The following is a 230,686-nucleotide window of genomic DNA, read 5'->3' as shown; positions in this document are numbered from 1 at the left end:
GCGTCCACGCGGCCATGCGCGTAGGCGAGCCCCTCGGAGATCTGCTGGACGATGAAGCACACCTCGCGCAGTCCGAGCAGCAGGCCCCGCTCCGCCGCGCCGCGCTGGAGGGTACGCAGAGGCACCCCCTCCACCCACTCCATCACCATGTAGTACTGGCCCTCGAGCGCCCCGAGGTCGAGCACCTGCACCACGTTGGGGTGCTGGAGACAGACGGTGAGCCGGGCCTCGCGCAGGAAGAGCTCCACGAACTCCCGATCCCTCGCCATGGACGGCAGGATGCGCTTGACGGCCACGGACTTCTCGCACCCCTCCGCGCCCACCACCTTGGCGAGAAACACTTCCGCCATTCCGCCGGCCGCCAGTCTGCGGATGAGTCGGTACGTGGCCATGCCCACCCCCCTTCCCAGGGTTGAAGGCTCGGTATGCACACGCGCCGAGGCGTTGGTGAGTGTCCTTCTCCCGGGGACGTCATGAACGTCCAGACCCGGGCACTGCAACCGAGGCAAACCGGCCACTTCGTTCACCGATGGCCAGCACGGCCCGACTCCAGGTCCGGTGGGAGGAGCCGCGTCCAGGGCGGACAACCCAACACATGCTCCCGCACCCACCTCCCCCTTCCCCGAATCCCGTCCGCTTGAAGGATTCGAGGAGGGAGCAAAAGGCGGCTAGCCGAACAGCTCGCGCACCTTCTCGAAGAAGTTCTTCGACTGCGGGTGCGCTTCCTCGCCGCTGGCCTCGGCGAACTTCTCGAGCAGCTCGCGCTGCTTCTGGGTGAGCCCGGTGGGCGTCTCCACGACGATGCGCACGTGCTGGTCGCCACGCTGGCCACTGTGCAGGTGCGGAATGCCCTTGCCCTTGAGGCGGAACACCTTGCCGGACTGGGCGCCCTCGGGGATGGTCATCTTCACCTTGCCGTCGAGCGTGGGCACGTCGATCTTCGCGCCCAGCGCCGCCTGGGTGAAGGAGATGGGCACCTCGCAGAAGACGTCGTAGTCCTCGCGCTGGAAGAGCGGGTGCTCGCGCACGATGACCGTCACGTACAGGTCGCCCGCGGGGCCGCCCCGGTCTCCCGGCTCGCCCATGCCCGTCAGCCGCACCCGCGTGCCGTTGTCCACGCCCGCCGGGATGTTGACCTCGATGACCTCGTCACTGGGCACCTTGCCCGAGCCCTTGCACTTGCCGCACGGGTCCGGCACCACCGCGCCCGTACCGCCGCACTCGGAGCACGGCCGCGACACGGCGAAGAAGCCCTGGGTGAAGCGCACCTCGCCCGCGCCCCCGCACGTGCCGCACGTCTTGGGCGCCGAGGCGCTCTTGCTGCCCGTGCCCGAGCACGTGTCGCACTTCTTCGGCCGCGGAATCGGCACCTTCGGCCGGCAGCCGAACGCCGCCTCCTCGAAGGAAATCTCCAGGTTGAAGCGCAGGTCCGCGCCCCGGTTGCTCGCCCGGCGGCCCCCTCGCCCACCGAAGATGTCTCCGAAGATCTCCCCGAAGATGTCGTTGATGTTGACGCCCTGGAACCCGCCGAACGGGTCTCCCCCGGCCGCCCCGCCCACCCCCGCGTGACCGAAACGGTCGTAGCGGTTGCGGCGCTCCGGATCACTCAGGATCTCGTAGGCCTCCGAGGCTTCCTTGAACTTCTCCTCGGCCTCCTGGTTCCCGGGGTTGCGGTCCGGGTGGTACTGCAGGGCCACCTTGCGAAAGGCGCTCTTGAGTTCCTGCGCCGAGACGGTCTTCTGGACCCCCAGCACCTCGTAATAGTCCCGCTTCTGGCCCGAAACCGCTGGCATTGCTTCAAACCCCTGGATTTATTGGACTTTGGCCGCGCGTGGCGAATTCCGAGTCACTATAACGCAGCGGTGGGGTCCAGCAATCCGCACCCGCCCCGGCGAGGGAGCGGGCGCATCTCGGGGTGGACGCCTGGAAACGAGCCCTCAGACGGTCCAGACGCGGTTGGCCGTCAGCTCCATGCGCGCCAGGCGGCGCTTGAGGATGGGATCGATGACGCCCCGGCTGACCGACCACTTGGGAACCACGAAGTGGAGTTCCGCGTTGTAGAGCTTGGCGGCGCTCGACAACAGGCTCCAGCGGTTCTCGGCGGCGGGCTCATCCACCATGCCCGGCGTGACGATCTCCAGGATGATGGGCGTCCGGGCCGAGTCGGACTGGCGGCAGGTGAAGTCCGGCCGGTGGTCCTCGATGGTCCCCGAGAGCACGGGGGGTGGCAGGAAGCCAGGCAGGCGAGCCTTGATGTCCGTGCAGCCGATGGTCCTGAAGTACTCCGCCATCAGCCACAACAATCGACGACGCTCCTCGTCCTCGACCACCGGCTCACAGCCTGGGCTGTTCAGCACTTCTTTCTCTGTGTTGTTCGTGTCCATGGCTAGCCGAAAGCTGTCCGTCCCTGGCCGTTGAGGCAATGAACGCACCTACATGGTGAGCCGGGAGGGCCGAGGGGCGGGCGGCCAGGCGAGTCCCTTTGCCTGGGCCCTGGCGCGATGACACAGTGCGCGCCTCGCCGTGGCGCCTCGTCCCTCCCCTCACGTCTATCGTCGGCTCCTGGGCTATGTGCGGCCCTATCGCCTGCTGCTCGGAGCGGGACTCGGTGCCTCGCTCGTGGCCGCCGCGGCGACCTCCACCTACGCCTGGCTCGTGGGGCCCCTGCTGCGCGCCGTGCTCACCGGCGGCCCCGTGGAGCTCGCGGGCGTGAAGCTGCCCGGAGAGCGCCTCCTCGGCGTCGTGCCCCTGATGGTGGTGGGCGTGGCGGTGCTCAAGGCGGGCGCGAACTACCTCCAGGGTGGGTGGATGCAGCGGCTGGGACAACGGGTGATGGCGGACCTGCGCGCGTCCCTCTACGGGCGCCTGCTCTCCTGGCCCCCCGCCTTCTTCGAGCGCCAGCACTCGGGCGAGCTCCTCACGCGCTTCACCGCGGACGTGCCCCTGGTGGAGTTCTCCGTCACCCAGGCGCTCTCCTCGTACGTGCGCGACGGGTTGCAGATCCTCGCGCTGCTCGTCACGTGCCTGCTCATCGACGCGAAGCTCTTCCTGCTCACCTTCGTGGTGATGCCGCTCACGGTGCTGCCGGTGCGCGCCTTCACGCGCTCGCTCAAGAAGGTGGCCCAGCGCTCACAGACGAGCCTGGGCGCGCTCACGGCGCTCACGGCGGAGCAGTTGCAGACGCTGCCGGTGGTGCGGGCCTATGGCGCCGGCTCCCGGGCGCTCGCGCGCTTCGAGACCGAGGCGGAGCGCTACCTCGGGGAGATGCGCCGCTCGCTCTTCCTGCGCGGCGCGTACAGCCCCACCGTGGAGCTGATGGGGATGGTGGGCGTGGCGGTGGCGGTGGCCTGGGGCGCACGCGCCATCTCGGGAGACCCCTCGCTCTCCGGACGGCTCCTGTCCTTCATCACCGCCACGCTCCTGCTCTACCAACCGGTGAAGTCGCTCAGCGGCACGCTCTCCCAGGTGGTGACGGGCCTGGTGGGCGCCGAGCGCCTCTTCGCGCTCGCGGACCAGCCCGTGCCACCGGATGAGGGCGAGGACGCCCCACCCCTCACCCGGGCCCTGACGCTCTCGGGCCTGCGCGCCACCTACCCCGACGGCCGCGAGGCCCTGCGGGGCGTGGACCTCACGGTGCCCGCGGGGGCCCGGGTGGCGCTGGTGGGCGCGTCCGGCGCGGGCAAGACGACGCTCTTCTCCGTGCTGCTGGGCTTCTTGCCCCCCAGTGGCGGCACGGTGAGCTGGGATGGCGTGCCCCTGTCACGGCTCAAGCCCTCGCGCGTGCGCGAGCGCCTGGCGTGGGTGCCCCAGGAGCCGGTGCTCTTCTCCGGCAGCGTGCGACACAACGTGCTGCTCGGGCGACCGGGCGCCTCGGACGCGGACGTGTGGGAGGCGCTGCGACTCGCACACGCCGAGGACTTCGTGCGCGCCCTGCCCGGGGGACTCGACGAGCCGGTGGGCGAGCGCGGCGCGCGCCTGTCGGGAGGACAGCGCCAGCGCCTCGCCCTCGCGCGGGCCTTCCTGCGCCAGCCCTCCGTCCTCCTGCTGGACGAGCCCACCAGCGCCCTGGATGCCCAGAGCGAGGCGGCGGTGGGCGCGGGCCTCGCCACCCTGATGAAGGGGCGCACGGTGCTCGTCATCGCCCACCGGCTGTCCACCGTGCGCGACGCGGACCTGATCGTCGTCCTCGACGCCGGGCGCGTGGTGGAGGCGGGCACCCATGCCGAGCTGTCCGCCCGGGGGGGCCCCTATGCCCGGCTCCTCGGTGAAGGGGCCGTCGCCGCCTGACGAGCAGGGGGAGAACCCGGCGGCCGCCCGCTCGCTCCCCCGTCCCACGAAGCGTTCACTGCTCACCGGCTCTTCCGTACTTGGGGGCAAATTCATGAATTCATGGGAATCGGTTTATACTTTTTAAACCATGCTGCCTCCCATCAGATTCACATCGCTCTCCGGACTGTTGCTCGCCGCGCTTCCCCTCATGGCGATGGGGAGCGTCTGGCTCGCGCTCCCCCCGCTTCTGGGTGGAGGCGCCGAGGTGTGGCGGATGGCGGGCGCGCCAGGCCTCTACAGCGTCTTGATGTGGCTGGGCATCGGGGGGGTGACGTTCGTGCTCTCGACGCTGCTGTGCAGGGGAGCCGCGGGCAGGCACGCGCCGCTGGTGCTGCTGGTGGGGCTGGCCACCCTGCCCTGGCAGCTGGGCATCGCCGGCACGCAGGAGGCGATGCGCCGGGTGCTGGCGGCGCTACCGGAAGTGGGGGGACGGGACGCGCTGGCCATGCTGGCCGCGGGCACCGGCGAGGCGATGGTGACGCGCCGGCTGGGGGCCTGGACGAGCGCGGCGCTGCTCGGTGCCGTCGCGGTGGGGCTCGTGCTGGTGCACAAGCACCGGCGCGTGGGAGAGGACTCCGAGCGGATGCTCGGCGCCGCGCTGGCGCTGGTGCTGGGCTTCAGCGCCCTGCTCGCGGCGCTCGAGGCCCACCTGCTCGTGGATCTGCTCACGCCCCGGGCCCTGCCCGAGGCCGGAGACCCCGCCGCGCGGCTCGCCACGGACACCTCGCGGCTCACCTCCTTGCAGGAGTTGCGCTGGGCGCTCCTGGGAGCCCTGTCGGTCCTCGGACTCGCGCTCGTCGGCTGGCGGTTCTTCCCACGCCCGAGGGCCGTGGCCCAGTGGGCGGGAAGTCTCACGCTCATGGCGATCGCCGCGGCGGTGCTCGCACTGGACACGCGGCCCCTGCAACTCGCGGCCTGGGGCGCGTGGAGGGCGGATGCCTCGCACATGGCGCCGGCCTCGAAGCTGCCCCACGTGCTGGCCGGCGCGCTGGGCGCGGCGCCCTCCGCGCACTGCGCGACTCCCACGGTGCGGACCGGGCCCTGAGCGGAGACGAAACCCCGGGCCCTTCATCCGGGCCCTTCAGAGGAGCCAGAACAACAGGGCCACGCCCACCACGAGCCCCACCGCGAGCACGAGGAGCATGGTGAGGCCCTCGCGGCCCTGCCGGCGCTCCAGGTCCGAGGCGATGGCGCTCGGGGGGATGAGGGGAGCGGGCGCGGGGGCCCCTTCGAGGGGAGCGCGAGGGGGGGCGGGAGCCGCCATGGGAGGCGGGGGCGGGGGAGCCGGCAGCGGGTTGCCGGCGAGCGCGAGGCTCTGGCGCGCGAGCGCGAGCACGCGCTGGATGTGGAGGATGTAGCGGTCCTCGCCCCGGTAGTCCTCGAGCGCGAGCGCGGCGCGCAGGAGCCGCTCGGGGACGGGCTCGCGGTCGGGGTGGACGACGCTGGCCTCGGTGCGCGCGGCGTCCACCTGCTCCACGCGTCCGGTGCGCAGGCCCACGCCGCTCGTCCACACACAGTGCTCGCCCAGCAGCGTCAACTCCTGGCGCTGCACCCTTCCCTCGGGGTCCACGAAGGACAGCAGCTCGGCGCCCTGGGCGGACAGGTGCCAGACCGAACGTTGACCGTCGTCGCCGGGAGGCCCCTCCACGGGGCGGGCCAGGGACAGCGCCTGGATGGCGAGCTTCACTTTCTGGGACGACGGTTCGCTCATGGGAGGGGGGGGAGCCTAGGGACGGAAGGGCGAAAACGGAAGGCACTCGTGACCAGGGAGTGGCCGTCCAGGACAGAACGGGTCATTCAGTCAGTCCCCCGACTCCCTGGTGGGTTCTGGGAAGGCAAGAGGCCCCGTCAGGGGCTACGGTGAGAAGCATGAGCCGTTCCCGTTCCAAACAGATGGAGTTCGTCCACGAATTCGAGGGCGCGCAGGTGCTCGACGGGCTGCTGGAGTTCGCGGGCGTCCCGCACGACAGCCTCACGGTGCTCGCCCACATGCGCCAGGCCCACGCCGAGGGACGCCCCTCGAGCGAGGTGATTCCGAGCCTCTTCGAGCGCGAGCCCCGCTTCGAGTCCCCGGAGCTCGCGCGCCGCTTCTTCCAGAACCTGCTGGGGCTGTGGGACCTGGTGCAGGAGGGCAAGCAGGTGCGCCTGGAGGACGGCCCCCGGCCCCCGCGTCCGAAGAAGCAGAAGGAGGAGCCCCCGGCCGTCTTCGCCCCGGGCGAGCCGGACACGGCCTTCGTGGAGGCCGCCTGGCGCTACCTGGAGGACGACGAGAAGGCGCGCACGCGGCTGCACGACTCGTTCGAAAACCGGCAGGACGCGCTGCTGGGGGAGCTTGACGCGGCGGGGCTCACGGACGAAGGATATGCCGTTGCCCGTCACTTGCTCTTCGAGCTGCACGCCATGCTGGAGCTGGGGTGGCCGCGGGGAGTGGCGGGAGTGCCCCCCGAGGCGTTGAGGGGGTCGGGCACGGAGCTTCCGCCGGTGCCCACGGCGCTCGCCGCGTACGCGGACGAGGCCCTGTTCGAGGCGGAGCACGACGAGGAGCACCCCCTGGCGCCCGAGGAGCTGACACGCGTCCGTTCCCTGGTGAAGAGCGGCCTGGCGGCGCTGTGGGGGGCTCGCAAGGGGAAGTGACGCAATGGCACGTGACAGGGATGACGATCGGGGCGGCGGCGGATTCTCCGGCAAGCGCACGAAGACGTGGCGGGAGCTGGACGCCCAGCGCGGCAAGGGCCGGGGCCACACCTCGCGGCAGGATGACCCGGCGCAGCAGCGCATCGAGCGCAGCGCCTCCTACGAGAAGTACAAGTCGGCCGCGGACGCGCTCTTCACCGGGGGCGAGCTGCCCGAGGGCCTGGCGAAGACCTTCGATCCGGAGGGCAAGCGCAAGGCGCAGAAGCAGGCCATGCAGAAGGTGCTGGAGAGCGCCGAGGACCCGCGCGCCTGGGCCCAGGGCGTGCTGGACTACCTGGAAAAGTATCCCGAGCTGCCCGAGGACCCGTACTTCCTCGACAGCCTGCTGGGCCACCCGAAGGAGCGCATCGCGGACAAGGCGCTCGGCAAGCTGGAGGCGATGGAGGCCGAGGGCAAGCTGGTGAAGGGCAAGCTGCCCAAGAGCCTGGACCAGCGGCTCAAGGGCATCGAGATGACGCACTCGGATCCGGAGACGCAGGAGCGGGCCAAGGCGCTGCGCGAGAAGGTGCGCGCCTGAGTCGGCGCTCACCGGGATACGCATGCCCACGCTCGACATAAAACCGTTGTTGGTCACGGAAACCGATCGCATCGAATGGAAGGAGTCCGCGCGCGAGGACAAGATCCTTCAGGCGGTTTGTGCCCTCGCCAACGACCTGGGAGATACCAGGCGTCCTGGCTATCTCCTCGTTGGAGTGGACAAGAACGGCAGGATCAAGGGAATCGCCGCGACGGGTACGGGGATCGACGAGGAACAACGTACGCTGAGCGACCGGCTCCGAAGCATCAAGATCCTTCCAACTCCCACCTTCGACCTCGACGCACTCGAGGTCGAAGGGAAGCTCCTCTTCGCCATCACGGTCCACCCTGCCCCTGTACTTCCCGTGGCGGTCGACTCCGTGGTCTGGGTTCGAAGTGGCACGACCACGGTACGGGCGCGAGACGCCGACCTGCAACGGCTCCGGGACCGCCAGTCCGCGCAGAACCGGACCTTCGATTCACGCGTCGTGGCCAGCGCGACCCTCGATGACCTGAACATCGCGGAGCTTCAACGGGAATACGACGCCGAGAAGGAAATCGACGATGAACAGGACTCCTTTCCTCCATTGGAGAACTGGTTGATGCAGCGGCAGCTCGTCGAGCGCATCAACGGCACCTGGCGCCCCAATCACACCGCCATACTCACCTATGGGCGGAGTCCACAGACGTTCCTTCCCGGCGCCTACGTCGATTTCATCCGGTACACAGGAACAGACGTGGATGCCGAAATCGCATCGCGCAAGACGGCGACGGGCACGCTCTCCGACCAGTTGGACGTTCTCTGGGCTCAGCTCGAGGCGAACAATTCATCCACACCTGGCCCGTCCGCTGGGCTTCAAGCACCGTTCGTCAACGACTACCCGCCCCAGGCGCTCAAGGAGCTCGCGCGCAATCTCGTGCAGCACCGCGCGTACGAAGGAACCAACGCCCCCTCACGGGTCGAGTGGTACGACGACCGGGTGGAGTTCTCCAATCCTGGAGCCCCCTTTGGCAGGGCCAGCGAAGGCTCCTTCGGTGAGCATTCCGATTATCGGAATCCCACCATCACCGCCACGCTGGCGGCACTGGGCTATGTCGAGGCGGCGGGTAGGGGCATACGTCGAGTCAGACTGGCCCTGAAACGTGCCGGGTACCCCGACCTCGACGTCACCACCAACGGCTTCACGCGGATCACTCTTCGGAGGAAACCGTGAAGTCCCTGGTCCTCGTCAACAACAAGGGAGGCGTAGGCAAGACGACCCTGACCCTGCACATCGCCCATATGATGGCTCGGATGGGCCGACGCGTCGTCGCGCTGGACTGCGACCCGCAGTGCAACCTCTCGACCATCCTCCTCGGCGAGGATGAGTTGTTCGACATCTGGGAGCAGGAGGCCCAGGACCGGACGGTGTCGGACTGTGTCGAGCTGGTCCGCCGTGGAGAAGGAAAGGTCCGCGAGCCACTCCTCACCCGGGTGGACACCAACCTCTGGCTGCTCCCAGGGAAGCTCGAGCTCAGCGGTTTCGAACAGACCCTGGCCGAGGAATGGGCCAGGAAGGCGGAGAAGAACAACGAGCATGCCCTGGACGTCACCACGTCGCTCGATGTTCTCTCGAACCTCGCGGCCCAGGCGGTGAACGCCGACGTCGTTCTCTTCGACATCGGGCCCAACCTTGGCGCTCTCACTCGAGCGACGTTGCTCGCATGTGATGCCGTCATCGTCCCCGTGGCACCGGACCTCTTCAGCTTGCAAGGTCTACGCAACATCGGTCCCGCCCTGCGAGCATGGCGTGAGGAGTGGCATCTCGTACGGGAACGGCACATGGAAGCGCGTCCTCGAGCGGACCATCCACCGCATGAGTTCAGGCCGATCGGGTACATTGTCCAGCAGCACCTCGCGCGCGCGCACCGCCCCGTCTCGGGGTATGCGACATGGGCCGCGGCCATCCCGGCGGTGTTTCACCAGGAGGTCCTCCAGGATGAGGCCGAAATCCCCGCGAGCGTTGATTCCGACCCCTTCTGCCTTGCGTCCATGAGGCACTTCTCGAGCCTCGTACCGCTCGCGCAACAAGCCCGCAAACCTCTCTTCGATTTGAAGAAGGCGGATGGAGTTGGCGGTGGGCAGGTCCAAGCGGTGGCCCTCGCGCGCAAGCAGTTCGAGAAGCTCACCGTCGACGTGTTGTCTCGACTCGACGCCCTCTCCCCCTGATGTGCCCCCTGTCTCCACTGGGAGGAGACAGGGGACCGGCAGCAGTGGAGCGACGCAGCCCAGGGCTCAGCGGTTGATGACGAAGCCGCAGGCCGAGTCGAGCACCACCTTGGCCCCGGCGAGTGCCTGGAGCAGCCGCTCATAGTGCTCGTGCTCGGCGTCGAGCTGCGCCCGCACCGCCTTCTCCTCCAGTCCCTGGTGCGTGAGCGACAGCTTCATGCGCGCGAGCGCCGCGTCCCGCTCGGCCTCCACGGCCTTGCGCGCGCGCGTCTGGAGCTTGCCCAGCTCCGCCTCGGCGGCCTTGAGCGCCACCGGCACGCCCGCGTCCACGAAGGCCGCGAAGCCCGGGAAGGCACGCGCCACCTCGTCCCCCTTGAGGGACTTGCCCTCCGCCTCCAGCGCGCCGAGCACCCCCGTGTCCACCTTGGGACCCGAGGGGCCCTCCACCACCGCCACGTGCACCAGCGTGCGCTCCAGGAAGCGCGCGAGCTGACGGCTCGGCACCCGCGCGCCCGGCGAGGTGTCCTCGGGCTCGGGCAGCTGCACGTGGTAGAGCAGCTCCACGCCCCGCGCCTTGAGCGGCCCGCGCTTCTCGATGAACCGCGCCGCGCTGCGCCCGTACGGCCCGTCCCGCAGGAAGCCGAACAACGACTCCACGATGGGGTGGCCCGTGGCGTAGTACTCCAGCTCCTCGGCCTCCACCGCCGTGTCGCGCCAGAAGGTGCCCAGCACCGTGCGGTCCTCGTTGATGTCGATGCCCGGCAGGCCCTCCACCTTGAGCGCGTGGCCGAACTGGAAGGCGCACTGGAAGGCATCCACCTGCTCGTCCGTGTCCACGCCGATGCCCACCCGGCGCGCCAGCTCCGTCACCGACTCCTCCAGCCGCTCGTCCAGATCCCTCGCCACGCTCCACAGCCCCTCCTCCAGGCTCGGCGCGGCCTCCTCCTCCTCGTCCTCCTCCAGCCCCATGCGCTCCTGCGCCCGCTTCACCAGCCGCGCCACCGCGTCCTTGTCGAACGAGCGGATGTCCAGCAGCGGATCATACGCGCGCTTCACCTGCGCCCGCGCCGCCTCCACCTTCACCTTGAGCTCCGCGGCGTACGCCACGCGCGACTCGCGCGGCAGGATCGCCAGCTCGGCCAGCCGCGGCTCCACCTCCTCCAGCACCGCGTCCAGGCCACCCACCGTCTCGCCGAAGACGCCCACCGCGTCCGCCAGCAGCATCAACACGTCCGCGGCCAGCGTGCCCGCGGGATCGAAGACGTGGATCTCCACCGGGTGGTTCTGCCCGATGCGATCCAGACGCCCGATGCGCTGCTCCACCGTCGCCGGGCTCCACGGCAGGTCGTAGTGCACCAGGTGGTGCGCGAACTGGAAGTTGCGACCCTCTCCACCCACCTCGGTGCACAGGAGCACCAGCGGGCCCTCGGGATCGCGGAAGCGCGCCACCTGCCTGTCTCTCTCCACCAGGGGCAGATCGCCATGGTAGGCGAGCGCCTCGGTGCCCTCGCGGCCCAGCTCCGCGCGCAGCGACTCGAGCGTGTCACGGCTCTCGGTGAACACGAGCACCTTGGCGCGGGGCTCCGCGCTCCAGATGCCGCGCAGCACCTCCTGGAAGGCGCCGAACTTCGCGTCGCGCGCGGGCAGCTTGAGCGAGCCGGCCACGCTCGCCAGCGCCTTGTTGCCCTGGAGTGCCTCGGCGAAGGCCGCGGGGCTCGACTCCAGGCGGCGCAGCAGGTTGCCCAGGGGCGCGCCGCGCAGGGTGGACGAGGCGAGCGCGGCCAACGCGGCGTCGCGCGTGCGCAGCTCCTCGGCGGACAGCTTCACCGGATGCCGGTGCAGCCGGCGCGTGGAGAAGCCGCCCACCACCGCGCGCCGGTTGCGCACCAGCCGGTCCGACAGGCTGTACGTCTCCGCCAGGTGCTGCAGGAGCGCGTCCCGATCCTTGAGCGTCGTGAGCCGCGGGTCGTCCGGGAAGCGCGCCGCCAGGGCCTTCACCGCGCCCTTGGCGTCCTGGCCCTCGAGCAGCCCGCGCACCGCCGTGCTCAGTTCCTCCTGCCGCGCCAGCCGCTGCTCGAAGCCCGCCACCGTGGGCGCCGTCGCCGCGTCGATGAGCGTGAGCAGCCCGTGGTACTCGGCCGGATCCAACTGCATGGGCGTGGCCGTGAGCAGCAGCAGGCCCCAGCTGTTGGCCGCCAGGCCCTCGGCGGCCGCGAAGGCCTTCTCGCCCTTGAGGTGGTGTGCCTCGTCGATGATGACCAGGTCCCAGAACGCGTCCTCGCCCGCCACGGCGCGCCGGTGCTCCTCGCTCCGGGCGAGCATCTCCAGACTCGTCACCACCAGGGGGAAGCGCGCCCACGGGGACACCTGGGGCTGCTCCTTGAGCGAGCTCGCGTACCGGTCCGAGTCCATGAGCGTGAAGAGCTGGTTGAACTTGTGGAACAGCTCCACCAGCCACTGCACGGTGAGGTGGCTGGGGGCCACCACCAGCACGCGCCGCGCGAGCCCGGACAGCCGCAGGGCGCTGAACACCATGCCCGCTTCGATCGTCTTGCCCAGGCCCACCTCGTCGGCGAGCACGAAGCGGGGCCGGCGCGCGCTGAGCACGCGCTGCACCACGCCCACCTGGTGCGGCTTCACCATCACCCGGCTGGCCAGCAGCGCGCCGAGCGCATCACACCGTCGCTCGTCGTCCAGTTGCAGCGCCTGCTTGCGCAACATGAAGGCCCGTGCCTCGCCCACCCGGCCCTCGCGCAGCGTGGACAGCACGTCCGAGCGCGGGGCGAGCGCGTGCACCTCGGACTCGGGCAGCTCGTCCTCCTCGCCCGTGTCGGCGTAGCGGATGACGTAGCGGCGCAGACCGCGGCCGCCTTCCTCCTCACCCACCACGGTGGCGCGCCGGCCCCGGGCCGTCTTCACGGGCTCGCCCTTGGTCAGGCGATAGGGCACCAGGGCGCCACCCTTGGTGGACACCAGCACCGGCTCGCCCTCCCGGGCGGGGAAGAGGACGAGCGCCTTGGCGCCCTCGTCCTGCAATTCGAGGAGATGCCCCACGCCCCACTCGGGCTGGGGGAGGTAGCGGACCTTGTTGCCTGAAACGAAGGACATGGTCGGAAACAGACCCTCACGTCAGAAGAAGCAGAAGAAGCAGAAGAAGCAGAAGGGGTTGGCTCATAACCCCTCGACACCCTCCGGGCCATTGTCTGGCGCCCCCCGAGGGTGCACCCGGCGCGGATCCGGAGCGCACGAGCGCTGTCCTTTAACGGACAGCGCTCCATCCCACGAGGGTGATTTCCTGGCCGCATACCCACGACCAAGTTGGAAAACACCAGCGACTCCATCCCAGGGAGGCGCTGAGGGGGAGACCAATCCATGCCACCGCGTCATTCAAGCCGCCCGCTACTCGCGGGCGTGGGCCTGCTCACGCTCGTTTCCGCCACCCTCGCCGCCCTGGGACTCGCCATCGGGTGGCGACACCTCCCGCCCCTGGGCCTGGTTCCCGTCACGCTCGGGGTGCTCGCGGGCCTGTTGAGCGGGGCGGGATTCCTCCTCGGCTACGGCCTGGGCTGGATGCTGCGCCCCCCGCTCCCTTCTATCCCCTCCATGCAGCCCATCCCCGTGCGCGTGGATCTCTCCCGGCTGTCCACCGAGCAGCTCTACCTCGAGTTGGAGCGCATGAACCGGGAGGCCCTCCGCTCCAGGCCGACGCGCCGAGCGCGCTCCCCCTGGCATGGGTGTTGAGTCGAAAAAATGACTTTTCAGCAGTGTGAATAATTCCCTTAGAAGTTGAAATTCCAAGGGGAAACCGCTCTAATCTGTTCAGACGCGAATCTTCGTGTTTCCGGGAATAGGAAAACGGACGGGATTTCGTGGGGCGCTGGGCGGGGTGGCACGGGCGAGGATCTACGCGAGAACCGAGGCTGGACGGGTGGCCCCCGCCACCCCTACTGGGAAAAGAGGGTCCGCCATGAGCGGTCAGGTAGCACTGGGCGTGCCGTCGCACGCGTCCGTCCTTTTGCGCGGCATGGGGCTCGTGGCGCTCCTCTGGGGGGCGGGCTTCGCGCGGCCGGCGGTGGCCTCCGAGGTGACTTCCGCGGAGAAGACCGGGGAGGACACGCGGGAGGTGGGACGCGGGGGCTCCAAGCCCATCCCCCTGGCGCTCGAGGTGGGCTACGAGGGCCTGCCTCCCGGCAAGGCCCAGCCGCTGCGGGTGAAGGCCGGGCAGAGCTTCTACATCAACCAGATCGACGTGCGCGAGGTGGTGAAGGCCACCCGGGACGAGGGTGTGGACGGGCTGCGCCGCACGGGCCGTTTCGCGCAACTGCCCTGGCAGGGGCTCAAGCAGGTGGACGAGGAGCCCCTCCTCCTGGCCAACGCGAACGGCACCTATACCCGGCGCCGCTTCTACCGGCAGGCGCAGTGGATGGAGCAGACGAGCGTCTTCACGGTGCTGCCCGTGGATGGGTGGGGCCGCCCCACCGGCCGCCCCATCGTGCTGAACATCGGCCGGGGGGATCGCCGCCAGCCCTCGGACGACTTCTTCATCCGCCGGCTGCGCGCGGTGCAGACCACCGCGGACTGCAAGAGCATGAGTGACTGCTCCACCGCGCGCGACTTCACCGAGGAGGCCCTCGTCGAGGTGCGCAACGCGCGCACGGGCGCCACGCCCTTCACGCTGACGCGCAGCACCCGCGCCCTGCGCCTGTTCTGGACGATGCGCGCCGGCGTGGACTACTACACCATCCCCGTCGAGCAGGAGGACAAGCCCGCCTACGCCTACGGGGTCTCGGTGGACATCAAGGCCCTCACCCCGCCGCGCGCCAATGGCACCTACGCGGCCGGCTCGAGCATCACCTTCCAGCTCACCCTGCGCGACGGGGCCGGCAAGCGCCTGCACCCCCAGGGCAGCCTGCCCACCTACAGGGAGTTCACCTCGGGGAAGGTCGACTCGGGCATCCAGTACTACCGGGCCTTCTTCGAGCCCACCACCACCTATTACCTGCGCAAGCACCGCGAGCGCATGCTGATGACGCAGATCATCGGCCCCGCGCAGAAGCTCCAGCCCATCCGCAGCATCGTGGACCTGGAGGCCTTCTTCGGCGCCGACGACGTGCAGACGGTGGGCACGCTCGAGCGCGACGGCGTGTTCGCGCAGTTCCAGACCTTCCCGCCCGCCAATGACTTGTTCGGCGGCGCCTTCTTCCCGGAGAAGGGGGGCTGGGACGCGCCCGCGAGCGACACCTGGACGTACACCCTGCCCGCCAACGCCGAGCCCGGCACCTACCTGGTGACGGTGAAGGGCCGCCGCGTCTACCTGGGCGAGGACATCCCCTTCAGCAAGACGATCAACATCCAGGTGGAGTCCACCCGGCCCACCCAGCCCAACCTCCCCACCGGCCCCTGCAACAGCTGCCACAGCGAGGGCGGCGAGCTCGCGCGGGTGCTGCACGGCAATGACAACCGCGCCGGGTGCAACGCCTGCCATGCCCCGCTGGGCTTCGAGCTGGAAGGCCCCATCGTCGTGCGCACCCACTTCATCCACTCGCGCTCGGGCCGCTACGACTCGCCCCTGCAGCAGTGCGACAAGTGCCACCTGACGGCCGAGAGCATCGAGCGCACGAGCAAGTCCGCGTGTCTGTCCTGTCACAAGAGCTACCCGGACACGCACGTGCAACAATTCGGTCCCATCGAGAGCATGTACGTGGGCGGCGGCCGCGACTCCTTCCAGCAATGCACGGATAGCTGTCACAAAACCCACCCAGGCAGTAACCTGTAGGCCGCACTGCCCTACTGCCCCCGCGGGAGGTCCTGGTTGGCTCGAGTGAAGATGCAGACGGCGCGCAGCACGTTGGTGGAACCGGTCGCCGTGGCCGAGGATCTCATCCGACAGCTCGAAGGCGGCGAAACTCCCAGGCTCGTCACCCTGTTCGCCTCACGCAACCGGGATCAGCTCGCCCTCAACCGCGCGGTGCGCGAGCGGCTGCCCCCGGGCACGCGCCTGGTGGGCGCCACCACCGCGGGCGAGCTGGACAACCGCGGCATCCACTCGGGCAGCGTCGTGCTGGGCGCGCTCTCGGGGGACTTCGAGGTGGGGCTCGGCCTGGGCACCGGCCTGTCCGAGGACGCGGTGAGCGCGGGCGCCATGGCCATGAAGCGCGCCGCCCAGGAGCTGGGCGTGCGCCAGGCGGACATCGACACGCGCCAGTACGTGGGCCTCGTCATCGATGATGGCTTTCGCTACAAGAAGGAAGAGCTGCTGCTCGGCCTGCTCGACAAGAACCAGGCGCTGATGCTCGTGGGCGGCGGCGCCGCCGACTCCGAGCAGGATCCACAGAGCCAGTCCGCCCTGCTCCACGTGGACGGCGAGGTGACCACGGACAGCGTGCTGGTGGCGCTCTTCAAGACGAGCGCGCCCTGGGCCGCCCTGCGCTCCCACTGGTACCAGCCGCTGGGCGAGCGCCTCACCATCACCCGCGTGGACGACAGCGCCACGCGCGCCCTCGAAATCGACGGCAAGCCGGCCGCGCAACGCTACGCGGACATGCTGGGCGTGTCGGTGGAGGATCTCGAGTTCGGCAAGCCCCGGGGCTTCGCCGCGCACCCCACCGCCCTCAAGGTGGGCCGCGAGTACTTCATCCGCGCTCCCTGGAAGGTCCTGCCCGACGACTCCATCCTCTTCGCCAACCTCCTGGAGGAAGGCACCGAGCTGGAGCTGATGAAGGCCGGGGACCTGGCCGGCATGACACGCGCCTTCTTCCAGGAAGAGCTGCCCCGCCGCGTCCTCAACCCCCGCGCCACCCTGCTTTTCCATTGCAGTGGCCGCATGTGGTACGCCCAGGCAACCGGAGCGGTCGATGCCATCGCGGCCTCCTTGCGTCACGCTCCCACAGCGGCTGGAATGAATGTGCACTTCGAGGTCTACTCGGGGTTTCACATCAACACGACGCTGACGGTCTTGGCGTTCGGGGAAAACTGACGGATGAGTATTCCGGTCCCTGCCGTGTCGGACACCAGGACACTGACATTGCTTTTGATGGCGGGAGAGCCCGAGGGCGCCCGCATCCTCGAGACCTTGCGGCGCGCGGGCCTCGAGGTCTCCGTCGGGCACCCCGCCACCCCCGAGGCGTTGAAGGCGGCGCTGGAGCGGGAGTGGGACGTGGCCGTGTGTGGCCCGGGTCTGCCCGGGCTCACCTTCCGCGAGGCCGCGCCTCCCCTCCAGGAGCGCCATCCGCTGCTGCCGCTGATCGTCATCGGGAAGGCCTGGGACGAGGCGGAGATGCACGCGGCCCTGGAACAGGTGCACGCCAACAGCTACCTGGAGATGGACCGCCTGGGATTGCTCGCGCCGGTGGTGCGCCGCGAGATCCAGCGCACCCTCGAGCGGCGCCAGCACCAGCAGGCCGAGCAGGAGCAGACCCACTCGCGCTGGCTGCTCGAGCGCATCGTGGACAGCCTGCCCTTCGTCCTCTTCGTGAAGGACGCCGAGGAGCGCCGGCTGCGCGTGGTCAACCGCACCTTCGCCGACGCCTTCGGGGTGACCAAGGAGTGGTTGCTCGGCAAGCTCGACCACGACTACTTCCCCAAGGAGCAGGCCGACTCCTTCATCGCCATCGACACGGAGATCCTCGAGACGGGCAAGCTCAAGACCTTCGAGGAGGTGGCGCGCACGAGCGGACAGGATCGCGTCTACGCCACGCGCAAGCTGCCCCTGCTGGATGAGTCGGGCCGGGCGCGCTACGTGCTCGGCATCACCGAGGACATCACCGAGCGCAAGGCCGCCGAGGAGAGCCTGCGCCGCTCCAAGGCCGAGCTGGAGACGGCCAACCAGCGCCTGGCGGACAACCTCGAGGAGCTCAAGAAGAGCCGCGCCGTGTCCGCGCGCACGCTCGCCAGCTACCAGCAGCGCGCGCTGCAGATGGAGCTCATCCGTCAGCAGAACGAGGACCTGGACCGGCTGGCCACGGAGCTCGCCGCCGCCAAGCGCAACGAGGAGGAGCGAGCGCGCGAGGCGGAGAGCGCCTTCCGGCTGCGCAGCGAGTTCCTCGCCAACTTCAGCCACGAAATCCGCACGCCGCTCAACGGCATCATCGGCTACTGCGATCTGCTCATGCGCGAGGAGGGCAGCCGGCTCACCGCCCACGGCCGGCGCGACCTCAACGTGGTGAAGAAGAACGCGCAGACGCTGCTGGCGCTCATCAACGACATCCTCGACCTGTCGAAGATCGAAGCGGGCCGCATCGAGGTCGTGGTGGAGCGGGTGGACCTGGCGGAGCTGGCCGAGGAGTGCACGGCCACGGTGAAGGAGTACCTCAAGGGCAAGGACGTGGAGCTGCGCACGGACATCGACGAGCACGTGGCCTTCGTGCGCACGGACGCGCTCAAGCTGCGGCAGATACTGCTCAACCTGCTGTCCAACGCGGCCAAGTTCACCGAGTCGGGCGAGGTGTCGCTCACCGCGCGCGCCGAGGGCAACGAGGCCATCTTCGTCGTCGAGGACACGGGCATCGGCATTCCGCCGGACCAACTGCCCTTCATCTTCGAGAAGTTCCGCCAGGTGGACGGCTCCACCACGCGCAAGGTGGGCGGCACGGGCCTGGGGCTCGCCATCGTGCGCGAGCTGAGCAAGATATTGGGCGGCGGCGTGGAGGTGCAGAGCACGCTGGGCCGGGGCACCACCTTCACGGTGCGGCTGGCGGGCGTGCTCGAGGGCGAGGCCCTGGGTGGGTCGCGCGAGCTGGACAAGCCCGTGGCCCCCGAGGACGTGGGCGCCGTACTGACCCCCATGATGCGCGGGGGCACCGTGCTGGTGGTGGATGACGACGTGCTCGTGCAGCAGCTCGTCGCCGGCCAGCTCGAGCCCTCGGGCTTCACCGTGGTGACGGCCTCGGACGGCATGGAGGCGCTGCGCAAGGCGCGCGAGCTGCGCCCGCAGGCCATCGTGCTGGACATCCACCTGCCGCGGCTGGACGGCTGGAGCGTGCTGTCCACGCTCAAGGGCGAGCCGGACCTCGCGCGCATCCCCGTCATCATCATCTCCGTGGAGGAGCAGCGCGCGCGGGGCTTCTCACTGGGCGCGTGCGAGTACCTCGTCAAGCCGGTGGAGCCCGACCACCTGGTGGACGTGGTGCGCCGCAGCATCGGCTCCGCCGCGGGCGCCGGCGAGGTGCTCGTGGTGGACGACGACGCCGCCACGCGCGAGCTCGTCAGCCGCTCCCTGCGCCGCGCGGGCTTCTCCACCCACGAGGCCCACAACGGCGAGGACGCCCTGCTCAAGGCGCGCGTCTCCCCGCCCACGCTCGTGGTGCTCGACTTGATGATGCCCAACCTGGACGGCTTCGAGGTCATCCGCCGCATGCGCGCGGACAAGCTCCAGGTGCCCGTGGTGGTGCTCACCGGCAAGACGCTCACCGCCGAGGAGCAGGCCGTGCTGCGCGACGGCTTCGCCGGCTTCGTGCAGAAGGGCGGCCACGCGCTGGAGGACGTCATCGGCCAGGCCAAGGGGCTCCTGCTCAAGCAGAGCGCCCAGCGCGCCAACCGCCAGCCGCGCATCCTCTACGTGGAGGACAACCCGCAGAACCGCGACATCGTCCGCCGCTACCTCGGCGGCCAGTTCGAGGTGCTGGAGGCCGAGGACGGGGAGATGGGCGTGGAGCGCGCCACGCGCGAGGTGCCGGACCTCATCCTCATGGACCTGTCCCTGCCCCGCGTGGATGGCTGGGAAGCCACCCGGCGCCTGCGCCAGGTGCCCGCCGTGGCCAGCGTCCCCGTCATCGCCGTGACGGCCCACGCCGGACGCGAGTACCAGGAGAAGGCCTCGGCCGCCGGCTGTGACGCCTATCTCACCAAGCCCTTGGATCGCGAGGTGCTCCTCGACACCATTCGCAAGCATTTGGGGAAGACCCATGGATGAGCGCATCACCACCAGGGCCCGCGTCCTGGTGGTGGACGATGATCCGGATCAACTGGACCTCGTCCGTCGTACCCTGGCACCCCACTTCGACGTGCAGACCCACGACTCGGCCCTGGGCGTGTCCAACCTGGTGCGCCAGGGCGAGCCGGATCTCGTGTTGCTCGACGTGAACTTCCCCGCCCTCAAAGGTGACCAGGTGCTCACCCTGGCACGCCGGTACGCTCCCCGTGGGACCAAGTTCATCCTGTACTCGGCAACGGACGAGTCCCGTCTGCGCTCCCTGGCTCTCGCCGCGGGCGCGGATGGTTATCTCTCCAAGAGCATTCAAGGGGCCGAACTCATCCAGAAACTCAACGCCTTCCGCGGATAGGTCCCCCTGGCTCCTGTCCGAGGCGGCCGTGTCCTCGAAAGGGGCCCCTGTCCCGGATGCCCCCAGGAGGACTCATGGAACAGATCCCCGAGGTCGTCAGTGCCGCCGAGCAGTTGAGGCGCCAGTTGCAGGGCCCATGGCTCAACCCGCTGCTCAAGAAGTGGGTGGGCCAGGGCGAGCTGGACTACGAGAAGTACGTGCGCACCCCCGAGCTGCTCGCGCTCCAGACGCCCCCCGCCCAGCGGGTGACCCCCGACGAGCTGCTCTTCCAGGCCGTGCACCAGTCCCAGGAGCTGTGGCTCAAGCTGATCGCCCATGAGTCGGTGGAGGCCGTGGAGGAGCTGGACGCCAATGCCCTCTGGGAGGTCTCGGCGCGGCTGGAGCGCCTGACCCGCGTGGCGCGCGTGCTCGCCGCGGAGCTGGGCGTGCTGGAAACCCTCACCCCGGACACCTATCAGATCATCCGCCGCAGCCTCGGCAATGGCAGTGGGCAGGAGTCGCCGGGCTACAACGCCGTGAGCACCGCCACCCGGGGTCTGGACGAAGCGCTGGAGCGGCTGCTGCGACGGCGCGACGCGCAGCTCACCGACGTGTACGCGACGCCCCGCCACCCCGATCTCAAGCGCGTGTGCGAGCAATTGCTCGACTACGACGAGGCCTGGCAGAACTGGCTGTACACGCACTTCCAGCTCGTGCGCCGCACCATCGGCGTGGACCCCACGGTGAAGGCGCTCGATGGACTGCCCACGCGGGTGCTGCCCGGACGCATGACCCAGCCCCTCTTCCCCGCGCTGTGGCGGGTGCGCGTGGAGATGACGACCACCTGGCAGCGCGAGGGTGGCCACGCGCCAGGCACGCCTCGGGACGCGAGCGGAGCGGGCACCCCATGAGCGAGGCACTCCCCGGGCCTCGCGCCCTGCTCCACCTGCTCTTCAACGGAGCGCGTGCCGTGGACGTGGTGGAGACGGCCCTGCGCCTGGGGCTGCTCGACGCGCTCGAGCCAGGGCCGGTGACGCTCGCGGCCCTGAGCGAGCGCCATGGCCTCGTGCCCACGCGCCTCGACAAGTTCCTCGACTGCCTGGAGAGCCTGGGGCTCGTGCGGCGCGAGTCCCCCCCGGAGGCGCGCGGGGAGCTCCGCTACGCGGCGGTACCGGGCCTGCGCGCCGCGGCCGAGGCCGTGCTGGGTCCCCGCTCGCAGGAGCGGGATCGGGAGACGTACGCCTGGCGCGAGCTGTACGGCCATCTGCCCGAGGTGCTGCGCGGTGAGCGCAGCGTGTCCCCCCGGTCCTTCGACTGGCCTCCGCGCACGCCCGAGCAGGTGGCCGGCTTCGAGGCCAGCATGGCGGCGGGGCTCGGCCCCATCGTGGAGACCTTCCGCGCCCACGCCGACGCCCTCTTCCCCGCGGGCACGCGGCTGCTGGACGTGGGAGGCGGCGATGGCAGCCTCGCGGCGCACCTGCTGGAGGCCCGGCCCGACCTGCGCGTGGACGTCTACAACCTGCCCACGTGCGAGCCCCTGGTGGAGCGGACCCGGCGGGCGCGCGGCCTCGAGGGCCGGCTCGGGTTCGTGGCCGGGGACTTCCTGCGCGAGCCCCTGCCCAACAGCCATGACGCCCTGTCCTTCGTGCGCGTGCTCCATGACTGGCCCGAGGACACGGCGCACGCCCTGCTGCGCGCCGCCTTCGAGGCCCTGCCTCCCGGCGGCCGTGTCCTCATCTGCGAGGAGTTCCGCACCCCGGAGCGGCTCGCCGCCCAGTTCTTCTGGTCCTACTTCCTCATGGGAGTGGACTCGTGCGGCAGCCGTCTGCGCGACGTCGCGTTCTACACGCGCGCCCTCCCGGCGTTGGGCTTCCGCGAGGTGCGCGTCCTTCCCGGTCCCTTCGAGCTCGTCACCGCCCTGCGGCCCTGAGGAGTCCTACTTGGGAAACTCGGCCTGCTGCTGCGGCGGCGGCGGCGGCGGCCGGGCGAACCCGCTCTGGTAGGCGATCATCGCCATCTCCACGCGGTTCTGCACGCCCATCTTCCGGTAGAGGTTGGAGACGTGGGCCTTCACGGTGCGCTCGGTGATGCCCAGGCGCGCGGAAATCTGGAGGTTGTCCGAGCCGGCCGCCACCATCTCCAGCACCTCGCGCTCGCGCTGGGTGAGCCGCTCCAGCGGGGAGGTGCGCGCGTCCGAGGCGCCATCACCCGGGCCCACCAGTTCCGGAGGAACGAGGTTCTCTCCACGTGCCACCTGCTCGACGGCGGACAGCAGCGCCGCGCCGCTCGCGTTGAGCTTGCACAGATAGCCGGCCGCTCCCGCCTGGAAGCAGCGCTCCAGCAGGGAGGCCTCGCGGTGAGCGGAGAACACGATCGAACGGGTATGGGGGTAGCGCTCGCGCAGCACTTCCACCAGGCGCAGGCCATTGTCCACCCCCCAGTTCCCCGGGTTCTCCAGGCGCAGATCCACGATGGCCACGTCCAGCGGCTGGTCCTTCATCTGGGCCAGCAGGCTCTCCACGTCCCCACCCGAGGCACACACCTCCATCCCCGCTCCCTCGAAGAGGGCGACCAGGCTCTCCCGTAGAACCGTCTGATCCTCCAGGATGCCGACCCGAATACGTCCCTGCATGATGTGACTCCTCGCGAAGAGTGGTCCCCGCCCGCTCGGCAACACCCATGGTCGACTTGAACTCTACCACCCGAGAGACAGCCGACCTCCCCCGCGGCGGCAGGGACGTGTTGTGTAGCGCCCAGAGTCTCGTGCGGCGCGCATCTCCGATTCCCGGTGGTGAACGCCTCCCCGAGGGGCGGCGCGGCGGCCGACGTGGACGCGCGTCCACGAGTCCAGTAACCTCTTCCTCCTCACGGGCGGATGGGCGCTGACGAACTCCCAGGGATGGTTGTCATTGGACGCCGCGCGGCCCACCGCCCGCCTGCCCTCCTGGCCTTTCGCCCCTGACCGGGTTCATTCCTGGAAGCTCTTACTTGATTTGCTTGCCTGACGGGGTTACAGGCGTCCAATTTCTGGCCTCCGGCGCGAGTTCCGGGAGGGTTGGGCCTCCCTGATCGCAGACGGAGCAGTATTGTTCGGGAGCGCAGCCCCCGCTGCCTCTTGGGGAAGAGTCCCATCTCCGAACAGCCTCCGAAAGGGAGCCCATGTCCGAGATCGAGAACAAGATCCGCGTGCTGGTGGTGGACGACGACGTCGACCAGCTGATGCTCGTCGAACGCACCCTCCACGCCTACGGCTTCGAGATCCGCACCCACCGCTCGTCGCTGGGCGTGTCCAACCTGGTGCGTACGGTGATGCCGGATCTTGTCCTGCTGGACGTGAACATCCCGGCGCTCAGCGGGGACAAGGTGCTGGCGCTCGCGCGCAACCAGGCGCCCTCCACCACGCGCTTCATCCTCTACTCGGCCTCGGACGAGGCCCGGCTGCGCTCGCTCTCCCTGGCATCGGGCGCGGATGGCTACATCTCCAAGAGCGTCCAGGGCGAGTCACTCGCCCGCAAGCTCATCAGCATCTACAAGAAGAGCCGGCTGCCCGCGGCGAGCGCGCGCTAGTCCCGCGCGCCCCCCCACCGGCCGAGCGCTCACAGGAGCGCGGCGACCTCCTGGTACACCCGGGTGAAGTCGCCCTCCGCGCCGACCAGCCGCAGGTTCTGCACGAGCCCCCCGGTGGAGCGGAAGAACATGACCGCCTCGGCGGGCGGACGGAACTTCAGGAAGCGGGGCGCGTTGCGCGTGAAGTGCGAGCGCAGGTCGCGCGTGATGGAGCAGGTGGCGAAGTCGTAGGGAGCCAGGCGCATGGGCCGGCCGACGATCTGGAACACCTCCTGGACGAGCGCGGTCCCCTCCTCATCGGACAACTCGCAGGTGAAGCCCACCTCGCGGCACAGGGCGAGGAGGTCCATGGGCTCGCGCCGCATGGCGTGCAGGAACATGCGCCGGTTGGCGTCCACGAAGTGCGCGCTGAAGCGTTTGATGGAGCCGAAGTCGAGCACGCCCAGGCGCCCATCCTCGAGCACCATGAAGTTGCCCGGGTGGGGGTCGGCGTGCAGGTCGCCCACGGTGAAGAAGGGCCCGTAGATGGCGAGGATGAGCTGGCGCGCCACGCGGTAGCGCTCCTCGGCGGAGGGGTTGGAGACCACCCAGTCCTTGAGGGTGCGGCCGCGCAGGAGCTCCAGGGTGAGCACGCGCCGGGTGGTGAGCGCGGAGATGACCTCGGGCACCTTGAGGTCCGGCAGGCGCTCGGTGCTCCGGGCGAAGGAGGCGCACAGCGCGGCCTCGCGCAGGTAGTCCGTCTCCAGCAGCATCTCGTCGCGCAGCTCGCGGAAGTAGGCGGTGCCGTCGGCGAGCTTCGACGCCATGGAGACCGTCTTCACCATGAGGCCCAGGTTGTCCATGTCACTGGAGAGCGTGTCGGCGATGCCCGGGTACTGGACCTTGACGGCCACCGGCCGGCCATCGTGCAGCACGGCGCGGTGCACCTGGCCGAGCGAGGCGGCGGCGAGCGGCGTCTGGGAGAACTCGCGGAAGAGCTTTTCCGGCGCGTCGCCGAGCTCCTCGCGGATGACGCGCTCCACCAGGGCGTAGGGCATGGGGGGCGCCTCGTTCTGCAGCCGGGCGATGACCTGGCGCACCTCGGGCGAGAGCATCTCCGTGTCCATGGCCACCGCCTGGCCGATCTTCATCGCCGCGCCCTTCATCTCACCGAGCGTGGTGACGAGCTTCTCCGCGGTGGACATGCTGAGCAGCTCCGGATCCTGGCCCACGAACCGTTTGGCGCCGCTCTTGAGGACATCCGCGCTGAGCTGCGCGGAGAGCCCCGCGAGCTTGCGGAAACGGGTGAACCGGCCCTGGGTGGGGAGCTTGTCGTCGTCGGAGGGATTGGAAGCCATGGCAGGACCCGCATCCTAACGGGATGCGGTGGCTTCCGCCGAGTGGCGCATCCTCGCCTGGAGGGCATACCAGCGCTTGAGGGCCTCGAGGTGGAGGGGGTCCGCGCGCAGGGCGGACTCGTAGCAGGCGAGCGCCTCGGACAGGCGGCCGGCCGACAGGTAGGCCTCGCCGGAGGCGATGTGCAGGAGCGAGTGGCCTTCCGTCTCGGGGTGGCGCTCGAAGTAGCGGCGGCGGCACGCCTCCAGGGCGGTGACGGTGAGCCCCGCGGACAGGCAGCGCATCACCCCCTTCACGTTGCGCAGCTCCGCGTCGTACTCCACGCGCCGCTCGAGTTGGCCCAGCACCTGGAGGCACTCGGCCACCCGGGCGAGCGCGCGCTGCGCGAACGCGCGCTGGGCGTCGGACAACGGCAGGGACAGCAGGGACTCGAGCCGGCCGCGCGCCTCGCGGGCGTGGGCCCGCACGCTGTCGGCGTCCGCGTCGCGCGGCACCCCCAGCACCGCGTACCGGTCCCCCTGGAGCCGCTGGCGGAAGTCGCGCAGCACGACCTCGGCGCGCGGATCATCCGGCGTGGGCGCCGCGGGCGCGGGAGGCGTCCCCGTGAGCAGGCGCGAGAAGCGCTGCTGGAAGGCGGGGGTGGCATCGCGCAGCTCCACGCCGAAGCCCGGCGCCATGTTCCACGCCCGGGCCTGCTCGGCCGACACGTGGCGCACCACCTGACCCACGCAGGGCAGCTCCCCGCCCGGCAGTTGGAGGACGAGCGACACGTCGGAGCGCAGCGGGGGCGGCGTGCCGGTGCAGCGCAGGAAGAGGCCCGCGCGGCCCACCCGCTCCGCCGGGTAGTCCCGCGCGACGGACCCCGGCACCCGCGCGGAGAAGGCGGCGAGGGCGGGCGCCACGGGCGTCGGAGCCACCTTGAGGGCGGACTCCAGGGCGGCGCGCAGCTCGGCGGCGGTGGCGAAGCGCTCCTCGGGGCGCTTGGCCAGCGCGCGCATCAGCACGGCGGAAAGCGCCGGAGGCACCCCCGGGCGCACCTCGTGCGGAGGAACCGGCTTCTGCGTCAGGTGCGCCACGAGCACCGCCGCGGTGCTCTCGTTGGAGAAGGGAACGCGGCCGGTGAGCAGCAGGTAGCCGAGGACGCCCACCGCGTAGAGGTCCGTGCGCGCGTCCACGGCCTCTCCGCTGCACTGCTCGGGCGCCATGAACTCGGGCGTGCCCAGCAGTACGCCCGTGCGCGTGGGCGTCTCGCCCTCCGTGCGCGCCAGCCGCTTGGCGATGCCGAAGTCGAGCAGCTTCACCCGGTGGCGGCCCTGGGGACCCGGCACGAGGAAGATGTTGGCCGGCTTGAGATCGCGGTGGATGATGCCGCGCGCGTGCGCCGCCCCGAGCGCGTCACACACCTGGGTGAGCAGCTCCACGGTGAGCGCCGGCTCGATGGGGCCGCGCGCGAAGGCGGCGAGGCTCTGCCCCTCCAGGTACTCCATGACGACGTACGGGCGGCCGTCGCGCGTGTCGAGGTCGTAGATGGTGACGACGTTCTCGTGCTGCACGAGGCTCATGGCGCGCGCTTCGGCCAGCAGGCGCGCGACGAGCTCCGGCTCCTCGGCGAGGTGACTGTGGAGCACCTTCACCGCCACGCGCTTGGGGATGAGGACGTGCTCGGCGAGCAGCACCGTGCCCATGCCGCCACGGCCCAGCTCGCGGATCGCCCGGAAGCTGCCGAAACGCTGACCCACGAGCTCCCCGCCGCGCTCGGCCTTGGGTGGCAGCGTGGGCATGGACGCGGGGACGAACGTGGGGCATTCCACGCCCTCATGAGGCGCCGCGCAGGAGCAGGGTGACTGGGAATTGGGTTCCACGAGAACATCCATCCTTGCGATGTTCGTGCCGAGGGCGGGAGGGAGCCTCGGCGGCCAGGCTCCCCCCTGGGATCAGGCGTGCTTCCCCTCGACAGGACGTCGGCGGCTTCCTCCCCCCCGACGGAGCCCTGCTCCGTCAGCAGGCGGACAAGGATGTAAATAAAGCCAAAGTCGGCCGGTAATTCCTGCTGTCTTTCCGATCACCCGTCCGCTGGATGACACGTTTCAACCGTCAGCACCCCGCACCTGACATCTCACGGGAGGAAACCGGAGACAGGATGAACGCGGAACGCACCACCCCTCACACGAGGAGCGGTGCGGAGTGCACGAGCGGATGCGAGGCGGGGCCCCGTGGGTGCGTCAGTGGTGTTCGCTCGCGGAGAACGAGTCCGTGCCCGAGAAGAGCGACTCGGTCTCCTCCAGTTCGACGTCGAGCACGGAGACGGTACGGCAGGACTCGTCGACCTCGTAGAGGAGCGCGTGGCCATCCACGATGCAGCGCAGCAGGGGCCGGTCGGTGGCACCGAGCTTCAACCAGAGCGGGTTGAGCGGAGGAGCCACCTCGGCCAACTGGGCGATGCCATCCAGGCGCCGATGAACCTGCTCGACGAGCGCGGGCGGGAGCGCCTTGAGGGTGCTCCACAACTCCACGGGGATATGGACGCGGTAGGCCATTGCCAACCAAGTGGCCATTGTCCCCAAGCGCGACAAGGGGGGGGTTGCGCATTGCCGGACACCTGCAACTTTGTGGGACGCCTGTTGGGATGACCAGAGGACATCTCCGCTCCCGGAAGTGTCCACGGGACGCCAGACGCGGCGCGGCGGCGCGAGGCTCCCCCCGGAGGGGATTTCTCGGAAGACGCGCTGAACCATGCTCAGATGGGGTGCCGGGGGTGGGAACACCCGCCGCTCATCCGTGGGAGCTCGACGTCGCGTGGAAACCCTCGTTCGCATCGCCGAGGCGCTCGGCCGGTTCTCCGCGCGCTACGTGCCCGGCTCGTTCGCCATCGCGGTGCTGCTGTCGCTCTTCACGATGGGGCTGGCGGTGGGGTGGACGGACACGCCCGCGCCGCGAGTGCTGGACGCGTGGGGGGCGGGCTTCTGGGAGCTGTTGAGCTTCTCCATGCAGATGGCGCTGGTGATGTTCACCGGCTACCTGCTGGCGCTCACCCGCCCGGTGCGCGCGCTGCTCGAGTGGCTCGCCGGGCTGGCGCACGGTCCCCGGGGCGCGGTGGTGCTCATGGCCACGGTGTCCATGGGGCTGGCCTACCTCAACTGGGGCCTGTCGCTCGTGGCGAGCGCCATGCTGGTGCGCTTCGTGGTGCGCCGCCGGCCCGAGGTGGACTACCGGCTGCTCGTGGCGTGCGCGTACTTCGGCCTGGGGGCCACGTGGCACGCGGGCCTGTCCGCCTCGGCCCCGCTGCTGGTGGCCACGCCGGGGCACTTCCTGGAGAAGCAGCTGGGCCTCATCCCCATCGAGCGCACGCTCCTGTCGCCCTTCAACCTCGGGCTCACCGCGGTGGTGGTGACGGGGCTCGGGCTGCTGGCCTGGGCACTGCACCCCAGCCCCGAGCGCGCGGTGCGGGTGGACCCCAAGGTGCTCGAGCGCTTCCAGGACTTCGAGCCCCCCGAGCGGCCCGCGGGCCACAGCCCCGCGCTCTGGCTGGATTACGCGCCCGTGCTCACCACGGTGTTCGGCGTGCTGGGGGTGGTGTGGTTCGCGCGCGCGATGTGGCTCGGCGGGGGCTGGAAGGCGCTCAACCTCAACGCGGTGAACTTCCTCTTCCTCACCCTGGCGGTGCTGCTGCATGGCACGCCCGCGCGGCTGCTCAAGGCGAGCGAGGAGGCGGCGAGCGTGCTGCACGGCATCGTGTTGCAGTTCCCGCTCTACGCGGGCATCTACGGCATCTTCAAGGCCACCGGCCTCACCGAGCGCATCGGCCAGCTCTTCGTGTCGCTGTCCACGAGCGCCACCTTCCCCGCCATCGTGTACCTCTACAGCGGCGTGGTGAACTACTTCGTGCCCTCGGGCGGCTCCAAGTGGGCCATCGAGGCGCCCTACCTGCTGGAGGCCGCGCGCACGCTCGGCGTGGCTCCGGAGAAGGTGGTGCTCGCCTATGCCTGGGGCGACATGGCCACCGACCTCATCCAGCCCTTCTGGGCCCTGCCGCTGCTCACGGTGGCCCGGCTCGACTTCAAGGACATCCTCGGCTTTCTCCTGGTCGCTTTTGTCTTCTATCTGCCACTCGTCACCCTGGCCTTTTTCGTCTGGGGTTGAGCAAGGGGGGTTGTCCAGCGCGGGTGTGTCTTGTGCTAGACACCGCCGACACACCCGAACACGGGGGAGAACAACATGGCAGGCACCCTGAAGAAGCTGGCGATGTGCGCGCTGATGGCGTGGGGCGGTGGGGCGATGGCGCAGGACGCGGCTCCGGCGCCCGCCGCCGAGCCGGTGAAGGCGCCGTCGGCCGACGCGGTGCGCGACACCTGGAACTATTTCTACAAGGCGCAGGGCCAGGGCCCGGTGCTGGTGGAGGCCAGGCTGTGCACCGAGGTGGGCAAGGAAGGGCCCAACAAGTTCGAGTGTACCGTGGAGGTGCCCGCCGAGGGCGTCAAGGCCAACACCTCGGTGATGGTGTGGCAGTCCTATCTGGTGCCGCAGGGTGACTCCATCGAGGACCTGATGGTGCAGACCAAGCAGGGCAACGTGGTGCGCGAGACCAAGGACGTGAAGGTCAAGGGCGAGGGCTGGCGCTCCCGGCAGTGGACGGGGGTGCGCCTGAGCAAGGCGGGAGACTGGACCGTCTCCATCCTGCGTGGCGATCAGGTGCTCAAGACCTTCAACGTGAAGGTGCTCTAATCATCACTCCTCCGGGGAATTCGACTTTCCTACCGGGGACGTGATACACGCGGGCCGCCTTCAAGGCGTGCTCTCCGTCCTTGAAGGGCGAGGCTGAGCTGAAGCGTTCGCGGGGGGGGACTTCACGATGACCCACCGCGGGCGGCCAACCCCTCGATTCTCACGTTTTCTTCATCAGCGCGCGCTGGCGGGGAGCGCCACGCGCCACGAGATGAGCTTTGAGGAGTTGCATCGAATGATTCCCACATCCCTCTCCGCCAAGGCCGCCAGGATCCTCGGGTTCCTGGCGGTACTGGCCAGCAGCACTGCCCGCGCGAGCGAGGCGGATCTCATCCTCCCGGACTTCCGCGCCATCACCTTCCTGGGTGGCGCGGTGAACGGGGCCACCCTGCTCATGGTGGGTATCGCCATCTGCATCGTGGGCCTGGTGTTCGGCTTCCTCCAGTTCGCCGCGCTGCGCCGCCTGCCGGTGCACAAGGCGATGCTGGAGATCTCCGAGCTCATCTACGCCACGTGCCAGACGTACCTGGTCACCCAGGGCAAGCTCATCCTCATCCTCGAGGTGCTCATCGGCGCGGTGATGGTGGTGTACTTCGGCTTCCTGCGCCACCTGGAGCCGCTCAAGGTCATCGCCATCCTGGTGGCCAGCCTCATCGGCATCGCCGGCAGCTACGGCGTGGCCTGGTTCGGCATCCGGGTGAACACGTTCGCCAACAGCCGCACGTCCTTCGCGTCGCTGCGCGGCAAGCCCTACCCCACCTACGCCATCCCCCTGCAGGCGGGCATCTCCATCGGCATGGTGCTCGTGTCCGTCGAGCTGCTGCTCATGCTGCTCATCCTCCTGGTGATTCCGGCGGACTACGCGGGCTCGGTGTTCATCGGCTTCGCCATCGGCGAGTCGCTGGGCGCGAGCGTGCTGCGCATCGCGGGCGGTATCTTCACGAAGATCGCCGACATCGGCTCCGACCTGATGAAGATCGTCTTCAAGATCAAGGAAGACGACGCGCGCAACCCGGGCGTCATCGCCGACTGCGCGGGTGACAACGCGGGTGACTCGGTGGGTCCGTCCGCGGACGGCTTCGAGACCTACGGCGTGACGAGCGTGGCGCTCATCACCTTCATCCTCCTGGCGGTGCCCGTGCAGTACCAGGCGCAGCTGCTCGTGTGGATCTTCATGATGAGCAGCGCCATGGTGCTCGCGAGCCTCGGCTCGTACTTCATCAACGGCATCATCCAGGGCGGCCTGTACAAGAACGCCGACCAGATGAACTTCGAGAAGCCGCTCACGGTGCTGGTGTGGCTCACCTCGGGCGTGTCCGTGGTGGTGACGTTCATCGTGTCCTGGCTGCTCATTCCGGACCTGGCGGGGGACAACACGCTGTGGCTGCGCCTGAGCGCCATCGTGACGTGCGGCACGCTCGCGGGCGCCATCATCCCCGAGGCCATCAAGGTCTTCACCTCCACCGAGAGCCGCCACGTGCGCGAGGTGGTGACGGCGTCGCGCGAGGGTGGTGCGTCGCTCAACGTCATCTCGGGTCTGGTGGCCGGTAACTTCTCCGGCTACTGGATGGGCATCATCGTCATGGTGCTCATGGGCGCCGCCTACTACTTCAGCCTCGGCATCCCCAACACGCTGATGATCGCCCCGGCGGTGTTCGCCTTCGGCCTGGTCGCCTTCGGCTTCCTGAGCATGGCGCCGGTGACCATCGCGGTGGACTCGTACGGCCCGGTGACGGACAACGCGCAGAGCGTGTACGAGCTGTCGCTCATCGAGAACGTGCCCAACGTGAAGCAGGAGATCCAGAAGGACTTCGGCTTCGCTCCGGACTTCGACAAGGGCAAGGACTACCTCGAGCAGAACGACGGCGCGGGCAACACGTTCAAGGCCACGTCCAAGCCGGTGCTCATCGGCACCGCGGTGGTGGGCGCCACGACGATGATCTTCTCCATCATCGTGCTGCTGGTGGGCATCACCACGGGCGCCGACGGTCTGCGCTCGCTCGACCCGGCCAACACGGACAAGCTGTCGCTCCTGCACGCGCCCTTCCTGCTCGGCCTCATCGCCGGCGGCGCCATCGTGTACTGGTTCTCCGGCGCCTCCATGCAGGCGGTGTCCACGGGCGCCTACCGCGCGGTGGAGTTCATCAAGGCCAACATCCGGCTGGAGGGAGTGGAGAAGGCGAGCGTGGAGGACTCCAAGCGCGTGGTGGCCATCTGCACCCAGTACGCGCAGAAGGGGATGATCAACATCTTCCTGGGCGTGTTCTGCAGCACGCTGGCGTTCGCCTGCTTCGAGTCCTTCTTCTTCGTGGGCTACCTCATCTCCATCGCCATCTTCGGTCTGTACCAGGCGCTCTTCATGGCCAACGCCGGTGGCGCGTGGGACAACGCGAAGAAGCTGGTGGAAGTGGAGCTCAAGGCCAAGGGCTCGGAGCTGCACGCGGCCACGGTGGTGGGTGACACGGTGGGCGACCCCTTCAAGGACACCTCCTCCGTCGCGCTCAACCCGGTCATCAAGTTCACCACCCTCTTCGGCCTGCTCGCGGTGGAGCTGGCGGTGGAGCTCAAGCAGGCGGGCCACGGGGGCATCACCACGGCCATCGCCGCCGTGCTCTTCGTGGTGTCCTTCGTGTTCGTGTACCGCTCGTTCTACGGCATGCGCATCGAGACCCCGATGTCCGTGCTCACCGGCGAGGCGCCCAAGACGGGCGTGAAGCCGGCCTAGTCACCGGCCCCGGGGCCCTCGCGGCCTCGCTCGAGTGACGAGCGGCGGGAGGCCCCAGGGCTTCCCGCCGCTTCGCTTTTTGGGGGGAACGCGCCGCCCGCGCTCAGCGGATGAGGAAGGCGGGCGGGTCGATGCGGGTGGAGCGGCACTCCGGACAGGAGCCGGGGCGGGACAGGCGCTTGCGGTCGCGGAAGACATAGCCACACGCGACGCACTCGGCGGGCAGCACCGTGAGCGCGGCCCCTCCGGCCTTGAGGGACTTCTCCAGGTGCTCCAGGTGGCCCGCCACGTCCTTCTCGGAGATGCCCACGAGCGAGGACAGCTCCTTGGCGGTGAGGCCCGTCTCGGGCGCCGAGGCCAGCTCCGCCTCCAGGGCTCCACGGACGGTGACGCCTCGGGGGGGCGGAACGAACTCTCGAGTCATGCGCCAGGACCTCCCGGGGCGAAGGCAGGCACGGGGCCCGGCCCCGGAGACCGGGACCCCTGGGGGGAAACTAGGTCGTCTCCGCCGCCGCGATGGGCGCCGGGGACGCCGACGCGGACGCCGGAGCGAAGGTGAGCGGGCGCGCGGGCAGGAAGGGCCGCAGGATGAAGGTGCGGAACATGAAGCCCCACCAGCTCTTCACCAGCAGCTCGGGGTGGATGTTGTGGGCATGCTCGGCGTGCAGCGCGGGCGTCTGCGACCAGTGCACGCCCGGCTTCTGGTGGTGCACCGTGTGATAGCCATTGTTGAAGAGCAGCGCGTTGAGCACCGGGGAGACGAAGTTGCGCGAGTGATTCCAGGCACTGCCCGTGTCCACCTCGATGTGCTGCACGTAGTTGAACACCTGGATCATGAACAGCGAGAACTGCTGGGGGATGACGAAGAAGAGCAGCGCCTTGCGCCAGTCGAGCACCAGCAACACCGCCATGATGCCGAAGTACACGACGAACTCGGAGAACGCCCAGGCGAAGGCCTTCTTGTCGCGCTGGTAGAGGTTCTTCATGTAGGCGGAGATCTCCGGCGCCTGCTCCAGGCCCGTGAGCGTGGGGTAGACGAGCAGCGACAGCAGGTGGTTCTTCTTGAAGAACTTGGGGCCGCGCGAGGTGTCACCCTCGGCGAAGTTCAGCTTGTGGTGCGTCTGGTTGTGGGTGGGCACCCAGGCCACCGTCGGCGTGCCGTAGTAGAGCGCGAGCACGTAGTTGGTGAACGTGTTGGCCGGCCTCCACTTCCAGATCCCCAGGTGGTTGTGATTGTGGCTGATGACCGCCACCGTGACCCCCATGAAGAGGCCCAGGGCGTAGAGCACCGGGTACACTCGATCCAGGTTCCACTGCAGGATGGACAGGCCCACGGCGAGCGCGAGGTAGGCCACGGTACGGCGATCAGCGGTATAGCGAAGCAGAGGATGCCTCCTCGAAAAAGGGTGAGAGGGTGGAAAAACCGCGCGGACTGTACCGTGCGTGAACCGAAAAGGCTCGAAGTCGCTCCCCCGTGCGCTGTCCCGGCAACTCTCGAGGCGCGGGAGTTCATCCCCGTACTGTTCGAGTTACAACAATCTTTCCTTCTTCTCTCGACTTTTGGATCCGGACGGACTACGCCAATGATCCGGCTCAAGTCCGAGTCGAGCAGGCGGCTCCACCCGTCTGGTGACGAAAGAAGAACGAATTATGGCAACCGGTGTGGTCAAGTGGTTCAATGACGCGAAGGGCTTCGGGTTCATCACGCAGGACGGCGGTGGCGAGGACGTGTTCTGCCACCACACCGCCATCCAGGCGGAAGGCTTCCGCAGCCTGCAGGAGGGCCAGCGGGTGTCGTTCGATGTGACGCGCGGCCCCAAGGGCCTGCAGGCGCAGAACGTGCGTCCGGTCTGATTCCCACTGCGTGGGATTCCTGGAGCCTGACCTCGACCGGGGTCGGGCTCTTGTTTTTTCATGACTCCGCGTCTGCCGCCCCTGCCCCGAGTCGTGGGATTCGACGATGCCCCCTTCGCGCGGCGCGTGGGTGCGCGTGTCTGTCTCGCGGGCGTGGTGTGCGCGGGGACGCGCTTCGAGGGACTCGTCTGGGGCCAGGTGCGGCGCGACGGGTGGACGGCGACGGATGAAGTGTGCCGGCTGCTGGTGGGCGGCAAGTTCCTGCCCCAGCTCCACCTGGTGCTGCTGGATGGGCTCGCCTTCGGCGGCTTCAACCTGGTGGACCTGCCCCGCCTGGCGCACACGCTCGGCAAACCCTGCGTGGCGGTGATGCGGCGACCGCCAGACCTGGACGCCGTGGAGCGGGCGCTGCGACACCTGTCGCGACCCCAGGCGCGTCTGCAATTGCTGCGGCGCGCGGGTCCCATCCATCAGCGCGGCGGCTTCACCTTCCAGGTCCAGGGCGCGGAGCCCGAGTGGGTGGAGGAAGCACTCCAGCGCCTCACGGACACCGGCCGCGTGCCGGAAGCACTGCGGCTGGCCCACCTCATCGGCTCGGCGGTGATGACCGGGGAGAGCACCCGGCGCGCCTGAGCGTCCCCGGTGTCCCGGGGACGCGTGGGGCTCACCGGGGCGAGGGGGCGGCGTCGTCCGGCTCGAGCGAGGCGGCGATGCGGCCCGCGGCGGCCGCCAGCTCCACGCGGCGCACCTCCAACTGGGAGCGGGCCTGGGCCGCGCTGCTGGCGGCGAGGAAGCGGCGGTTGTCCGCGTCCGACATCTCCAGGCTGGTGGCCACGCCGGCCTTGTAGCCGGCGGCCACCTGCTGCTGCACCCGGGCGGCGAGCTGCGCCTGGGACTCGGCCTGGGTCAGCGCCACCCGCGCGGCCTCCAGGTTGGCCTGGGCCGCCACCCAGTTGGCGTGAGCGCGGGCCCGCGCCGACTCGTACTGCGCCCGGGACTGGGCCAGACGCGCCTCGTCCTCGTGCAGGGCCGCGTAGCGCTGGCCCCGGTCGTACAGCGGCAGGCTGGCCGCGACGGACAGCTCGTAGGAGGTGTTCTGCCCGGTGAAGCCCGTGTTGGAGTTGTAGAGGCCCCGGCCCTGGGCGACGACGCTCGGCAGCCACGAGAAGCGGTCATACGTCACCTTGCCCTCGTTGGCGCGCACCGCCAGCTCCGCCGAGCGCACCGCGTAGGTGTCCTCCCAGGGCCGCTGGTCCTCGGAGGGAATCCGCCAGGAGGTGTCGGAGTTCTCGAGCGGCACCGGCTGCACGGGCTCGCCCACCAGGGCGCCCAGGAGCGCGAGCAGTTGCGTGTACTGGCCGGACAGCTGCGCCAGTTGCACGCGCGCCTGGGCCGTCTCCGTCTGGGCCCGCAGGAGCGCCGCCTCCACCGTCATGCCCACGTCGAGCTGCGCCTTGGACTCGGCCTCGCGCTGGAGCGCCACCGCCTCCGCCTCGCGCGCCGCCGCCGTGAGCTGGACGATTCCCTGCAAGCCCAGGTACGTGCGCGCCACCGCCAGCAACACCTGCTCACGCGCCTCGAGGGCTCCCAACTCGGCCGCCTGCGCGCCCGCCCTGGCCGGACCGATGAGGAAGGCCCCCGCGGGAGTGAAGAGCGGCTGGGAGATCTGCACCGTCGCGTAGCGCGAGTTCTCCGCGGTGATGACCACGGGGCCCGGGATGATCTGCGGGTTGACGGGCTGAAGCGCGAAGACGCCTCCCATCAACTGGATGATGGAGCCCAGGTCGAACTGCGCCGGAGCACTGGAGTGGACGAACTGCGCGCTGACCGTCAGCTCGGGCTGCCATGCCGTCCAGGCGCGGTTGACGCCCGCGGCGGCCACGGCGGCCTGGGCCCGGGCGGCGACCACGTCCGGGCTCTGCTTCGCGGCGAGAATGAGCGTCTCGCGCAGCGTCGCGGTGCGCAACGTGCCCGGAGCGGGGGACTCCCCGGCGGCGGGCGGGGCGGAGGGCTGCTGCTGGGTGGGCGCGTCCGAAGGCGTCTGGGCGAGCGCGCCGAGCGGAGACAGGGAGGCCAGCAGCAACAGGGAGAGGGGGCGCCGGAGGGAGCCGGCGGAGCGTCGGATGGACATAGGGAACGCAGGGGAGATGACGGGGGACGACCCGCCGCGCTCAGGCGGCCTGGTCGCTGTGCTGCCTCGGCTCGGGAATGGGGAGGACCGGGGCGTCGGCCGGCTTCGGAGCGCGCTTGGAGAAGCCCAGGCGCTCCATGGCCGCGAAGACCACGGGGACCACCAACAGCGTGAGGAAGGTGGAGGTGATGACGCCGCCGATGACCGCGATGGCCATGGGGGCGCGGAACTCGGAGCCCACGCCCTGACCGATGGCGGTGGGCACCATGCCGATGGCCATGGCGGCGCTCGTCATGAGGATGGGACGCAGCCGGCGTGGCCCCGCCTTCATGAGCGCCTCGTCCACCGTGGCGCCCTCGCGCAGGTACTGCAGCGCGCCGTCCACCAGGAGGATGGCGTTCTTCGTCACCAGGCCCATCAGCAGGATGATGCCAATCATGGCGCCCATGGAGACGTGGAAGCCGCCGAAGTACAGGCCCAGCAGCGCGCCCACCAGCGCCAGCGGCAGCGACACCATGATGGTGAAGGGATGCTTGAAGGACTCGAACTGGCTGGCGAGCACCATGTAGATGAAGACGAAGGCCAGGATGAACGCCGAGCCGAAGGCGTCGTTCTGCTCGGTGAGCATCTTCATCTGCCCGTCGTAGATGAGCGAGTAGCCCGCGGGCAGCGGCTGCGCCTCCACCTTCTGACGGAACTTCGCCGCCACGTCGCCCAGGGGCGCGTCCTGGAGCTGGGCATAGACGGCGATCTGCTTCTGGCGGTTCTCGTGCTCGATGACGCTCGGGCCGTCGCGCAGCTCCACCTTCGCCACGTCCGACACCGGCACCATGCCCCGGGGCGTGGCGAGCTGGAGCTGACTCACGCGCTCGGGCGTGTCGCGGTCGCGCGAGGACAGGCGCACGCGGATGTCCGTCTCGTCCACGCCCTCGCGCAGCTTGGCCGACACGTCACCGCCAATGGCCAGCCGCATCTGCATGGCCAGCGCCGCGGCGCTCAACCCCAGGTCCTTGGCGCGCGCCCGGTCGATCTCGATCGCCAGCTCGGGCTTGGGCGGGTTGAAGTCCACGCGGATGTCCACCGTGCCGGGAATGTCGTGCAGCATCCCCGCGATGCGCTCGGCCTCCACCTTGAGCTGCGACAGGTCCGGGCCGGTGACGCGCACGATGATGGGATAGAAGTCACCACCGAGCCCATCGATGATGGGCGGATCCATCATCAGCACGCGGGTGGCCACCAGCTCGGGAACGAGCCGGGTCCGCGCGTCCTCCTTGATGGCCTGGATGCCCCGGGTGCGCGCGTGCTTCTCCGTGGTGAGCACCCGGATGCGCGCCTTGTTGACGTCGCCGTTCTCTCCCACGATGGAGTAGATGTCCGTGACCTCGGGGATCTCACGCAGCAGCTTCTCCGTCTGCTCCACGCGCTTGCCCGTCTGCTCCAGGTTGGAGGAGTCCGGCAGGATGAGCTGGACGAAGAACTGCGAGCGATCCTCCGGGCTCATGAACTCCATACCCAGGCTGCGCGCGGCCCCGAAGGACAGCACCATCGCCACCAGGGTGATGCCCATGGTGGCCCACTTGTGGTCCAACACCCAGCGGAGGATGCGCGAGTAGACGCGCTCGCTGCCATCCAGGAAGCCACGGATGGAGCGCGCCAGGGCGTTCTCCTGGTGATGCTCGCCGGCCTGGCGCTGCTTCGCCAGCCGCGCGGACAGCATCGGATCCAACGTGAAGGAGATGAAGAGCGAGATGAGCACCGCCACCGAGATGGTGATGCCGAACTGCTGGAGGAACTGGCCCACCATGCCGGGCATGAAGGCCACCGGGACGAACACCGCCACCAGCGCGAGCGTGGTCGCGAGCACCGCGAGTCCCACGTCCTTGGTTCCATTGGACGCGGCGGACACCGGATCCTCCCCCTGCTCCAACCGGTGGGTGATGGCCTCGCGCACCACCACCGCGTCGTCGATGAGCAGACCGATGGCGAGCGAGAGCGCCAGCAGCGTCATCTGGTTGAGCGAGTAGTTGAGCAGGTACATCACGAAGAACGTGCCGATGACCGAGGTGGGCAACGCCAGCGACGAGATGAAGGTGCCGCGCGGATCCAACAGGAACATCAGGATGATGAGCACCGCCATCGCGCCACCGAACACGAGGGCGATCCACACCTCGTGGGCGTTCTCGCGGATGGGCACCGACTGGTCGATGAGCAGCGTGGTCTTGAACTCGTGGCCCAGCGTGGGGACGAGCTTCGTCATCGCCGCCTTCACCGCGTCACTCACCGCCACGGTGTTCGAGCCCGGCTGCTTGACGATCTCCAGGATGACCGCGTCCTGGCCATTGAGGCGCGTCGTGGTGCGCCGCTCCTCCGCGCCGTCGGTGACGGTGGCGATCTCCTCCAGCCGCACCTGCGCTCCCGTGCGGCTCTGGGCCACCGGCAACTGCCGCAGCTCCTCCACGCTCCGGAACTGTCCGAGCGAGCGCACCGTCAGCTCCGTGGAGCCGAGCTGCAACCGACCCGCGGGCAGGTCCAGGTTCTCCGAGCCGATGCGCTGGCCCACGTCCATGGGAGACACACCCACCGCGCGCGCCTTGTCCAGGTCGATGTCCACCTGGATCTCCCGCACGTCACCACCGTTGATGCGCACGTCGGCCACGCCCTCGAGCTGCGCGAGCGCCGGCTTGAGCTGGTCCTCGATGAGCTTGCGCACCGTGCGCGAGTCGGCCTGCGCGCTCGCCGCGTAGGTGAGCACCGCCACCGCCGACAGGTCCACGCGGCCAATCACCGGCGCGTCCGCGTCGGAGGGCAGCCGGTTGGACACGCCCGACACCTTGTCGCGCACCTCCTGCACCGCCCGGTCCAGGTTCGTGGACAGCTTGAACTGCACCACCACCGTGCCCACGTTCTCGCGGCTGAAGGAGTGGATCTTGTCCACGCCGTTGATGCCCGCGACGGCATCCTCGATGGGCTTGATGACCTGGGTCTCGATCTCCCCGGGGCCCGCGCCCTTGTAGATCGTATTGACGACCACCACCGGAATGGACACGTCCGGGAAGAGGTCGGTGCCCAGCCGGGAAAAGCCCATCACCCCGAGGACGATGAGGCAGAGGGACATCATGGCCGTGAAGACCGGCCGACGGATGGAGACGTCGCTGAGGAACATGGGGGGACGCTCGAGAAGGCGTGCGGCGGGAGGACTACTTCACGGAGACGCGCGTCCCCTCGGCGAGGGAAGGCGTGAGGTATTCGACGACCTTGTCCAGCGGCGCGGCGGCCTTCACCACCACCTCGCGCACCCCGCGCTCGAGCACCTGGACGTCCACGCGGCGCACCTCGCCCGAGGGCGTCACCACGAACACGTGGTCTCCCCCGGAGGAGGACAGCGCGCTCGTCGGCAGGGCATGGGCCTCCTCCGCCTCGCCCAGCGGCAGCACGACGCGCGCCAGGGTGTTGGCCACGAAGCGGCCGTCCTTGTTCGGCACGAGGATGTCCACCGGGATGCGGCGCGTGGCCGGGTCCGCCGAGGGGATGACGGTGCGGATGACGGCCTCGTCCGTGAAGGTGCTGCCGCCGATGACCTCCACGCGCACGCGGGTGCCCGGCTTGAGGCGCGCGCGCGTGGACTCGGCCACCGTCGTCTTGAGCAGCAGCGTGCCCACGTTCTCCAGGGAGAAGAGCGCCACGCCCGGACCCACGATGGCGCCCACCTGCTCGGGCGCGTCGGTGACGGTGCCGGCGAAGGGCGCCTTGAGGTCATGCCGGCGGCGGCCCGCCTGCGCCTGGGCGAGCTGCGCGCGGGCGGCGAGCAACTGCGCCTCGGCCTGACGCGCCTGGGTGCTGGAGGTGCGGTTCTGCAGGTCGCTCACGTTGCCCTGCTGCTGCAGCTTCGCGTTGCGCTCGGCCACGTCCGTGGCCATGGCGGCGCTCACCTCGGCGGCCGCCACCGAGGCCTGCGCCTGGGCGAGCTGGGCATCGGAGATCTCCGGGTTGAGCTGACCGAGCGTCTGGCCCTCCTGCACCGTCTGGCCCTTCTTCACCCGCACCTTCTCCAGCCGGCCTCCCACCTCGAAGCCCACCTGCAACGCCTGGGAGGGGAAGAGCGTCCCCGTCACCTCCTCGCGAGGCGTGCTGCGCACGGCGCGCGGCGCGGCGAGCGTCACCGACTGGAGGCCCGGCGTGGCGGCCGGAGTCGCGGGCGTCTGGGCCGCGTCCGCGCGGCAGCCCGAGAGGGACAACGAGGCGGCGACCATGCCCACGGCGGCGAGCCCGGCGACGAGCGGCGTCCTGAAGAGTTTCACGATCCTGACCTCGGGGTACTGCGAGTGCGGGAAAGCGCGCGGGACGGGGCCCGGCGCGAAGAAGTCGAAGGCTGCGGTGGCGGCGCACGCGGCGGCTCCACCAGGGCGGCCTCGTCACACCGGGGCACGCAGCCCTCGCGGATGAGCAGGTGGATGGAGTTGGCCCAGGCGGCCAGGTCCGGCTTCTCCTGCATCTGGCTCATTCGCTGCGCCAGCAACACGTAGGTGCCGACGATGAGCGAGCCGATGACCTCGGAGGGCACGTCCGAGCGCAGCGCGCGGCCGGACTGCAAGCGCCGGAACTCCTGGGCCACCCGCGACACCTCGCGGTCCACGAAGCCCCACATCAAGGACTCGAAGTCCGTGCCCTGGCTGCCGCGCATGAGCACCTGCATCACGTCACGGTAGGACCACATCAGCTCGAGCGTGCGCAGGTCCCCCTCGGCGCTCATCGCCAGCAGGCGCTCGTAGCGCGCGGAGCGCTCGGACACGTCGCGCGCCTCCACCGCTCCCTGCTCGGCGAAGAACCGCTCCGTCTCCTCGCGCCGCTGGTCGATGAGGCCCTGCAGCGCGGACATGAACTCGCCGAGCACCTCCCCGAAGAGGGCCTCCTTGGACGTGGCGTGCAGATAGAAGGCGCCCTTCGAGAGTCCGCACGCGGCGGTGATGTCCTCGATGCGCGCGCCCTTCAGCCCCTTCTTCATGAACTCCACCCGGGCGGCGGCGATCAGTGCTGCTCGGGCGTGAGGATCCGCGGGACGGGCCATAGATGGCCGCATTCCTAACCCGCCGGTCAGAAACGGCCAAGGGGGATTCCTGAACCCCGGGTCAAGAATACATTCAGTCAGCTTATGACACGCATCAGAGTATCTTGTTCAAGTTCCCCGGACTCCGGGTATGTCTGTCTATGAGGGCTGACCCGGACCGAGCCGCGCGAGCGCCTTGCACAGCGGGCACGCGGCCACCGGGTGACTGCCCTCGCGGCGATGCAGGTCCAACACCGCGCGCGACACCTCGGCGAGCTCCCGGCGCACCTCGCGCCGCGCCCCCTTCACCCGGGCGATGGAGAGGTTGTCGTAGGCCGTCGTCTGGTGGCGCATCCACGCGATGACGGCCGCCTCGGCGCGCCGCTCGATGGGGATGCGCTCGGTGCGCGCCACGGTGCCGCTGCCCACGGGCGTGGCATGCGCGGACACCGCCACCGCCAGCAACTTCGCCTGGGGCATGAAGGAGGGCGCGAAGGCGAGGAAGCGCAGCACCGCGTTGGCGAAGTCCACCTCGTACTCCGACTGCTCGCGCTCGCGGCGGCGCACGTCGGCCTCGCGGCGGCGGGCATAGGCCGGGGTGGCGCGCTCGGCCTCCAGGGCCGCCTGGGCGGCGGTGATGTGGGCCTCGGGCGCCCAGACGCCGCGGGAGAAAATCTTCCGGCCCTTCTTCTCCACCACCGTCCAGCTCGGACCGGCGGCCTTCACCCGGCGCGTGAGGCCCGCGTCGCCCGGGGGCAGCAGGGCCCAGCCAGCGGGCACGGTGAGGACGGAGCCATCGGCCGCGCGCACGCGGCGCGGGTCGCTCGTGGGGGACACGGTCAGGGAGTCGCTCATGGGGAGGGCGCGCCTCATAGCCCACCCGCCCCCGGGCGAAAAGAGCCCCCACGTCAACCCCCTCGCCCTCGTGGTACATGAGGTGGATCGCGCACACATCCGGTCGCCGCGCCGGGAGGAGTTTCATTCATGGGCAGCGCTGGCATGTCCATCCTCAGGCTCACCTTCCTCGGCACCTCGGCCGCCCAGCCGACGTTGCACCGCAACCTCTCCGGACTCGCGGTGAAGGCCAACACGGATCTGCTCCTCTTCGACTGTGGCGAGGGCAGTCAACGGCAGATGGTGCGCTACGGCACCGGCTTCAGCGTGGACGCCGTCTTCTTCACCCACTTCCACGCGGACCACTACCTGGGCATCATCGGCTTTTTGCGCACGCTCGGGATGATGGGGCGCGACGGCGCCGTGCAGCTCTATGGGCCGCCCACCGCGCGCCGGCTCCTGAACCAGGCGGTACACCTGGGCGTGGAGTCCCTGTCCTTCCCGGTGGAGATCCACGAGCTGCGCGACGGCGACACCGTGCAGCGGCGTGGCTACTCGGTGCAGGCCGTGGCGGTGGATCACCGCATCAACGCGCTCGGCTACGTGCTGCAGGAGGACGAGCGCCCGGGGAAGTTCAACCTGGAGAAGGTGAAGGAGCTCGGGGTGCCGCCTGGGCCGCTCTATGGCCAGCTCCAGCGGGGCGAGCCGGTGCAGCTTGCCGACGGCCGCACCATCCGTCCCGAGGAGGTCGTCGGCGAGCCACGGCCCGGCCGGCGTCTGGTCATCTCCGGCGACACCCGCCCCTGCTCCGCCCTGGTGAAGGCCTCGCGGGAGGCGGATCTGCTCATCCACGAGTCCACCTTCTCCGATGACGAGCAGGCGCGGGCCCTGGAGACGCGACACTCGACGGCGCGCGAGGCGGCCCAGGTGGCGCGCGAGGCGGGCGCCCGGCGGCTCATCCTCACGCACCTGTCCAGCCGCCACGACACGGACCCATCCCGGCTGCTCACCCAGGCGCGCGAGGAGTTCAAGGGCCCCGTCGAGGTGGCCTACGACGGGCTCACCGTGGAGCTGCCCCTGCGCGACTGAGCCCCGCGCATCGGGGCTGCACGGGTCCGCTCCGGGTGCCCTACTTGACGGCCGTCTCGGCCTCGGCGCGCAGGGCGCGGGCACCCTCCGGGTCCACGCGCTGCAACAACTCCCACTCCAGCTCCCGGTCGCGCGTCATGTTGGTGGTGTCCGTGCCCAACGCCTGGCGCTGGCCCGTGCGCGAGTCCACCGGTCCCGGGCCGGACTCGGTGCGGTTCTGCCGGAAGATCTCCACCGCGCTCAGCACCGGGCTGGGCTGCTTGCCGCGCACGTAGTAGCGCACGTAGTTGGTGCCCAGCGACGAGGGCGCGCCCACCATGGCCCAGTCGGTGGCGATCTCGAACGCGCCCGGTGCCTCGCGGATGGGCAGCTCCTTCTCCTTGAGCAGCGAGCGCACCTGGGGCCACACCTCGGCCATGGGCTTGCGGTACACGTAGCCGCTCGCCTTCTCCTGGATGTACATCTCGCGGCGGCTGGAGGCACATCCAGCGGCGAACAGGACGGCTGTGAATACCACCACGGACTGAAACCACGGCGAGTGCTTCGAGGAACGCATGGCAGCTCTCCTGGTGAATGAGGCGGAGAGCGGGCATTTGAAGCATGGGTGCCCGGGGAGCGCTAGACTCGCGCGCCATGAAGGACGGGCCCCTTCGTCGGAGCATCAAACGCCTCGCGCGGCTGCGCTATGACTTCGACCTCGCCGTCACGCGACTGCTCCTGCGCGCCCGGGGAGAGCCGCGCTACCGGCTGACGGGCGCGTGCAACGGCTGTGGCCGCTGCTGTGAAGCGCCCACCCTCGCCGTGAGCCGGCCGGTCCTCTTCCTGCGCTCGCTGCGCTGGCTCGTGCTCACCTGGCACCGGCTCGTCAACGGCTTCGAGTACGCGGGCGAGGACCGCCGGCACAAGCTCTTCGTCTTCCGCTGCACGCACTACGACCCCACGACGAAGCAGTGCGACTCCTACGACAGCCGGCCGGGGATGTGCCGCGACTACCCGCGCAACCTCGCCTTCGAGGCCCTGCCGGAGTTCTTCCCGGAATGCGGCTACTCGGCCGTCTACAAGAAGGCCGAGCCGCTGCGCCAGGCGCTCAAGAACAGCAACCTGTCGCCGGAGAAGTACGAGGAGCTGGTGCGCAAGCTGCACCTGCGCGAGTAGCCCCGCGCGCCCTGCTTCACGCCGGAGGAAGATGGGGGAAGTGGTCGCGGGAGACTTCGCGCGCGTCCCTTCAGGAGACGAGCTTCGTGCCGATGAAGCGCAGGAGCGACGAGAGCCAGACCAGGGCATAGGCGAGCGGAGGACTCTTGCCGGACGCGATCTTCGTCAACTCGTTCCAGTTACGTGCACGGTGTTTCCCGTTTCAGAATCGGTGAACTGGCGTCCCTCCCTGATGACTCGACGATGTGGTGCTACTCCTTTCAGTACGGGATTCTGTTAGCACTACGCCCATCAGAATTCTCGCGGGTCGCTCCATTCAAAGTCGTCATCTTGCCAGTTTGTGCGAGAGTTCAGTGTCTCACCAAATCTCTTGATGAAATCCTGGAGGGCTTCGACCTCTGTCTGTCCCAGTCCGGCTTCCCCATCAGGAGCTCCATTGGCGTCTTTCACACACACATTCGCGACTGCGACGAAGCCTCCGGAGCTTCGCTCAAGGACCTTGATCTTGTATCTGGACAAAGGAAGACACCGCATGTCTCGGACCTCGAAAATGCCAACCACCCGCTCTATTTTCGAGGCACCGTGCAGAGCGACTGTTCTCCAGCTCATTCCTTGTTTCCTTTCTCATCGAGCCCCAAAAGATACGATGCGTCCATCCGGCGCGATATCAATGTACCGACCGCTTTTAACATAGCGAATCACGCCCTTGGTATGCCCTTCAATTGGAAATCTCTGTGCACCCGAGGTGCGCCGCGATAGCTCTTCTGCTTTTCGCAAGTACTGCGCGGCATCCTTGGCGCCAACCTCTGCTCCATGCTTGGCGAAGTGCTCTTGAAATGACTCAGATGGAGAGTCGTAGCTCCCTTCATGCCAGATGTCCTCAAGGTTCTCGAAGTCATTTGTTTTCGGAAGGCCACCGCCGCTCGTGCCACTTGATGTCATGGCCACCGCGCCCGGCGCGAGGGCGATGGTGACGGTCTCGGCGCTCACGGTGACCGACTCCACTTCCCCCACCGCCGCGAGACGGATGCCCACTTGCGTCTCGGCTTGTACGGCCGCCTGCATGGAGCCGGGCAGCTTCGGCACCTTCGCGGCCAACCCTGGCGCCGTGTTGCCGACGGCCGCCATGGCCAGCATGGCGAACGCTCGCGCCGCGTTCCGGCCCATGAGCTTGCCGTACCGCTCGCCCGCTGCGCGCAGCTCGTTGAACGTGGTGGCCCGGTCCGCCTCGTCCATCAGCCGCTTGAAGCCCACGACGAGGCCCCAGAAGGTTTCGACGCCCACGTAGGAAATGAGGGTGGCGGTCATCACCGCCGCGAGGCCCTTGGAGACTGTCACGTCGGGAAGGGAGACAAGAACCATGTACGTGGTCCAGGTCCAGAGCACGGCCGCCACCATGGCGTGGGGGTCGGCCATATCCTTGAACGCCTCCAGCATCTCGTCCAGCACCGCACCCTTGGCGAGCGCCAGGGCCAAGGCGAAACGGCCATCCCCGTTGAGAATGGGGCTTTCCGTCAGCAGGCGCAGACAGTCCCCGGGCCTGCCAGTGCGCTCGCACCAGCGCAGATAGGCGCGCGTCAACTCCACCTGCGCCGTCGTTGACTGCCCCTCCAGGTGCTCGCCCGGCTCGAGCGGCGTGATGCGGCGGCCAGGTGGCTCGTACGTGTACGAACCGCTCCGCGCCTCCACCTCGAACAGCCGCCGCGCTGCTTCCTGGGGCCGAGTGGAGGGCCGCACATCCCGAGCCAGTTCCGACACGGCCTTCTTGAACTCGCCGTTGTCCAGCGCCACCGGCCTGGCGCCGGAACGAGGGGTGAAGACGAGGGGGTCGGCCTGGCCCGTGTCCAGGCGCACGACCCGGGAGGCGGTGCCACACCCGAGCAGGAGAACCAGCATCACAGCCGTGCGGCACAGCTTCATGGGGATTCCTCCCGGCTACCCCTCCTTGGGTAGCCAGTCTGGAAGAATACCCAATGGGTACGGCAACTCCCGGAGCGGGGTTCACGGGAAGGTCACTCCGCTCAGGGTGACAAGCCGGCCTCCGTTCTCGTCCCACAGCTTGAGGGTGAAGGTGCCCCGCGCCTCGTGAGCCAGCAACTCCGTCTCCACCATCACGAGGTCCGACCCTCCCGGCGAAATGGGCGCGGGCTGCCACACCTTCGCCTCCTTCACGTCCTGGCCTTTTCCCACCAGCAGTGCCGCATCCCTGGCCGTCCAGGGGGCCGTGCCGGGGTTGTCCATGGTCATCGCCACGGCCACCCGCATCACGTCTTCGTCTTTTTCCCGGCGCATGGTGGTGGAGCGGTAGCTGATGACGGTTCTCGCGGGGAGCGTGTTGGCCGAGGGCATGGTGATGACACTCGTGAGGTCTTTGGCCAGGACGCCTTGCCCGTTCTTCGCGTCCACCCTCAACAGCCCGCTGGCGAACAGCCCCGTGATGCCCAGCCCGCTTCCTTCCGCCTGCGTCCGCACCAACTCCGTTTGAAGCTGCCGGATTCGGGCTTCCTTCTCCTGTACCTCCTCCTGGTAGTCCTCGACGGTGCGCCGATTGCGGAAGACTTCCACCTGCCGCACGGCCCGAGCCGGGTGGCCCACCAGTTCGAAGGTAGCACTCGCTGGGGCGGCACCATCCGCGAAGCGCACCACCAGTTTGAGCCGTTCCCCGGACCGGAGTCCTTCCAGGGGGATGACGGTGATGCTTCGCGTCCCCGTGGACACGTCCTCGAAACGCTCGCGCTCTTGCAACTCCACCGCACCCGGTGGCAGCGGCGAGTCGAACCGGAAGGTGGTGGGAAGGTCGGGGCTGATGCACACCTCCAGCGCCTTGTCGGTGGGAGCCGCCGACAGCTCGAGCCGGTGTGGCGACGCCTCACAGCTCGGGAGAGCTGGCTGCGTGGTAGCGCTGACCTCCGCGAGGAGCGCCAGGAGCAAGAGCACGGCGGGGGACGAGGTGAGCACGGAGCGGGGACCTCCAGCAGATGGGGTAGAGACTGGAGAAGTGGGCCTCTACCATACCTTCCCGCCCGGTAGGGCAGGAGCGCTCCCAAGCCCCCGCCCGCGAACCGCTCGGACAGCGCTACTCGAAACGGCGCACCGCCTCCACGCCCATGGAGGAGAAGACCTTGGCGGTCTCCGGTCCGCCATCGGGCTTCACTGGGACGCCACTTCTACCCTCGGCCCCCGCATCCAGGCAGACCTTGAACGTGTCCCCCGTGGGTGTTCGGGCCTCGGTGAAACGGACATAGGCACGACCGTCTCCGAAATGGAGCTTGCCGGAGAAGATGGTCCCCGTTCTCCCCGCTGGCAGCTTCCATCTTTCGTCTGGGCGCGAGTTGAGTGCACCCCCAACAACCAACCTCGCGGACGTGACGCCCTCGCGCACGGTGATGAATTTGGATTCTTCGTCGAAGCTGGTGAGGGAGACGAGGCCCGTGTCCCCAATGCCGATGCCGAGCGTTTTCATGGTCTCGACGGCACCCTCCGGGCACGCCTCGGCTTCGGGGGCGGGACGCACCTGGGCACCGGGACACGCCGTGTTGGCGGCTGCGGCGGCACCGACACACCACGTGGCCACGGTTGAGAGGGGCCCCTTCTTCTTCTTCTTCTTCTTGTCCCCCGGGGGGCTGGGGGCCTGCTGCTTCTTCAAGGCGTCGTCCTTGGGTCGCGTCACCAGCGAGGCGACGACCGCAGGGGTTGCCTTCGCCGGGGGCGGAGCTGCGGCCCGCTCAATTTCCGGCGGCGGCCACGGGGGCGCCACTTCCTGACCGAGAAGTGCTTTCCACGTTGGGGAGGGGGCGGAGGACTCCATGGGTGGGGACTCGGGCTGCCACCGCCGCGCGAGCCACCCCCCGGCAAGGGCCACTCCCACCAGCACGGCCATCCACACCGCCGCACGCCGAAGCGCCTGGAGCGCCAGGGCCTGCACGGGCACGCGCGCCACCGAGGCCGGAGTCGGTGTCGCCGGGGTGGGCTCCACGGGGGGCACGGCGGCCTCGGGCGTCTTCCGCGCCGCGGCTGCCCGGCGGCCTCGCCTCGGTCCACGGGGGCCGTCATGCAGGGGCACCTGCCAGGTCGCATCCGCACGGGCCTGCAAGAGCGTCAGCTCCTTCACCAACTCCAGGACGCTCGGGTAGCGCTTCTCCGGCGTCTTCTCCAGCAGCTTCATGCACACGTCACTCACCACCAGCGGCACGTTGGGGTTGACGATGTGCGGCGGCAGGGGCTCCTGGTGGATGACGGCCTGCACCGAGGCCTCGTCATCCCACGTCACCTCGAAGGGAAAACGACGGGTGAGCAGCCGGTAGAGCACCACGCCCAGGGCGTATTGGTCGTCCGCCTTCCCGGGCCGGTAGGTGACTCGTCGGTCGTTCCAGTGCTCCAGGCCGAAGCGCCACGCCTCCGGGCTGCGGTAGTTGGGCGTCCCCGGGGGGAACAGGCCCTCGGTGAGGGTGGTCTGCCCCTCACGCCTGGCGGCCCCGAAGTCCAACAGCACCGGCTCCCCATCCTCGTCGCGCACGACGATGTTCGCCTCCTTCACGTCCCGGTGGACGACCTGCCTGTCATGCACCACGGCCAACCCCCGTGACACCCCCATCACCTTGCCCACCACGGCCCACGTATCGGGATTCTCTTCCCAGGCCCACACGTCGAGCGGGCGGCCCTCGACGTAAATCATCTTCAAGCAGAAGAACTCGGGCAGCACGGGCGGCCAGTAGCTGAAGCCCACCTGCTGCACGAGGTTCTTGTGCTGGAAGGGCATGGCGAGGATGCCCTCGCGCTCGGCCCACTGCTTCGCCCGGTAGAGCGGGACGAACTTGAGGGCGAACAGGGTGCCCGTCAGCTTGTCCCGTGCCCGGTACACGGTGCCGTAGCCCCCACGCTCCACCAGCTCCTCGATGATAGCCCCGTTGACGTTCGTGCCGGACGGCAGGTCCGGCGTGTCCCGCTCGTTCATGGCGCCACACGCTAGCAGCTCCGCGAGGCGGATACCTACCTGGTGAGACTCCCTCGCGGGGCCAACTTCTCGGACAGGGTGGCGACTCCCTGGCGGGTGCGCAAGCCGCGCCTGCGCGAGTAGCCCCGCGCGCCCTGCTTCACGCCGGGGGATGGAGCTCGCGCTCCTGCTCCCGGGCGCGCACGTCCACCACCTCCACGTCGCTCGTGGGACGCGCGGCACGGAAGTGCTCGAGCAGCAGCGACGCCACCTTGTCCGGCGCCTCGAGCGGCAGGGTGTGGCCCTCCTCCGGCAGCAGACGCACGACGGGGCGCTGCTCGAAGTATGGCTCCAGGCCCCGGGTGAACGCCTCGCCCAGGGCGGGATCCCGCTCGCCCCAGATGAGCATCAGGGGAGCGCGCGCACGCGGCGTGGCGAGCAGCCGGCGCCGGCCCCCGGGCGTGAAAAGGAAGCGGAACAGCTCGCGGTAGTAGGTGATGGGCGGGCGCGCCGCCTCGGGCCTCGAGAAGTGGGCCTCGTACTCCGCCAACCTTCCCGGAGGCACGCGCGAGGCGTCCACCATCTGCCGCCGCAGCATCCAGGACACCAGGACACCGCCCCCCGCGGACAACAACCGCTCGGGCAACCACGGCAGTTGGAAGAAGAAGGAGTACCAGGAGCGCAGCATCTGCGCGGGTTTGACCATCTCGCGCACGAGCAGCGCCGGATGCGGGGCGTTGACCACGGCCAGCCGGTCCACCACCTCCGGGTGATGGGCGGCCACGTAGAAGGCGATGGTGCCGCCCCAGTCATGCCCCACGAGGTGCACCGGCCGGCCCGGACTCAGGTGCCGCGCCAGGTGGACGACATCCCTCGCCAGGGTGTCCAGGTCGTAGCCCGTCTCGGGCCGCTCCGTGTCGCCATAGCCGCGCAGGTCCGGCGCGACGACGCGCAAGCCCGCCGCCGCCAGCGGGCCCATCACCTCGCGCCAGCTCTCGGACAATTCGGGAAACCCATGGAGCAGGAGCACGAGGGGCCCCTGGGCGGGCCCCGCCTCCAGGGCCTGCATGCGGAGACCGGGCAGCGAGACGGGACGGGAGAAGATGGCGTTCATGGCCGTACAGTTAAGAATCTCCCCCCGCGCCAGGAAGCGCCCCGCGCGGTCGTCCTCTCCCCCACAAGCAAGAGGGAAAGCGCTGCCCCCGCGCGCCGCAGTGGGCATGATGGGGCTCGCGCGATGATTCCTCTCAGTGACGACAACCCCACGCTCCGCAGTCCCGTCATCACCTACCTGTTCCTCGGCGCCATCGGCGCCACCTGGGTGCTCGTCCAGGGAGCGGGCTTGAATCCCCTGGTGCTGGCCACCAGCGTGTGCAACCTCGGGCTCGTGCCGGGCGAGCTCACCGGCCTGGCCCCCGAGGGCTTCCCCGTACAAATCGGAGAGGGCCTCGCGTGCGTGGTGGACCGCGAGCCCATCAACACCCTCACGCCCCTCACCTCCATGTTCCTGCATGGCAGTTGGAGCCACCTCCTCGGCAACTGCCTCTTCTTCTGGGTGTTCGGCAACAACGTGGAAGACAGCATGGGGCGGCTGCGCTTCATCGTCTTCTACATCGTGTGTGGCCTGGCGGCGGCGGCGGCGCAGGTGCTCGTGGACCCCGCCTCGCCCATCCCCATGGTGGGAGCCTCGGGCGCCATCTCCGGTGTCATGGGGGCCTACCTGCTGCTCTACCCGAGCGTGCGGGTGAACATGCTCTTCATCTTCATCATCTTCTTCAAGGTGATCCCCCTGCCCGCGTGGATGGTGCTCCTCTATTGGTTCGGTCTCCAGGTCATCACCGGCCTGCCCCAGCTCAACTCCCTGAGCGCCGAGGGCGGCAGTGGCGTGGCGGTGTGGGCCCACGTGGGTGGCTTCGTCGCGGGGCTCGTCCTCATCAAGTTCTTCGAGAACCCCCGCCTCACCCGTCAGCGCTCGGGATGGCGGCACCGCCTGCACCCCGACCATCCGTGAGAGCGCCCGGAATGAGCCGGGAACGAACGCGCCGGTTCGGCTGTTCCGGCGTCCGCACCAGGGCATGAAGCTTGCTCCCTGGACAGCAATCACCCCCCGGGAGCCCGCCGCTCCCCGGAGACAGTCCGTGAGGTCGTGGCAAGATGCGCTGGGGCAGGCAGTTGCGGTGTGGCATTGCGCGGCATTCGCCGCTCCTCGTGGCGCTGCTGAGCCTGGGGTTGTGGGACTCGCCCCCGCGGGCATCGACCCGCATGGAGACCGAGCCGCTGTTGCCTCGGGGCCTCACGCTCGAGCTTCCGCCGCCGCAGACGGTGAACGAGGAGGAGGTGCTGCGCATCACCCTCCCCGTGAAGGGTGGCCGTCCAGGCACCCGCGTCTTCGTGGAGGGCCTACCGCCCGGGGCCCTCTGGCATGAGCCCTCGCGCACCCTCACCTTCCAGCCGGACTTCATCCAGGGCGGGTGGCGCCACGAGGTGACGTTCACCGCCGTGGACGGGGAGCAGCGGGTCCAGGGGGAGTTGATGGTGACGGTGCGTGACACCGTGCGCCCGCCCGAGCCCCGCATCGTCCAGCGCGAGGAGGAGGCGGGCAGCCTGCGTCTGACGCTGGAGCAGCCCACGGACACGTGGCTGGACAGCCCGAGCCAGGCCGGCCGTACCTTCCCCGCGGTGGTGACGGTGCCCCTGGCCGCCACGGCCCGTCAGCCCATGCCGGTGACGGTGCGCCTGCACGGGGTGGGCAACTGGCCCCCCTCCCCCGAGGTCTCCCGGGACCGCTTCATCATCCAGCCGAGCGATCCGCAGCTCACCTACTGGTACGGCTACTCGGAGGACGTGCTCCGGGGCACCGCGCCCAGGGGCAGCGTGCCGCCGTATACCGTTCGCCGGGTGCTGGCGCTGCTGGAGTGGGTGCTGCGCAGCTATCCCAGCGCCGACCCCAACCGGGTCTTCGTCGAGGGCGACTCCATGGGCGGCGCGGGCGCGCTGACGCTCGGCCTGCTGGACGCCCGGCACTTCGCGGGGGTGGTCGCCCGCCATGCCCAGCCCGTGGCCCGGGCCCACCGTCCCTGGCGCGTGGCGCAGCTCTCGTCCTTGTGGGGCATGCCGGAGGAAGAGGTACCAGGGCCCGCGGGGCTGGGCGTCTGGAGCCGGCTGGACATGACCCGCGCCCTGCGCGACGAGCCCGAGGCGCGCTCTCAGTTCCTCATCCTGGAGCACGGCAAGGACGATCCCATCATCCACTTCGGCTCCATGGTGAGCCCCAGCACCCTCACCGGCTCCTCCTTCTACGAGACGCTGCAAACCCAGCACATCGGCCACGTCGCCGTGTGGCACGAGGGCGGCCACACCGAGCCGGATCCCTGGCTCGGGGAGCGCTGGTGGGACCGGGGCTGGAATCCGCGCACGGATCCAAAGTCCTTCCTGCGGCGGGACGTGGCCTTCCCGGCCTTCAGCCGCTCGTCCTGGGATGGAGATCCGGGCCGGGGCGGCAACGGGCACCAGCCGTGGAGCAAGGAGTCCGGCTACGCGGGAGACCCGAAGGTGGCGGGCGACACGGGCTGGGATGGGGACGTGGCGGGCATGTTCAACCGGGCGCTGCGCTGGGATGCCAGCCGGCTGGTGGACACCCCCCAGCGCTTCGTGATGCCACTGCGCGCGGTGCTCGGTCCCGGCGTCACCACCATCCCCCAGGTGGACGTGACGCCCCGGCGCGTGCAGCGCTTCCAGTGCCTGCCGGGCGAGCGCATCCGCTGGTCCTTCGGGCATTCCCACGGCACCGTCTTCGCCGCGCCGGATGGGGGCGTCACCGTGCCCCGCCTGAGCCTGCGCGGGGACTGGACGCCGCTCGTGCTCGAGCGCGGCTGAGCCGGCTCACGGCTTGACCGGCTCCGTGCTGAAGGCGAGCCGTTGGATCTGCCGGTTCACCTCCTCCTGCGCCTCGCGCTGCTCCTGCGCGAGCCGCTCCAGTTCCCGGGCGATCCCCTCCAGCCGATCCTCCTGCTCGTTGAGCTTGGTGACGAAGCGCGCGACCAGCTCGCGCTGCGGCGTGCCGCTCTTGAGGGATTCGATGTTGGCCCGGATGCGCTCCTGATCCTTGAAGAGCTGCGCGCGCTCCTCCGTGCGCTGGCGCACCTCCTCGGAGCGCCGCGCCACGCGCTCACGCAGGGAGATGATCTCCCGCAGGCTCCGGGCCACGCGCTCGTCGATGAAGCCCGAGCTCAAGAAGAAGCTCACCTCGTCCAGACCCGTGTTGGCGAGCAGGTAGGTGCGCTGGCGGCCCGAGGACTCCGTCACGGTGAACGTCTCCGAGCCCCCCGCGGCCAGCCCCCGCGTGAAGCGCCAGTAGTGGTCCGTCGTCTCGTCGGGCGCGCCCACCTGATCCAACCGCCAGCCCTCCGTGCGCGGGTGTTCCAGGAAGAGGATCTGCGCGCGCTTCGCCTTGTTGCGCAGATGGTAGTGGGTGCGCCGCATCATCATGAACTCCACCGTCAGCACGCCATGGCTCACCATGGCCCGGCGCACCGGCCCCTCCTCGGAGCGATCCTCCACCGACACCACGAACCCGAGCTCCACCGCGTAGGGCACCAGGCGCCGGTCCTCCGGCTTCATCGTGTCCAGCATCGCCTCGCCCACGTACGTGTCCCCCTCCGTCACCGTCACCGGGCCCCCCTCCAGGGTGAGCCCCGTGGTGTTGCGCAGCTCGAGGCACGCCAGGGGGTTCTTCTCGCGCGTGGCGCGGTTGTAGAGCAGCACCCGCCGTCCCTCGAAGGGCCGGTGGAGGATGGGCACCAGCGCGCTCTGGTTGCGGCGCACCGTCACCGGATGCTGCACGCGGTACTCGAAGAGCTCGCCCACCTCCTTCGTCACCGTCTGCACCGCCGCGCTGCGCTCCTGGGCCTCGCGCCGGGCCATCCCCCCGCTCGACATGGCCCGCATCATGGGGGCGGGCGCGAGGGCGGGGGCGGACGCGGCCATGGGCGCCACCGCCGCTTCCGGCTCGGCGGCCATCTCCCGCACCGCGCCAAAGCCCTCCTCGGGAATGACGGGCGCGACGGCCGCCTCGGTGCGCACCTCCACCACGGGCCGCCGCAGGTAGCGCGGGTTGTACAGGTCGTGCACGAAGGACACCGGCAGCCCGGCCATGAGCGTCAGCTCCACCTGCTCCCAGTCCTCGTCCCCGGTGTTGTCCACCACCGCCCAGCCCTGGAGCACCGGCGGCTTTCCCTCCTCCAGGAGGATGCGATAGCTCGTCTTCCACACCGGCGCTTCCAGCACGTAGGACACGAACAGCTCGCGCTTGCCCTCGCCCGCGGTGAGCACCGACACGCGCTTGCTGTCCTTCTTGTACGAGGAGAGCATCGTGGCCAGGTAGAACTCCAGGTCCGCGCGCACGGCGTCATCCAGGAAGGTGAGCTCCGCCACCTCCAGCAGATCGAAGCCGCGCAGCGCCGCGCCCACCAGCAGCGTCAGGTAGGGCCGCTCCACCACCGTGTCGCCCTCGGCCACGGACATGGAGTCGAGCCCCACGATGACGCCCTCCACGAGCTGCTCCGTGCCCACGCGCGCCCGCACCCGCGCGCCCTTCACCTGCCCGAGCAGCGAGGTGAGGCTGCCCGACTCGGGAATGCGCAGGGTGATGTCCTGGAGCCGCTGCTCCAGGGGCTGGGTGGAGTCGTAGCTCACCGCCGACACGGAGCCGCCCGACAGGTCCAACACCGTCATGGACTTGAGGACGTCGTTCATGTCCCGCGCCTTGAAGTCCAGGTGGAGCGTCTCTCGGCCCTCCACCGTGCCCCGGCGCTCGAAGTAGCCAACGCCATGCTTGTAGAGAACGACGCGGCGGACGGGCAACGACGGGGACATGCACGCGGCTCCAGCGAAAGATGGGAGGGGCTTCACCCCCGGTGTATCAAGTCCCCCATGCGAATGCGTTTCCCTTTCCGCTCCTCCGTGCCCCTGGGCATGGCGCTCGTCCTGCTCGCAGGATGCCAGGGCATGAAGTCCGGTGGCCTCGCCCCCACCCCTCCAGAGCCCCCCATCCCCTCGGCGACGTCCCCGTGGCAGCGCGCTCGGGTGGGGGATGCCGTCACCTACACCTTCTCGGCCTGGCAGGGCGCGGCCCCGGGTGGCACGGCCCGCTCGCTGCGTGGCCTGGTGACGCTCGAGGTGGTGGCCGTGCAGCAGCCCTGGGTGTGGGTGGACGTGTCCTTCACGGACGAGGCCGGCAAGCCCCTCGCCCCGGTATGGCTCGCCTGGCCGCAACTGCTGCCGGTGCGCTCGGACGTGACGCGCCCGATTGAAGTGCCCCCCCTGGGCAAGCCCGCCGCCGAGCGCCCCACCGTCGCCGGCCGAGCCTGGGACGCCCAGCGCTTCGAGAAGGACTCGCGCCCGGTGGATGGCCCGCTCGTCTCGCGCGTGTACGCCACCGAGCCCGGACCGCTCTACCTCACCCGGGGGCTGCTCAGCGCGCGCACGGAGACCGCGGGCTTCCACGTCCCGGGCGGCAGCGAGTGGACGCTGCGCGACTTCCGCGAGGGCTCGTCCACGGCCAGCCCCGCCGCGCCCGCGCTGGAGCGTCCCCTGGGCTCCGGCACCTATTATGACCGGCGCCTGGAGCAAGGCCCCACGCCCACCCTGACGCGCGTGTGCTTCGGCGCCGAGCGCGGCTATCTCCTGCGCACCGAGGCCCCGCTGGACACCCAGGCCGCGCCGTGCACGAACTTCGCCGAGGCCGAGCCCGAGCCCCTCGAGGAGGTGTTGACGGGACTGGTGTGGGAAGCGGTGGCCGTGCCATGGCCCCCCGCCACCGCGGCCGCCGGTACGCGCGGCACCTTCGAGGCCGAGGGCCACGCGGTGCCCGCGCTCACGGCGCAGCGCACGGAGAACGACGGGAGCACCCAGCGCGTCCTCTCGGAGACGTACGCGGCCGACCCGTGGTCCCCCACGCTGGCGGGGCTGGCGCGCGAGGCGCGCTTCCAGCCGCTCGCCGAGAGCACCGAGCGCGTGGAGAAGGGCGGCAAGCGCGAGTTCGAGGGCGGCTCCCGGCTCGTGCGCTGGGGCTCCTGGTTGAGCGGCGCGAAGTAGCGAGCCGCGGCGTCAGGGGGCGGCGGGCGAGGTGTAGTGGAAGACGTAGGCGCGCTCGGTCTGCTCGCGTCCCGACTCGCTCTTGCCCTGCGGTGAGCGCAAGCGCATCTGACTGGAGCGCCGCAGCGTCAGCCGGTGGGGAACGAGGGTGGCCGGCTCCACCACCGCGCGCAGTTCCTGGGTCGACTCGAAGGACTCGGTGACGGGGCCATTGCCGGACTGAGCGGTCAACGCCTGCTGCAGAAGCTTCTTCGCCTGCTCGGAATCCGGATTGGACTTGAGCACCAGCTCCACACAGCGCGGCTCCTTCTCGTCGGGGGTGCACGCCGCCGGGCCCACCCAGCGGAAGGTGGTGACCAGGTCCAGCTTCCCACCTCCGAGCTGGGGAACGGCGGTCGGGCTGCGCAGCTCCCGCGACTTGCCCGGACCGAGATTCAGCCGCGGCCAGGCGCCGGCGCTCATGTTCCAGAAGTCGAGCGCGACCGCGCGCAGCGCCTCGTCCGTCGTCACCATGCCGAAGACGCGGCGGTTGGCCGTGTCGAGAGACTCCAGCTTCACCTCGCTGGCGAAGGCCTCGCGCGCCTTCGCCGCCCCCTCGATGCCCAGGAACTCGCCCTGGCGCGAGACGCGCACCAGCGGGATGCGATCCACCAGCCGATCCGTGGGAGACCCCATTCTCGCGGGCAGAGTCCCCTTCCACCCGGAGAAGTCCTCCCGCTTCACCTGCAACTCCTCGCCTTGAAGCTGGGTGGAGAGGGTGAAGGTGGCCCGGGCATCGTGGCGCTGCGTGCGGTCTCCCGCTTCCCGCTCGCCCTGGATGTGGACCTCCACCCGGGCCTTCAACCCCTTGGGCCAGGCGAAGCGGAGGGTGGAGGCAGGCTCGGCGGCCGAGACGGAGGTGCCGAGCAGGAGGATCGGGAAGAGGAGGAATGAGCGCATGGGCGGAGCATGCTGCCCCAGCCGGCGCGGTCCGTATACTCCCCGGCACCATGAAGCCGCCCTCGAAGCCCCCGTCGAAACCGACCTTCTTCGCGACTCCCGCCGACTGGCGTGCCTGGCTCGAGAAGCACCATGACCAGCAGCCGGAGTTGCTGGTTGGGTTCTACAAGAGGGATTCGGGCCGCCCCAGCATCACGTGGCCCGAGTCGGTGGATCAGGCGCTGTGTTTTGGCTGGATAGACGGGGTGCGCAAGCGGCACGACGAGCACAGCTACACCATCCGCTTCACTCCCCGGAAGCCACGCAGCATCTGGAGCAGCGTCAACATCCAACGCGTCCAGGAACTCATCGAGCAGGAATTGATGCGTCCCGCGGGCCTGCGAGCCTTCGAGGCCCGGTCGGCGGAGCGCTCGGGAATCTATTCCCACGAGCAGGAAGACATCGCGCTGCCCGAGGCCTATGACAAGCAATTGAAGGCGAACAAGAAGGCCTGGAGCTTCTTCCAGGCGCAGGCGCCCTGGTACCAGCGATCGGCCCTCCACTGGATCACGAGCGCCAAGAAGGAAGAGACGCGGCTCAAGCGGCTCGCCACCCTCCTCCAGGACTCCGCGGAGGGACGTACCGTGCAACCCTTCACCCGGACGACCAAGACGTCGAAGTGAGCACCGCGGCCCCGCCCTACCTGCGAACCTCGGGCGGCACCTGCGCCAACCACCCCACCTCCAGCGCGCCCCAGAGCCCGAGCAACACGGCCTCGGCGGCGTCGTGCCGCAGCGAGGTGGGCCGGGGCGCATCGGACCAGTCAATCACCCGGCGCGCGAGCACTCCGGCGGCGTCCTTGGCGACACCTCCGCTGCGCTGCTCGCGGGCGTACAGCAGCCGCGCCCGCCAGTCCTGGGCGGACACGCGCAGCACCGGAAGCGCCCGCCGGAGGGCCTCGCGCTCCCACACCTCGGCGATGGGCCCCCCACCCTCCAGCACCAACCACGCGAGCGGCCCGGCCGAGTGCAACACCGCGGGCACCGCGCGCTTGAGCCGCGACGGGGAGCCAAAGTTCTGCGAGCGGTACCAGCGCAACCGTCCGTCCTGGCCATAGAGGGCCAATCCCGAACGCAGCCCGAGATCCACCGCGAGCAACCCCGGCGCCGAGGGCGCATCCGGACTCACACCTCCTCCGTCCAGACGACGTCCACGCGCGTTCTCCCCGTCCTCGAGTCCAATTCCATACCTCCGAACACCGTACATTGAAGCACACCGGGATGGATTGTCTTCTTTTGAGGGTTCATGGCGATCCACCCCCTGGCCCACTCGACAGCTCGGGGAGCTTGCCGGGATGATCCGGAGGGAGGGAATCGGGCCGATGAAGACATGGGCCCGAGTGGGGGGTTCCACCATGAGCCACGAAAAACCCGTGAGCGTGACCCAGCAAGACTCCGGCTTTCTGGAGCTGAGGAATGTGAGCGACTTCCTCCGGCATCAGAAATCGGCGGTCACCGCGCCGAACATCGTCACGGGCCAGCTCAACTCGACGAGCTATCCCTGGGCCGTGGGCGGTGACGTCGGCATCGACTCGTGCCTCGAGAACCAGGATCCGCCGCCGGGATGCTGGGTGGATGGCGAGACCGTCTATGGCGACATCTACATCAAGACCCAGAGCTGGGGCACCTACACGCGGCCGATCTTCGCCTACCTGAAGTACGTGAACACGTATACCTATCCGAGCGGCGCCACCCACCACTACGCCACGACCCAGACCGTGGGCCTCACGGAGACCTTCACGAAGGAGGTCAACGCGAGCTACTCGGTGGGCGCCAACATCGACATCGTCAATACCAGCTCCAGCATCGAGACCGGGTTCTCGAAGTCGTCGTCCTGGTCCCAGCAGACGATCCAGAGCTGGACCGCGACGCTGCAGGGGCCCGCGACCTTCTATATCTATCAGGTCGCGCTGGTGTACGCCCACTGCGCCACGAAGGCGGGCAAGAGCTGCGCCTCCAGCTTCAAGTACCAGCGCACCCGTGTCATCAATGAGTCGCGGACCGATCTCTACTACCTCTCGTCCATCAGCAAGAAGGACATGGTGATTTTGAGCAAACCCCTCATCCCGCTGAGCTGGGATCAGGTCCAGCAATACGTGCTGATCGACAACTGGAACACCTGGTACTTCGACTACAGCGCCCACGGCGATCCGTTCCGCCGTTACTAGGCGTGCAGTGCCCCGGGCCAGGGGCTCACCCCCGGTTCGTTCGGGTGAGTTCGTGCGCCAGCTCGATGCCCGCGTCCAGGTGCAGATCCTGGATGAAGCCCCGGCCCGCGATGGGTCGGGTGTGTTCGGGCCTGGTGGAATAACGGACGCACTCGGCATGTGAATAGACGGAGCCGTGAGCCATGAGCTCGAGACAGTGGATGTACCGGTCCAGACGGGCACGGTCGGTAGCGCCAAGACCGAGGGTGTCGTAGAGGACGGGCATCCCAGCCTTGACGGTGAGGAACCGCTGGACCGTCTCGTCGACCAGGGCCGCGGTGCGTTCCAGTGCCTGGGCGGTGGTGAGCTTCTCCGCGCGTTCCATGGCGAGGACCACGTTGACCTCTTGCTGGTGCCGGTCCTTGGGCAGGGAGAAGACGTCGTTCTGTAGCAGCACGATGTCGACCACGCATTGGCGCAGCGCCTGGAGCTGGCTGGCTCCAATGACAGACGCGGGCACCTCGAAGCCCTCCGCGACCTCGATGAAGTCAATCATGGCGTTCATGCCAATATCGAGGCGACGGAGCTCGAACGCGGTCCGGGTGTCGATCTCGCCGAGGCGGTTGCGGAAGGTGGTCATCCGCAGCACCCCGATGAGGTACCATTTCAAGTGATCGCGGAACCGGGCCATCCAGGTCGCGGACATCTTCGGGGTGAGCCGCTGGAGGATGTCCGCGATGCCTCGCGCGGCCGCGTTCTCCCCCGGAGTCCCGGACGTGGAGTAGAGAACGCCAATCATGTTCTCGGTGATTCGGGCCACCCGCTCCGGCTGGTTCCCGAGAGGGCCGGCGAACTGGTCGTCATAGAGGAATCCCCAGGTGATCCACTCCGTGGCCAGGTCCAGGATGTCACCGCGCCCGGTGGGTAGACAGTGCCCGGTGAGACGACCCCAATTCCACGCCTCCAGTTGCCCGAGCGCGAAGTCTGTGGTGGCCAATCCCATCTGGCGGGCCCATTCGACGCTGTGACGTTGGGCCTGTTCGATGTCGGGACTGAGGTCACGAGGGAACGGAAACCGGAACTCGATCGCGGCACGCTGGGTGTCCATCTGCAACGGCGCTCCTAGGAAACAGGTGTGGAGGAACGGGGAACGGCGGTCATCAGGACCTGGTTGGGTCGCAAGACCGCGCGGGGAACCTCCCGAACGCGGTGGCCGGGCACCGGGACGAGCCGCCACCGGGCGGCGATGGTGGCGACGGCGATCACCATCTCGGTGCGGGCGAAGTAGTCACCGATGCACTTGTGTTTCCCGTCCCCGAAGGGAATGAAGGCGTGACGCGGAATCTCCTGCATCCGTTCCGGCAACCACCGGTCGGGGTCGAACCGCAACGGCTCGGAGTAGAGATGTGGGTTGCGGTGGACCATCATCGGGCTGATGATGACCTCGGCCCCGGCCGGCAGGTGGGTGCCCGCCAGTTCCAGGGCACGGGTGGTACGCCTCGTGAACACCCAGATGGGCGAGTGCCGGCGCAGCGTCTCGGAGATCACGTTCTGGAGGTACTGCAACCGGGGCAGGTCGTCCGGGGTGATGGCCCTGCCACCCAGCACGGCGTCCACCTCGGCATGGAGCCGCGCTTCCACCTCGGGGTGGCGTCCCACTTCGTAGAAGAGCCAGGTCAACGCGGTCGCCGTGGTCTCGGACCCGGCAACGAACAGACCGGAGATCTCCATCCGGAGCTGTTCATCGCTCATCCCCTGGCCGGTCTCGTCATCCTGTGACGCCAACAACGCGGACAGCAGATCTCCCTGGTCACGGCCATCCGCGCGCCGCGATTCGATGAACTCATCGAGGATCTCATTGAACCGGGCCTTCTTGCGCACGAAGGCCCGGTTGATTGGCATTGGCAGCCGCTCGAAGAAACGGCCAGACAGCAGGGTGTGGAGCCCCACCCATGAGTTGGCGGCGTCGATGTAGTCGCCGATCTCGGCGGTGATGCGCTCCTCGGTGTTCGCGCCGAACAACGTCCGGGTGACCGAATTGAGCGTCAGACGATGCATCTCCTCACGCAACGAGAGGTGGGCACCCGGCGACCATCCGGCAATCTGCGCGCCCACTTGCCGGTGGATCGTCTCCATGTAGCCGTGGATGCGCGGCCGGTGGAACCCCGGCTGTAGGAGTTTTCGTTGCCGCCGGTGAAAAGCTCCGTTGGAGACAATGAGCCCCTTGCCGATGGCGACTGTCGCCTTGTCGAAGATGCGCCCCCTCTCGAAACTCTCGGCCTGGGTGACCAGCACCTGATGGATGCACTCAGGAGAAGTAACCACATACAAGGGAGAGGGCCCGACCCGGAGCTGGACAATGTCACCGAGTCCACTCAACGACTGCAGATAATCGAGAGGGGAGCGAACCAGCCGGAGAGCATGGCCAAGCAGCGGCAACCCGCCTGGCGCCTCCCTGACGGAGGCGGGGGGAGACGAGGTCACGGCGGTGTTCATGGGAGGACGCTCCTCGCTGGACGATTCCCCGCGGCGACCATGGCCCGCGTCGGACGCTCCGAGAGTCGGAGAGGAAAGCCTGGGGGGGAAGCAATGTTTTTCCTAGCGAAATCCCGGGTGGCGGGCAACGCAAGTTTCCCACGGAACATCGAGAAGACCCAGTGATGGGGCTCCACGGGCCCGACAACAGGTGAAGTGGCCTCCCGAGCATCAACGGAGCGCGGCGCACCTTGCTCCGCCCGGAGCAGGCTCCGGCACTTCCGCGGCGAAGGGGACATGGAGACAAAATGCCCATGCGGAGCCCGTCATGTCCGAAATGCGGCGTTGTCCTCCAGGTCACCGGACGAGCACCCGAGTCCAAGAGCACCTGCGCATGTGGCGACGTGACGACCATGCCCCGCCAGGGACGACTGGAACGTGGCGCTCGGGATCGGGATGTCGGGCGAGTGCCCCGACCGTGAGTTGACACGGGGGGAGCGCGGGGGGGCCGGCGGCTACAAGGAACTCGACGTTCGGATGGAGCATCTGGGACAATCATGAACCGCTGACGCAACATCCATCCCGTGCCCTCATCACTCCTCAGTTGGGAATCAGCCGATGAGCCATCGCCTTCCCCGTATCCGCCATTACGCCGCAACGCCCGGTGGTGAAGTGCTCGTCCAGCGGGACGTGGTCCGGCTCGTGCTGCATTTGCCTTTTGATCACGTGGACCTCTCCGCAGGCGTGAACCGTGCGCTCGACATGTACTTGAGTAGCGTGGGGCAGGGGCCGGAGATTCTGTCCGAGTGGTGCGACGTGGAAGGCGAAGACGATCTATTTCCGCTCGATGCGCAGGGCTGGGATTTCATCCGCTCCGAGTTGTCCCCGCCCCGGGGTGAGCGGTTCCTGGATGATGTCCGCGATGATGAACGGTACGTGCTTCGGCGAGTGAAGAAGCAGTTCGATCGATCCGTGGAACTCTCGGGTGGAGAGGGGGGCCTGAGTGGCTACGGTTTCTTCTATTGGGGGCGGCTACCATGGCGCACTCCACAGGCGGACGAAGTCAGTCTGGTGAGTTTCTCGTGGCCCACCGAGTACATGGAGGCACGGGGCTCCGGGAAAATGCGAGCGGAGATTGAGCAACTGGCCGCGCTGCTGCCCTATGCATCGGGGCACGCGGGGCTGGCGTTCTATTCGTCCAGCGTGTGGGGGCCCGTCATGAAGGACATTCACGAGGAGGCACTGCGCTACCCGGGCCTGGACGTGACCCACGGGCAGCGAGCGCTGGGCGCACGAGTGGACGGGGTGCACTGGCTCAATTTCCTGGGCCCAGAAGTGTTGGTGCAGGTGGGCGGAGCCGAGGCGCTCCGCTCCCGGCTGCACGCGCCGACCACCACGGTGACAGCCCTGGAGGAAGAACGAGCTTTGGTGGTACTGAGCCCGGAGCCCGAAGCGGGAGACGTGAGCCAAGGCAACACGTTACCGGCCTGGCGCGAACTGGCACGTGTGCTTGAGCCCTGGCTCCTCCCCTTCCCCCATTACCTGTCCTGGCGGGATTGTCCTCCTGACACTGCACGCCGCTGGTGGCGGCGATTCCTCGATTGAGCTAAACCGCATGTCTCTTTTGACTTCAACGCTGGCACCACAGCTCGCGTGTATCCGGTTCACCCTCTCTGTGTATTGAATGCGCGCAACACTCCAGTCTCAAACGATTATCGAATCTCGCGGCAGCATAGCTCGGTGGAAAGCCATAGAATCCCTATGAACCTTGTCCCCGGGAGAGGACCATGACAAAGGGGAGCGCCTGGCAAGGTAACTGGAGGGTCCGCCTGTATGAGCGGATTCGAGAGCGTGGTTTCGACTCGCTCACAGCCTTCGCGGATGCGCGTCCCGCCGTGCCGTTGCATGCACTCGCCGAGGAACTGGGCGAAGAGGACGTCGCCGGAGTTCAGGTGATGGGCGGGTTACTGGCCGAAGCGGAGCAGCGCAAGCAAGTCACGCGTTTCGTGCGTGATGTACTCGTGCGAATTTTGTCGCAAAACCTCCCAGAGGGTTGGCCCGCCATACTGGACGAATCATCCCGTTTCACGGTGGCCCAGTCCTTCGCCATGTGGACCAGCTTCACGCCTGAAACCCACAAGGAACGGGTCATGCAGGCCAGGGCAGCGCTCCGCGCCACGCCACCACCGCCCGGTTGGCGCCCGCTCAGCCCTGACGACGAGTTGCTGCGCACGCTCCTGCCTGACGAGGAAGTCTAGACCTCCCCCTGTGAGAGGGCGGCGTTGCTGGGCCCTACTTCCGGCCGCGCACCATGCGCCCCTTGGTCAGGTGCCCCACCACCTCACCCAGCCCGTGGTGCACCAGCAGCCCCACCACCTGGGTGAATACCTCTCGGGTGACGGGCACGAAGGGGCTCGACAACCGCCGCCGACTGGGTTCTCTTCTCCCGCGTCTGCGGCGCCGACCCCCGCGGACCCCCTTCTCCATGCGTTGGCTCGCGCTCCTCTTCCTGCTCAGCTCTACCGCGGCCGTGGCTGCTCCAGAGGGGTCCTCCCGCGGAACCTCCCCCAAGAAGCCGAAGGCGCCTGCGCGGGAGACGAGCCCCAAGCCCTCGCCGACAGCGCCTTCGCGCACCGGGACCCGACCGGCCGCAACGCAGTCCGCGGAGCAGACGCGATACGCCCTCGCGCTCGCGGGTGGTGGGTTCTACGGCGGTGGCTTCAACCGAGGCCCCCAGGGCTCGGCGCAGCTGACCCTGACGCCGCCCGGCTGGGGTCGCTTCTCCATCGACGTGGAGCTCGGCTGGCGGCTGGCGCGCTTCCGCGAGGACATCCCCGGCACCGGAGTGGCGGTCTCCGCCCTGCACTCCCTCCCACTCCTCGCGGTCGGGCGGATGAACCTCGTGCGGATGGCACACCTCGGCGTGGACGTACGCGTCGGCGTGGGGCCACTCCTGGCGCTGCACCACCTCTCCAGCGACTTCTCCGCGAGTTCCGTGCGCTCGGCGATCGGCTGGGAGTTGCTCGCGGGGGCCCAGTTGCGCTTCCCACTGGGGGCGATCGAGCCGTTCCTCGACGCGCGAGTGGGGTTCGGCGAGGCGTACATCCCCTTTGTCATCGGGCGCTCGACGGGTGTGCAGGGGCTCCTCGGTGTGAGGTATCAGCTGCCATGAGGAAGCTCGTCTCCATCGCCGCGCTGGTCTTGCCCCTGGCTTGCCGGGACTGGCCCGAGCCGGTCATCCGCTCGGTCTCGCCATCGGAGATGCGTGCGAGCGAGGCCACGGCGCTCGCCCTCGACACCGAGTTGGTCCTGCCCGCGACGGTCGACTACGACAAGGGGACCGTCAAGGTGGACACCCAGGTGTCGGTGCGCATCGGAGCGCTCGAGGTGCCCACGCTCGCCATCTCGCCCGAGGGCGTCATCTCCACCCGCGTTCCGTCGATGCTCCCGCCCGGCAGCTACGACGTGAAGGTGACTCTCGGGGACGGCCGTACCACCGAGCGCCCGGGCGGCCTCACCGTCGTCGAGGGGGAGTGGCCGGAGGGCTACAGCATCGACCCCATCGGCCCGCAGAAGCGCCTGGAGCCCTTCACGCTGACGGTGCGCGCGACCGGCGCCAACGCGGCGGCGTTCCGCGGCAACGTGCGCCTGGAGACAGGGGCCGGCGGCACCATCGGCCCGCGCGTGAGCGAGCCCTTCGTGGACGGAGTGCTCACGCAGCAGGTCGTGGTCAACTCCATCCAGTCGGACGTGGTCATCCTCGTCACCGACATCGCCGGCCACAAGGGCGAGTCGAACACGTTCGTGCTGCAGTGACGGGGTGACTCGAGAGGGCGGCGTCGCGCGGCCCCTACTTCCGGCCGCGCACCATCCTCCTAAAATCCCGATGAACTTCGTCCCCGGGAGAGGAGCATGACAGAGGGGAGTGCCTGGCAAGGCCCCTGGAAGGTGCGCCTGTGCGAGCGGGTTCGTGAGCGTGGTTTCGACTCGCTCACGGCCTTCGCGGAGGCGCGTCCCGCCGTGCCTTTGCATGTGCTCGCCGAGGAGCTGGGCGAGGAGGACGTCGCCGGGGTGCAGGTGTTGAGCGGGCTCCTCGCCGAGGCAGAGCAGCGCAAGCAAGTCACGCGCTTCGTGCGTGATGTACTCGTGCGCCTCTTGTCCCAGAGCGTCCCCGACGGCTGGCCGGCCGTGATGGACGACGCCAACCGTTTCAAGGTCGCCGAGGCACTTGGCTCGTGGTCTGCCTACACCCCTGAAACCCATGAGGAGCGCGTCGCACGGGCCAGGGCAACGCTCCGCGCCACGCCGCCACCGCCCGGCTGGCGCCCGCTCAATCCTGACGACGAGCTGCTGCGCACGCTCCTGCCCGACGAGGAAGCTTGAACCCAGCGACGTCTCCAGGCCCCTACTTCCGGCCGCGCACCATCTTCCCCTTGGTCAGGTGCCCCACCGCCTCACCCAGCCCGTCAAGCGTCAGGGGGAACATGTCGAACACGTTCCGCACGGCGGCAATGGTGTTGCCCCTCCACGTCTGGATGGGCTCGGGGTTGAGCCAGGCACTGCGCTCGAAGTGCCTCGCCAGCTCCATCAGCCACACCAGCCCTTCCTTGCCCCCCTCCAGCGCATAGCGGCCATACACGTCCGTGCGCAGGGTCAGCTCGTAGGGCGCCATCAGCGCGTCCCCCACCATCACCAGCTTGTAGTGCCGCCCCACCTGTCCCATGAGGTCCGGCACGCTGATGCCCCCCGTCAGCGTCGCGTTCTCGAACACGCGGCCATACACGCAGTTGTGGAAGTAGTAGGTGCGCAGCTCCTTGAAGTGCGTGGCCTGCTTCGCCACGGAGAAGAGCCGACTCACCAGGTGGGCATATGGGTCCATCGAGCCGCCCACGTCCATCATCAACACCACGCGCGTGTTGGGCTTGCGCGGCGGACGCGTCACCACCTCCAGCTCGCCCGCGTTCTTCGCCGTCGCCGCGATGGAGCCCTCCACGTCCAGCTCGTCCGGCGCCCCCTCGCGCGTGAAGGCCCGGAGCTTGCGCAGCGCCACCGCCATCTGCCGCGTGTCCAGCACCACGTCGCCCCGGTAGCCCTGGTACGCGCGCGCCCCCGCCAGCCGCATCGCCTGCTTGCTGCCACTGGCCGCGGGGCCTCCCACCCGGAAGCCCTCGCGCGGCTGCCCCGAGTGCCCGAAGGGCGACGCCCCCCCCGTCCCAATCCACTTCGTCCCACCGTCGTGCCGCTCGCGCTGCTCCTCCAACCGCTGCTGGAAGAGCTTCTCCAGTTCCTCCGCGTCGAAGTGCTCCAGCAGCGCCCGCTCCTCCGGCGTCAGCTCGTGCCGCTCCCGCGCTTCCTTGAGCCACTCGAGCAGCTCCTCGGTGAGCTGCTGCCCCGCCACCTCCACTCCCTTGAAGTGCGCCAGGAAGGCCTGATCAAAGGCATCCAGGTGCGTCTCCGCGTGCACCAGCAGCGCGCGCGCCACGTGGTAGAAGCCATCCAGCGAGCTGTCATGCAGCCCCGCCTTCAGCGCCCCCGCCAGGGAGATCGCCTCGTGCGCGCCCACCGGCACCCCGCGCCGCCGCAATTCGTAGAGGAAGGGCAGGAACATGGTCGCTCCGCTCAGGCCTTGGTCCGCCGGCCGCGTCCGAACGCGTCCGCCACCGCCATCAGGTCCTGCTCACGTTTGATCAGCGCCCCCAGGAAGGGCAACTGCTCGTCCAGCTTCACCTGGGTGACACCGTTGGCCTTGAGCACGGCGATCCAATCGACCAGTTCGCTCGTGGACGGGCGCTTGCGCAGCCGCGTGAAGTTGCGCAGCTCGTAGAACACCTTGAGCGACTGCTCCGTGAGCGACGCGTCCAGGTTCGGGTGGTGCACCTCGACGATGCGCCGCATCAGCTCCTGGTCCGGGAAGTCGATGAAGTGGAAGACGCACCGGCGCAGGAAGGCATCCGGCAGCTCCTTCTCGTTGTTGCTGGTGATGATGACCACCGGACGGTGCGTGGCCACCACGTCCTCGTTCGTCTCCGTGACGCGGAAGCGCATCCGGTCCAGCTCGTGGAGCAGATCGTTGGGGAACTCCACGTCGGCCTTGTCCACCTCGTCCAGGAGCAGCACCACGCGCTCCTTCGAGGCGAACGCCTCGCCCAGCGGCCCCAGGCGGATGTAGCGGCGGATGTCGCGCACGTCCCCGTCGCCAAAGCGCGAGTCATACAGGCGCTGCACGGTGTCGTAGACGTAGAGCCCGTCCTGGGCGCGCGTGGTGCTCTTCACGTGCCAGGTGAGCAGGCGCAGGCCCAGGCTCTGGGCCACGGCCTCGGCCAGGAGGGTTTTTCCCGTGCCCGGCTCGCCGCGCACCAGCAACGGACGCTGGAGCGTCAGCGCGCAGTTGACGGCGGCCTGGAGGCCCTCGCTGGAGAGGTAGGTATCGGTTCCGTGGAAGCGGGAAGGAGGAGGCGTCATGGCGTGCCGACTCCTTTAACACCCCCTCGCCCCGCCCGCCCGCCTGGTGGACGGGTCCACCCCGCCTCCGGCGGCTCACCCGCCGCCCCCTTGGATGCCTGCCCCCAGGCCCCTCCCCCCAGGCCGGGCCAGGTCCTACCTTCCTTCGGGCGTCCTTCTTCCACGCGGCGTGGGTGATGAGCATGACCGATAGTCTCCGCATCGTCAGCTACAACGTGCGCTACTTCGGGCACGCCTTGCGGGGTCTCGCCAGCACGCTGGGGCCCAAGCGGCGGGTGGCCGCCGCACTGGCCACGTTGGAGCCCCTGCCCGACATCATCTGCCTGCAGGAGGTGGAGACACAGTCGTTCCGCAGCAGCGTCGCCCACCGCCCCGCCCGCCCCGACGAGACCCAGCTCGAGGCCTTCATGGGCCGCATGGAGGAGACCTTCGCCCTCCTCAACCGCCCCATGCCCTACGAGGCCTTCTACTTCCGCGCCCACCGCTACGGCGTGCGCGACTTCTCGCTCTACACCACGGGCCTGGCCATCCTCGTCAACACCCGGCGGCTCGCGGTGGACACCCACAACGTGGACGCGCCCCACCCCATCACCCACCACCACGTGCAGATGCTGCGCGAGCGCAAGCAGAGCCGCATCTGCGCCCACATGCGCCTGGTGCGCCAGGAGGATGGGCTGCCCCTGCATGTCTTCAACACCCACCTGAGCCTGCCCACGCCCTTCGCCCGCGCCTTCTGGGCCACCCGGGACAAGATGGGCAACGGCATCAACCAGCTCCACGAGGCACGTGCCCTCGCCGCGCTCGTGCAGCGCCACTCACGGGGCGAGCCCTTCGTCGTTTGCGGGGACTTCAACTCGCCCCCGGCCTCGCCCGTCTACCAGTTCTTCTGTGACGAGGCGCGCTTCACCAGTGCCCAGGCGGCGGTGGGGCAGATCGATCCGCGCGTCTCCCGGGGCTTCCCCACCGCGGGCTTCATGCACATGCGCATGCACCTGGACCACATCTTCTCCGGCGAGCACGTGCGGTGGCTCGACACCGACAGCACGCACGCCTTTGGCGACACGCGCAGCCGCTTCCATGGGCTGTCGGACCACATGCCCCTCATCGCGCGCTTCCTGCTGGAGTCCCCGACCGCACGGGCCGAGGCGTCCACTCCCCCCGCGCCGTGAAGTCCCCTCCCACGTCCGCTCGCTCGCCGCCCGGGCGGGGTCACGATGCGCCGTGGATTCGCCTGGGAGGGCTCACGGCACAGACGGGCCATCGCCACCCTACCCATCAAAGGGGGACGCTCTTTCGGGAGGAGGCATGTCTGGAGATGACGCACGGCGATGGATGGATGCGCTGACAGAACCGCTCGTGGCCTGCGACGCGGGCGAGCGCGTGCGCTACCTGAATCCCGCCGCCGAACGCCTGCTGGGTTGGAGCACGGGGCAGCTCGTGGGGCAGCCCTTCTCGCGCCTGCTCTCCGCGCACCCGGAGACGTCCGGCGAGCGCTCCTTCCTTCGTTCCCTGCTCGCCAGGAACCGGAGCGGGCAGGCCGTGCGGACCGTCCTCCTGCGCGGCGACGGGTCGCGGCAGGAGGTCGACGTGACGGTCGGGTGCTCCGGCCAGGAGCGCGAGGAATATATCAGCGTGCTCGTGCGGCGCCCCGCCGAGGTCACGTCCGGGGAGCGTGCCCACCAGCTCGTCTTCGACAACGCCCCCCTGGGCCTGTTCCACTTCGACGCGACCTCCACCCTCCTGGCGTGCAATGACTATCTCGCGCGCATCATCGGCGCGGCCCGGCCCCGCATCATCGGGCTGCGCCTGCTGTCGCTCCCGGACAAGTCCCTGGCGGACTGCGTGCGCGACGTGCTCGACGGGCGCCATGCCTATTACGAGGGGGACTACCACTCCACCCCCACGGACAAGGTGACACCCGTGCGCGTCCACCTGGCCCCGTGCATCGGGGAGCATGGCGAGGTGGAGGGCGGCGTGGGCATCGTCGAGGACATCACCGAGCAGCGCCACGCGGAGAGCGAGCGCACCCGCCTGCTGCGCGAGGCCCAGGAGGCCATCCGCGTGCGCGACGACTTCCTCACCATCGCCTCGCACGAGCTCAAGACGCCCCTCACCCCCCTGTCGCTGCGGCTGGCGGGCCTGGAGCGCCGGCTGGAGCGGCAGGAGCCGGTGGACCCCGCCCTGCTGCGCCACGCGCGCCAGCACCTCATGCGGCTCACCGCTCTCATCAATGACTTGCTGGATGCCTCGCGCATCGAGGCGGGCCGGCTCGCGTTGCATTTCGAGCCCACGCGCATGGACATGATCGTGGAGCGGGCCCTGGTCACCATGGACGCCGAGCGCGGCCAGCACCGCGTCGACTACTCACACCCGGAAGAGCCGGTGCGCATCCGGGGTGACACGTTCCGGCTCGAGCAGGTCATCGCCAATCTGCTGGAGAACGCCCTCAAGTACAGCCCCGGCACCAGCACCGTGCGCGTGGCGTTGGAGGTGCGCGGGGACTTCGCGCTGCTGACCGTGTCGGACGAGGGCATTGGCATCCCGAAGGATCAGCAGGAGCAGCTCTTCGAGCGCTACTTCCGCGCCCGCAACGTCTCCATCACCTCCTACGGCGGACTGGGACTGGGGCTCTACATCAGCCGCGACATCGTGGAGCGCCACGGAGGCCGCATCTGGGTGGAGAGCGAGTTGGGCCGAGGCTCCACCTTCTACGTGGCCCTGCCGCTGCTGTCCGCCGTCAATCCCACGCCCCCCGAGCCCCACGCCCTGTCCCAGCACGTGCACTGAGCGGGAAGGAAGGCGGGAAGGAAGAAGGCCGGGCCCCGCTTCCCCACGAGGGAAGAGGAACCCGGCCTCCGGTCACGGCGGAAGGGGACTCAGTGGGCGGCGCGACGGCGGCGAGCCATCGCGAGCAGCGAGCCCAGGGCCATCAGCACGAGCGAGGAGTCACCGCCCGAGGCCGAGCAGCCGAACCCGCCGCCGAGGTAGGCGATGTCCGCCTCGCCCACGGTCCACGTCCGGGAAGCCGGGGTGTCATCCACGATGCCGCGGGCATCACGGGCGCGCACCTGGAACGTGTGCTCGCCCTCCGCCAGGTCGGTGTAGGTCACCGGCGAGGTGCAGGGAGCGAACTCCGCGCCGTCCAGGCTGCACTCGAACGACACGCCCTGCTCCGAGCCGAAGGTGAACGTCGCGTCGCGCTCCGCCGTGGTGCCCGACGGGCCCGAGGAGATCTCCGTGTCCGGCACACGCGCGCTGTCCAGCACGGTGAAGGAGCGCGGGGCCGACTCGGGGCCGACATTGCCGGCCGCGTCCCGGGCCCGGGCCGTCACCTGGTACGGGCCAGGAGCGAGTCCGCTGGCGGAGTAGCTCCACTCGCCCGCGGCATTCGCCTTCACCACGATCTCCTGCCCATCCAAGAGGAGCATCACGGTGCTGTCCGGCTCCGCGGTGCCACTGATGACCACGGGCGAGTTGGACTCCAGCGCGGCGCCCTCCGCCGGGGCCACCACCACCGGCGCCTCGGGCGCGACGGTGTCCACGGTCCAGGAGAAGGAAGCCGGCGTCGCATCCCTGTTGCCCAGCGCATCCACCGCGCTGACCGTGAGCGTGTGCTTGCCCTCGCTCACGATGAGCGCCAGGGACTCCGTGCACGCAATGGACTGACCGTCCAGGGTGCACTGGTACGTCACGGGAAACGACGCATCCTCCGCGCGGAAGGTGAAGGCCGCGTCCGTTGTCGGGGAGCTCTCCGGGGGATGGGTGACGATGAACGTCTCCGGCGCACTCGCATCCACGGTGAAGTGGCGCTCGGGAGCCACGGGGCTGTCGTTGCCCGCGGCATCCGTGGCGTAGGCCGTCACCGCATACGTGCCGTCCGCCAGTTGCGCCGTCCTGAAGCTCCAGTTGCCCACGGAATCCACCGGTGCCGTGCCCACGGACGAACCGTTGATGTACACCGTCACCCAGGTGCCCACCTCGGCCGTTCCCATGATGATGTTGATGCGTGTGTTGACGAGCGCGCCCTCGGCCGGAGCGGTGATGACGGGAGCCGGGGGAGCGGTCGCGTCCACGCGGAAGGTGCGGGTGTTGGACTCGGGGCTGATGTTGCCCGCCGCGTCCGTGGTCGTCACCTTCACCGCGTACGTCCCGTTCGCCAGCTCCGCCGTCGTGAAGCTCCAGGCCCCCGTGCCATTCACCGGCGCGGTGCCCACGGCCGAGCCATTGAGGTAGACCGTCACCGTGGTGTTGGCCTCGGCCGTGCCCGTGATGACGTTGACGCGCGTGTTGACGAGTGCCCCGTCGGCCGGAGCGGTGATGACGGGAGCCGGGGGAGCGGTCACGTCCACGCGGAAGGCGCGGGTGTTGGACTCGGGGCTGACATTGCCCGCCACGTCCGTGGCCGTCACCTTCACCGTGTACGTGCCGTCCGGCAGCTCCGCCGTCGTGAAGCTCCAGTTGCCCAGGGTGTTCACCGGTGCGGTGCCCACGGCCGAGCCGTTGAGGTAGACCGTCACCGTGGTGCCCGCCTCGGCCGTGCCCGAGATGGCCGGCGTGCGCGTGTTGAACAGAGAGCCCTCGTCAGGTGCGATCACCACGGGAGCCACCGGAACCGTCACGTCCACGTGGAAGGTGCGGGTGTTGGACTCGGGGCTGATGTTGCCCGCCGCGTCCGTGGCCGTCACCTTCACCGCGTACGTCCCTCCGTCCGTCAGCTCCGCCGTCGTGAAGCTCCAGTTGCCCGCGCCATCCACCGGTGCCGTGCCCACGGACGAGCCGTTGAGATACACCGTCACCGTGGTGTTGGCCTCGGCCGTGCCGGTGATGACCGGCGTGCGGGTATTGACGAACGCTCCGTCGGCCGGAGCGGTGATGACTGGAGCCACCGGAGCCGTCGCGTCCACGCGGAAGGTGTGCGTGCTGGACTCGGGGCTGATGTTGCCCGCCGCGTCCGTGGCCGTCACCTTCACCGCGTACGTCCCTCCGTCCGTCAGCTCCGCCGTCGTGAAGCTCCAGGCGCCCGAGGCATCCACCGGCACCGTGCCCACGGACGAGCCATCGAGGTAGACCGTCACCGTGGTGTTGGCCTCCGCCGTGCCCGTGATGACGTTGACGCGCGTGTTGACGAGCGCCCCGTCGGCCGGAGCCGTGATGACAGGAGCCACCGGAACCGTCACGTCCACGTGGAAGGTGCGGGTGTTGGACTCGGGGCTGATGTTGCCCGCCGCGTCCGTGGCCGTCACCTTCACCGTGTACGTCCCTCCGTCTGTCAGCTCCGCCGTCGTGAAGCTCCAGGCGCCCAAGGCATCCACCGGCGCCGTGCCCACGGACGAGCCATCGAGATACACCGTCACCGTGGTGTTGGCCTCGGCCGTGCCGGTGATGACCGGCGTGCGGGTATTGACGAACGCCCCGTCGGCCGGAGCCGTGATGACAGGAGCCACCGGAACCGTCACGTCCACGTGGAAGGTGCGGGTGTTGGACTCGGGGCTGATGTTGCCCGCCGCGTCCGTGGCCGTCACCTTCACCGTGTACGTCCCTCCGTCTGTCAGCTCCGCCGTCGTGAAGCTCCAGGCCCCCGCGCCATCCACCGGTGCCGTGCCCACTGACGAGCCGTTGAGATACACCGTCACCGTGGTATCGGCCTCGGCCGTGCCGGTGATGACCGGCGTGCGGGTATTGACGAACGCCCCGTCGGCCGGAGTGCTCACGACCGGCGCCAGCGGAGCCGTCGCGTCCACGATGAAGGTGCGCGTGTTGGACTCGGCGCTGGTGTTGTTCGCCGCATCGGTGGCCGTGACCTTCACCTCGCGGGGACCCTCCAGCACCGCGCTGGCCTCATAGGTCCACTCACCCGAGGCGTTCGCGGTGACGAGCCCCACGGGCACGCCATCGATGAGGACCGTCACGGTACTGCCCGCCTCGGCCCTGCCCGTGATGATGACGGGAGTGGTCACATACGAGCCCTCGGTGGGCGTCGACACGACCGGTGCGGCGGGGGCCTGCGTATCGATGGTGAAGGTGCGGGTGTTGGACTCGGGGCTGACGTTGCCCGCCGCGTCCGTGGCCGTCACCTTCACCGTGTACGTGCCGTCCGTCAGCTCCGCCGTGGTGAAGCTCCAGGCGCCCGCGCCATCCACCGGCGCCGTGCCCACGACCGAGCCGTCGAGGTAGACCGTCACCGTGGCATTGGCCTCGGCCGTGCCCGTGATGACGGGAAGCTTGTTGTTGGAATGGGAGCCCTGGGCGGGCGTGCTCACCACCGGAGCGGCGGGCGCCAGGGTGTCCACGTTGAAGCCGCGCACATTGGACTCGGGGCTGACATTGCCCGCCGTGTCCGTGGCCGTGGCCTTCACCGTGTGGCCCCCCTGCGCCAGGTCGAAAGCCGGCGTATACGTCCAGTCCCCCGTGCCGCTCGCGGTCACGGTGACCGGAGGCCGGTTGTCCAGGTAGACCGTCACGGTGCTGTTGGCCTCGGCCGTGCCCTGGATGACAGGACGCAGCGTGCTCACGAAGTCACCCTCGCCCGGCACCGTCACGACGGGAGCCTCCGGACGAAGGGTGTCCACGGTGAAGGCATTCGCCGTGCTCTTGAGGCTCTGGACGCCATCCAGCTCCGTCGCGGCCTGGACGGAGTGAGCACCCTCGGTGAGGGCATCCAACAGCGCCACGACGTAACCACCCGCCGCGTTGGAGATCCCCCGGCTCGCCTCCTTGCCATCGATGTAGATGACCACGATCGTGTTGGGCGTGGCCGTGCCCGTGACATTGGGGTGCGCGCTGTTCGTAGAGGTACCGTTGGCGGGCGCGCTCACCGTGGGCACGTTGGGCATGACGAAGCCCCGATCGATCGTCTCCACCCGGCCGCCAGCGCCCCTTTCCGCACCGTACGACACCCCCACTGGCGCGGAGGTATCCTTCTGACTGCCCGACAAGCCGCCCAGGACGCTGCTGCTATCGGCCACGCAGCCAGCACCGTTGGCGGCCTGCAACAGGACGACACCACCACCGCCACCGCCACCCGGACCGACCTGCTTGGTGTTGGGGCTTCCTCCGTTGCCACCGCTGGCATCGATGTCACCGCAGACCGCGCTCGTGGCCAGGCGCAGGTGGATGCTGCCACCCGCTCCACCACCTCCTCCTGCCTCCGTGTTGCTGAAATAGCCCGAGGAGCCCGTCGCGAGCAGACTTCCCGTGCCGGAGAGGGAGAGGGCACGGATGAAGAGCACGCCACCTCCGCTGCCCCCTCGCGGGACGGACGCCGGGCTGCCGTGACCCGCGCCACCTCCACCACCCGGAACGAACCGCTGGAGGAGCGAATAGTCGCGGATGGGCGCCCCGGCGCGGCCTCCCACGCTCCGGCTCCCGTCCGTGAAGGAGGAGAACCCTCCCATACCGCCCTTGCCATGGTTGGCGCCTCCGCCTCCGCCCGACCTGAGGCAGACACCTCCACCGCCGCCATTGAGGATGTAGCCGCGTCCCGTATGGCCGGGCCCATGGTAGGTATTGGCGATGCCCTCTCCTTTTTGAGCTCCCTTGGGCGCGGACTCCTCGTCACCCGAGCATCCCGTCGAGCCGCTCCCACCGGAGTCACCGACGAACACACCTCCCCGGAAGCCCGCCCCGTCCGTGCTGATCATTCCCAGGTTGCGGACGTTGCCCGTGGACAGGAACGCCAGGACTCCTCCCACCTTGCCATCCCAGGGCTTCGCGATGATGGAGTCCTCGGGGCCCACGTTCACCTCCGTGAACTCGGGCACCCGGATGACCTGGGTCACCTGCGCCGCGTACCCACGAACGAGCGGCGCCTTGAGCTTCAGCGTCGTCCCCGACACGGAATCCACCCGCGCCAGCTCCCAGCGGCCCACCTCGGTGCTGTTGAGCGAAGTGGGCGGCGCGGGGTCCTCTATCTGGGGAGGAGTCCCCAGGAAGCCGGTCGTCTGGAACACCATCACCAGCTCCCCGCCAGCGAAGCAGGGCGACGCCGTGCAGGCGGTGACCGAAATCTCCGTGTCTCCCTCCAACAGGGGAGACACCACCTGGGCATAGCTGTTGACGATGCTCTCGGAGCCCGCCCTGAACGCGCCGTTGTGCCCATCGCCCAGATAGAAGGTGTCCGGCTCGGCCAGCGCCGCCGTCGAACCGAGCGCCAGCACCCACAGCGCGGCCGCGAGCCACTTCGTGAAGAGTGTGTTCTTCATGGTCTTCCTGTCCTCGTCGGCTACTTCAGCTCGCGCTCAGGGGTGGCGATGATGAATTCCACGCGGCGGTTGGCCACGCGGCCGCTCTCCGTCAGGTTGGAGCGGATGGGCTGATCGGGACCCAGGCCCCTGGTCTCCAGGCGCGAGGCCTGCACGCCCTTGCTCACCAGATAGGCCTTCACCGCCTCGGCGCGAGCCAGCGACAACTTGCGATTGGCCTCCGCGCTGCCACGGTTGTCCGTGTGTCCCTCGATGATCACCCGCCCGAACTCCGGGTGCTGGCCGAGGATGCCCGACACCTGATTCAACATCGCGAAGGAGCTCGGCTGGATGACGGCCTTGCGGTTGGCGAAGGCCACCTGCTCCTTGATCTCCAGCTTGCCCTTCTGGATGGCCACGTACTGCTTCTGCTTCTCCGGGCAGCCCTGGTTGGTGGCCACGCCGGCCTCGGTGGGACAGTTGTCCAGGGCGTCCGCCACGCCGTCCTTGTCCTTGTCCCCCCCCGCGCTCGCGTCCGCGCGCTTCACCGGGCAGCCCTGGCTCGAGGCCGGGCCCGCTTCCCTCGGACACCCATCCACGCTGTCGGCGACACCATCCTTGTCCGCGTCCGCGTCCACGAGCCGCACCGGGCAACCCAGACTCGAGGCCGGACCCGGCTCCTTCGGGCAGTCATCGCTCGTGTCCGCGATGCCATCCTGGTCCGTGTCCTTCACCGGCACCGGGCAGCCCAGCGTCGCGGGCGGCCCCACCTTCGTGGGGCACCTGTCGAACTCGTCCGCGATGCCATCCCGGTCCTCGTCCCTCACCGGGCAGCCCTGGCGCGAGGCCGGACCGGCTTCCGTGGGGCACTTGTCCCGCGCGTCGACCACCCCGTCCCCATCCCCATCCGGCCCCCCCGGCGCGGCGGCCGCCGAGCGGTCGCGGCCCCCCAGGGCCACGCCGAGCAGCACGCGGAAGGCCGGCGTGCCCGGGGCGTTACCAAAACCCGGACCCCCCAGCGCATAGGCCTCGGCGGACGAGCCCAACGGCAGGCGCAGGCCCGCCAGCACCTCCACGGAGCCCGACTCGCGAGCGGCGAGCGGCACGGAGCCCCGCACATTCAACTCACCCCGCAGTCCCGCCCCCCGGGTGGACACCGCCGCGCCCAGACGCAGCTCGTTGCCCACCTCGTCCTGCACCTTCGTTCCATCCCCGAGGATGACCGCGGGCCGCACCAGCACCCCCACCTCCATGCCGGTGCGCAGCCAGCCCAGGTCGCGGCCCAGCATCACCTTGGGGGCGAGCCGCACGGCGCCATCGCGCGAGAGCGCCTCCGCGCTGCCCAGGGGCAGGCCCACCCCCAGCTCGAGCGCGAGGTCCACCGGCGCCTGGCGCTGTTGCGCGAGCAGGCCCAGCCGGACGTGGAGCAGGGGCGTGCCCAGGCCCGCGCTCGCGAGCGCCGGGACACCTCGGGCCGAGAGATCGTCTCCCCGCTGCCAGACCACCAGGGGCACCTGCGCGCCCACTTCCAACCAGCGAAGGGGCGCCCACGCCGCCAGCAGGTGCCCGGTCACGCGATGTCCCACCACCGCCCCCAGCCGCTCTCCCTCGCGGTAGAGCGACAGCGGGTTGCTCTCATAGTGACCCGCCACCGACAGGCGCGCGCTGCCCTCGGGCAACAGCTCGCCGGTGCCCAGAACCAGGGAGCCCCGCGCACTGGGATTGAGCTCCAGCCGCTCCAGCTCGAAGGAGGCCAGCCCCGTCGGTTGTGCGAGCGCGGCCGGAGAGGACAACAGGAGGGCGGCAACGCACAGGCGTCCGGCGACCGTCGACCACTTCGACGGGCCTCCATCCCACTTCGTCCCCGGGGGGGAGGACGGTTTGGTGTGGCTCATGATTTCTCCGTGATGAGGTCTCAACGGGTCCCGTCCCATTCGAACCCCGCCATGGCACTGCGTTCCAGTTTTGGAGCAGAAGAGGAAAAACGCCTGGGCACTGGAACGGCGGGCGTTCCAACAATCCAGACAACGAGGGCCATCCCAGGCTTTCTCCCAGGCGTCCGCCAGCCGGCCCTGCAAGGGGGCGCCCTTGGAAAACCAGACGCTCGGGAAGGAGCCGTCCGTTCCCACCTGCCCATCCATCCGTGAATGCCACCGTCCTACTCCGGGCGAGTAGTCAGGGCAAAAGAATCGTTGCCAGGACGTCATCTGGTGCGCACCCTGGGCGCCGATGAAAGTCCTGGGGCGAATCGGGTACGGTCTGGCGCTCGGGCTGTTCGGGTGCGGGCTGAACCTGGCGGCCCTGGAGGTGTTGCCCGGAGTGCATCTGCTGCTCGGGCCCCTGCTGGTGCTCATCACCGCGGTGCTGCTCGGTCCGGTGAGTGGAGGCGCCGCGGGGGCCGTGGCGGGGCTGGCGACGATCCGGCTGTGGCACCACCCGTGGGGCGCGCTCAACCTGGCGCTGGAGGGGCTCTTCGTGGGCGCGCTGCGCCGGCGCCTCACGCCCCTGGTGGCCGATGCCCTCTACTGGCTGATGAGCCCGCTGTTCTTCTTCCTCACCTACTACCTGGTGGAGGGCATCCCGGCCGAGGGCGTGCGGGTGGCGGGGGTGAAGCAGGCGGTGAATGGGCTGCTGGCGGCGCTGGTGCTCCAGGTGCTGCTGCTCATCCCCCGCGTGCGCCGGTGCCTCCGGCCGCTCCTGCCGCCGCCGCTGGCGGAGGTCTCCATCGGCCGGACCTTCAGCTCGGCGCTCACGCTGGGGGCGGTGGTGCCCCTGCTGGTGCTGGGCGGGGCCGAGGGCCGCGAGCGCTACGACTCGCAATTGCGCCAGGTGGAGGAGGAGAACCTGCACGCCGCCCGGGTGGTGGCCAACGAGGTCGAGAGCAGCATCGGGCACGTGCGGCATGGAGTGGGTCAGCTCGCGCGCACGCTGTCCCAGGGGCTCACCGCCGGGGGCCAACTGCCCGGCCAGCACTTCCTCGAGGGCGAGCTGGACGCGCTCGTCACCTACTCGCCCGAGGTGCACCAGGCCTACGTGGGCAATCCCGAGGGCCTGGCGATGGCCTACTCTCCGCGCCACGACCTGTCGGGCCGCCCGCTGGCCGGCTCGGACTACTCCGACCGCGCCTATGTGCGGCTCGTGCAGCAGGCACGGGGGCCCCTCGTGAGCGACGTGCTGAGCGGACGCAGTCACAGCCCCGGGCCGCTCGTGGTGGCGGTGGCCCCCATCCGCCAGGACGAGCGCTACGCGGGCTACGTGCTGGCGGCGATGGACCTGCCGAGGTTGCGCCAGCACGCGCACGCCCAGGTGCAGAACAGCGACCGGCGCATCCGCGTCACCGATGCGCGCGGCAGCGTGGTCTTCGACTCGGCCATCACGGGGACGGGACACGAGCCGCTGCGCAACATCACCGCGACCCCCCTGGCGCGCGCGCTGGAGGAAGTGACCAGCGGCGGCACGGGCACCTATTCGACCGAGGAGGAGGGCTCGCCGGTGTTGCGCGTGGGGCAATTGCACCACTTCGGCATGGTGACGGTGCCCTCCCTGGGCTGGCGCGTGGTGGTGGAGCAGCCCGGCACCCGGCTGCAGCGCGAGGTGGAACGGGCCTACTTCAGCCTGCTGGGCACCATGGTGCTGGCCATCGGGGCCGCGGTGCTGCTGGCGCTCGTCTTCACGCGCACCATCGTCGCGCCGGTGCAGGCCGTGTCCGACGCGGCGGCCCGGCAGGCGGCCGGAGAGCGCATGGCACGCGCCTCCGAGGCCGCCCAGGACGCCCCCCGCGAGCTCAGCCAGCTCGCGGAGACGTTCGATCGCATGACCGGGCAGCTCTCGCGGCAGATGGAGGCCATCGAGCGCACCAGCCGGGAGAAGGACGCCTTCCTGTCCATCGCCTCGCACGAGCTGAAGACGCCGCTCACGGCGCTCAAGGCACACGTGCAGCTCCTGCGGCGCAAGCTGGGCGGCGAGCACGGCGAGCGCCTGGACAACGTGAGCCGGCAGGTGGACCGGGTGACACGCCTGGTGAACCAGTTGCTGGATGCCTCGCAGCTCGGCCTGGAGCAGCTGCCCCTGCAGCGCACGCGCCTGGACCTGAGCGAGGTGGTGCGGCGGGTGGCCGAGGAGCTCGTGGCCGCCTCGCCCCTGCACACGCTCGCCTTCACCGCTCAGCCGCTCCTGGGCGACTTCGACGAGCTGCGCCTGGAGCAGGTGGTGCACAACCTCGTGTCCAACGCCATCAAGTACAACCCCACGGGCGGCGTCATCGAGGTGGAGCTCCAGGAGGTGGCGGGCTGTGAGGCGGAGCTGCGCGTGAGCGACCGGGGCATCGGCCTGCGGGTGGAGGACGAAGAGCAGCTCTTCGGCCGCTTCGAGCGCGGGGACCGGCGCGAGCTGACGGGCATCTCGGGCATCGGCGTGGGGCTGTACGTGTCGCGGGAAATCGTCCGCCGGCATGGCGGCCGCATCTCGCTGCGCTCACGCGAGGGAGGCGGCGCGGTGGCCACGGTGCGGCTGCCCCTGGCGCCCGCCGAGCAGCGCTCCGCCGCGCCCGCCTCTTAGAGCGCGCGCTCAGCCCAGCACGCCCAGCGCGTGCGCGAGGCGCCACGCCACCACCAGCAGGTGCGCGTCCTGCACGTCATCCAACCGGGAAATCAGCGTCTCCAGCGGTAGCCAGCGCAGGCGGGAGTCACACGCCGCGTCGGCCTCGACCTCCACGGCGAACGGCCAGGCCAGCTCCGGGGTGACCCCGGGCGTCGTGTGGTAGGGACCACCCAGCTCCCACGCGCGGCGCACCGTCACGGAGAACTCCTCGCGCAGGCGCTCGGCCGCGAAGGCGGGCACCTGGGACGGATGGGAGAGCGTGCGCGGCAGCCGCCAGGCCGGCACCACCGCGAGCCCCGCGCCTCCCGTGAAGTGCTGCACCGCCGGCAGCTCGCGGTGCTCCAGGCCCACCCGGAAGCCCTCGCGCGTGCGCACCACCGGCAGCGCCACCGCCGTGTTGCGGCTCGCCCCACCCGGCACGAGGTACTCGCGGGGCACGCTCGCGAGCACGCGCCCCTGGGCATCCCGCTCGGTGAAGGTGCCCGTGCGTGGGGCCAGGTAGCCCGTGGCTCCGTCATCGTGCGCGGAGAAGACGGCGCGGCGCTCGGGGGTGAGCGCGTCCGGCGCCTCCCGGGGCCCGTGGGGCTGCTCGGTGAGCGCGAGCGGGGCGCCAATCCACGGCCCCGGTGGAGCGCCCAGCCGGCGCAGGAGCCGGTGGATGTTGATCTCCAGGCGCGCGTCCACCATGCCGCCCACGTGGCAGGCGCGCAGCACCTGGCGCGCGTCCAGCTCGCGCACCGAGCCCGCGCTCGTGAACGGACCGTAGTCGAGCGCGGGCGGAGCATCCGACGGGAGCACCTCCACCAGGTACGCGGAGACGCGCTCGTTCACCCCGCCGGGCGAGGTGAAGTAGCGCACCGGCTCGCTCACGTGGAGGACATGGCCCTCGCCCAGCCCGGCGCGCTCGCGCAGGATGCGGGCGATGGCCTGGGGCGCGGCCTCCCCGCCGAGGGTGATGGCGGCGAGGGGCTCGGTGACATAGCCCGAGAGCGCCGCGCCGCCGAGGTTGGGATGGTCCGCGCACGCGTTGACGATGGGCCGCGGAAAGCCCTTCTTGGCGAGCACGAACACCTGGCCGTCCAGCCGGAACCAGGGCAGCACGTCCAGCGTGCGCCCCGGCCGCTCCACCAGCTCGAACACCTGGCGGGACACCTCGTGGCGCCAGGTGCTCAAGGACAGGAAACGGGGCGTGGTGAGCGGCTCGGAGTGCTCCTCGCGCAGTTCCACGCCCGCGCCCGGTGGCACCTTCTCGCCCACGATGAGGTAGTTGGTGGGGGGAAACGGCAGAGGCCGCCCGTCCACGCCCGACAGGTGGAAGCGCCCCTCGTAGCGGTTGGCGAGGATCCACGGGTTGCGGATGGGCATGGAGCTGAGGATGCGCAGCCCGCGCGCGCGGAAGGCGGCCTCGAAGTCCGCCTGGGAGAAATAGGTGTACTCCTCGAGCAGCTCCACGTCCCAGTCGGCGCGGTAGTCCTTGCGGAGGATGAACTCGTTGGCGGCGCGCAGGGCGAGCCGGTAGCGGACATGGCCCGCGTGGGGCGAGGCGAGGCGCGTATAGGGAACCGGCCCCGAGCGGTTGACGCCGCAGCGGAAGTCGCGCGCGAAGCGCTCGAAGAGCGCGGCGGTGGACAGAGTGGGAACGTCGCCGCCCGCGACGCCATCCGTGGTGGGCAGATCGAGCCAGACCTCATCGGGGCCATCGGGGATGACGAAGTCGCGGATGATGATGACGCCGCCGGTGCGCAGCGCGCGCACCTGGTTGTCCAGACACGTCTCCAGCCGGGCGAGGGAGAAGTCATTGAAGCTGGTGACGTGGTGGAGCACCGACGAGTCGAGCACGCCATCGAGGGACTCGGGCGGGAAGACGGGGTCGGCGATGTCCCCGGCCACGAAGCGCAGGTTGGGGCGCTGGTAGGTGGTGTGGGCCATGTCGACGGACACGGGGTTGATGTCCACGCCCACCAGTTCCAAGCCATTGTAGAGACAGGCCAGATCGTAGGTGCCCCGGCCGGAGCCACTGCCCATGTCGGCCACCCGGCCGCGCGTGGGGAAGTGCGCGGTGGTGAGAGCCACCTTCTGCTGCATGGAGGCGTCCATGCCCGCGAAGTAGGTGGCGTAGTGGTCCGCATCGCCCCGGTGCTGGGCGGCGTAGATCTCGGCGGTGTGCTTCGGCTGTGCCATGCGGGGCGGGAGTCTAGCAGGGCGGCCTTCCGGGATTTCGGATGCCCCATGGAAGACTCCCATCGGGCGTCAGGGGTCATGTTAGACTTGCCCACTCGGGAGGTCATGTGCATGGAGCGGGCAGCGCGAGGGGAGGAGCCACCGTGCGTGGGCGAGGTCGTGGATGGCTACCGGCTGGAGCGTCGGCTGGGAGAGGGCGGCCAGGGCACCGTGTTCCGCGCCCGTCGAGACGGACAACTCCATGCCCTCAAGTTCCTGCCCCTGGGGAACGAGGACCGGGCGTGGCGCGAGTTGGAGGTGCGGCTGCGGCTGCGGCGCATGCAAGAGGTGGGGGTGTCCGCGTGCGGTCCGTGGCCCTCGGCGCGGCCCCGCTACCTCTACCTCGTCATGCCCTATGTGCATGGCCGTTCCCTCCCCGACTGGGCGAGGGAGCACAATCCCACGGCGAGGCAGACCGCGCGCGTGCTGGCGGACGTGGCACGACAGCTCGTGCGGGTGCACCGGGCCGGTGTGGTGCACCGGGACATCAAGGGCGACAACGTGCTCGTGCGGCACGAGGACGGGCGCGCGGTGCTGGTGGACTTCGGCGTGGGCACGTACTGGGGCGCGCTCGACATCACCCACCCCCTGGCGATGCCCGGCACGCCCCGCTACCGCAGCCCCGAGGCGCTGCGCTTCCGGCGCGAACACCTGGGCGAGCACTCCCCGGGGCGTCCCTCGGATGACCTGTGGGCGCTGGGGGTGGTGCTCTATTGGCTGCTCACGGGCGTCCACCCCTTCTACACGAACGTGCCCGACGAGGGCGCACTCGCCAACGTCATCCTCCAGCACCACCCCGAGCCCCCTCATATGCTCAACCCGCGCGTGCCCCGCGCGCTGAGCGAGCTGTGCCTGCGCATGCTGGAGAAGTCGCTCGCCGCACGCCCCCAGAGCGCCCAGGCCGTGGGGGAGGAAGTGGAGGCATTGCTCTCGAGCGCGGATGGCACCTGGGACGTGGCGCTCTGCGAGGAGTGGGAGGAGGACGATGCCAGCACCCCGCAGGAGGTGTGGCTCGACTGGGGAGAGTTGCGCGATCGGGCATGGCGGCTCGCGGCCCAGGCCCTGCGGCGTCCCCTGCGCGGCAGGGCCCTGCCTCCCGAGGAGGCCTCCACGGCCACCACTTCCCCCACCCCCGCGTCCCAGCGGACCCGTCTCTGGTCCGGGACCCTGGCCACCTTCGTCCTCGGGGGCTCGCTCTGCCTGCCACCTCCGGTCTCGGGACTTGCCCCGCCAGGGATTGCGCACTCCGGCCAGGAAGTGGCGGCTCCTGGCGAGCCACCCGAAGGTGGACATGGCGCAGCGCCCGAGTGGTGGGCGGAAATCCCTGTGCCCGTCGCCAGCGCGACGCCCTGGAAGGACAGCACGCGCGTGAGCACTTCGACTCCGTCTCCCGTTCAATCCCCTGCACCCTCCTCTTCCCAGACACCCGTGCTCGGCAAGCTCGTGTGGGCCTGCACCACGGCCGCCGCCCTCGCCCAGGCGTCCTGTGCTGGCCCGAGCCAGGAGCTGCGGCGCTTCTACGCCGAGCCGACCCCCGCCGAGTGCCCCGAGGGCGCGGTGGAGACCATGCAGAAGCTGGGCATGTTCGATGTTCCGGTCGAGCCCACCGTGGAGTTCCCCAATCCAGGATTGAAGAACGCCGAGGTCCGCCCCGGCCCCGTGACGGTCATCAGCCTCATGACCTGGGGAGAGCTCCCGACCCGCACCACCCGATTCACGGGAGAGCTGTTCTTCGGAGAGACCCTCGTCCACGGACGATTCACCCAGGCGCACACCGCGGATGGGCACACCTATCCCATCTGCGCGGAGCTCTGGCTGGGCTACATGCGCAAGGGCCTCGTCAAGGAGAAGGGCAGCACCCGGGACACCGCCCTCGTTCGAGCGTGGCCCACGCTGCGAGCCGTGAAGCGATTCGAGTAGACGAACAGCGCGGCCAACGTCAGAAGTCCCTGGTACTCTGACCACCCCGGAGGTCTGACACATGCCGCCGTCTCTTCCGACTACGCTCTTGTTGCTTCACCTCCTCGCGGGTGCGCCCAGCGCGTCCGGAATCGTCCCAGGACAGACCGCCCTGCCAGACGAGCGTCACATCGAGCTGACAGCAGACGGAGCCAGACAGGACTGGGAGGTTCGCATCAGCCCCAATCAAGCCTCCAACCTGATGTTCAACGCGCCTCTGCGCAGAGGGAGCGTCACGGTCCAGGAGCGCGAACTCTTCCAGTCCGTGATGGTGGATGAAAACGCTGGGTTGATCACCCTTCTCCCCTCCGCGATGGCGCCACCGGGAAAGACAGTGATGTTGGTGGTGGGCTTCGCGGACAACAACGTCCCGGAGAACACCACCTTCCGACTGGTGGTGCGCGCCGACCAGGTGGAACGGCAAGTCCGAGTCGACCGGAAACCACTCTCGGCCTCATTCTTCCAGGAGGAAGCAAGACAGGCACGCGAGCGCGCTGAGCACTGCGAGACGGCACTGGGGCGACAAACGACGCGAAAATGCCAGGAAGACCTCGTGGGCCTGTTCAGTGCCAGGCTCGTGAAGAAGGGGATCGGCATCCGCTCGCTGGACTTCTTTTCCGACCTCCCCCAGTCGCCCGCGGACAGCCTTTTCGTGAAGGAAGCCTACAGCTACCGGGCCATCGGCCGGGTCGCGGTGGAATTGTGGCTGGATGAATCCCATCAACAGCCCTGGCGGGTGAAGTCGGCCGAGCTGGTCACCGAGGAAGGGCATTCCCTGCGCGTGCTCCGCACCTGGCAATCGCCGGGCGTGCTCCGTCCGGGAGACCTGCGACAGATCGTGGTGGAAGCGGAAGCCCCCGAGCCCCAGTCCCAGGAGTCCTTCCTGCTGCGGCTGACGGAGGCGGAAGGAACCCGGACCCTCACCGTGCGCGGCGTGACGTTTCCTTGAACACCCCCGTGCCGCACAGCAGAGGCGAGTGCTGAAGGCTCTCTACTGCCTGTCGAGTTCACGGTCCCAATGATGCAACAGCCAGATCAGATCCGCCGTACACGCACTGGACACCCGCTCGAAGGACCACGCATCGAGCGTGGCGAGGCGTTCACGCTGGAAGGTGGGGTTCGCCACCACGTGTCGGTGCGTCAACTGGCCCGCGTGCGCGAGCGCTCGCGGCATTTCCCGGAAGATGGCCTCGATGCAGTCCTCCCGAGTCGCGCTCGCCATCCGCTCGGCCGCCACTTCCAAGCGCGTCCGCACTGAGGCGTCTCCCAAGGGGCACCACGCATCCATGGCCCAGTCGCAAGAAGCCAGCATCAACTCCTCCAGGGTGTGTGCCATTCGCGGGTTCTTGAAGAGATAGCGCGCGGACTGGAGCGGCTCCCAGAAGCGCAGCACGGCCTGGAGGCGCTTCGCCGTTCGCTCCGCGCTCACCGGGCCCATGTGCGTCGTCGCGAAGAACAGCGCGCCCCAGGCCGTCTCTCGACAGAGCGCCTCGTAATAATTCCTCACGGGGAACGGACTTTGTGGAGGTTCGGACAAGGCGACCATCACATGCGACACCATGTACAGCCGCCAGGCCAAGCGTTCGCGTTGGAAGTCCACCACCTCGTGCGCCACCACGACTTCACCTGAAGGCACCTCTCGCATCTGCCGAGGCTGGGAAAAGGTGCCGACCTCTCGGTATTGCTCGCCACACCGCAATCCCTCTCGCCTCGTCCTCTGCTGGACCGAACGGAGGGTGCCATGCAGGAAGGACGGCAGTTTCAGCGAAGAGGGCCGTTCGGTCGCCATGACACACGTTTTACCAAACCGACTCCTCATCTTTGAGTTCGAAGAGCACCCGAACGGATGCATCGGTGATATCCGGGCGTATCCTAAGAGTTCGAGTTTCACACTTTTTCTGGCTGGCGGGGTGCCATCCAAGACTCGCACTTGGTAGCCCGCCGCCCAAGCATGCTGCTTCTCCGTGGGCTGGACCATGGGGCATCAATCTCTCCGCGCTCCCCTGCCCAGGGCTCGGACGGCGTGAGGCTCGGCTCGATTGAGGTAGTAGGGAAGAGCAACTCGCGCACGGATTGATTCTCCCACTGCTCTTCAAACAACGTGTCAATCCACTTCGAGTTTCGACCTTATCCATCTTATCCATTTTTTGGAACTCGATGGCTTTAGAGCCCAAAAGACCGCAGAATAGCCCTTTAGTCCAGACCGCCGACTATCTACTAGTTGAACGCGAGGACAGGCCCAAACAATAAATGCCGCGTTCCACCCATGGCTCTAGTCACTCCTGCGCCCGCTAGTTAGTTCAGTGGAGCACTGCTCCATACCTGCGTTCAGGTGCAAATCGCCAAGAGTGTGCCCCACCTCAGAAAGCACTTAGCCGCCTGCTCGTTGCTCGCCCCCTCGCCTAGCCGGGAACTCGCCACACACACCACCCCTCACTACAATCACCTACACCAAGCAGATAAGTGACTTGAGTGCATACCTTGGGACTTGCGGTTAAACAAAAAAATGGACAAGATGCTGCCCCTTCGCCTTGGACATTCTACCGGACACAGACGAGCTGAACCCCACTATAAACACTTGAATTTACTCGGAATTTTCCGGACAACTCAAGGGACACGGAGAGGACCATGAGAAAGTACGAAAAGACCCATCCTTGGCTCAAGTTCTCCACCAATCTGGCTAACGCGCCGCCGTCACTCTGGATGCTCCTTGGTGAAGCTCGCTCGAAGTGCGACCATGTAGCAGGCGCTCCCTTGCGGCCGACCATGGGTGGCTTCTTCCACCAGCTCTATTTGGCCAAGGGCGTGCTTGCGACTACTGCCATCGAGGGAAACACTTTGTCGGAAGAAGAGGTGTCCCGACGCATTGAGGGCAAGCTGCCATTGCCCAAGTCACGAGAATACCTTGGCAAAGAGGTGGACAATGTAATTTCCGCCATGAATTTGGTGTGGGATCAATGCATGAACCAGGAGAGCAAAAAACTCACCGTTGCGGAAATAAAAGAGTTCAATCGGCTTGTGCTGAATGGCCTGTCGTTGGAGGAGGATGTCACTCCGGGCGAAGTGCGTCAGCACTCAGTCGGAGTTGGTTCATACAGAGCACCACCAGCAGAAGATTGCGAATACCTGCTTCAGCGAATGTGTGATTGGCTTAATGGCCCTGACTTCGAGGCAGGAGAAGAAACAGGTCCTGTTGTCATTGCTATTGTCAAAGCGATACTGGCCCACTTGTATCTCGCTTGGATTCACCCATTCGGGGACGGCAACGGCCGAACTGCTCGCATGTTGGAGTTCAAGACTCTTACTGATGCGGGCGTGCCCTCTCCAGCGGTGCATCTTTTGAGCAATCATTACAATGCAACACGCATGGAGTACTATCGGCAACTCGAACGAGCCAGCAAGTCTGGCGGGGATGTGTTGCCATTTATCTCATATGCTGTACAAGGCTTTGTAGATCAGATTCGCACCCAGGTGGATGCAATCCGACTTGAGCAACTCGAAGTGGCTTGGCGCAGTCATGTTTATGATCTTTTTGCGGACAAGAACTCATCAGGCGACGAGCGGCGCAAACACCTTATTCTTGACTTGGCGGAGTATGGCCCGCAGCCGCGCTCTCGCTTGACTTTGGTGAGCCCGCGAGTGGCTGAGGCGTATGCGGGCAAAACACCCAAGACGCTGGCAAGGGATATAAACATGTTGCTTGAAGCAAAACTCCTTTTACGACAAGATGATCTCTTCATAGCAAACAAAGGCCCTGTGCTCGCCTTTATCCCAGAAAGCAATCAAAACGTTAGTTCGTATCTAAAAAGGCTCTTGGATGCGCACCAATCAGTGATGCGTGCGTCACGCCAAGGAATCGAACTGCCGAACAATCCGTCGCCGCCATCCGAAGCAGCCTAGAGGAAAGGGACACGGGTAGATGTTGATTTCATAGATCCTTGCTTCGCCTTTCAAATTCTTCCCTCGCTCTTGCGAAGATAAGCGCAACCGCTCTCGAGCCAAGGATGTCGGGCGCAGATAACATAGCGCCCCCTCTCTCGTCCTGCGCCATTCAGTAGGTCAGAGGGACTTCGAACATTGTCATTGGGAACGACAGAGTGGGCCTGCCCCGGTTTTGTGGCTCTCACGCAGTTTGAGTGCATCCCACGCGCACTTGGTTGGCTGACCGCACGGGCGAAGCTTGCCTAGCTGCATCCGGTGAAGCACATAAAGTGAGGGAGAGCCACGTAACCGGGGCAAGCCCACCCCGGCCAGTATGAAAGGTGTGGTGTGACACCCCCACCGCAGTCAGCTGATCGAATCAATGCCGCGGTTCCCAAGATCCCGACCCGCCAGGAGAAGGAGAAATGGCGCAAGGACATCTGCACACCGGCTTACGACAGGTGTATTGATGCTGGCGGTGGAAGCTCGAGGGCCGGGCCTGGGGCGAGACACAGTGCAAGGCGTGCTTCGAAGCCTGCATGCGCTACGGGTCATGGCCCAAGGAGGCCAACGACAAGCCCTGTCCGGGAGCGTAACCATGCGACGCACACGAAAAGAGCGCGGGTTGGCTCGCGGGCAGGAAAAGGACCAACTCCTCGTGAAGCTGCTGAAGGCCGACGCTCCATACGAGGAGATCAAGCGCGCATTGCTGGAGCTGGAGAAACGGTGGTTGCGCGAGGCGATGACCGAGGTTGAGCGTCAGCTGACCCGGCGCGGCATCGCGGAGGAGCTCGTCTCCCAGGCATACGCGTTCGACATGCCGTGGGAGGAGTTCGGCCCGTGGCTTCGCCGTGTCCAGCAACTCGGCTTCTCCAACCTCGCGCTGCGCGTCCATATCGCTTGCCTCTACGTGCAATCTCTCCACCTCTTCCCCCGCCGGGCCCGAGCAGCATGGGACATGCTGGAGGACGCGGAACGGAGGGTCCTGCGCATCCGCAAGGAGCACTTCCTCCGGAAGGAGAGCCTGAACGCCATTGCCCACGCGAAGAAGGTGGCCACGGTGAGCAGGCCCGCCTCCCGATGAAGGAGAGCAAGGAGCCGGCAGGAGGAGGCGCCATGACCTCACCCAGAGCGGATGAGCGGGTCAAGGTCGTCGTCAAGCTGGAGAAGGATGAGGACGACTATCCTCCCGCGGACTACGAAGGCCTGTGGGCGCTCCCCGTGGGAGAGGGGCTGTTCCGGATTGACAATGTCCCCTTCTTCGCCAGGGGCATTGCCTATGGCGACATCGTTTCCGCCACGCTCGAGCAGCAGGAGCTTCGTTTCCGGGAGGTCGTGCGCTCCTCGGGGCACAGTACCCTTCGCCTCATCATCTACGACGAGAAGGACATTCCTTCCGTCAGGGCGTTACTCGAGGAACTGGGTTGTGACATCGAGCGAAGCCACATCCCGGGGCTGCTCTCCGTGGACGTCCCCCCCACTGTTCCCCTGGCGGTATTGAAGAGGCACCTGGACGAAGGTGAGGCCCAGGAGCGATGGGGCTACGAAGAGGCCTGTCTCGCTCCATGAAAGAAGTTCGTACTACGCTCCCCCGCGTTCCAAGTGCAGGGAGGAAGCAGATGGCCGAGCAATCACGGGCGACGAAGATGCTGGAAGGCGCGCTCGACTGGGTGAAGCGACTGCCGTCGACGATGTCGGCGGACGTGGCCGTGGACGTGGGGCGCAAGCGGGTGCGCCTGTCCCACGCTCGCACCGAGGCCCTCACCCGCCAGGTGCTCCAGCAGGTGAAGCACCTGGAGTTGACCGCGTGGAACTCCGGCCCCGCGCTGTACGACGTGCGGCTCTCCATCAAGGGCTGGCGCCTGCGGGTGGAAACCACCCTGGAGCGCGTGGAGCTGGCCTCCGGACGCTACAAGGTGCGGCTGCGCACGCCCGGCAAGGTGGAGCTGGAGGAGACCGCCACCGCGTCCGCCCTCCTCATGGGCATGGTGCGCACCGGCGCCGGACGGGCCGCCCTGCGCGCCCTCGCGGACAAGCTGCTCCCCCCGGGCCTGCGCTGGGATGGCCAGGCGCTGGACATCGAGGGAAGCCTCCCGAACGAGGGCGTGGTGTCCGCGCGCCTCTTCGAGTCCTCCTCACTGGCGATCTCCGCCGAGCATGCCCCGGAAGGGCTGTGGTTGTCGGCCGAGGCCTGGCCCGGATTGATGGATCTGCTCCAGGCCGTCTTCACCACGGACCTTCCCCGCAGAGCCCCAGGCACCTGACCCGAGGCGCTCACGTCATGAAGCCCCGGCCACCCGCCGGTGTCTCTCCGCGCAGGTACGCCTGGAGCCGCCGCACGCACCGCGCCGCCTCCGGCGCGCCCACCGCCTCCAGCCGCAACCGGTAGGGCTCCAGTTCCTCCGGGCGCCATCGCTCACGCCGCCGCAGCGCGTGCACCCACTCGGCCTCCCCCGCGAAGCGCTCGAGCAACACCGCCTCGCGCGCCCGCGCGAAGGCCCCGAAGAACGCCACCGGCCGCGCCACCAGCACCTTGTAGGCCCAGGAGAACCACTGCTCCGCCTCCGGCGGAGACGAGCGATCCCTCCCCGCCGCCTCCACCCGGCTCAGCACCACCTGCTGCACCCGTGCGTCGAGCACACGCAAGAGCGCCAGTCCATCCGCGGTCGGCGCCCGGTCCGGATCCAGGGGCTCGCGCAACACCGCCGTCATCCACAGCCACTCCTCGCCATGGAGCACCTCGGGCGTGCGCCCCGCGAGGATGCCTCCCAGGATGGCCACCTCGAACTGGCCCAACAGCTCCATCAACTCCGGATCCACCTGGGCCGCCCGCGCCAGTGCCGCCTCGAGCAACTCGGGCTCCGTCACCACGCCCCCGATGAACCCCGCGTGGAGCCCCGCCCCGCGCGTGTTCCCCAGCGTCTCGTCCACCACCGCCTGCACGAGCTGGCGGCGCCCCACCCACTCGTCCACCTGCGCCATCAACAGCCACGACACCACCGACAGCCCCTCCTTCGAGTAGGGCGGATGCCGCGGCGCGGACAGCAGCTCCATCACCGCCACCGCCAGCGCGCACTTCTCGTCCGCCGTGCGCTCGGGGGACATCAGCTCGCGGCGCAGGCCCTCGTTCAGCCGCTCCAGCCGCTTGGGGTCGATCAGGTCCGGCGCACAGCGCTCGAACAGCCGCTCGTGCCGCTCGTCGATGCCCTCCACCTCCGCCATGACCCGGAAGATGTGCCGCTCGACGGGCGGGACGAGTTCCTCCCAGGGCCAGCGCAGCGACGAGAGCGGCCCTCCCTCGCGGAACATCTCCCGCAGGAGCGTCATGCAGTCGGACATGCGCTGGAAGGCGTCGGGCGCGCCCAGCACCCGCTGCGCGTGGAGATAGGCCTCGGTGAGGACCGGCTCCAACCCCGGCGGAGGACTCCGGGGAAAGAGCGTCGTCTTCGCACAACACCGCGTGACTTTCTGTCCGCTGCCGCAGGGACACTGGATGTCGCTCATGGTCATGACCCACTCATAACATAGGATTCGGGACATGACTTCCCCAGTCACGCGACCCGGGGGCCGCGGGTGCTGGAACCTCCGGGGCCGTGGTAGCGTCCAAGGCCCATGCGTCCCCTTCCGGAGCCGCCGCCCCTGTCCACCCGCGCCCTGCTCGCGTGCCTGGTGCTCGCCGCGGCCGCCAGTGTCTTCCTGTGGCAGACGGTGTGGCTCTACCCCTTGAGGCTGCTCGTCACGCTCATGCACGAGAGCGGACACGCCCTCACCGCCTGGGCCCTCGGCTCGCACGTGAGCAGCGTCACCATCAGCCCCGCCACCGGCGGCCTCACCTACCACTCCCTCACCGGCTCGCGCTGGAAGGAGATGCTCATCGCCTCCGGCGGCTACGTGGGCTCCTCCGTCGCCGGAGCCCTGCTGCTCGTGGCCGCCGGACGCATGCGCAGTGGACGATTGCTGCTCTGGGGTCTCGTGGCATGGATGGTGGGTGTCGCCGTGCTCTGGGTACCCCTGCTCCCGCCGGATCCCGGCGGCGCCTACGCGCACTTCACCGGCTCCTCGAGCTCGGACGGCCTCTTCACGCTCGGCTTCATCGCCGGCATGGCGGCCCTGCTGGGACTCATCGCGTGGAAGGGGCCGGTGTGGCTGCGGCGCGGCGTGGTGCTGTGGATCGCCGCGCTGTCGTGCCTGCTGGCGCTTCAAGACATCAAGGGTCTGTTTGGCTTTGGCCTGGAGGTGGGCGTCTCGGATGCCCACGCCATGGCCGAGCTCACCTGGCTGCCCGCGCCCTTCTGGGCGGCGGTGTGGATGGCGCTGTCGCTCGTGGCCATGGGGCTCGGGCTGCGCTCCATCCTCCGGCGCCGCGAGCGGGTGCGCTCGCGCATGCCGTTCGGTCAGATCAGCGGGGGTTGAGCCGGACGATCTCCTCGTTGAGCGCGCTGGCGAAGCCCACCCACGCGAGGTAGGGCACCATCATCCACGCAGCCCCCCGGTCTACCTGGCGCGCCGCGCCGGTGTACGCGGCGAGGCTCACCCCGAGCGCCGCGATGTCCAGGAGCGCCGTGCGCGGGCGGTGCTTCGCGAAGAAGAGGGGCGACCACAGGGCGTTGAAGCCCAGCTGCACGCCCCACAGCGCGAGCGCCCAGGAGCGCCGGGGGCCCGCGGGCCGGTTCCACACCCGCCACGCCGACAGGGACATGAGGCCGTAGAGCGTCGTCCACGCCGGGCCGAACACCCACGCGGGAGGTTGGAAGCGCGGCTTGCGCAGGCTCCGGTACCACGCCTGGGTGCTGCTGCTGGAGCGAGCGCCCAGCAGGGCCGCACCCGCGGTGAGCGCCCCGAAGGTCCCCAGGGCCGCGAGGGACTCGTTGCGCAGCGTGGGGTTGCTCAGCGTCGACAGCGAGGGGCTGTTGAGTGCGTGGTGCTCCGTCATCGTCCACCTCCGGTGTGCAGTGCCGGGCAAAGGTGCGGATGCACCCTTCCGGGGGCCACCCCCATGTCGAGGGGATGCTAGAAAGGAGTCCCTTCCAGGAGGCTCCATGGCCCGTGTGGATGACATCCTCGGCTTCTGGTTCGGCCCGCCGTCGGACCCCGCCCACACCCGGCCGCGGGGCCCGTGGTTCGAGCGCGACGAGGCTTTCGACGCCGAGTGCACCCGCCGCTTCCGCGAAGCGTGCGAGCAGGCGGCCGCCGGAGAGCTCGACTCCTGGGGGGACGAGCCCCGAGGTGCCCTGGCCCTGCTGCTCTTGTTGGATCAGCTCCCGCGCAATGTCTTCCGGGGTTCGCCCCGGGCCTACGCCACGGATGAGCGGGCACGCGAGGTGGCGAGGCGGGCGCTCGCGCGCGGGCTGGACGTTCCCCTCCCTCCGGTGTGGCGGTGGTTCTTCTACCTGCCCTTCCTGCACAGCGAGGACCTCCAGGACCAGCGGCGCAGCGTGGCGCTGACCGAGCCGCTCACCTGGGGGAACGCGGACAGCGTCATCACGTACGAAAGCGCCCGGCGCCACCACGACATCGTGGCGCGCTTCGGGCGCTTCCCCCACCGCAATGCCGCGCTGGGCCGAGAGTCGACTCCGGAGGAAGTGGCCTTCCTCCAGGAGCCGGACTCCTCGTTCTAGCGAGCCAGCGAGGCCGGTTCGCTACACCGGGGCTCCGGCGGCCTCCTCACCGACGCGCGCCTCCAGCATCGTCCCCGTGGAGATCCACCCGCGCACCAGCGCCAGGTGCTCCTGCTCCGCGTCGAGCGCCCGCTGGAACTGCTCGGCGATCTTCGTGTGCCCCAGCTCCTGGGCCAGCTCGATGAGCAGCTCCCAGCTCGCGTTGTCCACGAGCTCGGCCGTCAGCAGCCCCTCGAGCGATTGCAGCAGGTTGACGTGCGGGTCCACCAGCATCCGGGGCACGCCCTCGGACAGGTTGGCCTGCAGCTCCGCAGCGGGCGTGAGCGCCGTGGCGTCACCACCGAGCTGCTCGATGGTGCGCACGACGAGCGCGAAGTGCGCCAGCTCATCCAGGCGGATCTTCTCCAGCTCGACGCGCGAGGGTCCCCCCTCCCACGTGCCGAACACGTCCAGCTTGGACAGGGCCGCCTCGTACAGCCGCACGCCCGTGCGCTCGAAGCCGGCGCGCTGGCCCAGCTTGTCGATGAAGACGGTGGCCCGCCCGCCCTTGAGCAGGTCCACCGCCGCCTTCACCATGCCCTTGGGCGTGGGGGGCGGCACCGAGCCGAGGTTGCCCACCTCGCGCGCGAACTCCTGGCGCACCCGGGCGATGGCCGAGGCATCCCCGAGGCTCGTGGCCCCGCGCTTCTCCGCGCCCTCGATCTCCCTGGCGCTCTCCACCGGAGAGGTCTTGATGCCGGTCCGGTTCAATCCCATCTCACTCGCCTTGCGTTCCATTACTGGATCCTCCCTTCGGACACGACGCCCTCACGTCTGGCCTCGACCGACAGCTCGGTCCCCGGACGCCAGATGTAGCCGGCGGAAGCGATGTCGGACGGCGAGCCGTCCGCGTTGAGCTGCTCGCGATAGAGCAGCGTGCGCTCGGCCTCCTCGCCGCGCGGCACGAACTCGGTGCCCCTGGCGCTCAGGCCCTCCTCGTCGCGCAGCACCTTGCGCACGAACTGGCGGTGCTCGTGGAAGCCGATGGGCTCGGGCAGCGCCTTGGGCAGCACCTCGGCCGCGTCGCGGCCCTCCACGCGCTGGAAGAGCTCCTTCACGTAGTGCAGGTGGCCCAGCTCGTAGTCCACGAAGCGCTGCCACACTTCCTTGAGGACGGGGTTCGTCTCGGATTGCAGGCAACTGTAGTAATTGTAGACCTCGTTGGCCTCGTGCAGCAGCCACTTCTCCAGCCACGTCTCGCTCGGGTCGCACAGCGCCTCGTACTGCGTGACGTGCTGCTCCTCGATGGCGGCGATCTCCGCGTAGAGCATGCGCGCCACCGGATCGGTGAACTGCGGCCCGATGTTCATGTAGTACGTGTGGACCTGGTTCTCGGCCGACACGATGGTGAGCGCGTTGAGCTTGGAGAGGGGATCCGCCGTGCGCGAGGCATAGGGGCGGCGCACGTCATCCAGCGGGTGGCGGTGCTCGAGGACCGTGGGCCGCGCGGGGATGATGTCCGTGTAGCTCTGGACGATGGAGTTGGGATCCTTGCCCGTCAGCCGGTCGTACAGCGCCGAGTAGCGGTAGAGGTGATCGAAGTCCTCGAGCATGCCGAAGCGGTAGGTCTGCGCGAGGTAGGGATCCGGCTCGTGCAGGGCCACGCTCGCCGTCACCTCGATGGCAGTCTGCTCATAGCCGAGCGTGGTCTCGAGCGGCGACTGGTTGCCGGGATTGAGCCAGTTGACCAGCGTCTGTTGGAAGTGCTCCACCCGCCGGATGAGCGCCAGGGGCTCGCGCAAGTCGAGGTTCATGCGCGCGCACGCATGGCTGAAGCGCACCGACTCCGACTCGATGCCGTTCATCAGGATGACACGCACGCGCGTGAACGCGTCGTCATCCAGCTTGCTGATCATCCGCCGCGTCAGATCCTTCCAGGTGAACTTCTGGCGATCCAGGGGAACGCCCTTCTCCTTCAAGAGGTCCAAGCCCACGTGTAGCTCCTTCGCGTCCTGGGGGTACGTCGGCGGGCCGGATGGCCTCTCCACCCCCCTTCGCGTCGCGGGTAAAGCTCCGGCGCACCCGGGGTTCCGGCAACCGGACCCAGGACATACGGCGGCTTACGCTCGCGGGACGTCTGGAGTTGCGAAGGCTCGACTGGCCGCCTGGCTTGGACGGGCGGCCACAACGGCGCGCGAGGGGCTCAGCGCGCCACGGCCTGACTGAGGGCGCGGTGCACGGCCTCGAGCGCCTTGCGCGCCTCGAGCAGCTCGGCGCGCTCGGCGGTGAGCGAGGCGACCTGCTGGGCCAGCACGTCGCGCTCGCCCTGGAGCGTGTCGACGGTGCGGCGCATCACCGCCACCTCGTCCTTGCAGGCCTCCAGCTCGCCGGCCAGCCGCTCCTCCTCGGAAAGGCTGTCGGCGAGGGCCTTCTTGGCCTCGACGACGGCGGCCTCGAGAGTGGAGCGCTCGTCGGCGGCGGCCTGCATGGCCTGACGGGCCTCCTGCAGGGACAACAGGGCCTCGTCGCGCTCGCCCTCGAGCGCGGCCAGCTCCCGCTCCAGGTCGGCCAGGAGCTTCACCCGGCCCTCCACCTCGGTGGCGAGCCGGCGCGCCTCGTCCATGCGCAGACGGGCCTCCTCGGTGGCCTTCTCCGCCTGACGCCGGGTGACTTCCAGGTCCTGGGTGAGCGTGAGGTTGATGGCCTTGACCTTCACCAGCTCGGTCTGGAGGGCGGAGATGCGCTCCACGGCGCGCATGCCGGCCTCGGCGACGCTGGCCGGCAGGGGCTCGGGGCGGGGGTTCTCGCGCACCGCCTTGAGGCGCTCCTTGAGCCGCTCGCGCCGGGCGTGGGTGTCCACCTCCTCGCGGGGCGGGGCCGGCGTCTGCACCTCCACCTCGGGCTCGGGCGGCTCGGCGCGGGCCACCGGCGCGGCGGACACCTGGGCCACGGGAGCATGGGAGGGGGCCACGGCGGCGACGGTCACCCGCGCCTGGGTTTCCTCCTCCTGGAGGTCCCGGCCGGGCGGGGGCGTGGTGGAGGCGCGCAGGGCGGCGTCGAGCACCTCGGCGGCGGTGGGACGGGGGGCGCGGGCGCGCTCGATGCGGGCGCGCACCTCGGCCGACAGGTCATGGGCGGCGGGCGCCGGCTCGGGGGCGCGCACGGACTCCGAGACCAGGGCCCGCTCGGGCTCGGCGGCCCGGGCCTGCTCGACCTCGGCGCTGGAGCCCTCGGCGGCGCCATCGGCCCCCTCGGGCGCCGCGGGATCGATGGCGCCGGTGAAGGCGCCCAACCGCAGGCGCGGCTTGGCGCGGGACACGTTCTGTTCGAAGGCCTTCTTCATGGGCGGACTTGAAAGCGGAAGAGAGGAGGACGTCAACCGGCCTGCTGCGCACCCGTATCGCTACCGGGTGCCGCGCCCGCCCGCAAGCGCGGAAGTACGTGCTGGATGAGGGATTCGATGTCCGTGGCCCCCTTGGAGCTGGGGTCGGCCACGAAGATGGGGCGGCCCTCACTGGCGGCCTGCGCGAATTTGGTGCACTGGCGGATGATGGTGGGCAGCAGGTACTCCGGGTAGTGCGTCTGCAGCGCCTCCAGCGCCTCCTTGGCGAGCCGGAAGGTGGCGTTGAAGGAGTTGACCACGATGAAGACGTGGTCCAGCACGTGGTTCAGGTCCTCGTCCAGGCCCTGCACCGTCTCGAAGAGCAGCTTGAGGCCGTGGAAGGACAGGAAGTCGGCCAGCACGGGGACGAACAGATCGTTGGCCGCCATGAGGGCGTTGAGGTTGAGCAGGCCGAAGGAGGGCGGCGCGTCGAAGACGATGACGTCATAGCGGCCCTCCACCTCCTTGAGGGCGTTGCGCAGCTTGAACTCGCGCCCCGCCATGGGCATGAGCGCCAGGTCCACCGTGGACATGGTGAGGTTGGAGGGGACGAAGTCCAGGTTGGGCAGGCTCGTCTTCTGGATGACCTCGGACAGGGGCGCCTTGCGCACCAGCACGTTGAGCAGCGTCTGGTCGAAGTCCTCGCCCTCGTAGCCCAGGCACTTGGTGGCGTGGCCCTGGCTGTCCAGGTCGATGATGAGCACGGTGTAGCCCAGCTCCGCCAGGCGCCAGGCGTAGGAGGTGGACAGGGACGTCTTGCCCGTGCCGCCCTTGAAGTTGAGGAAGAGCTGCTTGCGCCGGCCGAGCGGCGCCGGAAACACCCCGAGCCGCTCGCGCAGGGCCCACACCTCGGCGCCGGTGTAGCTGTCCTGCTCGAGCGCCGGCGTGAGGGACTTCAGGGGCACGCCGAGCATCTCGGCGACCTGCTTGGGGCTGTACGTCGGCGCATCCATGAAGAACCCTTCGTCGAATCCGGGGGGGTCTCATACCTTGCCCTAAGCGGCGAAGTATTTGTGGCCCCTGCGTATGACCGAGCCCCTGGCGACCAGCAAGGCGAGCGCCTCCTGGGCCAGCTCGGTGGTGGCCCGGATGCCCGCGGCCAGCTCCCCCAGGGAACGGCCCCGGATGGCGGCCCGGACCTCGGTGAGCAGGGGGCCGCAGAGCGCCTCCACCGGAGAGGCGGCCGCCCGGGCGGCGGCCCTCGAGGAAGCGACGGGAGGGAGGGCGGGAGCGGCCGGCGGCGGGGCCCGGGCGCGGGCCGGGGGACGGCACGGGAGCCGGAGCCGGAGCGGGCTCGGGGGCGCGCACGGGCGGCGGCCGGGCCGAGAGCGAGGCGCGCACGGGCTGGACGGGGAGCGTGGCGAGCCGGCGGATCTCCCGGCGGCGGCGGCCCTCGTCCAGGTCCACCACGGCGGAGACGTCCTGGCCGAGGATGCGCCCGAGGCTCTGGGCGGCGGAGCGGCGCACGCGCAGCTCGGGATCCTTGAGGGCCTCCAGGAGCAGGCTCCGGGCGGACTCGCCACTGCCCGCGCCGAGCGCCAGGGCGGCGAGGCTGCGCACCTCGGCGTCGGGGTCGTGGATGGCCTCCTCGCCGAGCCGCCGCGCGCCCTCCCCCTCCAGGCCGAGCGCGAGGAGCGAGGCGCGCCGACGCACGCTGCGGTCCGGATCCTTCACCGCCTGGGCGAGGTGGGGCGCGGCCTCCTGGGGAGAGAGGGCCAGCAGCGCCTTGAGGGAGGCGATGCGCACCTCGGGCACGCTGGAGGACAGCAGCGGGGACACCACCGAGACGCCCTGCTCCTTGCCCACCTCGGCGAAGGCGGCCAGCAGGGCCACCTGCACGCTGGGGTCGTCCTCGGCGTGCAGGGCGCTGGCCAGGGCGGGGGCGGCGGCCGGCTGGGCGAGGGCCTTGAGGCGCTCGGCGGCGCGCACGCGCGAGGTGGCGTCCGGCGCGGACAGCTCGCGCACGGAGAAGCCGAAGAGCGACTCGTCTCCACCCCCTCCACCACCGGCCAGCTCCGCGAGCTGCCCGGCGCTCACCGCCAGGCGGCCCTCCTGCTGCAGGCGCCAGGCGTGCTGCACCACGGGCGAGGCGGTGGAGGAGAGGGTCGAAGCCGCGGCGGGGCTCCCCACCACGGCGAGCGCGGGCACGGTGTCCGAAGCGGGGACGCTCTCGCCCTGCGCGGGCCAGGGGTAGGCGGGAGCCGGAGACGCGGAGCCCGCCTGCGCCGGGCGCTCGAGCACCTCGCTGCGCAGTTGGGAGATGAAGGAGGCCAGGTCGATGCCCAGGCCGTCCTCGTCGTCCTCCTCGCGCTCGGGCCGGTCCGAGGCGCGGATGCGGCTGGCCTCCAGGAGCTTGCCGAGCAGCTGGCCGCGCTCGGTGCGCAGGGCCTGGTTGAGACGCAGCAGCTCCTCGCGCTCGGTGCCCAGCCGGCCCATGCGCACCTCGAGCTGCGCCACCTCGCGCCGCAGATCCAGCTCGCGCTGCTCGGACAGGGTCAGCTCGCGCTTGAGGTGCTCCAGCTCCGCACGCGTGGACGTCAGCTCGTGGTGGAGCTGCTCGGCACGGGCCTCGAAGTAGACAATCTTCTCGAGTGCGCTCTTGAGCAGCGCGTCCGGACGCTCGTCACTCACGACCTGAACAGCCCTCCCTCGTTCCGGGGCATACCGGGTCGTCTGGTCCGTGCCTGGGAACACGGGGGGACCACCCGCTTCCCGGCCAAGCCGGGAGCGCGCAACCTATGTCAGAACGATCCGCGAGGTAAACCCCTGAAATGGTTGGGGGTTTTCCCACGAAGCGCCCGGTCGGGGATTGACAATCGCGCCGGGGCCGAGTTTTCGGCCCGCGCGGCGCTCAGCTCCCCCTCGGCCGAGGGAGGCAATCAGGGAGGCAGCGTGCCGTTGCCGGACTCGATGATGGACCAGAAGTTGGACACCTTGTCCACGTAGGTGGCATCGCCGGTGCCGGCGGGCAGCGCGTTGAGGTTGCTCTTGTCCACGCCGTTGGGGCCGGAGTTGTAGGCGCGCAGGGCCGTCTTCCAGTCGCCGAACTGCTCCTTCATGTCCTTCATGTAGTAGGCGCCCGCGAGGATGTTGTTGGCGGGGTCCGACAGGTCCTTGCCCTGGAGCGCGGGGTGCTTGGCCTGCAGCTCCCCGTAGGTGTTGGGGTTGACCTGCATGAGGCCGGTGTCCGTCAGGCCATTGCCGCCGTTGGTGGAGACGGCCGCCAGGTTGCCGCGCGACTCCTGCCAGATCTGCGCCGCCAGCATGTTGGCCGGCACGCCCGTCTCGGCCGAGGCGGACTCGATGGCGCCGCGGTACGGCTCGAGCTCCTTGGGCAGCCCGGGGCCCAGCTTCGACGAGCCGGAGCCCTCGGTGCCCGGGGTGGTCGTCACACCTTCCGGCGTCGTACCGCCCGGGATCTGGCCCTGGGGCGGGGTCGGACCGGGGCCGAACAGCTCCTGCGGCGTGCCGCTCGGATCGCCCAGCTCGGGCGCCAGCAACTCCTGGAGCTGCCCGAGCGTCTCCATGAACTCATTGGCGGTCTGGAGGAACTCGTTCCACTGATTACCCTGCGTGCCGTCGGTGAAGCCGTCGTTGAACAGGGAGGGCGGGTTGGACTCCAGCGGCGTCGGGGAGGAAGGCGTCGTGGGGCTCGACGGGCCCTCGGTCTTGCTCTTCTCGGCCAACGCGATGAGCGCCAGCAGGGCCGCGGCCTTGTTGCCTGAAACGGAGGAGACGGACATGGAGGTATTCCTGGGCGATGGAGGGATGACGTACTGATTCGTACCACAAACCAGACATGACAGCTATAGGGGAAGGTAGGAAAAACACATTATTTTCATCCCAGACATTGAGACTCAGAATCAGAAGTTGAGAATCCCGTTCCCTCGGACGGCGGCGAGGGGGAGCCCTCCAGAAGCGCCATACCCAGTCATGCCGGGCTCCAAACCAGACACGCCAGGCGCGGTGTCTGTCTCGGAAAGCAGGGGCCGCCCCCCACCCTCTCACCCCGGGTCCGTTCGTCCCTGGACTCCCGGCGCGGGCGGCAAGAAGTCCAACGCCGCCGGGGGCACCCCGGCTATCTTCCCCCGCCATGACCCCGACCCGACCCGCAGCCGCGTCCTACGTCCTCATCGATGCCGAGAACATCGACTGGGCCGTGTCCAACGTCGTGGGGCGCAAACCCGAGCCCCAGGACCGCGTGCAGTTCGACCGGCTGGTGGCCTTTTGCGAGAGCCGCTTTCCCAACCCCGTGCGCTGCATCGTGGTGCTCAACGCGCGGGGCGAGCAGCTACCGGACATGATGATCGGCTTCGTGCGCGCCCTGAAGACCGCGGGGTGCGAGGTGGTGCTGCTGCACGGCCGCCCCGAGCAGAAGGTGGTGGACATGGGCATCCTCAAGCTGCTGGAGGCCATCCGCCAGCAGCGGCCGGGCGCCGCCGTCGTGCTCGCCAGCCACGACGGCAGTGACTTCGCCGCCGCCCTGCGTCCCCTGCTCGAGGAGAAGCGCAAGGTGACGCTGCTGGGCCTGCGCGAGTACGTGAGCCAGCGCTTCCGCGAGTTCGTTCCCGCGGGCCTGGAAATCCTGGACCTGGAGATGGACGCCAAGGTCTTCCAGCGGCCCCTGCCCCGCCTGTTGCCCATCCGCGTGGACGAGTTCGACCCCGCGCCCTTCCTGTAGCACGCCCCTCCCGCCCCGCCTTCCCCCCGCCCCCCTCCGGGTGTCCGCCACCCCAGGGGGGCTTCTTCTTTCCGCCAGCCCACACTCTCTCGCACTACTTTTGAAGTTAGTCGCTGACACCTGACTCCATGAGTCATATAACCTCCAAAGTTGGTATGGAGGCGAGGTCGAGCCATGGCGTCGAAGACTACTTTTCCAGGTTCCCCCGAGAAGAGCACCCCACCTCGGAGGTTGTCTCGCAACAGGGAGGGAACTTCCCGAAGCAAACACGAAACCCGGCAGCACCTGGCGAGGAGCCTGGGTGACACCGCGCGTGAAGCCCGCAAGCGCGAGGGGCTGACGCAGGCGGACGTGGCCGAGCGCATCGGCGTGGCCACGGAGGTGTACGGACGGCTGGAGCGTGGGCTGCTCATGCCGAGCGTGCCCACGCTGCGGCGGCTGTGCGTGGCGCTGCGGCTGGCGGCCGACTCGCTCCTGGCGCTCGGCCCGGCGGAGCCCCCCGCCTGGGCCCGGACCGAGCCCTCTCCCGAGCAGGAACCGCCCCAGTTGCGGCGGCTGCTGCGCCACCTGCGCAAGCTCAACCCCGAGCAGCTCCGGGCCCTGAGCAACGTGGCCGCCACGCTCCGACGTCAGGAGTGAACGGTCCCCAGACGAACCGGGCCCTCCGGCTCGCGGAGCGGTATGCTCCGCGCCGTGCGCTCCGCGGATGGACTGGACGACTACCTGCAGGATCCCATTGGCCGCTACTTCGTGGGGGAGAGCTTCCTCCACTGGTACGCCTCGCCCGAGGTGTGCGGCTTCACCGTGTGGGGCCGTCCGGGCGAGGCGCAGATCTCCCGGCTCACCCAGGTGCTCAACGTGGAGCTGGCCCCCGCCGCGCCCCACGTGTCGCTCGTGGACGCGCGCCGCGTCGAGTCCCCGGACGCCAACGGCCTGTCCGTGCTGGTGAAGTACATGGCGCCGCGCATCTCCGACTTCTCCCAGACGGTGCGGCGGCAGGCGCTCGTGCGCCCCGAGGGCATCGCCGGCGCCGTCGTGGGCGGCTTCTACAGCCTGGTGAGCTCCAGCTACCCCACGCGCGCCTTCGCCGATCCCCTCGAGGCCCTGGGGTGGCTCGGCCGGCCCGAGCCCGAGGCGCGCACCCTGCTCGTCGAGCTCAACGAGCTGGTGATGCGGCAGCAGGGCCAGTCACCGCTGCTCGGCGAGCTGCACCGCGTGCTGCGCACCCGGCTGTGCGACGAGCTGGTGCTCGCGGACATCGCGCGGGAGATGGGCATGTCCGAGCGCACCCTGCAGCGGCGGCTGCGCGAGTCGGGCACCTCCTTCCAGGCCGAGCTCAACACGGTGCAGGTGCGCACCGCCCAGGCGCTGCTGCTCGACAGCGACGCCAAGCTCACCGCGGTGGCCGCCGAGGTGGGGTGCGCCTCGCTCCAGCACTTCAGCAGCCTGTTCCGCAAGTTGACGGGCGAGTCCCCCAGCGCCTGGCGCGCCCGGCACCGCCAGGGCCCCTGAGCGCCTCCCGGCCTCACGCCATGGCCGCCGCGGACACTCCGGCCACGGGCAGCCGCAGCACGAAGCGGGCGCCGCCTCCCGGGCGGTTCTCCGCGTGGAGCGAGCCGCCCGCGCGCGACACGTACTCGCGGCACAGCGCCAGCCCCAGGCCCGTGCCCCGGCCCGGCGGCTTGGTGGTGAAGAAGGGCTCGAAGAGCCGGGGAAGCACCTCCTTGGGAATGCCCGGACCGTTGTCATCCACCTCCACGCGCACCCCCTCCTCCACCCGCCACGCGCGCACGGTGATGTGGGCCTGGCACGCGGGGTCCGCCAGCTCCACCGCGTCCGCCGCGTTGAGCAGCAGGTTGAGCAGCACCTGCACCACGCGCCGCTGCTCCAGCCGCACCGCCGGCAGCTCCGGATCCAACGCCAGCGACACCTCGCCCCGCTCGCGCAGGCGCACCGACGCCAGCCGCCTCGCCTCGAGCACCGCCTCCTCCAACACCGCCCGCGCCTCGTCCCCCCCGCTGCCCGCGCGCGAGAAGTCCTTCAGGTCCGTGACGATCTGCTGGATGCGCAGCACGCCCTGCTGCGTCTCGGCGAGCACGCCGCGCAGCTCGTCACGGTCCAACGGCCGGTGCGCCTCCTCCACTTCGCGCTCGAGGAAGCTCAGGTTGGCCTTCACGTAGGCCAGGGGGTTGTTCACCTCGTGCGCCACCCCGGCCGCCAGCTGCCCCACCATGACGAGCCGCTCCACCTCCGCGCGCTCGCGAGCGGCGTCCCCCCGGCGCCGCTCGCTCTCCGCGAGCTGCTCGAGCGCCAAGAGCCGCGACTGATGGGCCAGGCGCTGCGCCTCCGCCATGCGCCGGTACGTGCGCGTGCCGAAGAGCGCCAGCCCCAGGAGCATGGAGAAGCCCAGGAGCTGCGACACGATGGTGCGCGCGGGCACTCCGGCCAGCACGTCCACCACCACCACCGCGGCCAGCGTCACCGCGCCCCCCACCAGCGTGGGCAGGAGCGTGGCGGGGGTGAACATGGCCAGGAGGAACGGCAGGGCGGCGAACACGTGGAAGTAGGGGCTGTCCGGCCCGCCGCTGAGGATGACGAACACCGTGGCGCCCAGGATGGCGAGCACCGCGGCCGCCGAGTCCATGATGCGCGTGGGAATGCGCCCCGAGCCCAGAGCCCACGCCATCAACCCGAAGAGCGCGCCCACCGCGAGCTGCGACACGACGAGCCCCACGGGCAGCGTCCACGTCACCAGGCAGTGCACCAGCGCCACCGCCGGCAGGAACGCCCCACAGACGAGGTAGTTCTTCCGATCCGCGCGCAGCAGGGCCTCGGCGTCATCGGTGGCGTTGCCCATCATCACAATGGCAATCCTACTCCAGCGGCCCGAGCCGCACGGCGAGCAAGCCTACCGGGCGGACCTCGCGCCCCTGCGCACCAGACGCCGGGCCTTGCCGAGCTGGACTCCGCCCGGCGCGCCCCTCACCGTCCGGGACGCGCCCACGGGCAGGATGGGATCCGGACACACCTCGCGCAACCGGCAGCCCCGGCACGACGCGCCGCTCCACACCGACTCGTAGAACGCCGTCACCCGATCGATGACGTCGAAGTCCTCGGTGACGAAGCCCAGCTCGAAGTTGCGCGCATGCTCCCCCTTGGCCCCCAGCCCCGCCCCGGTGAGGTTGGCGCTGCCCAGGTAGGCCCACGCCCCATCCACCAGCACCGTCTTGAAGTGGACCCGCGGACACACCTTCAGCTCCAGGCCCCCCTCCACCAGCCGCGCCCGCCGGTCGAACTCCTCCCGGAAGGGCCTGCTGGGCAGCTCCGCGTGCAGCAGCCGCAGCGCCACCCCCCGCGCCGCCAGCCCGTCCAGCACCTCGAGCAGCGGCACGAAACGCCCCGAGCGCTCCACGTACATGGCCTTCACGTTCGCCGTGGCGATCCACACCGACTCGCGCGCGTGCGCCAGCTTGCCGAGCACCACTTCCCGGTACAACGCGCCGCCGTCGAGCAGCTCCGCTTGGATGGGACGCATGCCTACATCCTCGCACACCCAGCCCATCACGTCCAGGCGTGGACATTCTCCTCGCGAGCCCGAGCGGGGGACGGGAGGATGACGTAGAGGCTGCGAGGCGTTGAAGCCAGGACGGCCATGGGCGCGGGCCCGGGAGGCAAGCGATGCACGTGGTGAGCAGAAGCGAGGGGAACCGGACGAATCCCTTTCAGGAGACCTTCCAGCGGCTGCGGGCGCGGCGCTGGGAGCAGGCGCGCACGAGCGCCAAGGAGCGCGTGGCCCGGTTGCGCAAGCTGCGCGAGGCGATCGTCGCGCGGCGCGAGGAGCTCTACCAGGCGCTGTACGCGGACTTCCGCAAGCCGGCGGCCGAGGTGGAGAGCACCGAGGTGCTGGTGGTGCTCATGGAGCTGGACCATGCCCTCAAGCACGTGGCCCAGTGGATGAAGCCGCGCCGGGTGCCCACCCCGCTCTTGCTCGCCGGCACGCGCAGCCAGGTGCGCTACGAGCCCAAGGGCGTGGTGCTCATCATCTCGCCGTGGAACTACCCCTTCCAGCTCACCCTGTCGCCGCTGGTGGCGGCGGTGGCGGCGGGCAACTGCGTGTGCATCAAGCCGAGCGAGAAGACGCCCCATACCGCGCAGGTCATGGAGCGGCTCATCCGGGACGTGTTCGACCCCTCCGAGGTGGTGGTGGTGCAGGGCGGCGGGGCCGAGAGCCAGGCGCTGCTGGAGCTGCCCTTCGACCATTTCTTCTTCACGGGCGGCGCGCGCGTGGGGCGCAAGGTGATGGAGGCGGCGGCGAGGCACCTGGCGGGCGTGACGCTGGAGCTGGGGGGCAAGTCGCCCGCGGTGGTGGACGGCACGGCGGACCTGAAGGCGACGGCCGAGCGGCTCGTCTTCGGCAAGTTCATCAACGCGGGGCAGACGTGCGTGGCGCCGGACTACGTGATGGTGCCCGCGGCGCGCGAGGAGGAGCTGCTCGGACACCTGCGCGAGGCCATCGAGCACGCCTACGGCAAGACGGAGGAGGCGCGCCGCGCGAGCCTGGACTTCTGCCGCATGGTGGACGACGCGCAGTTCGGCCGGGTCAACGGGCTCTTGGAGCGCTCGGTGGCGCAAGGGGCGCGCGTGGTGCTGGGCGGCACGGTGGACGCGGCCAGCCGCTACATCGCGCCCACGGTGCTCGCGGACGTGAAGCCGGAGACGGCCATCATGGAGGAGGAGATCTTCGGCCCGGTGCTGCCGGTGCTGCGCTACGACACCCTGGACGACGCGGTGCGCTTCATCCGCGAGGGGAGCAAGCCCCTGGCCCTCTACATCTTCAGCCAGGACGACGCCACGGTGGAGCGGCTGCTCGCGGACACGACGGCGGGCGGCACGTGCGTGAACACGGTGGTGATGCACCTGACGAGCGCGGAGCTGCCCTTTGGCGGCGTGGGCGAGAGCGGCCTGGGCAACTACCACGGCGAGTTCGGCTTCCGCACCTTCAGCCACGAGCGCGCGGTGCTGCACCAGGGGCCCCTGTTCCTGCTCAAGAACTTCTTCCCGCCCTACGCGGGCAGGGCGGGCAAGCTGGGGCGCGTGGCCAGCCGTCTCTTCGAGTGAGGAGCACGGCACGTGTTCACCCAGGACACCCATCCCCTGCTGGAAGCGGTGGCCTTCGAGACCCGCTTCCCCGCGCCGCTCTCCCAGCGCCCCTCGCCCGAGTGGCTGGTGGCGCTGCTCGAGCCCGACGCGCCCGCCCCCCTGAGCGCCGATGACGCCGTGCGCGGCGCGGTGCGGGATCTCCTGCGCCACGGCGGCTACAAGCCCACGGGCCGGGGCAAGCCGGCCTCGGAGTACCTCGTGCGCGCCGCGGGCGAGGGCGCGCTGGGCTCCATCAACGCCGCGGTGGACGCCTGCAACGCGGTGTCGCTGCACAGCGGGCTGCCCATCAGCGTGGTGGACCTGGAGCGGGCCCGGCCCCCGTTGCGCGTGGGGCTCGCCCCCGAGGGCGCCACGTATGTCTTCAACGCCTCCGGCCAGACCATCGACGCCGGAGGCCTCTTGTGTCTCTTCGACGCCGAGGGCCCGTGCGCCAACGCGGTGAAGGACTCGCAGCGCACCAAGACGCACGAGGGCACGCGCCGCACCTTCACCGTGCTGTGGGGCACGCGCGCCCTGCCCGGCCGCGCCGAGCGGGCCTTCTCCTGGTACCGCGAGCTGCTCGAGCGGATGGGCGCGGCGGTGGAGCGCGCGCCCTGAGAACGCCGGAGGAGCTCGCGAACCTGTTGACGCGGGGCGCGCGGGCCCTGTCGGCCGTCTGGAGCCGGCCCGTCCTGCTCACCGCTCCCGAGCTCCTGGAGACGCGCCCCGGCTTCACCCTGGTGCGTGCCCAGGTGCGCGGGGGCCCGGTGCCGGGCGTGCTCCTCAAGTCCTTCCCGGACGAGCCCGTGCGCGGCTTCGACGACCGGGCGGGCGCGGAGTTCCTCACCCGGCGGGGCCTGGACGCCTCGCCGCGCTTCCTCGCGGGCGACGTGGACGTGCGCCTCTTCCTCCTGGAGGATCCCGGGCCCGGCCGCACCCTGGAGGCACTGCTGCGCGCGCACGACGCCCGCGCCGCCACCGCGGGGGTGCTCGCCACCGCGCGGCTGCTCGGCCAGCTCCAGGCGCGCACGCTGGGCAACCCGTCCGAGTATGAGCTCTTGCGCCAGTCCCTGCCGTCCCGTCCCGAGCGCGTGCGAATGGAGGAGGCGCGCGGCCTGCTCGAGGAGCGGCTGACGAGCTGGCTCACCGCGGTGGGCACGCGGCCCTTCCCCGGCACCCTCGAGGAGCTGGAAGTGGTGGCGCGCGCCCTGGCGAACCCCGGCCCCCTGCTCGCCTTCACGTGGGGGCACCCGTCCCCGGCGGGGGTGTGGTTCACGCTCGGGGGACCGCGCCTGCTGGACCTGGGCACCTCGGGCATGCGCCACGCCTTGTGGGACGCCCTGCCCTGGCTCGTCTCCCTGCCGCTGCCCGAGGAGCTCACGGCGCGCGCGGACACCACCTACCGCATCGGCCTGTCCCCCCTGTGCGAGGCGGCCCAGGAGGACTCGCGCTGGGCCCACGCCCGCGCCACGGTGGTCATCGCCCGCACGGTGCACGTCCTGCGGAGCCTGCACCCCCGCGTATTGGAGGAGGACCGCCCCGGCGCCTTCCCGGAGCTGTCCGCGCGCGCCACCCTGCTGCACCACCTGGCCCGCTGCCGGTGGTGGCTCACCCCCCTCGGCGACTTCCCGGGCCTGACCCGCACGCTGGAGGAGCTGGAGACACGGCTGCGCGAGCGCTGGACGCTCGCCCCCTTCACCTGGCCCGCGCTGCGTCAGACGGACGACTGAAGGCCCAGGCCCCGGAGGACGCGCGCCACCACCTCGTCCGGCGGCACCGACACCTCCACCGCGCAGACGCCCTCGGGCACCTCCAGCACCGCGAGCTGGTTGTCGAGCTGGGTCGGCGGCATGAAGTGATCGCGCCGGGCGGTGAGCCGCTGGGCGAGCAGCTCGCGCGAGGCATGCAGGTACACCCAGCGCTGCCGGGCCGGGTCCACCGTCAACCGCTCCCGGTAGGCGACCTTGAGCGCCGAGCACGCCAGCACCAGCCCCTCGCCCGAGTCCAGCGCCCGCTGGATGACCTGGCGCATGCGCTCCAGCCACGGCGCCCGATCCTCGTCCGTGAGCGCGCCGCCCGCGGCCATCTTCGCGATGCTCTCGGCCGAGTGGAACTCATCCGCGTCCCGGAAGCTCCACCCGAGCACCCGGGCCAGCCGCGTGCCCACCGTCGTCTTCCCCGCCCCGGCCACTCCCATCACGATGACCACCACGCGCGCTACCTCCCAACGCTCCTGGATGCGCGTGCACGTGAAACGGATGCGGGCACCCAGAACGGAAGTTCCATCAAAGCCGTGAAATGTGGAAGTTTTGAGCAATTCCTGTCTCTTCGGCAGAACGAATTGAACATTCCGTACAATGCCTTTCGGCCCGTCCGGGAATGGACATTCCAGACCCGCGTCTTCACGAGGCCGGAAAGGGGTGGTGCCCTCCAGGACAGTGCATGGGGATTGCAGGGCATTGACGGCTCCTCATCGCCCACCTGGCCGACACTCATGAATCGAGAGCTTTGTTTGTCAGAAGACGCGGAGTCGACATGGACGGGGGCCGACATCACGGATCGGATGTCGCGCCGTCAGCCCAGGCTGAGGCCGACCCGGGTGGACCTGTGTGGACGCATGCTCGGGCACTACCGGCTGCTGGAGCCGCTGGGCAGTGGGGGCATGGGCACGGTGTACCTCGCCGAGCAGCGCATGGGTGGGCACCGGGTGGCGGTGAAGGTGATGCACCCGGAGCTGGCGCGGGACGAGACGCTGTGCGCGCGCTTCTCCGCCGAGGCGCGCACGGTGAACCTCATCGGCCATCCCAACATCGTGCGCATCTTCGAGATCGACGAGTCGCGCGAGGGCCTGAACTACTTCGTCATGGAGTACCTGGAGGGCACGCCCCTGTCGCGGCTGCCCCGGCCCATGGAGCCGAGCCTGCTCGCGTGGCTGCTCGTCCAGGCGTGTGACGCGCTCGAGGCCGTGCACCGCAGCGGCGTGGTGCACCGCGACCTCAAGCCGGACAACCTCCTCATGGTGGAGCGCCCGGGCGAGGCCCCGGTGCTCAAGGTGCTCGACTTCGGCGTGGCCCACGCGCGGCACGAGCCCCTGCCCCCCCAGGCGAACCTGGGCGGCCAGGTGATGGGAACGCCCGCGTACATGGCGCCGGAGCAGTGGGTGGGCAAGCAGGTGGATGGACGCGCGGACATCTACTCGCTCGCGGTGACGGGCTACCTGCTCGCCACCGGCCAGCTGCCCTATCCGCGCTGCCAGCTCGCGGAGCTGGTGCTCGCGCCCCGGCCACCTCCGCCCCCCATCGCGCCCCATGAGCTGGCGCCCGCGGTCCCCGAGGCGCTGTCGCGGGCACTGCTGCGCGCCCTGTCCCGGGACCCCGACGAGCGCTTCGCCAGCGCGGCCGAGTTCAAGCAGGCCCTGTTCACCGCCGTGAGGACGGCGCCGCGCCCCGCGCCCCGCGTCCCGCTGCGCCCCTCGGGCCGCCTGCCCATTCCCTCCTTCCCCGCGCGGCCCGAGCCCAATGATCCCACCCCACCGCCCACCTGGACGGCGCGCGTGCACCTGGGCGGCGGCGGCGCCCACCAGGTGGTGGTGCACTGCAGCGAGCTGCACCACGACGGCCTCTTCATGTGCTGCGCCGAGCCCCTGCCCGCGCTCGCCACGCGGCTCGAGTTCACCCTGCAGATGGGAGGCGAGGAGCTGGAGTGCGTGGGCGAGGTGGTGCGGCACGTGGACCCGCTCCAGGCCCGCTCCCGCCGCCAGCCCCCGGGCGTGGGGCTGCGCTTCCTCCATCCCTCGCCCCGGCTGCGCGAGCTGCTCGCGCGGCTGGGCCCTCCCCGCCTGGCTTCCCCCCAGGAGTTGCGCTCGCGTTGCTCCTGAATCCCACGCGCGCTGTCCGCTTTCCATCACTCGGCCACACGGAGGGTGTCTGACGTGGCACCGCGAGCAGCATGGAAAAGGCGGTCCGCGGAAGCAGGAGTTACGCTCCTCTCCGACATGATGCGCGGCGCGGCTGAATCAATCCGATGGGGCTGGAGACTGGTGCTCGTGGGCGCCGTGTTGTTGGGAGCCTGCCGGGATCCGGCGAAGGCCTCGGGAACGGCACTCTACGTCACCACGGAGTTCGATCCCTCGCTGCTCCTCACCCAGGTGCGCGTGTGGGGAGACGTGGATGGGCAGCCCCACTTCGGCCCCCAGGTGCTGCCCGAGAAGGCCCAGCGGGTGCTCAACAGCGGGGAGACACTGCGGGTGGTGCTCGGGGACGTGCCCAACGGCGTGCGGGCGGAGGTGAATGTCGAGGGACTGCGCGACGGCACGGTGGTGGCGCGCGGGACGGGGGGCGCGGACATCCGCGATGGGTACGAGGTGGAGGTGTCCCTGCGGCTGGAGCCCACCACCCCCCCCGACCCCGGCACCTTCTGCGTGGGGTGCGAGGGGTGCTGCATCCAGGGCCAGTGCACCCCGTCCACCTTCAACACGTGTGGCACGGGCGGCATCGCCTGCACCGCGTGTGATCCCAACTTCGCCTCGCACTGTGACGGCCGGGGCTTTTGCGCGTGTGGCGCCAGCCCCGCCTGCTCGCCCCGGACGGCGGACCGCTGCCTGCTCGGGCAGTGCCGGTGTGGCAACAGCCAGGCGTGCGGCCCGGGACAGCAGTGCGTGAGTGGCCAGTGCGTCTGCTCGCCGGAGAGCTGCGCGGGTTGCTGCACGGGCAACGTCTGCGACGTGGGCACCACGGCGGACCGGTGCGGCCGGGGCGGTGTCGTCTGCCAGAAGTGCGACAAGAACAGGAGCTGCACCGCCGAGGCCGTCTGCGGCTGAGCGGCGCCCGTGCCGCCCCGCGAGACGTCCTTGGGGCACCTCGGGGCAGCCTTCAGGAGACGCCGGGCAGCGTCACCCGGAACGTGGTGCCCCGGCCCCGCGACGACGTCACCTCGATGTCCCCGCCGAGCTCGCGCACGATGTCGCGGCTCACGCAGAGCGCCGGCCCCGAGGAGTTCCCGCCCTTCGAGGGGAAGAGCGGCTCGAAGACGTGGGGCAGCAGCTCGGGGGCGAGGCCCGGGCCGGTGTCATGGATCTCGATCACCACGTGGCCCTGGCCGTCGTCGCGGGTGACGAGCCGCACCTCGTGCGCCTCGGGGTCCTCCCCGTCGTCCGGCAGGGACAGCACCGCGTGCAGCACGAGGTTGAGCAGCGCCTGGCGCAGCGAGCCCCCGCCGCCGGGCACGAGCGAGCGGGCACCATGGTCACGCACCAGACGGCCACGCGAGCGCAGCACGCTGGACACCAGCTGTCCCACCGTATCGAGCAGCAGGTTCACATCCACCGGGCCCTGGCCCGGCTCCGGCCGGAAGCCGCGCAGGTGGCCGAGGGTGCGCCGCAGCCGCTCGGAGCCCTCGATGATCTCCTCCACCGCCTCGCGCCAGGCGGCCACCTCGGACGCGGGCGCCCCCGCCGCGCCCGCCTGGGCCATGCTGGTCAGCAGGTAGTCGAGGTTGGCGGCCATGAAGGCCAGCGGGTTGTTCATCTCGTGCGCGAAGCCCGGCACGAGCATCCCCAGCGTGGCCAGGCGGTCCGCCTGTTGGAGCCGGGCCTGGAGCTGCCGGCGCTCGGTGATGTCGGTCAGCGTGCCCAGCAGCTCGCCCTGGCCGGTGGGGGAGCTGAAGGCGGCCAGCTCCACCCACTGCGTCCCCCGCGACGTGAGCAGCCGCACCTCCAGCCGGAAGGAGGCCTGCACCCGCGCGGCGATCGACTCCAGCAGGCGCCGCACGTCCGACTGCTCCTCCGGGTGCACCCGCTGCATCAGGGACTGGCCGAGCTCGCTCTCCACCGACACTCCCGTGAGGGACGTCCAGGCCGGGCTCAGGAAGGTGAAGTGCCCCTGGCGGTCGAGGTGGAACACCACCTCGTTGAGCCGCTCGGCCAGGAAGTGGTAGCGCAGCGCGTCCGCGGACAACCCCGGGCGGGGACTCGCGGCGGGTGCCAGCGGGGCCCATCGCGAGGACTCCCGCGCCCCCGGGCGCTCCTCGGTGACTTGAGACGGTTGCGGGTATGACATGGCCTCACTCCTTTTCCCCAGTGCAGAAGGGGGACCCCCCGTGAGCCCACGCCACGCCATCCCCCCTCGCGGCCGCGGGCGCTCGAATGTCCCAAAGCATAAGTCCGCCCCTGGAAAACGCGCCTTTCCGGAGGAAAATCCCGCCCCCCGGGACGAGTGAGTGGACAGAAGGACGAGGGCGCCCCGGAGATCCAGGCGCCTGAAATGTCCAGTGGTGGTCACCCGTCGTTGGGCTCACCGGAGGAGGGAGTACCGGAGGAGGGGCGCTCGCGGCGATCACCGATGACGCGCGCGGGAGCGCCGGCGACGATGGCCCAGGCGGGCACGTCGCGGGTGACGACGGCGCCCATGCCCACCACGGCGTGATCGCCAATGCGCACCCCGTCGGTGATGCCGGCGTTGGCGCCCACCCACACGTCCCTGCCCAGCACGATGCCCCGGGAGGTGACGGGCTGGGAGCGCACGGGCCGGTCCGGCGCCAGGCCATGATCGAAGGCGTAGAGCGTGGCACCGGTGGCGATGCGGCTGCCCTCGCCGATGTGGATGCCCGCGGCGCCCCCATCCAGGCTGACGCGCGCGTTGAGGCTCACCCCGGCCTCGAGCACCACCGGGCCGTGCACGAAGGCGTTCGCGGCGATGCTCACCCCGGGGCCCGTGAGGCGGATGGGCCGGCCCGGCTCGGCGAACAGCCGCGCGTCCGGGGAGATGAAGCAGCCCTCGGCGATCTCCACCGTCTCCAGCTCGAGCAGCCGCGCCTGCACCTCGCGCTGCCAGGCCTCGGCCCACGCGCGGTGGCGCGGCTTGAGCGTGAAGTACAACCACGGCATCCAGGAGAGGCGCTGCTTGTGCTGCTCGCGCCGGAGGGTGTCCAGATCGTCCACGGCCCCTGCCTACCATGAGTGGCCACCCGGAGCGGCACGCGGCGGGCTCGTGGCGGGCTCACGGTGGGGCGGTGTCGCCGCGCGCCTCCTCGCGCAGACCGGGACTCCTGCGCCGCGCCACGCGTGCCACCAGGGCGGCGACGAGCGCCCACGCGAGGCCGGCGATCCACCCGCCCACCACGTCCGTGGGGTAGTGCACCCCCAGGTACACCCGCGTGAGCCCCACGAGCAGCGTCAGCCCGAGCGCCACCGTCAGCAGGTACACCTTGAGCCAGCGCTTCTCCACGAGCTCGGACAGGATCGCGCCCAGCGTCAGGTAGACGATGGCCGAGAGCATCGCGTGGCCGCTGGGAAAGCTCTCCGAGAGCACCGAGGTGAGGTGCGGCACCACCGAGGGCCGCGGCCGGGCCACCAGGTTCTTCAAGAGCGCGTTCACCCCCGTGCCCCCGAGCGTGGAGCCGAGCACCAGGGCGATGGTGCGCCAGCGCCGCACGAGCACCAGGAAGCCGCACACGGCGATCACCACCAGCGTGAGCACCGTCAGACTGCCCAGCGCCGTCACGTCCCGCGCCGCCTCGGCGAGCCACCGCGGCCCGAGCGGCTCGGCCGGATCGTCCGCGCGCCGCAACGCGCGCAGCACCTGCTCGTCCAGGGACTGGGTGTCCTGTTCGCGCACCTCCTCCAACAGGGTGAGGAAACCACCGCCCAGCAGCAACAGGACGAGCAACAGTCCGAACACATCCGTGCCGCTCCACCGCACCAGATGCGCCCGGAGTCGATGAAGCGTGGGTCGCATGCCCACAACACCCTAGACGCCCCGCCATCCCGGAAGCGGATGGGTCCACGGAGTGTCGGCGGGCCAACGCGCGGGTCGTGCACCAATGGACATTGGCGCGGGGCCATTCGTGTTCCCGGAGGCAGAGAAGGCCGGAGGGCCTTGGGGAAGGCCCGGGGGCACCCCAGATTGCCGTCACCCTGTCGTCGCCGTGCCGGGCGCGTCAGCCCGCTCGAAATGCATTTTCGGGCTCCCGTACGGCCGTTCTCGGAGTGATGGTCATGTTCGCTACCGCAACCACTACTACCACTGCCACCGTTGCCCCTCCGAACTACAAGACAGCCCTCATCAATCGCGTGTTCTTCATCCGGTGGGAGCAGCCGCCCAGCACCCAGGACATCCAGTTGGTGACCGCCCGCTTCCGCGAGGCCTACGAGGCGCACCGCCAGCAGCTGTGCGTGGTCATCGTCACGGGGGCCAAGGCGCGCGTGCCCAACAGCGAGCAGCGCAAGGCGCTCTTCAAGATGCTCGAGGACCACCGCAAGTACATCTGCGAGCTGCACCTGCTCATGGAGGGCAACGAGCTGCAGCACAACCTGCAGCGCATCATCGCCTCGGCGCAGCTCATCGTGACGCGCATCTACGACAGCAACTACGCGCGCCTGCACAAGACGCCCGATGCCATCGCCCCCTTCCTCACCAGCCGCCTGAAGGCGGACGGCAACCGCATCATCAACGACGCGCGCCTGCTCGGCGTGCTGCACTGACGCCCGGCGCGGGCGTCAGGCCGCCAACGCGAGGGGCTCAGCGCGCCATGCAGACGTAGTAGTTCTCTCCGTAGTAGTCGTCGTTGTCCGCCGCGATGACGCGCGAGAAGCCCAGACGCCGCAGCGTCTCCACGAGCACCTCGGGCTCGAAGAACGTCACCATCTCGTTGGGGTCCGTCACCAGCCGGCGCGTGAGGTCCACGTGGTAGGCGGTGGTGGCCTGGAGGGCCGCGTCCCAGCGGCCCTCGGCCTGCCACTCCTCGATGGACTTCGTCATCACCTTCTGGAGGTCCGGCCGCTTCCGGGGACCCGCCGAGATGAGGCGCCCGCCCGGCCGCAGGTGCGCGAGGCTCTCGCGCAGCACCTCCTCCGGCTCGCGCACGTAGAAGAGGACGTTGTTGAGCACCACGGCATCCGCGAGCGCCGGCACCCCGGGGGGGAAGGAGCGTACGTCGCCCTCCAGCACCGTCCAGCGCCGGCGCTCCTCCGTTGGAAGGGCCGCCTGCTTGCGCAAGGCCAGCGAGAGCATGCCCGGGTTGTTGTCGAAGCCCACCACCGAGAGGCCGCGCGAGACGAGCGCCTGGCTCACCAGTCCCGTGCCGCACCCGGCGTCGATGACGGTCTCGCACCCCTGGGTGTCGCGCAGGATCTTGTCGACCATCCGCCGGTAGCAGTTGAGCTGGGAGCAGATCGCATCGTAGCTCTGGGCGAAGTCCGTCCAGATGTTGTCGACCATGGTGGCAAGGCTCTCGGTGCCGCCCGGGGGAAGTCCCGGAGCGCGGGCCCTCCTCTATGGCACGAGTCCCCCGCCCAACGCCCCGGGCAAGGCGCGGTTTGGTCGGAAAGACAAAAGACGGAAAAAACGAGGGGCCCCGCGCATGGCGCGGAGCCCCGGACCGGCTCGGGGACCCCGAGGCCCCCACGCCCGTCTGCTAGTGCTTCTTCATCCACTTGTAGATGGGCTCCCACACCTTCGCCTGGGCGTCACTGGCGAGCCACAGGTCCGCGTGGCCGTACTCGGCGGCGCGATCCAGGTCGCGCTGGGCGCGCAGGATGGTCACGTCCTTGCTGCCCAGCAGCGTCTTGGCCGAGTACTCGCCGTAGGCGCCGAAGCCGCCCGCGGCGCCCACGTAGAGCACCGGCACCTTCACGTCCTTGAGGTAGTCGTCATAGGGCAGGCTGCTCGTGCCACACTGCAACTCATCCCCCTCCACCTGCTCGCGCAGGCTCTGGTAGGGGTTGGCCGAGGCGAGGAAGTCGAAGAACTGCGGCGCCATCACATACCGAAACCCCACGAGCGCGCCGTTGGCGAACTCGCCGGCGGTGAAGTGGTAGTAGGGCACGGGCGCGGAGATGAAGGAGTAGGTGGCCGCGCCCAGGGCGACACCGAGCTGTCCGTAGGGCAGCGGCGGCAGCGGCGGCTGGGCCGGGGTGTCGGGCGATTCCTGCGCGCCCTGCCCCACGGCCAGGATGGCCAGACCCGCGCCCGGACCCCCCAGGTTCCCCTCGTAGCGGCCCTGGGCGAGGATGGCCTCACCGGCCTGCGCGCGCACGCACGCCGCCTGACGCTCGGTCTCGGCCTCGGGGCCGAACTTGAACACCATGTCCACCGGGATGAAGCCGCTCACGTGGCGCTGCGACGCCGGCTCGCGCGTCTCCGCGCTCATGTAGGCGTAGGCCACCTGCGCCCCGCGGCTCCAGCCCAGCAGGTTCATCTTGCCGAAACCGCTGCCCGTGAGGGTACGCACCCGGCGCGCCACCGCCATGGCCTTGCCCACGTCCTGCGCGTGGGTGCCCAGGTTCCACTTCTTCATGAAGGAGAAGTCCGTCGTCTGCAGCGGCACCTGCGTCCAGCGCAGATCGATGCCCCACACGTCCACGTCCTGCTTGGCCAGGTACACGGCGAAGGACTGCTCCGTGCGCACCGCGCTCGTCAGCGTGCTGGCCATGAACGCGCCCTGGAAGTCCCACGCATCCCCGTGCACGAGGAAGGCGGACTCGGGGGCGGACACCGGCTGCCACGGGAAGTACTCACGCACCACGCGGTGCAGGCCGATGACGTCGTGCTGCGCGTCCGGGCCCACCTGCACGCGCACGCGGTAGTGGTAGATGTCGCCCGTCACGTGCTCGCGCGTGAAGTCCCCCAGCAGGCGCACGTCACCCGCCTCCACCAGGAAGTCGAGCAGCGGCAACAACCGCATCGACAGTGCCTGCTCCTGCTCCCCCACCTGCTCCTGCTGCCCGACTTCGCTCCCCACCTGCGACTGCTCGGGCAAAGACGATTCGACACCGCATCCCGTCGACAGCAGGGCGAGGGGGAGGATGTGGCGGAAATTGAAACGCATGGGTCCCTCTTCAAGAAACTTTATGAACAAAATAAGCAAAACAGATACCACCCGTCCGTCCTACCTCGCCATCCAACAGAGTGGAGATAAAGCAGGAAATGGGCCAAGCCGATAAGCCCTCGGAAGAAGGGGAATACCTCAAAAAGCTCACCGTCAGCAGTGAAACATCACCGCCCCATCAAACAAAAGAAAGCCCTTTTGTCCGAGGAGACCCCGTGAATGCGTCAAAAGTGAACTCCTGGATTCAAAAGTGAAGCAGAAAACCCGTGTTTCCCGACAGGCACGACATTTTTGTCAGGGTGAGTGGACGTTCCCGGCCTTCCCGGCGAAACCCGGACGTCGGACCGTGAACGGGGCGGGGCGCATGCGCCTTGTCGGCGCGCGGGACGGAGACCCACACTCCGGGCCCCCTCCCGCCAGGAGAGCCCCCTGCCCTTCGCCACGATCGATCCCCGCACCGGTCAGACGCTGCGCACCTTCGCCCCCCACACCTGGGAGGAGGTGGAGGAACGGTTGAAGCGGGCCGAGCAGGCCTTGCGCGCCCTGCGTGGCACCTCGTTCGCCGAGCGCGCCGGGTGGATGCGGCGGGTGGCCGGGCTCCTGGAGGAGGAGGCGGAGCGGCACGGGCGGACGATGACGCTCGAGATGGGCAAGCCCCTGGAGGCCGCGCGCGCCGAGGCGCTCAAGTGCGCCGCCACCTGCCGCTACTACGCGGAGCACGCGGAGCGCTTCCTGGCGGACGAGCCCGTGGACACCGCGCCCGACACGAGCTTCGTGCGCTACCAGCCGCTCGGGGCGGTGCTGGCCATCATGCCGTGGAACTTCCCCTACTGGCAGGTGGTGCGCTTCGCGGCGCCGGCGCTCATGGCGGGCAACGTGGGCCTGCTCAAGCACGCCCCGAGCGTGCCCGGATGCGCACTCGCCCTGGAGGAGCTCTTCGCGCGTGGGGGCTTTCCGCCCGGGGCCTTCCAGACGCTGTTCGTGGAGGTGGACGAGGTGCGCCGGCTCATCGAGGAGCCGCGCATCAAGGCGGTGACGCTCACCGGCAGCGAGGGCGCGGGGCGGGACGTGGGAGCGCGCGCGGGCGGGCAGCTCAAGAAGGTGGTGCTGGAGCTGGGCGGGAGCGATCCCTTCGTGGTGCTGCCTGGCGCGGACCTGGACGCGGCGGTGGAGACGGCGGTGAAGGCCCGGCTCATCAACAACGGACAGTCGTGCATCGCCGCCAAGCGCTTCATCGCCCCCGCCTCCATCTACGCCGAGTTCGAGCGCCGCTTCGTCGAGCGGATGCGGCGCGTGGTGGTGGGCGACCCCCTGGAGACGGGCACGGAGGTGGGGCCGCTCGCGCTCGCGCACATCCGCGACGGGCTGCACGCGCAGGTGGAGAAGAGCGTGGCCGCGGGCGCCACGCTGCTTTTGGGCGGCCAGAAGCCCCCGGGGCCCGGCTTCTGGTACCCGCCCACGGTGCTCGCCCACCCTCCCCCCGGCTGTCCCGCCCACCGCGAGGAGCTGTTCGGCCCGGTGGCGGTGCTCTTCCGGGCGAAGGACACCGAGGACGCGCTGCGCATCGCCAACGACACACCCTACGGCCTGGGCGCCACGGTGTGGACGCGGGACGAGGCCGAGCAGCGACTCTTCATCGACGGCCTGGAGGCGGGCACGGTGAGCATCAACGGCTCGGTGGCGAGCGATCCCCGCCTGCCCTTCGGCGGGGTGAAGCACTCGGGCCACGGGCGGGAGCTGGCGCGCCACGGCCTGCTCGAGTTCCTCAACATCAAGACGGTGCGGGTGAGCCCATCCCGCGCGCCCGCCAGCACCCAGGCTAACGAGTAGGCACGCGCCCCCTGGGGGCACCCACGCCGGACGGCTCGCCGTGGACCTCCTCCAGGGCGCTGGCCACCGCGTCCATCTCCAGGCCGAGCTGCTCCACGCTCTGACGCAGGCCCGCGCCCGCCACGTCCGCGCTCGCCGCGTCCGCCGAGCGCACCCGCAGCACCTGCGTGTAGAGGTTCTCCAGCGTGTAGAACAGGCGCATGTGCTCGGCCTCCAGGCGCGAGGCCGCCGTGGCCAGCTCCGCCCGCTGCTGGCGCTGCTCGTCGAGCAACCGCAGCGTCTTCTCCAGCCGCTCCTTCACCACCGCGTCCGTCTCGGACTCCACGCGCGCGCTCAGCCGCGCCCGCTCCTCCTCCAGCCGGCGCTCCTCCTGGGGCGGCGAGAGCGAGCGCAGCTCCCGCTCACGGCGCGCCAGCTCGTGGCAGCTCTTGCGCAGCCCCTCCACCGTCTGCTCCGGCTGGTGCACCACGTCGCGCAGCACCCCGGGCCCCGAGCGCAGCTCCCCGAGCAGCTTGTCGCACAGCGTGTCCACCCGCGCCCGGCGGGGATCCTCCCCCTCGCGCGTCGGCTCGGGGGCCGCGACATGCACCGGCCCGGCCGCGGACGTGCCCTGCTCCAGGCCCTCACCCAACCGGGCCCGCTGCGCCACCTCCAACTGCCGTGCCCGCCAGAAGGTGCCCGCCGCCGACGAGCCGAGGCCGAGCGCCACGAAGATGAGCCACCACATCTCCTCGAAGGAGTAGATGGCCATCCCGACCATCACCAGCGCCGCCGCCGCGAACACCGCTCCCTGGAAGGGGTTGGCACGGGCCTCCTCCCGGAGACGCTCCTTGCGCGCGCGCTCCCGCTCCCGGCGCTGCTCCCGCCGCTCGCGGCGCAACTCCTTGCGGCGATGCTGGCGCTCCACCCGCGAGGCCCACTTCTCCGCGCGCTTGGAGCTCTTCTCCGCCCACGCCTCCACCTGCCGGGCCTGGCGCTGCGCCCACTGCTCCACGCCCCCGGCGTACCGCTCCGCCCACTTCTCCCAGTCCGCCCCGCCCTTGCCCTCCTCGCGCGCCTCGCCCTCCAGGCGCTCCCAGCGCGCCCGCTCCCGGGCCTCCATCCGCTCCCACTTCTCCAACCACTCGGCATGACGCTTCCGGCCCTCGGCGAGGGCATCCATCATGCGGCGCAGGTGCTTCTCGATGGGAGACTCGGGATGAGAGGGAGCCATGGGGCTTTCATCCTGCCCAAGCGGCCCCGCGTCCACCAGATGCGCCGACGCACCGCGCGAGCCCTCGGCGCGCCGCGAAGCCAGAACACCTCCGAGCCGCCGGGGAAAAAGTGCGCCGTGGGCCGAGGTGGGGGGGATCCTCGGCCCACGAACGCTTCGAACGATACTCCGTCCGAACCTGCATGACGTGTGCGCCCACCGCTTCCAGGCGGCGACCCAACATACCTTGTGATTTCCGGCTTGGCCACAAATTTTCATCACCGCTGTTAGCCCCGCCGGGAGGGAGAGCCGGGAGGCGGACGAGCGGAGGAGCGCGCTGGAGGCGCAAGCCGGGGCGAAGTGGGCTAGGGAGGGAAGCCACCCCCCGCCGAGCCAGGGAGCGTGATCGTCGATGAGCGCCACCGAGTCGTCCCGTGCCTTCCGAGTCTTCAGCTGGTTCTCCCTGGTGTGCACCCTGGGCGTGGTGCTGTGGGGGGCCTACGTGCGGGCCACGCGCTCGGGCGCGGGCTGCGGGGACCATTGGCCGGTGTGCAATGGCCAGGTGGTGCCACGCGAGCCCAGCGTGCAGACCCTCATCGAGTACACGCACCGGCTGACCAGCGGGCTGGTGATGATCTTCGCGGTGGTGGTGTGCGTGTGGGCCCTGCGCGCGCACGCCAAGGGGCACCCGGTGCGCCGGGCCGCGGTCTTCTCGCTCGTCTTCATGCTGACGGAGGCGGCGGTGGGCGCGGGGCTGGTGCTCTTCGAGATGGTGGCGCACAACGAGTCGATCGCCCGGGCCTTCTGGATGGCGACGCACCTGCTCAACACCTTCCTGCTGGTGGGAGCACAGGCGCTGACGGCCTGGTGGGCGGGGGGCCGGGAGCGGCTGATGCTGCGGCGCCAGGGCCTCACGGCGTGGCTCCTGGCGGGCAGCCTCGTGGGGCTGCTGGTGCTGGGGGTGAGCGGGGCCATCGCGGCGCTGGGGGACACGCTCTTTCCGGCCACCAGCCTCACCGAGGGCCTGAGCCAGGACATGTCGCCCACGGCGCACATCCTCTTGCGGCTGCGGGTGCTGCACCCGGTGCTCGCGGTGCTCGTGGGCGCGGGCGTGGTGTTCTCCGCGGCGATGGTGGCGCGGCTGCGGCCCTCGCCCGCGGTGCGGCGCTCGGCGTGGCAGCTCGGGGTGCTCTACGGACTGCAGCTGTTCGCGGGCATGTTCAACGTGGTGCTGCTCGCGCCCGTGTGGTTGCAGCTCGTCCACCTGCTGCTGGCGGACCTGGTGTGGATCGTCCTGCTGCGGCTGGGCGCGGCGGGGCTCGCGCTGGGCGCCCCCCGGGCGGACGTGAAGGTGCGCTCCGTGCTCTCCCCCATCTGAGGCCCCGCGCGCTCACCCCCGCGCGAGCGCCTCGTCGAGGGCACGCAAGGCCTCCAGCGCTCGCAGGGGTACGCCGATCCCGCCCTCGGGTACCTGGGGCTCGCGCACGTTGACGCGGATGAGCGTCCCATACCGGGCCGCCGCGCGCTCGCAGAAGCGCCGGACCGAGGGAACCGCCGTGCCCGCGCCGCACTCGACCACGGCGAGCGAGCCGGGCTCCACCCCGCCCAGCCACCGGGACAGCCGTGCCTCCTGCTCCCGGGTGCGTGAGTCGTCCCACTCCCCGTCCCCGAACATGAGGATGTTGGGCCGCAGGAGCGCCTCGCAGCGGGAACAGGTGGGCAGCGCGCCCCGGGCCCGGAAGGACTCCGACTCCACGTCGACGGAGAGGGACGCGGCGGACTCCACCCCGGCGCAGCCCTTCAAGCACTGGGTGAAGTGGATGGAGCCGTGCACCTCGAGCACGCGCTCCTCGGGGAAGCCCGCCTTCTGGAACTGGCCGTCGACGTTGGAGGTGAAGACGAAGGCGCCCTGGGGCATGCGCTCGGCCCAGGAGCGCAAGAGCGCGAAGCCCGCGTGGGGCAGCGTGTCGCGGTACAGGTGGAGCCGGTGGCCATAGAAGCCCCAGGCGAACGCGGGATCCTGCTCGAACCAATGGGGGTTGGCCATGGAGGCGAAGTCGAGCCCGAGCTTCGCGTACGGGGGGTAGGCCTTCCAGAAGCCCTCGGTGCCCCGGAAGTCGGGCAGGCCCGAGTCCACCCCCATCCCCGCCCCCGCCCCGATGAGCAGGGCGCGCGCGGAGCGGAGCACCTCGGCGGCACGGCGCAGTTCCTGGTTCATGTCACCAGTGTAGCCCCCGGAGCGCCGCGCATCACAGCGCCGCGGGCCGAAGACAGGCATGCTGTGCACCACCGGGAAGGTCCGCGCGCGGGAGCACTTCATGTCGACGGAAGACAAACACACCAGCATCCCCCCCACCGCCGTGCCGGAACCAGAAGCCGAGAAGAAGGGCACGGCCCCACGCGCCCTGGCCCCGGTGACACCCGGAGCCGGGCATCGCCTCGCGGTCCCGCGCTGGGCGGAACTCCTCGCCGTGCACCAGGCCGCCCTGCGCCGCTGGGAGGACATGCTGACCCACCCGGACGACTCGCTGCGCCTGACGGTGCTCACCCTCTACGTGAAGCTCGAGCACCTGGGCTTGTGGGACTTCGTCGGGGAGCCGGTGCAGAGCACGGGCGGCGGCCGGCTCGAGTTCAGGTGCCCCGACGTTCCCGGGCTCAAGCAGGCCCTCCGGCTGCGGGAGGACTTCACCTCTCCGGAGAACTCTCCCAAGGACTGGTCCTGCCGCGAATTGAGGAAACGGGGCTCGCTCCACTTCAAACACTTCAGCGGATGGACCGACGAGGTGGTCCAGGCCCACATCGACAAGGAGGGCCTGTACCTCATGGGGTGGCGCAACCTCTTCCTCCCCATCCAGGCGGTGCTGCACCTGCTCGACGCGCGCGCCAATGGCTACACGGATGTCTTTGGCATCCGCGACATCCTGCTCGCGCAGGGCTTGGATCCGGTGGCGCTGAAGGGCAGGTGACGGACAGCGCCCAAGCGCATGCAACGGATTGAAAACCCATCGGGTCCAAGCCAAAGAAAAACAAAAGAAGCCTTTCCCGTTCTCCCCGCCTCCGCCTTCCCATTCCTCAACATTTCCCAGCCATCAAGAAAACCTCCGGGCTTCCCGCGACGAGTATCCGCCGTGGTGCTCTTCAAACAGCCTTGGTTTTCCGTTATAACTATCATCTTCCCGGCGCGTGCCGGGATGGCTGTCTTGAAACATGGGAAGGAGCAGCAATGCGGAAGCCCCCCTCCTGGCTGGCCTGGAGTCTCGTCGCGATCACCGCGCCCGCCGCGTACGCGGAGCGAGCCTGGTATGAGAAACCACAACCAGACATCGCACCGCCATCCACATTCCTGCGCAAGCAGGCCGAGGACATCTCCGACAACCTGCCCCACCGGTTGGGCGAACAACAGAAGGAACTGCGGGCCCAGGCACTCAAGGAGCGCCTCTCGGGTCGAGGCCAGGGCAAGGTGCACCGCGTGGGCCGCGGCAAGTTCGTGGAGCTGGAGCTGGAGCGCACGGATCGGGTGTTCGTCATCCTGGTGGAGTACGGCACGCAGGTGCACCCGGTGCTCGGCAACCCCGCCACCAACCCGGGCGGCGATGCCCCCGGACCGGTGCACAACCTGATTCCGGCGCCGGACCGGGCGGTGGACAACACCACCATCTGGCAGCCCGACTACGACCGCGCCCACTACGAGAAGCTCTACTTCGACACGACACCGGGCGCCGACTCGGTGGCCAACTACTACAAGGCGGCGTCCTCGGGTCGCTACACCATCGAGGGCGCGGTGTCCGACTGGGTGCGCGTGCCCTACAACTCCGCGCGCTACGGCAACAACCTGTGCGGCTCCATCAACTGCTCCAACTCCGTGTGGCCGCTGGTCAACGACGCCATCAAGACGTGGACGCAAAACCAGCTCGCCTCGGGCAAGACACCGGAGCAGATCAAGGCCTACCTGGACACGTTCGACGTGTGGGACCGCTACGACTTCGACGGTGACGGCGACTTCAACGAGCCGGATGGCTACATCGACCACTTCCAGCTGGTGCACGCGGGCTCGGGCGAGGAAACCGGCGGCGGCGCGCAGGGCACCAACGCGGTGTGGAGCCACCGCTGGTTCGCGTACACCACCGGCCTGAGCGCGGACGGCCCGGGCCCCAGCTACAACCCGAACGGCGGCACGCGCTTCGGGGCGGGCATCGACAAGTGGGTGGGCGACTACACCATCCAGCCGGAGAACGGCGGCCTGGGAGTGTTCGCGCACGAGTACGGCCACGATCTGGGCCTGCCGGACCACTACGACGGCCAGGCGGACAATGGCACCGGCTTCTGGAGCATCATGTCCAGCGGCTCGTACCTCAACGATGGCATCCAGGACATCGGCTCGCGGCCGGGTGACTTCTTCGCCTGGGACAAGCTGCAACTGGGCTGGCTGGACCATGACGAGGCCAGGGCCGGCAAGCGCTCCAACCACAAGTTGGGCCCCGCGGAGGTGACGTCGCGCCACGCGGCGCAGGCGCTGCTGGTGAGCCTGCCGCCCAAGCCCCGGCCCCAGGTGACCACCCCGCCCTTCGCCGGCCAGTACGCCTGGCAGGGCGGCGCGGCCAACAACCTGGACCGCACGCTGGTGAAGACGCTGAAGCTGCCCTCCAGGACGCCCATCACGCTGTCGCTCCAGACGTGGTTCGACATCGAGGAGGACTGGGACTACGCCTACATCGCCCTCGCCGTGGACGAGGGTGACTTCATCCACCTGCCCAGCAGTGTCAGCCGCACCACGAACCCCAACGGCAACAACCTGGGCAACGGCATCACCGGCCTGTCCAACGGCTGGGTGCCGCTCACGTTCGACCTGAGCGCCTACGCGGGCAGGAAGGTGACGCTGAAGCTGCGCTACAAGACGGACAGCGCGGAGTTCGGCAAGGGCTTCCTGGTGGACGACGTGCGGGTGACGGCCAGGAACAAGACGGTGTTCGCCGACGGCGCGGAGGACGGCGAGGACGCGTGGGACGAGTCGACGTTCTTCCTCCACGACGGCGCGCAGATCTTCCATGACCACTACTACCTGGCCGAGTACCGCCAGTACCGGGGCTACGACGAGGGGCTGTTCACGGGCCCCTACAACTTCGGGTTCTCCGCGGACGGCCTCCCCGACTACGCCGAGCGCTACGCCTACAACCCCGGCCTGCTCATCACGTATTGGGACACGTCGATGTCCGACAACCGCGTGTCGGCGCACCCGGGCGAGGGCCGCATCCTGCCCATCGACTCACGTCCACGACCGCTCCTCCGCGCGGATGGCCGCTACTGGTCCGGCCGCGTGCAGACGCATGACGCGACCTTCGGCCTGGAGCCCAGCTTCCCCCTGTCGCTCAAGCCCAGTGGCCAGCCGCGCGAGGACTACCCCTCGCAGCCCGCGGTGCGGGTGTTCAACGACCTGAACACCTTCTGGTACCCCGAGCAGCCCTACGCGGGCGTGAAGGTCCCCCCCACGGGCACCCTCATCGAGGTCCTGAGTGAGAAGGACGAGGCGACGGTGCTGCACGTGCGCGTGCGTCCGGTGGACTGATTCGCCAAGGGGGAGCGGGGCGATGACGGGGACCCTCGCCTCGCTCCCAGCCTTCATCCCTCACACATGGTGTGAGGGCTCGTCCCGCCCGGAAGCCACCTCGCGCCCCCGCCTGTCTGGGTAGAATCAACCCCACTGCCCACCCGGGTGCCGTCCAAGGCCCACCGCCCTGCTCGTCTCCCAGAGGGAAAGGTCCAGGGTCCTACCACCGCCTCCGTAAACTTCCAGGCGAAGGGCGCCCTCCGCGCAACGCAACTGGTGAATTCCATCTCGAGCGTGGAGGCCGATGCGAAGAGCGCGCCCCATCTCGACGCCTGGGTATGAATGACCTCAGAAGGCACCCCCTGAGGCATCCGGACCCCCCCCTTCAACCCTCCCCGTCTCCCCACCGCTCGCACCATCTCCCGCCCCGGGAGACAAGGCGAGCGTTCAACCAGACGTGTCCGGGACGACCCTGTAAAAACGGGAATTCTCCCTCTGTAAAAAGGGGGTCGCGGACGGGGTGCCCGGAGGCGAAAACCGGAGCGGGAGGCCCACCCGACGCTCGCTCAGGAGCCAGGGCTCCAACGCTCAGGCCCGGCTGTTGCAATGGAACCCTGGCAACGTTCCACCCCCGGAGAGACACCATGGCTCATCAAAATCGGCGTGCAACCTCGCTCGTGGCTCTCTACGGTTCCGCCCTCCTGAGCCTCGTGAGCTCGTGCGGTGGCCTCCCGGAGCAGGAGACCATGCCCTCCGCGCAGGACCTGGCCACGAGCGCGGCGGCGATGGGGGCGCCCTCGATGGTCGTCTACACCCCGGACACCACCATCGATCAGTCGACCCTCGCCCCCCTGGGTGCACCCGAGTCGCTGGGTGGCCGGGTCCTGGAGGGCTCTCCCTCCCTCTCCGCCCGCGTCGACTACAGCGCGCGGGGCATGACGGCGGGCATCTTCAAGGCCACCACCGGCCGCATCGAGATCACCTTCCCCTTCACCGAGCACGCCACCATCCTCGCGGGCGAGGTCACCATGACCGACGAGTCGGGCCAGTCCCGCACCTTCAAGAAGGGGGACAGCTACTTCATCCGCCAGGGGCAGGTCGTCCTCTGGGACGTCAGGACCCCGTACGTCCTCAAGAGCTTCTTCAACATCACCGAGCCGCTCCAGCCGTGAGCCGGAGGCCGAGGCACGGCACCCGCCGTCACCAGGAGCACTCCAGGTCGAGGCTGAGCGGACCCGTCTTGCGCGCGCGGAGACTCACGGGCGTCAGGCCCATGCGCCGGGAGATCGCCTGGGCGCCCCCCTCGTGGTACGCGAGCGGCATGAAGGAGGCCTGGACGGAGAGCACCCCCCGGTCCAGCCGGGGGAAGGACAGCGCGGGCTTCCCATAGCTCGTCAGGCCCTCGTAGAGCGTCTGCAGCGCGAACATCAGGCGCTGCGGACGGGTTCCCGTCTGTTGCAGCACCGCGCGCCCGACGGGGGTGTCCATGTAGCTCTCGCCCCCGATGGCGCCCATCTGCCGCAACACCTCCTCGACACTGCCATACCGACCACTCAAGGCCTCGGCCGCCGTGGAGATCAACAACAGGAGCGAGCGGGTGGGGTAGTGGAAGAACTCCACGAAGGACGTCTCCCCACTGGCCTCCAGGCAGCGCCGCACCACCTCGTCATCCCCGCCCAGATCCTTGACCGCCCTCAGCATGGAGGAGAACAAGAATCCACGCGTCGTGAACTCTGGCGTCGCGAGCCGCAACCGATGTTGGAGATCCTGCTCCGCGGTCTGCGCGGAGTCGCTGCCCGAATCCGATCCGATACTCATGTGCACGGGGAGCGGCACCCAGGGACGAAGAGGTGCCACGACCCTGGATCCTAGCGCCGCAGTCCCCGGGGCACCACCACCCGCTCGACGAGCCCGAACAACCCACTGACGAGCAGCGCGAGCCCCGCGGCGGGAACGGCCCCCTGGAGGATGAGCGCGGTGTCATCCAACCGGATGCCCGTGAGAATCGGTTGTCCGTAGCCGCCCGCGCCGATGAGCGCGCCCAGCGTGGCGGTGCCCACGTTGATGACCGCCGACGTCTGGATGCCCGCGAGGATGGACGGGGCGGCCATGGGCAGTTCCACGAGGCGCAGCCGCGCGCCGGGCGGCAGGCCGAGCGCCTCGGCGGACTCGCGCACCTCCGGGGGGATGCCCTCGAGCCCCGCCGCCGTGTTCCGGATGATGGGCAGCAGGCTGTAGAGGAACAGCGCCACGATCGCGGGCCGGGCCCCGATGCCCAGCAGTGGAATCATGAACACCAGCAGTGCGAGCGAGGGCACCGTCTGGATGATGCCCGCCAGCGCGAGCACGCCCCGCCCGAGCCTCGGCCGACGCGCCACCAGCACCCCCAGCGGCACCGCCACCGCGATGGCCCCGAGCAACGACAGGCCCACGAGGAACAGGTGCTCACGCGTGTGCCGCCACACGCTCGTCAGCACGCCTTCTCCCCGCACCGTCACCGCGAGGCCCAGCTCGCGCGCGAGGAACGTGGCCGCCACCTGGCGCTCGGGCACCCGCTGGAGCTTCGCGCTCGCGTTGAGCGCCACCATCTCGGACGCGGAGACGCGGCCCTCCAACCGCTCGAGCGCGGCCACCACCTCCGGGGCCCGCTCCGCGAGCTCCGCCCGGTACAGCAGCACGGCGTCATAGGCGGGGAAGTGGTGCAGATCATCCTCCAGCACGCGCAGGCCGTAGTAGGCGATCTCCGCGTCGGTGGAGTACAGGTCCGTCACCTGCAGGGCACCACTCTCCAGGCCCCGATACGCCAGATCATGGTCGAGCCCGCGCACCTCCGTCTGGGGCAGCGCGTAGCGCGCGCGCAGGGAGGGCCAGCCATCGGCACGGTCCATGAACTCGTTGCTGAAGGCCAGACGCAGCTTGGGGTGCTGGCGCAGATCCGACAGCGTGCGGATGTTCAGCCGCGCGGCCTCCTCCTCCTTCATGCCGAGCGCATAGGTGTCATTGAAGCCCAGGAACACGCCCAGGCGCACCCCCTCGGCGGCGAGCGCCTCGCGCAGCGCCTCGTCATTGGGCAGGGCGCGGCCGGCGAACAGCTCCTGGCGCAGCGTGCCGGTGTACTCGGGATAGACGTCGATGTCTCCGCGCCGCAGGGCCTGCCAGAGCACCTGGGTGCCCCCGAGCTCGCGCCGGTGCTCGACCCGCGCGCCGGTGCTCCGGGCGAGCTGCGTCGCCATGTCTCCGAGGATGACGGACTCGGTGAACTTCTTGGAGCCCACGCGCACCGTGGGGCCGTCCGCGGCGACCCTCGAGCACGCGCACAGCACCAGCAGCACCCACGCGGCGAGCCATCTCATCGGGAGACGCCCTCGAGGGGCAGGCGCTGGGCCTGGAAGAAGCGGGTGACGAAGGGATCCGCCGGCGCGCGCGCGAGCTCGGTGAGCGGCCCCTGCTGCACGACACGGCCCTCGCGCAGCAACACCGCGTGATCGCCGAGGAAGGCCCCCTCCGCGAGGTCATGGGTGACGAGCACCACCGTCTTGCCGAGCCGGGAGAAGATGTCGCGCAGGTCCTCCTGCAACTCATGGCGGATCATCGGATCCAACGCCCCGAGGGGCTCGTCGAGCAGGAGCACGTCCGGCTCGAGCATCAACGCGCGCATGAGGCTCACGCGCTGGCGCTGGCCTCCGGAGAGCTCTCCCGGGTAGCGGCCGAGCGCCTCGGCGGGAAAGCGCGTGAGCGCCACGAGCTGCTCCAGCCGCTCGCGCACACGCGCCTGGGGCCACTTCAGGTAGCACGCCATGAGGGTGGCGTTGCCCTCGGCGGTGAGGTGCGGGAAGAGACCGCCTCCCTGGAGCACGTAGCCGATGCGCCGCCGCACGGCGAGCAGGTCCTCCTCCCGCAGGGGCTCGCCCCGGAAGAGGACGCGCCCCGAGTCGGGACGCAACAGCCCATTCATCAGACGCAGCACGGTGGACTTGCCGCAACCACTCGGACCCAGGAGGACGGTGGTGCGCCCCTCGGGCACCCGCAGGTCCAGCGGGTGCAGGGCCCACGTGTCACCGAAGCGCTTGGAGACCTGCTCGAGCTGGAACACACGCCACCCTTCTCCGCCCCAGGCAGGGGCCCATGGCCGCGTGTTACTCCGGGCGTCCCCCGGGGACCACCACGTTCCGTCCTCCGGACGAGGGAAGCACCGGAGCCGTTCGGGACTCGACGGCCTCCGCGGGGAACAGCGCCTCGGCGCGCACCACGGGCAGACCCGCGGGCTGGCGCTGGAGGAAGGCGATGAGCCGCTCGCGCACGAGGCACCGCAAGTCGAACGCCTTGCCCGAGTCCGCCGCGCTCACCAGCGCGCGCAACGTCATCGTCCGCTCGCTGAAGCCCGTCACCTGCAACCCCTGCACCTTGCCATCCCACAGCGCGCGGCCCTCGTCGTTCAGGATGCGCGAGAGCTCGGCCCGCACCGCCGCCACGTCCGTGCGGTAGTCCACGTACAGCTCCGCCGTGCCGAGGATCTCCGGTGACACCTTGCTCCAGTTCTGGAAGGGCTTGTCGAGGAAGTGCGTCATCGGCACCACCAGCCGCCGCAAGTCCCACACCTTCACCACGACATAGGTGAGGGTGATCTCCTCGATCCATCCCCACTCGTTCTCCACGATGACGGTGTCGCCGATGCGCACCGGCTGGGTGATGGACAGCTGGATGCCCGCGAGCAGGGTGGAGATGGACTTCTGCGCCGCGAGGCCCAGCACCAGGCCGGCGATGCCCGCCGAGGCCAGCAGCGACACGCCCACGTTGCGCACGGCCTCGAACTGCAACAACAGCAACGACGCGGCGATGACATAGGTGGCCGCCTCGATGATCCGCCGCATCACCACGAGCTGGGTGCGCAGCCCTCGCGCGCGACCCACGTCCTGGCCCGCCTGCTCCATCACCTTCTGCTCGAGGAAGCCCGCCGACAGCTTGACGAAGCGCAGCACGAACCACGCCGCCGACACCAGCGCCAGCGAGCGCGCCCCCAGGTCCACCGCCTTCTGCGCCGGCGGCGGCAACAGCAACAGCCGCGACCCCACGGCGCCCAGCAACGCCACGAGGGCGAAGCGCATCGGCCCCCGGCCCGCCGTGAGCATCTGGTCATCCCATCCGGACTTCGTCAGCCGCGCCGCGCGGCCTCCCAGCCAATGCGCCCACCGCTCCAGCACCTGGCTCGCCAGCAACACCACGCCCGCGAGCAGCACGAGCCCCAGCCACTGCCACAGCTCCAACACCCAGAACGGGCGCACGAAGAAGAACGACGGCAGGCGCTCGAGCAGCGGCGAGCCATGCTCCTCGAAGAGCGCGTCGATGGCGCGCACCGTCCCCTCGCTGAACACCCAGATGGGCGTCCCGTCCGGCCCCTCCACCCGGCGCAACCGGATGTCGCGCGTGCCCATGCCCAGCGGCACCTGCCCCAGCGACACGCTGGTCGCCCCAGGCGTGTCCCCCAGGGGCTCCTGGCCGATGCGCGAGAAGTCGAACCACATCGCCCGGTCCAGCACGAACATCAGCCGCCGCCCGAGCCGCTCGCCTTCCGCCCGTTGCTGCTCGGGCGGCAGATGCGACAACCACAGGTAGTGCGGCAGCAGCGCCATGTACCGGGCATGCGAGGCCTCCAGGAAGCCCGTCACCGTGGCCGAGGGCGTATGCCGATCCACCTCCGGCGGCGGCTCGCCGAGCCCCCCATTGAGGGCGAGCGCGAGCGCGGACACGGGCGACAGCAACAGCAGGAGGACGAGGAGGTTTCGGTGCATCAGGGTTCCCAGGACAGGGCCTCACGGGAAGGAACCACCACCGCGTCCCCTCCACCGACAGCGTTCCCCTCCCCCTTAAACTAGTTTGAGAGCAAATCAAACCCCATGAGCACCCAGAGCGACTCGCCCGGTAGGCGGGCAGGCATGCGTCTGGCGGTCCCGGTGGCGCTCGCGTCGCCCGAGGCAGCGTAACTCATCAACATCCAGGCGCTGTTCGACGAGGCCGCAGCCCTAACGGGTCCTGCCGGGCCAGACCGTCCAGAGGCGATACGGTCCGGCCCCGGCAGGCTGCTGAAAACGGGAGGAGCCACCGGTGAACCCACAACATGTGGAGTTCAGCGCCGACCCCTATCCTACAGGTAGTAGGACGTCTATAAGTCGAAGGACTTTTTCAGCAGCCAGCTAGCAGTGGGACCAGTTGAATAGCGGAAGGCGGCTGGGCGAGCAGCCGACAAGAGCCGCACGGGCCGAACCGATAGTCGAAATAAAGGTCGTGCGTAGAGCAAGAACTGGCAGTGCACGAGCCAGAGGGAATCCGCCCAGAGGGCATGCGCGTCACCATCGCACTGAGAGGCAGTCAGGGACGATGGGTTCCGAGCACAGGCCCGCAGTGTGCGCTCAGACGCCGACCATGCGTCACATTCAGCAGATTTGACCCGACTCCGACGGCAAATTGAGGTGAAGCCTGGGGCTTTTGCGCTATAATCGTAGGTGTCATGATTACACTTGTCGAAGCCCTTCGTTTCCGGTCACTGCGCTACGTCAAGCAACCGCTCAACCGGTTTCATGTGCTCGTGGGGCCCAATGCTAGCGGCAAGACCACTTTCCTTGATGTAGCTGCCCTCTTAGGGCGACTCGTATCTGATGGGCTTGATTCCGCCATCGGAGAGCGCACCCAAAACTTCTCCGACCTCACTTGGCGCCGTGGAGGGCGCAATTTCGAACTCGCCATTGAGGCTCGGATCCCGGAAGAACAGCGTCAGCGGCTCGTTGTTCAATCCTACGACACCGTTCGTTATGAAGTGCAGATTGGACTTTCAGACACAGACGAAGTCTCAATCCTAGCCGAAAAAGTAACCCTAAAAACCACCAACACCTCCCAAACACAAGGACAGCGAGAACTCTTTCCCGAAGACAAAGGTCCACCCACCAGTGTTTTGACAGCCAAAGGCAGCAAGGGAACACGAGCAGTCGTCAACAAAGTCACGGGCGGCAACGACAGTTTCTACCCGGAAACAGGAACTGGCTTCGCACCCTCTTTCAAATTGGGACCACGAAAGAGCGCTCTCGGAAATCTTCCAGAGGACGAATCTCAGTTTCCTGTCTCCACCTGGCTGAAACGGACCCTCACGACTGGCGTCCAACAAATCATCCTAAACAGCCTATTGATAAGGAAAGCAAGTCCACCAGGACAAATGCGTGGATTCAAGCCCGATGGCTCGAACCTTCCCTGGGTTATTTCCGAACTAGAAGAGAGGGCTCCTGAGAGGTTTCAAGAATGGCTTGCACACGTTCAAACCGCCCTTCCAGAACTGGAAGGGCTTCGAACCGTCGAGCGGGCGGATGATAAACACCGCTATTTGATGCTCCGGTACCAAGGAGGACTTGAGGTCCCATCCTGGATGGCATCAGATGGCACCCTTCGTCTTCTCGCTCTCACATTGCCTGCATACCTACCTGATTTTCGAGGAATCTACCTCATCGAGGAACCTGAAAACGGTATTCACCCTCGTGCGGTCGAAACCATGTTCCAGTCTCTTTCTTCCGTCTACGACGCGCAGATTCTGCTAGCGACCCACTCCTCGGTCATCCTCAGCGTAGTGGAGGCAAAGGACGTGCTTTGCTTTGCCAAAACATCAGAAGGGGCTACCGACATTGTTCCAGGAAATCAGCATCCATCACTCAAGAATTGGCAAGGTGAAACCAATTTGGGTGTTCTGTTTGCCGCTGGAGTACTTGGATGACCACCAAAGGCCCAGCAAAGGATCTTGTGGTTCTTGTTGCCGACAAAAACACTGAGTTTGCACTCAAAGGACTGTTAACCCGTCGGACGCATGCCCTTCGGATACGTCCCATTACATTTGATGTTTTCGTCCATATAGAACGTGATCCAGGCTGCTTACGTAGAGCACCTGATTTTCTTCGCCCACATAGCACACGATATAATCACGCATTGGTAATGTTCGACCGAGACGGATGCGGGCAGGAGCATAAAGAAAGAGTGGACTTGGAACAACAAGTCGAGGAACAACTCGCGCAGTCTGGCTGGGACAATCGGTCTGCCGCAGTTGTTCTCGATCCTGAACTTGAAATATGGGTATGGAGTGATTCGCCGCATGTAGAGACAACCTTAGGTTGGAGCAACCGCGTACCAGGTTTACGTTCTTGGCTCGTTAATTCTGGGCTACTGGGTGAGTCCGACGTCAAGCCTCGAGATCCAAAACTTGCAGTCGAAGAAGCCTTGCGTGTCGCCCGTAAACCGCGATCCTCGAATCTCTACCAACAGCTCGCACTATCAGTTGGCTTCGAAAGCTGTTCTGACGCGGCATTCCAAAAGCTCAAAAAACTACTTAACACGTGGTTTCCCGCCGTCTCGACATGACGCGCTTGCCGGACTTCCTGCTCAACGCGACGCTGCTGGTGGGTGTGCCCCCCGACACGCGCTTCACCTTCAGCCTGGACTTCACCGACACCTACCGACGCGCAACCTCCCGCCACGGTGACACCGCTGAACACCCAGTTGCGCACCTCGCTCGGTATGAGGTTCTGACCCGATCCCGGCTCGGCCCCCTCACTCGCACGCGACCTGGGCGCACTGGCCCCACATCCCCCGCCGGGCGCGCCGGGCCGCCGACTCGAGCGCCTGGAACTCCGAGCGCCGCGAGCCTCCCGCCGGAGGCACGTAGAGGACGCATGCATAGCCCTCCTGGGCGAGCACGCTGTTCACCTCGCGCCCGTCCACGCTCACGTAGGCGAGCAGTCGCCCATACCGATCCGTGCAGGCCTCCCCGTACGTCAGCCGGACCACGCGCCCCTCGACGAGCGAGCGGTTGAAGTCCCGGGACTCGGCACCGAAGCAGTCGTGCTTGCCCCCGGTGCTCTCCGGGGTGTCCACGAGCAGGTAGCGCACGCGCTCGCCGCTCTGGAGCACCACCGTATCCCCATCCACCACGCGCGACACCACGCCCCCGCCCGGCCCACAGGCGGACTCCGAGCCGCACCCGCTCCACCCCCAGAGCCCCCACACCAGCACGCCCAGCCGACTCCACCAGCCCCTCACGGCGCGCACGGAAGGTTCTCCTGTCCGGGCGTGCCTCGCTCCCCCGCCGGGCCATAACGCCCCCCATCTGGCGCCAGGCACTCGCGCGTGCCCTCCCATTGCCGGGACACGCCCGGCACCGCGGCCCCCGTCCACGTCGCCTCCGCCAGCATCACTCCCTCCAGCGACAACCGGAGCGCGTGGGCTCCCGCGGTGTTGCTCAATCCGAAACCGAAGATGCCCAGCACCGGAGGCAGGCCGCCATTGAGCGAGGGCTCATCCCCATGCGCGAGCACGGCGTAGGTCCCGGCCCGCATCTCCAGACACCTCGGCGGCGCATCGAGCACGGTCCGGCCACCACTCTCGTTCGCAAGCGTCACTCCGTTGAGGTCCACGTCCCTCCGCGCGTACACCTCCACCCATTCACCCTGCGCATCCGCGACGGCCTTCGGGTCGGCCATCACCTCGGTGAAGACGAGGTCTCCGGGAAGCGGTCGCGACACACTCCTCGCCAGGCCCGTGCGCGGAGACAGACACGTCCCCGGGGACACGCCCGCGTCCGCGCCAGACGGCTCCGGGCAGGCGGCGTTGGGAGCACCGGGGCTCGCCCGGACACCGCCATCCGGAGACGCCGGCGTGTCACACCACCCGTCCGGCGCGTCGTTGTCGAAGGCATCCGGCACGCGCCGGCCGTCATAGCCGCGCGACACTCCAGCCCGGCTCGTCTTGGAATAACGCACCTCATCCACCACGACCTCCGCGCACCTCAGCCCCACGACGCCCCCCGCGTTGCCCAGCACGCGCAAGGCATCGCCATACGAATGATCCACGTGCACCGGCAGCTCCCCGGCCCGCACGTCCCCAAGCACCACGTAGTCCTTCGCGGCCACCGGCACGGACTCCTCGAAGAGATACGCCCGCTCCTGGGAGCCATCCACGCGCGCCGAGTAGAGCATCAACCCGCGCAGATCCACGGCGGCGCGCCCGGGGTTGTACAGCTCCATCCACTCCTGCCCGGTGTCCGTTCCCTCGGGGTCCGGCAGCAGCTCGGTGATGACGAGGTCTCCCGGACGCCAGCCCTCGCACGTGGGCTCCTCGCTCCGCGAGGGATCCTCACAAGCACTTCCCACGAACATCAGGGCCGCGAGCACCCAGGGCATGCGCGGGGAACACTTCCAGTTTGGCTCCAGGGGCATCATCAGAAGCGGCCCTCCATGTCCAACCGGACGACGTGCCACGAAGGCTCGGGAGGCGTGACCGCGCCCACGGGAGCCTTCAGGTCCAGGACGACCTCGTATCGGGCACGCGTGCTCCATCCGGACAGGAGCGACCAGACCACCTCCAGCGACGTGCGCAGGGTCTGCGACAACCGCGTCGCCTCGGAGAGATCCTCGTCCCGCCAGCTCACGCGTCCGTGCAGTCGCAGCGAGGACCATGGACGCACGCTCACGTCCACCAACGCCTGCCCATCCTGGCGCACGCCATCGGGGCGTTGGGGACTGCCCATCCAGGTGTGCTGGTACTGCGCCGCCAGGGCCCACTCGTCGACGGGCGAGAACCGCACCCGGCCCGCGATCCGGGAGCGCTCCCCCGCGCAGGGAATCGGCTCACCGTCTGGTGATGTCCCCTCGTCGCCCTCGAAGCACAGCCCGGGGCCATCGCGGCCCAGCTCCTTGTTCTGGTGCTCCACCCACACCGAGGGCCTCAGCTCCGGCACGCCCTGGAAGTCCACCCGGACCGAGCCCCCGTGATGCACCGGCTCGGGAGTGCTCGCGCCAGGCGGTCGCGCCCACACATCCCACTGACCCACCAGCCGCCACGCCTCATCCGCCGTCGAGAAGAGGTAGCGCAGCCGGGCCCCCATCTCGTTGCTCGCGCGCAGTCCCCGCCACTCATCGGGACTGGAGAGGGCTCGGCTGTAGGGATTGTCGAAGTCCCGCCCGTAGTACCGCAGGGACACCTCCAGCTCCCGGGAGCGCTCACCGAGCACCGTGCGCTGGAGCACCCCGACTCCCCCCGCTCCCACGGGGCCCGAGAAGCTCCGAGCGCCCTCGAGGAAGAGGTTCACCGGCCCCGTGCCCCACGCCGCATCCACGCCCAGCGCGCCGTAGGCGCCTCCCCCGGGATGACGGGCCTGCTCGCGGAAGTCGGGCGACAGCCCCGTCACCACCCATCGAGGCCAGGCTCCCCACCCCGTCACGCCCACGCGTGCTCGCGGCGAGAACCCCACGCTGGCATGTCCCCCTCCCATCAACTCATGAAAGACATCCGGCAGCGTGCGCGAGACGAAGCGCACGGTGCCGGACGTCTTCGTCCCGGGCAGCACCACGTCCGGCGCCTTGCAGGTGCGCGCGTCCTTCGTGGACGGACACGTCCTCGGCTCGAACAGCTCGTATTGGGAGAGGCCTCGCGATTGGTAGGAGCCGAAGCCCGTGAACGACAGCGTCACGTCCTCCACCCGCCCCTGGACACGACCCACCGCGCCCCGGAAGCCCTCCGTCCAGCCGAAGTCCGGCGTGACGCGCCCCTGGAACTCCTCGGCCTCGCAGGCTCCCGGCCCCGTCAACACACACCGCCGCTCGGGCGCACCGGGAGGAACGAAGTCCTCATCGGGCACGAAGCCATCGGGTGCCGGGCGGCCCGTGGTGTCCAGCGTGAGGCGCTGGCCGAAACCCAGCCGGTACGTTCCCACCAGCACCGAGGCGTGCGTGCCCTCCCACCGCGCGTACAGCTTCGGCAGCCGCATCCCCACCGAGGGCAACTCCGCCACCAGGGCCCGGCGCTTCGAGTCGTAGCGCACGCCCTCCAGGTGTCGACGCGTGAGCGAGACGCCACCTCCCGCGCGCAGGCCCCAGGGTCCGTCCACCCGGGCGAGCAACAACAGCGGCGGCACCAACGCATCCGCCGCGCCATAGGCTCCCATCAACCGCACCCGCCCGGAGATCTCCCGCGCCCCCCGCTCCGGCTCCACGAGAAAGGCCCGGAGCTGGCGCAGCCGCGCGAACGTCAGCAGCCCCGCCTCCACGAGCGCCGCGCCCTCCATGGTGCCCCCGCCCTCCCGGTACGCGAGCAGCGCATCCACCTGCGCCCACGTCAGTCCAGGCAGCGCGAACAACACCTCGCGCGAGGCCGTGCGGAGATCGACTCCCGTGCGCAGCAGCTCGCGCAGCGCCTCGAAGTCCTCGTCCGCGAGGGCACCCTCCTCATTCAGCGCGCGCAGCGCCGCTTCGTCCTCGATGGGACGCGCGTCCGCGTACGTCTCGGCGGAGGAGCGTTGGGGAAGGAGGGAACACCACGTCGTCACCAGGAGCAGGAAGCGGACACGTCGCACGCGGGCGGTGCTCTGCACGAAGGAGACCAGCGAGGACACCTCGGCCACCCCACCTCCGAGGTGTCCCGCGCGACGTCATCCCGTCCAGCCCGCGGACGCGGGAGGCGGAGCGACTACCGGCTCAGGCGCCCACGCCGCGGGACAGCTCGCTGCTCAGCACCGGGCGGCGCGAAGGGGCTCTCGCCGCCTCCCGGGCGGAAGCGGCAGGCTCGGCCTCCCCCTTCGCGGTCAGCTCCCGGGCCAGCCGCCGCCCCAGGATGATGCCCAACGTCAGACTCACCAGCAGGCCGCCCACCGAGGCCACCGTCGTCCACGTCTTGCCCTGGCTCAACGAGCTGCCGAAGGACGTGGTGAGCAGGGTGCCCGGCACGCTGCCCACGACGGCGCCCAACGCCAGCGGCCAGAACCGGGCCCCGGTGGCGGACGCGGCGGCCAGCATCACGTCCGCGGGAATGATTGAATTGACGCAGGCGAGGAAGCCCACCTGGAAGCCATGTCTGCGGGCCGCGCGTTGGATGCCATCGTGCCGGTGCCCCGCCAGCCGCTTCATGGGCCCCCGGCCAAAGCGTCTCGACAACAGATGGATGAGGGCGGTGGCCAGCAGGCTGCCCACGAGCGCGTAGACGGTCCCCATGAGCGTGCCGAAGAGGATGCCGCCCACCGCCGCGAAGAGTTGTCCAGGCAACAGTGTCACCGGGCGCGCGCCCAGCAGGAGCACGAACACCAGGGGAGCCCAATGTCCCAGGGGCCGTAACACCCCGGACAGATGCTGTTGATCCAGGTACTGGGGCCCCACGACCCGGAGGGTGACGAGCAGACCAACGGAGATGCAGAGAGGAGCCAGGAGCTTGAGCCCGAACCTCAACTTCCCGCCCTTGGTGTGTCCGTGCATGAGCATGGCGCTAAGGTGGCGGCCCTTCGCGCCCCTGGCAATTCCCACCCCCCGAGTGACCGGATGCCGAGCAGCCGGGCGTCTCTCCGGGCCTTACGTCGCGCGCCGTTCATTGCCGCACGGGGACTTGACCGGAAGTGTTTGACGCTGGGTGCGACCCATCTATCGTGAATGTCCCCCTTTCCACTGGTGCCCTCGCCCCATGGGTCACGTCCACATCATTCGCGACTTCTATTCTCCGTCGGAGGGCTTCTCCCGGACGGTGCGCATCTACACGCCGGATGGATACGACCAGGGCTCTCCCCACCGCTACCCCGTGCTCTACATGCAGGACGGGCAGAACGTCTTCGCGCATCCGGAATCGGCGCGCTTCGACACCTGGTGCGCCAACACGGCCCTGGAGCAACTGGTGCACGAGCACCGCCTGGAGCCCTGGCTCATCGTGGGCATCGACTCGGGCATGGGGCGCCTGGACGAGTACTCGCCCTGGGGCCGGGGTGATGCCTACGCGCGCTTCCTCGTCGAGTCGCTCAAGCCCTACATCGATGGCACCTACCGCACGCGCCACCAGCCGGAGTGGACGGCCGTCATGGGCTCGTCCCTGGGCGGGCTCATCTCGCTCTATCTGGGCATGCGCTACCCGGACGTGTTCGGCCGCATCGGGGCGCTGTCGCCCTCGGTGATGTGGAACGACTACCGGCTCTTCCAGCACTGGACGGCCCACACCCACCGCTGGACGCGCATCTACCTGGACGCCGGCACCCACGAGTGGATCAATCCCGCGGGCACGCCCCTGCCCTACGGCGAGGCCACGCGCGACTTCTACCTCCACCTCAAGCGGCTCGGGTACGCGGACCACGAGCTGAGGCTGGTGTTGGACGAGGGCGGCATCCACCACGAGAAGGACTGGCAGCGGCGCCTGCCCGAAGCGATGCAGTGGCTGCTGAGCTGAACGCCGCCCGGGTACCCGCTCAGACGGTTGCCTGTACCAGACGCACCGCCGCGCGCACGGCGTCCATGTCCTCGTGGCGGGTGAGGTACATCTCGTTGCCCATGGCGGCGTGGAAGACGGCGGGCATCTGCTGATGCATCAGGAGCGAGCCACCGAGTCGGGACACCAGCTCCGCGTGCGAGTGGCGGTACTGACGCATGGCGCGCCGTGAGCTGTGACAGACATGGTAGCGGGGTGAATAGGAAAAGCCCCGCACGTCGTCGCCGGTGAGCAGCCGGGCCCAGAGCCGGTACACGTCGATTTCACACGCGTAGTTCATCATGTCCGTCATGAAGGCGCCGGGGGGACGCAGGTTGGCCTCCAGGACGACGAAGCCGCCATCGGACAGGCGGAAGAACTCCAGGTGGAACCAGCGCTCGCGCAGACCGAGCGCGTTCACGGCGCGGCGGCCGAGCGCCTCGAGCGCGGGAGGGATGTCCCGGAGGCTCCAGAAGGAGATGTCGCGCTGCTCGAGCACCACCTCCATGACGCCATCGCTGTACTCGTGGCTGAGGCGGAAGATGATTTCTCCGTCGCGGTCCACGAGTCCGTCATAGGTGACGATGGCGCCGCGCACGAAGGCCTGGGCGACGTAGCCGGTGAGGGAGGAACCGGAGAAGGCGTGGTCGACGTCCGCGTCGGAGTTGACCTTGAAGGTGCGGGCGGCGCCGACGCCGACGTCGGGCTTGAGGACGAGTGGATAACCGACGTCACGGGCGAAGGCCTTCACCCCGGCCGCGTCGCGCACGCGGATGCAGCTCGGGTGGGGCACGCCGGCCTGCTTGAAGACGTCATGCATGCCGAGCTTGCTGCGCAGCCGGTCGATGTCGGCGGGACGCAGGCCGGGGACATTGAAGTCCTCACGCAGCTGGGCCTCGATGCCGAGCCACGTCTCGTTGAGCGAGTCGATGCGATCGATGCGGCCATGGCGCCAGGTGAAGTAGGCGATGGCGCGCAGGACGGCGTTGTGGTCGTGGAGGTTGGGGACGAAGAAGTACTCGGAGAGGGCCTTGCGCAGCTCGGGGCGGAGGGTCTCCTGGGGGGTGTCGCCGAGCCCCAACACGTTGACGCCGCGCTCACGCAGAGCGGTGACGAAGTGGAAGAAGTGGGGCGGGAAGTGGGGCGAAATGAAGACGACGTTCATGGTCGGACAGGGTCGGAGGACGCGCTCCGCGACCATAGCGCAACCCCGCCCCCGGCCTACTTCCCCGCGGGGCAGCTTGGGGGTGAAAGGTTGACTACTTCAGCTCCGGTGCCGTTCGGCGACGCGGTAGAGCCAGGTGAGGGAGTAGTCCAGCAGCGCCTGCCTCGAGCCCATGTAGTGGCGTGCCCGGACGAAGGGAAACCACACGCGGTTGCCCACGCGCACCTGGGCTTCCTCGAGCTTCTTGCGCGGTATCCAGCTCCCTCCCAGGTGGCGTACCAGCACCTCGCCCAGGTACGCACCAATGGCGGGTATCGCGTATTGCTCAATGGCTTCTGGCAGACGGCTCTTCGGGAACTCCTCGCGCCAGAAGTAGAAGTCGACCTCCGTGAGCGACTCCGGCGTCGCCTCGAAGACAGAGGGGACCTCGGTGTGCAGCAGGGCCACGAGGTGCTCGGCGAGGGTGTCGTAGTGCTCGCGAGCTGCTTCCGGGTCCTCCACGTCCGAGGGCAGGGCGGAGTCGGCGGGGCGCCACTCCTCGGGCTCGGGCGGGCGCCAGACGTTGAACTCGGCGATTCTCCGCTGGCGCTCGTGGCTGGCCGCGCGGTCCACCACGCGGGAGAGCAGCGGCGCCATGTCGGGGTCGAAGCGCGGCTCCACGGGTGCGAGCATGGCGCTGCGCTCCTGGAGGGTGCGCAGCACGGTGTCGAAATCCAGGTCCGGCCGGAGGTGGACATGGGCACGGGCCTGGGCGCGCCGTGCCTCGGGGCTGGCGAAGTCGGTCACCGTGGGCCATGTCACCAGGAGGATGGCGCCGTTGGGGAGTTCCTCCACCCGGTGGGCGGGCGTGGACAACACGCGCTCGCGGCCGACTGTCTCCACCAGCTTCGGACCGAAGACGTTGAGCCAGAACACCTCGTACACCTTGTCGAATCCGTCCCTGCGTCGGGTCTCGTCGTCACGGCCGAAATTGGGAGAGCCCGTCAATTCCTTGTCATCGGCGCTGTGGGCCGCGGCATGAGTGACCACGTAGCGGGAAGCCCAGGCGCGCACCATCTCCACGAGTTGGTGACAACGCTCCGCCTCCGAGAAGAAGGCGAGTGGCTTCACTCTAACCATGATGTCTATCATGGGAGGGAGAGGCGGCAAATTGAGACCGAGAAACATATCCAACGCGGGCCACTTCGTGCGAGAGAAGCCACAAAATGTGTACCTTTCGTAGCCCCGCTCCTCCAAGGCCTTCCAAACGGCAGCAGTGGTATATTTGCGTCGCCGCTTGCCATTGACGACGTCTGGCATCCACTCGCCGGCATACTCTTCCAACGTTTGGAGAAAGGGCTCCAACTCGCGTTGCAACTCCGTCTGCCGGACGAAGGCAGCTTCAAACATGAGTTTGAGGCTGTCCTCTGGCTTCACGCCATGAAACTTCAGCACCTTCATTGAAAGGACACCTCCACGCCCGGAACGATTGCCCGGGTCGATTCCACGGCTGCATTCAACACGTCTGCCTCATTGGGCATGAGATCGCCCCCCTCGTAGATGAGGCGAACCCGTTGGACCGGCACCTCACTGCCCTCGCGGAGAAGAGGCTGGAGAGAGTCTCGGCGAATGTCCAGGGTCTGGCCGTATTTCCGCAAAGCTTCCTTCGCATCCTCAATCATCTGCGCCGCCAGGGCGTCCGGCTCCAGCCCCGAAAGGTTTCGGCTCTTGAGGCTCAACGTCTCGACACGACGTGGCGGCCCGGCGAGTTCACCTTCTTCGACAATCAGTACGTCCGCGTAGCGCAGACCGGTGTCTGTCTTTCTCACGCCCACGTAACTCTCGATGCGAGGTTTGTCGAAGTCCCCGAGGAATCGGCGCTGTGCCCGAGGCAACTTCGCGTCGGCTCGCAGCAACTTCACCATGAAACGCTCGAAAACCAGTCCCCGGGTGAATCCATTCCACATCGTTTCGTAGGCGGCCCAGCGCAGCGGCCCCTTGACCGTTTTGCCCTCCTTGAGTTCCCCCATCCGTCGCTCGTAGTAGGCGACGTACTCGCGCCAGCGCGGATTGTCCTGGGCCCCAGGCGGCGAGGCATCGAGGGCGGGGCGCTGCTTCTCCAGTACCGCCACGTCATTGGGCAGACGAGGGCTCGTGGATTCAATCTCAGCCGCCGCGAGCTTCGCCTCCACCACCTGCTGCGTGAGGCCAGCCTCGTGGTCCACCAGCGAGGACAGACTTCCGGAGTGCTCCGCGGCACTGACTGTCTTCAGGCCAGGGCGTCCTACCGTCGAGGAAACCGTGCTCTCGGGTCTGGCCTTGGACATCATCGCCTGGGCCCTGGCCACATCGCCCCGGGCCTCGCGAAGGGCCAGGGCCGCGTCCGCTCCCCCCACGGCCACGAAGCGGCCCGCCTCCCGGCTGGCTTGGATGTCCCGAGCCAACTCTCGCAGGCCCTCCACACCCAGTCTGGCCTTCCACTGCCGCGCCACTTCCTGGAAGCCCTTGACGCGTGACTCCATCACCTCCAGCCCACCCGGCACCCGCGGCGCTCCCCCCGTGCTCCCCCGAGCCTCGGACAGGAAGCGCGCCCCCTTTCCCCCCGCGTACACAGTCACCAGCAGGACAGCCGGCGTCAACTCACGCACCGCCTGCTCGTATCGGCCCTGCCCCAGCGCATACGCGCCATGACCCGTTCCAGCCACCAGGCTGTAGAAGCCCAGCGGCACACCGAAGGTCATGTGGTCCAGCAAGCCCACCGCCAGGTGGCCCTTCGAGAACCGCCGCTCGAGTTGCTCGCGCTCCACCACGTCGAGCGCCTCTTGATAGGGCGGCGGCAACTGTTCCCGAATCGTGGAGAGTTCCATGAGCCGCGACTGGGCTCCTTCCACCAGGGGAATGGTGGACAGCGCATCCCTGCCCGCGCGAGCCATGCCCCGCCCCACGTCGCTCCATTGGAAGTCCCGCTCCGCGTGGGCCGAAGGCTTGATTTCCCTCTCCTCCAGCGCCGGGCCCAGTGAGGGCAACAGCTCCAGCACTTCCTGAAGCCGCTTGTCCCGAGCCAGCAGGGTGAGGATGTCTCCCAGGTCGTCGTCATGGGACGAGTCGAGGACGAAGTGGGCGAGGACCTCGGCGTTGGCCGCGCCATAGTGCTCGGGAGACTGGAGCAGGAAGGAGGTGCGCTTGCGGTTGAGCACTCCAGCGGCCTCCTCGCGCACTGGCCCCAAGGAGCCGAGTCGCACGGCGCCCCAGTCGTCCAGCCGCATCACCAGCCGGGGCATGTCCACCCGCTGCTGCAAGGCGAGGAAGTCGGCCGGGGAGGAGCAGGCGAGGAAGGGCGCCAGCAGCGCCCGTCTGTCCTCAGAGGAGAAGTCGGGCCAGCCTGGCGGGAGGACCTGTCCTCCACAAGCGGGCACTGTCCCCGGCATCTCCGCCCTGGAGGACGCGGCCACCTGTGCGGGCAGAAGCAGGAGCCAGGCCAGTGCGAGCAGCGCCAGGCCAACGCCTTGCGCACTGAAGCAACGCCTCACCTCGTGGCCACCGAAGTGGAAGAACCGGGGCGGCAAGCGGAGCGAAATGAAGACGACGTTCATGGGCGGACAGAGGCGAAGGACGCGCCCCGCGACCATAGCGCAACCCCGCCCCCGGCCTACTTCCCCGCCGGGCATCCTCGGAAGGAAGGGTCGACTTGTTCAGCTCCGGCGCCGTCCGGCGACACGGCGCGAAGTTCGCATATGCTCGCGAGCATGGCACCTCATGCATCGCAGACCCGGGCTGTCATCGGCCCTCAACACAAGCTCGCTCTGTCCTCGAAGCTCCGCCATACCGGTCCACGCTCCACGCAACAGGCAGCGGATCTGAGCCGGGAGCGCCTCGCCGTCCGTCCTTCGCCTGACGCGGAAGACTCCCCGCCCATCACGGTGACGTTCATCCTCCGCCGCCGGACCCAGGTGCCCACCCTCGCCGAGATGGAGCACACGCTCCCGGCGGCACGCAAGTACCTCTCCCAGGAGGACATCGTGGCGAAGTATGGAGCCACGCACGAGGACATCCTCCGGGTCATGGGCTTCGCGGTCGTCGCCGGGCTCAAGGTCCTGGAGTGCAGCCGTCGAGGCGCTTTCGTCAAGGTGTCCGGCAGCGTGGAAGCCCTTCGGGACGCGTTCCAGGTCACGGAGGATGCGCGGGGATTCTTCACCTTTCATATTCCCGCGGACGTCGGTGAATGCGTGCGGTGGATCCTCGGCCTGGATGATCGGATCATCACGCGTCCCTCCTTCCACTACAAGACCCAGCCGCACACCAAGAAGACCGCCGCGCCTCTGGAAATGGACGCCGCCCTCGCTTCCATGGAGTGGGCCCCCGATCCGCTCCAGCCCATTTCCTATACGCCGCCCGAGGTCGCCAGGCTCTACCAGTATCCTCCCTTGACGGGCAAAGGACAGTGCCTGGGCATCATCGCGCTGGCGGGCAGCTACTCCGACCAGGACATGAAGGCATACTTCATGGCGCTTGGGCTCGAGATGCCGAGGATCATCAAACTCGGCGAGGGCACGCCCGACGACTCCTGGCTGCCCAACGCGGAAGTGACCCAGGACATCCAGATCGCGGCGGCGATCTGCCCCCAGGCGGAGATTGTCGTCTACCAGGCGCGGGGTACGGGGATCCGGGAGTACTTCGACATCCTCCAGTACGCCATCTTCGATGACAAACACAGGCCGTCCGTGCTGTCGGTGAGCTGGTCCTTCCCCGAGGTGGATGGCCGGGGGCCCACCCCCGAGGAGGCTGAAATCTTCGACGAGCTGTTCCGGCTGGCGGCCCTCCAGGGCATCACCGTCTGCTCCTCCTCCGGAGACTATGGCTCGGTGACGCCTGTCATCCAGCAAGGCAACCCCTGCATGACGCCCGCGGCCAACTTCGCCGCCACGAGCCCCTATGTGCTGGGCTGTGGTGGAACGACCTTGCATGCGAGCCACGGCCACATCCGGGAGGAAGTGGTCTGGAACAGGCTCCATGAGCACACGCTCTGGAGCGCCGACGAGGAGCAGCAGGGTGACACCATCCACTTCTCCATGGCGAGCGGTGGAGGCATCAGCAAGATGTTCCCGCTCCCCAACTACCAGCGGAGCGCGCAGGTACTGCCCGCCATCACCCGGCGATGGAACAAGTTCACCCTCGCCGAGACCAGCAGCTACGCGGGCCGCGGCACTCCCGACGTCGCGGCGAACGCGGACATGCTGACGGGCTACCAGATCTTCTTCGATGGCCAACCCGCCGTCGGCGGGGGAACGAGCGCGGCGGCGCCCATGTGGGCGGCCCTCGTGCTGCTCATCAACCAGGGGCTGGCCCTCAATCACGGTCCGAAGGTGCGAGTGGGCTGGCTCAACCCCCTGCTCTATTCGCTCTGCGTGACGCAGAAGATGAAGGTCATCCGGCCGATCACTCAAGGGAGCACCGGTGGCTACTCGGCCTCCAGCAAGACTCCCTGGAATGCTTGCACCGGCCTCGGAACGCCCATCGGGGATGCTCTGGCGGAGGCCCTCGGCGCCTGGCCTCTCGCGGAGACACGGAAACACGCGAACATGGGGAGCTGACTCAAGGGGAAGCCTCGCGGCGCCCTCCTGCGCTTCCCTCCACCGGCGTGATCAGCCGCGGAGAAGACAGCCGAGGCTCGTGCAGGCGCAGGAAGGCGTGCGCCACGGCGGACAGCCCCCAGATGGCCGAGAGGTGATGCGCATCCGCCTCGAGGCGCTCGGGGAACCAGCGCCCTCGGAGGTGGCGCCTCGCGAGCAGTGCGGCCCCGAATCGCCGTGCGCGTGAGGCGAGCGCGGCATCCCCCCACGTCTGGGCCGCGTCCAGGGCGAGCTCGATGGCATCCAGTTGGACGGCCACCGAGGACGCGGCTCGAGCCTCCTCGAGCGCGCGCAGCACTCGAGGCCGGAGCGAGCCGTCGGGTCGTTCTTGTTCGCGCGCCACGGCGAGCCGGGTCAGCAGGGCGCCGGGGGTGTCACGCTCCCCTGGCGCGAAGCGCCGCCACCGTGGCGCCGAGCCGAGCCGCTTCTCCACACGTCCGGCACACAGCTCCAGACCTTCGGCCAGGGGAGGCAGTCCGTCCAGGGTGCGAGAGCCCGGCCACAGCGGGGGCGCGGCGTCCGTCGCGAGCCGCTGCTCCAGCACCTCGACCACGAGCCGGGCGGCCCCAGGCTCATCGGAGGCGAGCAGGACCAGCAGCAAGCCCGTCATGCCCGACACCACGTCGAGCGAGGTCCGCGCGAGGAGGGCCTCCAGTGGAAGCGCGGCGAGACGAGCCCTCGCCAACTCCTGAAGCTCCGGCGCATCCAGGACGATGCCGCACCGGTACAGAGCATGGAGCTGCGCTCCGATGCCACGGAACGCACCGGTCTCGACGAGAGGCGCAGTGGCGGAGCCGGGATGTGCAACGGCCCATCGCACCGGCTCGAGCGCACCCAGCGCCGCGGCCCGGAAACGCTCGAGGCCGCTCACCCTGTAGAGGTTCGCGAGCACGAGGGCGATCCCCGCCGAGCCCGTCAGCACGTCCGCGGGCAGGACATCCAGCCGCCAGAGATCGTGGAGCGGCTGGTATGTCATTCCCAACCAGGCCAGCGCTCCCCCCGCGGAGATCGCTTCACCCAACAGGGTGTCCCCGACGCCGATGGCCTCCGCCAGCCAATCCGGAGAGGCTTCCTCTTCGACCCAGAGCGGCTCCGAAGGTGGCAGGGCATGCCGTCCGGCCGCGAGCGTCGATCGCAGCAAGTCCTCATGCCTCCCGAGCGGAAATACATCCAGTTCCCGGATGCGCCGCCGCAGACGAGAGAGCGCATCGCCCTCGAAGAAGTCCTCTTGCAGCAGTTGCCCGTCGGCGCCGAGCAACGCATCGCCGCCGACATGACAGAGGAAGTAGGGCACGTCCAGCCAGCGCATGGCGTCCACTTCCGCCCGCACCGCCCGGCATTCCGCCTCCGCCTCCGGGTGGGCACGGGCCCCGCGGAGCAGGCTGGAGAAGGCCTCCTCGCGGCGCTCCTGCTGGCCCAGCAGCGCCGGTGCCAACCCGGCCTGGATGAGCCGGTGACACGACCAGGTATCCCGGTGGATGTACCGGACTGGCAGCCCGGCCATCCTCGCGAGCGGACTTCCGGCCCCGAGCAACTCCTGGCGGCTCGCGAGCAACCGGGCGTGCATCGCCCGGTATCCCTCCAGGAGGGCCTCGAGGTGATCCACGGCCCTCACGGGCTCACCCGCCAGCATCGGAGCATGCGCAGCATGCGTCCAGCGGGCGTGGCCCCGCCGTAACGGGCTCATGAAAACGCGTGGCGGCGCCAGCGCCCCGACATCCTCCGCGGGAACACCCGGAGCAATGACCAGCGAAGCGGCGAGGATGCCGAGCAGCGCCACCGACTCGTGGAGACGCTCCTCCGCCAGCCGCGAGGCCAGCGGCTCCGTGGACATGCGCCGGCGGGGCTGAAGCACCATCTCCAGGTCCACCAGCACTGGGAACTCCCCCGCCGCCACCACGTTGTCGAGCCAGAAGTCCCGCCCCTCCAACAGTTGCAGCAGGCGCACGAGCATTCCCATGCGGAAATAGAACCGCCCGGCCGCGGCGGCGCTCTCACAGGGCCCCGCCGGAACGAACTCCTCCCATGTGTAGCCTTCGCGGCAGAGCACCGCGCGGACGTGCAAGGACAGGGGCAGCCCCCGCTCGTTCAGGAAGGCGCAGAACTCCTGGGCCTCGCGCGTGATGCGCAGATCCTTCGGCTTGTAGACGGCACGAAGCCCTCCCTCGAATTGAAGGACCGCCACCGAGCGGCCACCGTGCAGGTCGCCGAGATCTCCAAGGACACCCGAGAGAGACGGCACGGGAGCGCCGTGGAAGAGCGTCCTCCCCAGCAGTTCCGAATCCACGGCGAGCCGCGACAACATCTCGAGGACATGCACCCGCCAATCCAACATGCGCCGTGTCAGAAGAGCGGCGAGGACGGGGTACGCCTCCAGCCGCTGCAACCACCCCTTCGTGCTCGCATCGAGCGGAGCGGGACCGCCGGACACGGCCTCGATGGCCCGGCGCTCGTACGCCAGCACCTGGGCGCACGTGGCCACGAGACGGCGGGAGAGAAGCCCCACGAGCGCCCCATGCGCGGAAGGGAGCATCCGCACTTCCACGTGCGCGAGCTGGCGCGAGAGGGCCACACCGGCGGCGACGAGGAGCGGTCCCAGCACGGCCTCTTCCGGGGTGGCGCTCCAGGCCATGACGGCCTCGTCCTCGACCTGCTCGGCCTCCTCCAACCAGAGCGCGAGCTCACGCTCCCAACCCGGCACGGCGCTGCCCTCCGGGACCGCCCGGGTGGCGAGTCGTGCCACCCGGACATGCAGCGAGGCCGGGGGCTCTTCCCTCATCACATGGAGAAGCCAGGTGCGAACACGTCCACCCAGCGCTCGGCGTGGCGGATGCCCTGCTCATGCATCACGGCCTCCGCCTCGGCGACGAGCGTCCGTCCCTCGTCTCCACCGAGCAACCGCCCCTTGCGCCAGCGCGCGCAAGCGACATAGAGCGCCATGTCCGCCTCGGTGAAGCCCGCGATCGCCGCCTCCAGCTCACGGAGCGCCTCCTCGGGCTGTCCTCGCGTCATGGCCACGCCAGCCAGGAGGAGCGCCGCCGACGCGCGTGAGTAGTGCCGGCCCTCTTGCCGCAACTGCTGCGTATCCTGGGAGACGCTCGCCAGCATCCGCTCACGCTCCGAGGGCCGCTGACACGCCAGCGCCAGCGCGGCTCCCGCGTGGAAGTGGAGCCCCTGCACGCGGGTGAACTGCCAGCCCATGGCATTGGCGGCGAGCGCCGTCTCCCACGCTCCATCCAAGACCTTCCAGGCCGCGGCGGCATCTCCCCTGTACAGCTCGCACTTCGCCGAATCCACGACCCCATAGAGGTTCTGGGGCGTGAACAGCTCCGAGGACCACTTGGAGAGCGCTCGCCGGAGCTGCTCGAGCGCGGCCTCCGGCTGGTCCGCCGCCAGCAAGGCATCGCTCGTGTGGATCTCCAGCGACACCCCGCCGAACAGATCTCCCGTCTCCTCGGCGATCCTCAGCCAGCGATTCCCCCGGCTCGCCGCCTCCCGGAGCAATCCCAGTTGCGAGAGCGAATAGACGTCGCACATGCGTGCCTGGCTGAGCTCCCACGCGATGCCCGCGCAGCGCTCCTGCAAGAGCTGGTCGCCCTCCGTGAGCAGGCGCTCCGCGACACGCCAGTGGCCCAGCGACATCTCCGCCGTGCCACGCGTCACCTTGTACAAACCCGTCAGATACGGATCGTCGCCCAAAGCGCGCAGAAGGCGCTCGCCCTCGGCGAACATGTGGTTGCCCGCCTCGACATCCGCGGGCGTCGCCCGCGCCACGGTGACCAGCCCGAGAATGGCCAACCCGCGCGCGGTGCGCCGGGCGTCTCCCGCCTGGGCGGAGAGCAGCGTACTGCGGGTGCTGTAGTAGCCCCCTCGCAGGATGTCCACCGAGCCCAGGCCCTTGGACGCGCTCCAGGCCACATCCGCCTGGCGCAGCAACAACGGCGAGCCCGCTCCCTCCGGCTGCTCCTTGAGCCGATAGCCTCCGCCCTGCAACTGGATGGAGTGCTCGATGATTCCCTGCAACGCCTCCTGGATCGTCGCCGGGTACGGCAGTCCCAGCTCGATCACCAGCGGCCTGAGGATCTCGGTCCCCTCCCGCATGCACCCGCTGATCAGGTACTGCTCGGCGGCGCGCCGGCGCAACTCGAGCGCCTCCTCGGATTGGGCACTCCGCGCCGCATCGAGATACAGCGGCGCGGCCTCCACGCACCGGCCCGCGTTGACGAGCGCGTCCGCCCGCTTCTCCACCAACGCCGCTTCCCCGGGCAGGCACTCCAGCGCGTCCCTGTACAGTTGAGCGGCGCGTTCGAACGCGAGCGCGCTCGCGGCGCGATCGCCAGCCATGGCCGCGTAGCGCCCGGCCTTCTCGCGCACACCGGCGCCCCGGAAGTGCAGCGCCAGGAACTCCGGCTCCTCCCCGCCCTTGTTCTCGAGGAGCGTGGCGAGCTTCAGGTGGTGCGCCGTGAGCACCGGCGCCGACAGGTGGTTGGAAACGCTCTCACGGATCCGATCGTGATAGCACTCCGCCAGATCCTCCACCCGCGCCCCCCGGGTGCGGACCAGGTTGGTGGAGCGCAGGAGGGTCCATGGGGCATGCGGGTCCGTTCGAATCCCGGCCGCGTCCGACACGAGCCCCTGCTCCACCGGCCTGCCCGCCACGGCCACCAACTCCAGGAGGCGGCGCACGTGCTCGGGCAGTTGCGCCACCCGGCTCAGCACCACCTGCTCCAGCGACACCGAGGCCAGCTCTGGCCCCCGTGCGCCCCGCGAGCGCGTGTACTGGACCAGCTCCTCGACGAAGAAGGGGCTCCCGTGCGCCTCTCGGGCGATGGCGTGGACCCGGGGATCCGTCACGTCCACCTGGAGCAACGAGGCCGCGAGCTCGCGCGATTGCTCCTCCGTGAGGGGACCGAGGACCACCTCGCGCACATCGAGCGGGTTCTCCAACACGGCGCCGCGTGCACGGTGCGCCACGAGCAGTTCCGCGGCCTCCCCCTCCCCCGTGCGGTAGCCGCACAGCAACAGCAACCGCGGAGCGTCCGGCGGATCGATCAACTCTCCCAACGCGATGATGCTGTCCTGATCACCCCACTGGAGATCATCGATGTGGAGGACCACCCGGTTGTTCTGGGCCAACCGCGCCAACAGCTCCTTGAAGCCGCGGAAGGCTCGCAGACGGAGCTCTTGTTGATCTCGACTCGAGTCCGTGGGGCTGGGCTCCACACGAGAGAAGGCCTCCACCTGGCGCAGCACGGGAAAGATGCGCAACAACTCGGGGAGGTGCTGGGGCGCCAGCGCCTGTGCCTCGGCCAGGGGCAGGGTCTGCAGGTAGCGGGCGAGCGCGTCGATGAGCGGATCGAACGCCTTGTAGGGGACGGATTCGCGCTCGTAGCACCGCCCGCTGAGGACGATGGCGCCACGCTGCTCCCCAATGGCCGTGAAGAAGCGGTGCACGAGCGTCGTCTTGCCCATGCCGGACAGGCCGTGGACGTGGACGACGACCGTCCGACTGCCGATTCCCACGGCCGTGTAGGCGTCCCACAGCGCGGCGAGGTGCGCCTCGCGGCCAATCAGGCCGCCGTCCCGAGATGCCGCCTCGAGCGGCGCGCCCGTGGCCTGCCCCAACAGGGACAGCACCTCGTGCCCCTTGGGCCGCAGGGAGGGGTCGCGCTGCAGCAGCGCGCGGCACAGCGCGCCCAGATCCTCCGGAACATCCTTCGAGGGAGGAAGAGACGGCGGCTCGCTCAGGGCCTTCGCCCCCGTCAGCCGGCTGCGAGAGAAGGCCTTTCTGCCGGTGAGCGTCTCGTAGAGCATCACCCCGAAGGAGAACCAGTCGCTGGCTTCGGAGGCGGGCAGCCCGGCGACCTGCTCGGGTGAGATGTAGGCGGGGGTACCGGCCAGCTCGCTCACACTCGGCTCCGCGCGGTTCTTCGACAGACCGAAGTCCACCAGCACCACCCGCCCGTCGCGCGCCAGGAGGACGTTGCGAGGCTTGATGTCACAGTGGAGCCGCCTGGCGGAGTGCAGTGCGTCGATGGCGAGGGCGATCTGCCGGAAGATGCGGCGGATCTCCTCGGCTGGCAGCAGGGGCCGGGGCGGAGCCACCGCGAACGCCGCGGCGCCCGGGGCGTCCTCCGCGACGGGCGAGGCCTCCGGGACGCTCGCCATGGTGGCGGTCACATCCTGGTTGAGGTCCTTCACGGAGGTGACCGTGTGGGAGGGCGGGAAGGCGGTGGCCCCCGAACGCTCCTGGACGGCCCGCTGCAGCCGCACCCAGAAATCCTCCCCGTCGATGTACTCCATGGTGAAGAACCATCGATCGTCCACCGACATCAGCTCATGGAGCGACACGAGGTTCGGGTGGTTCACGTTCGCCATGAACCGGAACTCGTTCTTCAGCCGCAGCAGCGCGCCGGGCTCCAGCCGGTGCAACGTCTTGAGCGCCACGATCGTGCCGCGCTCGGTGTCACGCGCCTGGTAGACAACCCCCATGCCGCCGACGCCAACGCGCTGAAGAATCTCATAACGGCCGAGCCGGTATCCCGGCGGGAAGATCTCGTCAGGCGTGCTCACGTTGCTGGAACTGGCAGCCTCTCCAACGATCCCCGCGCTCATCATTCTCTCCGTTGTTGGGCGGCTCCGGACGTTACGGCCTGGAGTGTGGCTCTGCCAAGGCCTGCCCCTCGCCAGGGGTACATCCGTGGATCGCGAACTCCGCGACCGAGGACTCCATCACGCCCTCCGTGGCGGCAGCGTGCTCGAAAAGTTCCGGGTTACCACGCCCCACCACACAGGCGGAGAGTCCCATCGCCGTGGCTGCCAGTGAGAAGGACTGGAGCAGGACTCCCGCTTCCTTGAGGATGAGCGCATAGGCGATGGACTCGTACTTGAAGGAAGTCCGTGCGAACCGGGCCGCGAGGATCAACAAGACCCGCGGCGGATGCGAGCCCACCTGGGCATCCGCCAACAGGGCCCGCACGGTGGGAGACATCCCGCCGCGCTGCTCGAGCCGGTGACCGGCGGCATCATAGTGATAGAGGCCGGGCTCCATCCCCTCACACTCACCCACGACGACGTAGGTCTCCAGGGGATAGCGGGCACCACCGGAGGGATGGGGCCGACTGGATTCCTCGTCGCGCTCGCCTGGACGCACCTGCCTCACGCGCGCGCACCGGAACAGCAGCTCTCCCAGGTGAGCGAGCGTGAGGCCCCGCGCTCCAGGCTCTCGGAGGGAGCGGCGGCGCTCCATGACCTCGACGAGGGGTGGATCCCGCCGCGCCAGCAGCGCGAGCTCGGGGCGGGGCAGCGCGATGGCCGGCTCGGAGGGAGGAGGGACCGCGGGAAGCGGGGCGACCGTGCCCGCCAGACGGTAGGTGCCTCCCACGCGCCGCCCATAGAGCCGTCGGCGGGAGCCCGCATGGAAGAGCAGATCGTGAAACTCCCAGAGAGCCAGAGCGGGGCGTCGCTCCTCCTCGGTGCTCCCATCGGACTCCGCGGCCAGGACGAAGCCCGTGCGGAAGAGGAGCTCCAACAGGGTCAGGGCGGCGGGGACTTCGTGAGGAGCGAGCCGCTCCACCGCGGCGGCGGGCGTCGCGGGCATCGCGAGCCCGGCCAGGAGCACCAGGGCGGCCGCATGGCCAAGCACCACCCGGCCATGAGCGCGAGGGCTCTCGAGGACCAGCGCCTCCCCGTCCCTCCGGACGTGCGCGAAGCGCGAGAGCCGGAGCCACCGCACCGAGGTCAGCGACTGGGACGACAGCTCGAACCGGGGAGAGAGCGGCTCCAGTGTGGCGAGTGTTCCCGCGGGACCCTGGACGAGATAGCGAAGAGCACCTCGCCGCGCGAGCTTCGCCAGGATGACATGCAGGAACACCACGGCCTGGAAACCACCCGCCCTCTCCACCTGCCCGACGAGTGCCTCCTCGGAAACGCTCCCTCCCACGAGCAACGTGAAGGCATCCCAGATTGCCCGTGGCAGGACCCCCAGGGGGAGCGGTTCATCCTGCTCCCACAGCCGAGGGCCGTCCTCGCCCCGTTTGATGCGGATTCCAGCGGGGAAGGCAACGTGGAGGAACGAGGAGCTGGAATCAGACATGGCCTTCACTCGGATGACCGCATTCAGATGAAGATACCCACCGGGTTGAGCTGATCCTCGGGGGTGGGCTGGGACAGCCATCCCAGGCGCACGGGGACATCATAGAGACGCCCGGGGCCCAGCCGTGGCCACATATGGCGCAACCCAGGCACGATGACCCGGGCCACCGAGAGCCCGACATCGGGCCGTGTCTGGTCGAGCACCAGCGTCTCCAGCCCGAGCCGCCGCGCGCTCTCGACACAGCGCTCCACGTCCTCGCGGAGATCCTCGCTCCCGGTTTGTGACAGGTACGCGGCGGTGTCCGCGAGCGCCCCCTCCGCCGGAACCAGGTAGGGATGCCAGGCCAGGGTGGCCGTCTCGAGCCACCGGGTGAACTCGGACTCGCCAGGAGGGGCTCCCGCGGCCGCGAGCTCCAGCAGCGGAAGGAACTGGTTCATCTCGGTCAACGCCCGGAGGATGCCAAGACGGGCCTCCAGGTGGGCGCCGAAGCCCATGCTGATCCGCTCGGGCGCACGTGTCACATCGCGCGAGATGGCCGCGAACGTGGGAATGCCCAGATCGGTCGTGAGGTCCAGGACCCAGAATTCGCGGCCCATGCGCTGATAGGACTTCGCCAGCTCGTGGCAATACGGCTCGTCGAAGTCCTCCAGGCGCACGCGCGGGCGGCGCACCCGGTTGTACCACCAGAGGGCCACCGCATCCCGCTCCGCCAGCTCGAGGAAGCCCTGGAGGATGGCCTCTTCCAGGCTGTTGCCAGCGGCGCACCCGTTGGAGTCCGCCCAGCAGAAGGCGGGAGCGCCGTCCGAGTAGCCGTAATAGCAATAGGCCGTGGGCACGTAGCGCATCCTCCGCTGCGTCAGGGACCACACGGGCGACCATTCCACGCGCTGGCCCTCGTCGAAGGGGTGGGGAACCCGGTGGATGCGCGAGGCGCTCGTGGCGTTCCAGTGCTCTCGGATGCGGTACTGCCGTTCGCTGAAGCCGAGCAGGAGTTGGGGAGGGAGCGCCTCCTCCCCGAGTCCCCGGAACGTGTCCCAGCGCCGGGCTTCGTCTCCCTGGAACACGCCGCAGTAGCGCTCGATGGCCTCGCACAGCCCGCTGGCCCGGGCCTGGGCCCACGTCTTTCCCTTGCCGGTGCTCCGATTGCGCAGCGTCTGCCTGAGCAGGTCCAACTCCTGACTACGACGGGCGAAGTTGGGCCCGGAGTCGATGATGGGCGCGAGCTCGCCCTGCCCGGTGTGTATGGGTTTGAGCTGCTGGACCACTCCCGTGAGCCGGCTGACGTGGTGTTGGTGGAGGCGCAACGTCTCCTCGGGGCTGGTGAGCCGGTGCCCCCCATCCTGGGTGAAGCGCTTGCGCTGGGATTCGAGCTGGAGGGGGCGGAGCTGCCGCTCCTCCATGAGTCTGGGATTGCCACATGCGGGACACTGCGGGCGATGGACAACCGTGTGGTGCTCGGTCTGGAGCGCCATCATGTCCAGCGTGACGAGCACGTCCTCGAGCCCGCTCTTCCCGGTGACGAGACCTCGGACCATGGCCATGGCCAGCAGGGAGGCCGCCGCGCGCAGGGAGCTCTCGCTGGAACCACGGCCCGGCTGGGACAGGAAGCCCTGGCCGCGGCGCTCCTCGATGAACTTGAGGACGAGGCGGTTGGTGCGCAGGCGCTGGGCCAGACACTCCCAGCACGCCGTCTTCCCTGGCACGAACCAGGGGCCGAGCCAGGCCACCTTGCCCGTGAGCCGGGCCAGCACCCAGGGCCCGCCGGAGCGCAGCGCCCGCTGGTTCAGCTCCGCGAGGGAAGGATTCAGATAGTCATCGGCGACGACGAGGGTCAAACCACCGCCATGCTCGACGAGCGGGATGCCCGCCGCCTCGAGCGCCTCCTCCAGGACCGTGTCGAGCGTTGCATTCCCGGACCGAACCAGGGACACCCGCGACGAAGCCAGGGCCCTGGCTCCGCTGGTGGCGTCCACGCCCAATCCATTCCAATACTCGACGTCCTCGGGAGGGATTCCAGGAGCCGCCTCGACGAGGTAACCCTTCCGTGTCAGACGTTCCAGCGCGTAATACACCTTCGCGGCCGTGTAGCGGGGCTCCAGCGCCGCGACGATATCATCCTGTGAGCGCTGACCATCGGCCAGGGGCACCAGTGCCTGATAAAGCTCCCCGCCAAGCCAGACGACATCCTCATCGGTGAGCAGGAATACACCTACGGATTCGATGGACTCGACCTGGAGGTGTCGACTGAAGACAGGAATCCGGGGAACAGCCATGCGGCGATGATACCACCTGCGACAACCCTCAAGCCGTGCTCGAGTTGGCGCAGTTCGTCCTCTCGGCGTACGCGGAAAGCGCCTCCAGGCTCTCGTCCTGCAAGTCCCCCGGTTTCGGAGGAATACTCAGAATCACGGAAATCACCGAGGCGGGATTATCGTAGACGACGACCTGATACGCGGCGTCCTCGATGATGGGCAAATCATACTCCTTGGCCACACTCAACGGATCCCGCTTCAGCCGCTCCATGAAAGCATCGTCTGCCCATGCCCTCGCCACGATCTTGGGCCATGTCCGCTTCCAGGATGCATTCGCATCCGACACGCTGCGATCCGTCATCTGACCACCGTAGAGGGTAGCGCGAGAGGACACGACCTAACCACGCTCGCCCCTGCCTGTCAACGCAGGAAAACTTGAGCTGTTTTCGCGTGCGGTCGAGGAAACTCAAGTCATGGCATCTCTGCCCATCCTGGATTCAGAAGCACACGTGATTGAGCCCTTGAACCTGTGGAACAAATACCTGGAGTCCGCCTTCCAGTCGCGCGCGCCCACGTTCCGTGAGGCCCGGCGCTCCCAGGAGGAGGAGCTCGGCGACGTCGTGCAGCAGGCGCGTTTCCATTATGCATGCGCCAGGCAGGGGCTCTCCCCCGAGGCGGTGCAGCGGGCGCTCGACATGTCGAGCCCTGGCTTCCACAACATGGAGCTCGACGGCGAGCTGCTGCTGGGGCCCGTGGCCCAGAGTGTCTGGCATCGCGGCGCCATGCAGGCGCTCGTGCATTATCTGCCGCAGATGCTGGCGGGGTATGACGCGGCCTCGCACGTGGACACGCTGAGCGCCATGGGCGTGGAGCGTGCCTATCTGTACCCGACGAAGGGGCTCTTCCTGTTCGCCGTGGACACGCTCGACCCCGCGCTGACCGCGGCACTGGTGCGCGCGTACAACGACTGGCTCCGGGAGTTCAGCGCCCATGCACCGGACTTCCTGCGCGGGGTGGGAGCGCTGTGCCAACACGATCCGGAGCAGATGGTCTCCGAGCTGGAGCGGGTCGCCTCCTGGGGTTGGAAGGCCGTGATGCTCCGTCCCAATCCCGTGCGTGGACGGATGTTGAGCGATCCCGCCCACGAGCGCTTCTGGACGCGATGTGAAGAACTGGATGTGGCGGTCGGCGTGCATGAGGGAACCCACGCCCGGGTCCCCACGCTGGGGAGCGATCGCTTCCAGACGCACTTCGCGAGACACGTCTGCTCCCACCCCCTGGAGCAGATGACGGCCCTGCTGGCGCTCATCGAGGGGGGAGTGCTCGAACGCCATCCAAGGCTTCGCGTCGGGTTCCTGGAGGCGGGCTGTGGTTGGCTCCCCTATTGGCTGTCGCGCCTCGACGCCAAATACGCAGACATGAAATGGGAGCTCCGGGACAACGTGCGGATGAAGCCCTCGGACTACTTCCGGCGGCAATGTTTCATCACCTGCGAGGCGAACGAGCCTGGAATCGAGCTGGTCATCGACAGGGTCGGCGAGGGGTGCGTCCTCTTCGGTTCGGACTACCCCCACGTCGATCATCCCCCCCGCATCCGCGAGGACAGCGCCCTGCTCGTGGAGCGGCTCACTCCCGCGGTCGCCAGACGGGTCCTCTGGGACAATGGCTGCCGTTTCTACGAGGGGCGGAGCTGACGTCCGGCTCAACTCCAGACATGCCGGCGTGAGCAACCCCACCGGCCCCTCTCTCCATCCGGGAGAGGGGCCGTGACGCCCGCGCCGCTCAGCTCTTGGTGAGCGGGCGGTAGCGGATGCGGTGCGGCTCCAGGGCCTCGGGGCCCAGGCGCTTCTTCTTGTCCGCCTCGTAGTCCTCGAAGTTGCCCTCGAAGAAGAACACCCGGCTGTCGCCCTCGAACGCCAGGATGTGCGTGGCGATGCGGTCCAGGAACCAGCGGTCGTGGCTGATGACCACCGCGCAGCCCGCGAAGTTGAGCAGCGCCTCCTCCAGGCTGCGCAACGTCTCCACGTCCAGGTCGTTCGTCGGCTCGTCGAGCAAGAGCACGTTGCCGCCGCTCTTGAGCATCTTCGCCAGGTGCACCCGGTTGCGCTCGCCGCCCGACAGATCCTTCACCCGCTTCTGCTGATCCTGCCCCTTGAAGGCGAAGCCCGCCAGGTACGCGCGGCTCGGCATCTGTCCCGCCCGGCCCAGGTCCAGGAAGTCCAGCCCGCCACTCACCTCCTCGAAGACGCTCTTGTCCCCATTCAGCGCGTCGCGGCTCTGGTCCACGTACGCCAGCTTCACCGTCTCGCCGATGCGCAGCTCGCCCCCGTCCGGCTTCTCCACGCCCGTGAGCATCCGGAACAGCGTCGTCTTGCCCGCGCCGTTCGGTCCGATGATGCCCACGATGCCGCCCGGCGGCAGCTTGAAGTTCAGGTCCTCGATGAGCAGCCGGTCCCCGAACGCCTTGCGCAGCCCCTTGGCCTCCACCACCAGCCCGCCCAGCTGCGGCCCGGGCGGAATCGTCACCTCGCCCGTGGGGTCGCGCTTCTCCTGCGTCTGGTTGAGCAGCTGCTCGTACGCCGCGATGCGCGCCTTGCTCTTGGCCTGACGCGCCTTGGGCGAGGCGCGCACCCACTCGAGCTCGCGCTTGAGCGTCTTCTGCCGCGCGCTCTCCGTCTTCTCCTCCAGCTCCAGCCGCTTCTGCTTCTGCTCCAGCCAGCTCGAGTAGTTGCCCTTCCAGGGCACGCCCTCGCCGCGGTCCAGCTCCAGGATCCACTCGGCCACGTTGTCGAGGAAGTAGCGGTCGTGGGTGATGCAGACGATGGTGCCCTTGTACTCCTTGAGGGCCTGCTCCAGCCACGCCACGCTCTCGGCGTCCAGGTGGTTGGTCGGCTCGTCGAGCAGCAGCAGGTCCGGCTTCTCCAGGAGGATGCGACAGAGCGCCACGCGGCGCTTCTCGCCACCGGACAGCTTCGTCACGTCCGCGTCCCCGGGCGGTAGACGCAGCGCGTCCATGGCCATCTCCAGGGTGCGATCCAACTCCCAGCCGTTGCTCGCGTCGATGGCGTCCTGCAGCCGGCCCTGCTCGGCCAGCAGCTTCTCCATGGCGGCGTCGTCCATGGGCTCGGCGAACTTGGCGCTCACCTCGTTGAAGCGATCCAGCAGCACGCGGATGGGCTTGAGGCCCAGCTCCACGTTGCCCTTCACGTCCAGGGTCGGGTCGAGCTGCGGCTCCTGGGCCAGGTAGCCCACGCGCGCGCTCGGGTCCGGCTTGGCCACGCCGAAGAACTCCTTGTCCACGCCGGCCATGATGCGCAGCAGCGTCGACTTACCGGAACCGTTGGGGCCGATGACGCCGATCTTCGCGCCCGGGAAGAAGGACAGGTAGATGCCCTTGAGGATGTCCTTGCCTCCCTTGACCTTGCGCAAGTCCTGCATGGTGAAGATGAAGTTCTGGGCCATCGTGCTCTCTCGCTCTCTTGCGGCTGGGTGACGGGACGCAGGCGGATACTAAGGAGCCACGGCGGGCGCAAGACGCACGGACGGTGCGATGGCGTCCAGCGAGCATCAAAACGCTGCCAGGACACTCGGCGGGAGTGCTAAAGCCCCTGCCATCATGTCCCCCCCTCCCGCGCTCGAGCTCCGAGGTCTCTCCAAGACCTATGGCGACAACAAGCTCACCGCCCTGTCCGATGTCACCCTCAGCATCCGCCCCGGGGAGATCTTCGCCCTGCTCGGCCCCAACGGAGCCGGCAAGACGACGCTCATCGGCTCGGTCTGCGGGCTGGTGAAGAAGACGAGTGGCAAGGTGCTCGTCTTCGGACAGGACCTGGACGAGGATCCGGTGCGCCCGCGCTACCAGATCGGCCTCGTGCCCCAGGAGGTGAACTTCGACCCCTTCTTCACGGCGGCCGAGTCGCTCTACATCCAGCAGGGCTACTACGGGCAGCCGCGGGACGAGGCCCGGGTGAAGGAGGTGCTCGCCGCGCTCAACCTCACCCAAAAGGCGGACGCCATCACCCGGGCGCTCTCGGGCGGCATGAAGCGCCGGTTGCTCATCGCCAAGGCGCTGGTGCACAAGCCGAAGCTGGTCTTCCTGGACGAGCCCACCGCGGGCGTGGACGTGGAGCTGCGGCGCGACCTGTGGAACTACGTGCGTCGGCTCGCCGCCGAGGGCACCACCATCGTGCTCACCACGCACTACCTGGAGGAGGCCGAGGAGCTGGCCGACCGGGTGGGCGTCATCAACGAGGGGAAGCTCCTGCTCGTGGAGGACAAGACGACGCTGTTGCGCCGCCTGGGCGAGAAGCGCCTCATCGTCACCTTCACCACGCCGGTGAGCACGCCCCCCGAGCCCGCGCGCCAGGCGGGCGCCACGCTCTCCGCGGACGGCCTCACGCTCACCTACCCCGAGCGCGAGGGCGGTCTGCCGGGCAATGACGTCCTGCGTCTGCTGTACACGCAGGGCTTCCCGGTGGGCAACGTGGAGACGCGCAGCTCCCGCCTGGAAGACATCCTCATCGAGATCCTCCGCGGCAAACCCGCCGCCAGCGCCGCCGCCGCGCTCAACGCCCTCGCCCCCGCCACCGCCACGCCATGAACACGATTGGGATGAAGACCCTGTTGGTGAAGGAGGTCCGCCGCTTCATGCGCGTGCCGGGCCAGACGGTCCTCTCACCGCTCATCAGCACCTCGCTCTACTTCCTCGTCTTCGGCTACTCGCTGTCCGGGCGGGGAGCCCACGAGGTGGAGGGGGTGCCCTACCTGTCCTTCATCGTCCCGGGGCTCGTCTTCCTGGGCCTGGCCAACAACTCCTTCCTCAACAGCTCCTCCTCGCTCTTCATCAACAAGATTCAGGGCACCATCGTGGACCTGCTCGTGGTCCCCCTGGGTCCGCTGGAGCTGCTCGCCGGCTTCATCGGGGGCGCCATGGTGCGCGGGCTGATGGTGGGCCTGCTCACCTGGGTGGTGGCCACGCTCTTCACCGGCTTCCAGCTCGCGCACGTGCCCGCCACGTTCCTCTTCCTGCTGCTGTCCTCCTACACCTTCAGCGTGCTGGGCGTGCTCGCGGCGGTGTGGGCCGAGAAGTTCGAGCAGGTGAACTTCTTCCCCACCTTCGTCATGCTGCCGCTCACCTTCCTCGGCGGGGTGTTCTACTCGGTGCGCGAACTGCCTACGCCCTGGAACCACGTAAGCCTTTTCAATCCCATCGTCTACATGGTGGAGGGGTTGCGCTACGGGATGCTGGGCAGCAGTGGCTTTTCGCCGCTGTGGGGAGGAACCATCCTGCTGGCGGTGGCGCTCGTGGCGACGGCCCTGGCCTGGGCGGCGTTGCGCTCTGGCTACAAATTGAAAGCCTGAGGGCTTGTGGTGGACGCTCCCCTTGCTCCTCCGTACGAGGAGCGAGTTGGGGCGTTCGCGGATTCTTGAAAGCCACGCTATGTTGGCGAAGCATGGCGGTACCCCTCGGTAAATATCATTTGCTGCGCAAGATTGCGTCCGGTGGGATGGGGCAGGTGTTCCTGGCGCGCGAGCACGGTGGGGGAATCGAGCGGCTGGTGGTCATCAAGCGGGTGTTGCCCCACCTGGCCGAGGACGAGGACTTCCTGGCCATGTTCCAGGAAGAGGCGCAACTGGTGGCGGGGCTGCGCCACCCCAACCTCATCACCATCCTCGAGTGGGCACAGGTCGAGGGCCGCTACTGCCTGGCCATGGAGTACGTCCAGGGAGAGGACGTGCGGCGGCTGGACAGGTTCGCGCGGGCGCGGGGCACCCCCGTGCCGGTGGGATTGACGCTGCGCATCGTGGCGGAGGCGGCCGCGGGGCTGCACCACGCCCACCAGGCGCGCGACGCCGAGGGCCGGCTGCTCCACCTGGTGCACCGGGACGTGTCGCCGCAGAACATCCTGGTGGGCTTCGATGGCGGGGTGAAGGTCATCGACTTCGGCGTGGCCAAGGCCGCCGGGAGCGCCTCGACGACGGCCACCGGGGTGCTCAAGGGCAAGTACCCCTACATGTCGCCCGAGCAGGCGGATGGCCGGCCCGTGGACGCGCGCAGTGATTTGTTCGCCCTGGGTGTGGTGCTGTGGGAGCTGCTCACGGGCCACCGGCTCTTCAAGGGCGAGTCGGACCTGATGACGCTGCGGCTGGTGCGCGACTGCCAGGTGCCCCCGCCCTCCCTGCTCAACCCCGCGCTGCCCGCCGGGCTGGACGCGCTCGTGCTCCGGGCGCTGAGCCCCACGCCCGAGGCGCGCTTTCCGGATTGCGGAGCGTTCCGGCTGGCCCTCGAGGACTTCATCGTCCAGAACCGGCTGTCCGCCAGCAGCGCGCACCTGTCCGCCTGGCTTCGGGAGCTGTACGCCGAGCGCATCGCCAACGAGGCCAACCCCGCCTCCCTGGATCAGCTCAACGAGGACTCGGACCTGGACGCCCGGTCCAACACCTCGCGCAGCGGCAGCGACGCGCGCTCGCAGTCCCAGACGGTCGCTCCCCTCACGCCCACCACCCACACCGGCGAGTCCGGGAAGCGGGTGCATGTCACGCGCACCGTCTCACCCGAGGCACCCCGGCGGCGCGTGAGGTGGGGTTGGGCGGCGATGGGCATCGGCGTGTCGCTGCTGGCCGGAGGAGCCGCCGTCATCCTCCTGCGCCAGGAGAAGCCCGCCCCGGCCCCTCCTCCCATCATGCTCTCCGCCCCGTCGCGCGCGGTGCCTGCCGAGCCGCAGTCACGGCCGGTGACGCTCACGGTGCGCTCGGAGCCGGCGGGCGCACGGGTCGAGGTGGAGGGAGCGCCCTACGGGGAGACGCCGCTGGAGCTGCCCCTGGAGCCGGACGCGCCACCGGTGACGCTGGCACTGACGCTGGAGGGGTATGAGCCCACGTCGCGGCGGGTGTCCGCCGGAGATGCCCCCGAGCTGTCCGTGAAGCTGCGCCCCCGGCAGGCGGCGCAGAAGCCCCCACGCCGGGGCGCGCCCCCGCTCGACATCAAGCTGGGCCGCTGAGGGCCCCGCGCGGCCTAGTGCCCGAGGGGAAGCCGCAGGCTGAAGGTGGAGCCCTCGCCGAGGCTCGACTTCGCGCCGAGCGAGCCCCCGTGCAGCCGGGCGATCGCCGAGGCGATGTACAGCCCCAGTCCATGCCCGCTGCCTCCCGAGTCCTCCGCGCGGTGGAAGCGCTCGAAGATGTTGGGCAACTCCGAAGCGGCGATGCCCTGGCCCCAGTCGCGCACGTGGACGACGGCGAGCCCGGGCGAGAGCGACAGCGTCACCTCGACATGCTTGCGCTCGCCCCCGTACTTCACCGCGTTGGACAGGAGGTTGTTGAGGATGTTGCGCACGCGCTCCGAATCGAAGGAGAGCGGGAGCGGCTGCTCCGTGCCCACCAGGCGGAAGTCCACCTGGGGCTGCAACTCCCGCCACTCCCGCACCACTCCCTGGAGGAACGAGGCGAAGTCCCCGTTCTCCTGGCGAATCATCAGCTTGCCATCGGAGAGGCGGGCCGCATCGAGGATGGAGGTGACGAGGCCGGTCATCCGGTCGAGCTGCCGCAGGATGGCCTCGGCGTGCTTGCGCTCGTCGGGGTCCGCTCGCGTCGTCTGCTTGCGCAGCAGCATCTGGGCGTTGAGCCGCGCGGAGCTCAGGGGCGTCTTGATTTCATGCGCCACCCAGTTGAGCATCTCCTCGCGCATGACTCCGTCGGGGTGCACCGCGCCGGGTCTGGCCTCCGGTGCCACGTCCGTGGCGGGACGCACGCGCAGCAGCCGGCGCACGGCGGTCTCGAAGGTGTCGAGGTCCACGGGCTTGGCGAGAAACTCCGTGGCCTCTTCCAGACCCGGCGGGCGCGCGGCGCTCAAGAGCAGGAAGGGCACCTCGCGCAGCGCCGTGTCCGCGCGCAGCTCGCGCAGCAGCTCCATGCCGGTGCGCCGGGGCATCATGTGGTCGCTCACCACGAGTTCCGGCGGCTGCGTCCGGGCCAGCAGCAGCGCCTCTTCCCCATCGTGGGCCCTGAGGGCGCGGTGGCCCAGGTCCTCCACGATCTGCGCGAAGATGTCGAGCATCGCGTCCTCGTCCTCGGCGATGAGAACGAGGCTCATGTCGATACCCCTCCAATGCTCGTGCCCACGGCACGGGCCTGTCCCGTCAGCAACCCCTCCGCCGAGCGCATGGGCGCCAGCACCCGGATGCCCTCGTCCCTGATCTCGAACTCGCGCAGGTCCCCGTCGTACCGGCTGTCGCGCATCTTGAGGATGGACAGGACGCGATGGATGCGCCCGCGCAACTCCACGTAGCGCAACAGCACCAGGTTCTCGCCGAGCATCGCGATGGGCGAGTCATTGAAGTCCAGCTCGGTGCCGGCCACCTTCGACACTTCCTTGGTGAACAGGGACGTCACGCCCGCGCGGCGCAGATGCACGCTGAGCGCGGCCATGAAGGTGTGCCGGCGCTCGGGGTCGCAGATGGACCGCTCCAGCTCGGACAGACCGTCCACCACGAGCCGCTGCACGCCCAACCGCGCCACCTCCTCCAGGAGGCGATGGGCGATGGCATCGGCTTCCAGCTCGGACGGAGGCAGGTGGAGCATGTTCAGCGCCCCGCGTGACACGTCCTCCGCCACCTCGAGACCGATGCGCCGCGCCCGGGCGACCGACAACACCGGGGGCTCGAAGAAGGACACGAAGAGCGTCTTCTCTCCCTGCCGGGCCCCTTGCGCGGCGAAGTGCGTGGCGAGCAGGGTCTTGCCAATGCCCATGCTGCCCGCGAGCAGCGTCGTGCTGTACGCGGGCAGGCCCCCATGCAGCAGGGCATCGAACTCGGGCAGGCCAAAGCTGGACCGGGTGGATGGCGGGGCGACCTCGAGATCGGAGGGCACCTGGGCCTCCAGACGGGGGATGACTTGCACGCCATCGCGCCCCAGTTGCATGAAGTGCTCACCGGTCAGGTGGTCCCGGCCGCGCAGCTTGACCACCTCCATCCGGCGCAGGCGGCGCCCCCCCTGGCGCAGGACATCCAACGCCACGATGCCATCCACCGTCGTGGCCTCCGGCAGCGCCAGCAACTTCTCCAGGGCGTACTCGGTGGTGAACAGCCCGATGCAGTCCATCGCGGCCAGCCCGATGCCCAGCTCGTAGAGGAACTCGCGCAGCTTCGCCTCGTCCTGCCACAGGTCGCGGATGGAGCGCAGTCCGTCGATGAAGAGCAGCCTGGCGCCGCGCTCGCGCACGGTGTGCAGCAGGATGTCGCGTGCCTCCTTGGCGCCCTTCTTGAGCGAGGCATAGGCGCTCACGAGGAAGAGCTTGTCGCCCAGCAGCCCGCGATCGAAGAAGGAAAAGCCGGAGAGGGCCTGGACCAGCTTGTCGTGAGGCTCGGAGGTGACGGTGGCCAGCACCACGGGGATACCGCGCGCGGCGGTGCGGAAGGCCACCTGACCGCACAGGATCGTCTTCCCGCAACCGGGGTTCCCCGTGATGATGACCGACTGGCGCCGAGGGATGCCGCCGCCCAGCAGCAGATCGAAGCTCGGAACGCCAGAAGAGAAGATCTGCTGGTAATTGGATGTATCCATGATGGCTTGCTCGCCGCGAACAGGAAGGGGGCTGCTGGGCGCCAAATCTCCTAGCATGGAACGACTTCCGCCCATGCCCGTACACGCCTGCCCGGCCCCCCTCCTCGCGCTCACCCCTCCAGACGCACCACCGCGGCCGAGGGCCCGTCGAGCCGGAGCACTCCCCCGCTCAACGGAGAATGCGTGGAGGCGCCGCCAAACCGGGACTCCTCGCTCCACAACTCCAGACGCGCGCCGGCGGGCACGCGGTGCTCCAGGCCGCCCTTCACATTGACGAAGACCTGGAACGTGCCTCCCGGTCCCCGTCGCTCCAATACCAGCGCGTTCTGCCCCAGGGGTCTCGCGTCGAAGGAGCCCCGGCGGTTGGCCTTGAGGATCGGCTCCCGGGCACGCAGCCGCAGCAGCTCCCGGTAGAGCGCGAGCACCCCGGCATGCGCGGGCCTGCTCGCCTCGTTCCAGTCGAGCTTCGAGCGGGTGAAGGTCTCCAGCGCCTGGGGATCCGGCACCTCGTTGCCCGAGAACTTCGAGAAGCCGGCGAACTCCTTGCGCCGCCCCTCGGTCACGAGCCTGCCCAGCTCGGCGTTGTGATCGGTGAAGTAGAGAAAGGGCGTGCTCGCGTTCCACTCCTGCCCCTGGAAGAGCAGGGGCGTGTAGGGCGAGAGCAACAACAGCGTGCTCATGGCGCGGAAGGCCGCCGGGGAGACATCCGCTCCCAGCCGTTCGCCCTGCGCCCGGTTGCCGATCTGATCGTGATTCTGGATGCAGTGCACGAAGTGCCACGGCTCCAGCTCGCTCGCGGGGGTGCCCCGGGCCTTCTTGTGCACCTGGGACGTCTGCCCCTCGTAGAACCAGCCCTGGCGCAGCGTGCGCGCGATGTCCTCCACGCTGCCCGTGTAGTCCGCGTAGTAGCCCTCGCTGTCACCGGCGAAGGCCCGGCGCAGCTGGTGGTGGAGATCATCCGCCCAGATGCCATCCAGCCCCAGGCCCTTCTTCTCCACGGGCCGCGCCAGGCGCGTGTCGTTGCGATCGTCCTCGGCGATGACGACCGCGCTCCGGCCCCGCGCCGCGGCCCGCGCCCGCTGGGGAATCTCCTCCAGCAGGTGGGGCGAGCTGTCGTCGATGATGGCGTGCGCCGCGTCCAGGCGCAGGCCGTCCGCGTGGTAGTCGCCGATCCACATCTCCACGTTGGAGAGCACCAGCTCGCGCACCACGTCGGAGCCCTCGCCGTCGTAGTTGATGGCCTCGCCCCAGGGCGTGTGGTGGTGGTCGGTGAAGTAGTGGGGCGAGAAGCAGCGCAGGTAGTTCCCGTCCGGACCGAAGTGGTTGTAGACGGCGTCGATGAGCACCCCGAGCCCGTGCGCGTGCGCCGCGTCGATGAGGCGCCGCAGTCCCTCGGGGCCGCCATACACGGCCGAGGGCGCGAAGAGCGACACGCCGTCATAGCCCCAGTTGCGCGTGCCGGGAGTGCTCGCGAGCGGCAGGAGCTCCAGCGTCGTCACCCCCAGCTCCTTGAACGCGCGCAGCCGGGGGATGAGCGCGTCGAAGGTCCCCTCGGGCGTGGCCGTGCCCACGTGGATTTCGTAGATGACCTGGGACCGGGGGTCCACTCCCTTCCAATCGCCGTCCTTCCAGGCGAAGTCGGGCACCACCACCTCGGAGGGACCATGCACGCCCTCGGGCTGCGAGCGGCTCCAGGGGTCCGGGAAGGGGCCCTCACCATCCACCCGGAGCTTGTAGCGCACGCCGGCTCCCTTCCCGGCGAGCGTGGCGGTGAAGAAGTCACCGCTTTCACGAGTCATCGGCAGCGTGTCGCCTGGCTGCCCCTGGGGCCCGAACAACACCACCTCGAGCTTCTGATGTCCGGGAGCCCAGACCCGCCACCGCACGCCCGTCCCCGGCTCCACCCACGCGCCCAGACGCGGCACCGCTGCCCGCGCCTTCATCGTTCTATCCATGGAGAGCTACTTACCCACCCGCTTCGTGCATGGGAGTCCCGAGCGCATCCGTCCGTATGGAAGATGTTCACTGGTGACCCTGGAGAACGTCCGGTGGATGCCCCCTCCGAGAGCGGGCGGGCACTGGCGCCGAGAGCAGGCGACGCTTGTCCCCGATGGGGCCTACCGGAAAGATGCCGCCCACCGCATGAGCCTCCGCCCCGAACGACGTCAAGTCCTCCCCTTCGAGCCCAGTGAATCCGTTCGCGATCATGTCGCCGCCCTGGAGGTGCTCTCGCCCCGGGACATAGACCGGCGCCTGTCCGAGCTGGGCTACCGGGGACAACAGGAGGCACGGCGCGCGGCGTCGGTGCTGGCCTACCGGCACCTGCAGCGGCTGCGGCGCATCCACCTGGAGGGCATTCCCCCCGAGCCGGGGATGCGCGAGAACTGTCTGTTCCTCGGGCCCACGGGCAGCGGAAAGACGTTCCTCGTGGAGCTGCTGTTCCGGGAGATATTGGGCGTGCCCACCGTCATCGTGGACGCCACGCAGTTCTCCGAGACGGGCTACGTGGGGGACGACGTGACCACGATGCTCTCGCGGCTGTACGAGGCGGCGGGCGGAAACGTGGAGTGGGCGGCCTGTGGCGCCATCTGCATGGACGAGTTCGACAAGCTCGCCACCAGTCGCTCCGACGCGCGTTTCGCCGGGCAGCAGACCACCAAGGACGTGAGCGGGTTTGGCGTGCAGCGCAGCCTGCTCAACCTGCTCAGCGCGCCCCGGGCGGACTTCCCTCCGGACTTCGGCTTCACCAGCCGCACGCCGCCCGTGCCGCTGGAGCTCTCGGCGCTCACCTTCATCGCGTGCGGGGCCTTCAGCGGGCTCAAGGGCACGGCGGAGGAGCTGGGCGGCCAGAAGGAGCGGCTGGGCTTCGGACGCGAGGCGCGCAAGCGCGAGGCGGCCATCGCGGAGAAGGTGACCGAGGATCAGGTAGAGCAGACGGCGGCCTTCGCGCGCTACGGCTTCATCCCGGAGCTCATCGGCCGCTTCAGCCGCATCGTCTCCTTCGCGCCCCTGGACGAGACCACGCTGGGCAGCATCCTGGAGGACAACGTGCTGCGCGGCTACCAGCGCGAGTTCTCCCACGAGGGGCTGGAGCTGGTGGTGGAGCCCGCGGTGCGCGAGTGGGTGGTGGCCCGGGCGCTCAAGCGCGAGACGGGGGCGCGCGGCCTGCGCGCCGCCCTGGTGCCCCAGCTCGAGCGCGCCGCCTACGAGCACTTCGGTGAGCCCGAGGTGTCCACCGTGCGGCTGGTGCTCGAGGGTGACCAGGTGGCCGTCGTCACGGACTGAGCCCCACCGCCCGAGCCCTTCAACGACGACGCGGCGCCAGGGAGGCTCCCCGGCACCGCGTGCGTGCTGCTCCAGACTCCGGGCCGCGCTCAGCCCTGGTACTGGTGGATGGACATGATGGGGTAGTTCATCGACGACATGGTGATGCGCTGCGAGCCATCGCTGTTCACGTTGTTGGAGCCGATGAACTGGGGCTTGCCGTCCTTCATGCCGGCGTACATCACCACGTGGTGGCCGCCCGGGGTCTTCATGCTCACCACGTCACCCGGCTTGGCCTGGGCGAGCGACACGCGCTTGAAGTTCGGATCCTTGTCCAGGTTGGCCTGCAGACCCACCACCGAGTTGTGGTGCTGGCCGTTCTTGATCTGCCCCGCCTGCTCCAGGCACGCGGAGACGAAGTTGGCGCAGTTGACGTTGTTGGGCACCCAGTCATCCATGTCCGCGCCCACGCCGTTCTTCTCCAGCTTGAGGCTGCCGGCGTTCTTCTGCAGGTGCGACTTCGCGATGTCGAAGGGGCTGCCGCCCGGACCGCGCGTCGCCGGGCCCGTGCCGCCCGTGCCCTGCGCGGAGCCCGTGGAGCCCGTGCCGCCCGTCTTGCCGCCGCCCTTGGCCGGCTCGAAGCTGTCCACCCGGCCCGGGATGTTCAGGGCCTTGCCCGCGTAGATCTTGTTCGCGTCCTTGATCTGCGGGTTGGCCTTCATGAGCGCGTCCACCGTCGTGCCGTTCTTCTTGGCAATGCCCGACAGGGTGTCGCCCCACTTGATTTGGTAGTTCTGCGACCGGGTGGAGGAGACGGGGGTCATGGAGGTTTCCTCAGAAAAAGGGGTTCAAATTCGCAAACTCGAAGAAATTATCGGGACCCGAGGGCGGAAGTTGCAGCTCCTGGCTCCAGATTCCCGACATGACCCCCGACGACCCCCCGTGACGCGACGCGGCGGAGAAACCCCGCAAAGACGAAGGGCCGGAAGGCCCCGCCCCCGTGCTGGGAAGCGTGAACCCCTCCGGCCCTCGTCATGTCCCGCCCTCACCCCGAGCGGGATGAGGGGCTGGGAACGGGCTTACGGGTAGAGCGCGCGGGCGCCGGTCTTGTCCGAGGCCGTCAGCACGAGGTCACCCTTCTGGGTGCCCTTGCACTGGGGGTAGTGCATGACGGAGGAGGCATCGTAGGCCGTCAGGGCGCGCCAGCTGGCGTCCTCGTAGCAGCCGGTGCTGGAGAGGCGGGTGTGCTCGTGGCGGAAGCCGAGCGTGTGGCCCAGCTCGTGGCGCAGCACGCCGGTGAGCGTCCAGACGCCCAGGTTGCCGAAGGCGCTGCTGTCGACGAGGACGTTGCGGGCCGAGCGGCTGGAGTTGGGGAAGAAGGCGCGCGCCGTGTAGGACTGGCCGCTCACCATGCGCACGTCGAACACCACGCCCGTCTGCGACGCGGTGCAGTTGGAGTCGAGGCTGCTGTTGTGCACGAAGTTGACGTTGGCCGTGGCCTCCCAGGCGGCCACCGCGCTGTTCATCGCGCTCACCACGGTGCTGTAGCGCGAGCCGAACGAGGACTGGCTGATACAGTAGGTGATGTTCTTGGCCGCGGTGGCGCTCCACTTGATGTCGCTGCCGGTGTTGTACACGGCCAGGCCACCGGTGCTCTCGCCCACGTCACCGCGCGCCACGACGGCGTCATAGTACGCGCGCAGGTCCTCTACCGCCTCGTCGCCATTGACGATCCACACATTGCCCTCGTCCTTGATGGCCGAGGCCTGAAACTCTTCGAACGACGGAATGCGAGCGCTCTCCTCGACCGTCTCGGGACCGCCGCAACCAACGAGAGCCGCACCAGCCAGCAACGCCATGGAAATCTTGCGCATTGAACTTCCTCAAGGGGGACAACGAGGGGGCGCGAGCCGCCGGAGGTCATCCGCTGCGGCTACGCGCCCCGGGCCATGAGCAACTCACGGGCCAACTCCTCCGCCCCTCGGAGAACCCCTCGTCCTCCCTTTTTTACCGGGTAAGCCTGGAGTACTCATGCTCCAGGAAAAACGACCAGAGCTGTAAATCCCCCTGACATCCCCCGCGCGGCGAAGCCAGTTTTCGGGGGGTTGGAAGGCCCGACCCGGATTGACCGGAATCCGGGCAGGGGCGTCCGACTTTCGGACAGTGGCCGAATCGTCATCCGAACAGGGCGCGGGGAGTGGCGTCGCGCCAGCGGATGAGGAAGGTGCCGGCGGTGCCATCGAAGGACCACACATCCACGAACACGTTGCGCGCGCCGGCCAACTGCTGGGCACGGAGAATGAGGCCGGCGGCGAAGGAGGAGTAGTCGTCGAGGACGTCGTTCATCCACAGCTCGACGTAGCGGGGGGAGTGCTCCACCAGGCGCACCTCGCTGAAGTTGTTGCCGCTGCTCAGGTCCGCCCCGATGCGCTCGAGCATCCGGCGGGGGCCGAGCACCGGCGCGAGCTCCGCCAACACGCGCCCCATGGATGTCTGGAAGTAGCCTTCCACGAAGTGGATGCCCATCCACCAGTGCGCCTCGGCGGAGGGCAGGTGCGGGTAGAGCAGCTGGGCGGCGATGTGCAGGAAGACCTTCCACTGCGCCAGGGGATAGGCGACCTCGAGGGGCTGCTCCAGGTCCAGCCCCACGTTGCGCAGCAACCTGCGGCCCACTCCCGACAGGGTGGCGCCCAACTCGCGCACGAACAGCGCCTCGACGGCGGCGGCGAACACCAGCTTCTGCGGCGACATGGACGACCTCCCTGGCATTCTGGCATCGCTCCGCTCGGACAGAAAAGCGGATTCCCGGCGGAAGTGCGCCCTCTCCCACCGGGCCGATGCTCACTTTTCCATAGAGACGCGCCCTTCAGCGACCCCCTCGCCCCGACACAGGACACACGGCTGCGGCCGGAGTCTCAGCCGGGCATGCGCCCCACGAGCGCGAGGATGGTCTCGCCATAGCGCTCGGTGAGAGTGGGACCGACACCATGGATGCGCTGCAGGGCGGCACCATCCCGGGGACGGGCGCTGGCGATGGCCCCGAGCACCCGGTCGGTGAGGATGCGGAAGGCGGGCACGCGGCGCCTGCGCGCCTCGGTGAGACGCCAGGCCTTGAGCGCCTCCACGAGCTGGGGCGGGGCCCCGTCCATGACCGAGGCCGTCCCCGCGCGCCGCGAGCGCGAGCGCTCCAGGGCCCGCGACAGGGCCTCACGGCCACGAGGGGCCGGGGTGGACGGCTCGGCCGCCTCGTATTCGAGCTCGGGCCGGGCCGCGCTCTTGCGGCGCGAGCCCCGGCGGCCGCCCCGGGACTTGCGGGCGGGGGCGCGGGAGTCCCGGCGTCCACGAGCGGGGGCCTCCTCGGGGGGCAGCGGCAGTTGCACGAGGCCCGCGGCGGGAGCGCGGGTGCGGCGGCCCTCGGGGGTGAGCGCCACGCGCTGGAAGGTGATGCTCTGGCCGTCCTTGTCGAAGGTGTCCTCGGACAGGCGCACGAGTCCGGCGCGCACGAGCCCCCCCAGCAGGCGCTCGAAGTCGCGGCGGGGGAGCGCCTCGCCGAACAGCTCCCGGTGGAGCCGGCCGGTGGCCTGGGCATCGCGCTCGTGGAGCGCGCCGAGGATGCGGGTGAGCGCCTGGGTCTCGGCGGCGGAGGGCGCGCCGAAGCGCAGGGTGGCGCAGTCCTGGGGAGCGCACACGTCGCACAGGCCGCAGGCGGCGCCCGAGTCCTGCACGTCGCCGAAGTGCGCCACGAGGTGTTTCATCCGGCACCCATGGGACTCGGCGTAGCGGGCCATGTGCTCGAGCTGTGCCTGCTTGTGCGCGCGCTGCGCCGAGTACGACGTCTTCCAGCCGGGCTTGCCCTGGCGCACGGACTCGTCCGGGGACAGCTCCAGTCCGCCATGAATCCACAACTGCTCGAGTGCCTTGTCGAAGACATCCGACTCCAGGCGCACCCGGGCCGCGAGTGCCTCCTTGGGCTCGGGCTCCTCGCGCGCGGCGCGGTAGAGCCGCTCGAGCACGGCGGGCTCGGGGTAGTCGCGCTGGTGGAAGAACTCGTGGGTGCGCCGGTCGATGAAGCCGTGCAGCAGCACCGCGCGCGAGGGCAGACCATCGCGGCCCGCGCGGCCCAGTTCCTGGTAGTAGCCCTCGAGGCTGGCGGGCAGCGCGGCATGCACCACGGTGCGCACGTCCGCCTTGTCGATGCCCATGCCGAAGGCGGTCGTCGCCACGATGACGTCCAGGCGACCACCGAGGAAGGCCGTCTGCACGGCGTCGCGCTCCGGGGCGCTCATGCCCGCGTGGTAGGTGCCCGTGTGGAAGTCCGCGCCGAGCCGCTCCGTGTACTGCTCGGCGTGCTTGCGCGTGGCGGCGTAGACGATGGCGGGACGGTGGGAGGGCTCGGCGAGCAGCTCGCGGATGGCGTCGGGGCGCTGGCTCGGGTTGAGTTCGCGCACCTCGATGGAGATGTTGGTGCGCCGGAAGCCGTGGATGAAGGTGCGGGCGGGCGCGCTGCCGGCGCCCTCGAGGCCCAGTTGCTGGAGGATGTCGCGCTGGACGTCGGGGGTGGCCGTGGCGGTGAGGGCGATGACGGGAGCGGGGCGCAGCATGGGCAGCCGGGCGCCCAGCAGCCGGTAGTCGGGACGGAAGTCATGTCCCCACTGGGAGATGCAGTGCGCCTCGTCGACGGCCACGAGCGCGGGGGTGCGCCGGGCGAGCAGCTCCACGAAGCCCGGCACACCGAGCCGCTCGGGGGCGATGAAGAGGAAGTCCAGCCGGCCCTCGAGGTAGTCCGCGCACACCTGGCGCGACGAGGCGCGATCGCGTCCGGAGTGGATGCGATCCGCCGCGAGCCCCAGGGACTGCAAGCGCGCCACCTGGTCCTCCATGAGCGCGATGAGGGGGCTGATGACCAGCGTCGTGCCGGCGCGCGCGAGGCCCGGCAACTGGTAGCACAGCGACTTGCCCGCGCCGGTGGGCATCACCAGCAGCAGATCCTTGCCCTCGGTGGCCGTGCGGCACACCGCCTCCTGGTACGGGCGGAAGTCCGGGAAGCCGAACACGCTCTTGAGCAGACCCCGCAGCTCGGAGGGAGGCGTGCGCGGACGCACCGTGCGCTCGGGCCGGACGGTCCCTGACAGGGCGAGCGCGGGTTGCCGGAGCGGGGAGGACGCGGGGGACTCGCCCGGGGAGCTCGCGCGTTTGCCCTTCTTCACGGGGGCGGCGGCGCGGGAAGCGGATTCGGAGGCCACGGCCGGGGCGGGGCGGGACGGAGCAGCGAGGGCCCCGGGCGGCAGGGAAATGGAGGGCGGCACCTTGCCCACCACCTCGATGACATAGGCCTCGATGCCGTGCAGGAAGGAGTCGAGGTCTCCGCTGCCGCCCTCGATGCGCCGCAACCACGCTTCCCACTGGCCCGTCATCGCCGGGCTCTTCACGTCCGGGTGCACCACGCGGATGAGGCCGATGCCCTTCTCGGTCGCCTCGAACGACTTGCCGCGCCGCACGAGGTAGCCCCGATCCAGCAGCGTCTCGATGATGGCGGCGCGCGTGGCGGGGGTGCCCAGACCCGACTCGCGCATCGCGTCCGCCAGCTCCTTGTCGTCGAGCGCGCGCCCCGCCGTCTCCATCGCCGTGAGCAGGCTCGCGTCCGAGAGCCGGGGGGGAGGCCGCGTCCGCTTCGATACCGGCTTCACCTCGCGCACCGTGCGCGCGAGCCCCTTCACGAGCCCAGGCGGAAGGTCCTGATCGTCCTCCGGCTCCTCCGCCTCGGCCTCGCCGTCCTTCTTCGCCTTGGCCGCCTCGCGGGGCTTGGGCGCGCGCTGTCCGCCGCCCACGTCCAGCACCTTCCAGCCCTGACGCTCCACGAGGGTGCCCGCGCTGTGGAAGCGATCCACCGTGGGCAGCGCGGGGTCCACGCCCGGCGAGGTGACGGCGGTGATGACGGTCGTCACGGACCAGACGAAGTCCTCGTGCCACGCCGCGAGCAGCCGCCGGCAGACGAGCTCGTAGATGTTGCGCTCCTCCACGGACAGCCGAGCGTCTCCGGGCGGGGTCGTCGTGGGGATGAGGGCGTGGTGGTCCGTCACCTTCGCGTCGTCCACGAAGCGGCGGCCGAGCGCGCGCGTGCCGGTGCCCGGCGCGAGCTGGGCCTCCCAGGGGGCGCGGATGGCGTCCACCACCTGCGGCAGGGTGCGGGCGATCTCCTGGGACAGGTGCCGGCTGGAGGTGCGGGGGTAGCTCAGCAGCTTGTGCTTCTCGTAGAGCGCCTGTGCCAGCTCCAGGGTGCGCTGGGCGCTGTAGCCATACAGGCGGTTGGCGTGGCGCTGCAGCTCGGTGAGATCGTAGAGCAGCGGCGGCGCCATGCGCTTCGTCTCGGAGGTGATGGACTCCACGACGGCGCGACCCGCCTTCACGCGCTCCACCACCACGCGCGCCTCCTCGCCGTCCGCGGGCAGACGCCGGGCCTCGCGCGCGTCCCACTCCTTCTCCTTGCCGGGGAGCGCGGGACGGAACCAGGTGCCCTGGTAGCGGCCCGGCGCCTCGGGGCCCGCCGGGTCGAAGGTGGCGAGCACCTCCAGGTACTCCTGGGGGACGAAGTCGCGGATGGCCAGCTCGCGCTCCACCACCATGGCCAGCGTGGGCGTCTGCACCCGCCCCACCGAGAACGTGTCCCCGCAGGCGAGCGTGTACAGGCGCGACAGGTTCATCCCCACGAGCCAGTCCGCCCGGCTGCGGCCCCGGGCCGCGTCCGCCAGGGGCTCGTAGTCCCGCCCCGGCTTGAGCGTGCGGAAGCCCTCGCGGATGGCGCTCTCCGTCAGCGAGGACACCCACAGGCGCCGCACCGGCTTGCGGCACCCGGCGGCCTCGTAGATGTAGCGGAAGATGAGCTCGCCCTCGCGCCCGGCGTCCGTCGCGCACACCACGGAGTCCACCTCGGGGGCGTTCATCACCCGGCGCACCACCTGGAACTGGCTCGCCGTCTTCTCCTCCACCACCAGCGGCCAGTCGCCCGGCAGCATGGGCAGCAGCTCGCGCTGCCAGCGCTTCCACTCGGGCCGCATCTCGTGCGGCTGCGCCAGTCCCACCAGGTGGCCGATGGCCCACGTCACCACGTAGCCGTTGCCGCGAAAGCACCCCTCCCCCTGCTCGCGCGCGCCCAACGCCCGGGCGATGTCGCGCGCCATGGAGGGCTTCTCCGCCACCACGGCCAGCACACCCCGCGCTCCATCACCCATGCTCATCCCACCTCATTCGCGTCTTCCACCGGCGTCCCGGTCCCCTGACCATACCCCGCGCCGCCTCCTTTCACCTGCAAGTGCGTTCAGCCCAGGGGTCTTTCCGCTGGAGGGCAGGCGAGCGGGCCACCCGAGGTGCGCTGAGAGTGAAAAACCGGGGCTTCACCCCTCCAGGATGGCGCCTGGCTCCCGGGTTGGCGCCTTCGCGCAAGCAGTTGTCGTCCGCGTGGAAAACTCGCCGGCGCGTTTTGGCCAATATCCGCCCCTGTCACCAACGCGCTCACGAGCAAGCCACGGGGTCGGGACACCATGCAGCTGCAAGTGGAACTGGGGATGGGGGCTTCGCGTCACGCAAGCCATGGGGTGGTCGAGGGTAGGGCGGGAGGCGTGCTGTACCGGGGGGGTGAGCATTCCGCGTCGGTGGCGAAGACTCTGACCCGGCTGTCCTGGACGGCCGGGAAACACGAGCCCGATGGGAGCCATCGGCTGGAGGTGTCGGGGCTGGCGTCCTTCGCGGGGGCGAAGCGAAGCCAGTTGGCGGCACTGACAGAGGCCGAGGTGACGGCCGGACTGCGCGGCGTGGTCACGGGGGTGACCTCTCTGGCGCGGCTCCGGTCTCGCGCACCGCGGCTGGCGCTGGCTCCCATCGTGCTCGTCAGAGAGCGAGACCACGGCCCGTCCTCGTTGGAGCACGGTGCCGGGATTCACGAGGTGGACGAGGGCGGTATCTACAGCTGGTAGAGCCCCCCACCACCCACGACATATGCCGTACCAGGATGCCGTCAGGAGGACCCGCGGGGGCGGGGAGTTCTGGCGGATGACCCAACGATGCCCGTCCGCCGCAAGGGGGAGGATGGAGTAGTCGGGGTCAAATATGGTGGGGGGTGTCTCGCTTTCAAACGAGGCACCCCCCATTTTTTTCCGGGCTCCGCGTGGGGCCTACTTCACCACCTCGCGCAGCACCGCCTCCACGCGGGGCAGCGCCGCCCGGATCTCCTCCACCGACACGGCCCCGACCGACAGGCGGAACCACCCGGTGTCCTCCATGAGGCCGAAGGCCTGGAAGGGCACCAGCGCGAAGCCCGCCTTCTCCAGCAGGAGCTTGCGGATGTCGGTGTTGGTGCGCAGCCCCGCCTTGCCGAGCAGCTCGAAGCGGACCGACAGGTAGATGGCGCCCTGGGGAGGAATGGAGAGCACGGGCAGTCCCGCCGCGCGCATCGCGGAGAAGCCCTGGTGCAGCGCCGTCAGCCGCTCGTCCACCCGCCGCCGCATCGTCTCCAGGTAGGCAGACACGGCTGGGGCGTCATCCAGGAAGCGCGCCACCGCCACCTGCTCGGCCTTGGGGGCCCAGGCGCCCACGTGGCCCAGCACGTCCTTCATCCGCGAGATGATGGACGGGGCGCCCACCGCCCAGCCCACGCGCACGCCCGTGGAGGCGAACGCCTTGGAGATGCCGTCCACGAACACCGTGTAGGGAGCCAGCTCCGGCACCAGCTCCACCGGCGTCACGTGCCGCGACTGGCCGAAGGTGAGCGTCCAGTAGATGTGGTCGTACATCACCAGGAGGGGCCGGGCGCCCCGCGCCTCGCGCTGGCGGTTCTCCTCCACCACGCGCTGACCAATGGCCTTCATGGCCTCGGGGGAGATCATCGTCCCCGTGGGGTTGAGCGGGCTGCACAGGCACAACAGCCGGGCCTGCGGCAGGTGCGGCGCCAGTTGCTCCACCGTGGGCATGAAGCCGTGCTCGGCGTCCGTCTTCACCTCCACGGACCGCGCCCCCAGCATGTACGCGTAGTGGTTGTTGTTCCACGAGGGCACCGGGTAGACGACCGTGTCGCCCGCGTCCAGCACCGAGCGGTAGACGCCATAGATGATGGGCCGCGCGCCCGCGGTGATGAGCACGCTCTCCAGCGGGTACTTCAGGCCCAGCGCCCGCTCGTAGAAGCGCTGCACGGACTGACGCAGCGCCAGCATGCCGTCCGAGGGCGGATAGTTCGTCTCGCCCGCCGCGAGCGCCTGGGCGATGCCCTCGCCCAGGGTGGCGGGAATGGGAAACTCGCGGGGGCTGAAGTCGCCCACGGTGAGGTTGCACACCTGCCGCCCCTGAGCCACCAGTTCGCGGATCTCCGCCGCGATGCGGAGGATTTCACTGCCCTGGAGTCCTCGCGCCATCGTGCCGACGGTGTCGTCCCGCCGGGGGCCAAACAGGGGATTGAGATCAAGAGCCATGGGATTCACACTCCAGGGAAGCGCAAAGCGCGACGAGTCGCGGCGACGGTATACGCGTCACGTGGCCTCCGCCCAAGCGGTCCGTGCGCTACCGGGCACTTGCCCGCACACCGAATCGATGCAGGCCCGCAAGTCCTCTAGACACGGACCGACACTCAGGGTCAGGGTCCCCGGCCCATCCCGGGCACCCGCCCGGACTCAGGTGGAAGACAGAGGAGATGCAATGAACATGCGTTATACGATGCGTCAGGCGGTGCGGATGCTGGTGGGCGTGGGACTGGTCGGGATGCTCGGCTGCGGAGGGGCCCCCTACGTCGCCACCACCCAGTTGTCGGGCGCCAACGAGGCGCCTCCGGTGAACACCAACGCCACGGGCGTCGCCACCGCCGAGCTCGATGGCAGTGAGCTCAAGGTCCAGGGCACCTTCAGCGGCCTGTTGAGCGACCTGCATGAGGTGTCTGGCAGCTCGGTCCACATCCACCAGGGCGCGCCCAGCGTGGCGGGAGGGATCGTCTTCGGCCTCCAGGTCACCACCGGCACCGACCTGCGCATCGGCAGCTTCTCGGGCACCCGGAAGCTCAGCTCCGAGGAGCAGGAGGCCTTCAAGAACGGGCAGTTCTACGTGAACGTCCACACCGTGAACAATCCGGGGGGCGAGATCCGCGGCCAGCTCGTTCCCCGCCAGCAGGACTGAGTCCCCCTCCGGCGGAACGGGCGCCAGACCCGTTCCGCCTTCCTTCTGGCTCCCGGGCGCCCACCGTGACACACCGGGCCTCCACCCGGCCCCAGGGGCCACCAGGAGAACGTGCATGAAGCGCAGGGGATGCTCGCTGTCGGCCGTGGGACTCGCGGCCTGTCTCGCACTCGTGGGCTGCAAGGAAGCGGCGCCTCCCGCGCCCGCGACGCCTCCCACGAAGGCCCAGACTCCCCCCTCCCCCACCCCTCCCCCGCCGGAGGCTCCCGCCCCGGCCACCGGGTCCGCCACCGCCCCGCCTCCGTCCACCCCGCCTCCCGCCACACCTCCCCCGGAGGCGAAGGAGCCCGAGTGGATCCAGGCGAAAACGAACGTCCCGCGCTCTGGCCAGAAGGCCGCGACGCTGCGCGAGGTGCGCGCCGCGCGCAACGAGGGCTTCGACCGCGTCGTCTTCCAGTTCGACGGAGAGACACTGCCCGGCTACCGCGTCGAGTACCTCGACGGGCCCGCCATCCGGTGCGGCTCCGGAGACCCCACGGAAGTCGCCGGACAGGGCCGCCTGCAGGTGAGCCTCCAGCCCGCCCAGGCCCACGACGAGAACGGCCAGGTCACCATCGCCAGCCGCGAGCGCACCGCCGCCCTCCCCGTGCTCCAGGAGCTGGAGCAGACGTGCGACTTCGAGGGCGAGGTCACCTGGGTGCTCGGCGTGAAGCAGCCCCAGGCCTATCGCGTCCTCGAGCTGCGCTCCCCCACCCGCATCGTGGTGGACGTGCGCCACTGAGGACACCCCGCCCTACCCGTGCCGCAAGCGCGCCGCCAGCCGCTCCAGGTTCTCGATGAGCGGCTGGTGCTCCGGCTTCACCGCGCGCAGCGCCAGCGCCAGTGCCCCGGGCAGGTTCAGCGCCGCGTCGCGTCCGAGCTTCTCCCCATACTCGCGCCGGTACTCCTGGGGAATGCGCAGACTCCAGTTCTCGTCGCTCACCGTGCCGGGCGCGTTGTACGTCTCCTTCAGCCCCAACAGGTCCGCGAAGAACACCATCACGTTCTCCGCCCGGCTGACGAACAGGTCCGCGAACTTCGCCTGCACCAGCAGCCCCCGCTCCTCCACCAGCCGACGGGCGAACGCCTCCCGCCCCTCCTCCTCGGGGTGCAGCCGCCACGCCAGATAGTCCGCCTGCGCCCGCGCCTCGCCCACCGCGAACCACCGCTCCGCCAGCGCCCAGATGGACTTCGTGTCGTGGTTGCCCAACATGATCCAGTCCGCGGGCGCGGCGTTCTCTCCCCGGTACACGTCCCGCGGATTCGTCAGGTCCGCCTTCTGCGTCACCCGGAAGCGCCCCAATCCGTACTGCTCCAACACCCGCCGCAGCGGATACGGCATGGTGCTCAGCACCTCGCACAGCAGATCCGACACCTGACGCCCCTGCGCGTGCACCGCCGCGATGATGGCGTCGAAGAGCGCGCTGTAGCGCGTCACCTGCTCTGGCGTCAGCTCGCGCACCCACCCGTCCGCGTAGCGCGGCACCGAGCGGTCCAATCCCTCCGGCGGCACGAGCGCGTAGCGCGCCAGCTCCGGATGATCCGCCAGGTCCGGTGACGCGAACAGCCGCGCCCCGTTCTGCACCGCGCGCACCGGCTCCATCGCCCCCGCCCGATACACCCAGGGACACACCAGCCCGTGCGGATGATCGATGCGCAGCCCGTCGTACTCGGCCAGCATCTTGTTCACCCGCGCCGCCATGAACCACAACACCGGACCGGGCTTCGCCGCCGGCTCGTAGACATGCGGCGGCCCGGGCGGCTCGTGGTAGCGCGAGGGATCCAACACCGGATAGTTCCACGGTTGGCCCTCGGGATTGGTGCGGCTGGGCGGCGCCCCCATCAGGTACGAGCCCAGGAACAACCCCTGCCACGCCCACGCGTCCCGCGGCGAATAGCCAATCTGCAGGTCCCCATACAGCTTCAGGCCCCACTCCGCCGTGCGCTCGCGCAACGCCCGATGCTGCTCGTGCACGATGAACTGCCGGAAGGCATACCCCTCCACCCGCGCCGCGTGCTTCGCGCGCAGCACCTGCCGGCGATGGGCGAACGCCCCCTCCTCGCTCGGACGCGGATTCCACAGCCGCCGATCCCACTCGCTCGGCCACTCCCGCCAGTACGGACGGCCATGCTCCAGGCACAACACGTCATAGAGCGCATCCCGCTCCAACCACTGCGCGTTCTCCCGCTGGAAGTCCTCGAAGCGCTCGGCCAGTCGCGCGATGACTCCTCCAGACTGCGCCTGGGCCCGCTTGAACTGGAACATCTCCCACGCCTCCTCCAGCGCCTCCTCCTGCACGCGGAAGACGTGGCGGTGCGCGACGCGCGACTCCCCCCCGGGCCGGGACGCGGCGACGGCGCGCACCCGTTCGGGCCGCAAGAGCGCCCCCCAGGGCTCCTCCCGCACGAGCTCGCCCAGCGCCACGTTCAACACGTTGCGCGAGAAGAGCGTCCCGTCATACGGCGAGGGATTGTCCTCCGTCGTCTGCCCCTGCGGGCCCAGTTGGATGCCGGTGAAGCCCAGCTCCCGCGCGAACTCGAGGAAGCGCTGCCCCCCCGCCGCATAGGGCGAGCCCCGGCCCACGTCCTCCCCAGGTGCCCCCGGCAGGCTCGGGTCGTGCAGGCTCAGCACCAGATTGCGCACGTCGAGCGCGGCCAGGGCCGCCGTCACATGGTGTCGGTAGTCTTCGGGAAGAGTCACGGGAGGCATGGGCGCGCGAGAATACACCGCCCGCTCAGTGCCGCGCCGACCCCCCGACGTTGAGCACCACCACCCCCGCGATGATGAGGCCGATGCCCACCAGCCCGCTCCAGTGGAACACGTCCCGGAAGTAAAACCAGCCAATCATGGCAGTGAGGGCCGTGCCCACGCCGCTCCACACCGCGTACGAGAACCCGAGCGGCAGCGACTTCAACGCGTGACTCATGACGTAGAAGGCCGTGCCATACCCGACCACCACCACGACGCTCGGCACCAGCCGGGTGAAGCTCTCGCTCGCTCGCAACGAAGAGGTCGCCACCACCTCCATGAGAATCGAAATGCCCGGCAACACATAGGGGTTCACGCGGATGATCTCTCCAGCAGGGACACGGGCTCCTCGTGAACCCTCTCACGCTCCTCGGGGCCCCGTACCCGCCAGGACTCCTGCAGCACATCCGGGATGCGGAAGGGCGGCCGGCTGCCACCCCGGCCCATCCACACCAGGCCCTCCACCAACGTGCGGCCGAACAACCCGCACATCCTCGCCGTCAACTCACTGCACTCGCTGCCCTCCACCAGCCACCCCAGCAACCACAACGGCTTCATCACCGAGTGCGACCAGTCCGAGGGCGGCACCGCGAGCAGATCCGCCGTCTCGTCCCCCACCAGGTGGCGGATGAGCGTGGCCGCCAGTCCCTCGAACACCTGGCCCGGCACGAGATGATCCAACCGCTCGATGAGCACGCGCGTCATCTCCCGGCCCTGCACGCTGGGGGCGAACACCCGCCCGAAGATGGCGTCCGCCAGGTGCTCACCCTCCTCGAGACTCGCCGGCAGCAGGCGCTCGTCCACACCCATGAGGAAGCCCACCACCCGCCACGTGTGGTAGTACGCCTGCGCCTCGCGCGCCGAGGGCGTGTAGCCCAGCTTCCTCAACGCGCGCAGCGTCACCACCGAGAAGGTCAGCAGCGTCCCCGCCATGTCCTCCTGGTTGACGGGCTGGCCCCACGCTTCATCCCACCGGCCACTCCTGCGCACCAGATGGCGCACGGCCGCATGCATCAGCCGCACCCGCTGCGCGTCCCGGATCCCCCACCCGTCCTCCTCCAATCCCCCCGGGCCCATCACATCCACCACCATCTGCGCCGTCTCCACGATGCGGCGCAGGATGTCCTTCTCCATGCGCGACGTCAGGTGCAACACCTGCACGCCCTGCGCCCCCGCGTAGCACGTGGGCAGTGCCGCTCCCACCAGCGCCACCACCGACAACGGCCCGCACCGGTGGAACAGCGCCTGGCCCTCGCTCAACAGCTCGCGGTCCACCCAGGCAGGCAGCCGCCCGCTCCGCTCGAAGTAGCTCCGCAGCGGCTCGGGCACCCGCTCCATCCCCGCCGAGCCATGCCTCATCAGATAGGCCATCCACACGTTCGCCGAGCCCACCTCCCCTCGCGCGAACAGCTCCTGGATGACCTCGTCCGCGAGCGGATCCACCTGCGCCCTCATGGCCTCCAGGAGTTGATTCGTCTTGTGTACGTCCATCATCTGGATGTCCGTCGACATGGCCCGACCTCCGCGCTGAAGGAGAAATGAGGAAAAAACGACGTTGCCAGTGTGACATGGCCCTCCAGTGCTCTCTGTCCGGAGCCGCACATCAACGGGGGGCTTTCCTCACGAACTCTTCAATCCCGTACACTCGCCAACGAGCGCTCATGTCCACGCCCGGGTCCGCCGGGCGCGCGTCGCCTCATCCCCGAGCCCTCCGCCCGGGGAGCACCTGCTGGCCCCGCCGGAGCCCAGCCGCAAGCGCGGCCTTAAGATTCTCTTACGACTCGTCCGCTAGGAGACAGGACCCATGGGAGAACGACTCCTGCTCATCGAGGATGATCCCCAACTGGGCGCGCAGATCTCCGGCTGTCTGGAGCGCGCCGGCTTCGAGCCCACCTGGTGGACCGTGGGCCGTCCCCTGCCGCCTGGCGAGGCATCCACGTATCGCCTCGTCATCCTGGACCTCATGCTGCCGGGCACCTACGGCCTGGACATCCTCCGGGAGCTGCGCGAGGGCGCCTCGGACGTGCCGGTGCTCATCCTCAGCGCGCGCAACGACACCGCGGACAAGGTGCGCGCCCTGAAGCTCGGCGCCGACGACTACATGACCAAGCCCTTCTGGCCCGAGGAGCTCGTGGAGCGCGTGCGCGCCCGGCTGCGCCGGCCCATGCTCCAGCGCCAGAGCCTCGTGGAGGCCGGCTCGCTCCAGGTGGACCTCGACTCGCGCGAGGTCCGCGTGCTCGGCAAGCCGGTGGAGCTCACCCGCGTGGAGTTCGACCTGCTCGCCGCGCTGGCCCGGCGGCGCGGCGCCTCGGTGACGCGGCAGTGGCTCGCCGAGCACGTGTTGGATCCCGAGCGCGAGGGCACCGAGCGCACCCTGGACGTGCACGTGTCCCGGCTGCGGCGCAAGCTCGGCCCCGGCAAGCACATCGAGACGGTGTGGGGCATCGGCTACCGGCTCGGCGAGGGAGACGACGCGTGAAGCTGCGCATGCGGCTGGCCCTCACCACCGTGGCGGTGGCCATCCCCGTCGCGCTCTGCATGGGGTGGATCCACCTCGTCATCGAAACACGCGCCGTGGAGACCGCCCTGTCCGAGTACGCCCTCGCGCACATGACCGCCGAGGGACGCGAGCAGTGCGAGACCGCCCCGGAGACCTGGAGCCTCGAGGGCTCGCGCGCCCGGCGTCCTCCCCCGCCCGAGCGCCCCAAGGGCCCTCCCCCCGAGAGAGGCTGGGGGCCCCCACCCCGGCCCCGCGAGCCCCGGGGCAACACACGGCTGTTCGCGTACGACCCGGACCTCACGGCCCGCAACCCCCAGGCGCCCCCATTGGAGCCCTCGCTCGCGCGCGCCATGCGGCAGGGAGAGGACGTGGCCGGCCAGGCCCTCGGCTGGGGAGGACCCAATGACGCCCGGGACGTGCTCGTGCGCATGCCCTGGAACAGCGGACCGTGCGCCTTCGTGCTCGTGCGGATGTCGGGGCGCCCCGGACCGGGGCCTTCCTGGTACTCGCCCATTCCACCGGAGTTCTGGCTCCTGCCCACGGTGATGTCGCTCGTGGGCGTGCTGCTCGCGCTGGGGCCGGTGGTGCGCCGCCTGCGCCAGCTCACCGGGGAGGTGAAGGTCTTCGTGCGCAGCACCTACCAGGGGCCCATCACCGTGCACGGAGACGATGAGATCTCCGAGCTGGCGCTCGCCTTCGACGAGGCGGGCCGCGCCATCCACGCGCAGATAGATTTGAAGGAGAAGCGCGAGCAGACGCTGCGCTCCTTCCTGCAGAACACCACGCACGACGTGATGATCCCCCTCACGGTGCTCCAGGGGCACCTGGCCGAGATGCAGCAGCGCGCGGCCCGGGGCGAGCCGGTGGAGCGCGAGGTCATCGCGGCGGCCAGCCAGGAGGCGCACTACATGGCGGCGCTCCTGCACAACCTGGGGGCGGCGGCCCGGCTGGAAGCGGGCGAGCCCGGGATGCAACGCGCGAGGGTGGATCTCAACGCCCTGGTGGGCCGGTGCATCGGCCGCCACCGCCCCATCGCGCGCCAGCAGGGCGTGCAACTGGAGCACGCCGTGCCCGAGCCGCCCGTGCTCGTCCTCGGGGATGACACCCTCATCGAGCAGGCGGTGAGCAACGTCATCTACAACGCCGTGCGCTACAACGCGCGCGGAGGCCACGTGGCGGTGGTGCTCGAGCGCGAGCCCGGCGCCACCTTCCGCCTGCGCGTGCTGGACGACGGGCCCGGCATCCCCGAGCACGAGCTGCCCCACATCCTCGAGCGCCACGTGCGCGGCGACGCGGCGCGCACCCGCGGGCCGGGAGGACACGGACTGGGGCTCGCCATCGCCTCGCGGGTGACGGTGCTGCACGGCTGGAGCCTGAAGCTGGGCCGCTCCGAGTACGGAGGACTCCAGGTGGACTTCGTCGGCGAGGAGTCGGCCCCCGGACAGAAGGACGCGTGAGCGGCGACTCGCCGGAGCGGGCCGATATAACCGGGCGCTCAACCTCCTCGCGGGAGGCGCGGGATGAGTGGAGCGGGTCAGGTGCGGTGCGTGCTTCGGGCCCGGGCCCTCAATGGCGAGAGCCCCGTCTGGGATGAGCGCTCGGGCCGCCTGTTCTGGGTGTGTCTGCGCGAGCCCGCGCTGCATGCCTTCGATCCGAGGACGGGCGAGGACACCGCCTGGAAGATGCCCGCGTGGATCGGCTGCCTGGGCCTGACGCCCACCGGGGCCGTGGTGGCGTTGCGCACCGGCCTGTTCGAGTTCACCTTGAGCGATGGATCGCTGCGCTTCCTCGCGCCCGCGCCGTTCGACTCGCGCCGCTTCGTCTTCAACGATGGAGGGGTGGATCGGCAGGGCCGCTTCTGGGCCGGGCCCATGTACGAGCCGCTCGCGCCCGGAGACGCGAGCGATACGCCACGCGCCCTGCCCTTCTGGCGCTACGACGGCGCGGGGACGTGGCACCCGGGCACGGCGCCCGTGCAGACGGCGAACTCGATGACGTGGAGCCCGGACGGGCGCACGATGTACCACGGCGACACGTCGCGGAAGACGATCTGGGCCTCCGACTACGACACGCAGACGGGCACGCCCTCGAACGTCCGCGTCTTCGCGCGCATCACCGAGGGCACGGGTCCGGATGGCGCCACGGTGGACCGGGATGGCTTCGTGTGGTGCGCCATCTTCGGCGCCGGCAAGCTCGTGCGCTTCGATCCCTCGGGCCGCGTGGAGCGAGAGGTGCGCATGCCGGTGCAGTACCCCACCATGCCCGCCTTCGGGGGCGAGGGCCTGCGCACCGTTTTCGTCACCTCGGCCAACCACACGTTGAGCGAGGAGGAGAAGCGGCAGCGGCCCGAGGAGGGCAACCTGTTCGCCTTCGAGGCCCCCGTGCCAGGAGTGCCCCGCACCGACTTCCGCCCACCCGGGACGTGAGGGGCGCGGTGTTCATGCGCCGAGAAGGGGCTGCGGCTCGACGACTCTCTTGAGCAGACCCCGCTCCTCCAGCAGTGGCTGGACGCGCCGCGCAAGCGCCACATGCTCGGGGTTGCTCGAGGAGAGGCGTTCGGGCGTCAGGATGACCAGAGCGCCCTTGTCCTCTACCGGCTCCACTCGGACGGGTGAAGGCAGGGCCGGCACCTCGCCGCGCTCACGCGAGAAGTACGTGACCCAGCCCACGAAGGTACCAGCGGACCCTCGTTCTGAGATGAGGTCTCGGAAGTCCCCCGAGCAGATAACACCCCAGTCCGGCTCCCAGGCCAGCGCCATTGCCCGCATCACTCCGGCGAGCACTGGCGTCGTGAGCATCCGCTCACTCCCTGGCTCCTCTTCTGGGAAGTAGACAACCAGGTGATTCGAGGACCCTTCAGCGTGTGCACCACAGAAAAGCAAGACCATGCCCCCCTGGTCCTGATCCTCGTGACCCGTCCAAGCACCGAAACGGAAGCCGCCCCCATCGCTCCGGTACTCGTCCCTCCCAAAGAAGCGCACAAAGATTTCGCGCGTGGGCTCAAACTGGAGTTGGGGCTCCGTCTCCTCCGAGTCCTGCTGCTCGAACCAGCGGCCATAACTCGGGTGACACTCCGCCAGGAGACGGAAGAACAATTCCGCTCGACGAGCGCACTCCTCGGCGGACTCCCGCCGACGGCCCCAATAGACACCTGCGTAGTAGGATTCTGTCATCTCTCGTCGGCCTCATGATGGCAGCGGCGATGTGTGAACAACCTCGATGCCCTCGATGTTGTTCTCCTGGAACAGCTTCTTGAGGATGGCCACCATCCGAGGTTCCGCTACATGCCAGCGCACCCGGAGCCCTCCCGCGAGCCGACTCTGCCGCCTAGCTTGATCGATCAGGCCTTGTGCGCCCTTGTACTTCCACCTGACCTTGAGTGCCTCATCCCACCACTTCTCATATTCAAGAGCCTTGGCTTCGAGCAGCGTGCCGGTCGTTGGGTCGTAGCCATCGTAGTCCACGCACTCGGTCCCCCGGCAGACCTCATAGGCCCACCGCTTCGGAGCTCCCGTCACCTGCGCCTGATAGTCCCGGGCCTGCTCGGACATGCTGGAGGTGTCCTCCACCCATTGCCCAGGCCCGCCCACCGGAGGCCACCCGCCACTGCCTCCTGCCCCTTGGGCACTCGTGCTGGCCATGTGCAGCACGTAGGTGGCACTCAGCGCATTGCCCGCGACGGCGACGGCACCACCCACGGGCACGGCCACCAACCGCACCGCCAGCAGGCCGTCGCCCGAGAGCGAGAGCAGGGGCACGGACATGCTCCCCAGCTTCCCGCCCCAGGACGCCGCCTTCGCGGCGCCCGCCCCCGAGGTGCCCACCAACAGCACCGCCCCCGTGGTGAGCCGGGAAATGGTGCGCACCCGCTCCGCGTTGGGCTTGTGGCGGAACTCCTCCCAGAGCCGAGGCGCGTTCTCGTACATCGCCCGCACAGCGCCTGGAAGCCGTGCCAGTCCCTCCAGCGTCTCTTCCGTGTGGAAGACGAGCCGATAGAGGCCCTCCACCATGTCCACAACCGCCAGCGCGGCCCCCTCCGCCACTGGCAGCATCACCCCGTCATCCGGCTCGTAGAGGCCCACGGGGCGAGCCCCGCGCGGTACCTCGAGAGTGACATCCACCGGGAACAGACGCCCTCCCTCCACGGCGTAGAAGGCCCCCACCTCGTACTGGCCCGCGCGTAGGGTGCCGTCATCCGCCAGTGCCACCTCCCCCGCTTTCTGGACCGCTCCCCCCGTGGTGAGCTTCACCAGGTAGCCGTCCGGACGCAGCACCAGCAGTCGCGAGAAGCGCCGCATGCGCGCGTGCAACTTATCCCGGGACACCGGAGTACCGCCCGTGGCCACCTCCAGCAGCAAATGCGCCACCATGCGTCTCGGCCCGAAGTTGCCCAAAGTCACCGGCGTGGACAGCAGATGCGGGAGCAACCCCAACGCCTGCTCGGGCAACAGCGTGCGCCCGTCCGCCGGCACCGCGGTGGAGGGCACCCCGGCCTGCACGAGGAAGCCTTGGAAGTAGTCCAGCGACATGGGCACCGCATAGGGGCGGCCATCGCCTATCCCATCCGGCCCCCCAACCCCCTTCCCTTCCCACTCCTCTACCTCATCCACATGACGCGCCAATTGCCCCGGGCGCAACTGGGCGCCAGCAGCACTTGCCGTACTCCTCTTCACATCTCTTCCAGAGGCATACCGCTCCGAACTGGCGTCACCAGAGTTTGCCTCCTTGGTGGGGATTTCGACTTCGACCGTGGCGCCCGCCTCTTCTCCTCGCACGTTCGGCGCCAACCTCTGTGAAGTTGGCAACCACCGGAATCGGTAGCTACTGCCTACCAATCCCCCTCCCATCGGGTAGCCCGTAGCGCATGCGACCTGTGACACGAGAATGAGCAGTGCCAGCGCACCGGTATCCCAGCGCGACGCGGCTCGCTGGTGCGCTCGCCGTGCTGGCCATTGTTTCACCGCGCCACTCCCCTCAATGGAACCGTGGTGCTTTTCCTCCATGTGCAGAGCCTCCCCCCGACTACAAACAGCCCGGAGGATACACCTCGTATGCCCTCATGGAGCGCGAGGTGAACATGCCGGTTCAGTACCCCACTACATGCCCGTCTTCTGCGGCGAGGGTCTGCACACCGCATTCATCACCTCGGCACTTTCGAGGCCCCCGTACCGGGGGGGCCCCACACCCCGACTTCCGCCCGCCGGGGACGTGAGGACCACGGTGTTCATGCGCCGTGAAGGGGTCGCGGCTCGACGACCCTTTCGAGCAGACCCTGTTCCTCCAGCAGTGGATGGACGCGCCGCGCGAGGGCCACGTGCTCGGGGTTGCGCGAGGTGAGACACTCGGGCGTGAGGATGACCAGAGTGCCCTTGTCCGCTACCGGCCCCACATGGACGGGTACCGGCAGGGTAGGCGCCTCGCCGCGCTCGCACGAGAAGTACGTGACCCAGCCCAGGAAGGAACCCGCGGACCCTCGTGTCGTGAGCATCCGCTCGCTCCCCGGCTCCTCATGACCCGTCCAAGCACCGAAACGGAAGCCTCGACCATGTGCTGAGGCTCAAGGAAACGCTTCCGCTCCGCAACAAAGGAGCCAAAGGCTTCCGCATCCGACATCGACGGCTCCTCCCTAGCAAATTCAAGCGGCAAGAACGCCGTGAGTGCGAGCCGATAGAGTGGCGCGGCGTAATCGAACAAATGTCGACCTGAATTGGGTAAGAGGAGTCTGTCGGCCGGCTCCGGATTACCGTGAAAAAAGTCGTTACGGCAATCATATAGCAATTGATAAAACCAGGAGGCAAGCGTGCGTTCGATCAGCTTCTTCTTGTCGCCGGTTTTGTAAATCGGCTCCTTACAGGCCGACAGCTTCCAATCCACCTTTTCGATGAGTTCGAAAACCTTGTCCCGAGTGACGCGACCAGTATCCTCCGGGTGAGCGAGGATCTCGAATGCACTCACCCACAGAGAGATGATGCGACCGGCATCGTATAGTCTGGCATCGGATCCCGCACGCATCAGTGAGGCGTGATAGGCCATATTCAACGATCTGAAGAGAGCAGTATCCATCCAACTCTGCCTGTCACTCTCGTATTGGCGACGCCAGCGCACGAGCAACTCTTGGAGCAGCGGCTCGTCGACTGAACGACTATCAAGCCTATTTTGAGACATCTTTGGCGATGACTGCCCCTGAAACTTCCCGACCTCGTGAATCCCGGCAACTGCTGGCGTTTTACGAATCAGGCGCTCACAATCGTTTGCAACCATCCAAGGATAGAAGTCGAACGCGTCGCCGTAAAAGACGTGGTGTCCGGGGGAGACGTGAGTTCGAGCGCGCGGCTGTAGCTGATGACGGCGAATGAGATCAGGTCACGGAAGCTCGCCAGTGCGTCGATATGAAAGAAGGCGTCCGGCGCGTTCGAGCGAAGGAGAAGCACGGTTGGCTCAATTGTCGCGCCGAAAGCATCGGTGAACCGGTTGAGAAAGATCCTAAACGTCTCATGCGCTTGTCCAAACGCTTCGACACGGGGGTCATCAGAAGGAGCGAGGATCGCGAGTTCACCTTCGATGGCCTCGGCAAGTTTGATGTTCGGCAGAACGAAGACGGCGGTCCGCTCAACCATGCCGACAATGGTGATGCGCTGGAACCGAGTAATCAAGGCGTAGAAGGCACGTCGGCGCACACGCGCAGGCCCACGGTGATGTCTCGCAGGGTGCGCTCGGGCAGCTCGCGGTTGGCCACCCGCGCCGAGCCGGCGGCGAAGTAGTACGCGCCGCCCCTCGCCACCACGCGCCCCGGCTCCACCGCCGAGCGCGTCCACTCGAAGGCATTGCCCGCCAGGTCCTCCACGCCAAAAGGACTGCGCGACGCCGGGTGCGAGCCCACCTCGTCGGGGCCAAAGCCCCCGGGCTCCTTGCCATACGTCATGTCCACGTTCGCATCGTCCGGCGCGAGCGCGTCCCCATGGGGGAACTCGCGCCCGTCCTCGCCCCGCGCCGCGCGCTCCCACTCCAGCTCCGTGCACAACCGCGCCCCCGGCACCCGCCCCGTCCGGCCCAGCCACGCCACGTACGCCTCCGCGTCCTCGAAGGAAATGCCCGTGACGGGAAAGCGCAGCCAGTCCTGTGAGCCCCTCCGCTCCCGCTTCGCGTAGAGCAGCCGTTGTCCGGCACTCACCCGGTACCGCACTCCCCCTGGCTGGAAGTCCAGGCGCCAGGTGCCCCCCACCCACTCCAGCGCGAGCCGCCCATGGTAGACAGTGCTCGTGTGCGGCAGACGCCGCGCGCGCTCGTCCGCAGGCAGCGCGGAGAGATACTCCATCCACTCCGCGTACGTCGTCTCGTGCCGCGCGATGAGGAAGTCCTCCGTGTGCCTGGGATGCAACGGCAGCGCGTTGAAGAAGCCACGCACGCTCGCGTCCGCCGCGCTCCCGAACAACACCCGTCCCGCCGGCACATGGACGAAGCCCCGAGGCAGGCTCCCCTCGCGCAACAGCCTCGGCGCCAGGTGCCGGCGCTCTCCCCGCGTCAGCCGCAGCGGGAGGCTCACCGACTCGTGGCCCCGCGCTCGCACCACCAGCCGCCAGTCTCCCGGGGCGATCTCCCGCTCCACCCACGGCCCCGGCTCCACCGGCATCAGCGCACCGGTCACCTCGCGTCCCTCCACGTCCCGGGACATGGGCCGCAGTTCCACCACCGCCCCCTCCACCGGCAGCGCGAGCGTCACGCGCGCGGGCTCCGTCCAGTGCCTCCAACGCTCCCCGTGCGCGTCGTACAGCCGCAAGCGCTGCAACAGCGCCGGCAACTCTCCCCCCTCCAGTGCCTGCTCGGCATGGAAGGCTCGCTCCAGGAGGAAATCCGCCAGGGCCTCGCGCACCTCCTCGCGCGCCGGCTCCAACACGAGCGCGTGCTCCAGATGATCCCCCACCTCGTCCAGGCGGCGGTGCAGCGCGCCCTCCACCAGGATGGAGCGCGCCCACGCCGCGTCTCCCCGCTCCCGCTCCCCGGCGTCATAGTGCGCGAAGGCCTCCCGCCGCGCGCCAGAGAAGGTCTCGCGCTCGTGCCGCGCGGCCTCCAGGGCGCTCGCGGCCTCGTCCAGCCAGCCGCGCACCACCGCGTCGCGCTCGGACACCTCGTGCAGTTGCAGGCCCGCGTACACGAGCACCAGCGAGAGGACGAACCCCACGGCGAGCGCCCGCCGCAGATGCCGGCTGCGCACCACCGTGCGGCGCGAGTCCTCCAGGAAGACGCGCTCGCGGCGGGTGAGCTCCGCGGGCTCCAACAGGCGCGCCTCGGCGAGCTGCCGCGGACCCCAGAGCAGGTCTCTCGCGTGGCCCACCTGCTCCCAGTGCGCGGAGTCCGCCTGCAGGCGCGCCCGCACCTCGCGGCGCTCGGCCGCCTCGGTCAGCCAGCGCGCGAGCGTGCCCCAGTCGCTGAGCAACACCTCGTGGGCCACCTCGTAGCTCGTTCCCCCATCCACCTCGCGCGCCACGAGCAGGCGCGCGCGCACCAGCGCCTCGAGCACCGCGCGCTGGCGGGGATCATCCCCCACCAGTTCCTCGCCCGTCTTGCGCGCCCGGGTGCCCTCCGGGGTGATGAGGCGCAAGAGCACGCCGCGCGCCACCGCGCGTTGATCCGGCAGGAGGCGCGCCACGGCCATGTCCACGTGCCGGGCCAGCGCTCCGGCCACCCCGCCCAGGCTGTCGAGCGCCGCCTGGGTGATGATGCTCCCCTCGCGCGCCTCCCACAGCTCGGCGAGCGCGAACTGCAACAGCGGCAGCCCGCCCTCGGTGGCCGAGATGGAGGCCACGAGCGTGTCCACCAGCGCCTCGGACTCGAAGCGCACGCCCTTGGCGCGCGCGGGGCCCACCACCGCCTCGTGGCTCTCCTCGGGGCCCAGCGCCCGCAGGAGGTAGAGCGCCCCGGGCACCGCCGCGCCCAGGCCCTGCACCGTCGTGAGCCGGGTGAGGAAGTCGCTGCGGCACGTGGCGAGCAGCCGCACCCCGGGCACCCCCTCGGCCAGCTCCCCGAGCGCGCGCCCCACCCGCGCCGACTCCTCCCCGTCCGAGAGCGTCACCAGCTCCTCGAGCTGATCCACGTAGACGGCGAGCCCCTCGTCCGAGCGCAGGCGCACGCGCAGCTGGCGCGCCAGGCCCGTGGGATCCGCGCGCAGCAGGTTGCCCAGGGCCTCCTCGTCCATGGCCAGCGTGGGGGCGAGGGCGGCGGTGAGCGCGGTGAGCGGACGCCGCCCCGGAATCAGCCGCACCCCGCGCCAGCGCCGCCCGTCCTCCAGCGCCCCCTCGCCCAGGCGGGGCAGCACGCCCGCGAGGCACAGCGAGGACTTGCCGACTCCCGAGTCGCCGGTGATGAGCAGGAAGGGATCGGCGCGCAGCCGTTCGAGCACCTCGCGCTGCTCGCGCCGGCGGCCGAAGAAGAGCGCGCGGTGCTCGGCCTCGAAGGGTTGCAGACCCCGGTAGGGGTTGCCCTCGGGCAGCGCGTCCGCCGCCTCGTCACGCGCGAGATGCCCCAGCGCGTCCAGCAGCGACACGGCCGAGGCGAAGCGCTCCTCGGGCACGAGCCGCAGACACTGGTCCACCACGGCCGCGAAGTCCGCGTCCACGCCCGGAACGGCCTCGCGCAGGGGCCGGGCGTCCTGGGTGCACACCGCCAGCGCCAGCTCGCGCGGGGGCACGTGCCGGAAGGGGCCCTGGCCCGCGCACAGCTCGTAGAGCACCAGGCCCAGCGAGTACACGTCGCTGCGCGCGGTGAGCTCCGTGGCCGCCCAGGCCTCCGGCGACATGTAATAAGGAGTCCCCACCAGCATGCCCTCGGGCAGGGACGGCAGCGTCACCCCGTCGAGCGAGCCCGCCACGGCCTCGGGCGGCAGCTCCAGGGCGGCGAGTGCCCCCGGCTCGCGCGGAGGCGGCGTGTCCTCGCGCGGGGCGGGGCCCTCGTCCAGCAGCTTGGCCAGCCCGAAGTCCAGCAGCTTCACCTCCCCCGTCTCGGTGAGCAGCGCGTTGGCCGGTTTGATGTCCCGGTGCAGCACGCCCCGCCGGTGCGCGGCCCCCAGCCCCCGGGCCAGACCCTGCCCGAGCGCCAGCACCTGCTCCCAGGGCAGCGGCTTGGGGAGCCGCTCCAGCGAGGAGCCCCGGACGAACTCGGAGACGAGGTAGGGATGGTTCTCCAACTGTCCCACCCGGTAGAGGGTGACGACGTTGGGGTGCTGGACGCGTGCCGCGGCCCGGGCCTCCACGAGGAAGCGGCTGAGGGCGCCGGGGCCCAGGGCGCGCACGAACTTCACCGCCACGGGCCGCTCGAGCAGCGTGTCCTGGGCGAGATACACGCGTCCCGTGGTGCCATGGCCCAAGAGGCGCACCAGTCGGTATTCGTCGAACGCCTCGGGTGGACTCCACCCATCGGCGCTCTCGCGCGAGGTTGGAAGGGTGCCCACGGTCTGTTCTGGGGGACGACGAGGGGATGGCCGGGTGGATCAGGGCTGGTTCTTGGACTTGCTCGGCTTGAGCATCCGGCGGATGCGGTCTTCCAGATCCTGGGGGAGGCACGGCTTGGCGACGAACTCGTCCGCGCCCGCCTGGCGCGCCTGCTCGGCGTTGCCGGCCAGCACGTGGCCGCTGAGCGCCATGACGGGGATGTTGCGGGTGCGCTGGTCCTGCTTGAGCCGGCGCGTGGCCTCCCAGCCATCCATCACCGGCAGGGACAGGTCCATGAGGATGATGTCGGGGGGAGCGCCCTGGGCCTTCTCCACCGCCTCCACTCCATTGCGGGCCACATCCACCTGAAACCCGACGAATTCCAGGTACTCCGCGTACATCTCTCGGGCGTCATCGAAGTCATCGACCACGAGCACCCGCTGGCGGTGCGTGAGGGGTACAGTCATGGCGCGGGGCCCTCGTACAAGGTGGGAACGCCACACCATGCTATGCACGCCCCCGCGGATGTGCTCGTCCCCCCCGGGTTTCGTCGAGCCTTCTCCGCTCCCCGCCTGTTGGCGTGCGAACACTGCCCGCACGACGATGATGACTCACGACCTCCGGGCTGCCGGGGGCCTCCCGGAGGTCGGTGGGACAGGCGCGCGGCCTAGCGCGAGAGCGCCCTCTCCAGCACGGTCGTGGAGGGCACGGGGGCACCCCACGCCGTCTCGTAGTACTGGGAGAAGTCCTGTCCCTGGAACCTGGTGAAATTCACCCGGATGCGCGCCGTGGTGTTGTTGGGGTTGATGGGAGGCAGGGTGGTGTCGGACGACAAGCCATACGCGAAGTAGAAGCGCGGGGTGGCCTGGAAGCTCGCCGTGTCGATGGGAATCTTCACGGCCTCGGTGCCGAAGCAGCCGGTGACCGCGCTGGGGTAGGGCGCGGGCAGGGCCTTGTACTCCTTGGTGACCGTCCCCAACACTTCGACATCGAGCTGGTAGGCGGAAGCGGTCACGACCTGGTTGAAGGTGAGGATGACGCACTCGCCCGGATCCAGGACCCCCGCCGTCCCGGTGGTGCCGTCCTTGAAGGTGACGGAATCGAGCTGCAACGGGCGCGGGGTCTTCACGTCGCCGCTGACGAAGTAGCCCTTCCACGTCTGCACGGCACCGGAGTAGGCCGAGGTGGCGCGCAGGATGAGGTTGTACTCCTGGCCCTCGAGGACGTTGGTCACCGAGGGGGTGAGCATGTACACGTCGCCCGTTTCGCTGGACGTCACGGTGAGATCGATGGGGGTCTGCCCCTGCTCCCCGGTGAGGATGGCGATGAGCGAGTCACGCGCCACGGGCTGGCTGAAGCCCAGGAAGATGGGCTCGCCGGGGCGCAGCAGGTTGCGCAGGGGCTTCTTCGCCTCCGCGGGCGACGAGGCCGTCAGCTGGAGGCTGGGCACGTTGGTGGCCACCAGGGTGAAGGAGGCGGAGCCGGTGCTGTTCTTCGCCGGGTTCAGGGTGATGATCTGCGAGCCCGACTTGAGCAGCAGCGAGGCGTCGATGGGGGCGGCATAGCCACCCGAGTCGATGACGCCATCGCCGTTCACGTCGACCGGGTCCACCCAGAGGCGGTAGTACGCCGTGCTGGTGTTGCCCGAAGGCGGGGTCCCGATGCGGGTGAGCTCCGAGGGCGAGGGCACGTTGTTGAAGGTGACGACGCCCATGGCGTCCGCCACGGCGGGAGTGGCGGTGACCGTGCTGGTGGCCTGGACCGTGGTGCCCGCGGCGGAGATCAATCCGGCGGGATAGGCCTCGAGGAACGCCTGGGCGCCCACCGCGGGCTGGCCCTTGTCCGTGAGCAGCGTGAAGCTCACCTTGCTCTGGGTCTTGGTGAGCATGACGAGGCCGAGGCTCGCGTTGCCATCGTTGATGGGGATGTTGCCCGCGCTGGAGGGCACGGTGGCGCTGGCGCGCAGGGTGGCGTAGCCCTCCTTGGCGATGGTCACCAGGACGGTGGAGCCGGCCGGCACGTTCTTGATCATGAAGTTGCCCAGACCGTCGGTCTGGACGACGTACTTGCCTTCCGCGGTGTCGCTGCCGATGGTCAGCCGGACCGAGGCGCCCGCGAGCGGCTGCATCGCGGTATCGAGCACCTGTCCGGAGACGGTGCCCTTCGGGTTGGCCGGAGCCACCACCGAAACGGAGTCCGGATCGCGGATGCCATCGGCGATGCCGTCGCCATTCTCGTCCTTGGGTCCGCACGCCAACACGAGGAGCGGCAACACGACTGCCCAATGCTTCTTCATCTGTCCACCTTGGAATGCAATGCTTGGAGTTCGCCCGCACGGGGCGGTGCCGAGACAGTCTCCGACCGGGCCCATTGACGTCAAGCGGAGGGCGGCGGATGGGCGCCCTGATAGGCTGGGGCGCCATGAGTGACGTGGACGTGAACGACCCCTGCCGGGGCTGTGCCCTGGTGAGCGGAAGCCTCCGCCCCGTGGGGGGGGTGCTTGCCCGCTCGGCCGGGCTGGTGCTGCATGGGCTGGCGGGGCCGAGCCCCCTGCCCGGCTGGGTGGTGCTCACCAGCGTGCGCCATGCCCGCGCCCTGTATGACCTGGACGAGGAGGCGGCGCGGGAGCTGGGCCCCTTCGCCGCGCGGGTGATGCGCGCCCAGCGCGAGGTGCTCGGCGCCGAGCACGCCTATGCGTTCGCCATCGGGGACGTGCTGCGCCACTTCCACCTGCACCTGGTGCCGCGCTACCGGGACACGCCGGCACGGCTGTGGGGGCGGGGAGCCTTCGACGCCGCCCCGGGCGACTTCCGCCCGGACGAGGAGCTGGAGGCGGCGGCACGGGCCCTCGCCGCCACCCTGTGATGTGAGAGGATGGAGCCGCCCATGCGCGTGTTCCGACTCGGCCTCCTGCTGTCGCTGCTGTTCGGGTCGCTGTGCGCGTGGGCCGGCAACACCGCGGACGAGGCGGACGTGGCGTTCGAGCTGGGCAACGAGGCCTATGCCCAGCGCGAGTACGTCCAGGCGCTGCGCTCCTACTTCGCCAGCTACCGCCTGGTGCCCAACCGCAACGTCCTCTTCAACATCGCCCGGTGCTACGAGGCCATGGGCCGCTACAACGAGGCCTACCGCTACTACCACGACCTGGCCCAGGAGGATCTGCCGGAGGCGGACGCCACCAAGGTGAACCACTCGCTCACGCGGCTGCGCCCCAAGGTGGCCCTGGTGCGCGTCACCACCGAGCCGCCCGGCGCCGAGGTGCTCGTGGACCGGGAGGACCTGGGCAGCCGGGGCCTGTCGCCCCAGACCCTCGCGCTGCCCCCCGGCGCCCACACGGTGGTGGTGCACAAGGAGGGCTACCGCCGCGCCGAGGCGACCATCCAGCTCACACGGGGCCAGGCGGTGGTCCAGACCTTCACCCTGGAGCTCATCACCGGCACGGTGCGGCTCACGGGCACGCCCGGAGGCGCCGAGGTGCGCGCGTCGCCGGAGGGCCCCGTGCTCGGACAGGTGCCCGGGGATCTGCGCTTCACCCCGGGGCCGCACGTGCTCCACGTGAGCGCGCCCGGCCATGTCCCGGCCCAGTTGCTCGTGGACGTGCCCGCCGATGACGAGGTGACGCTGGGCGTGGCGCTCGCCCCGCGCGAGGAGCCCATGGGACGCCTCATCATCACCGCCAACCGCGACAACGCCTCGGTGCGCGTGGATGGCCGCCCCACGGGCTTCACCCCCACCGTGCTCACCCTCCCCCACGGCGAGCACGCCCTGGAGGTGGAGAGCCCCAACTTGAGCCCCCTGCGCCAGAGCGTCTACGTGGTGGCCAACCAGGAGACGCGCGTCCACGCCGAGCTGCGCTACATGCCCCCCTCCGTGCGCGCCGCGTCCAAGAACCTGGTGTCCGTGGACGAGGCACCCGCCTCCACCACCGTCATCACCCAGGAGGAGCTGCGCGCCTTTGGCTACACCACGCTCGCCGAGGCGCTCGCGGCCGTGCGCGGCATCTTCGTCTCGGATGACCGGAGCTACACCTACCTGGGGGTGCGGGGCTTCGCGCCCCCGGGTGACTTCAACACCCGCATCCTCACCCTCTGGGACGGCCACCCGCTCAACGACATGGTGACGGGCCAGGGCTACGTGGCGAGGGACCTGGCCGTGGACCTGGAAGAGGTGGAGCGCATCGAGGTGGTGCGTGGCCCGGGCAGCGTGCTGTACGGCACGGGCGCCTTCTTCGCCGTCATCAACGTGGTGCCGCGCGACACGCTCGGGGGGGATCGGCACGTGGAGGTCACCGCCGGGGCGGGGGCACTGGGCACCACCCGAGTGCGCGCCACCGCGGCGTGGGACTTCGAGCCCGGCTCGGTACTGCTGTCCGGCGCCTGGGTGGGGATGCGAGGCGCGGAGGTGACTCGGCTGGGCGAGGATCTGCCACCGGTGGTGGGCCTGGATGGGGAGCGCGCCGCCACCGCCTCGCTCCGGGCGCGCCTGGGCGGCCTCAGCTTCCACGCCCAGTTGCACGGACGCACCAAGGAGAGCCCCGTGGGACCCTTCGGCACGGAGCTCGGGGTCCCGGGCACCCGGATCCAGGACGTCCGTGGCTTCGCCGAGGTGCGCTACGACAAACAGCTCGGCGAGCGGATGAGCCTGTCGCTGCGCGGCGCCTACGACGCCAGCCGCTACCGGGGCTACTGGATGTACTCGAAGCCCACGCTGGCCGGGGAGCGGCTCGACACCGACGCCGCGCGCGCCGACTGGCTGTCAGCCGAGACCCGGCTGCGCCTGCGCTTCTACGACACCCACCACGTCACGCTGGGCCTCGAGGGACAGGCTCAGTTGCGCGTGGAGCAGGAAGTCGATCCCCTCGGCTCGAGCCTCGTGCAGAGCCAGACCCGTGGCAGCTTCTCCGCCTATCTCCTGGACGAGTGGCGGTTGCACCCCCGGCTGAGCATCAGCGCGGGCCTGCGCCTGGATCGCTACTTCAACAATCTGAAGACGCTGCCCTTCACGCCGCGCCTGGCCCTCATCGGACGTCCCTACGCGCGGGGCCTCACCAAGCTGGTGGTGGGCAGTGCCTTCCGGGCGCCCACCCCCTTCGAGCTCGACTACCAGGACAACGGCAGGACCCAGATCGCCGCGGGTACGCTCGAGCCGGAGACCATCTCCACCATGGAACTCGAGCACGCGCACAACCTCACGGACGAACTGCGCCTCACCGTGGCGGGCTACGCCAATAGCATCCGCCACCTCGTGGCGCTCAGTGAGCAGTCGGGGCCCCCCCAGTGCACGGGCGGTCCCCTCGGCTCCATGCCCTGCATCGTCTTCGTCAACCGCCCCGGGGAGACACGCGCTTTTGGCGCCGAGGCGGGCCTGCGCTGGCAGCCGGGACGCTTCGTCCTCGTGGACCTGAACTACTCCTTCGTCACGCTGATCAATGCCGCCGAGGAGGAGGCCAACGCCACCCCGGCGCACCTGGCGTCGGGACGACTGCTGCTGCCCCTGGCCGACGGAAACCTGCGCCTAGCCACCCAGGCCACCTACCAGAGCGCCCGCGGACAGCCGAGGGACGATGGCACCGAGTATGGCAAGGCGCTGCTGCTCGACGTGGGTCTGTCCGGAGAGCTGCCCTACCTGCGCTACTTCGCCGGGGTGCGCAACCTGCTGGACACCCAGTACGCCCTGGCGCTGGGAGACCAGCGCGCCGCCGGGCCCGTGCCCCAATACGGACGCACCTTCACGCTCCAGGTCTCCGGCTCCTTCTGACGCGCACTACCGAAGGGGAAACTCCCGCTGGCCCTCGGCGCAGAACAGGCCCAGGCGATTCCTGTTCACGAAGGGGACCTCGCGCCCGCCCTTCTCGAACGCGGTCAGGGGAATCTCCCGCGAGCCCTGGGGCGCCATGCCTCCGAGCTTGTACACATCCCGGCCTCCGGTCACGAGGATGCAATCGCTCCAGATGATGGTGTCCGTGTTGGTGAGTTCGATCTTCTGGCCGAAGGGGCCACGCGGGGCGATACGTCCACTCAATTGCCGGGGCTCAGGTGCCTTGGTGGGAGTCGTTGGCTCGGCCTTGGTACTTGGGGTACGCGGGGGCTCATCAGGGGTCTCCTTCGGCTCGGGAAGCACCACGAAGCGCACGAACTTCGCCGCGCCCTGCGCGCGCTCGTCCAGGCGCAACGTCGCGCGCCGAGGAAGCACGTTGAGGACGGTGGCCTCGCCGAGCAGCTTCGCCTTGCCATCTCGCGTGAGCGCGCCCACGACCTGGAGGACCATGCCGGAGGAGAGTCCCGAATGGAGCCCCTGGAGAACGACATGGGGTGACCCCGTGGGCTGGATCGCCGCGACGTTCTCCGCGGAGATGAACCGGGCGGCAACGGGTGCTACCGCGGAGGGTTTCGCGATGGAAGGTTTCGTGGCGATCGCTTCTGGTGCGGGCGCGGCCTTGGGGGCTTCGGGTGGCTCGCCGGGGGAGGGAGGCGGTTCGAACGAACCGGGCGGGGGCCACTGGGATCCCGGGGGTCCGCGGTGTTCGCCAGGCCACTGGGGTCCCGGGGGTCCGTGATGCTCACGGGGCTCACCCATCCGGCCATCCGGGCTCCTCTGGTGCAATGGCCGCCGGTTCTCCATCACGACGGCGGTGATGCCCGCCGAGGCTCCGATCAGACCGAGCGCCGCGAGGGAGATGGCCACCAGCCATCCCTTGCGGCTGGGGCCCTGAAGTTGGAACGACTCGGGTGAGGCCCCCACGGTGGGCACCTGGGTGCTGCTCGGCGAGCGCATCAGGGTGTCCGCGAGGCCCTGCGCGGGGGGCAAAGCCATCGGAATGAGGGTCCCCGGGGTGGCCCCGTTCTCGGTGGGTGCGAACTGAACCCCCGTGTTCATGGGCAACACGACGGCCGGAGGCAAGGGGGTGCGGCGGGTGCTCGAAGCGGAGGTGAGCCGACTGATGATCTCTCGTTGCGAGGCGAAGGCCTCGGGACAGATCTCCCGAACGAAGTTGCCCACCTCCTCGGCGCCCACGGAGGAGCCGGTGTGCAGGAAGTGCTCGTTGAGGGCGCGGGCGAAGTCGTCCGCGCGGGCATAGCGCTCCTCGGGCGAGGGGGCCAGGGCGCGGCGGATCGCGGCATCGAGCGCGGGGTCGACGTCCGCGCGCAGCTCGCTCAACGAGGGCACCGCGGGGTGGGTCATGGCGGCCATCATCTCGCCCACGGTGCCATGGGCGATGAGCGGCCGTCCCGCGAGCAGCTCCCACACCACCACGCCGCACGAATAGAGGTCGGTGCGATGATCCACGGACTCGGCGCGGACCTGTTCGGGAGACATGTAGCCGAGCTTGCCCATGACGGTGGCGGGCAGCGTGTACTTGCTGCGCGCGGCGCTCTTGGCGAGGCCGAAGTCGATGACCTTCACCTCGCCCTCGTACGAGACCATCACGTTGTGGGGCGACACGTCCCGGTGGACGATCCCCAGTGGGGCGCCGTCCGGGCCCATCTTGCGGTGGGCGTAGCCGAGCCCCTCGGCGATGCGCTGGCCGAGGTAGAGCGCCACCGGAACGGGGATGGACCTGCCCTGGGCGCGCGCCTGCTCCTGCAGATAGGCGAGATCCACGCCGGCCACGTACTCGAGCGCCATGTAGTAGGTGCCCTCGGCCTCGCCCATGTCGTAGACCTGAGCGATGGACGAGTGCGCCAGGTGCACCAGCACCTTGGCCTCGTGGTGGAAGCGATCGAGGAACTGCCGGTCCTTGAGCAGGGCGGGCAGGACGGTCTTGACGATACAGGGCTTCTCGAAGCCCGCCGCGCCGGAAATCTTGGCCAGGTAGACCTCCCCCATGCCGCCCTGCCCGAGCAGATGGACGAGCTCATAACGTCCGAGGGCATGAAGAGCGGGCGCGGGGAGGTTCGAGGGGGAAGAATCCATGGCGAGGTGCGCCATTGTAGCCCGGGAGCCACGAGGCGGGGGGCGGGGCATCCTCCACCCGTCGGAGATCAGGCGGGCGGGCTTGCGGGAGGAGGGGTCTCCTGGAGTAGGGTCTATCCCATCCGCGGGTTGCCCGCGGGAGGAGGGGCGGTCAATCCGTCCACGGGGCAGGACTGTACTGAACTTTTGTACAGCCCCCCCCCCCCCCCCCCCCCCCCCCCCCCCCCTCCCAAATACCCGTTTTTACTGGGTTTCGTCCAGGATGAGCCTTCCGTTGTCGCACCGAGCCGAGGGGCGGTGGCCCCAGGGACTCCCGTCGCCCATGACGAAATACAACGTGAACTTCGATGTGGACTCCGTGCTGCGCACCGTGGAGGTGCTGAGCAGGAATCAGCCAGAGGGGACGCTCGAGGAGGAGTCGCTCCGGGTATGCGCGGCCGCGCTGCTCTTCGTACGCGATGAGCAGCACAAGCTCGACGAATTCCGGGAGTACTTCCGCAAGCTCACCACGCCGGCCGTCGAGGGCGTCAAGGTGGACCACGTCTTCGCCACGCGCGAGGCGGCGGAGACGTGGCTACAGGAGGGAGAGGCCCGCGCGGGCCAGCGGGTGCGCGTCGCTGGCCAGGGCTTCACCGTCATCGACCTCGGTGCCCGGGGACTGAAACTCGTGCGGATGCCACTGCCCGAGGCGTTGCCGCCCCCCAAGCCGTGAGGCACCCGACCTGTCTGGTCACTCGGCCTTCCGGGGCACCGGCCCCGCGACCACCACGCGGTGTACCGGGTACAGCTCACCCACGGTGATGTCCTTGTCGAGGAACTGCCAGCGGCAGAAGCCGTCGTCGGAGTGGGGCTCGAGCAGGTACACGGCCAGCGTCCCGGCGCGCTGGGCGGTGGGGACGAGCAGCGTGCCCGGGGGGAACTCGCGCGAGGCGCGCTCGGGGGACACGGTGAGCACGGTCTCGAAGCGCACGGGCTTGGGCTTCTGGCTGAGCGGCACCTCGGCCTCACCGGGCGGCGGCACGTTGGCGGCCACGTCGGGGCTGAACGTCTCCTCGCGCCGCGCCACCCGGTAGCTGTCGACCGTGAAGCGCTGGGCGGCCGTGAGGCGCTCGAAGCGGATGCCGTGCCCCTCCAGCCGCGTGGCGAGCGACTCGGGCACGAGGTACGCGGACGGCGTGCTCACCGCCTGGGTGGGCACGAAGGTGCGGTGGTGCGGCATGCGCCAGGTGCGTGGGCGCTTTCCCGGGTAGCGCCGCGCGGTGATGCTCGCCTCGTCGAAGGCGAGGATTTCCGCCACGTCGCCGGACTTCGCGTGGGCGGGGTACTCGAACACCAGCGCGCCCTTCTCATCGCGAGTGGCCACGCCGTAGTTGATGCCCACGAGCGCCGTGACGTCCGGGGACTCGCCGCGCGCGAGGATGCGCTCCCCCTCCGCCTCGGTGATGGCGAGGTAGGAGCTGCTGTTCTTCGCGGCATCCCGGAACAGCTCGAGCAACCACGCCCGCATCACCGCGCAGCGGCGCGGGAAGTCGATGTAGCTGTAGGTCTCCAGCAACACGTCGATACGCCCGAGCAGGCCCCGGTAATGGCTGCCAAAGCGCGGGAGCGCGGGATAGGTGTGCCAGCCCGAGCGCGGGTTGCCCTCCTCCTTGTAATTGCCATACCAGAAGCTCTGGAAGTCGTGACGCTTGGACACCGCCGCGGCCACGCGGTCGAGCATCACGCGGTTGAAGGCGCGCAGCTCGGAGAAGAGCGGCTCGTTCGAGTGAGACGTGTCATACGTCAGATCGAAGGCGTGGATGCTGCCATCGGTGGTGTGGCAGTCGATGAAGACGTGCGGCCACCACTCCTGATGGAGCTTCGCCAGGCAGCGCGTCTCGGGTGCCTCCTGCTTCATGTTGTCGCGGTTGAGGTTCCATCCCTCGCCCGTGTAGCGCGTGCCCACGCCCCCCGGGGGGTTCACCTGCCCCTCGAGCTCGGCCAGGTTGAGCTTGCGGTTGTTCGGGCTGATGCGGTCGTTGCCATCCGGGTTGAAGTTGGGCACCAACACCAGACACAGCTTGTCGAGCAGCTTCTGGCCGAGCTTGGTGAGGGTGAGGTCGCGCGCGAGCGCGAGCACGGACTCCTTGCCCTCGACCTCGCCCGCGTGGATGTTGGCCTCGACCATCACCACGACCTTCTTCTGCTTGCGCGCGAGCGCGGGGGTGAAGCAATTGCGGTCACTCACCACGAGCGCGACCATGGGTTGCCCCTCGCCGCTCTGTCCGAAGTCCACGCGCCGCGCGAGCTTCGTGCGCGCGCAGAGCGCGTCGACGAAGGCAAGCACGTCGGCGTGCCGGGAGGTTTCCTGATAGTTCGTGGCTTCGGCGCGAGTGAGCAACTCTTTCATGGACGGGCATCCGAGCGCTCCCGCCCGGCACCGTCAAGCACTTCCCCCTGCACCGTCCCCGGTTCGCGCCGCCGGGCGATGACTCGCAAACCAAACCGGGGCCGCAAGGTCACCAGCGCCTGGGGAACGACGGGGTGTTCCGGCACCAGTTGGAAGCGGTAGCGCCGCGCGAGCATTGCCAGGCAGAGCTGCCCCTCCAACAGGGCGAGCCCACTGCCGATGCACATGCGCTGTCCACCCCCGAAGGGCAGCCAGGCGAAACGCGGACGCGTCCCCGCGCGCTCGGGCAGGAAGCGGTCCGGGTCGAAGGAGTCCGGACGTTCCCAGAAGGCGGGGTGGCGGTGGATGACATACGGCAACATGACGACGATGGAGCCCCGGGGCAGCATGTAGCCCCCGAGCTCGTCATCGGCGAGTGCCACCCGGCTGATGAGCCAGGCGGGGGGATAGAGCCGCATGGACTCGTCGAAGACGCGCGCGGTGTAGCGCAGGCGGGGCAGGTCCTGGAACGTGGGTGTCCGCTCGTCCAGCACGCCCGTCACCTCCTCGACGAGCCGCTTCGCCGCCTCGGGGTGTTGGTGCAAGAGGAGGAAGGTCCACGCGAGCGCGTTGGCGGTGGTCTCGTGCCCCGCCAGCACGAGCGTCATCACCTCGTCGCGAAGCTGCCGGTCACTCATGCCCTCGCCGGTGTCCGCGTCGCGCGCCGCCATGAGCATGGAGAGGAGATCTCCGCTCGCGTCCGTGCCTCGGTGACGCCCGTCGATGATGCCGTAGACGATGCGATCCAACACGCGGATGGCCGAGCGCAGCCGCAGGTGGCCCGGCAGGGGCAGCAGCGAGGGCAGCGGCAGCGCGGACAGGACGCGCTGGTTGAGTTCCTCCAGCACGGTGGTGACCGCGCGCGCCATGTCGTTCGCGGCGCCGCTCAAGTCCGTGCTGAAGAGCACCTGGCCGGTGATGGACAGCACCAGCCGCATCAACTCCGCGCACAGGTCGAAGGGCTCGCCCCGGGCGGCGAGCGCGTCCCAGCGCGGCAGCGACTCCTCGACGAGCCGGGTGATGAGCGCGGCGATGTCCTCCATGCGCTCGCGGTGGAAGGCGGGCTGGGCGAGCCGGCGCTGGCGCTTCCAGAAGTCCCCTTCGCTCAGGAGCAACCCTTCGCCCAGCACGGGCCGCAGCCGCTGCATCAGCGCGGTCTTCTGGTAGTTCTGCGCGTTGTCCACGAGGACACGTTTGACGTCGTCCGGGTGGCTGAGCTGGTACATGAGCAGGGGACCCATGGGGTAGCGCACCACGTCCCCGTAGCGCTCGCGGCCCCGCTGGAAGAGCGTGAGCGGGTCGGATCTCCGCTCGGGAAGATTGCCGAGGAGCCAGTGCCCCTTGGGGCCGGGAGGAACGCGGGCGGTGGCGGCGACGTGCGTCATGGAAGGGGTGTTTCCAAGGGGTGGTTCCAAGGTGGGGGCTCGGGGGTTCCCTGCGCAAGCGTAGCGGGTCCGCTAAGGTGTCGCGCGTGAGCCCTTCCCGATTCGTTCCTGGATTCGACGCCCCCGACCGTCCGCGTGACTCCGCCCTGCTCTTCGCCGCCCGGGGCTTCGACCTGCTCGTCACCGACGGCGAGGGCGAGGGCGGCGCGCTGCTGCCCACCGTGGGCCGGCTGCCCTCCCTCGCCACCCAGACCCTCTTCCTCGGCACGCTCGATGGCGTGGACTGCTACGTCACCGCCCTGCCCAAGGACACCGAGGCCCCCACTGGCATGAAGTTCATCCCCGGACGCGCCCTCTACTCGCGCGTGGACGAGGACACCTTCGGCATCGTCGGCCGCTCGCTGGCGATCGCCGAGTGGGATCTGCTGCACCGCTTCTGCGGACGCTGCGCACAACCCACGGTGCTCACGCCGGGCGAGCGCGCGCGCCGCTGCTCCGCGTGCCGCACGCCCTTCTATCCGCGCATCTCCCCCGCGGTCATCGTGCTCATCAGCCGCGGGGACGAGATGCTGCTCGCGCGCAACGCGAGCTTCCCCGATGCCTTCTTCAGCACCCTGGCCGGCTTCGTGGACGTGGGCGAGTCGCTGGAGGAGACGGTGGCGCGCGAGGTGCGCGAGGAGGTGGGTCTGGAGCTGAAGAACCTGCGCTACTTCGGCAGCCAGCCCTGGCCCTTCGGCCGCTCGCTCATGGTGGGCTTCACCGCCGAGTACGCCAGCGGGGAGATCCGCGTGGATGGCCAGGAGATCGCCGAGGCCGGCTGGTTCGGCGTGGACCGACTGCCCCGCATCCCTCCGCCCCTGAGCATCGCGCGGCGACTCATCGACTCCCACATCGCCCAGGTGAAGGGCCGCGCCTCATCGCCTTGAGCCCCCTGCCTCCGGGCGCCCGCCGCGCCGCCTGGGGGGCGGGCCCACCGCGGGGACCAGCTCCGCGCTTGCATCGCCCGCGCGGGTGGGGTTGAAGCGATTCTCCCCCCGGATTCTCGCCCATGCCCCTCGCGCGCCCCCACATCGAGCCCCGTCGTGTTCCCACCGCTGACTCGGTGGTGGTCAAGGAGATCTACCTCTCGGTGCAGGGCGAGTCCTCGCACGCGGGACTGCTGTGCTCCTTCGTGCGGCTCACCGGCTGTCACCTGCGCTGCTCCTACTGCGACAGCGAGTTCGCCTTCCATGGCGGCCAACGCCGCAAGATCTCCGAGGTGGTGGACGAGGTGAAGGCGCTCGGCTCGCCGCGCGTGGAGGTGACGGGGGGCGAGCCCCTGCTACAGCCCGGGGTGTATCCGCTGATGGAGCAGTTGCTCGGCGCCGGCCTGACCGTGCTCCTGGAGACCAGTGGTGCCATCGACGTGCGGCTCGTGCCCCCCGCGGTGCACAAGATCGTGGACATGAAGACGCCCTCCTCCGGTGAGAGCGATCGCAACGACTACCGCAACCTCGAGTCGATGAACGCCAACGACGAGCTCAAGTTCGTCATCGGCAGCCGAGAGGACTACGAGTGGAGCAAGCGGCTCATCACCGAGCACCGGCTGTTGGACAGGCCCTACGAGCTGCTCTTCTCCACCGTGCACGGGAAGATCACCACGAAGGACCTGGCCGAGTGGGTGATCGCGGACCGGCTGCCGGTGCGCTTCCAGCTTCAGATGCACAAGTACATCTGGGATCCAAACGAGCGCGGGGTGTGAGCCTCAGGGCCCGGCCAGGGCGCGCAGGCCCAGGACGAGCCGCAGCACGAGCAAGCCCTGGAGCAGGGCGAAGCCGAGGTTGAGCCATGCGAGCGCGCGGGTCCACCGCGCCAGCGAGCCCGCCGGAGTGGAGCGCGCGCCGGGCCCCAGGCGGCGCAGTTCACGCGATGCCAGCACCCCGCCCACCCCGGCCGCCAGCACGTTGAGCACGGGCAGGCGGCGCAACAGGGGCAGCACGATCAGGGCCCGCTCGGGGTCCACCTTCACGTGCAGGGGCAGGAGCAGGGTGAACGGCGAGGACATCATCGCGGCCACGCACAGGCCGAACGCCAGCTTGAGCGGGAGCGAGGCCGCGCCGTGCGCCCGGAGCAGCGGAAGGCAGGACGCGCAGGTGGCCGACTCGCCGAGCAACTCGGTGCACTCGCCGCACAGGAAGGTGCCGCAGCGCACGCAGGTGGCGACCGCCGGGCGCTGGTGCGGCGGACAGCGGGGAGTGCTCGAGGCCAGCGGCTCGGCAGTGGGGACCACGGGCGCCACGTCGCGGAGCGGCTCAGAAGGGCGTGGGCGGAGGCGGACGCACCATCACCTGCTCCAGGGCATGGGCGCCGAGGCCCAGGAAGACGGCGGTGAGCAGGGTGCTGCCGAAGAAGCCCGCGAGGATGAGGTTCTTGCGCGAGTGCTCGAACTGACTGAAGGCATACACGGGCAGGTAGAACGGCACCAGGAGCACCATCATCCCCGTGCCCAGGCTGCGGCGGAACGCATGGACGAGCAGGAAGAGGGCACACACGAACGTGATGACCCCGAACAGGGCGGCGAGCGGAAGGAGCGGCACGGGTTTCCAAATAACACGCGCGCCGCCCCGTGCTAAAGGACGCTTCCCCGTCTCCTGACCGAGGTTCCTGGATGATTGCCACCCTGAAGACACTGCTCACCTTCATCCTGGCGGGAGCCTTCGGGGGACTGGCCACCGCCTCGTGGCTGGGACCCAAGTGGCTCGAGTGGGACAACACCACCCGCATCCAGGCGACCCAGACGATGTGCAACCTGCCCGAGGTCATCCGCAGCGTCACCGCGCAGTTGCTGGGCTACCAGCTCACCGGCACCGGCGTGGGCGCGGGCATCGGACTCGTGCTGGGCATCGTCTTCCTGGTGATGCGCTCGAAGAAGCAGAAGGTGCCCCAGGTGCCTCCCGCCGCGCCGCCCCCCGCCGCGGCCTGAGCGCGCCTCCTTCGCCCACCCGGGCTCACCGCCCGGAGCCCGTGTCCCGGACGCCGCTGCGCATCCAGGCATCCCAGGGGAGGGGCTCGGCGATGCGCTCGACGAGGAAGTCGACGAGGGTGCGCACCTTGGGCGAGAGATAGCGTCGGCTCGGATAGACGGCGTAGAGGGTGAGGGGCGACACCGGGTAGTCCGACAGCAGCCGCACGAGGCGGCCTTGTCGCAGATCCTCGCCCACCAGGAAGGTGGGCTCCAGGATGATGCCCCGTCCCGCCACCGCCGCCGCGCGCAGGGAGTCCCCGTTGTTGGTGGCGAGCCGACCCTGGACGGACACCCGGACGGGCCCCGAGGAACCCTCGAACTCCCAGACGCCGCGCAGCGCGTCGTACGTGTAGCACAGGCACTCGTGGTGACGGAGCTCCTCCGGCGTGCGCGGCACCCCATGGCGCTCGAGGTAGGAGGGCGCCGCGCAGGCCACCAGGCGCGCCTGGGCCAGCGGCCGGGCCACCAGCGTCGTCTTCAGCTCCTGGGTGATGCGCAGGGCCAGGTCATAGCCCTCCTCGACCAGGTCCACCATGCGGTCGGACAGCGACAGCTCCAGCGTCACCTCCGGGTAGCGCTCCATGTAGTCCAGGAACAGCGGTGTGAGGTGCTGGACGCCAAAGGACACCGGCGCCGCCACCCGCAGCAGACCCTGGGGCCGCCCCGCCGCCGAGGAGATGGTCAGCTCCGCCTCGTCCAGGTCGTTGAGGATCTGCGCGCAGCGCTCGTAGTAGCTCCGTCCGCTGTCGGTGAGGTACAGCCTGCGCGTCGTGCGATGCAGCAGCCGCACTCCCAGCCGCGCCTCCAGCTCGGCCACCTGACGCGACGCCGCCGTGGCCGAGATGCCCAGCCGCTCCGCCGCCCGCGAGAAGCCTTCCAGCTCCACCACCTTCGCGAACACCCTCATCGCCTGAAAGACATCCATCCGCTCATTCTCCCGTTTCCCGGGATAATGATTTTACCAGAACCCCATTTTTCAGCCCCCCGGGAAAGATGTATCGATTCAGCGAGCCGCAGTTGTTCGCTGGCCCAGCCCCCCCTCCCGCGAGGAATCGATCATGCAAGCAGCCCTGGGACACCTGGACGCCCTGTCGCGCGAACTGGAGGGGCACGCCATCTACCGTTGGATTGGCGACTCGCACCTGAGGGACTCGCGGCGGCACTACGACTGCTTCATTCCCCTGCTCGGCTTCGTGATGTCCTTTCCCTTCTACAACGAGCGTTATCTCGCGTTCCGCAAGAATGAGAAGGAATCGGAGCAGGACGCGAAGCTCAAGGACACCATCAACGACCATGTCGTGGAGGACCGGACGCACGCGCGGCTCTTCCTGGCGGACTTCCGCCGGCTGGAGCTGGACGAGTTGTGGGGGACCCGGCGCGCCAGCTCGCTGATGTGGGCGCTGTGGATGTCACCCATGCTCGACCGGGGACGCGCCGTGGAGAGCCAGCGCATCCAGGAGCTCGTCGGTGACGAGGCGACGGAGCCCGCCTACCGCTACCTGCACGTGGAGCAGCTCGAGAAGGATGGTCACCTGCTCTTCTCCGCCACGACGAACCAGGCGCTGCAGGTGAGGCGGCAGACGGGCATCGTCCCGGTCTACTTCGGCATGCACCACCTGGAGCGGGAGTCGGGACACGTGGGCAGCTCGGAGTCCGAGCCAGTGACGTTCTCGCCCGAGCAGAGCGAGCGGGCCCTGAGGCTGGTGGAGCGCAAGCATGCGCTCTCGGTGGAGATGAACGACTTCATGCACCGCTTCGTCCAGACGGCGGAGGAGGCCGGTGGGCCGGGGCCGCTGCTGACGCGCGAGCGGCGTGAGCGCATGCGGCTCGTTCGCGAGCAACTGGACGCGTACCAGGCCGGCCAGCTTCCGGCGCCGACGTGGAACCCCCGGCCCGAGAAGTTCACCGAGCAGGGCGATCTCATCGCCGCCTGGTACCGCCACCATGCCGACTTCGTGGGCCACCCCATCTCCGCGATGATGCGCGAGGCACAGGGCAAGGAGGCGCTCTTCATGCTGCGCTGCGCGGCGCTGCTGTTCGCCCCCCGCATCAGCGCGCTGCATTCATTCTACCTCCAGGACTGCCGGGTGCAGGAGCCCGCCACGGGGCCCGGTACCCCCACGGTGGACTTCCTGCGCCGCACGTTCTCCACCGAGGCCGAGCTGTTCCTGCATGACTGGGAGGTGCTGGACATGGATGCCCGCATCCCCTGGACGCCCGCGGAGCTGCTCGAGTGGTGGTTCTTCGACAAGGTGTATGGCCGGCCGGAGATGGAGGCCCTGCACGAGTTCCGGCGCGAGACGCTGCGCGTGCCCAATGATCCCCTGCTCAAGTACTGGGCCCTCATGTCCGTGCACTTCATGTCGCGCGCCTTCTTCGGCAACCTGCGCGTGCTCACGGAGCGCTTCGCGGCGGACCACCCGACGAGCCCTCCCCTCATCTATCTCGAGGGCACGCACCACCTGCTTTACGCCCAGCAGGCGTCCGACTGGAGGGAACCCATCTGTCCCACCTCGCTCGCGCACCTGCCGGCGACCTACGAGCAGCGGCGCGCGGTGCTGCGGATGATGGACGCGTTCGCCACGTACGGCCGCCAGCAGTTCGACAACCTGGCACGGGCCCTGAGCACGGACCGGGAGCACTTCGCCTTCCTGCTCGACGAGGCGGAGGAGAGGGCCTCGGTATGAAGACCCGGATCACCCAGCAGTACGGACTGGACGTCCCCATCATCAGCGCCGGCATGGCCTTCCTCGCGGGGCCCGCCCTCGCGGCCGCGGTGAGCAACGCGGGCGGACTGGGCACGCTGGGCGGGGCGATGCTGCCGCCGCCCGCCCTGGGCGCCATGATCCGGGCCACCCGGGAGCTGACCGCGCGCCCCTTCGGCGTGGACCTGATCGGCGACTTCGTGGAGGACGCCCACATCGAGGTGCTGGCCGAGGAGCGGGTGGCGGTGGTCGTGTTCTTCTGGACCCTGCCCCGGCGCGCGCACGTGGAGCGGCTGCGCGGCGCGGGCACGCGGGTGTGGATCCAGGTGGGCTCGGTGGCGGAGGCGCGCGAGGCGGCGGACCTGCGAGCCGACGCGATCATCGCGCAGGGTGCGGAGGCGGGCGGACACAACCGCGCGGAGGCGAGCACCTTCGCGCTGCTGCCGGCGGTGCGCGCGGCGGTGGCGCCGCTGCCGGTGATCGCCGCCGGGGGAATCGTGGATGGCCGCGGGCTGGTGGCGGCACTGGCGCTCGGGGCGGAGGCGGTGTGGTGTGGCACCCGCTTCCTGGCCAGCGTGGAGGCCCAGGCCCATGACGAGTACAAGCGCCGGGTGCTCGCCGCGGGCGTGGGCGACACGGTGCGCACCACGCTCTTCGGCCCCGAGTGGCCCGGTCAGGCCATGCGCGTGCTGCGCAACCGAGCGGCGCGCGAGTGGGCCGGCCGGGAAGCCGAGGCCCTGGCGCTGCCGGCATCCGAGCCCATCGGCCACACACTGTTGGGAGGTCAGCGCGTGCCCCTGCCCCGCTTCTCCGCGCTCCTGCCCACCGTGCACACCGAGGGTGATTTCGAGGAGATGGGCCTGACGGTGGGTGAGGCATGCGGCAACGTGCGCGAGCTGCGTCCGGCCGCCGAGCTCGTCTCGACGATGGCGGCGGAGGCCCGCGAGGTGCTCACCACGCTCGGCCAGACCGTGGGCGGCTGAGGCGCCTCAGGCCGCGGGCAGCTCCACGATGAAGCGCGCGCCGCCCTCGGAGCGGTTCTCCGCGCGCAGCGTGCCGCCAAAGGACTCCACGTACTGCCGTGACAGCGCGAGCCCCAGCCCCGTGCCCTTGCCCGGCGCCTTCGTGGTGAAGAAGCTCGTGAACAGCCGCGAGAGGTGCTCGGCCCGGATGCCGGGCCCGTTGTCCTCCACCAGCACCCGCACCCGCTCCTCGTCCACCTGCACCCGCAGCGCCACCCGCCCGTCGGACACCTTCGCCTCCTCGATCGCGTCCGCCGCGTTGAGCAGCAGGTTGAGCAGCACCTGCCCCAGTCGGCGCGGCTCGGCCCGCGCCCGAGGCGTCTCCGGCACCTCCACCGCCAGGCGCACCAGGGTCTTGAGCCGCACCGACGCCAGCCGCACGCTCGTGTCGATGACCGGCCCCAGGTCGCACGGGCTCACGGGCTCGGGCTGCTCCGAGCGCGACAGCGCCGTGAGATCCCTCACGATCTGATGGATGCGCTCCACGCCGTGCATCGTCTCCTGGAGCGCGGCGGCGTATTCGGAGTCGCTCGCGTCCCCCGTGGGCCGGGCCTCCTCCTGGAGGAAGCGCAGGTTGGCCTGGATGTAGGCCAGGGGGTTGCGCACCTCGTGGGCCACGCCCGCCGCCAACTGCCCCAGCTGCGCCATCTGCTCGGCGCGCAGCGCCCGCTCGTTGGACTCGTCGAGCGCCCGCCGCGCCAGCTTCTGCTCCGCCGCGGCCTTCGCCCGCTCGAGCAACAACCGCTGGTAGAAGAAGGTGAGCTGGATGCCCACCGACTCCACGATCAGCATCGGTATCCACGACAGGAAGCGCTCCTTGGGCGCCCCCCCCGCCCACAGCATCGAGCCCGCCACCATCAGCATCAGCAGGGTGCTCACCGCCCCATGCCACAGCCCCCTGCCCATCAGCAGGGAGACCGCGGGCATCAGACACAGCCAGTGGAAGATGGGGCTGTTCAAGCCCCCCAGCCGGTAGATGATCAGGCCGAAGAACACGTTGGGCAGGATCACCCCGGAGAGAATCCGCAGCATCGAGCGCCGCACCGGGCCCGCCCGGGGCAGCGACCTGCCCGACAGCACCGTCAGTCCCGCCCAGACGCAGCGCAGCGCCAGCGTGTCCCAGGTCGGCCGGAGCACCGACAACATGTCGGCGCTCCAGAACAGCACCCACGTCAGGGAGGCCGCGTAGAACAGGCGCTGCTCGTCCGCGAGCCGCGCCTCTCGAGCACGGGTCTCTGCCTCCAGCACACCCGGAGTCAACCCTTCGTCCACCGATCGCATGTGCATCCCATGACGCCCAAGTTCCCCGGGAGAGGAGCGCGTCGGGGCGCAAGGTCACATGACCAGGGATCAGGTCTAATTGGACCCGGAGTCATTTGACGCCTGGTGAACAAGGCGCAACTTCGCGGCGCGAGACAGCCGCTTGAGCGCCGCTTCCCGGCGCAGGGCGGAACCCCGATCCACCGCGGGCTCGCTCCACACCAGCGTCACCGGCAGGCGCGCCCGGGTGTAGGCGGCGCCTCGGCCCCGGTTGTGGGTGGCCAGACGGCGCTCCAGGTGGTTGGTCGCCCCCGTGTAGAGCGTCCCATCCCGACAACACACCATGTAGACGACCCAGGCTCCGGACACGGCGCGGGTGAGCATAGCGCACGCGCCTTCCCACATGGCCGCCCACTTTTCCCACCCGGTGACTCACCGGGGCACCAGCCGGGGTCCAAGCGGGCGAGGCGCCCCACACGCCGCCATCACCAACGACACGGGCAGGAGGGGATCCACCTCCCACGCCGACATCACGTGCTCCCGACTGAGCAGCCCCACCATCCGCCCCGCCTCTCCCAGCACGGGCAGCAGCCGGACACCGTGGCGCTCCATCACCCCCAAGGCCCTCAAGAGGGTATCCGTGGGCTCCAGAGCGACCTCCATGGGGGATAACTTTTCCGCAAAGCTCGGCTTTTGCCGCATCTACCCGCCTCCCGGTTTGAGTGGGTAGGACACCCTGCAACCTCCTTGCCGATTGGGGGGATTGTGTAATTTTCCACGAAGCCCACCCTGGAAGGGCGTTAGAGTTCCCAGGTGACGAACCGAAACGGACCCAGGCTGACGCGGATGGCCGACCTCTTCTCGCGAGCGGTGAATCGCGAGGGGGAAGGGTTGCTCACGCTGCCCTTCAAGCCGGACGAGCTGTACCGGGTGCCCACGGACGACGGGGCCGCGGTGGCGCTGGGCCGCTACCACGCCCGGGGCGAGCGCCGCTGGGCCGAGCCCGTCATCCTGTGCCATGGACTGGGCGTCAACCGCTTCCACATGGACTTCGACGAGCGCTACAGCCTGGCGCGCTACCTGGCCCGGGCTGGCTTCGAAACATGGGTGATGGAGCTGCGCGGCCGGGGGCTGGCGGGCCCTTGCGGGGAGTTCTCCTTCGATGATCTCGCCGAGCACGACGTGCGCTGCGCGGTGCGCACCGTGCTGTCCACCGGGGCCAAGGAAGTTCTCTGGGTGGGACATTCCAAGGGTGGACTGACGCTCTACGGTCACCTGGCGCGAAACCCGCAAGTGCCGGTGCGCGCCGCGGTGGCGATCGGCAGTCCCTTCACCTTCGCGGTGCAGCCGGGTCTCAAGCAATTCATCCAGCGCATCGAGCCGCTGCTGCGGCTCAAGTCCATTCCCGTGCGCCGCATCACCGGCATCGCCCTGTTCGGCGCGCCCCCGGGGCCCCTCACCCGCTACATGATGTTGGCGGACAACATGGATCCGGACGTAGTGCGCCGGTGCCTGGCCAACATGCCCTCGGACATCTCCGGAGGGGTGGTGCGCCAGTTCGCCCAGTGGATCACCACCGACTCCTTCTGCATGGCGGACGGCACCTGCTACCGCAAGCCCCTGGCCGGGGCGAAGCTGCCGGTGATGCTCCTCGCCGGAAGCAAGGATCTGCTCGCCCCGCCGCTCGCCGTGGCGCGCGCCCAGGAGCACCTGGGCGGCCCGGTGAAGCTGGTGGTGGCCGGACGGGGGCATGGCTTCGCCGAGGACTACGGGCACGCGGACCTGGTGCTCGGACGCCGGGCCCCGGACGAAATCTTCCCGCTGGTGGAAGCGTTCCTGTCGACACACGCGACCCGGGTTTGAGGGGCTGGAACAGGGCCGTGACCGGGCCGGAAGGGCCGCCCCGTTGTCCCCTCCTCCCGGGCGTGCTACCCACCCCGGAACCCCTCCCTCCATGTCCCCCGCCCTCCGCCTCTCCACCCTCGCCGTGCTGGCCCTCGTGGGCTGCGAGCGGAGTCCCGCTCCAGGCCAGGCCCGGGTGGATCTGCGCCATACCCGCGCGCCCGGAGGCACGCCCGTCGTCTCCTGGAGTGGAGACCGGGTGACGGCCGAGGAGCTGCGCCAGCGCCTGGAGGAGATGAGCCCCGCGCAGCGCGAGCGCTACCAGACCCTGGAGCGCAAGCGCGAGTACGTCGAGAGCCTCGCGCGCTACGAGCTGCTCGTCCAGGAGGCCCTCGCGCGCGGGTTGCAGGACGACCCCGAGGTGGTGGCGGCCACCAAGCGGGCGCTCGTGTCCCGGCTCATGCGCGTGCGGCTCGACGACGCCCTCCCCCCCGTGTCCGAGGCCCAGCTCGCCGAGGCCTACGCCCGCCACCACGAGGACTACGTGCGCCCGGAGCAGGTGCGGCTCTCCCACCTCTTCCTCGCGGCCCCCCGCTCGGACGCGGCCCGGGTGGCCCACGCGCGCGAGACGGCCGGGAAGCTGCTCACCGAGGCCCGCGCGCTGCCGCCCACGGACTTCGCCGCCTTCGGACGGCTCGCGCGCGCGCACAGCGAGGAGCCTCGCACCCAGCCCCTGGATGGGGACCTGCGCTACCGCTCGTTCGAGGAGCTCGCGCGGGACTTCGGGCCCGAGGTGGCCGAGGCGGCGCGCCTGCTCGTGCCCACCGGCCCGGGGACGCTCAGCGGCGTGATCCAGACGGACTCCGGACTGCACGTGCTCCAGCTCACCGGCCACCAGCCGGCGTTGAACCAGACGCTCGAGGACGTGCGCGTCGCCCTGTCCGGCCGGCTCACCCAGGAGCAGCGCGCCCGCGCCTGGACGGAGTGGAGCTCCGAGCTCGAGCACCGCGCGGCCCTCACGGTGGACGCCGCCGCGCTCGCGCGGGTGCACGTGGACCTGAACGCCCCCGTGCGGCCCGCGAGCGGCCCCGCCCCCGGTAGCCTTCCCGCCCCCTTCCCGTCCGTCCAGGTGACGCCGCCATGACTCTCCCGAGCCGTCTCCCCCTCCGCCCGGCCCTCCTCCGTGCTCCCCGTGTGCTCGCCACCGCCCTGGCGCTCGCCGTGGGACTCGCCGGCTGCACCCAGAAGGACAAGGAGGAGCCGGACGCGCTCGCGGTGGCCACCGTCAATGGCGAGGTCATCTCCCGCGCCGACTTCGAGCGCGAGCTGGAGCGCGAGTTCATCGCCTCGAGCTCCGAGTCCGGCCAGCAGCCCTCGCCCGAGGAGGTGGAGCCCTACAAGCGCGCGCTGCTCGACACGCTCATCTCCCGCACGGTGCTGTTGCAGGAGGCGCGCGCCCACAACATCACCGTGACGCCCGACGAGGTGGACCGGGGCGTGCTCCGCCTGTCGAGCGACTACCCCGCGGGCAACTTCAACGACGTGCTCGCCGAGGGCCAGCTGTCCATGGCGGAGCTCAAGAAGAACGAGGCCGCGCGCCTCACCATCGAGAAGCTCTTCGCCAACGAGGTGTACACCCGCGTGGCGGTGACGGAGGAGGAGCTGCGCGACACCTACGCCCAGCACGAGGCGGAGTACTCCTCGCCCGAGCAGGTGCGCGCCGCGCAGATCGTCGTGAAGACCATGGAGGAGGCGCGGCGGCTGCAAGTCCAGCTCAAGACGGGCAAGAAGTTCGCGGACCTGGCGCGCAAGTACTCGCTGAGCGCGGACGCGAAGGTGGGCGGGGACCTGGGCTTCTTCCCCCGCGGGCAGATGCCCCCCGCGTTCGACGAGGTCGTGTTCTCGCTCGCGCCGGGCCAAGTGTCGGACGTGGTGGAGACGGAGTACGGCTACCACCTGTTCCGCGTGCTGGAGAAGAAGCCGGGGCGCAAGCTGGAGTTCGCCGAGGTGCGCACCCAGGTGGAGACGAAGCTGCTCGAGCAGCGGCGCGCGGAGGCGCAGGCGAAGTACGAACAGGAATTGCGGAGCAAGGCCCAGGTGTGGGTGAACGAGCCCACGCTGCAGGCCATTCGCGGACGGCCCGTCACCCAGACGACGACCCGGCCCTGAGAGGGCCCCCACGAAGGCTCCCCCCACGAGAGAGGCACGGAGGACAGGCGATGAAGAAGTGGCTTGGAACGATGGTGGCGGTGCTGCTGCTCCAGGGCGCGACGGCTCGCGCGGAGCTGGTGGATCGCGTGGCGGCGGTGGTCAATCGCGACATCATCACCCAGTCCGAGGTGGAGAAGCGCGCGGCGCCGGAGCTGGCGCGGCTGGCGGGCGAGCGCGACGCACAGAAGCGCGCCGAGGCCCGCTCGGCGGTGATGAAGAAGGCCCTGGATTCGCTCATCGGCGAGAAGCTGATGGAGGAGCAGATCAAGGAGCTGGGCCTGGGCGTGACGGACGCGGAGCTGGAAGCGGCGGTGGCGGACGTGAAGCGGCAGAACAACATCTCCGACGACGCCCAGTTCAACCAGCTCCTGGCCGGCGAGGGCTTCAACGTCACGACGTACAAGGAGTTTCTGCGCAAGCAGATGTCGCGCATGAAGCTCGTGCAGATGAAGGTCAGCTCCAAGGTGAAGGTGTCCGAGGAGGACCTCAAGGCGGCCTACACCCAGTACGCGAAGATGGAGTCGGGTGACGCCGAGGTGCACGCGCGGCACATCCTCGTGCAGGTGGACGCCAAGGCGACGCCCGCGCAGGTGGAGGCGGCGCGCGTCAAGGCGGCGGCCCTGGCCGAGCAGGCGCGCAAGCCGGGCGTGGACTTCGCGCAACTGGCGCGCGAGAAGAGCGAGGGCCCGAGCGCGTCCGACGGCGGCGACCTGGGCTTCTTCCGACACGGGGTGATGGTGCCCGCCTTCGAGCGCGTGGCCTTCACGCTCGGCGAGGGCGAGGTGAGCGAGCCGGTGCGCACCCAGTTCGGCTGGCACGTGCTCAAGGTCGAGGAGAAGCGCGCCGTGGACGTGCCCGCCTTCGAGACGGTGAAGCAGGAGCTGGAGACGCGGCTCAAGATGCAGAAGACGGAGAAGTACGTGGAGCAGTACGTGCAGGAGCTGCGGCAGAAGGCGTCCGTGGAGACGAAGATCTGAGCGCCCGGGCCCAGAATCCCCGCGAGGGTACACGTCCCGTCGTCGGCATCTCGCTCGGAGACGTGTCGGGCATCGGCCCGGAGGTGACCGCGGCGGCGCTCGCGCTGCCCCGGGTGCGCCGCGCGCTGGTGCCCGTGGTGTTCGGCGACGGGCCGACGCTCGAGCGCTTCGCCCTCTTCGGCACGTACGCGCGCGCCACTCCCCGGACGCTGGAGCGGCCGTCGCGGCCCACGGTGTGCGTGGTGACGGAGCTCGGGGAGAAGGATCGCCAGCCCGGCAAGCCCACGCGCCAGGGAGGAAAGGCCCAGTACGCCTACATCCAGGCGGCCATCGAGGCGGCGCGCGCGGGACGGGTGGACGCGCTGTGCACGGCGCCGGTGTCCAAGGAAGGCATCTCCCGGGCGGGCATCCCCTTCATGGGCCACACGGAGGTGCTGGCGGAGGCGTTCGGCCGCGAGGTGCTCATGCTCATGGACGGTCCGCGCGTGCGCGTGGCGCTGGCGACCAACCACGTGCCCCTGGCGGACGTGCCCCGGCTGCTGACGGTGGAGCGGCTGGTGGCGCAGCTGCGGCTGTTGTCCACGAGCCTCGCGCCCGTGGTGGGCCACGCGCCGCGCATCGGCGTGCTGAGCTTCAACCCCCACGCGGGAGAAGGGGGCCTGCTGGGACGCGAGGAGGTGGACGTCATCACCCCCGCCATCAAGCTCGCGCGCCGGCAGCGCCTGGACGTGCACGGCCCCCTGGCGGCGGATGGGCTCTTCGCCCACGTGGAGCACTTTCCCTATGACGTGGTGCTCGCCATGTACCACGACCAGGGCCTCATCCCCGCCAAGGCCCTGGACTTCGAGCGCACGGTGAACGTGACGCTCGGCCTGCCCGTGCCGCGCACGTCGCCGGACCACGGCACCGCCTACGACATCGCCGGCAAGGGACAGGCCAACAGCGTGCCCATGGTGGAAGCGCTGCTCAAGGCCGCCCGACTCGCGCCCCCTGGAAGTCCCGGTCGGACATGAGCGCCGAAGCCGATCGCTGACCTGGAAATGGCAGGGCGAGCGACAGGCCCAGCACCAGCCACGAGAGGCGGAGAAGGAAGCGAGTCATGATGCACGCGCCTTCCAGAGCTTCCAAGGCACGTCCAGGGTCTCGCCCCGCCACCAGGCAGCCAGGCACGCCGTGATCCCCGGACCGTGGGCCGTTGGCTGACGAATTCGCGGAGTCATCCGCAACTTGGACACCAGGAGGCACCACATGGTGAACGACCCAATGGAGAAGCTGCACCAGCGGGAGCGGGAACAGGAGCGGCGCCGTCTGCGGGAGCAGGAGGCCAAGGATCTGGAAGTGGAAACGCGGCATGGGCCGCGTCCCCTGGAAGGCTTCGCGGGCGGGCACACCACGTGGGCGAGTCAACAGGACGATCGCGCCGCCGCGCAGGAGTACGAGCTGAATCCGGACGAGAGAGCCCCCTTCGGGATGGAGGAACAGTCGCCCCAGGTGCCGGCTCCGGATGACGAATCCCCGTGACGTTCGCGCGAAGGGGCTGTGACGGACAGTGAGATCGACGGGGCATGACTTGAAGCGCCGTTCCGGTTCGGGGTACCCAGAAGGGGCGGTCCTCCTCCAGGCGAGCCCATGCGCACTCCTCCGCGTCTTCCTTTCCGTCTCTCGCTGCTGCTCTCCCTGCTGTGTCCGCTGCTCGCCGGGGCACAGCAGTTACGGTTCACCACCCTGGACATCGGTCAGGGGGATTCGGCGGTGCTCGTCACACCGGGAGGCTGCGCGGTGCTGTTCGACGGAGGCCCCACCGGCTCGGGAGGGACCATCAAGGCCTACCTGAAGCAACTGGGGGTGACGCGCATCGACATGGCCTTCGTCTCGCACATGCACGCCGATCACATGGGCGGCATCGACGAGGTGGACGTGGGCACCGACGCCGTCCCCATCACCGCCGTGTACGACCATGGCGGCGCGTACGACTCGAACACCTTCAGGGACTACGACACCCACTTCGCGGGCCGCCGCAACACGGCGCACCAGGGAGACACCTTCTCGCTCTGCGGAGAGGTGACGCTCAAGGTGCTGGCGAGCAATGGCAATGGCGTCCCCACCGATGACGAGAACGCGAAGTCCGTGGTGGTGAAGGTGACCTACGGCGACTTCGACGCGCTGGTGGGCGGCGATCTCACCGCCACCCCCGATGACATCGAGTCCACCCTGCTCCAGCAGGTGGGAGAGCTCGAGCTGTACAAGGTGCATCACCACGGCTCGCGCTACTCGTCCGGCAACGCGTTCCTGGACAAGACCGTGCCCCTGGTGTCCTTCATCTCCGTGGGCCGGGACAACACCTATGGCCATCCCACGCGCGAGTGCCTGGATCGGCTGACGGCGCACCACTCGGACATCTGGCAGACGGAGGATCCCGCCACCAACCTGGAGCTCGGCCACATCCAGCTGCGCTCGCTGGATGGCGCCACCTTCGTGGTGGAGCAGGGCACGCGAAGCGTCTCGTACACCTCCCGCGGCACGCAGCCGCCGGGGCCGGACACCGAGCGCCCCACCTCACCCAGGTCCCTGGCGGGCAGTGCCGTTCCCGATTCCATCGAGCTGAGCTGGATTCCCTCCCTGGACAACGTGGGGGTGGTGGGCTACCGGGTGTACCGGAGCGTGGAAGGAGTCACCGGCTACCGGCTGGCCGGCACGACGACCACCCCCGGCTTCGTGGACCTGGGCCTCGCTCCGCGCAACACGTACTCCTACCAGGTCCTGGCCTTCGATGCCGCGGGCAACTCGAGCATGCCCGCGTCCATCACGCTGCGCACCCCCGTGCCCCGCGTCACCCTCACCAGCCCCGACGGAGGCGAGCGCTGGGTCCGCGGCTCCACCCACACCCTCACCTGGATCGCCCTCGGCTACACCCGCGTGAACCTGGACTTCACCGCCGACAATGGCGTCACCTGGACGAGCATCGCCACCGGCCTGGACGCCAGCACGGGAAGCCACGCCTGGAAGGTGCCCGACTCGCCCACGACGTGGGCACGCGTGCGCATCCGGGACGTGGACGGGAAGAGCTCCGACGTGAGCACCGGTCCCTTCTCCATCACCGAGCCCCCCCCGCGTGTCATCTTCAACGAGATCCTCGCCAATGAGCCCGGCTCGGCCACCAGCGGCGAGTTCGTGGAGTTGGTGAACACGGAAAGCACCTCCGTGGACATCAGCGGCTGGGTGATCCTGGATGCCACCGCCGCGCGGCACGTCTTCCCCGCCAACACGGTGCTCGGCGCGGGCAAGGCCATCGCGGTGTTCAGCGGCGCCAGCGGAATCCCCCCGGGCACCCCCAACGCGGTGGCCGCCTCCACGGGCACCCTCAGCCTCAACAATGGGGGCGATACGGTGACGCTGATGACCTCCACCGCCTCGAGCGCGGTGACCGTCGACACGTACACCTACAGCGGGACCCAGGCCTCGAGGGATGGCGTGTCGATCAACCGCAACCCCGATGCGACGAGCACCGGGAGCTTCGTGTTCCACACGGCCCTGTCCTCGCTCGGGGCATCACCGGGCACGCGTGTGGATGGAAGCGCGTTCTGAAGTAAAGAAAGAGCGTGTCCAACACGGGCTCACCCCCGCCCGCCTGACCACCGTTCCCAACCATCGACCGGCACACCCTGCTCGTCCATGCCGGGCACGCATCTGAAATCTAGGGACGTCCACCGGGAACACCACCCCCCGGTGTCCGCGCCCGGTGGCCCGGCGAGCGGCGAGCCAGGCACCGGGCGGAAGCGTCAGTCCTCGAGCTGGGACTCGAACACGAGCTCGCCCCGGAGCGTGAAGACGAGGCCCGTGCCCAGCTCGCCCTCCTCGTCGTCCCGGCCCACCTCCAGTTCCCCGCGCTCCTCGTCCCACTGGCCCATGTAGTACTCGCCGCCCGCCGCCATCCACGCCCGGCCGTCCGCGACGACCGTCTCCACGGTGTCCCCCTTGTCACTGGTGGCGCGGTGCACGGTCCACTCCACGCCGTCCTCCTTCAGGTTCTCCACCACGTCGACGAGCTCCTCGTCCTGGGGCTGGCCGCCCTCCTTCGCGGGCTCCTGCTTCCACTTGCGCTCGTCCGGCTTGGGCTTCTGCGCCGTCCACGCGCGCACCAGCTCGCGCATCGCCTGCTCGGCCTTCTCCCGCTGTGCCTTCATGTTCGCGGGCAGTCCCACCTCGTCCAGCGCCATCAGCGCCGTCTCCAGTTGGATCGCCTTGAGGGCCCACTCGTTCATCGCCGTGTTCAGCATCGCCATCTCCTCGGGCCCCGTGCGGCCCAACCCACCCCGGGCGCGGACCTCCCGCGTCCGGGCGCGGCTGCCTAGCACGTTCCCGTTTCGGGTGGCACCTCGCGTGGCGCCCGGCGCGGTTAGACTCCGGGGCTCGTCTCCTGGGAGGACTACCCCTGACCCGAGCCGCGTGCCTCTACCTCCTCCTCGCCTGCCTGCCCGTGCTCGCCTGGCCGGACGCCGCCCTCGCCACGCCGCGGGGGCTCGAGGCCGTGAAGGCCCGCGGAGAGCTGCTCTGGGGCGCGGACGCGCAGGGCGGTGCCCCCTACGTCTTCGCGGACCCGAGGGATCCCAACCACCTCATCGGCTTCGAGGTGGACCTGGCCGAGGCCCTCGCCGCGAAGCTGGGCGTGCGGGCGCGCCTGGTGCTCGGGCCCTGGGACAGCCTGCTGGAGCTGCTCGCGCGCGGGGACTTCGACGTGGCGCTCAACGGCCTCGAGGCGACGGAGGAGAAGAAGCGCGTGTGTCTGCTCACCCGCCCGTATTACGTCGCCGCCGAGCGGCTCACCGTGCGTCGGGGAGACCCCCGCGCGCCGCACTCGCTCGCCGAGCTGGAGGGGCGCGTGGTGGGCACGCTGCCGGGCAGTCTGGCCGAGCGCATCCTCGTGCGCGAGGGCGCCCAGGTGAAGACCTACGAGGGGGGCCAGGACGACGTGTACCGGGACTTGCTGCTGGGGCGCACGGACGGCGTGCTGCTCGATGAGCCCATCACCCAATACTACGGCGCCGTCGAGCCGGAGCTGGACGTGGTGCCGGGCGGCTTCGGCGAGGTGCGCTACGCGGCGGCGGTGCGCCTGGGAGAGGAAGCGCTGCGTGACGCGCTCGACACGGCGCTCGAGGAGCTGGCGCGTGAGGGCACCCTGCGCGCCCTCTACGAGCGCTGGGGGCTGTGGAACGCCGAGACGGCGGCGCTGCTGGGAGACCCGGACCCCACCCCGCGCGACGTGCCCGAGCGCTACACGGCGTGGCGCGCCGCGGTGGGCAAGCTGCCGCCCTTCTGGGAGCGCGTGCGCGAGCGCTACCCGGCCGCGCTCGCGCTCTTCCTGCGTGGGGCGCTGATGACGCTGGCCGTGTCGCTGATGGCCATGGCGGTGGCGATGGCGGTGGGCCTGGGGCTCGCGGTGGCGCGCGTCTTCGGACCCTGGCCCCTGCGCGCGCTCGCCCTCGTCTTCATCGAGGGGGTGCGTGGCACGCCCCTGCTCGTGCAGCTCTCGCTGGTGTACTTCGGGCTGCCCCAACTGGGCGTGCGGCTCGCGCCCTTCACCGCGGGCGTGCTCACGCTGGGGCTCAACTACGCGGCGGCCGAGGCGGAGAACTACCGGGCGGGACTCTCCAGTGTGCCCGCGGGCCAGTACGAGGCGGCGCACGTGCTCGGCATGTCCCGCTGGCAGACGCTGCGCTACGTGGTCTTCCCCCAGGCCCTGCGCATCTCGCTGCCCCCCATGACGAACGACTTCATCGCGCTGCTCAAGGACAGCTCGCTCGTGTCCGTGGTGACGCTCACCGAGCTCACGCGCACCTATCTCAACCTGGCCAACGCCACGAGGGATCATCTGGGCCTGGGGCTCGTGGTCGCCCTGCTCTACCTGCTGCTCGGCCTGCCCTTCGCGCACCTGGCGCGCCGGGTGGAGGCACGGCTCGGCCAGCACCTCGAGGAGGCCCCGCGATGAGCCGCCGCGCGGGTGCTGGACGCGCCCCGCGCGGCTGACGCGCGTTCAGTACTCGAGCGCGGGATCGTACCGGGGAGCCAACAACGAGGGCAGCACCAGGTCCGTCACGTCCTTGCCCCCCTGCAGGTTGGTGGCGAGGCAGCGCGGCGTGTAGATGAACCCCCAGGGCAGGCCCCACCAGCCGAGCAGCAGCGACAACAGCGTGTAGCCCAGACTCAACCCGAACGTGCCCTGCCCCGCGCGGACGAAGTACACGTCCGACGAGCGCCGCCGGGTCGTCAGGAAGAAGGACACACAGTACTCGAACACGACGAAGCGTCCTCCGCGCTCGAGTTCTTCCTGCACCTGTAATGTGGACAAACCGTCCATGCCAAAGATGCCAGCCATTCCGCCCCCGGTACCGAAACAGCGGCCATCGCCGCGATGAAAACCGCGCCGCAGAGTACATGGATGACGCGCGACTGCACAGGCATGTCATCAAGAAAATCCTGGCCATACGGTAAGCAAAGAAGCCACCAACCCTCCGCGTGGCGTGAGCAGACGAAGCGCACTCACGGATGAAGCGCACTCCGCTCGCGGTCCGTTGCGCGGCGCCCGCGCACCAGAATTCTCGTCTATGTGTTGTCTTCCACGAAACACGTACTCGCGCGCGAGGTGTTGCCGTCCACGCAACACTTTCGACTCCGAACCCCCCGCAGGGCGAGCGAGGGGACGACGAGCGGCCCGTGCCTCCACTGCCGGTCAGGGGCCCCCTGCTTAATGTGAGTTCTCGGGAGGCAGGAATGACCACGAAGAAAACCGAGAAGAAGGACGCGGTGGCGCAGCTGGCCGAGCTCATCCAGGGCATCAAGGTCACGATGATGACGACGGTGGAGGCGGACGGAAGCATCCGCAGCCGGCCCATGTGGACGCAGAACACGGACTTCGATGGGGAACTGTGGTTCTTCACCCATGACTCCGCCCCGAAGGTGGACGAGGTGCAAGGTGACCACCACGTCAACCTCTCCTACGCGGACTCCAGCCGGGACCGCTATGTGTCGGTGAGCGGTCTGGCACGCCTCGTGCGCGACAAGCAGAAGATCCACCAGCTGTGGAATCCCACCCTCAAGGCCTGGTTCCCCAAGGGCGTGGATGACCCGGACATCGCCCTCTTGTGCGTCAAGGTGAATAAGGCCGAGTACTGGGACACCCCCAACAAGCGCATGGTGCAACTGGTGGGCTTCGTGAAGAGCGTCCTCACCGGCGAAACCTACCGCCCGGGTGGCCACGAGAAGCTCGACCTCGAGGATACCCATTCGCCCATGCACTGATGGCTGTATTGGATAATTCCAATGCCGACGGAGTGAGGATGATTGGGAAATCAATTCCTCACATCCTGAGAATCGAGAATTGGCATATGAGAGGAGATGGGTCCCAGGTGGGGAGGCATTCCCTGTCCGGGGCCCGTTGTCATTTATGCCGTCCCCAGGCGCGCCGGAGGCCGCTGGCGAGCGACAAAGCCAGACAGGTAGCCTCGTCCAACGCCAGCGCGTGGCGCTGGCTGGAGGCCCAGGGCGTGGGGGTGAAGGAGTGGCGGGCGCACCGGCCCGAGTGGCCACCTTCCCCGTCAGGTTGGACAACCCGCCCTGGAGGGAAGGCCCTCAGCGCGTGAGCGCGGTGGCGATGACGTTGAGCACCTTGAGCTGGGACGGGGTGAGGTTGCGCAGCGAGCGCGCGAGCCGCCGCAGATCCGGGGAGCGCTCCTCACGCGAGGGCAGCGAGTCCACCCAGGCCGTCACCTCCGAGTGGCTCAAGCTCAAGAGCGTGTCGGAGGGAATCTTCAAGGCGATGCTCAAGCGTCTGAGCGTCGGGACGCTGGGCATCATGCCGCCGCGCTCGATGCGGCCGTAGACGCCCGGCGCGAGCCCCACCTTGGCGGCCGCCTCCGCCTGGGTGAGCCCCGCGCGCAGCCGGGCGGCTCGCGCCGCCGCCCCCAGGGCCAGGGCCAGCTTGTCGTCCATGCGCTGCTGCGAAGAAGGGGGCGGAATGCGTTTCGATGCCATGGTGCCTGACGTACAAAGAGACGTTGGAGGACATTACCCGAGAGGCCAACCCGCGCATAGGGACTTGCTGCATCTCTTCTCCTCCGAGGAACACCCCTCCGAGCCCCCAGGTCGTGCCCCCCACTTCTGACCAGGGGCGTCACCCCGAGGGGATGCCAGGAAGGGCAGGAGAGCGGGCGGGAGAGCGGACCTCGCGTGCACCTTCGAACAGCGTCCCCACGTTTCCGCGAGTCGCACAGAC

Annotated in this window: 185 protein-coding genes and 1 pseudogene (1 of these 186 cut by a window edge); 88 read left to right on the top strand and 98 right to left on the bottom strand. The window is 69.3% G+C overall.

The features are described from left to right. The 3 genes from CYFUS_RS04810 to CYFUS_RS04800 all read right to left on the bottom strand — a co-directional run. Window positions 1–392 carry the beginning of a protein kinase domain-containing protein gene (locus CYFUS_RS04810; RefSeq protein ID WP_269770211.1) on the bottom strand. Its footprint begins 1,846 nt before the window's first position, so only the first 392 of its 2,238 coding nucleotides appear in the window; its start codon is at window positions 390–392; the stop codon falls past the left edge of the window. Between the two features lie 276 nt (window positions 393–668). Continuing rightward, the gene (gene dnaJ, locus CYFUS_RS04805) at window positions 669–1,793 is read right to left on the bottom strand and encodes a molecular chaperone DnaJ (protein WP_095984159.1); all 1,125 of its coding nucleotides are present in this window, start codon (window positions 1,791–1,793) and stop codon (window positions 669–671) included. A 144-nt stretch (window positions 1,794–1,937) separates the two neighbouring features. Then, complete coding sequence (locus CYFUS_RS04800; protein ID WP_095984158.1) at window positions 1,938–2,384, bottom strand: hypothetical protein; 447 nt, start codon at window positions 2,382–2,384, stop codon at window positions 1,938–1,940. Between the two features lie 139 nt (window positions 2,385–2,523). On the opposite strand from CYFUS_RS04800, the gene CYFUS_RS04795 reads away from it, so the two are divergent. Both CYFUS_RS04795 and CYFUS_RS04790 read left to right on the top strand, forming a co-directional pair. Beyond that, the gene (locus CYFUS_RS04795; RefSeq protein ID WP_095984157.1) at window positions 2,524–4,287 is read left to right on the top strand and encodes an ABC transporter ATP-binding protein; all 1,764 of its coding nucleotides are present in this window, start codon (window positions 2,524–2,526) and stop codon (window positions 4,285–4,287) included. 130 nt (window positions 4,288–4,417) lie between these two features. Next, entirely contained in the window at window positions 4,418–5,374 is a 957-nt protein-coding gene (locus CYFUS_RS04790; RefSeq protein WP_095984156.1) for a hypothetical protein, read from the top strand. Window positions 5,375–5,410: 36 nt separating this feature from the next. On the opposite strand, the gene CYFUS_RS04785 is transcribed toward CYFUS_RS04790, so the two are convergent. Beyond that, window positions 5,411–6,040 carry a hypothetical protein gene (locus tag CYFUS_RS04785; RefSeq protein ID WP_095984155.1) on the bottom strand — a complete coding sequence of 210 codons (630 nt, stop codon included), beginning with the start codon at window positions 6,038–6,040 and terminating at the stop codon, window positions 5,411–5,413. Between the two features lie 158 nt (window positions 6,041–6,198). Between CYFUS_RS04785 and CYFUS_RS04780 the strand changes: the two genes are divergently transcribed. Genes CYFUS_RS04780 through CYFUS_RS04765 form a run of 4 tightly spaced genes read left to right on the top strand, consistent with a single transcriptional unit; the run spans window position 6,199 to window position 9,748 of the window. Then, window positions 6,199–6,963, top strand: a complete 765-nt coding sequence (locus tag CYFUS_RS04780) for a hypothetical protein (RefSeq protein ID WP_095984154.1) — start codon at window positions 6,199–6,201, stop codon at window positions 6,961–6,963. 4 nt (window positions 6,964–6,967) lie between these two features. Beyond that, entirely contained in the window at window positions 6,968–7,540 is a 573-nt protein-coding gene (locus CYFUS_RS04775) for a hypothetical protein (RefSeq protein WP_095984153.1), read from the top strand. A gap of 22 nt (window positions 7,541–7,562) precedes the next feature. Continuing rightward, the gene (locus CYFUS_RS04770; protein WP_095984152.1) at window positions 7,563–8,753 is read left to right on the top strand and encodes an RNA-binding domain-containing protein; all 1,191 of its coding nucleotides are present in this window, start codon (window positions 7,563–7,565) and stop codon (window positions 8,751–8,753) included. Then, the gene (locus CYFUS_RS04765) at window positions 8,750–9,748 is read left to right on the top strand and encodes a ParA family protein (RefSeq protein ID WP_095984151.1); all 999 of its coding nucleotides are present in this window, start codon (window positions 8,750–8,752) and stop codon (window positions 9,746–9,748) included. The genes CYFUS_RS04770 and CYFUS_RS04765 overlap by 4 nt, the downstream gene beginning before the upstream one ends. 66 nt (window positions 9,749–9,814) lie before the next feature. On the opposite strand, the gene CYFUS_RS04760 is transcribed toward CYFUS_RS04765, so the two are convergent. Next, window positions 9,815–12,856, bottom strand: coding sequence for a helicase-related protein (locus CYFUS_RS04760; protein ID WP_095984150.1), 3,042 nt, complete (start codon window positions 12,854–12,856; stop codon window positions 9,815–9,817). 264 nt (window positions 12,857–13,120) lie between these two features. Between CYFUS_RS04760 and CYFUS_RS04755 the strand changes: the two genes are divergently transcribed. The 7 genes from CYFUS_RS04755 to CYFUS_RS04725 all read left to right on the top strand — a co-directional run bounded on the left by CYFUS_RS04755 (window position 13,121) and on the right by CYFUS_RS04725 (window position 21,937). After that, window positions 13,121–13,489, top strand: coding sequence for a hypothetical protein (locus CYFUS_RS04755; protein ID WP_157758240.1), 369 nt, complete (start codon window positions 13,121–13,123; stop codon window positions 13,487–13,489). 226 nt (window positions 13,490–13,715) lie between these two features. Beyond that, window positions 13,716–15,524, top strand: a complete 1,809-nt coding sequence (locus CYFUS_RS04750) for a cytochrome C (RefSeq protein WP_095984148.1) — start codon at window positions 13,716–13,718, stop codon at window positions 15,522–15,524. A 36-nt stretch (window positions 15,525–15,560) separates the two neighbouring features. Next, on the top strand, window positions 15,561–16,724 hold the full coding sequence (locus tag CYFUS_RS04745) for an FIST signal transduction protein (RefSeq protein ID WP_095984147.1): 1,164 nt from the start codon (window positions 15,561–15,563) through the stop codon (window positions 16,722–16,724). 3 nt (window positions 16,725–16,727) lie between these two features. After that, window positions 16,728–19,658, top strand: coding sequence for a response regulator (locus tag CYFUS_RS04740; protein WP_095984146.1), 2,931 nt, complete (start codon window positions 16,728–16,730; stop codon window positions 19,656–19,658). Beyond that, window positions 19,651–20,028, top strand: coding sequence for a response regulator (locus CYFUS_RS04735; protein WP_095984145.1), 378 nt, complete (start codon window positions 19,651–19,653; stop codon window positions 20,026–20,028). Before CYFUS_RS04740 ends, CYFUS_RS04735 begins: the two co-directional genes overlap by 8 nt. Before the next feature lie 74 nt (window positions 20,029–20,102). Further along, window positions 20,103–20,918 carry a tryptophan 2,3-dioxygenase family protein gene (locus CYFUS_RS04730; protein ID WP_095984144.1) on the top strand — a complete coding sequence of 272 codons (816 nt, stop codon included), beginning with the start codon at window positions 20,103–20,105 and terminating at the stop codon, window positions 20,916–20,918. Then, a complete protein-coding gene (locus CYFUS_RS04725; RefSeq protein WP_095984143.1) occupies window positions 20,915–21,937 on the top strand; it encodes a methyltransferase in 1,023 nt (340 codons plus the stop codon). The genes CYFUS_RS04730 and CYFUS_RS04725 overlap by 4 nt, the downstream gene beginning before the upstream one ends. 6 nt (window positions 21,938–21,943) lie before the next feature. Here the strand turns inward: CYFUS_RS04725 and CYFUS_RS04720 are convergent, their stop codons facing one another. After that, the gene (locus CYFUS_RS04720) at window positions 21,944–22,639 is read right to left on the bottom strand and encodes a response regulator transcription factor (RefSeq protein ID WP_095984142.1); all 696 of its coding nucleotides are present in this window, start codon (window positions 22,637–22,639) and stop codon (window positions 21,944–21,946) included. A gap of 527 nt (window positions 22,640–23,166) precedes the next feature. Here CYFUS_RS04720 and CYFUS_RS04715 point away from each other — a divergent pair. Beyond that, window positions 23,167–23,574, top strand: coding sequence for a response regulator (locus CYFUS_RS04715; protein WP_002625909.1), 408 nt, complete (start codon window positions 23,167–23,169; stop codon window positions 23,572–23,574). 29 nt (window positions 23,575–23,603) lie between these two features. On the opposite strand, the gene CYFUS_RS04710 is transcribed toward CYFUS_RS04715, so the two are convergent. The 3 genes from CYFUS_RS04710 to CYFUS_RS04700 form a co-directional block, all read right to left on the bottom strand. Continuing rightward, entirely contained in the window at window positions 23,604–24,911 is a 1,308-nt protein-coding gene (locus tag CYFUS_RS04710; RefSeq protein ID WP_095984141.1) for an ABC1 kinase family protein, read from the bottom strand. A 15-nt stretch (window positions 24,912–24,926) separates the two neighbouring features. Beyond that, window positions 24,927–26,720 carry a serine/threonine-protein kinase gene (locus CYFUS_RS04705; protein WP_232537373.1) on the bottom strand — a complete coding sequence of 598 codons (1,794 nt, stop codon included), beginning with the start codon at window positions 26,718–26,720 and terminating at the stop codon, window positions 24,927–24,929. A 411-nt stretch (window positions 26,721–27,131) separates the two neighbouring features. After that, window positions 27,132–27,464 carry a type II toxin-antitoxin system RelE family toxin gene (locus CYFUS_RS04700; RefSeq protein WP_157758239.1) on the bottom strand — a complete coding sequence of 111 codons (333 nt, stop codon included), beginning with the start codon at window positions 27,462–27,464 and terminating at the stop codon, window positions 27,132–27,134. A gap of 241 nt (window positions 27,465–27,705) precedes the next feature. Between CYFUS_RS04700 and CYFUS_RS04695 the strand changes: the two genes are divergently transcribed. The 3 genes from CYFUS_RS04695 (at window position 27,706) to CYFUS_RS04685 (ending at window position 32,356) form a co-directional block, all read left to right on the top strand. Beyond that, window positions 27,706–29,049 carry a short-chain fatty acid transporter gene (locus CYFUS_RS04695; RefSeq protein ID WP_095984138.1) on the top strand — a complete coding sequence of 448 codons (1,344 nt, stop codon included), beginning with the start codon at window positions 27,706–27,708 and terminating at the stop codon, window positions 29,047–29,049. Between the two features lie 75 nt (window positions 29,050–29,124). Further along, entirely contained in the window at window positions 29,125–29,631 is a 507-nt protein-coding gene (locus CYFUS_RS04690; RefSeq protein WP_095984137.1) for a hypothetical protein, read from the top strand. 235 nt (window positions 29,632–29,866) lie between these two features. Beyond that, entirely contained in the window at window positions 29,867–32,356 is a 2,490-nt protein-coding gene (locus CYFUS_RS04685) for a sodium-translocating pyrophosphatase (protein ID WP_095984136.1), read from the top strand. A gap of 103 nt (window positions 32,357–32,459) precedes the next feature. Here the strand turns inward: CYFUS_RS04685 and CYFUS_RS04680 are convergent, their stop codons facing one another. Continuing rightward, window positions 32,460–32,780, bottom strand: a complete 321-nt coding sequence (locus tag CYFUS_RS04680; RefSeq protein WP_095984135.1) for a transcriptional regulator — start codon at window positions 32,778–32,780, stop codon at window positions 32,460–32,462. 70 nt (window positions 32,781–32,850) lie between these two features. Further along, window positions 32,851–33,711: a fatty acid desaturase family protein gene (locus CYFUS_RS04675; RefSeq protein ID WP_095984134.1), complete on the bottom strand. Its 861-nt coding sequence runs from the start codon at window positions 33,709–33,711 to the stop codon at window positions 32,851–32,853. Between the two features lie 295 nt (window positions 33,712–34,006). Between CYFUS_RS04675 and CYFUS_RS04670 the strand changes: the two genes are divergently transcribed. Both CYFUS_RS04670 and CYFUS_RS04665 read left to right on the top strand, forming a co-directional pair. After that, the gene (locus CYFUS_RS04670; RefSeq protein WP_095984133.1) at window positions 34,007–34,210 is read left to right on the top strand and encodes a cold-shock protein; all 204 of its coding nucleotides are present in this window, start codon (window positions 34,007–34,009) and stop codon (window positions 34,208–34,210) included. Between the two features lie 60 nt (window positions 34,211–34,270). After that, window positions 34,271–34,843 carry a DUF99 family protein gene (locus tag CYFUS_RS04665; protein WP_095984132.1) on the top strand — a complete coding sequence of 191 codons (573 nt, stop codon included), beginning with the start codon at window positions 34,271–34,273 and terminating at the stop codon, window positions 34,841–34,843. Window positions 34,844–34,874: 31 nt separating this feature from the next. Here CYFUS_RS04665 and CYFUS_RS04660 read toward each other — a convergent pair whose 3' ends face one another. The 5 genes from CYFUS_RS04660 to CYFUS_RS04640 form a co-directional block, all read right to left on the bottom strand. Next, on the bottom strand, window positions 34,875–36,341 hold the full coding sequence (locus CYFUS_RS04660) for a TolC family protein (RefSeq protein WP_095984131.1): 1,467 nt from the start codon (window positions 36,339–36,341) through the stop codon (window positions 34,875–34,877). A 40-nt stretch (window positions 36,342–36,381) separates the two neighbouring features. Then, window positions 36,382–39,504: an efflux RND transporter permease subunit gene (locus CYFUS_RS04655; protein WP_095984130.1), complete on the bottom strand. Its 3,123-nt coding sequence runs from the start codon at window positions 39,502–39,504 to the stop codon at window positions 36,382–36,384. 34 nt (window positions 39,505–39,538) lie between these two features. Beyond that, entirely contained in the window at window positions 39,539–40,639 is a 1,101-nt protein-coding gene (locus tag CYFUS_RS04650; protein ID WP_232537372.1) for an efflux RND transporter periplasmic adaptor subunit, read from the bottom strand. Continuing rightward, a complete protein-coding gene (locus CYFUS_RS04645) occupies window positions 40,636–41,406 on the bottom strand; it encodes a TetR/AcrR family transcriptional regulator (protein ID WP_095984129.1) in 771 nt (256 codons plus the stop codon). The genes CYFUS_RS04650 and CYFUS_RS04645 overlap by 4 nt, the downstream gene beginning before the upstream one ends. A gap of 138 nt (window positions 41,407–41,544) precedes the next feature. Then, window positions 41,545–42,240 (bottom strand): DUF2293 domain-containing protein, encoded by a 696-nt coding sequence (locus tag CYFUS_RS04640; RefSeq protein WP_095984128.1) that lies wholly within the window; start codon window positions 42,238–42,240, stop codon window positions 41,545–41,547. A 144-nt stretch (window positions 42,241–42,384) separates the two neighbouring features. On the opposite strand from CYFUS_RS04640, the gene rnz reads away from it, so the two are divergent. After that, window positions 42,385–43,308 carry a ribonuclease Z gene (gene rnz / locus CYFUS_RS04635; protein WP_095991803.1) on the top strand — a complete coding sequence of 308 codons (924 nt, stop codon included), beginning with the start codon at window positions 42,385–42,387 and terminating at the stop codon, window positions 43,306–43,308. A 40-nt stretch (window positions 43,309–43,348) separates the two neighbouring features. On the opposite strand, the gene CYFUS_RS04630 is transcribed toward rnz, so the two are convergent. Continuing rightward, the gene (locus CYFUS_RS04630) at window positions 43,349–43,864 is read right to left on the bottom strand and encodes a hypothetical protein (protein ID WP_095984127.1); all 516 of its coding nucleotides are present in this window, start codon (window positions 43,862–43,864) and stop codon (window positions 43,349–43,351) included. 77 nt (window positions 43,865–43,941) lie between these two features. Here CYFUS_RS04630 and CYFUS_RS04625 point away from each other — a divergent pair, with 77 nt between their 5' ends. Then, window positions 43,942–44,463, top strand: a complete 522-nt coding sequence (locus CYFUS_RS04625) for a YkgJ family cysteine cluster protein (protein WP_157758238.1) — start codon at window positions 43,942–43,944, stop codon at window positions 44,461–44,463. 291 nt (window positions 44,464–44,754) lie between these two features. Here CYFUS_RS04625 and CYFUS_RS50305 read toward each other — a convergent pair whose 3' ends face one another. The 5 genes from CYFUS_RS50305 to CYFUS_RS04605 form a co-directional block, all read right to left on the bottom strand. Continuing rightward, on the bottom strand, window positions 44,755–45,072 hold the full coding sequence (locus tag CYFUS_RS50305) for a hypothetical protein (RefSeq protein WP_157758237.1): 318 nt from the start codon (window positions 45,070–45,072) through the stop codon (window positions 44,755–44,757). Window positions 45,073–45,087: 15 nt separating this feature from the next. Continuing rightward, window positions 45,088–46,383, bottom strand: a complete 1,296-nt coding sequence (locus tag CYFUS_RS04620; RefSeq protein WP_232537371.1) for a hypothetical protein — start codon at window positions 46,381–46,383, stop codon at window positions 45,088–45,090. Between the two features lie 81 nt (window positions 46,384–46,464). Then, on the bottom strand, window positions 46,465–47,421 hold the full coding sequence (locus CYFUS_RS04615; protein WP_095984125.1) for a DUF2381 family protein: 957 nt from the start codon (window positions 47,419–47,421) through the stop codon (window positions 46,465–46,467). A 118-nt stretch (window positions 47,422–47,539) separates the two neighbouring features. Next, window positions 47,540–49,417 (bottom strand): serine/threonine protein kinase, encoded by a 1,878-nt coding sequence (locus tag CYFUS_RS04610; protein ID WP_095984124.1) that lies wholly within the window; start codon window positions 49,415–49,417, stop codon window positions 47,540–47,542. A gap of 139 nt (window positions 49,418–49,556) precedes the next feature. Continuing rightward, window positions 49,557–50,510, bottom strand: coding sequence for an alpha/beta fold hydrolase (locus tag CYFUS_RS04605; protein WP_095984123.1), 954 nt, complete (start codon window positions 50,508–50,510; stop codon window positions 49,557–49,559). 123 nt (window positions 50,511–50,633) lie between these two features. Here CYFUS_RS04605 and CYFUS_RS04600 point away from each other — a divergent pair, with 123 nt between their 5' ends. Both CYFUS_RS04600 and CYFUS_RS04595 read left to right on the top strand, forming a co-directional pair. Beyond that, entirely contained in the window at window positions 50,634–51,407 is a 774-nt protein-coding gene (locus CYFUS_RS04600; RefSeq protein ID WP_095984122.1) for a rhomboid family intramembrane serine protease, read from the top strand. Window positions 51,408–51,550: 143 nt separating this feature from the next. After that, window positions 51,551–53,272, top strand: a complete 1,722-nt coding sequence (locus CYFUS_RS04595; RefSeq protein WP_095984121.1) for a hypothetical protein — start codon at window positions 51,551–51,553, stop codon at window positions 53,270–53,272. Window positions 53,273–53,278: 6 nt separating this feature from the next. On the opposite strand, the gene CYFUS_RS04590 is transcribed toward CYFUS_RS04595, so the two are convergent. Further along, window positions 53,279–55,270, bottom strand: coding sequence for a hypothetical protein (locus tag CYFUS_RS04590; RefSeq protein ID WP_095984120.1), 1,992 nt, complete (start codon window positions 55,268–55,270; stop codon window positions 53,279–53,281). A 57-nt stretch (window positions 55,271–55,327) separates the two neighbouring features. Between CYFUS_RS04590 and CYFUS_RS04585 the strand changes: the two genes are divergently transcribed. Continuing rightward, complete coding sequence (locus tag CYFUS_RS04585) at window positions 55,328–56,491, top strand: DUF6068 family protein (protein WP_332468338.1); 1,164 nt, start codon at window positions 55,328–55,330, stop codon at window positions 56,489–56,491. A gap of 12 nt (window positions 56,492–56,503) precedes the next feature. On the opposite strand, the gene CYFUS_RS04580 is transcribed toward CYFUS_RS04585, so the two are convergent. Beyond that, window positions 56,504–57,430 carry a hypothetical protein gene (locus CYFUS_RS04580; protein WP_095984119.1) on the bottom strand — a complete coding sequence of 309 codons (927 nt, stop codon included), beginning with the start codon at window positions 57,428–57,430 and terminating at the stop codon, window positions 56,504–56,506. Window positions 57,431–57,480: 50 nt separating this feature from the next. Between CYFUS_RS04580 and CYFUS_RS04575 the strand changes: the two genes are divergently transcribed. Beyond that, window positions 57,481–58,092, top strand: a complete 612-nt coding sequence (locus CYFUS_RS04575) for a YdeI/OmpD-associated family protein (RefSeq protein WP_095984118.1) — start codon at window positions 57,481–57,483, stop codon at window positions 58,090–58,092. 16 nt (window positions 58,093–58,108) lie between these two features. On the opposite strand, the gene CYFUS_RS04570 is transcribed toward CYFUS_RS04575, so the two are convergent. Continuing rightward, complete coding sequence (locus CYFUS_RS04570; RefSeq protein ID WP_232537369.1) at window positions 58,109–58,597, bottom strand: hypothetical protein; 489 nt, start codon at window positions 58,595–58,597, stop codon at window positions 58,109–58,111. A 226-nt stretch (window positions 58,598–58,823) separates the two neighbouring features. Between CYFUS_RS04570 and CYFUS_RS04565 the strand changes: the two genes are divergently transcribed. Further along, window positions 58,824–59,636 (top strand): monalysin family beta-barrel pore-forming toxin, encoded by an 813-nt coding sequence (locus CYFUS_RS04565; protein WP_157758236.1) that lies wholly within the window; start codon window positions 58,824–58,826, stop codon window positions 59,634–59,636. 25 nt (window positions 59,637–59,661) lie between these two features. On the opposite strand, the gene CYFUS_RS04560 is transcribed toward CYFUS_RS04565, so the two are convergent. Then, window positions 59,662–60,723 carry a terpene synthase family protein gene (locus CYFUS_RS04560; RefSeq protein ID WP_232537368.1) on the bottom strand — a complete coding sequence of 354 codons (1,062 nt, stop codon included), beginning with the start codon at window positions 60,721–60,723 and terminating at the stop codon, window positions 59,662–59,664. A gap of 14 nt (window positions 60,724–60,737) precedes the next feature. Next, window positions 60,738–62,111 (bottom strand): cytochrome P450, encoded by a 1,374-nt coding sequence (locus tag CYFUS_RS04555; RefSeq protein WP_095984115.1) that lies wholly within the window; start codon window positions 62,109–62,111, stop codon window positions 60,738–60,740. 597 nt (window positions 62,112–62,708) lie between these two features. On the opposite strand from CYFUS_RS04555, the gene CYFUS_RS04550 reads away from it, so the two are divergent. From CYFUS_RS04550 to CYFUS_RS04530, 5 genes are all read left to right on the top strand, one after another. Then, complete coding sequence (locus tag CYFUS_RS04550; protein WP_095984114.1) at window positions 62,709–63,695, top strand: type VI immunity family protein; 987 nt, start codon at window positions 62,709–62,711, stop codon at window positions 63,693–63,695. 182 nt (window positions 63,696–63,877) lie between these two features. Continuing rightward, on the top strand, window positions 63,878–64,348 hold the full coding sequence (locus CYFUS_RS04545) for an NUDIX hydrolase (protein WP_095984113.1): 471 nt from the start codon (window positions 63,878–63,880) through the stop codon (window positions 64,346–64,348). Window positions 64,349–64,575: 227 nt separating this feature from the next. Continuing rightward, entirely contained in the window at window positions 64,576–65,262 is a 687-nt protein-coding gene (locus CYFUS_RS04540) for a hypothetical protein (protein ID WP_095984112.1), read from the top strand. Further along, window positions 65,259–65,906 carry a hypothetical protein gene (locus tag CYFUS_RS04535; protein WP_095984111.1) on the top strand — a complete coding sequence of 216 codons (648 nt, stop codon included), beginning with the start codon at window positions 65,259–65,261 and terminating at the stop codon, window positions 65,904–65,906. Before CYFUS_RS04540 ends, CYFUS_RS04535 begins: the two co-directional genes overlap by 4 nt. 96 nt (window positions 65,907–66,002) lie before the next feature. Continuing rightward, window positions 66,003–66,473 carry an NUDIX hydrolase gene (locus tag CYFUS_RS04530; RefSeq protein WP_095984110.1) on the top strand — a complete coding sequence of 157 codons (471 nt, stop codon included), beginning with the start codon at window positions 66,003–66,005 and terminating at the stop codon, window positions 66,471–66,473. Window positions 66,474–66,495: 22 nt separating this feature from the next. Here the strand turns inward: CYFUS_RS04530 and CYFUS_RS04525 are convergent, their stop codons facing one another. Both CYFUS_RS04525 and CYFUS_RS04520 read right to left on the bottom strand, forming a co-directional pair. Further along, on the bottom strand, window positions 66,496–67,698 hold the full coding sequence (locus CYFUS_RS04525) for a vWA domain-containing protein (protein WP_095984109.1): 1,203 nt from the start codon (window positions 67,696–67,698) through the stop codon (window positions 66,496–66,498). Window positions 67,699–67,709: 11 nt separating this feature from the next. Beyond that, on the bottom strand, window positions 67,710–68,552 hold the full coding sequence (locus CYFUS_RS04520; RefSeq protein ID WP_095984108.1) for an AAA family ATPase: 843 nt from the start codon (window positions 68,550–68,552) through the stop codon (window positions 67,710–67,712). A 182-nt stretch (window positions 68,553–68,734) separates the two neighbouring features. On the opposite strand from CYFUS_RS04520, the gene CYFUS_RS04515 reads away from it, so the two are divergent. Both CYFUS_RS04515 and CYFUS_RS04510 read left to right on the top strand, forming a co-directional pair. Further along, a complete protein-coding gene (locus tag CYFUS_RS04515) occupies window positions 68,735–69,721 on the top strand; it encodes an endonuclease/exonuclease/phosphatase family protein (protein ID WP_095984107.1) in 987 nt (328 codons plus the stop codon). A gap of 136 nt (window positions 69,722–69,857) precedes the next feature. Then, on the top strand, window positions 69,858–71,339 hold the full coding sequence (locus CYFUS_RS04510; RefSeq protein WP_232537367.1) for a PAS domain-containing sensor histidine kinase: 1,482 nt from the start codon (window positions 69,858–69,860) through the stop codon (window positions 71,337–71,339). A gap of 89 nt (window positions 71,340–71,428) precedes the next feature. Here CYFUS_RS04510 and agmC read toward each other — a convergent pair whose 3' ends face one another. After that, entirely contained in the window at window positions 71,429–76,753 is a 5,325-nt protein-coding gene (gene agmC, locus CYFUS_RS50300; RefSeq protein WP_157758235.1) for an adventurous gliding motility protein AgmC, read from the bottom strand. A gap of 20 nt (window positions 76,754–76,773) precedes the next feature. Then, window positions 76,774–78,627, bottom strand: a complete 1,854-nt coding sequence (locus CYFUS_RS04500) for an OmpA family protein (RefSeq protein WP_095984105.1) — start codon at window positions 78,625–78,627, stop codon at window positions 76,774–76,776. Window positions 78,628–78,961: 334 nt separating this feature from the next. Here CYFUS_RS04500 and CYFUS_RS04495 point away from each other — a divergent pair, with 334 nt between their 5' ends. Then, complete coding sequence (locus tag CYFUS_RS04495) at window positions 78,962–81,289, top strand: sensor histidine kinase (protein ID WP_095984104.1); 2,328 nt, start codon at window positions 78,962–78,964, stop codon at window positions 81,287–81,289. A 9-nt stretch (window positions 81,290–81,298) separates the two neighbouring features. Here CYFUS_RS04495 and CYFUS_RS04490 read toward each other — a convergent pair whose 3' ends face one another. After that, window positions 81,299–83,512 (bottom strand): class I SAM-dependent methyltransferase, encoded by a 2,214-nt coding sequence (locus CYFUS_RS04490; protein WP_198316454.1) that lies wholly within the window; start codon window positions 83,510–83,512, stop codon window positions 81,299–81,301. 147 nt (window positions 83,513–83,659) lie between these two features. Between CYFUS_RS04490 and CYFUS_RS04485 the strand changes: the two genes are divergently transcribed. Then, window positions 83,660–85,471, top strand: a complete 1,812-nt coding sequence (locus CYFUS_RS04485) for a serine/threonine protein kinase (RefSeq protein ID WP_157758234.1) — start codon at window positions 83,660–83,662, stop codon at window positions 85,469–85,471. Window positions 85,472–85,532: 61 nt separating this feature from the next. Then, window positions 85,533–86,459 (top strand): DUF2381 family protein, encoded by a 927-nt coding sequence (locus CYFUS_RS04480; protein WP_095984101.1) that lies wholly within the window; start codon window positions 85,533–85,535, stop codon window positions 86,457–86,459. Window positions 86,460–86,501: 42 nt separating this feature from the next. On the opposite strand, the gene CYFUS_RS04475 is transcribed toward CYFUS_RS04480, so the two are convergent. Next, entirely contained in the window at window positions 86,502–87,155 is a 654-nt protein-coding gene (locus CYFUS_RS04475) for a hypothetical protein (protein WP_232537366.1), read from the bottom strand. Between the two features lie 983 nt (window positions 87,156–88,138). On the opposite strand from CYFUS_RS04475, the gene CYFUS_RS04470 reads away from it, so the two are divergent. The 4 genes from CYFUS_RS04470 to CYFUS_RS04455 all read left to right on the top strand — a co-directional run bounded on the left by CYFUS_RS04470 (window position 88,139) and on the right by CYFUS_RS04455 (window position 91,695). Continuing rightward, the gene (locus CYFUS_RS04470; RefSeq protein ID WP_095984099.1) at window positions 88,139–89,410 is read left to right on the top strand and encodes a Fic family protein; all 1,272 of its coding nucleotides are present in this window, start codon (window positions 88,139–88,141) and stop codon (window positions 89,408–89,410) included. 679 nt (window positions 89,411–90,089) lie between these two features. After that, a complete protein-coding gene (locus tag CYFUS_RS04465) occupies window positions 90,090–90,515 on the top strand; it encodes a hypothetical protein (protein ID WP_095991799.1) in 426 nt (141 codons plus the stop codon). Between the two features lie 32 nt (window positions 90,516–90,547). After that, entirely contained in the window at window positions 90,548–91,000 is a 453-nt protein-coding gene (locus tag CYFUS_RS04460) for a DUF4265 domain-containing protein (protein ID WP_198316453.1), read from the top strand. Between the two features lie 50 nt (window positions 91,001–91,050). After that, window positions 91,051–91,695, top strand: a complete 645-nt coding sequence (locus tag CYFUS_RS04455) for a hypothetical protein (RefSeq protein ID WP_095984098.1) — start codon at window positions 91,051–91,053, stop codon at window positions 91,693–91,695. Window positions 91,696–91,705: 10 nt separating this feature from the next. Here the strand turns inward: CYFUS_RS04455 and CYFUS_RS04450 are convergent, their stop codons facing one another. Further along, window positions 91,706–92,941, bottom strand: coding sequence for an SEC-C domain-containing protein (locus tag CYFUS_RS04450; RefSeq protein ID WP_095984097.1), 1,236 nt, complete (start codon window positions 92,939–92,941; stop codon window positions 91,706–91,708). Between the two features lie 102 nt (window positions 92,942–93,043). Here CYFUS_RS04450 and CYFUS_RS04445 point away from each other — a divergent pair, with 102 nt between their 5' ends. Further along, the gene (locus CYFUS_RS04445; protein WP_095984096.1) at window positions 93,044–93,844 is read left to right on the top strand and encodes a M50 family metallopeptidase; all 801 of its coding nucleotides are present in this window, start codon (window positions 93,044–93,046) and stop codon (window positions 93,842–93,844) included. On the opposite strand, the gene CYFUS_RS04440 is transcribed toward CYFUS_RS04445, so the two are convergent. Further along, complete coding sequence (locus tag CYFUS_RS04440; protein WP_095984095.1) at window positions 93,831–94,364, bottom strand: TspO/MBR family protein; 534 nt, start codon at window positions 94,362–94,364, stop codon at window positions 93,831–93,833. The two genes, CYFUS_RS04445 and CYFUS_RS04440, sit on opposite strands and share 14 nt — an antisense overlap. Window positions 94,365–94,470: 106 nt before the next feature. Between CYFUS_RS04440 and CYFUS_RS04435 the strand changes: the two genes are divergently transcribed. Then, a complete protein-coding gene (locus CYFUS_RS04435; RefSeq protein WP_095984094.1) occupies window positions 94,471–95,049 on the top strand; it encodes a DUF924 family protein in 579 nt (192 codons plus the stop codon). A gap of 21 nt (window positions 95,050–95,070) precedes the next feature. On the opposite strand, the gene CYFUS_RS04430 is transcribed toward CYFUS_RS04435, so the two are convergent. From CYFUS_RS04430 to CYFUS_RS04405, 6 genes and pseudogenes are all read right to left on the bottom strand, one after another. After that, window positions 95,071–95,826, bottom strand: coding sequence for a ferritin-like domain-containing protein (locus CYFUS_RS04430; RefSeq protein WP_095984093.1), 756 nt, complete (start codon window positions 95,824–95,826; stop codon window positions 95,071–95,073). Next, complete coding sequence (locus CYFUS_RS04425) at window positions 95,826–97,022, bottom strand: hypothetical protein (RefSeq protein WP_095984092.1); 1,197 nt, start codon at window positions 97,020–97,022, stop codon at window positions 95,826–95,828. Before CYFUS_RS04425 ends, CYFUS_RS04430 begins: the two co-directional genes overlap by 1 nt. A gap of 209 nt (window positions 97,023–97,231) precedes the next feature. Then, window positions 97,232–98,371: an extensin-like protein gene (locus CYFUS_RS04420; RefSeq protein WP_095984091.1), complete on the bottom strand. Its 1,140-nt coding sequence runs from the start codon at window positions 98,369–98,371 to the stop codon at window positions 97,232–97,234. Window positions 98,372–98,403: 32 nt separating this feature from the next. Then, complete coding sequence (locus CYFUS_RS04415) at window positions 98,404–99,363, bottom strand: ParA family protein (RefSeq protein ID WP_095984090.1); 960 nt, start codon at window positions 99,361–99,363, stop codon at window positions 98,404–98,406. 508 nt (window positions 99,364–99,871) lie between these two features. After that, window positions 99,872–100,846 (bottom strand): annotated as a pseudogene (locus CYFUS_RS52335) (HEAT repeat domain-containing protein); the annotation flags it as partial. A gap of 443 nt (window positions 100,847–101,289) precedes the next feature. Beyond that, the gene (locus tag CYFUS_RS04405) at window positions 101,290–102,153 is read right to left on the bottom strand and encodes a lytic transglycosylase domain-containing protein (RefSeq protein ID WP_095984089.1); all 864 of its coding nucleotides are present in this window, start codon (window positions 102,151–102,153) and stop codon (window positions 101,290–101,292) included. Window positions 102,154–102,503: 350 nt separating this feature from the next. Between CYFUS_RS04405 and CYFUS_RS04400 the strand changes: the two genes are divergently transcribed. The 3 genes from CYFUS_RS04400 (at window position 102,504) to CYFUS_RS04390 (ending at window position 104,603) form a co-directional block, all read left to right on the top strand. After that, window positions 102,504–103,091, top strand: coding sequence for an NYN domain-containing protein (locus CYFUS_RS04400; RefSeq protein ID WP_095984088.1), 588 nt, complete (start codon window positions 102,504–102,506; stop codon window positions 103,089–103,091). Window positions 103,092–103,322: 231 nt separating this feature from the next. After that, on the top strand, window positions 103,323–103,730 hold the full coding sequence (locus tag CYFUS_RS04395) for a helix-turn-helix domain-containing protein (protein WP_232537365.1): 408 nt from the start codon (window positions 103,323–103,325) through the stop codon (window positions 103,728–103,730). Window positions 103,731–103,922: 192 nt separating this feature from the next. Then, the gene (locus tag CYFUS_RS04390) at window positions 103,923–104,603 is read left to right on the top strand and encodes a helix-turn-helix domain-containing protein (RefSeq protein ID WP_232537765.1); all 681 of its coding nucleotides are present in this window, start codon (window positions 103,923–103,925) and stop codon (window positions 104,601–104,603) included. 13 nt (window positions 104,604–104,616) lie between these two features. Here CYFUS_RS04390 and CYFUS_RS04385 read toward each other — a convergent pair whose 3' ends face one another. Together CYFUS_RS04385 and CYFUS_RS04380 are read right to left on the bottom strand one after the other, a co-directional pair. Further along, on the bottom strand, window positions 104,617–105,951 hold the full coding sequence (locus CYFUS_RS04385) for a sensor histidine kinase (protein ID WP_232537364.1): 1,335 nt from the start codon (window positions 105,949–105,951) through the stop codon (window positions 104,617–104,619). Between the two features lie 48 nt (window positions 105,952–105,999). Further along, the gene (locus CYFUS_RS04380; protein WP_095991796.1) at window positions 106,000–106,626 is read right to left on the bottom strand and encodes a phospholipase D-like domain-containing protein; all 627 of its coding nucleotides are present in this window, start codon (window positions 106,624–106,626) and stop codon (window positions 106,000–106,002) included. Between the two features lie 143 nt (window positions 106,627–106,769). On the opposite strand from CYFUS_RS04380, the gene CYFUS_RS04375 reads away from it, so the two are divergent. The 3 genes from CYFUS_RS04375 to CYFUS_RS04365 are packed head-to-tail and all read left to right on the top strand — an operon-like array spanning window position 106,770 to window position 109,960. Beyond that, complete coding sequence (locus CYFUS_RS04375) at window positions 106,770–108,209, top strand: aldehyde dehydrogenase family protein (protein WP_095984085.1); 1,440 nt, start codon at window positions 106,770–106,772, stop codon at window positions 108,207–108,209. Between the two features lie 12 nt (window positions 108,210–108,221). After that, entirely contained in the window at window positions 108,222–108,848 is a 627-nt protein-coding gene (locus CYFUS_RS04370) for a phenylalanine--tRNA ligase beta subunit-related protein (protein WP_095984084.1), read from the top strand. A gap of 26 nt (window positions 108,849–108,874) precedes the next feature. Then, window positions 108,875–109,960: a hypothetical protein gene (locus CYFUS_RS04365; RefSeq protein ID WP_095984083.1), complete on the top strand. Its 1,086-nt coding sequence runs from the start codon at window positions 108,875–108,877 to the stop codon at window positions 109,958–109,960. On the opposite strand, the gene CYFUS_RS04360 is transcribed toward CYFUS_RS04365, so the two are convergent. Then, a complete protein-coding gene (locus CYFUS_RS04360; protein ID WP_095984082.1) occupies window positions 109,945–110,442 on the bottom strand; it encodes a gluconokinase in 498 nt (165 codons plus the stop codon). The genes CYFUS_RS04365 and CYFUS_RS04360 overlap by 16 nt on opposite strands. Before the next feature lie 282 nt (window positions 110,443–110,724). Between CYFUS_RS04360 and CYFUS_RS04355 the strand changes: the two genes are divergently transcribed. Both CYFUS_RS04355 and CYFUS_RS04350 read left to right on the top strand, forming a co-directional pair. Continuing rightward, a complete protein-coding gene (locus CYFUS_RS04355) occupies window positions 110,725–112,107 on the top strand; it encodes a serine/threonine-protein kinase (protein WP_232537363.1) in 1,383 nt (460 codons plus the stop codon). Between the two features lie 162 nt (window positions 112,108–112,269). Further along, complete coding sequence (locus CYFUS_RS04350) at window positions 112,270–113,049, top strand: hypothetical protein (protein ID WP_095984080.1); 780 nt, start codon at window positions 112,270–112,272, stop codon at window positions 113,047–113,049. A gap of 52 nt (window positions 113,050–113,101) precedes the next feature. Here the strand turns inward: CYFUS_RS04350 and CYFUS_RS04345 are convergent, their stop codons facing one another. The 3 genes from CYFUS_RS04345 to CYFUS_RS04335 form a co-directional block, all read right to left on the bottom strand. Next, window positions 113,102–114,286, bottom strand: coding sequence for a two-component system sensor histidine kinase NtrB (locus CYFUS_RS04345; RefSeq protein ID WP_198316452.1), 1,185 nt, complete (start codon window positions 114,284–114,286; stop codon window positions 113,102–113,104). A gap of 218 nt (window positions 114,287–114,504) precedes the next feature. Then, entirely contained in the window at window positions 114,505–115,113 is a 609-nt protein-coding gene (locus tag CYFUS_RS04340) for an acyltransferase (RefSeq protein WP_095991795.1), read from the bottom strand. A 112-nt stretch (window positions 115,114–115,225) separates the two neighbouring features. After that, the gene (locus tag CYFUS_RS04335; RefSeq protein WP_232537362.1) at window positions 115,226–115,963 is read right to left on the bottom strand and encodes a phosphatase PAP2 family protein; all 738 of its coding nucleotides are present in this window, start codon (window positions 115,961–115,963) and stop codon (window positions 115,226–115,228) included. A gap of 260 nt (window positions 115,964–116,223) precedes the next feature. Between CYFUS_RS04335 and CYFUS_RS04330 the strand changes: the two genes are divergently transcribed. Beyond that, window positions 116,224–116,709 (top strand): DofA protein, encoded by a 486-nt coding sequence (locus CYFUS_RS04330; protein WP_232537361.1) that lies wholly within the window; start codon window positions 116,224–116,226, stop codon window positions 116,707–116,709. Between the two features lie 37 nt (window positions 116,710–116,746). Here CYFUS_RS04330 and CYFUS_RS04325 read toward each other — a convergent pair whose 3' ends face one another. Beyond that, a complete protein-coding gene (locus tag CYFUS_RS04325) occupies window positions 116,747–117,445 on the bottom strand; it encodes a class I SAM-dependent methyltransferase (RefSeq protein ID WP_095984076.1) in 699 nt (232 codons plus the stop codon). Between the two features lie 196 nt (window positions 117,446–117,641). Beyond that, window positions 117,642–119,054, bottom strand: a complete 1,413-nt coding sequence (locus CYFUS_RS04320; RefSeq protein ID WP_095984075.1) for a hypothetical protein — start codon at window positions 119,052–119,054, stop codon at window positions 117,642–117,644. A gap of 429 nt (window positions 119,055–119,483) precedes the next feature. Here CYFUS_RS04320 and CYFUS_RS04315 point away from each other — a divergent pair, with 429 nt between their 5' ends. Further along, window positions 119,484–120,884, top strand: coding sequence for an NAD-dependent succinate-semialdehyde dehydrogenase (locus tag CYFUS_RS04315; protein ID WP_095991794.1), 1,401 nt, complete (start codon window positions 119,484–119,486; stop codon window positions 120,882–120,884). On the opposite strand, the gene CYFUS_RS04310 is transcribed toward CYFUS_RS04315, so the two are convergent. Further along, window positions 120,874–122,097: a hypothetical protein gene (locus CYFUS_RS04310; RefSeq protein WP_095984074.1), complete on the bottom strand. Its 1,224-nt coding sequence runs from the start codon at window positions 122,095–122,097 to the stop codon at window positions 120,874–120,876. The genes CYFUS_RS04315 and CYFUS_RS04310 overlap by 11 nt on opposite strands. A 391-nt stretch (window positions 122,098–122,488) precedes the next feature. Between CYFUS_RS04310 and CYFUS_RS04305 the strand changes: the two genes are divergently transcribed. Continuing rightward, window positions 122,489–123,454: a COX15/CtaA family protein gene (locus tag CYFUS_RS04305; protein WP_095984073.1), complete on the top strand. Its 966-nt coding sequence runs from the start codon at window positions 122,489–122,491 to the stop codon at window positions 123,452–123,454. 12 nt (window positions 123,455–123,466) lie between these two features. Here the strand turns inward: CYFUS_RS04305 and CYFUS_RS04300 are convergent, their stop codons facing one another. Next, on the bottom strand, window positions 123,467–124,354 hold the full coding sequence (locus tag CYFUS_RS04300; protein WP_232537360.1) for an SIR2 family NAD-dependent protein deacylase: 888 nt from the start codon (window positions 124,352–124,354) through the stop codon (window positions 123,467–123,469). 40 nt (window positions 124,355–124,394) lie between these two features. Here CYFUS_RS04300 and CYFUS_RS04295 point away from each other — a divergent pair, with 40 nt between their 5' ends. The 3 genes from CYFUS_RS04295 (at window position 124,395) to CYFUS_RS04285 (ending at window position 128,793) form a co-directional block, all read left to right on the top strand. Further along, a complete protein-coding gene (locus CYFUS_RS04295) occupies window positions 124,395–125,042 on the top strand; it encodes a hypothetical protein (protein WP_157758232.1) in 648 nt (215 codons plus the stop codon). 257 nt (window positions 125,043–125,299) lie between these two features. Next, window positions 125,300–127,639, top strand: a complete 2,340-nt coding sequence (locus tag CYFUS_RS04290; protein ID WP_095984070.1) for an immune inhibitor A domain-containing protein — start codon at window positions 125,300–125,302, stop codon at window positions 127,637–127,639. Window positions 127,640–128,367: 728 nt separating this feature from the next. Further along, the gene (locus CYFUS_RS04285; protein WP_095991793.1) at window positions 128,368–128,793 is read left to right on the top strand and encodes a cupin domain-containing protein; all 426 of its coding nucleotides are present in this window, start codon (window positions 128,368–128,370) and stop codon (window positions 128,791–128,793) included. A 28-nt stretch (window positions 128,794–128,821) separates the two neighbouring features. On the opposite strand, the gene CYFUS_RS04280 is transcribed toward CYFUS_RS04285, so the two are convergent. The 4 genes from CYFUS_RS04280 to CYFUS_RS04265 are packed head-to-tail and all read right to left on the bottom strand — an operon-like array spanning window position 128,822 to window position 133,410. Next, the gene (locus CYFUS_RS04280; protein ID WP_157758231.1) at window positions 128,822–129,439 is read right to left on the bottom strand and encodes a TIGR02265 family protein; all 618 of its coding nucleotides are present in this window, start codon (window positions 129,437–129,439) and stop codon (window positions 128,822–128,824) included. A 50-nt stretch (window positions 129,440–129,489) separates the two neighbouring features. After that, window positions 129,490–130,974: a glycine betaine ABC transporter substrate-binding protein gene (locus CYFUS_RS04275; RefSeq protein WP_095984068.1), complete on the bottom strand. Its 1,485-nt coding sequence runs from the start codon at window positions 130,972–130,974 to the stop codon at window positions 129,490–129,492. Next, complete coding sequence (locus CYFUS_RS04270) at window positions 130,971–131,714, bottom strand: ATP-binding cassette domain-containing protein (RefSeq protein WP_095984067.1); 744 nt, start codon at window positions 131,712–131,714, stop codon at window positions 130,971–130,973. The genes CYFUS_RS04275 and CYFUS_RS04270 overlap by 4 nt, the downstream gene beginning before the upstream one ends. 43 nt (window positions 131,715–131,757) lie before the next feature. Then, window positions 131,758–133,410, bottom strand: a complete 1,653-nt coding sequence (locus tag CYFUS_RS04265) for a mechanosensitive ion channel family protein (RefSeq protein ID WP_095984066.1) — start codon at window positions 133,408–133,410, stop codon at window positions 131,758–131,760. Between the two features lie 716 nt (window positions 133,411–134,126). On the opposite strand from CYFUS_RS04265, the gene mads3 reads away from it, so the two are divergent. Continuing rightward, the gene (gene mads3 / locus CYFUS_RS04260) at window positions 134,127–135,374 is read left to right on the top strand and encodes a methylation-associated defense system AAA family ATPase MAD3 (RefSeq protein WP_095984065.1); all 1,248 of its coding nucleotides are present in this window, start codon (window positions 134,127–134,129) and stop codon (window positions 135,372–135,374) included. Beyond that, window positions 135,371–136,012, top strand: coding sequence for a methylation-associated defense system protein MAD4 (mads4, locus tag CYFUS_RS04255; RefSeq protein WP_095984064.1), 642 nt, complete (start codon window positions 135,371–135,373; stop codon window positions 136,010–136,012). Before mads3 ends, mads4 begins: the two co-directional genes overlap by 4 nt. 189 nt (window positions 136,013–136,201) lie before the next feature. On the opposite strand, the gene CYFUS_RS04250 is transcribed toward mads4, so the two are convergent. The 4 genes from CYFUS_RS04250 to CYFUS_RS04235 form a co-directional block, all read right to left on the bottom strand. Then, entirely contained in the window at window positions 136,202–136,699 is a 498-nt protein-coding gene (locus CYFUS_RS04250) for a thermonuclease family protein (protein ID WP_232537359.1), read from the bottom strand. Then, entirely contained in the window at window positions 136,687–137,829 is a 1,143-nt protein-coding gene (locus tag CYFUS_RS04245) for a lamin tail domain-containing protein (RefSeq protein ID WP_232537358.1), read from the bottom strand. Before CYFUS_RS04245 ends, CYFUS_RS04250 begins: the two co-directional genes overlap by 13 nt. A gap of 38 nt (window positions 137,830–137,867) precedes the next feature. Continuing rightward, complete coding sequence (locus CYFUS_RS04240) at window positions 137,868–140,048, bottom strand: hypothetical protein (RefSeq protein WP_095984063.1); 2,181 nt, start codon at window positions 140,046–140,048, stop codon at window positions 137,868–137,870. A 73-nt stretch (window positions 140,049–140,121) separates the two neighbouring features. Next, window positions 140,122–140,892, bottom strand: coding sequence for a TVP38/TMEM64 family protein (locus tag CYFUS_RS04235; RefSeq protein WP_232537357.1), 771 nt, complete (start codon window positions 140,890–140,892; stop codon window positions 140,122–140,124). Between the two features lie 202 nt (window positions 140,893–141,094). Here CYFUS_RS04235 and CYFUS_RS04230 point away from each other — a divergent pair, with 202 nt between their 5' ends. Continuing rightward, window positions 141,095–141,844 (top strand): alpha/beta hydrolase, encoded by a 750-nt coding sequence (locus tag CYFUS_RS04230; protein WP_095984061.1) that lies wholly within the window; start codon window positions 141,095–141,097, stop codon window positions 141,842–141,844. A gap of 19 nt (window positions 141,845–141,863) precedes the next feature. On the opposite strand, the gene CYFUS_RS04225 is transcribed toward CYFUS_RS04230, so the two are convergent. The 3 genes from CYFUS_RS04225 to CYFUS_RS04215 all read right to left on the bottom strand — a co-directional run bounded on the left by CYFUS_RS04225 (window position 141,864) and on the right by CYFUS_RS04215 (window position 146,599). After that, window positions 141,864–143,027 (bottom strand): ATP-grasp domain-containing protein, encoded by a 1,164-nt coding sequence (locus CYFUS_RS04225; protein ID WP_095991790.1) that lies wholly within the window; start codon window positions 143,025–143,027, stop codon window positions 141,864–141,866. A gap of 99 nt (window positions 143,028–143,126) precedes the next feature. After that, window positions 143,127–144,467, bottom strand: coding sequence for a hypothetical protein (locus tag CYFUS_RS04220; protein ID WP_095984060.1), 1,341 nt, complete (start codon window positions 144,465–144,467; stop codon window positions 143,127–143,129). Next, window positions 144,464–146,599: a hypothetical protein gene (locus CYFUS_RS04215; protein ID WP_095991789.1), complete on the bottom strand. Its 2,136-nt coding sequence runs from the start codon at window positions 146,597–146,599 to the stop codon at window positions 144,464–144,466. The genes CYFUS_RS04220 and CYFUS_RS04215 overlap by 4 nt, the downstream gene beginning before the upstream one ends. 141 nt (window positions 146,600–146,740) lie before the next feature. On the opposite strand from CYFUS_RS04215, the gene CYFUS_RS04210 reads away from it, so the two are divergent. Beyond that, the gene (locus CYFUS_RS04210; protein ID WP_332468337.1) at window positions 146,741–148,597 is read left to right on the top strand and encodes a S53 family peptidase; all 1,857 of its coding nucleotides are present in this window, start codon (window positions 146,741–146,743) and stop codon (window positions 148,595–148,597) included. A 1-nt stretch (window position 148,598) separates the two neighbouring features. Here the strand turns inward: CYFUS_RS04210 and CYFUS_RS04205 are convergent, their stop codons facing one another. The 5 genes from CYFUS_RS04205 to CYFUS_RS04185 form a co-directional block, all read right to left on the bottom strand. Then, window positions 148,599–151,415 (bottom strand): DUF4135 domain-containing protein, encoded by a 2,817-nt coding sequence (locus tag CYFUS_RS04205; protein WP_095984058.1) that lies wholly within the window; start codon window positions 151,413–151,415, stop codon window positions 148,599–148,601. Further along, window positions 151,415–155,209 carry a serine/threonine-protein kinase gene (locus CYFUS_RS04200; protein WP_198316451.1) on the bottom strand — a complete coding sequence of 1,265 codons (3,795 nt, stop codon included), beginning with the start codon at window positions 155,207–155,209 and terminating at the stop codon, window positions 151,415–151,417. Before CYFUS_RS04200 ends, CYFUS_RS04205 begins: the two co-directional genes overlap by 1 nt. A 73-nt stretch (window positions 155,210–155,282) precedes the next feature. Further along, a complete protein-coding gene (locus tag CYFUS_RS04195; RefSeq protein ID WP_157758230.1) occupies window positions 155,283–156,731 on the bottom strand; it encodes a SagB family peptide dehydrogenase in 1,449 nt (482 codons plus the stop codon). 23 nt (window positions 156,732–156,754) lie between these two features. Then, a complete protein-coding gene (locus CYFUS_RS04190; RefSeq protein ID WP_095984055.1) occupies window positions 156,755–159,004 on the bottom strand; it encodes a TOMM precursor leader peptide-binding protein in 2,250 nt (749 codons plus the stop codon). A 28-nt stretch (window positions 159,005–159,032) separates the two neighbouring features. Further along, the gene (locus tag CYFUS_RS04185; protein ID WP_157758229.1) at window positions 159,033–159,254 is read right to left on the bottom strand and encodes a hypothetical protein; all 222 of its coding nucleotides are present in this window, start codon (window positions 159,252–159,254) and stop codon (window positions 159,033–159,035) included. A 202-nt stretch (window positions 159,255–159,456) separates the two neighbouring features. Here CYFUS_RS04185 and CYFUS_RS04180 point away from each other — a divergent pair, with 202 nt between their 5' ends. Continuing rightward, entirely contained in the window at window positions 159,457–160,677 is a 1,221-nt protein-coding gene (locus tag CYFUS_RS04180) for an amidohydrolase family protein (RefSeq protein ID WP_095984053.1), read from the top strand. 88 nt (window positions 160,678–160,765) lie between these two features. Here CYFUS_RS04180 and ettA read toward each other — a convergent pair whose 3' ends face one another. Continuing rightward, the gene (gene ettA, locus CYFUS_RS04175; protein ID WP_095984052.1) at window positions 160,766–162,445 is read right to left on the bottom strand and encodes an energy-dependent translational throttle protein EttA; all 1,680 of its coding nucleotides are present in this window, start codon (window positions 162,443–162,445) and stop codon (window positions 160,766–160,768) included. A gap of 154 nt (window positions 162,446–162,599) precedes the next feature. On the opposite strand from ettA, the gene CYFUS_RS04170 reads away from it, so the two are divergent. From CYFUS_RS04170 to CYFUS_RS04160, 3 genes are all read left to right on the top strand, one after another. After that, window positions 162,600–163,583, top strand: a complete 984-nt coding sequence (locus CYFUS_RS04170; RefSeq protein ID WP_095984051.1) for an ABC transporter ATP-binding protein — start codon at window positions 162,600–162,602, stop codon at window positions 163,581–163,583. Window positions 163,584–163,594: 11 nt separating this feature from the next. Then, window positions 163,595–164,344, top strand: coding sequence for an ABC transporter permease (locus CYFUS_RS04165; RefSeq protein WP_232537356.1), 750 nt, complete (start codon window positions 163,595–163,597; stop codon window positions 164,342–164,344). Window positions 164,345–164,436: 92 nt separating this feature from the next. Next, entirely contained in the window at window positions 164,437–165,984 is a 1,548-nt protein-coding gene (locus CYFUS_RS04160) for a serine/threonine protein kinase (protein ID WP_095984049.1), read from the top strand. Window positions 165,985–165,998: 14 nt separating this feature from the next. On the opposite strand, the gene CYFUS_RS04155 is transcribed toward CYFUS_RS04160, so the two are convergent. The 3 genes from CYFUS_RS04155 to treZ form a co-directional block, all read right to left on the bottom strand. Next, window positions 165,999–167,072 (bottom strand): hybrid sensor histidine kinase/response regulator, encoded by a 1,074-nt coding sequence (locus tag CYFUS_RS04155; RefSeq protein ID WP_095984048.1) that lies wholly within the window; start codon window positions 167,070–167,072, stop codon window positions 165,999–166,001. Continuing rightward, window positions 167,069–168,541 (bottom strand): ATPase domain-containing protein, encoded by a 1,473-nt coding sequence (locus CYFUS_RS04150; RefSeq protein ID WP_232537355.1) that lies wholly within the window; start codon window positions 168,539–168,541, stop codon window positions 167,069–167,071. The genes CYFUS_RS04155 and CYFUS_RS04150 overlap by 4 nt, the downstream gene beginning before the upstream one ends. A 110-nt stretch (window positions 168,542–168,651) precedes the next feature. Further along, window positions 168,652–170,496: a malto-oligosyltrehalose trehalohydrolase gene (gene treZ / locus CYFUS_RS04145; RefSeq protein WP_420042681.1), complete on the bottom strand. Its 1,845-nt coding sequence runs from the start codon at window positions 170,494–170,496 to the stop codon at window positions 168,652–168,654. Between the two features lie 187 nt (window positions 170,497–170,683). Here treZ and CYFUS_RS04140 point away from each other — a divergent pair, with 187 nt between their 5' ends. Beyond that, a complete protein-coding gene (locus CYFUS_RS04140; protein WP_095984046.1) occupies window positions 170,684–171,826 on the top strand; it encodes an AAA family ATPase in 1,143 nt (380 codons plus the stop codon). An 89-nt stretch (window positions 171,827–171,915) separates the two neighbouring features. On the opposite strand, the gene CYFUS_RS04135 is transcribed toward CYFUS_RS04140, so the two are convergent. The 4 genes from CYFUS_RS04135 to CYFUS_RS04120 form a co-directional block, all read right to left on the bottom strand. Continuing rightward, entirely contained in the window at window positions 171,916–172,629 is a 714-nt protein-coding gene (locus tag CYFUS_RS04135; protein ID WP_095984045.1) for a C40 family peptidase, read from the bottom strand. Between the two features lie 255 nt (window positions 172,630–172,884). Further along, window positions 172,885–173,679 (bottom strand): M57 family metalloprotease, encoded by a 795-nt coding sequence (locus CYFUS_RS04130; protein WP_095984044.1) that lies wholly within the window; start codon window positions 173,677–173,679, stop codon window positions 172,885–172,887. Window positions 173,680–173,980: 301 nt separating this feature from the next. After that, window positions 173,981–174,556, bottom strand: coding sequence for a DUF2378 family protein (locus CYFUS_RS04125; protein WP_157758228.1), 576 nt, complete (start codon window positions 174,554–174,556; stop codon window positions 173,981–173,983). 164 nt (window positions 174,557–174,720) lie between these two features. Further along, the gene (locus CYFUS_RS04120; protein WP_232537354.1) at window positions 174,721–179,040 is read right to left on the bottom strand and encodes a DNA topoisomerase 3; all 4,320 of its coding nucleotides are present in this window, start codon (window positions 179,038–179,040) and stop codon (window positions 174,721–174,723) included. 414 nt (window positions 179,041–179,454) lie between these two features. Between CYFUS_RS04120 and CYFUS_RS04115 the strand changes: the two genes are divergently transcribed. Further along, the gene (locus CYFUS_RS04115; RefSeq protein ID WP_157758227.1) at window positions 179,455–179,775 is read left to right on the top strand and encodes a hypothetical protein; all 321 of its coding nucleotides are present in this window, start codon (window positions 179,455–179,457) and stop codon (window positions 179,773–179,775) included. 198 nt (window positions 179,776–179,973) lie between these two features. On the opposite strand, the gene CYFUS_RS04110 is transcribed toward CYFUS_RS04115, so the two are convergent. After that, complete coding sequence (locus CYFUS_RS04110; protein ID WP_095984041.1) at window positions 179,974–181,263, bottom strand: pyridoxal phosphate-dependent aminotransferase; 1,290 nt, start codon at window positions 181,261–181,263, stop codon at window positions 179,974–179,976. A gap of 223 nt (window positions 181,264–181,486) precedes the next feature. On the opposite strand from CYFUS_RS04110, the gene CYFUS_RS50290 reads away from it, so the two are divergent. Both CYFUS_RS50290 and CYFUS_RS04100 read left to right on the top strand, forming a co-directional pair. Continuing rightward, window positions 181,487–181,957 carry a CHRD domain-containing protein gene (locus CYFUS_RS50290; RefSeq protein ID WP_157758226.1) on the top strand — a complete coding sequence of 157 codons (471 nt, stop codon included), beginning with the start codon at window positions 181,487–181,489 and terminating at the stop codon, window positions 181,955–181,957. Window positions 181,958–182,072: 115 nt separating this feature from the next. Then, window positions 182,073–182,738 (top strand): AMIN-like domain-containing (lipo)protein, encoded by a 666-nt coding sequence (locus CYFUS_RS04100; RefSeq protein ID WP_095984040.1) that lies wholly within the window; start codon window positions 182,073–182,075, stop codon window positions 182,736–182,738. A gap of 12 nt (window positions 182,739–182,750) precedes the next feature. Here CYFUS_RS04100 and CYFUS_RS04095 read toward each other — a convergent pair whose 3' ends face one another. The 3 genes from CYFUS_RS04095 to CYFUS_RS04085 are packed head-to-tail and all read right to left on the bottom strand — an operon-like array spanning window position 182,751 to window position 186,257. Beyond that, complete coding sequence (locus CYFUS_RS04095) at window positions 182,751–184,706, bottom strand: 4-alpha-glucanotransferase (protein WP_095984039.1); 1,956 nt, start codon at window positions 184,704–184,706, stop codon at window positions 182,751–182,753. A gap of 25 nt (window positions 184,707–184,731) precedes the next feature. Then, complete coding sequence (locus CYFUS_RS04090) at window positions 184,732–185,061, bottom strand: DMT family transporter (protein ID WP_269770208.1); 330 nt, start codon at window positions 185,059–185,061, stop codon at window positions 184,732–184,734. Next, a complete protein-coding gene (locus CYFUS_RS04085) occupies window positions 185,058–186,257 on the bottom strand; it encodes an oxygenase MpaB family protein (protein ID WP_095984037.1) in 1,200 nt (399 codons plus the stop codon). Before CYFUS_RS04085 ends, CYFUS_RS04090 begins: the two co-directional genes overlap by 4 nt. A 292-nt stretch (window positions 186,258–186,549) precedes the next feature. Between CYFUS_RS04085 and CYFUS_RS04080 the strand changes: the two genes are divergently transcribed. The 3 genes from CYFUS_RS04080 (at window position 186,550) to CYFUS_RS04070 (ending at window position 189,671) form a co-directional block, all read left to right on the top strand. Then, window positions 186,550–187,224, top strand: a complete 675-nt coding sequence (locus tag CYFUS_RS04080; protein ID WP_095984036.1) for a response regulator transcription factor — start codon at window positions 186,550–186,552, stop codon at window positions 187,222–187,224. Then, window positions 187,221–188,702, top strand: a complete 1,482-nt coding sequence (locus CYFUS_RS04075; RefSeq protein ID WP_095984035.1) for a sensor histidine kinase — start codon at window positions 187,221–187,223, stop codon at window positions 188,700–188,702. Before CYFUS_RS04080 ends, CYFUS_RS04075 begins: the two co-directional genes overlap by 4 nt. Window positions 188,703–188,765: 63 nt before the next feature. Further along, on the top strand, window positions 188,766–189,671 hold the full coding sequence (locus CYFUS_RS04070; RefSeq protein ID WP_095984034.1) for an SMP-30/gluconolactonase/LRE family protein: 906 nt from the start codon (window positions 188,766–188,768) through the stop codon (window positions 189,669–189,671). Window positions 189,672–189,683: 12 nt separating this feature from the next. Here the strand turns inward: CYFUS_RS04070 and CYFUS_RS54290 are convergent, their stop codons facing one another. The 7 genes from CYFUS_RS54290 to CYFUS_RS04035 form a co-directional block, all read right to left on the bottom strand. After that, the gene (locus CYFUS_RS54290; protein ID WP_095984033.1) at window positions 189,684–190,418 is read right to left on the bottom strand and encodes an immunity 52 family protein; all 735 of its coding nucleotides are present in this window, start codon (window positions 190,416–190,418) and stop codon (window positions 189,684–189,686) included. A gap of 12 nt (window positions 190,419–190,430) precedes the next feature. Continuing rightward, window positions 190,431–191,774, bottom strand: coding sequence for a Tox-REase-5 domain-containing protein (locus CYFUS_RS04060; protein WP_157758225.1), 1,344 nt, complete (start codon window positions 191,772–191,774; stop codon window positions 190,431–190,433). A 695-nt stretch (window positions 191,775–192,469) separates the two neighbouring features. Further along, window positions 192,470–192,733: an Imm52 family immunity protein gene (locus tag CYFUS_RS04055; protein WP_095984031.1), complete on the bottom strand. Its 264-nt coding sequence runs from the start codon at window positions 192,731–192,733 to the stop codon at window positions 192,470–192,472. 745 nt (window positions 192,734–193,478) lie between these two features. After that, a complete protein-coding gene (locus CYFUS_RS04050) occupies window positions 193,479–193,898 on the bottom strand; it encodes a hypothetical protein (RefSeq protein ID WP_157758224.1) in 420 nt (139 codons plus the stop codon). Continuing rightward, entirely contained in the window at window positions 193,895–197,689 is a 3,795-nt protein-coding gene (locus CYFUS_RS04045; RefSeq protein WP_095984029.1) for a bifunctional serine/threonine-protein kinase/formylglycine-generating enzyme family protein, read from the bottom strand. The genes CYFUS_RS04050 and CYFUS_RS04045 overlap by 4 nt, the downstream gene beginning before the upstream one ends. A 39-nt stretch (window positions 197,690–197,728) precedes the next feature. Next, a complete protein-coding gene (locus CYFUS_RS04040) occupies window positions 197,729–198,136 on the bottom strand; it encodes a response regulator (protein ID WP_095984028.1) in 408 nt (135 codons plus the stop codon). Between the two features lie 200 nt (window positions 198,137–198,336). After that, window positions 198,337–199,965, bottom strand: a complete 1,629-nt coding sequence (locus CYFUS_RS04035; protein WP_198316448.1) for a carboxypeptidase-like regulatory domain-containing protein — start codon at window positions 199,963–199,965, stop codon at window positions 198,337–198,339. A 125-nt stretch (window positions 199,966–200,090) separates the two neighbouring features. On the opposite strand from CYFUS_RS04035, the gene CYFUS_RS04030 reads away from it, so the two are divergent. Continuing rightward, the gene (locus CYFUS_RS04030; protein ID WP_095991785.1) at window positions 200,091–200,534 is read left to right on the top strand and encodes an HIT family protein; all 444 of its coding nucleotides are present in this window, start codon (window positions 200,091–200,093) and stop codon (window positions 200,532–200,534) included. 21 nt (window positions 200,535–200,555) lie between these two features. Further along, window positions 200,556–203,426, top strand: coding sequence for a TonB-dependent receptor domain-containing protein (locus CYFUS_RS04025; RefSeq protein WP_095991784.1), 2,871 nt, complete (start codon window positions 200,556–200,558; stop codon window positions 203,424–203,426). A gap of 6 nt (window positions 203,427–203,432) precedes the next feature. Here the strand turns inward: CYFUS_RS04025 and CYFUS_RS04020 are convergent, their stop codons facing one another. Continuing rightward, window positions 203,433–205,583 (bottom strand): serine/threonine protein kinase, encoded by a 2,151-nt coding sequence (locus tag CYFUS_RS04020; RefSeq protein ID WP_095991783.1) that lies wholly within the window; start codon window positions 205,581–205,583, stop codon window positions 203,433–203,435. A gap of 322 nt (window positions 205,584–205,905) precedes the next feature. Between CYFUS_RS04020 and CYFUS_RS04015 the strand changes: the two genes are divergently transcribed. Continuing rightward, window positions 205,906–206,295 carry a hypothetical protein gene (locus tag CYFUS_RS04015; RefSeq protein WP_095984026.1) on the top strand — a complete coding sequence of 130 codons (390 nt, stop codon included), beginning with the start codon at window positions 205,906–205,908 and terminating at the stop codon, window positions 206,293–206,295. 18 nt (window positions 206,296–206,313) lie between these two features. Here CYFUS_RS04015 and CYFUS_RS04010 read toward each other — a convergent pair whose 3' ends face one another. Beyond that, window positions 206,314–207,972 (bottom strand): M14 family zinc carboxypeptidase, encoded by a 1,659-nt coding sequence (locus CYFUS_RS04010; RefSeq protein WP_095984025.1) that lies wholly within the window; start codon window positions 207,970–207,972, stop codon window positions 206,314–206,316. Continuing rightward, complete coding sequence (locus tag CYFUS_RS04005; RefSeq protein WP_095984024.1) at window positions 207,969–209,396, bottom strand: cytochrome P450; 1,428 nt, start codon at window positions 209,394–209,396, stop codon at window positions 207,969–207,971. Before CYFUS_RS04005 ends, CYFUS_RS04010 begins: the two co-directional genes overlap by 4 nt. Window positions 209,397–209,482: 86 nt before the next feature. Between CYFUS_RS04005 and nudC the strand changes: the two genes are divergently transcribed. Next, entirely contained in the window at window positions 209,483–210,322 is an 840-nt protein-coding gene (nudC, locus tag CYFUS_RS04000) for an NAD(+) diphosphatase (protein ID WP_095991782.1), read from the top strand. A gap of 122 nt (window positions 210,323–210,444) precedes the next feature. Then, window positions 210,445–211,137 carry a radical SAM protein gene (locus tag CYFUS_RS03995; RefSeq protein WP_095984023.1) on the top strand — a complete coding sequence of 231 codons (693 nt, stop codon included), beginning with the start codon at window positions 210,445–210,447 and terminating at the stop codon, window positions 211,135–211,137. Window positions 211,138–211,140: 3 nt separating this feature from the next. Here CYFUS_RS03995 and CYFUS_RS03990 read toward each other — a convergent pair whose 3' ends face one another. Both CYFUS_RS03990 and CYFUS_RS03985 read right to left on the bottom strand, forming a co-directional pair. After that, window positions 211,141–211,665 carry a B-box zinc finger protein gene (locus tag CYFUS_RS03990; protein WP_157758223.1) on the bottom strand — a complete coding sequence of 175 codons (525 nt, stop codon included), beginning with the start codon at window positions 211,663–211,665 and terminating at the stop codon, window positions 211,141–211,143. A 22-nt stretch (window positions 211,666–211,687) separates the two neighbouring features. After that, a complete protein-coding gene (locus tag CYFUS_RS03985; RefSeq protein WP_095984021.1) occupies window positions 211,688–211,972 on the bottom strand; it encodes a hypothetical protein in 285 nt (94 codons plus the stop codon). A gap of 71 nt (window positions 211,973–212,043) precedes the next feature. Here CYFUS_RS03985 and CYFUS_RS03980 point away from each other — a divergent pair, with 71 nt between their 5' ends. Beyond that, a complete protein-coding gene (locus CYFUS_RS03980; RefSeq protein WP_232537352.1) occupies window positions 212,044–212,358 on the top strand; it encodes a hypothetical protein in 315 nt (104 codons plus the stop codon). Between the two features lie 25 nt (window positions 212,359–212,383). Here the strand turns inward: CYFUS_RS03980 and CYFUS_RS03975 are convergent, their stop codons facing one another. Beyond that, window positions 212,384–213,325 carry a LysR family transcriptional regulator gene (locus CYFUS_RS03975; RefSeq protein ID WP_095984020.1) on the bottom strand — a complete coding sequence of 314 codons (942 nt, stop codon included), beginning with the start codon at window positions 213,323–213,325 and terminating at the stop codon, window positions 212,384–212,386. 133 nt (window positions 213,326–213,458) lie between these two features. Between CYFUS_RS03975 and CYFUS_RS03970 the strand changes: the two genes are divergently transcribed. Next, window positions 213,459–215,087 carry a hypothetical protein gene (locus CYFUS_RS03970; protein WP_095984019.1) on the top strand — a complete coding sequence of 543 codons (1,629 nt, stop codon included), beginning with the start codon at window positions 213,459–213,461 and terminating at the stop codon, window positions 215,085–215,087. Next, window positions 215,084–216,088: an NAD(P)H-dependent flavin oxidoreductase gene (locus tag CYFUS_RS03965; RefSeq protein ID WP_095984018.1), complete on the top strand. Its 1,005-nt coding sequence runs from the start codon at window positions 215,084–215,086 to the stop codon at window positions 216,086–216,088. Before CYFUS_RS03970 ends, CYFUS_RS03965 begins: the two co-directional genes overlap by 4 nt. A gap of 6 nt (window positions 216,089–216,094) precedes the next feature. On the opposite strand, the gene CYFUS_RS03960 is transcribed toward CYFUS_RS03965, so the two are convergent. From CYFUS_RS03960 to CYFUS_RS03950, 3 genes are all read right to left on the bottom strand, one after another. After that, window positions 216,095–217,414: a sensor histidine kinase gene (locus CYFUS_RS03960; RefSeq protein WP_095984017.1), complete on the bottom strand. Its 1,320-nt coding sequence runs from the start codon at window positions 217,412–217,414 to the stop codon at window positions 216,095–216,097. A 69-nt stretch (window positions 217,415–217,483) separates the two neighbouring features. Continuing rightward, window positions 217,484–217,771 (bottom strand): GIY-YIG nuclease family protein, encoded by a 288-nt coding sequence (locus CYFUS_RS03955; RefSeq protein WP_095984016.1) that lies wholly within the window; start codon window positions 217,769–217,771, stop codon window positions 217,484–217,486. Between the two features lie 48 nt (window positions 217,772–217,819). Next, window positions 217,820–218,050, bottom strand: a complete 231-nt coding sequence (locus tag CYFUS_RS03950; RefSeq protein ID WP_095984015.1) for a CBS domain-containing protein — start codon at window positions 218,048–218,050, stop codon at window positions 217,820–217,822. A gap of 183 nt (window positions 218,051–218,233) precedes the next feature. Between CYFUS_RS03950 and CYFUS_RS03945 the strand changes: the two genes are divergently transcribed. The 7 genes from CYFUS_RS03945 to CYFUS_RS03915 all read left to right on the top strand — a co-directional run bounded on the left by CYFUS_RS03945 (window position 218,234) and on the right by CYFUS_RS03915 (window position 226,002). Further along, window positions 218,234–219,250 carry an alpha/beta fold hydrolase gene (locus CYFUS_RS03945; RefSeq protein WP_095984014.1) on the top strand — a complete coding sequence of 339 codons (1,017 nt, stop codon included), beginning with the start codon at window positions 218,234–218,236 and terminating at the stop codon, window positions 219,248–219,250. A gap of 91 nt (window positions 219,251–219,341) precedes the next feature. Next, on the top strand, window positions 219,342–220,373 hold the full coding sequence (locus tag CYFUS_RS03940; protein ID WP_095984013.1) for a peptidylprolyl isomerase: 1,032 nt from the start codon (window positions 219,342–219,344) through the stop codon (window positions 220,371–220,373). Next, window positions 220,370–221,398 carry a peptidylprolyl isomerase gene (locus CYFUS_RS03935; RefSeq protein WP_095984012.1) on the top strand — a complete coding sequence of 343 codons (1,029 nt, stop codon included), beginning with the start codon at window positions 220,370–220,372 and terminating at the stop codon, window positions 221,396–221,398. Before CYFUS_RS03940 ends, CYFUS_RS03935 begins: the two co-directional genes overlap by 4 nt. Then, window positions 221,329–222,417, top strand: a complete 1,089-nt coding sequence (locus CYFUS_RS03930) for a peptidylprolyl isomerase (protein ID WP_420042680.1) — start codon at window positions 221,329–221,331, stop codon at window positions 222,415–222,417. Before CYFUS_RS03935 ends, CYFUS_RS03930 begins: the two co-directional genes overlap by 70 nt. After that, window positions 222,414–223,430 (top strand): 4-hydroxythreonine-4-phosphate dehydrogenase PdxA, encoded by a 1,017-nt coding sequence (gene pdxA / locus CYFUS_RS03925; RefSeq protein ID WP_095984010.1) that lies wholly within the window; start codon window positions 222,414–222,416, stop codon window positions 223,428–223,430. The genes CYFUS_RS03930 and pdxA overlap by 4 nt, the downstream gene beginning before the upstream one ends. A gap of 235 nt (window positions 223,431–223,665) precedes the next feature. Beyond that, window positions 223,666–223,938 (top strand): hypothetical protein, encoded by a 273-nt coding sequence (locus CYFUS_RS03920; RefSeq protein ID WP_095984009.1) that lies wholly within the window; start codon window positions 223,666–223,668, stop codon window positions 223,936–223,938. Between the two features lie 108 nt (window positions 223,939–224,046). Then, a complete protein-coding gene (locus CYFUS_RS03915; RefSeq protein ID WP_095984008.1) occupies window positions 224,047–226,002 on the top strand; it encodes a lamin tail domain-containing protein in 1,956 nt (651 codons plus the stop codon). A gap of 194 nt (window positions 226,003–226,196) precedes the next feature. On the opposite strand, the gene CYFUS_RS03910 is transcribed toward CYFUS_RS03915, so the two are convergent. Next, entirely contained in the window at window positions 226,197–226,694 is a 498-nt protein-coding gene (locus CYFUS_RS03910; protein ID WP_095984007.1) for a hypothetical protein, read from the bottom strand. 200 nt (window positions 226,695–226,894) lie between these two features. On the opposite strand from CYFUS_RS03910, the gene CYFUS_RS03905 reads away from it, so the two are divergent. Then, window positions 226,895–228,403, top strand: a complete 1,509-nt coding sequence (locus tag CYFUS_RS03905) for an ABC transporter substrate-binding protein/permease (protein WP_095984006.1) — start codon at window positions 226,895–226,897, stop codon at window positions 228,401–228,403. A gap of 45 nt (window positions 228,404–228,448) precedes the next feature. Here CYFUS_RS03905 and CYFUS_RS03900 read toward each other — a convergent pair whose 3' ends face one another. Next, the gene (locus tag CYFUS_RS03900; protein ID WP_232537350.1) at window positions 228,449–228,790 is read right to left on the bottom strand and encodes a hypothetical protein; all 342 of its coding nucleotides are present in this window, start codon (window positions 228,788–228,790) and stop codon (window positions 228,449–228,451) included. 395 nt (window positions 228,791–229,185) lie between these two features. Between CYFUS_RS03900 and CYFUS_RS03895 the strand changes: the two genes are divergently transcribed. Then, window positions 229,186–229,713 (top strand): pyridoxamine 5'-phosphate oxidase family protein, encoded by a 528-nt coding sequence (locus CYFUS_RS03895; protein WP_095984004.1) that lies wholly within the window; start codon window positions 229,186–229,188, stop codon window positions 229,711–229,713. 330 nt (window positions 229,714–230,043) lie between these two features. On the opposite strand, the gene CYFUS_RS03890 is transcribed toward CYFUS_RS03895, so the two are convergent. Beyond that, on the bottom strand, window positions 230,044–230,445 hold the full coding sequence (locus tag CYFUS_RS03890) for a helix-turn-helix domain-containing protein (RefSeq protein WP_084737072.1): 402 nt from the start codon (window positions 230,443–230,445) through the stop codon (window positions 230,044–230,046). Window positions 230,446–230,686: the final 241 nt, after the last annotated feature.

The organism is Cystobacter fuscus (assembly GCF_002305875.1).
GTDB classification, from domain to species: domain Bacteria; phylum Myxococcota; class Myxococcia; order Myxococcales; family Myxococcaceae; genus Cystobacter; species Cystobacter fuscus_A.
The sequence above is the reverse complement of the archived record's forward strand: the minus strand, read 5'-3'. Positions and strand labels throughout refer to the sequence as shown.

Bases quoted from the DNA above. Each gene is read 5' to 3' on its own strand.
- CYFUS_RS04540 (WP_095984112.1), top strand. From the start codon at position 64,576: ATGCGTTGGCTCGCGCTCCTCTTCCTGCTCAGCTCTACCGCGGCCGTG.
- CYFUS_RS04730 (WP_095984144.1), top strand. From the start codon at position 20,103: ATGGAACAGATCCCCGAGGTCGTCAGTGCCGCCGAGCAGTTGAGGCGC.
- CYFUS_RS04325 (WP_095984076.1), bottom strand. From the start codon at position 117,445: ATGGTCGACAACATCTGGACGGACTTCGCCCAGAGCTACGATGCGATC.
- CYFUS_RS04140 (WP_095984046.1), top strand. From the start codon at position 170,684: ATGAGCCTCCGCCCCGAACGACGTCAAGTCCTCCCCTTCGAGCCCAGT.
- CYFUS_RS03915 (WP_095984008.1), top strand. From the start codon at position 224,047: ATGCGCACTCCTCCGCGTCTTCCTTTCCGTCTCTCGCTGCTGCTCTCC.
- CYFUS_RS04590 (WP_095984120.1), bottom strand. From the start codon at position 55,270: ATGTCCCCGTCGTTGCCCGTCCGCCGCGTCGTTCTCTACAAGCATGGC.
- CYFUS_RS04530 (WP_095984110.1), top strand. From the start codon at position 66,003: ATGACAGAGGGGAGTGCCTGGCAAGGCCCCTGGAAGGTGCGCCTGTGC.
- CYFUS_RS04460 (WP_198316453.1), top strand. From the start codon at position 90,548: ATGACCTCACCCAGAGCGGATGAGCGGGTCAAGGTCGTCGTCAAGCTG.
- CYFUS_RS04755 (WP_157758240.1), top strand. From the start codon at position 13,121: ATGCCACCGCGTCATTCAAGCCGCCCGCTACTCGCGGGCGTGGGCCTG.
- CYFUS_RS50290 (WP_157758226.1), top strand. From the start codon at position 181,487: ATGAACATGCGTTATACGATGCGTCAGGCGGTGCGGATGCTGGTGGGC.
- CYFUS_RS04720 (WP_095984142.1), bottom strand. From the start codon at position 22,639: ATGCAGGGACGTATTCGGGTCGGCATCCTGGAGGATCAGACGGTTCTA.
- CYFUS_RS03955 (WP_095984016.1), bottom strand. From the start codon at position 217,771: ATGCTCACCCGCGCCGTGTCCGGAGCCTGGGTCGTCTACATGGTGTGT.
- CYFUS_RS03980 (WP_232537352.1), top strand. From the start codon at position 212,044: ATGATTGCCACCCTGAAGACACTGCTCACCTTCATCCTGGCGGGAGCC.
- CYFUS_RS04800 (WP_095984158.1), bottom strand. From the start codon at position 2,384: ATGGACACGAACAACACAGAGAAAGAAGTGCTGAACAGCCCAGGCTGT.
- CYFUS_RS04760 (WP_095984150.1), bottom strand. From the start codon at position 12,856: ATGTCCTTCGTTTCAGGCAACAAGGTCCGCTACCTCCCCCAGCCCGAG.
- CYFUS_RS04220 (WP_095984060.1), bottom strand. From the start codon at position 144,467: ATGAAGGTGCTGAAGTTTCATGGCGTGAAGCCAGAGGACAGCCTCAAA.
- CYFUS_RS03935 (WP_095984012.1), top strand. From the start codon at position 220,370: ATGACTCTCCCGAGCCGTCTCCCCCTCCGCCCGGCCCTCCTCCGTGCT.
- CYFUS_RS04330 (WP_232537361.1), top strand. From the start codon at position 116,224: ATGTTCGCTACCGCAACCACTACTACCACTGCCACCGTTGCCCCTCCG.
- CYFUS_RS04005 (WP_095984024.1), bottom strand. From the start codon at position 209,396: ATGACGCACGTCGCCGCCACCGCCCGCGTTCCTCCCGGCCCCAAGGGG.
- CYFUS_RS04100 (WP_095984040.1), top strand. From the start codon at position 182,073: ATGAAGCGCAGGGGATGCTCGCTGTCGGCCGTGGGACTCGCGGCCTGT.
- CYFUS_RS03960 (WP_095984017.1), bottom strand. From the start codon at position 217,414: ATGCACATGCGATCGGTGGACGAAGGGTTGACTCCGGGTGTGCTGGAG.
- CYFUS_RS04380 (WP_095991796.1), bottom strand. From the start codon at position 106,626: ATGCGTCCCATCCAAGCGGAGCTGCTCGACGGCGGCGCGTTGTACCGG.
- CYFUS_RS04655 (WP_095984130.1), bottom strand. From the start codon at position 39,504: ATGTTCCTCAGCGACGTCTCCATCCGTCGGCCGGTCTTCACGGCCATG.
- CYFUS_RS03970 (WP_095984019.1), top strand. From the start codon at position 213,459: ATGCAAGCAGCCCTGGGACACCTGGACGCCCTGTCGCGCGAACTGGAG.
- CYFUS_RS04120 (WP_232537354.1), bottom strand. From the start codon at position 179,040: ATGAGCATGGGTGATGGAGCGCGGGGTGTGCTGGCCGTGGTGGCGGAG.
- CYFUS_RS04305 (WP_095984073.1), top strand. From the start codon at position 122,489: ATGAGCGCCACCGAGTCGTCCCGTGCCTTCCGAGTCTTCAGCTGGTTC.
- CYFUS_RS04440 (WP_095984095.1), bottom strand. From the start codon at position 94,364: ATGACGGAGCACCACGCACTCAACAGCCCCTCGCTGTCGACGCTGAGC.
- agmC (WP_157758235.1), bottom strand. From the start codon at position 76,753: ATGAAGAACACACTCTTCACGAAGTGGCTCGCGGCCGCGCTGTGGGTG.
- CYFUS_RS04790 (WP_095984156.1), top strand. From the start codon at position 4,418: ATGCTGCCTCCCATCAGATTCACATCGCTCTCCGGACTGTTGCTCGCC.
- CYFUS_RS04080 (WP_095984036.1), top strand. From the start codon at position 186,550: ATGGGAGAACGACTCCTGCTCATCGAGGATGATCCCCAACTGGGCGCG.
- CYFUS_RS04455 (WP_095984098.1), top strand. From the start codon at position 91,051: ATGGCCGAGCAATCACGGGCGACGAAGATGCTGGAAGGCGCGCTCGAC.
- CYFUS_RS04750 (WP_095984148.1), top strand. From the start codon at position 13,716: ATGAGCGGTCAGGTAGCACTGGGCGTGCCGTCGCACGCGTCCGTCCTT.
- CYFUS_RS04515 (WP_095984107.1), top strand. From the start codon at position 68,735: ATGACCGATAGTCTCCGCATCGTCAGCTACAACGTGCGCTACTTCGGG.
- CYFUS_RS04640 (WP_095984128.1), bottom strand. From the start codon at position 42,240: ATGAGCGACTCCCTGACCGTGTCCCCCACGAGCGACCCGCGCCGCGTG.
- CYFUS_RS04265 (WP_095984066.1), bottom strand. From the start codon at position 133,410: ATGCACCGAAACCTCCTCGTCCTCCTGCTGTTGCTGTCGCCCGTGTCC.
- CYFUS_RS04620 (WP_232537371.1), bottom strand. From the start codon at position 46,383: ATGAAGCTGTGCCGCACGGCTGTGATGCTGGTTCTCCTGCTCGGGTGT.
- CYFUS_RS04320 (WP_095984075.1), bottom strand. From the start codon at position 119,054: ATGCGTTTCAATTTCCGCCACATCCTCCCCCTCGCCCTGCTGTCGACG.
- CYFUS_RS04680 (WP_095984135.1), bottom strand. From the start codon at position 32,780: ATGACTCGAGAGTTCGTTCCGCCCCCCCGAGGCGTCACCGTCCGTGGA.
- CYFUS_RS04495 (WP_095984104.1), top strand. From the start codon at position 78,962: ATGAAAGTCCTGGGGCGAATCGGGTACGGTCTGGCGCTCGGGCTGTTC.
- CYFUS_RS04735 (WP_095984145.1), top strand. From the start codon at position 19,651: ATGGATGAGCGCATCACCACCAGGGCCCGCGTCCTGGTGGTGGACGAT.
- CYFUS_RS04155 (WP_095984048.1), bottom strand. From the start codon at position 167,072: ATGAGCCTCGTTCTCATCGCCGAGGACGAGGACGCGATGCTCGACATC.
- CYFUS_RS04610 (WP_095984124.1), bottom strand. From the start codon at position 49,417: ATGAACGAGCGGGACACGCCGGACCTGCCGTCCGGCACGAACGTCAAC.
- CYFUS_RS04285 (WP_095991793.1), top strand. From the start codon at position 128,368: ATGCCCTCCGCGCAGGACCTGGCCACGAGCGCGGCGGCGATGGGGGCG.
- CYFUS_RS04785 (WP_095984155.1), bottom strand. From the start codon at position 6,040: ATGAGCGAACCGTCGTCCCAGAAAGTGAAGCTCGCCATCCAGGCGCTG.
- CYFUS_RS04470 (WP_095984099.1), top strand. From the start codon at position 88,139: ATGAGAAAGTACGAAAAGACCCATCCTTGGCTCAAGTTCTCCACCAAT.
- CYFUS_RS04670 (WP_095984133.1), top strand. From the start codon at position 34,007: ATGGCAACCGGTGTGGTCAAGTGGTTCAATGACGCGAAGGGCTTCGGG.
- CYFUS_RS04165 (WP_232537356.1), top strand. From the start codon at position 163,595: ATGAAGACCCTGTTGGTGAAGGAGGTCCGCCGCTTCATGCGCGTGCCG.
- CYFUS_RS04340 (WP_095991795.1), bottom strand. From the start codon at position 115,113: ATGCCGTGGTTGTACTTCACGCTCAAGCCGCGCCACCGCGCGTGGGCC.
- CYFUS_RS04450 (WP_095984097.1), bottom strand. From the start codon at position 92,941: ATGACCATGAGCGACATCCAGTGTCCCTGCGGCAGCGGACAGAAAGTC.
- CYFUS_RS54290 (WP_095984033.1), bottom strand. From the start codon at position 190,418: ATGACAGAATCCTACTACGCAGGTGTCTATTGGGGCCGTCGGCGGGAG.
- CYFUS_RS03975 (WP_095984020.1), bottom strand. From the start codon at position 213,325: ATGGATGTCTTTCAGGCGATGAGGGTGTTCGCGAAGGTGGTGGAGCTG.
- CYFUS_RS04645 (WP_095984129.1), bottom strand. From the start codon at position 41,406: ATGGCCCGTCCCGCGGATCCTCACGCCCGAGCAGCACTGATCGCCGCC.
- CYFUS_RS04210 (WP_332468337.1), top strand. From the start codon at position 146,741: ATGCTCGCGAGCATGGCACCTCATGCATCGCAGACCCGGGCTGTCATC.
- CYFUS_RS04355 (WP_232537363.1), top strand. From the start codon at position 110,725: ATGAATCGAGAGCTTTGTTTGTCAGAAGACGCGGAGTCGACATGGACG.
- CYFUS_RS03895 (WP_095984004.1), top strand. From the start codon at position 229,186: ATGACCACGAAGAAAACCGAGAAGAAGGACGCGGTGGCGCAGCTGGCC.
- CYFUS_RS04400 (WP_095984088.1), top strand. From the start codon at position 102,504: ATGACCCCGACCCGACCCGCAGCCGCGTCCTACGTCCTCATCGATGCC.
- CYFUS_RS04725 (WP_095984143.1), top strand. From the start codon at position 20,915: ATGAGCGAGGCACTCCCCGGGCCTCGCGCCCTGCTCCACCTGCTCTTC.
- CYFUS_RS04430 (WP_095984093.1), bottom strand. From the start codon at position 95,826: ATGGAACGCAAGGCGAGTGAGATGGGATTGAACCGGACCGGCATCAAG.
- CYFUS_RS04180 (WP_095984053.1), top strand. From the start codon at position 159,457: ATGGCATCTCTGCCCATCCTGGATTCAGAAGCACACGTGATTGAGCCC.
- CYFUS_RS04185 (WP_157758229.1), bottom strand. From the start codon at position 159,254: ATGGAGCGGCTGAAGCGGGATCCGTTGAGTGTGGCCAAGGAGTATGAT.
- CYFUS_RS03965 (WP_095984018.1), top strand. From the start codon at position 215,084: ATGAAGACCCGGATCACCCAGCAGTACGGACTGGACGTCCCCATCATC.
- CYFUS_RS03945 (WP_095984014.1), top strand. From the start codon at position 218,234: ATGGCCGACCTCTTCTCGCGAGCGGTGAATCGCGAGGGGGAAGGGTTG.
- CYFUS_RS04630 (WP_095984127.1), bottom strand. From the start codon at position 43,864: ATGCGTTCCTCGAAGCACTCGCCGTGGTTTCAGTCCGTGGTGGTATTC.
- mads4 (WP_095984064.1), top strand. From the start codon at position 135,371: ATGACCACCAAAGGCCCAGCAAAGGATCTTGTGGTTCTTGTTGCCGAC.
- CYFUS_RS04015 (WP_095984026.1), top strand. From the start codon at position 205,906: ATGACGAAATACAACGTGAACTTCGATGTGGACTCCGTGCTGCGCACC.
- CYFUS_RS04480 (WP_095984101.1), top strand. From the start codon at position 85,533: ATGCCGCCGTCTCTTCCGACTACGCTCTTGTTGCTTCACCTCCTCGCG.
- CYFUS_RS04595 (WP_095984121.1), top strand. From the start codon at position 51,551: ATGCGCTGGGGCAGGCAGTTGCGGTGTGGCATTGCGCGGCATTCGCCG.
- CYFUS_RS04020 (WP_095991783.1), bottom strand. From the start codon at position 205,583: ATGGATTCTTCCCCCTCGAACCTCCCCGCGCCCGCTCTTCATGCCCTC.
- CYFUS_RS04585 (WP_332468338.1), top strand. From the start codon at position 55,328: ATGCGAATGCGTTTCCCTTTCCGCTCCTCCGTGCCCCTGGGCATGGCG.
- CYFUS_RS04215 (WP_095991789.1), bottom strand. From the start codon at position 146,599: ATGAACGTCGTCTTCATTTCGCTCCGCTTGCCGCCCCGGTTCTTCCAC.
- CYFUS_RS04415 (WP_095984090.1), bottom strand. From the start codon at position 99,363: ATGGATGCGCCGACGTACAGCCCCAAGCAGGTCGCCGAGATGCTCGGC.
- CYFUS_RS04660 (WP_095984131.1), bottom strand. From the start codon at position 36,341: ATGTCCATCCGACGCTCCGCCGGCTCCCTCCGGCGCCCCCTCTCCCTG.
- CYFUS_RS04405 (WP_095984089.1), bottom strand. From the start codon at position 102,153: ATGTCCGTCTCCTCCGTTTCAGGCAACAAGGCCGCGGCCCTGCTGGCG.
- CYFUS_RS04575 (WP_095984118.1), top strand. From the start codon at position 57,481: ATGAAGCCGCCCTCGAAGCCCCCGTCGAAACCGACCTTCTTCGCGACT.
- CYFUS_RS03900 (WP_232537350.1), bottom strand. From the start codon at position 228,790: ATGGCTGGCATCTTTGGCATGGACGGTTTGTCCACATTACAGGTGCAG.
- CYFUS_RS04225 (WP_095991790.1), bottom strand. From the start codon at position 143,027: ATGAACGTCGTCTTCATTTCGCCCCACTTCCCGCCCCACTTCTTCCAC.
- CYFUS_RS04295 (WP_157758232.1), top strand. From the start codon at position 124,395: ATGTCGACGGAAGACAAACACACCAGCATCCCCCCCACCGCCGTGCCG.
- CYFUS_RS04580 (WP_095984119.1), bottom strand. From the start codon at position 57,430: ATGCGCTCATTCCTCCTCTTCCCGATCCTCCTGCTCGGCACCTCCGTC.
- CYFUS_RS04665 (WP_095984132.1), top strand. From the start codon at position 34,271: ATGACTCCGCGTCTGCCGCCCCTGCCCCGAGTCGTGGGATTCGACGAT.
- CYFUS_RS04095 (WP_095984039.1), bottom strand. From the start codon at position 184,706: ATGCCTCCCGTGACTCTTCCCGAAGACTACCGACACCATGTGACGGCG.
- CYFUS_RS04500 (WP_095984105.1), bottom strand. From the start codon at position 78,627: ATGAGCCACACCAAACCGTCCTCCCCCCCGGGGACGAAGTGGGATGGA.
- CYFUS_RS03940 (WP_095984013.1), top strand. From the start codon at position 219,342: ATGTCCCCCGCCCTCCGCCTCTCCACCCTCGCCGTGCTGGCCCTCGTG.
- CYFUS_RS04525 (WP_095984109.1), bottom strand. From the start codon at position 67,698: ATGTTCCTGCCCTTCCTCTACGAATTGCGGCGGCGCGGGGTGCCGGTG.
- CYFUS_RS04275 (WP_095984068.1), bottom strand. From the start codon at position 130,974: ATGAGATGGCTCGCCGCGTGGGTGCTGCTGGTGCTGTGCGCGTGCTCG.
- CYFUS_RS04230 (WP_095984061.1), top strand. From the start codon at position 141,095: ATGGGTCACGTCCACATCATTCGCGACTTCTATTCTCCGTCGGAGGGC.
- CYFUS_RS04545 (WP_095984113.1), top strand. From the start codon at position 63,878: ATGACAAAGGGGAGCGCCTGGCAAGGTAACTGGAGGGTCCGCCTGTAT.
- CYFUS_RS03920 (WP_095984009.1), top strand. From the start codon at position 223,666: ATGGTGAACGACCCAATGGAGAAGCTGCACCAGCGGGAGCGGGAACAG.
- CYFUS_RS04025 (WP_095991784.1), top strand. From the start codon at position 200,556: ATGCGCGTGTTCCGACTCGGCCTCCTGCTGTCGCTGCTGTTCGGGTCG.
- CYFUS_RS04625 (WP_157758238.1), top strand. From the start codon at position 43,942: ATGAAGGACGGGCCCCTTCGTCGGAGCATCAAACGCCTCGCGCGGCTG.
- CYFUS_RS04770 (WP_095984152.1), top strand. From the start codon at position 7,563: ATGCCCACGCTCGACATAAAACCGTTGTTGGTCACGGAAACCGATCGC.
- treZ (WP_420042681.1), bottom strand. From the start codon at position 170,496: ATGGATAGAACGATGAAGGCGCGGGCAGCGGTGCCGCGTCTGGGCGCG.
- CYFUS_RS04135 (WP_095984045.1), bottom strand. From the start codon at position 172,629: ATGACCCCCGTCTCCTCCACCCGGTCGCAGAACTACCAAATCAAGTGG.
- CYFUS_RS04475 (WP_232537366.1), bottom strand. From the start codon at position 87,155: ATGCGAGAGGTGCCTTCAGGTGAAGTCGTGGTGGCGCACGAGGTGGTG.
- CYFUS_RS04290 (WP_095984070.1), top strand. From the start codon at position 125,300: ATGCGGAAGCCCCCCTCCTGGCTGGCCTGGAGTCTCGTCGCGATCACC.
- CYFUS_RS04435 (WP_095984094.1), top strand. From the start codon at position 94,471: ATGGCCCGTGTGGATGACATCCTCGGCTTCTGGTTCGGCCCGCCGTCG.
- CYFUS_RS04565 (WP_157758236.1), top strand. From the start codon at position 58,824: ATGAGCCACGAAAAACCCGTGAGCGTGACCCAGCAAGACTCCGGCTTT.
- CYFUS_RS04600 (WP_095984122.1), top strand. From the start codon at position 50,634: ATGATTCCTCTCAGTGACGACAACCCCACGCTCCGCAGTCCCGTCATC.
- CYFUS_RS04060 (WP_157758225.1), bottom strand. From the start codon at position 191,774: ATGTCGCTGGACTACTTCCAAGGCTTCCTCGTGCAGGCCGGGGTGCCC.
- CYFUS_RS04335 (WP_232537362.1), bottom strand. From the start codon at position 115,963: ATGCGACCCACGCTTCATCGACTCCGGGCGCATCTGGTGCGGTGGAGC.
- ettA (WP_095984052.1), bottom strand. From the start codon at position 162,445: ATGGCCCAGAACTTCATCTTCACCATGCAGGACTTGCGCAAGGTCAAG.
- CYFUS_RS03890 (WP_084737072.1), bottom strand. From the start codon at position 230,445: ATGGCATCGAAACGCATTCCGCCCCCTTCTTCGCAGCAGCGCATGGAC.
- CYFUS_RS04535 (WP_095984111.1), top strand. From the start codon at position 65,259: ATGAGGAAGCTCGTCTCCATCGCCGCGCTGGTCTTGCCCCTGGCTTGC.
- CYFUS_RS04605 (WP_095984123.1), bottom strand. From the start codon at position 50,510: ATGAACGCCATCTTCTCCCGTCCCGTCTCGCTGCCCGGTCTCCGCATG.
- CYFUS_RS04690 (WP_095984137.1), top strand. From the start codon at position 29,125: ATGGCAGGCACCCTGAAGAAGCTGGCGATGTGCGCGCTGATGGCGTGG.
- CYFUS_RS04040 (WP_095984028.1), bottom strand. From the start codon at position 198,136: ATGACTGTACCCCTCACGCACCGCCAGCGGGTGCTCGTGGTCGATGAC.
- CYFUS_RS04235 (WP_232537357.1), bottom strand. From the start codon at position 140,892: ATGCACGGACACACCAAGGGCGGGAAGTTGAGGTTCGGGCTCAAGCTC.
- CYFUS_RS04150 (WP_232537355.1), bottom strand. From the start codon at position 168,541: ATGGATACATCCAATTACCAGCAGATCTTCTCTTCTGGCGTTCCGAGC.
- CYFUS_RS04125 (WP_157758228.1), bottom strand. From the start codon at position 174,556: ATGTCGCCGCAGAAGCTGGTGTTCGCCGCCGCCGTCGAGGCGCTGTTC.
- CYFUS_RS04345 (WP_198316452.1), bottom strand. From the start codon at position 114,286: ATGTCATACCCGCAACCGTCTCAAGTCACCGAGGAGCGCCCGGGGGCG.
- CYFUS_RS04195 (WP_157758230.1), bottom strand. From the start codon at position 156,731: ATGTCTGATTCCAGCTCCTCGTTCCTCCACGTTGCCTTCCCCGCTGGA.
- CYFUS_RS04110 (WP_095984041.1), bottom strand. From the start codon at position 181,263: ATGGCTCTTGATCTCAATCCCCTGTTTGGCCCCCGGCGGGACGACACC.
- CYFUS_RS04685 (WP_095984136.1), top strand. From the start codon at position 29,867: ATGATTCCCACATCCCTCTCCGCCAAGGCCGCCAGGATCCTCGGGTTC.
- CYFUS_RS04490 (WP_198316454.1), bottom strand. From the start codon at position 83,512: ATGGCACAGCCGAAGCACACCGCCGAGATCTACGCCGCCCAGCACCGG.
- rnz (WP_095991803.1), top strand. From the start codon at position 42,385: ATGTCCATCCTCAGGCTCACCTTCCTCGGCACCTCGGCCGCCCAGCCG.
- CYFUS_RS04070 (WP_095984034.1), top strand. From the start codon at position 188,766: ATGAGTGGAGCGGGTCAGGTGCGGTGCGTGCTTCGGGCCCGGGCCCTC.
- CYFUS_RS04085 (WP_095984037.1), bottom strand. From the start codon at position 186,257: ATGTCGACGGACATCCAGATGATGGACGTACACAAGACGAATCAACTC.
- CYFUS_RS04190 (WP_095984055.1), bottom strand. From the start codon at position 159,004: ATGGCTGTTCCCCGGATTCCTGTCTTCAGTCGACACCTCCAGGTCGAG.
- CYFUS_RS04510 (WP_232537367.1), top strand. From the start codon at position 69,858: ATGTCTGGAGATGACGCACGGCGATGGATGGATGCGCTGACAGAACCG.
- CYFUS_RS04035 (WP_198316448.1), bottom strand. From the start codon at position 199,965: ATGAAGAAGCATTGGGCAGTCGTGTTGCCGCTCCTCGTGTTGGCGTGC.
- CYFUS_RS04420 (WP_095984091.1), bottom strand. From the start codon at position 98,371: ATGAAGAAGGCCTTCGAACAGAACGTGTCCCGCGCCAAGCCGCGCCTG.
- CYFUS_RS50305 (WP_157758237.1), bottom strand. From the start codon at position 45,072: ATGAGCTGGAGAACAGTCGCTCTGCACGGTGCCTCGAAAATAGAGCGG.
- CYFUS_RS04160 (WP_095984049.1), top strand. From the start codon at position 164,437: ATGGCGGTACCCCTCGGTAAATATCATTTGCTGCGCAAGATTGCGTCC.
- CYFUS_RS04245 (WP_232537358.1), bottom strand. From the start codon at position 137,829: ATGCCCTGGGTGCTCGCGGCCCTGATGTTCGTGGGAAGTGCTTGTGAG.
- CYFUS_RS04775 (WP_095984153.1), top strand. From the start codon at position 6,968: ATGGCACGTGACAGGGATGACGATCGGGGCGGCGGCGGATTCTCCGGC.
- CYFUS_RS03995 (WP_095984023.1), top strand. From the start codon at position 210,445: ATGCCCCTCGCGCGCCCCCACATCGAGCCCCGTCGTGTTCCCACCGCT.
- CYFUS_RS04375 (WP_095984085.1), top strand. From the start codon at position 106,770: ATGCACGTGGTGAGCAGAAGCGAGGGGAACCGGACGAATCCCTTTCAG.
- CYFUS_RS04445 (WP_095984096.1), top strand. From the start codon at position 93,044: ATGCGTCCCCTTCCGGAGCCGCCGCCCCTGTCCACCCGCGCCCTGCTC.
- mads3 (WP_095984065.1), top strand. From the start codon at position 134,127: ATGATTACACTTGTCGAAGCCCTTCGTTTCCGGTCACTGCGCTACGTC.
- CYFUS_RS03950 (WP_095984015.1), bottom strand. From the start codon at position 218,050: ATGGAGGTCGCTCTGGAGCCCACGGATACCCTCTTGAGGGCCTTGGGG.
- CYFUS_RS04700 (WP_157758239.1), bottom strand. From the start codon at position 27,464: ATGGCCACTTGGTTGGCAATGGCCTACCGCGTCCATATCCCCGTGGAG.
- CYFUS_RS04555 (WP_095984115.1), bottom strand. From the start codon at position 62,111: ATGAACACCGCCGTGACCTCGTCTCCCCCCGCCTCCGTCAGGGAGGCG.
- CYFUS_RS04560 (WP_232537368.1), bottom strand. From the start codon at position 60,723: ATGGACACCCAGCGTGCCGCGATCGAGTTCCGGTTTCCGTTCCCTCGT.
- CYFUS_RS04740 (WP_095984146.1), top strand. From the start codon at position 16,728: ATGAGTATTCCGGTCCCTGCCGTGTCGGACACCAGGACACTGACATTG.
- CYFUS_RS04030 (WP_095991785.1), top strand. From the start codon at position 200,091: ATGAGTGACGTGGACGTGAACGACCCCTGCCGGGGCTGTGCCCTGGTG.
- CYFUS_RS04550 (WP_095984114.1), top strand. From the start codon at position 62,709: ATGAGCCATCGCCTTCCCCGTATCCGCCATTACGCCGCAACGCCCGGT.
- CYFUS_RS04010 (WP_095984025.1), bottom strand. From the start codon at position 207,972: ATGAAAGAGTTGCTCACTCGCGCCGAAGCCACGAACTATCAGGAAACC.
- CYFUS_RS04130 (WP_095984044.1), bottom strand. From the start codon at position 173,679: ATGCGCAAGATTTCCATGGCGTTGCTGGCTGGTGCGGCTCTCGTTGGT.
- CYFUS_RS04520 (WP_095984108.1), bottom strand. From the start codon at position 68,552: ATGACGCCTCCTCCTTCCCGCTTCCACGGAACCGATACCTACCTCTCC.
- CYFUS_RS04300 (WP_232537360.1), bottom strand. From the start codon at position 124,354: ATGCCTGTCTTCGGCCCGCGGCGCTGTGATGCGCGGCGCTCCGGGGGC.
- CYFUS_RS04205 (WP_095984058.1), bottom strand. From the start codon at position 151,415: ATGAGGGAAGAGCCCCCGGCCTCGCTGCATGTCCGGGTGGCACGACTC.
- dnaJ (WP_095984159.1), bottom strand. From the start codon at position 1,793: ATGCCAGCGGTTTCGGGCCAGAAGCGGGACTATTACGAGGTGCTGGGG.
- CYFUS_RS04780 (WP_095984154.1), top strand. From the start codon at position 6,199: ATGAGCCGTTCCCGTTCCAAACAGATGGAGTTCGTCCACGAATTCGAG.
- CYFUS_RS03910 (WP_095984007.1), bottom strand. From the start codon at position 226,694: ATGCTGAACACGGCGATGAACGAGTGGGCCCTCAAGGCGATCCAACTG.
- CYFUS_RS04055 (WP_095984031.1), bottom strand. From the start codon at position 192,733: ATGCTCACGACACGAGGGTCCGCGGGTTCCTTCCTGGGCTGGGTCACG.
- CYFUS_RS04310 (WP_095984074.1), bottom strand. From the start codon at position 122,097: ATGGCTCCCTCTCATCCCGAGTCTCCCATCGAGAAGCACCTGCGCCGC.
- CYFUS_RS04280 (WP_157758231.1), bottom strand. From the start codon at position 129,439: ATGAGTATCGGATCGGATTCGGGCAGCGACTCCGCGCAGACCGCGGAG.
- CYFUS_RS04715 (WP_002625909.1), top strand. From the start codon at position 23,167: ATGTCCGAGATCGAGAACAAGATCCGCGTGCTGGTGGTGGACGACGAC.
- CYFUS_RS04710 (WP_095984141.1), bottom strand. From the start codon at position 24,911: ATGGCTTCCAATCCCTCCGACGACGACAAGCTCCCCACCCAGGGCCGG.
- CYFUS_RS04385 (WP_232537364.1), bottom strand. From the start codon at position 105,951: ATGATGGGCAACGCCACCGATGACGCCGAGGCCCTGCTGCGCGCGGAT.
- CYFUS_RS04170 (WP_095984051.1), top strand. From the start codon at position 162,600: ATGTCCCCCCCTCCCGCGCTCGAGCTCCGAGGTCTCTCCAAGACCTAT.